Origin of the sequence: Mumia zhuanghuii (assembly GCF_042681565.1) — a bacterium.
Taxonomy (GTDB): domain Bacteria; phylum Actinomycetota; class Actinomycetes; order Propionibacteriales; family Nocardioidaceae; genus Mumia.
The window spans coordinates 1-221,440 of record NZ_JBHUFT010000003.1 but is presented as its reverse complement, the minus strand read 5'-3'; the positions used below and the strand labels follow the sequence as shown (position 1 = coordinate 221,440).

Here is a 221,440-nt window from a genome sequence, read left to right as displayed (position 1 = left end):
CCGGCGGTGGGGGTCTCGACAGGCTCGACCGGCGGAGGTCCGGCGGTCGAGCCTGTCGAGACCCCACGTACGCTGGAGGACGTGCCGCTCGACCAGATCTACGCCGCCGTGAACATCCCGCAACCCGTCGTCGGGGCCGTCGCGGTGGGCATCCCCATCCTGATCATTGCGATCTTCTTCATCTTCTGGGACCGCCCGAGCCGGTGACCCGCCCCGCGAGGCGAGCGAGCGAGCGCGTCATCTGACGCTGTGTCTTCGCCCCGACGCCGCCCCGCAGCAGCAGCCAACGCTGCTTGTCCTCCGACACGTCCCACGTGGCGGTGACGATCGTCCCCGCCGGTACGACCTCGAGGTCGTACCGCCACACGCGCCCTCCGACCAGCCCGCCGAGCATCGTGGTCTGCCAGGCGATCGTCTGGTTCTGGACGTAGGCCACGACCACGTTGCGCGTCTCGTACGGCAGTCCGCGCCGCATCCTCATCCGGAACTCCGAGCCCAGTCGCAGCGGGACCTCCGCCGCCACGACCGCGACCACGTCGCCCGCGCCCGACAGCGCCGGATGCTCGTACGGATCGGTCAGTACGGCGAAGATCTTGGCGGCCGAGGCGTCGATCGTGCGGACGGCTCGTAGTCGGTCTGCATCCATGGGTCCAGGGTGAAGGGGTCGCCGATGCGGCGCATTCGGGTTCGACACCTACACTTGAGGCGTGCCTCGCGGAGACGGTCGTCTGACCCACGACCTGGACCCCCACGACGTCGGCCCCCAGGATGCCTGCGGTGTCTTCGGAGTCTGGGCTCCAGGCGAAGAAGTAGCCAAACTTTCGTACTTCGGGCTCTACGCCCTCCAGCACCGCGGCCAGGAGTCGGCGGGCATCGCGGTGAGCAACGGCTCGCAGATCCTCGTCTACAAGGACATGGGCCTGGTCTCGCAGGTGTTCGACGAGGCGACGCTGGAGTCGCTGCAGGGCAGCCTCGCGATCGGCCACAACCGCTACTCGACCACCGGCGCGAGCGTCTGGCAGAACGCGCAGCCGACGTTCCGGCCCACCGTCCACGGCTCGGTCGCCGTCGCTCACAACGGCAACCTCACTAACACCGCTGAGCTCGCCGACCTCCTCGAGAAGCGCACGGCCGAGTCCGGCTCCGAGCTCGTCGGACGTGTCCGGGAGTTCGCGACGAGCGACACCGCCGTCATGGCGTCGCTGCTGGCCTCGTACGAGGGCCTCTCGCTGGAGGATGCGGCGCTCGAGGTGCTCCCGCAGCTGCGCGGCGCCTTCTCGCTGGTCTTCATGGACAACGACACCCTGTACGCCGCGCGTGACCCGCAGGGCATCCGCCCGCTGGTCCTCGGCCGCCTCGAGCGCGGCTGGGTCGTCGCCTCGGAGACGGCGGCCCTCGACATCGTCGGCGCCTCGTTCATCCGCGAGATCGAGCCCGGCGAGTTCGTCGCGATCGACGCCGACGGGCTGCGTCTGCACCGCTTCGCCGAGCCCGCTCCGAAGGGCTGCGTGTTCGAGTTCGTCTATCTCGCGCGCCCCGACACCCAGATCTCCGAGCAGCGGGTCTTCTCGGTCCGCGCCGAGATCGGGCGCCGGCTCGCCGCCGAGGCGCCCGTCGAGGCCGACCTGGTGATCCCGGTCCCGGAGTCCGGCACGCCGGCCGCGATCGGCTACGCGGAGGCCTCGGGCATCCCGTTCGGCCACGGGCTCGTCAAGAACTCCTACGTCGGCCGTACGTTCATCCAGCCGAGCCAGACGCTGCGCCAGCTCGGCATCCGGCTCAAGCTCAACCCGCTGCGCGACGTGATCGCCGGCAAGCGCCTCGTGGTCGTCGACGACTCGATCGTCCGCGGCAACACCCAGCGCCAGCTCGTACGGATGCTTCGCGAGGCCGGTGCGGCGGAGGTCCACGTCCGCATCTCCAGCCCGCCGGTGAAGTGGCCGTGCTTCTACGGCATCGACTTCGCGACGCGTGCCGAGCTGATCGCCAACGGCATCTCCGTCGAGGAGATCTGCCGCTCGATCGACGCCGACTCGCTGTCGTACATCTCGCTCGAGGCCATGGTCGACGCCACCAACGTCCCCAAGGCCAACCTGTGCCGCGCGTGCTTCGATGGGGAGTACCCCGTCCCGCTGCCCGAGGGCAGCCTCGTCGGCAAGAACCTGCTCGAGCCCGAGGAGCACGCGGACGACCGCGTCTCCGTGACCATGGTCAACCCCTGAGCGGCGGAGGGTCGCACGTGACGTCGTACGCAAGCGCCGGAGTCTCTATCGAGGCTGGAGATCGGGCCGTCGAGCTGATGAAGGAGTGGGTCGAGAAGGCTCGCCGCCCCGAGGTCCTCGGCGGCATCGGCGGGTTCGCCGGACTGTTCGACGCCTCGCAGCTCAAGCGGTTCGAGCGCCCGCTCCTGGCGACCTCTGCCGACGGTGTCGGCACCAAGGTCGTGATCGCCCAGCGCATGGACGTGCACGACACGATCGGGTACGACCTCGTCGGCATGCTCGTGGACGACCTCGTCGTCTGCGGGGCGGAGCCTTTGTTCCTCACCGACTACATCGCGACCGGCAAGGTCGTGCCGGAGCGGGTCGCCGCGATCGTCAAGGGCATCGCCCAGGCGTGCGAGGAGGCCGGCTGCGCGCTGCTCGGCGGCGAGACGGCTGAGCACCCTGGCCTGCTCGGGCCTGACGAGTACGACATCGCAGGATCCACGACCGGTGTGGTCGAGGCCGAGTCGCTGCTCGGCGCCCACAAGGTCGAGGCGGGTGACGTCGTGATCGCGATGGCGTCGTCCGGGCTGCACTCCAACGGCTACTCGCTGGTGCGCAAGGTGTTCTTCGACGTCGCCGGCTGGGATCTCGAGCGCGAGGTGCCCGAGCTCGGCTCCACGCTGGGCGAGGCTCTGCTGACGCCCACGCGGCTCTACGCCAAGCCGTGCCTCGAGCTGGCAGCCCGTACGGATGTCCACGCGATGTCGCACATCACGGGCGGCGGGTTTGCTGCCAACCTCGCGAGGGTCCTCCCGGAGCACCTGTCGGTCCGGGTGGAGCGTTCGACGTGGGCGCCGGGTCCTGTGTTCGGTCTTGTGGGCGAGCTCGGGCCGGTCAGTCGTGCGGATCTGGAGCAGACGCTCAACATGGGAGTCGGCATGGTCGCCCTCGTCGGTGCCGCCGATGCTGAGCGTGCCGTCGAGGTCCTGAGCGCCCAGGGAGTGGACGCGTGGCCGTGCGGCGAGGTGCTTGATAGTGCAGGCGGAGAGGTCGAGCTGGTCGGTGACTACCGCGTAGTGTGATCTATGTCACACACCTGACGGCGCCCCGGAGTCCCCGGAGGCAAGCCGCCGGGTCGGTTCGCGCATCCTTGGGGCGAACAGGTAGCCTTACCCCTACGAGAAACCACATTCCGAGACTTCGCGAGGGGGTCGGACCCTATGGGGCGCGGCCGTGCAAAAGCCAAGCAGACGAAGGTTGCACGCAACCTGAAGTATCAGACGCTCGACACCGACTTCGACCAGTTGCAGCGCGAGCTCCATGGTGAGCCCGACGGCCAGGTCGAAGAGCCGGACCCCGAGCTTCTCGAGAAGTACGCCGACTTCGCCGAAAGCGAAACAGGCCCCCCGAACTGACATTCGTTGACGCAGCCCGCCGGGAATCCCCGCGGGCTGCGTCACGTGTGGGGCCGGGCGATCTCCCCGGAGATCAGGCGCGCGACCAGGACGACCACAGCGTGGCGTACTGGCCGCCGAAGGCGAGCAGTTCCTGATGCGTGCCCTCCTCGGCGACCTTGCCGTGGTCGAGGACGACGATCCGGTCGGCGGTGACGGCCTGGCTCAGGCGATGGGCGACGACGAGCGACGTACGCCCGCGCAGGACCTCCGCTGCTGCGTCGTCGAGCTGACGCGCGCCGGATGATCCGGCTTCGGCGGTGGCCTCGTCGAGCACGACCACGGGGCGGTCGGCGAGGAGGACGCGGGCCAGAGCGATCTGCTGCGCCTGGGCGGGCGTGAGGGCGTGCCCGTGCGCCCCGACAACCGTGTCGAGGCCGTCCGGAAGCGCCGCGACCCACCCGTTCGCGCGCGTACGTTCCAGCACGTCCTGGACTGCGTCGGCGGTGGCCTCCGGGGCCGCGAGCGTGAGGTTGTCACGCACCGTGCCGGCAAAGACGTGGACCTGCTGCGTGACGAGTGCGACGCGGGCTCGGACGTCCTGCGCGCCCATGTCGTCGTACGAGGTCCCGTCGAGCGTGCGGCTGCCGCGGGAGGGGACGAGGTGCCCTGCTGCGATCAGCGCGAGCGTGCTCTTGCCCGCACCGGTCGCGCCCACGAGAGCGACCTTCTCGCCGGGTGCGACGTGCAGGGAGACGTCGTGGAGGATCTCGTCGCCCTCGCCGTACTGGTGGTGGATCGCCGCCAGGTCGAGGGCGGGACGCGTGGCTGTCACCGGCGGGCTCGCGGCGGCGCTCGCGGGGAGCAGCGCCAGCCCGGCCAGTCGCGCCAACGAGGCGCCTGCCGCCTGCACCTGGTCGAACGTCGCGAGCAGCCCGCCGATCGGGTTGAACAGCCGGTGGAAGAAGAGCGCGGCCGTGGTCGCCGCGCCGACCGTCGCGAGGTCGCCTCGTACGAGGAAGAAGCCCGTTCCGAGCACCATGAGCAGGCCGATGAGCTCAGCCCTGTTGCTCCGCGCGAAGAACCGGGTGAGCAGGTGGAAGACGTCGATCGCCACCGTTGCCGCCTGCCACGACCGGGTCTCGATCTGTCCTCGCCAGGCATCCTCGTACCGCAGGGCGCGGAGGGTCGAGGCGCTCTGCAGGCCTGTCAGCAGCGCCTCTGCCCGCTCGCCCTCGGCGACCCGCTCTGCGCGGTAACGGGGCCCGGAGTGGGGGAGGTACCAGCGAAGCCCCAGCGCATAGACCGGGATCGCGCACAGGCCGGCAAGCCCGAGCCGCCAGTCGAGGGCGGACAGGCCGACGGCGGTGAACCCGATGGCGACGAGTGCATCGATCGTCATCGGGACGCCCTCGTCGAGCGAGGTGCTGACCGTACGGACGTCGTCGCCGACGCGTGCGAGCACGTCACCGCGCCCGGCCTCTTCCAGACGGTCGGGCTCGAGGTCGAGGGCGCGCGCGACGACCTCTTCGCGCAGCCGAGCGAGCGCGGGGATGACGGCATGGCCGAGCGCCGCGATGGCGACCCCGGCGGACAGGCCTGCGCCGAGCCCGGCGGCGGCGATCACGGCGGCACCGCGCAGGACGGTCGTACGGTCGCCGTCGCCGTCGCTGATCACGTCGACGAGGTCGCCGAGCACCCACGGGGCGACCAGGCCTAGTGCGCCTGCGAGCGCGAACGCGGCCGCGGAGGTGATCAGCGGTCCGCGCCGCTGGCGCAGCAGCGCCCAGGCAAGACGCGTCGTGTCGCGGCGGGAGGCGATGGGGAGGATGCGGCGGGTCATCGCAGCACCAGCTCTCGGTAGTCGGGCCGGTCGAGCAGGTCGGCGTGCCGCCCGGAGGCGACCGTACGACCGTCGATCACGACCACCACCCGGTCTGCGCCGGCGAGCAGCGCGGGGCTGCTGGTGAAGACCACCGTCGCGCGCGGGGACCCGTCGTGGTGCCGGCGCGCAAACAGCCGCGCGGCGATCTCCTGCTCGGTGACGGCGTCGACCGCGGACGTCGGGTCCTGGAGCACGAGGATCGGTGCGTCAGCCGCGAGCGCCCGCGCGAGGGCGAGGCGCTGGCGCTGGCCGCCCGAGAGCGCGCCGTCGACGCGGACCGGCCGCGCGAGGCCTGCCGGATGGGTGGCGACGAGGTCGTCGGCGGCGACCGTCTCGAGGAGCGAGCGGACGGCGGCGTCGTCGAGCGCTTCGTGCGGGTCGACGTTGGAGGCGACCGTGCCGTCGAACAGGTCGACCTGGTGCCGGGCCGTCAGCAGCACCTCGCGGCGCGCGTCGACGTCGAGCGCGGTCAGCGGCGTACCGCCGAGAAGGACGGCTCCCGACTCAGGCTCGGCCTCGGCGGCGAGCAGGTCGACGAGCGCGTCGGAGGCCGCCGGGTCGTCGACCACGACGCCGACGAGCTCGCCGGGCTCCGCGCGCAGGTCCACGTGGCGCAGCCTGCCTCCGCCCACCTCGGTGAGCTCGAGGACGTACGGCATCTCGGCAGAGGGTGACCCGGTGCCCGGCGGGACGAGGCGGGGGGTCGCGAGGAAGGCGGCGACGCGCTTCGCCGAGGCGTACGAGGTCGCGAACTGCGCGCCGATGTGCGCGACGAGCTCGACGGGCTCGGCGAGGAACTGCGTGAGACCGACGATCGCGATGAACTGCCCCAGCGTCAGCTCGCCGTCGAGCGCGCGCAGCCCGGCGACGAGCGCGACGGCTGCCAGCAGCACGCCGCTGAGGGCCTTGGTGATGGCGCCCATCGCGCCCCAGCCTCGTACCGTCCCCACGGCCGCACGCTCGGCGCCACGGCTCGACCGGCGGTAGCGCTCGCTCGCCGCGCGCTCCGCACCGATGCCCTTCAGCGGGCGGATGCCCTGGACGAGGTCGGTCGCCATGCCGGAGGCCTCGGCGACGGCCTGCTGCTCGGTGCTGAAGCGGCGGGCGAGGAACGGGCTGATCAGCTGCGAGAGCCCGACGGCGGTCGGCACCCCCACGAGGACGACGACGCCGAGGACGACGTCGATCGAGAGCAGGTACGCCGCGGCCGCGATGAGGACGACCGTCGAGCTCACCGTGAAGCCGATCCAGCGGACGACCAGCGTGGCCGCCTGAGCGTCGCCGGTCGCGATCGACAGCGTCTCGCCCGGCAGCATCCCCGTACGGGCTCCGCGCGGGTGCAAGACGTGCGCGGCGACCTCCATGCGCAGGGCGTGCTCCTCGCGCTGGACGACGTTGAAGGCGATCCGGGCGCCAAAGCGGTAGGAGTAGCTGAGCGTGCCCATCAGCAGGCACAGGCCGGCTGCGCCGACGACGAAGGCGGTGGTGTCGCTGGGCGCGATCGCGCGGTCGATGATGACACCGATCAGGATCGGCACGAGCGCCTCGCTGAGCTGCCACACGCACAGCAGGGCGAACGAGGCGCTGAGGCGACCGGTGTTGCGGCGCACCATGCGCCGTACGATCCCGCCGCCGGTCAGCGGCCTGCCCTCAGCCATGGAGTGTGGGGATGACCGTCGGGAGGCGGTCGACCGGGTCGGGGAAGACGTGGGCCGAGAGCCCGAACGCCTTCGCGAGGAGGCCTGGCTCGATGACCTCGGCGGGAGTGCCCTGCGTGACCACGTGCCCGTTGTCGATGACGACGAGGTGGTCGCTGTAGCGGGCGGCGAGGTTGAGGTCGTGGAGCACGACGACGATCGTGCGGCCGGTATCGCGGCGCAGCCGGACGACGAGGTCCATCACCTCGACCGCGTGCGCGAGGTCGAGGTGGGTGGTCGGCTCGTCGAGGAGGAGCAGGTCGGTGTCCTGGGCGAGTGCCATGGCGATCCACGCGCGCTGGCGCTGGCCGCCCGACAGCTCGTCGAGGGCGGAGTCGGCAAGCTCCTCCACGCCGGTCGCCGCCATGGCGTCGGCGACGATCCGCTCGTCCTCGGCCGACCACTGGCGATACCAGGGCTGGTACGGCTGCCGCCCGCGCGCGACCAGGTCGCCGACGCTCATGCCCTCGGGCGCGACCGGGCTCTGGGGGAGGACAGCCATCGTCCGGGCGACCTCGCGCGGCTTGATCGAGGACAGCGGCTCCCCGTCGAGGAGCACCTGGCCCTTGTGCGGACGCAGCAGGCCCGCGAGCGTGCGCAGGAGCGTGGATTTGCCACAGCCGTTGGGCCCGATCACGGTCGTGACCTGACCTGCCGGGATGTCGAGCGTGATCCCGTGCAAGATGTCGCGACCGCCGTAGCCGGCGACCACGCCCTCGGCGCGGAGCGGACTAGACACTGGTTCTCCGTACGTAGCGGATGAGCAGGAACATCAGAGCAGGCGCGCCGATCACCGCGGTGACGACCCCCACCGGGAGCTCGACGGGGAGCCGCTGCGCTGCCTGGTCGGACACCAGCACCACCGCGGCACCGACCAGGCCGGCGGCCAGCGGCGTCGGACCCGCCGTGCCGAACAGGCGCAGAGCAGCCTGCGGCGCGACGAACGCCACGAACCCGATAGGACCGGCGACCGCGGTCGCTGCCGAGACCGCCACGACGGCGAGCGCGACCGCGTATGCCTCCGCGCGTGCCGGTCGGGTCCCCAACGACGCGGCCACGTCGCGGCCCAGGCGAAGGGCGCCGAGGTCGCGCGACAGGACCACGCTGCACGCGGCGGCCAGCACGACGACGGGCAGCAGCAGCCACAGGTCCGCCGTGCGCACCCCCGACAGCGACCCGGTCAGCCATCGCGTCGCGACCGCCGCGCTCTCCAGGTCGGCACGCATGAGGCCCCACGAGACCAGCGCCAGGGCGATCGCGTTCACGCCCAGTCCCACCAGAACCAGGCGCATCCCGTCGAAGCCGCCCCGCCAAGCCAGGCCCACGATCGCTGCCGTCGTCAGCAGGCCGCCCGCGATCGCGGCCGGAGCGACGAGCGAGACCGTGGCGGTGCCCGTGATCGTCTCGACGAGCCACGGTTGCGTGATGACGAGGACGGCCGCGGCGCTCGCGCCCGCCGTCACGCCGAGCAGGTCGGGCGTCGCGATCGGGTTGCGTGTCACGGTCTGGGTGAGCGCGCCGCTCAGGCCGAGGACGAACCCGACGAGCACGGCCACCACCGCCCGTACGAGACGGCGGTCGATCACGACCAGCTCGTCCACCCGCGACCCCTCGCCGAGCAGCGTCGCCCACACTCGCGAGGCGGGTAGGTCGAGCGTGCCGGTGAACACCGCGAACAAGGTCGTCCCCACCAGCACGGCGACGACGCCCACGCCCCACAGCGCGGCCCGGCGGCGTACGAGCATGCCGAACGGGCCGAACCGGACGCCCGCCCGCGCGCTCACAACGCGGTCCTGACGCGCGCTCACAGCGCGACCAGCCTTCGGCGCCGTGTGATCGCGATCAACAACGGAGCCCCGACCACCACGACCACCACACCTGCCTGGAGCTCGCCGGGCGGCGCGGCGACGCGCCCGAACGTGTCGGCCGCCGTGAGGACGACGGCGCCGATCAGCGCCGCGTACGGCACGAGCCAGCGGTAGTCGTGCCCGCTCAGCACCCGCGCGACGTGCGGCGCGACGAGGCCCACGAACGCGATCGGACCACACACCGCGGTCGCCGCGCCCGCCAGCATCGTCACGCCGGCGATCCCGACCACGCGCGCCCGGCGTACCCGCGTCCCCAGCGCCTGGGCGACGTCCTCACCCAGCGCGAGGGCGTTGAGCGAGAACGCGTTCGCGGCGGCCAGCACGAACCCGACGCACGCGATCGCGAGCAGCGGCACCGCGAGGTCGAGGTCACGGTTCGAGACCGCGCCGACCTCCCAGAACCGCAGGACGTCCAGCGTCTGACGGTCGAGCAGGATCAGCGCCGAGGTGAGGGCGGACAGCAGCGCCGCCATCGTCGTACCAAGGACGGCGAGCATCACCATCGCGCCTCGGCGCAGGCTGCCCAGGCCGAGAAGGAAGACCACCGCCGACACCGTCCCCGCGCCGACCAGCGCAGCGACGACCGTCGCTCCCCTCGCCTCGACGCCGAAGACGAAGACCAGCACCGCGACGCCGAACGTGGCCCCGGCGTTGACTCCGAACAGCCCCGGCTCGGCGAGCGGGTTGCGGGTGTGGCCCTGCATGAGCGCTCCGGCGACACCCAGCGCCGCCCCCGCGACGAGCGCGAGCACCGTACGGGGAAGCCGCTGGGAGGTGATCACCGTCGCATTGTCGGAGTCGACGTCGCTGAACAGTGCGCCCAGCACCTCGCCGAAGCCGATGGTCCTGCTCCCGACCGCGAGGCTGACGACGGCGGCCACGACCGTCGCGGCTAGCAGGGCGACGGCCAGTGCCGTGTGGCGTCCGGCTGGCGACCCGGGAGATGGCGTCCTCACTAGCTTAGGTTAGCCTCACCAATCATCGAATGATGCGACCGGGTGCGAAGCCGGTCGAGGACGAGGAGTGACATGCGACCCAGAAGCTCTCTCAAGACGGTGGCCGCGCTGCTGGCCGCCTCGGCGCTGGCCGTCTCCGGCTGTGGCGGGGGCGACGACGAGGCTGCCGCCGGCGAGGGCGAGACCCGGACGGTCGAGTCGTCCTTCACGGGCGAGAAGATCGAGATCCCGACCGAGCCGAAGCGCGTCGTCGCGCTCTGGCGGACCGGCGCGATGCTCACCGAGCTCGGTGTGAAGCCCGTCGGTCAGCTCGAGGCCGAGCTGATGGCCGAGGAGATCCCGGCCGAGCAGTTCGCGGAGGTGAAGGACACCCCGGTCATCGGCAGCTGGGAGGGCATCGACGTCGAGAAGGTCATCGAGGCCGACCCCGACCTCATCATCGGGATGGACAACGGCGGCCTCGGGATCGACTACGAGGCGATCTCGGAGGTCGCGCCGACCGTGATCCTCAAGATCGCCGAGCCGACCGACGTGTGGGACAACTACCCGGTTGTCGCCGACCTGGTCGGCAAGACGACGGACTTCGAGGAGCGGGACAAGGCGCTGAACGAGAGGCTCGCCGCGATCAAGGACCAGTACGGTGACGCGCTGGCCGATGCGAGCGCCACGTCGCTCGGCTACTCCGAGTCCGTCCTCTACGTCGACACGAGCAAGTCGCTCACGTACCGCCGCCTCGAAGCGGCCGGCTTCGGCTACAACCCGACCTACACCGACAACCCCGAGCGCTACTCGGCCGAGCTCGCGACGGAGAACCTGCCGAGCCTGAACACGAGCAACGTGCTGCTCTACGACACGGGGCTCGGGGGTGAGGTCTCTGCGGAGAACGAGAAGCTCCTCGCGATGCCGTCCTGGAAGCGTCTCCCCGCCGCTGCGGCCGGGCACGCGTACCCGCTGACCTCCGGCACGATCTACACGTTCGAGGCGGCCGACCGGCAGGCAGCCGACATCGCGAAGGTGGCTGAGGCGTATGCCGCGGCGCAGTGACGCGGTGGCACTCGAGGGGCCGGTGCTCGAGGACGTCGAGCACCCCATCGGGGCGCGCGAGCTCGAGGTGCTGCGGCGCGAGCAGCTCACGCCCCGCATGGTGCGGCTGGTGCTCGGGGGCGACTTCGCCGGCACGAGCTGGGAGGCGAGGACGCCCGACGAGCACGTGAAGCTCGTCTTCCCCGACCCCGACACCGGCGTGACGCGCCACCCGGTCCCCGACGGCGACCATCTCGACTGGCCCCGGCCCTTCCCGCCCACGCGGGAGTACACGGTGCGCCGGTACGACGCGGAGGCTGGCGAGGTCTGGATGGACTTCGTCGTCCACCCTGGCGGACTCGCGTCGGACTGGGCGCAGTCGGTCGAGCCGGGGGACCGGCTGTGGGTCGCCGGGCCGCGCTGCGGCCACGCGACGCCCGACGCGTTCACGTACCGCGTGATCCTCGCCGACCACACCGCCCTGCCCGCGGTCGCACGGATGCTCGAGGAGCTGCCCGGGGGCGTCCGTGCGCGGGTCGCGGTGCTCGTCCCGGATGCCGCTGAGCAGCAGGAGCTTGCCGTACGCGACGGGGTCGAGGTCACCTGGCTCCACGAGGACGACGGCACGGGCGCGGACGGCTTCGGTCCGTTCCTCGCTGCGCTCGACCTGCCCGCGGACGAGCCGTGGACGCTGTGGGCCGGCGGTGAGGCCGGGCTGCTCAAGCCCGTACGCCGGTGGGCCAAGGGGCACGGCCTCGTCAACGGCGCGACGGCCGACATCTCCGGCTACTGGAAGCAGGGTCGGAGCAACGCGGTCACGACGCGCCGGATGATCACGCACCGCCTGAAGCACGCGCTGCACCTCGACGACGACTGAGCGCCCGGCCCTCTGGCCTCCGGTTTGCGGGGTCGTCGGGGTCAGGGCAGCAGGATGCCGCGCAGCCGGGAGACCTCACGCATGCGCTGCTCGGCGATGCGGTCGGCCGCCGTCGAGGGCGCGATGCCCTCGTCCTTGGCGCGGTGCAGCACGTCGAGCGTGGTCGCGTGGATCCGGGTCGCACGCGCCTTCGCCCGCTCGAACGAGAATCCCTCGAGCTCGTCGGCGACCTGGATCAGCCCGCCTGCGTTGACGCAGTAGTCGGGCGCGTACACGACCCCCCGGTCGGCCAGCAGGTCCTCGGTGCCGGCGTGCGCCAGCTGGTTGTTGGCGCCGCCGCACACGATGCGCGCAGTCAGCACGGACACCGTCTCGTCGTCGAGCGCACCGCCGAGCGCGCACGGCGCGTACACGTCGAGCGGCTCGCGGACCAGCGCGGCCGTGTCGGCGACGGCGCGCACGCTCGGGTGAGCGGTGCGCACGCTCTCGATGGCCGCAGACTTGACGTCGGTCACCACGACGTCGGCGCCGTCGGCCACCAGGTGCTCCACGAGGTGTCGCCCGACCTTGCCGATACCGGCGACACCGACCGTACGGCCCGCAAGCGAGGGGCTGTCCCAGACGAACTCGGCGCAGGCCCGCATGCCCTGGAACACGCCGTACGCGGTGAGCACCGACGAGTCGCCGGCACCGCCGTGCGCGGTCGTCCGCCCCGTCACGTACGACGTCTCGCGCGCGATCACGTCCATGTCCTCGGGGAACGTCCCGACGTCGCACGCCGTGTAGTAGCGACCGTGCAGCGACTCCACGAACCGCCCGTACGCCCGCAGCCTCGCCTCGGACTTGTCGCGCTGCGGGTCACCGATGATGACGGCCTTGCCGCCGCCGAGATCGAGCCCCGCCAGCGACGCCTTGTAGGCCATGGCGCGAGAGAGGGCGAGCACGTCGGCGAGGGCGGCGCTCTCGCTCGCGTAGGGATAGAAGCGGGTCCCGCCGAGCCCCGGGCCGAGCGCCGTGGACCACACGGCGACGATCGCCTTCAACCCGCTCTGCTCGTCCTGGCAGAACACCACCTGCTCATGGCCGCTGCCGAACGGAGACACCTGCAGACCGCTCACGCCCCACCTCCACATTCCTCGTCGATCACACCGCGTCGTGTGTCCACTCTAGGAGTGCCCGTCCGGATGCGGTGGCGTGACAGGGGTGGTACGAATTCTGCGACGTTCGGTTACATCTCGGTACGTATTCGCCGTGCCCTCTCGGTTCCAAAGGGCGGGTTTGGCATCATTCAAACCATGGATTCGCACTCCCCCGATGCGGAACGCCTTCTTACGCCGTCCGAGGTCGCCAAGATGTTCCGAGTTGTGCCCAAAACCGTCACGCGGTGGGCCCAAGCAGGCAAGATCAGCTCGATCCGGACTCTCGGCGGCCACCGTCGATTCCGCGAGGCGGAGGTCCGTCGCCTCCTTGAGGAGGGATTCGGCCCAGAGGACGAGAGCCGCGCGAGCTGAGCAAGCACCTTCTAGGCTGAGCGAGCCGGGCGAGGGGTCGGGGGACCTCGAGGCCAGGCAGAGTCAGAGGAGATGCGTGATGGCTGACGACAGACTTACGCGACGGATCGTGATCGCGTGCGTCGTACTCGGTGCTGCGACCGGCGGGCGCTCGACGCTCGGGCCGGTGGTCGCGCGCATGTCGACCGGCAATCGGTCGACATGGTCGCGTGCTGCTGCCCTCAGCGGCGTCGCGGCGGAGCTGGTCGGCGACAAGCTGCCGCGCACGCCGAGCCGCCTGAAGGCCGCCCCGTTGGCGGGTCGCGTCGCGTCGGGCGCCTTGACGGGCTCGCTGCTTGCTGGGAGCGGAGGCGTGAGTCGTCTCGTGCCCGCTGCAGTCGGTGCGGGTGCTGCGCTGGCCGGCTCGTACGCGGGCGCGGCGTGGCGAGGTGCCTGGGCACGCACGGGCCGTCCCGACCTTCCTGCAGCGCTCGCCGAGGATGCCGTCGCGGTGGGGCTGGCCTACGCCGGCTACCGCGCGCTGCGTCGTTGAGGCCTGCGGGCACGGGCCCTGGGTAGTCGCCGTACGTACGGCGGGCCGGCGACTGTGTGCCGAAACGACGATTCCCCGGCCGTGGGCCGGGGAATCGTGGTGGTGGCCAGGGCCGGGGTCGAACCGGCGACCTTCCGCTTTTCAGGCGGACGCTCGTACCAACTGAGCTACCTGGCCGTCTGCCTCGTCAAGACTCTCGCCTCAAGAAGCAGCCCGGGAGCACCCGGGCGAGCCTTACTATACAAGGCGCGCCCGGGGCGGGAGAAACCGGTTCGGGTCAGGCGACGGTGATGACCCGCGACTCGTCGAGGCGGGGGAGTCGATCCATGTACGCGTCCTCGGCGGGGTGGCCGATGTTGACCACGACGAGGGTCTTCTGGGCGGTTCCGCCGAAGAACTCCGCGTCGATGCCGGCGGCGTCGAAGCCGGTCATCGGTCCCGCGTACAGGCCGGCGGCGCGCAGACCCACGATGAAGTAGCCGATCTGGAGGCCTGCGTTGAGCGTGGCCATCGAGGCGCGGCCGTCGACGTTGCCGTGGAGCATGTCGCGGATGCCCGGCGCGTGAGGGAACACCTCGGGGAGGTTCTCGTGGAAGTCGACGTCGCTGGAGAGGATCGCGACGAGCGGTGCGGCGCCGGTCTTGGCGCGGTTGCCGTCGTTCATGTGCGGCAGGAGGCGCTGGCGCGCCTCGTCACTGGCCACGAGGGTGATGCGCAGCGGCTGGCTGTTCATCGCGGTCGGGCCGTACTTCACGAGGTCGTAGACGGCGCGGATCTCGTCAGCGGTCACGGGCTCGTCGGTGAAGGCGTTCGCGGTCCTGGCCTCACGGAACAGGAGGTCCTGTGCGGCGGCGGGCAGCGTCAACTCGGGGAGTGTTGCGGTCATGGTTGTTGAAACGGCAATCATTAAAGGTGTGTTCCGCAACGACCTGTGGGAAGGGTCACCGTGGAACGACGAAGGTCCGAGCCGCCGGATGGCTCGGACCTTCGTGGATGGCGACCCTGACGAGACTCGAACTCGCGACCTCCGCCGTGACAGGGCGGCGCGCTAACCAACTGCGCTACAGGGCCAGATCTTCAGTTGTCACCGCTCAGCGGTGCGAGCACCACTTTAGCGGACGCCCCAAGCGGCTCCAAAACGGGGGGTCCCCTTTGAGTGGTGGTACCCCCTACGGGATTCGAACCCGCGCTACCGCCTTGAAAGGGCGGCGTCCTAGGCCGCTAGACGAAGGGGGCGCCCCGCCCCGTTCGCCACGGTGCGGACGGTTCATCGTACGGGCAGCATCGTCCGGGTGCCAAAGCCGGGGACGGGGTGTGGGGGCACTCCGGCACACTGGGGCTCGTGATCGACATGTCGCCGGACCGCTTCGCCGAGCTCGTCGAGCAGGCCTTCGACGCGCTGCCTGAGGACCTGACCGGGCTGCTCGAGAACGTCGTGCTCCTCATCGAGGACGACGCCCCCGACGACGACCCGACGCTGCTCGGCCTCTACGACGGCATCCCTGTCACCGAGCGGACCTCCGCGTACGGAGGGGTGCTGCCGGACCGGATCACGATCTACCGCAACCCGACGCTCGCGATCTGCGACGTCGAAGAGGACGTGATCGAGGAGGTCGGGATCACCGTCGCCCACGAGATCGCGCACTACTTCGGCATCGACGACGACCGGCTGCACGAGCTGGGGTACGCATGAGGGGTTTCGACAGGCTCAACCAGCGGCTGGGTTTCGACAGGCTCAACCAGCGGCTGGGTTTCGACAGGCTCAACCAGCGGCTGGGTTTCGACAGGCTCAACCAGCGGCCCGCTCGTGTGATCCGTGCCGACGAGCGGAACGAGACACGGCGCGACGGCATCACGACGCGGCACTCGTTCTCGTACGGGGACCACTACGACCCCGACAACGTCGCGTTCGGTCCGCTCCGCGCGGTGAACGAGGAGCGCCTCGACCCGGGTGCCGGGTATGCCAGCCACCAGCACAGCGACGTCGAGATCGTCACCTGGGTGCTCGACGGGGCGCTCGCGCACGAGGACTCAACGGGCACACGTGGCGTGATCCGGCCCGGTGAGGTGCAGCACGTCAGCGCCCGCACCGGTGTCGAGCACACGGAACGCAACGCGTCGGAGACCGAGCCGCTGCGCTTCCTGCAGATGATGGTCGCGCCCTCCGCCGACGAGCTCGCGGATCCCGACCCCGGCGCGCCCACGTACCGGCAGTGGGACCTCCAGGGTGCGCGCGGCTACCTTCTCGACGTACTGCGGCTGCGCGACGGCGTCACGCTCCACGCCGCGTTGCTCGACGTGGGCGACGTGGTCGCGCTCCCCGAGGACGGCCTGGTCTACCTGCAGGTCACGCGGGGTTCTGTCGACGTGGCCGGGACCGTGCTCGACGCGGGTGACGCAGTCCGCGCGTCCAGCGCGGGGCCGTTGGGGGTGAAGGCGCTCGCGTCGTCCGAGATACTGGCGTGGCACTTCGCTGAGCCCGCACCGGCACCGAACCAGGAGCACCCCTGATGGCCACCGTCCTCGTCCTCAACGGCCCCAACCTCAACCGCCTCGGCCTGCGCGAGCCGACGATCTACGGCGACCGGACGTACGACGACCTGGTCGCGCTGTGCCACGCGGCGGGCGCCGAGCTTGACCTCACGGTCGAGGTGCGGCAGACCAACAGCGAAGCCGAGATGATCGGCTGGCTCCACGACGCCGCCGACGCCGGTCACCCCGTCGTCATCAACGCCGGCGCGTGGACCCACACGTCGGTCGCCATCCGCGATGCCGCGGCGATGCTCACCGCGCCGATGATCGAGGTGCACATCTCCAACGTGCACACGCGCGAGGAGTTCCGGCACCACTCCTACCTGTCGGGCGTCGCGACCGGCGTGATCGTCGGGCTGGGGTTCGAGGGCTACGTCGCGGCGCTGCGCTACGTGGCGTGATCTTGACAATCGGGACACCCGTATAGCGGGTGTCAGGGGTCGTGCATACCCTGAGGTGCGTGAGCGACCTCGTGGGACACGCGACACACGAAGACGCCGTGCGCAGGCTCAAGGCCTCGTACGACGCCATCCCTGGCGGTGCACCGGTGCGGCTGGCCAAACGCACCACCAACCTCTTTCGCCCTCGGGACGCGACCGACGCCCCCGGCCTGGACGTCTCGGGCCTGACGGGCGTGGTGAGCGTCGACATCGACCCCGCCACCGGCGAGGCCACCGCCGACGTCCAGGGCATGTGCACCTACGAAGACCTCGTGGCGGTCACGCTGGCCCGCGGCTACATCCCGTACGTCGTGCCGCAGCTGCGCACGATCACGCTCGGCGGTGCGGTCACCGGTCTCGGCATCGAGGCCACGTCTTTCCGCAGCGGGCTGCCGCACGAGTCTGTCGTCGAGATGGACGTCTTCACCGGCGCCGGCGAGGTGGTCACGTGCAGCCGTGAGGAGCACAGCGACCTGTTCCTCGCCTTCCCCAACTCGTACGGGACGCTCGGCTACACGACGCGCATCCGCATCCTCCTCGAGAAGGCGCCGCCGTTCGTGCGCCTGCGTCACCTGCGCTTCGACGACCCGGACTCGGCGGCCGACGCGATCGCACGGATCGTCGACGCGCGAAGCCACGACGGCGTACGGGTCGACGCGATCGACGGGACGGCGTTCTCGCCCGGCGAGGTGTTCCTGACGCTGGCGGAGTTCACGGACGAGCCACAGCAGGTCAGCGACTACACCGGACAGCAGATCTACTACCGCTCGATCGCCGAGCGGACCACCGATGCGCTGACCATGGCGGACTACCTCTGGCGCTGGGACACCGACTGGTTCTGGTGCAGCGGCGCGTTCGGTGCACAAAATCCGTTGATCCGGCGGGTGTGGCCACGGAAGCATCGGCGCAGTGACGTGTTCCAGCGGATCGTCGGCCTCGACACCAAGTACGCGATCGCCCACAAGCTCGACGTGCTCAAGCGCAACGGCATCGAGAAGCGTGAGCGGGTCATCCAGGACATCGAGGTCTCCGTCGACCGGCTCGCGGAGTTCCTCACCTGGTTCGACGAGGCGGTCGGCATGCGTCCCGTCTGGCTGTGCCCGCTGCGGCTGCGCGAGCCAGGTGGCCCTGGCAGCGCGACCCGTTGGCCGCTCTACCCGCTCGAGCCGGGCACGACGTACGTCAATGTCGGGTTCTGGGGCACCGTCGCGGTCCCTGGCGACGCACCGGCGGGCCTGGTCAACCGCCGTGTCGAGCACAAGGTCCACGAGCTGGGCGGCCACAAGTCGCTCTACTCGGAGGCGTTCTATGACGCGGAGACGTTCGCCGACCTCTACAACACCCCGCACCTCACCGAGGTGAAGACCACCTACGACCCCAAGGACCGGCTGACCGGACTGTACGAGAAAGCGGTGAAGCGTCGATGACTGTGACGACCAGACCCACCATGACGATCGGCGAAGCGCTTGAGGTCCTCTTCCAAGGCGATGACCTCGCCTTCCACTTCGAGGCGTACGACGGCAGCTCCCTCGGCCCGCCCGACGCGACCATCCGGGTGCGTCTGGAGAACGAGCGCGGACTTTCGTACATCATGAGCGCACCCGGCGACCTCGGGTTCGCCCGCGCCTACGTCACCGGCGACCTCGTCATCGAAGGCGCCCATCCCGGCGACCCGTACGACGCGCTGGTGCTGCTCATGGAGAAGACCCGGCTGCGCGCGCCGAGCGTGGCCGACACGCTGAAGGTGGTCCGGGCGCTGGGCGTCTCCCACCTGCTCCCGCCGCCGGCCCCACCGCAGGAGTCGCTGCCTCGTTGGCGTCGAGCGCTCGAGCACCTCCGCCACTCCAAGGCACGCGACGCCGAGGTGATCCACCACCACTACGACGTCTCCAACCGCTTCTACGAGCTGGTCCTCGGACCGTCGATGACATACACGTGTGCCGTCTTCCCCAAGGCCGATGCGAGCCTCGAGGAGGCGCAGTTCGAGAAGTACGACTTGGTCTGCCGCAAGCTCGATCTCCAGCCCGGGCAGCGCCTGCTCGACATCGGGTGCGGGTGGGGCGGCATGGTGCGCCACGCGGCCAAGCACTACGGCGTGACGGTCATCGGTGCGACCCTGTCCGAGCAGCAGGCGCTCTGGGCCCAGGAGGCGATCGCGCGCGAGGGGCTGTCCGACGTCGCCGAGGTGCGGTTCTCCGACTACCGCGACATCACCGAGACCGGATTCGACGCGATCAGCTCGATCGGCCTCACCGAGCACATCGGTGTCCACAACTACGCGTCCTACTTCGGGTTCATCCGCGACCACCTCAAGGTCGGCGGCCGGCTGCTCAACCACTGCATCACGCGGCCGGACAACCGGGCGCGGGCGACAGCGGGACAGTTCATCGACCGGTACGTCTTCCCCGACGGCGAGCTGACCGGCTCCGGGCGCATCATCACGTCGGTGCAGGACGCGGGGCTCGAGGTGCAGCACGAGGAGAACCTGCGGCTCCACTACGCGATGACGCTGCGCGACTGGAACCGCAACCTCAAGGACAACTGGGACGAGGCCGTCGCCGAGGTGGGGGTCGGCACCGCCCGGGTGTGGGGGCTCTACATGGCCGGCTCGCGGATCGGCTTCGAGCGCAACAACATCCAGCTCCACCACGTGCTGGCGACCAAGACCGCGCCTGACGGTTCGAGCGACTTCCCGCTGAGGCCGACCTGGGGGAGCTGATCCGGCGGTACGCTCACGGGCGTGACGGACTCCTCGGACCTGCCAGGCAACGCGACAGCGCACGACGTCATCGGCGTCGTGCGCTTTCGTCTCGAGCGGCTTCCTTCGTACGAGCAGCGCTTCGCCCGAGCGATCCGGGCGTACATGTTCTCTCTCGCTGCCGTCCTCTTGGTGGCGCTCGGCATGCTTGCCCTGGTCCCGGTGCTCGGACTCGTGGCGCTGTGGCTTTCGGTGCTGCTCCTGATGGTCGGCGTCGTGCCCGCCTACGCGCTCGTCTCTTCCCGTCGCTTCCGTGCGGGCCTGCCACGCGTTGGCGGTCCGGACGTGGCGTTGGCCGTACGACGCTCCGGCATCGACGTCTCGTGGCCCGACCTGGGCCCCGCACGGCTCGCGTCCTTGACGTGGGGCGACCTCACGAACCTCGGTCAGCGTGGTCCCCTGCGCGGCACGTCGGTGCTGCGGATCCGGACGCACCGCAGGCCTGCCGGGTCGTGGACGCGCGTCGCCTACCTGCCGCAGGACCTTCTCGACACCCCGATCGACCTGATCGTGCGGGACGTGCAGGCCCTCGTCGGTGGCGCGGTGCGCACCTGACGCACGCCCGTACGAACGGATCTTGAGGGATTGTGCCCAGTCCGTGGGCGCAATCCCTCAAGACCTGTCAGGCGGTCGGGACCAGCTCGCGCTCGCCCGTCCGCTCCGGGCGACGCAGGGCGCCGAGGCGCTTGTCGAGCAGCACCAGCGCCGCCGGCAGCAGGACCAGCCGGACGATCGTGGCATCGACCAGGATCGCGACCGAGAGCCCGACGCCCATCTGCTTCATCTCGAGCATCGACAGCGTGGCGAAGACGGCGAACACCGACACCATCACCGCAGCCGCGCTCGTGACTACGCTCGCCGTCTCCCGGACTCCGTACTCGACCGCGAGCCGCGTCGACAGTCCGCGGCGCATCCCCTCACGCACGCGGCTCATCACGAAGACGTGGTAGTCCATCGAGAGCCCAACCAGGATCACGAAGCAGAACAACGGCACCCAGTCCACGAGGAAGCCCGGCGACGTGAAGTTGAGCATCCCTTCGGCCCAGGTGTTCTGGAAGACCAGCGTCATCACGCCGAACGCGGCGCCGACGGAGAGCAGGTTGAGGCCCGTCGTGAGCAGCGCGACCGTCCCGCTGCGGAACACTGTCCACATCATCAGCATCGTCAGGAGCAGCACGAACCCGACGACGAGCGGGAGCGCGTCGCGCTGGGCGTCCTGCGAGTCCATCGTCTCGGCGACGTCGCCGCCGACGACCCACTTGACCCCGTCGAGATCGTCGAGTGCGGCCGGGATCGCGGTCTCGCGGAGCGCGGTGACCGCGTCCTCGTTGCCCTCGTCGCCCTCGTGACCGACGGCGGTCAGCCGCAGGACGGAGGTGCGCCCGTCGTCCGAGACCACGACCGGGTTCGCGTTGGCGGCGAGCCCGTCTGACTGCGCCTGGGCTCCCAGCGACTCGAGCGCGGTGCTCACCGCAGCCGTGTCGGCGGAGTCACCCCGCGCGACGACCTCGAGCGTCGGACGCTCGGCCGGGAAGTGCTCCTGCACCTTCTGGAACGTCGCGACGGCCGGCAGGCCCTGCGGGAGGGTGTCGATCGTGCCCTGGTGCAAGGTCATGCCGAGCGCGGGAGCCGAGAGCGCGACGAGTGCGCCGAGGGACACGGCGAGCGATGTCTTCGGGTGCGCCAGGACCGGGTTGATGAGGCGCTTGCTGATGCCGCCCGTCCCGATGCGGCGGTTGAGGCGCCACAGGCCGGGGACACGCGGACGGTCGACCCAGCGGCCGAGCTTCGCGAGCAGCGCCGGCAGCACGGTCACGGACCCGACCATCGCCACGGCGACGACGAGCATCGCGCCGATGGCAAGACCGGCGAAGACGGTGTCGCGGGTCAGGAGCAGACCGGACATCGCGACGATCACGGCGAAGCCGGCGACGATGATGGCGCGCCCGGACGTCGCCGCGGCGATCTCGATCGCGTCGATCGTGGTGGCACCCTTGAGCCGCTCCTCGCGCTCGCGCTTGAGGTAGAACAGCGAGTAGTCGACGCCGACCGCCATGCCGATCATGAGGATCACGCTCGCGACCGTCCCCGAGTCGGGCACGAGCACGGACACCACCGCGTACAGGCCCATCGCGGTCAGCACGCACGAGAACGCGAGCGCGACCGGGATCGCGGCGGCGATCAGGGCGCCGAACGCGACGATCATGATGAGGAACGTGATCGGCAGGCTGCGCATCTCACCGGAGGAGAGGTCCTCACCAACACGCTCGTCAACCTGCGTCCCGATGGACTCGCCGCCGGTCTGCGCGATGTCGAGGGCGGGGTTCGCCGCGGCGACCTCGGCCGTCGAGTCCTGCAGCGCCTCGACCGTGGAGTCGAGGTCGTCGACACCCTTCTCGAGCGTCAGGGGTACGAGCATCGCGGAGCCGTCCTCGGCCCACACGGGCGGCCCGACTGCCTCGACGTGTGCGACGCCCTCAGCGCCGACACGCAGCGACTCGTACGCCTGCTCGGCGGCCGTACGATCGAGCGTTCCGCTGTCGGCGGTGATCAGGACGACCTCGCTCGGCGCCTGCTCGAGCCCGGCGTCGCGGATCATCTCCGCCGCGCGGCCGGACTCGCCGATGCCGTAGTCGTCGTCGGACATGCTCTGCATCGGCACCACGGCCATGAGCGCGATCGCGCCGACGACCAGGGTCAGCCACAGCCCGAGCGCGCGCCACGGATGGGTCGCGCTCCAGCGAGCGACACGCACGACCGGCGAGCGGCGCGTGGGACGAATGCCCTGCCTGTGCGGAGGTGGTGCGGTGGTAGTCATAATGACCTCTCGGTTCGTCTGGATCCGTCGCTCATGACGATTCCGTCTCGCGCGCTCCGGATCAGGGGGGCGAGGTCCCGGACCGAGGTGGTGCTAGGTCCACTGTCCGCAGCGCGACGTCGACGCACAGTGGGAGCATGACGACGACAGCGGACCCAGGAGTGACGATGAGCTTGTCCACGGCGATACCCGAGACGTACGCCCCGTCCGGGCGAACGTCACGGTTCGCGCTGACCGGGCTCGCGCTGGTCTATCTCGTGCTGGGGATCCCGACGCTGGTCACCTTGATCGTGATCACCGTGGCGATCCCTCTCGGCGTCCTCGGCGTGGGGCTGGCGGTGCTCGCGGCATTCGTCCCGTTCCTGCGCCAGCTGGCCAACGTGCACCGCTACTTCGCGTCGCAGGTGCTGCGGACGACGGTCGTGAGCCCGTACCACGAGCGTGAGTCGAGCGGCGTCAAGATCCTCGTGAAGGACTGGGCGCGTGACCCCGCGCGATGGCGCGATCTCGGCTGGGCCTACGCGTCGTCGACGATCGGCTGGATCCTCTCGCTGATCCCGGTTGTGCTCCTGCTCGGTGTCATCTGGTACTTGATCTTCCCGTTCATCTACTGGGTCACGCCCAAGGGCGTCTTCGACATGGAGCTGGGTCTCGTGCAGATCGACGACCAGGCCTCGTCGTTCTCGATGTGGATCCTGGCGGGGATCGTGGCCCTCATGTGGTGGTTCCTGACGCCGCCGGTGAGCCGGTTGCGCGCTCGGATGGACCTGGCTCTGCTGTCCCCGACGCGCGCCGAGCTGGAGAAGCGTCTCGCCGAGGTGTCGGCGTCCCGTACGGAGACGATCGACCACTCCGCTGCCGAGCTGCGGCGCATCGAGCGCGACCTGCACGACGGAGCACAGGCGCGGCTCGTATCTCTCGGGATGAGCCTCGGGCTCGCCGGGCAGCTCATGAGTACGGATCCAGACGCGGCCGCACGCCTGATCGAGGAGGCGCGGGCGACCACGACCTCCGCTCTCGGTGACCTGCGGTCGGTCGTGCGGGGGATCCATCCGCCGGTGCTTGCCGACCGAGGGCTCGTCGGGGCCGCACAGGCGCTCGCGCTCGATATCGCGGTGCCGACGTCGTTCGCGGCGGTGGTGCCGGGACGGGCGCCGGAGCCGGTGGAGACCGCGATGTACTTCGCGGTCGCCGAGGCGCTCGCGAACGTGGTCAAGCACGCGCACGCGAGTGCCGCCTCGGTCGACCTCTCGTACGACGGTGAGCGGCTGCGCGCGGTCGTCGCGGACAACGGCAGCGGTGGTGCGGACCCTGCTGACGGGACGGGTCTTGCGGGGGTGGCTCGCCGATTGACAGCGTTCGACGGCACGATGGTGGTCGAGAGTCCCCGCGGGGGACCGACCGTCGTCACCATGGAGCTGCCGTGCGCGTTGTCATCGCCGAAGACCTCGCCCTCCTCCGGGACGGCCTGACGCGCCTGCTCGAGGCGAACGACTTCACGGTGGTGGCGGCGGTCGACAACGCGCCGTCGCTCGCCAAGGTGCTGCGAGAGGTCGACGTGGACGTTGCGGTCGTGGACGTGCGGATGCCCCCGACGTTCACCGACGAAGGGTTGCGGACGGCGATCGAGGCGCGTGCCCTGCGGCCGGGGCTGCCCGTGCTCGTGCTGTCGCAGTACGTCGAGCAGCTGTACGCTCGCGAGCTGCTGTCGTCGGGCGAAGGGGCGGTCGGCTACCTGCTGAAGGATCGTGTGGCTGACGTCGAGCGGTTCGTCGACGGCGTACGGCAGGTGGCCGCCGGCGGCACGGTGCTCGATCCGGAGGTGGTGTCGGTGCTGCTGTCGAAGGCAGCCGCGAACCGTCCGGTCGACAGGCTCACCGACCGCGAGCGCGAGGTGCTCGGCCTGATGGCTGAGGGACGCTCCAACGCGGCGATCGCGGCGCGGCTGTTCGTGACGGAGAAGGCGATCTCGAAGCACACCAACTCGATCTTTGCCAAGCTCGACCTCCCGGTCTCGGAGGACGACAACCGTCGCGTACTCGCCGTCCTGGCATATCTCCAAGGCTGACCCCCTCCCGGGTCACTCTCTGCGCGCCGCGGGTCACTGTCTTGCGCTCGCGGGTCACTATGCGCGCGACGACGATGGGGCCATGAGTGGCGAGACCCGTACGTACTGGTTCGTGCCGTTTCGTGTTCGGGGCACGGAGAACCTCGAGGCGTGGTTCGAGGAGATGGCGCGTCAAGGGTGGGTCGCTGACCGCTTGGGCTTCCTCAGCGCCGTCCGGATGGAGCTGAGGTGGCGCAAGGGCGGGCGGAACTACCGCTATGTGATCGACCCGCGGCGCTTCCCTGACGCGCCCGAGGACTCGCTGATCGCCTCGGCAGGATGGGAGGACGTCGGCACGCTGAACGGCAAGGACGTCTGGCGCGCCCCGTACGAGGGTGCGCGGCCCGACCTGTTCGTCGACGAGTGACCCGGGGCGGCCAGAGAGTGACCCGGGGCGGCCAGAGAGTGACCCGGGGCGGGCGGAGAGTGACCCCGGGGCGCTAGGAGAGGTCGACGATGACGGGGGCGTGGTCGGACGCGCCCTTGCCCTTGCGCTCCTCGCGGTCGATCGACGCACCGGTCACCCGGCCGGCGAGCGCGGGCGAGCACAGCGCGAAGTCGATCCGCATGCCCTCGCGGCGCGGGAAGCGCAGCTGTGTGTAGTCCCAGTAGGTGTACGTCCCGGGGCCGGGCGTGTGCGGCCGGGCCACGTCGGCGTAACCGGTGTCCTCGAACGCGGCGAACGCCTCGCGCTCGAGCTTGGAGACGTGGGTCTTGCCCTCGAACTTCGCCATGTCCCAGACGTCCTCGTCGTGGGGCGCGATGTTCCAGTCGCCCATCAGTGCGATCTGCGCCTGCGGGTCGTTCGCCAGCCAGCCGGCGGCGTCCTCGCGCAGCTGGCGCAGCCACTGGAGCTTGTAGACGTAGTGCGGGTCCTCGAGCGTGCGCCCGTTGGGCACGTAGAGCGACCAGATGCGTACGCCTCCGCACACCGCGGAGATCGCGCGCGCCTCGGCGGCTGCTGGGTCGCCCCAGGTCGGCATGTCGGCGAACCCGACCTGGACGTCCTCGAGGCCGACGCGCGAGATGATCGCGACGCCGTTCCACTGTGAGAGGCCGTGGTGCGCGACCTCGTAGCCCGTACCGATCAGCGGCAGCTCGGGGAACTGGTCGTCACGGCACTTCGTCTCCTGGATCGCGAGCACGTCGACGTCACTGCGCTCGAGCCACGCGGCGACGCGGTCGATGCGCGAACGGATGGAGTTGACGTTCCAGGTGGCGATCCGCATGAGTACGACCGTACCGGGAGGGTCGGACGGCTCCTCAGGTCGGCCGATCAGCCACCGGCCGATGCGTATGATCTGCCGTAAAGCCACTAAGGGACGGGAGGATCTGCGGCATATGCCCGAGCAGAGCGAAGGATCAATGACCTCGCGAGCGATCAAGGTCCTCATCGTCGATGAGCGACCGCAGACCTCGACCGCGCACGAGGAGATGCTGCGCCGCGTCGTCCAGGAGCTCGAGCGCATCGACGTACGGACGGAGTTCGCGCCGAGCCCCGATGACGCCGTGCTGCGGGTCGCGTCGGACGCGTCGCTGTGCGCCGTCATCGCCGACGCGGGCGGCGACTCCGACCAGCACGAGGCGCACGTCGACCCGAACCGCCTCGCCACCTTCCTCGCCGGAGTCCGGGCGCGCAACGCCGACCTCCCCGTGTTCGTGATGACGGGCACGCGTGGCGCCGACTCGCTCGACACGGCCGTGCTGCGCGAGGTGGACCAGCTGATCTACCTCCTCGACGACACCCCGTCGTGGATCGCCGGCCGCATCCGCAACGCGGCCGAGCGCTATCGCGAGGACGTGCTCCCGCCGATGTTCGGGGCGCTCGTCCGCTTCGCGCGCAAGCACGAGTACTCCTGGCACACCCCGGGCCACGAGGGCGGCGCCGCGTTCCTGCGCTCGCCCGCGGGCAGGGCGTTCTGGGAGTTCTTCGGCGAGCAGACGTTCCGCTCCGACCTCTCGGTGTCGGTCCGCGAGCTCGGCTCGCTGCTCGACCACTCCGGCCCGATCGGTGAGGCGGAGCGCCGCGCAGCCTCGATCTTCGGCGCCGACATGACTTACTTCGTCACGAACGGCACCTCCACCTCCAACCGGGTGCTGCACCAGGCGTCCGTCGTCGCGGGCGACGTGATGGTCCTCGACCGCAACGCGCACAAGTCGATCGAGCAGGCGGCGACGCTCACCCACGGCGTCCCGGTCTATCTCACGACGACCCGCAACCACCTCGGCATCATCGGCCCGGTGCCGCCGACCGAGCTCACGCGCGAGGCCGTCGCCGCGAAGCTCGCCGCGTCCCCGCTGGTCGAGGACGCCACCGCCGCCCCGGTGATCGCGATGATCACCAACTCCACGTACGACGGGCTGCTCTATCACGTGCCGACCGTCGAGCGGACGCTCGGCGAGCACATCGACAGGCTGCACTTCGACGAGGCCTGGTACGGGTACGCAGCGTTCCACCCGATCTATGCCGAGCGCTTCGCGATGCACACCGGCGAGCGCCCTGCGGACGGTCCGACGACCTTCGCCACGCAGTCGACGCACAAGCTCCTCGCGGCGCTGTCGCAGGCCTCGTACCTGCACGTCCGCAACGGGCGCAACCCGGTCGAGCACGACCTCTTCAACGAGGCGTACATGATGCACGCGTCGACGTCCCCGCTCTACTCGATCATCGCCTCCAACGACGTGTCGGCGGCGATGATGGCCGGACGTGGCGGGCCGTTGCTGACCGGCATCTCGATCCAGGAGGCGGTCGCGTTCCGCCGTACGCTCGCGCGGGTGGCCGCCGAGACGCCGGACGACGACTGGGCACTGGTCCCGTGGCAGCCGGAGACGGTCACGCAGCCCGACGGCGCGAAGGTGCGCTTCGAGGATGCCGACGAGGAGTGGCTCCGCTCGTCGCCGGAGCCGTGGCTGCTGCGCGAGGACGAGAAGTGGCACGGCTTCGACCTGCCCGACTCGTACGCGATGCTCGACCCGATCAAGGTCTCCGTCGTGACGCCGGGGGTGAACGAGGACGGGACCCTCGCGGAGTTTGGCGTGCCGGCGCCGATCCTGTCGGAGTACCTCGAGCAGCAGGCGTCGATCGTGGTCGAGAAGACGCAGTCGTACTCGATCCTGCTGCTGTTCTCGATCGGCGTGACACGCGGCAAGTGGGGATCGCTGGTCACGACGCTGATGTCGTTCAAGCGCGACCTCGACGTGAACCGCTCGCTGGAGCAGGTGCTGCCTGCGACGTTCGCGCGCGACCCGCGCCGCTATGCGGGTATGGGGCTGCGCGACCTCGCCGAGGAGCAGCACGCGACTATCGGCCGTACGAGGCTGCTGGCCCTGCAGCGCGAGGCCTTCGGCGCGCACCCCGTCCCGGTGACGACGCCGGCGCGAGCGTACGCGCACGTGGTCCGCGGGACCGTCGACGCGGTGCCGCTCGATGCGCTCGCCGACCGTACGCTCGCGATCGGCCTCGTCCCGTACCCGCCGGGGATCCCGCTCGTCATGCCGGGCGAGTCGGCGGGGCCGGACGACGGGCCGTTCCTCGCCTACCTGCGGGCGCTGGAGGAGTTCGACCAGCGGTTCCCGGGGTTCGAGCACGAGACGCACGGCGTGGAGGTCGTGGACGGACGGTACGTGGCGCGCTGCGTGCGGGACTGACGTCGCCGAGCGGGTGGCGCCGTCACCGGCACGAGCGCAGCGAGGCGTCGAGCGCCGACATGAGCTGCGCGGTGCGGCTCTTGCCGACCGGTGGGGCGGGATAGCGGCTCAGGACCTCGATGAGCACCGGCGTCGCCCGCTCCCGGGCCTGCACGAGCACCGCCTCCGCCGCATCGGGATCGCCGCCCGCGCCGATCTCGGCGATGCGTGCGGCGTTCGCGGCGGCACGGAGGAGGTGGCCGACCTGGTGCGCCTTGGCAATCGGGTGCAGATACGCGGCCGAGGCCGCGTCGCCGGCGGCCTGGGCGGCGAGCCGGGCGGACTCGGTGGACGCCACCTTCGCCGCACGGTGAGCGTCCATCGACGTGACGCGCTGGAGCCTGGACCGGCGGGCGCCGTTCACGAACTCCCGCGCGGCATCGAGCGCAGTGCGAGGTCGGGGATCGTGGGGGTGAGCCTCCTCGAAAACGGGAAGGACCGCTTCGGCGGTCTCGGCCACGAAGCGCGCGACGACGCGCAGCTCGTCGATGGTCAGGTCGAAGTCGCCAGTCGCCGTCGTCACGCGGTCGATCCTCTCCGAGGACGTGCGCGTACGCCAACACCCGGAGAATGAGAGCGCGAAGTGTCCGGGTGGCCCGCTAGCGTGCTGAGCATGACTCTCTCCGTGGGCATGGTCACCGTCGACAGTCTTGATGCGCTTGCGCTGGGGAGGTGGTGGGCCGAGCAGGTGGGCGGCGAGGTCGTCCAGGAGAACGAGGGCTGGTTCGTCGTCGTGGCCGTCCCCGGTGCGCCGGTCCAGCTCGCCTTTCAGAAGGTCGAGCGTCCGACGCCCGGCAAGAACAAGATGCACCTCGACCTGGTCGCGACCGACCTCGACGCCGAGGTCTCGCGGCTCGAGGCGGCCGGCGCGGACAAGGTGTCCGACCAGACTATGGAGACCGGCTTCCGTTGGGTGACCTTGGCCGATCCAGAGGGCAACTACTTCGACGTGGCACAGGCTGAGAGCTGAGCGGTTGTGTGGGGTGACCTCTGACCTAAAGTAGGTACGTACCTACGTCGGAGGTGAGTCGATGACCACGATGACCGCGCGCGATTTCAATCGCGACGTCAGTGCGGCCAAACGCGCCGCTGAGGAAGAGCCCGTCATCATCACCGACCGCGGGCGACCGTCGCACGTGTTGATGACCATCGAGGAGTACGAGCGCATCGTGGCGCCGACGCGCTCCGCCCTCGACTGGCTGGCCATGGAAGAACCGGTCGTCGACTTCGACCCCCAGCCCATGCACTTCGGGGCAAAGATCCCCGAGCTATGACCTTCATCCTCGACACAAACGTCGTCAGCGAGGTGCGATTCGGCGATCGCATGGATGCCCGGGTTCGCGCGTGGCTCGAGAACGTCCCCGATCATGAGTGCCACCTGAGTGCCATCACCGTCTTCGAACTTGCCCACGGCGTGGCAAGGATCGAGCGACTAGATAGTGCGCAGGGGCGGCGGCTTCGCGAGTGGTTCGAACGCCAGATCGTTGCGTACGAGGCGCGGATCCTCCCGATCGACCTTCCTGTCGCGCGCGAGACCGCGCGATTGCACGTGCCCGATCCTCGGCCGGAGCGCGACGCCTTCATCGCCGCCACCGCGATAGTCCACGGCATGACCGTCGTCACCCGCAGCGTCGCGGACTTTTCTCCGCTGGGCGTGCCCGTGGTCAATCCGTGGGAGTGACCACGGGCACGCTCCTCAGTCCGGCGGGGGAGCGGAGTCGACGACGTCGGTCTGGACGGAGGTGACAAAGCTCGGCTCGCCGGGCGCCAGGCCCTCGAGGTCGCCCTCGCGTGCCCACTCGCCGATATAGCGACCGGTCTGCTTGTCGAACACCATCCGCCACGACCCGGCGCCATCCCCATAGCCGATCCCGACGCCCATCCGCCCGTCGAGCGTGCGCACGTCCTCGCTCACGCGAACCCCAGGCTCCTCGGCGAGGGCCTCGAACAGCCGGGCTCGGAACGCGGCGGGGGCCAGCCCGCTTCGCAGCGCCTCGCTGTAGATCTCGCGGAAGTCGTACGCGAGCCCGGCGCCGTCGCCGCCGAACTCCTTGCGGAGTCGCGCGAGCAGAGCATCCGGGTCGCGCGGGAGCGTGGCGTACCAGTCGGGGTCGTACGTCTCGAGGTACTTCCCCTGCCCGCTCGCCTTGTTGCTCCAGCTCGGTCGCCGCCACGTCCCGTCCACCTGCCGGTAGATCGCCTGGAGCTCCTCCGAGGCGCCCGGGGTGTCCGTCCGCTCGCGGAACGTCCAGTCGGCATCGCGGTCGTATGGCACCCAGATCGTGCGGGTCCACCGCTGCTGCCATCGTCCGTGGACCCCGTCCGTCCACGACTGCTGGACGAGCCTGATCCGCAGGTACTGGCCGGGCTTCACGACCGGGTCGGACTCCGCGAGGGTCACGCGCGCTGCCCGCTCGAGCACTGCCGCTGCAGCAGGTGAGACCCCGATCCGCTCGCCGCCGACGTCGATCGTGGTCGCGCCGAGCGTCAACGCCGTCGCGACCGTGGCCGCGACGAGCCCGATCCGCCTGCGGCGACGCCGTCGTACGCGGGCGACGTCCGCACGCAGGGTCTCCGTCGTGGCGGCCCGTCGTACGGTGGCCCGTGCGGCGGCGAGCACATCGTCGCTCGCCGGTGCGACGTGGCCGGCGCGCTCGAGCTCGGTCCAAGGGTCGGCCTGGTCGGTGATCGTCATAACGGTGCTCCTTCGTCGGTCATCGGCTCTGTGCGCGACGGCACAGCGGCCGGCCCTCGTGAGGACGACGCGGTCCGGAGGCGTGTGCGCGCACGGTGCAATCTCGATCGGGCAGTGCCTGGAGCGATCGCGAGCGTCTGCGCTGCCTCGGACGGCGTCAGCTGATCCCACACGACGAGCAGCAGGACGTCGCGCTCCTCCGCTGGCAGTTGCCCCAGGGCATCGCGGAGGTCCGCAGCCGTTCGTGACGCGTCGAGCCGGGCATCGACGGCATGCCAGTCGTCGACTGCGCCCTCGACCAGCCGGCCCGCCAGGTCGTGACCGCGCCGTTCGCGTCGCAGGTGCGCGAACATGACGTGCCTCGCGATCCCGAAGAGCCACCCGATCACGCCACCCTGCGCGGGGTCGTACCGGTGGCGACCTTCGAACGCCGCGAGCCACACCTCGCTGAGCAGATCGTCGGCAGCCGCGGGCACGCGACGCGCGAGGTACGCATGGATCCGTGCACCGTGGCGACCGACGAGATCCTCGAAGCATCGCGCGTGGGAGAGCGAGCGTACGACCAGGTCCGCGTCAGAGATGTCCACGTCTCCACCGATCCGGCCCCACCGTGGGTCCTCAGACACTCCTTGCGCGAAAGACGCCGAGCGTTCGCGACTCTAGAGCCGAAGTCAGTCCGCCGGCATCTGCTCGTCGACGAGCCTCTCGTCGTGGTCCGCGCCGCCGGTGCGATAGACCGCGCGTCCGAGCATGTGCGCCGCGACGGGAGCGGTGAGCAGCTGGAAGACGGCGACGAGCACGAGGAGGCCGAGGTCGCTCCACGCCTCCATCCGGAGCCCGATCCCGAGCAGGATGAGCAGCAGCCCGAGCACCTGAGGCTTTGTGGCAGCGTGCATCCGGCTGAACAGGTTGTTGAATCGCGCGATGCCGATGGCGGCGATCAGCGCGAGGAAAGCGCCGGACAGCAGGCAGAACGCCGAAGCGATGTCGAGGGCGAGTCTCATCGGGATCCCTCCGTACCGTCGATGCGCTCGGGATCGGACTCGTCAGGCTCGTCGCTCGTGGCGAAGCGCGCGATGCTCACCGAGCCGACCATCCCGACCAGAGAGAGGACGACCAGGATCGGGAGCGTGTCGGTGTGGCGGTTGTACGCCGCCTCGACACCGAGTCCGCCCACGAGCACGGCGACGAGCACGTCGATCGCGACTGCACGGTTGGGCATCGACGGTCCGAGGGCGGCACGGACCACCGCGAGGACGGCAGCGATCCCGAGCATGCCTCCGGCCACCCACGCGACCACGGTCATCCAGGTCATCGGAACCCACCTTCCGGGCGCGGCTGCTCGATCCGGGCGATGTCCTCGGCGTTGCCGAGTGCGCGAACGACCCGCTCCTCCTCGTCCCAGACGCGTTGTCGTGCAGCCTCGACGTCGGCCTGGCTGCGGGTCTCGAGCACGTGGATCTGCAGGGTCCAGGTGCTCCTCGACGCCTCGATCAGGAGGCTGCCGGGGACCAGCGACACGATCTCGGAGGTGAGCATGAGGGCGAGCTCGCTGCGGGTCCGCATCGGGACGACGAGCACCGCGTTGACCGGCTGGTAGCCGAAGCGCATCACGATGGTCGCGACCTGAACGCTCGACGCGACCAGATCACGGAAGAACGCGTACACCAGGATGAGGAGCCGCCACGGGTGCACCCGGCCGTGGAACTCGATCGGCGGCAGCGGAAAGACCCGGATGATCGCGACCGCGATGACGGCCCCGGCGAGGATGTTGCCGACGGTGAACTCACCCCAGAGCAGCACCCAAACGAGCGTGAGCCACAGCACGACGGGCCACTGAAGGGCGCGGCGCGCCTGGGTGCGACGAGAGGCGTCGTTCGCGTCGTTCGCGTCGCTCACTCGGCACCTCCTGACCCGCGCGGGACGATGGATCCTGCCACGCTGCCGTCGTTGAGGACGGTCTCGATGTACGGGTCGCGATCGCGCAGCTCCTCGGCCGCGCGCTCGGTGATCCCGAACAACGGCCCGGCAAGCAGGGTGAGCGCCGTGCCGAGCGCGACCAGCGTCAGCGTCGGGGTGACCATCGCGCGAGGGAGCGAGCGTACGGACGTCGCGACCGTGTCACCCCACGGCTCGCCCGACTTCGTGCCGGAGCTGGGGACGGACTCGGTGAGCTCGTCGGGTTCCTCCGTACGGGGCCGCCAGAACGCGCGGTTCCATGTCTTCGCCACCGCGTACAGGGTGAGGAGGCTGGTGAGGATCGAGGCCGCCACGACCAGGTACGAGAGCCAGCCTGCCCGGTCGACCCCGGCCTGGACGAGGGCGACCTTGCCGAGGAAGCCGGAGAACGGAGGGATGCCGGAGAGGTTCATCGCCGGCAGGAAGAACATCAGCGCAAGCACCGGGGCGGCCTTCGCGAGACCGCCGAGGTGCTCCAACGACGTCGAGCCGCCACGGATCTCTATCAGGCCCGTGACCAGGAAGAGCGTGGTCTGGATCGTGATGTGGTGGACGATGTAGAAGATCGCGCCCGCGAGCCCCAGGTCGGAGGCGACCGCGACCCCGAACATCATGTAGCCGATATGGCTGACGAGGGTGAACGAGAGCATACGTTTGATGTCGGACTGCGCGATGGCGCCGAGGATGCCCACGAACATCGTCAGCAGCGCGGCCCACAGCAGCAGGTCCGACAGCGGGCTGTCCGGGAAGAGCAGCGTCTGCACGCGCATGATCGCGTACACGCCGACCTTGGTCAGCAGGCCCGCGAACACCGCCGTCACGGGTGCGGGTGCGGTCGGGTAGGAGTCGGGGAGCCACGCCGACAGCGGGAAGACGGCGGCCTTGATCGAGAACGCGGTGAGCAGCATGAGCTGCAGGACGATGCGGACCCCCTCGGGGACCTCCTGCAGCTTGACCGCGAGATCGGCCATGTTGACCGTGCCGGTCGCCGCGTAGACGCCCGCGATCGCGATGAGGAACACCATCGATGACAGCACCGACACGACGACGTACGTCGTCCCGGCGCGCACCCGTGGCCCGGTGCCGCCAAGGGTGATGAGCACGTAGCTCGCCGCCAGCAGGATCTCGAACCCGACGTACAGGTTGAAGAGGTCGCCCGACAGGAAGGCGTTGGAGACTCCCGCCGACAGGACGAGGAACGTCGGGTAGAACACCGACAACGGCGTGTCGCGGCCGAACTCGATGATGCCCTGGCCCACGGAGTACGCGAGGACGCACAGCGTCACGATCGCCGACACGAGCAGCAGCAAGGCGGACAACCGGTCGGCGACCAGCACGATGCCCATGCGGGCGGGCCAGCCCCCGACGTACACGACCTGCGGGCCGTCCCGGTCGGCTGCCCACAGCAGGACGCCCGCGACGGCGACGATGATCGAGAGGGTCGTGAAGCTGATGACGCGCTGGGCGCGGGCGTTCTGGCCGAGCGCGAGGCACACCCCGGCGCCGAGCAGCGCCAGCACGACCGGCAGCGGGATCAGGAAGGACATCGCGGAGTCGGCGGTCATCGCTCGACCTCCTCGGTGTCGGCGCCTTCCTCGTCCGGAGCTCCGCCACCTTCCTCGTACGATTGTGACGCCTCGTCGAGCTCGGCCAGCCGCATGATGAGGCGGTCCTCCATGTCGTCCTGGACTTCGTCGTGCCCCTGCAGCTGCCACGACCTGTACGCCATGGCGAGCAGGAACGACGCGACGCCGAGGGTGATGACGATCGCGGTGAGCACCATCGCCTGCGGGAGCGGGTCGCTCATCGGGGACGGGTCGGACTCGTCGACGATCGGGGCACGGCCGGGTGCGCCGGAGGCCACGATGAAGATGAGGTTGACGGCGTTGCCGATCAACAGGGTGCCGACGACGATGCGGGTCAGGCTTCGCTCGAGCAGCAGTGTCACGCCGCAGGCGAAGGTCACACCGATGACGATGACGAGAACCAGGTTGACGGTCATCGGACGCCTCCCGTCAGCGGCTCGATCTCAGGGTCGGTGTAGGAGCCCGGTAGCTCGGGATCGGCGTCCCCGGTCTCGATGTCGGCGTCGATCCCGCCGCCGAGGCTGCGCAGGACGTCGAGCATGAGACCCACGACCACGAGATAGACGCCGAGGTCGAAGAAGAGCGACGTGACCAGCTTGATGTCGCCGATCGCGAACAGGTGGAACTTGACGATCGCGCTCTGGAAGACCTGGCCGCCGAACGCCAGCGGCGCGAGCGCGGACACGGTCGCGACCGAGAGGCCGAGTCCGAGGACCCGTCCGGCGTCGACCGGCGCCGCTTCGTCGAGCTCGTACCGTCCGCCGGCGAGGTAGCGGACCATCAGTGCGAGGCCGGCCATCAGACCGCCGGCGAAGCCGCCGCCCGGACCGTTGTGGCCGGAGAAGATCAGCCACACGGAGAACAGGATGACCGTGTGGAAGATCAGCCGCGTGACGATCTCGAAGACGATCGAACGTCGCTCCGGGGCGAGCGTACGGCCCGCGCGCAGCCAGCGACCGGTCGAGTGCCCCTCGGGCAGCGGGGCGGCAGGGCTCTGCGCCCCACCGCGACCGGTGATGAGGAAGATCAGCGAGGCGACACCGGTGGCGGCCACCACGAGGACCGACAGCTCGCCCATCGTGTCCCAGGCGCGGATGTCCACGAGGGTCACGTTCACGATGTTGTGGCCTCCGCCGTACTCGACGGCGCTCTCGGCGAACGCGACCGAGATCGGGTCACCGATCCGGACGCCGGCGGTGGCGAGTGCGATCGCGGAGGCGAAGGTCCCGGAGAGGGCGCCGATGCCCACCCGGATCCAGCGGGCGCGGGTGAGTGGACGGTCGGAGAAGTACGGGGCCATGCGGCGCAGCACCAGCACGAACACGACCAGCGTCACCGTCTCCACGAGCACCTGGGTCAGCGCGAGATCGGGTGCGCCGTGAAGGAGGAAAAGCATCGCCGTGCAGTAGCCGGCCACCCCCGCGAGCAGGACGGCCTTGAGCCGGCGACGCGACCGGACGGTGAGCACGGCCGCGACACCCAGCAGGATCGCGACGACCGCCTGCGCCGCGGAGTCGAACCACACGACGTCCTCGGTCCACGTGCGGTTGAGTACGAGCGCAGTGCCGGGGATCAGCAGGACGACCACGAGGATCGAGCCGAGGTAGAAGGGCAGCGAGCCGCGCTGCGTACGACCGGTGACCTCGACGGCGAGCCGGTCGGTGTTGCGCATGATGCCCTCGTACGCCCGCTCGGCCGACGGCATCCAGGGCGCGGCGGGGACGAGCGCACGGCGCTGCTGCCATGTGAAGAGCGCGATGCCGCCGAGGACCGCGACCACGGACAGGCCGAGGGCAGGGGAGAACCCGTGCCAGAGGGCGAGCTCCGCGTGGTGGTCGCCCTCGGGGAACTGGTGGTCGTACCCCGCCCACAGCTTGGTCAGACCGCTGCCGAAGAACGCGAGCACGAGCGAAGCCGAGGCGAGGAGGGCGGTCGGCGTCGCGAACCCGGCAGGCACAGGGACCAGGTTGGCGGGCTGGTCGACGCCCGGCTTGTCGCCGAAGACACCCCACACGAAGCGCAACGTGTACGCCATGGTGAGCAGCGAGCCGAAGACCAGCCCCGCGAGCACGAGAGAGCCGGCGACCGGTCCGATCCCGGTGCCGTCGCCGGTCGAGACCACGTCGACGAACGCGCCGTACACCGACTCCTTGGCGACGAACCCGAGCATCGGCGGGATGCCGGCCATCGAGGCCGCCGCGAGCACGGTGAAGCCGAAGAGCCAGGGCATCGCGGGGCGCAGCCGCGACAGCTTGCGCAGGTCGCGGGTGTGAGCCGAGTGGTCGACGATGCCAACGACCATGAAGAGCGCCGCTTTGAACAGGGCGTGGGCGACGACCATCGCGACGCCGGCGAGCGCGGCTGCACGGGTGCCGAGCCCGACCACGGCGACGAGGAAGCCGAGCTGGCTCACCGTCCCGTACGCGAGGAGCAGCTTGACGTCGTGCTGCCCGAGCGCGCGCAGGCCACCGACGATCATCGTCAGCACGCCGAGCACGAGCAGCGTCGGCCGCCACAGGGCGGCGTCGGCGAACGCGGGGGCCATCACGGCGACGAGGAAGACGCCGGCCTTCACCATCGCGGCCGCGTGCAGGTAGGCGCTCACCGGCGTCGGAGCGGCCATCGCGCCGGGGAGCCAGAAGTGGAACGGCACCAGCGCCGACTTGCTGAGCGCGCCGATCAGCACGAGGGCGATCGCGGTGGCGGTCGCGGCGCCGGTCGGGGAGAGCGCCATGATCGCGTCGATGCGGTATGACCCTGCGTCTTGCCCGAGCATGATGAGGCCGACCAGCATCGCGAGGCCGCCGAAGGTCGTCACGATCAGCGCCGTCATCGCCGCGCGACGGTTGGCGACACGCTCGGGGTTGTGGCCGACGAGGATGTAGGAGAAGACGGTAGTGAGCTCCCAGAACACGTACAGGAGCAGCGCGTCCCGAGACAGCACGAGGCCGAGCATGGAGCCGGCGAACGCCGTGAATGCGCCGGAGAAGCGCCAGAGCGCGGGATCGTACGAGCGGAAGTACCAGGTGCAGTAGAAGAGGACCAGCGCGCCGACGCCCGTGACGAGCAGGGCCAGGGTCCAGCTCAGCGTGTCGAGCCGAAGCCCGATCTCGAGGCCGATCGTGGGCACCCACTCGTACGTCTCGGTGAGCGTGCGCGCGTCGGGGCCGGTGACCTCAGGCCCCTGCAGAAGGAGCCAGACGAAACTTGCGCCGGGGACCAGAGCGAGGAGGAGGAAGGCGTGCCGGTCGAACGTACGGACGAGCGCAGGAGCGGCTGCTGCGGCGACCAGGTGGGCGAGCAGGAGGAAGAGCATCAGGTCGAGATCAGCTCGCCGAGCTCTTCTTCACGACACGGTTGTAGATCATCAGGGTGAGGACGGCGCCGATGATCGAGCCGATCCACCCCGCCGGGCCGAAGCCCTTGTCACGATCCCAGAAGGGGAGGAGGCCGAGGATCACGCCGAAGACCACCGAGCCGACGACGCCGAGAACGAGTGTCTGCACGAGGGACATCGCGTCTTTGCCGGGGACGATCGCGCGGGCGATGAACCCCGCGACCAGGCCGATCACCAGGAACCCGATGATGCTGAGGATGAATCCCATCCGACCCGCCTCCTTCGCCTCAGGGGCATTCTAAAGGTTGGGGGTGGGTGTCGGCCCGCCCGCCTCCGAGCGGCACCGCCTGTCGTGACACTTTTCACCCGGTCCGGTCCCAGGCTCACAGGCCGGTCACAGGATCTCCTCAGGCGGGTTCAAGCAGGATCGGCGATGGTTGAACCTGATGACCTCACCGCGTACTTCCGACCGGCTGCTCGTCGTCGACGACGACGCGAGCATCCTCGACCTGCTTGCCTCCAGCCTGCGCTTCGCCGGGTTCGAGGTGGTGACGGCCACCGACGGGCGTACGGCCCTCGAGATGGCGACCACGGACCCGACCCTCGACCTGATCGTGCTGGACGTGATGATGCCCGGGCTCGACGGCTTCGAGGTGGTGACGCGGCTGCGCCGCGAGCACCGCGACATCCCCGTCATCTTCCTCACCGCCCGGGATGCCCCGGCGGACCGCGTCAACGGGCTCACCGCCGGCGGCGACGACTACCTGGTGAAGCCGTTCAGCCTCGACGAGCTCGTCGCACGCGTCCACGCCGTGCTGCGGCGAACACGCCGCACCCGCGAGGAGACCGTGCTGCGGTTCGCCGACCTGGAGATGGACACCGACAGCCACGAGGTCCGCAAGGACGGCGAGGTCGTCGACCTCTCGCCGACGGAGTTCAAGCTGCTGCGCTACTTCCTGCTCAACAGCGGCCGCGTCCTGAGCAAGCAGCAGATCCTCGACCACGTCTGGAACTACGACTTCGGCGGGGACGGCAACGTCGTCGAGACCTACGTCTCGTACCTGCGCCGCAAGATCGACACCACCGAGCCGCGGCTGCTGCACACCGTGCGCGGCGTCGGGTACGTGCTGCGTCGGCCCCGATGAAGCGTCGCTCCGCCCTGGTCACAAGGTGGCGCGCCGTCCCGCTGCGCGTCCAGCTGGCTGCGCTCGCCGTCGCGATGGTGACGCTCGCGCTGGTGTTGAGCGCCGTCGCCACCCATGTCGTCCTGGAGCGTTCGCTCGTCGACCGCGCGGACACCGAGCTCGTGACGCAAGGGCGCGGCTTCGCCGATCGTCCGCCGCCGCGGCGGATCATCGAGGACGGTGCGGCGCTGCCGTCGCGCTTCTTCGTCCAGCGCTTCGCGTCCGACGGGACCTCGTTCGACCCCCAGGTGGACCCGCGCCTCGAGAGGGATGACTACCCCGACCTTCCGGACCCGGCGACCGACGACATCACGTACAACGAGCCCTTCACGATCTCCGCAGCGGACGGCAGCCCGCCGTGGCGCGTGGTCTTCTTCGAGGGCTCGGACGGGGGTACGGTCGCCGTCGCGGTCGACCTCACGGACGTGACCGAGACACTCGAGCGGCTGCGCTGGATCGAGCTGGCGATCGCCGTCACCGTCCTCGTCGCGGTGGCCGCGATCAGCTCGTGGCTCGTCGCGCGCAGCCTGCGCCCCCTCATACGGGTGGAGCGGACCGCGGAGGCGATCGCCGGGGGCGACCTCGGCGCGCGGGTTCCGATGGATGCCGACCCGAGGACCGAGGTGGGTGCGCTCGCGTCGTCGCTCAACACGATGCTCGGCCACATCGAGAAGGCGGTCGACGACCGCGAGCGCGAGGCCGTACGGGCAGGTGAGGAGGCGCGCAGGGCGGAGGAGTCCGAGCGCCGGATGCGTCGCTTCGTCGCCGATGCGAGCCACGAGCTGCGGACGCCGCTGACGTCGATCCGGGGGTTCGCCGAGCTGTACGCCCAGGGGGCGGCGACCGACGAGGCGACCACGGACCGGTTCATGGCGCGCATCCGTCAGGAGGCCGATCGCATGGGCATCCTCGTAGAGGACCTGCTGCTGCTCGCCCGCCTCGACCAGGAGCGCCCGCTCCGCCGTGACCCTGTCGACCTGCGGACCCTGGTGCGTGACGCGGTCGTCGATGCGCGCGCCACGCAGCCGGATCGGCCTGTCGCCGAGCCCGCCGCCGGCCCGCCGGTCATCGTCGAGGGCGACGAGGCGCGCCTGCGGCAGGTGATCGCGAACCTCGTCGGCAACGCGCTGGTGCACACGCCGCCCGAGGCGGAGCTGCGCGTCGATGTTCGTGCGGAAGGAGACGAGGGCGTCCTGATCGTCTCCGATGACGGGCCCGGGCTCGACGAGGAGTCGGCCGCGCACGCGTTCGAGCGCTTCTACCGCGCGGACGAGGCCCGTAGTCGGCAGGACGGAGGCTCGGGGCTGGGCCTCGCGATCGTCTCGGCCCTGGTGGCGGGCCACGGCGGTCGGGTCTCTCTCGACACCGCCCCTGGGGAGGGCGCGACGTTCACCGTACGGATCCCGCTGGCACGGTGAGCGCTGGCTTCCCCTCAGTCGATGAGCGCCGTGGCCTCGACCTCCACGAGCACGTCCGGCTCGAACAGGGACTCGACGCCGATCAGCGAAGCAGGCGGCATCGGCAGCCGGAGGCCTGTCTTGGCGGCGGCGGCTTCGAGGCCGGCCATGAGGTCGTTGATCTTCTCGGGGGCCCACTGGGCCACGTAGAAGGTCAACCGCAGCACATCGTTTGGTGGTACGGGGTGGGTTGCATCACGCCAAGCGCAACGGCGTCATCGAACGCAGGATCGTCAGCACGCGGCAGGTAGCCGTCGAGTACGCGATCACCGCTCGGCACGACGCTGCGCCCCCTGTCGACGTGCTGCTCGCCTGGGCCGCCGAGCACATGCCCGCCATCGAACGTGCGCGCGACGCCCTCGACGGCGCGGGGCAGGGTCTCGATACGCCCCTCGCCTAGCGGGGGTCTCGACAGGCTCGACCGGCGGGTGGGTCTCGACAGGCTCGACCGGCGGGTGGCTCACAGGGATCTCCCAGGCTCGACCAAGGGGATCGTGAACTTTCGACGGCAACGTCGAAGACATGAACGAGACATCTCCCGTGATCGACGTGGTCGTCCCGGTGCTGAACGAGGCGCACATCCTTGAACGCAGCGTCCAGCGACTGCGCACGTACCTCGACCTCGAGGTCCCGTTCGCGTGCCGCGTCGTGATCGCCGACAACGGCAGCACTGATGGTACGGCGGAGGTCGCGGAGCGGCTCGCGGCGACGCTGAGCGACGTGAGGCTGGTCCGCGTCCCCGAACGGGGTCGCGGACGGGCGCTCTCGACCGTCTGGTCGCGCAGCGACGCCACCGTCGTCGCCTACATGGACGTCGACCTCTCGACCGACCTCGGCGCCCTCATGCCCCTGGTCGCCCCGCTGCTGTCCGGTCACTCGGACGTGGCGATCGGCACGCGGCTGCGGCGTGACTCCCGGGTCGTACGAGGCGTCAAGCGCGAGATCCTCTCCCGGGGCTACAACGCCCTCCTCCGTGTCGTCCTCGGCGCGCGGTTCAGCGACGCGCAGTGCGGCTTCAAGGCGGTGCGCACCGACGTGGCGAAGGCCCTGCTGCCGTACGTCGAGGACACCGGCTGGTTCTTCGACACCGAGCTGCTGGTCCTCGCCGAGCGCGCGGGCCTGCGGATCGCCGAGGTTCCTGTCGACTGGGTCGACGATCCGGACAGCCGGGTCGCGATCGCGTCGACCGTCCGCGACGACCTGTGGGGGATCGCGCACATGGCCCGCGGTCTGACGACGGGTCGCCTCGATCTCGAGCCCGTACGGCACCGCTTCGGGCGGCCTCCTGTCCGCACACCGGTCGGCATCCGGATGATCCGCTTCGGCATGGTCGGCGTCGTCAGCACGATCGCGTACGCCCTGCTGTTCCTCCTCGCGCGTCAGATCGCCCCCGCCCAGGTCGCGAACCTCTTCGCGCTGGTGACGACGGCGATCGGCAACACCGCCATGAACCGGCGCTTCACCTACCAGGTGACCGGGACGAAGCGGCTTGCTCGCCATCACGTCCAGGGCCTGGTCGCGTTCGCCTGCGGATGGGCGCTGACGGCGTCGGCGCTCGCGCTGACCGCGGGCCTCGGCCACACCCCACTGATGGAGGTCGGCGTCCTCACGGTGGCCAACGTGCTCGCGACGATCGTGCGGTTCGTGCTGCTCGATCGCTGGGTGTTTCGCACCGCGACCGAGGTGCCCCGTACCCGCGACCTCGACGTGCGGCTGTCCGCCCGCGAGGTCGCCCCGAACCCTTCCGCCACGGCGGACGAGAGGAGTGCCGCATGAGCACCGCCGTACAGGAACGTGCTGTTCACGAGCGTGACGCCGTAGAGGTCCGGCGAGGCTGGTGGACGCGGGAGCACGCCCTGCTGATCGCCCTGCTGGCTGCGACCGCGGTCGCGTACTGCTGGAACCTGACCGTCAACGGCTACGCCAACGAGTACTACTCGATGGCCGTGCAGGCCGGGGCGCAGGACTGGAAGGCCTGGTTCTTCGGCGCGCTGGACGCCGCGAACGGCATCACCGTCGACAAGACCCCGGCGTCGCTGTGGCTGATGGGCCTGTCGGCGCGGGTGTTCGGGTTCAGCTCGTTCAGCATGCTGCTCCCGCAGGCGCTGCTTGGGGTCGCGAGCGTCGGCGTCCTGTACGCAGCGGTGCGCCGCTGGTTCGGGTCGTCGGCGGCGTTGATCGCCGGCGCCGTGCTGGCGACGACGCCGGTGGCCGCGCTGATGTTCCGGTTCAACAACCCCGATGCGCTGCTGGTCTTCCTGATGGTGGCGGCCGCGTGGGCCGTGACCCGGGCGATCGACGCCAAGAAGGCGCTGCGATGGCTGGTGCTCGCGGGTCTGCTCATCGGGTTCGCATTCCTCGCCAAGATGCTGCAGGCGTTCCTCGTCCTGCCGGCGCTCGCGCTGGCGTACGGGGTCGCCGGGTCGGCACGCCTGCGGACGCGCCTGCTACACCTCCTCGCCGCAGCCGGCGCGGTCGTCGTCGGCGCGGGATGGTGGGTGCTCATCGCCGAGCTGTGGCCGGCGTCCGCGCGCCCGTACATCGGTGGCTCGACGAGCAACAGCATCCTCGAGCTCGCGCTCGGCTACAACGGCCTCGGTCGCCTCAACGGCGAGGAGGTCGGGTCCGTCGGTGGCGGCGGGCAGGGCGGCGGCATGTGGGGGACGCCCGGCCTCGGACGGCTCTTCAGCTCCGAGATGCAGACGCAGGCGAGCTGGCTCCTGCCGGCCGCCCTGGTCGCACTTGTCGCGCTCGCCGCATTGTCCTGGCGGCTTGCCCGTACGGATCGGATGCGTGCGTTCGCGATCATCTGGGGTGGCTGGCTGCTGGTCACCGGCCTGACGTTCAGCCTGATGCAGGGCATCATCCACAGCTACTACACGGTGGCGCTCGCGCCCGCGATCGCCGCGCTGGTCGGCGTCGGTGTGGTGGTCCTGTGGCGACGCCGTACGGAGCTGGTGCCGCGGGCCGTGCTCGCGGGGACGGTCGTCCTCACCGGCCTCTGGAATTGGCGGCTGCTCGCCGAGACCCCGACGTTCGTGCCCTGGTTGCGCTGGGTGGTCGTGTTCGCGGCCGTCGCGGCTGGTGTGCTCCTGCTCGTCGGGCCGGAGCTTCCGAACCTGGGCGACGGGGCTCGCTACCTCGCCGTGATCGCTGCGACCCTCATCGGCGTCGCCTCGCTCGCGGCGCCCGCCGCCTCGGCCGCGGCGACCATCGGCTCGGCGCACACCGGGTCGATCGTGTCCGCCGGACCTGCGACGGGCGGTGGCCCCGGCGGGGGCGCGGGGACCAGCTTCCTCGGCGGCGGCGGGACCGCAGGCGTCAGCGAGGAGCTGGTGAGCCTGCTCCAGAACAGCGACTCCCGCTGGGCCGCGGCCACGCAGACCGCCAACGGTGCCGCACCCTTGCAGCTCGCCTCGGGCGAACCCGTCCTTGCGATCGGCGGTTTCAACGGCACGGACGCGTTCCCGTCGCTCGAGCAGTTCCAGGAGTGGGTCGCCGACGGCGAGATCGGCTTCTACATCCCCGCGACCGGGCACGGCGGTGGCCGCAACTCCAAGATCGAGACCTGGGTGACAGAGAACTTCACCCCTCAGACCGTGGGCGGGACGACCGTCTACGACCTCGCCGGTCACAGCTGACCGACGCGGACCAACGATGAAAGAAGGAGAACAGATGAACGAGCAGAACCCTCGTACGCCTCAGGGCCCGGAGCCGACGGAGACCCCGCCGGTGCAGGACCCGACGACGCAGATGCCGACAACGGAGGCGCCGACGGCGGCGTCGGCCGCTCCGCAGGCCCCGACGACTGCCGGCGCGACGCCGTCGCGCGGGTGGAAGTCGCTCGACAACCGCACGCGGTTCGGTGCGATCGCCGCCGGCGTCGCCCTGTGCGGGTTCGGGTTCCTGGGTGGCATCGCGATCGGCACCGCCTCGGCCGACGACGGCGGTGCGGACGGCGGCCCCGGCAACGCGCCGGGCATGGGCCAGTTCCCCGGAGGCCAGGACGGTCAGGACGGTCAGGGCGGTCAGGGCGGACCTGGTGGCCAGCAGGGCCAGGGTGACGGGCAGTTCCCGGGCGGTCCGGGTGGTCACGGCGGCCAGGGCGGCATGCCCGACGGCCAGGGCGGCAGGTCGCTCCCGGACGCGCCGTACGGGGACGGCTCGGGCGGACCGTCAGCGGACGGAACCGACAGCGCGTCGTCTGCGGGCGACGCGGCGTCGACCGTCTGACGTCGTGCGGCGGACGAACCGCCCTACCTCGCGCGTCGCCTCGCGCGCCTCGGGCACGAGGTCGACTGCGACCTGGAAGACGTGAACCTGCTTCTCCCAGATCTGCAGCTCGACCTCGACGTCCGAGCGTGCGAGGCGGATCGCCATCAGCTCGGCGTCGGGGAGGACGAGCTCGTCCGACCCCACCTGGATGAGGGTGGGCGGCAGTCCGTGCAGGTCGGCGTCGACGAGCGACGACGCTGGCTGCAAGAGGTCGGACAGCAGCTCGTTCTCGACGAGGTCGACGAGCCGGAGGAACCCGCGCCACGCCGACCTCGGGAACAACGCGCACGACGGGCGGCCAGGCTGGTCGAGCTTGCGATCGGGATCGAAGTCGGTCAGCGGGGACATGGCGACCAGGCCCGCGGGAGCCTCCAGGTCGGCGTCGAGGATCGCGAGCGTGACGGCGAACGCGAGGTAGCCGCCGGCCGAGTCGCCGGCGACGACGATGTGCTCGGGCGGATAGCCCTGGTCGAGCAGCCACCGGTAGCCCGAGAGCCCGTCTTCGACGGCCCGGCTCACCGGGTGCTTCGGCATCATGCGATAGCCGACGTTGAGGACCGTGCAGCCGCTGGTCGCCGACAGTCGTGCGGCGAGACCGCGGTGCGTGTTGAGCCCGCCGACGAGGAAGGCGCCGCCGTGCAGATAGAGCACTGCGTGGGTGTCGGCGTGCTCGGGAGATGCGGCGCGGATCACCTCGGCATCGCACTGCGGGAGCCGGATGTCCTCCACCGTCGCGTTGCGCGGCGCCGGCAGCAGTCCCGCCACGCTCTCGAGGAGCCCGGTCGGCCACGGGGCGCCGGGTGCGTACGACCAGACGGAGAGCGCCGGCTTCACGGTCACCCGCAGCGCGGTGGACAGCAGTGCCGCGCGCTTGCTGTGGCGAGGCTTGTCCACCACCCGCAGGTTGTCGCCGGCGAGCGAGACGACCTCCGGACCACGGGGGTCCATCGTGCGACTCATCATGTGTCCTTCCCGGGCGACGCGGAGCACGACCCGAGCGCGTGTGGTCCGCGTCACATCATTGTGAACGGATGTTACCTGCCCGTTCGCGCGCAAACCGGTCGAAGACCGTGATCGGTGCCATCCTGAGGCCATGGTGACCTCCGAGAGTGGTGGCACGGGACTCCCGCAGAGCGGCCCAGGGCACCGGGGAAACGCGGCGGACAAGTGGAAGTCGTACGGCAAGCGCATGCTGCACAACGTCCTCGTGCTGCTGGCCGTCGCGGTGGTCGTGGTGATCGTCGGATACGCGCTGGCGGCGTTCGTGCCCCGCTGGTGGGCGCAGTGGATCGGGCGCCGTGTCGACGGCAGCCTGACGGCCGGGACGGTGTGGGGGCTGTTCCTCGGCGTGGTGTTCACCTTCGTCCCCCTTCTCCTTGCCTGGCAGGCGATCGCGCGGCACTGGGTGAAGGGTTTCTGGAAGGTCGTCGTCGTCGCGGTCGCCGTGATTCTCGCGCTGCCCAACCTGATGACGCTGTCGATCGTCGTGGGGACGAGCAACGGAGCACACGCCGGCGAGCGCATCCTCGACGTCGACGGCCCGGGCTTCCGCGCGGCTTCGCTCTGGGGCGCGATCATCGGCGCACTGCTCGTCGTGGGCCTGGTCTGGCTGAGCGGGGCCAACCGTGCACGCGGTCGACGGGCCCGCGATCTCAAGACCGAGATCGACAATCGCGACCAGGCCGAGCGCGACCGCGCGGACGGCACCTGACAGTCGGTCAGCCGCGCACCCTCGCGACGATCTCCTGAGCGACCAGGTCGGGGCACTCCTCGGGAAGCCAGTGGGACGCCTCCTGGACCGGGACGAAGCGGTACTCTGCCTGGACGTGCTCACCGCACCGCCGGGCGCCGGCCGCGCCGAGCGCCCAGTCGGCGCCGCCCCAGATGTAGGTCGTCGGCACCGTCACCGAGGGTGTCGCGTCGAGGTCGCGGCCCATCGCCCTATACCACGACAGTGCCGCCGTCAGCGCGCCCGGCTCCTGCATCGCGGCGACGTACGAGGCTGCCCTGTCGTCGGGCACCATCCCGCCGTACATTGCGGTGATCCGCCGCGCGTCGTCTGCCAGCAGCACTTCCTCGGCTTTGCCGGGCGTGCGCATGAGGCCGATGTACGCGGCGCGCTGCTGCTGGTCCTCGTCGTGCACCAGGGCCCACCCGTACGCGGCGAGGTGCGGGACGGACAAGGCGACCAGGCTGCGCACGCGCTCCGGATGGTGCGCCGTCAGCGCCCACGCCACTGCGGCACCCCAGTCGTGACCGACCACGTGAGCGGAGTCGTACCCGAGGGCGTCCATCAGCCCGAGCACGTCTCCGACGAGGCGCGGCACCGCGTACGAATCCACGCCGTCAGGGCGGGCGCCGGGCGAGTAACCGCGCTGGTCGGGGGCGATCACCCGCAACCCGGCGTTCGCAAGGACAGGCGCGACGTCCAGCCACGACTCCGACGTCTGCGGGAAGCCGTGCAGCAGCAGCACGGGCTCGCCGTCGGCGGGCCCGTCGAAGCCGACGTCGAAGACCAGACTGCCCGCCTCGACCGCGCGCCGCTCCGGCCAGCCCGCGCTCATCGGTCGAGGACGACCGACGCCTCGTCGGTCAGGGGGAGGAAGGCGAAGGACTCCTGCAGATAGAGCGTGACCGTCTCGTCGTCGTGGTGGAGGTAGCCGATCGACGTGTCCTGCCCGAGATGGAGGTCGTAGTCGCCTCCGCGCGTCGACAGCAGCACGGCGCCCGAGATCGCGGGTGCCCACACGATGTTGTCGTGGAGCAGCCGTGAAAGCTGCTCGTGGATGGGGTAGCCGTGGTCGGTGGTCTCATTGACCTGCGTGTAGGCGTCGGCGCTGAGCAGGAGCGCGTACGGACCCTCTACGCCGGCGAGCCGCAGCTGGCTCAGCGCCCGGGCGACGACATCGGGGTAGTCGACGGCGTCGGCCGGGAGCGCGAGACGGGGGTTGCTCGACGACTCCGTGATCCCGCGGATTCCGACTGCGCTGAGCCCGTGGAACACCGCGCCGTCCTCGGCGAAGGCGAGAGCGCGGGCCGCGTCCTTGACCGGTTGCCAGTCGGAGTCGTTGGAGCCGCGTTCGACGTCGTCGACGTCCTCACGGCTCAGGTCGAACGTGACCCGCAGCTCGGCGACCGGCGCCACCTCGCGGCGGCGCACCTCCACGCCGTTCGGGTCGGTGCCGGGGGCGCTGCGGTGGCCGGTGGAGAGACCGGCGAGCTGGACGCCCTCGGGGTCGTGGACGTCGATGACCCGGCGCCCGGCGAGGTTGCGCCGGAAGGTGCGGCTCGCCTCCTCCTCGATCTGCGCCCAGGCGGCAGCAGAGATCGGTGCGAGCGAGCGGTGCAGGTTGTTCATCGGTCGTACTCTCCTCTGAGGCTGCCGACGCTCAGCGAGCCGTCGGTGGTGGGGTGGGTGGTCTCGACAGGCTCGACCGACGGCTGGGGCTCGACCGGCGGGCGTGTGGTCTCGACAGGCTCGACCGACGGAAGGTCGCCGAGCATCTCCAGCGTGGCCGACGACGGGACAAAGAAGAGGCACCCGCTCGTCGCGGTCGAGAAGTCGAGGATCCGGTCGTAGTTGCCGGGCGGGTCGCCGACAAACATGTTCTGGAGCATCAGCTCGGTGGTCTCGGGACTCTTGGCGTAGCCGATGAAGTACGTACCGACCTCGCCCGCGGTATAGCTCCCGAACGCCATGTTGAACCGAACGATGTCGAGCTCGCTGCCGTCGTCGTCGGTGACCGTGTTGAGCGTGACGTGCGAGTTGGACGGCATCACGGCGTCGTCGAGCTCTACGTCGTCGGCCTTCGTACGACCGATGATCCGCTCCTGCTCCTCTGTCGACAGCCGTTCCCATGCGGAGAGGTCGTGGGAGTAGCGCTGCGTGATCACGTAGCTGCCGCCGAGGAAGTCGGGCTCGTCGTCGATGTACGCGGCCTCGCCGAGCTCGTCGCCGACGGGGTTCTCCGTACCGTCGACGAACCCGAGCAGGTCGCGGGCGTCGAAGTAGCGGAAGCCCGGGGTGTCGTCGACGACCCGTACGGAGTCGCCGAGGCGCGCGAGGATCAGACGCTCCAGCTCGAAGCACATGTCGTGGCGGGACGCGCGGATGTGGAACAGCAGGTCGCCCGCGGTGCTCGGGGCATCGTGGCGGTAGCCGTCGATCGGCACGAACGGATGGAGATGGGCCGGCCGGTCAGGTGCGCCGAAGCGGTCCCATGCGTCGGAGCCGATGCCGATGACACAGGTCAGGCCGGCATGGAGGCTGCGGAATCCGACCGAGCGCACGAGCGCGTCGACGTCGGCGATCGTCGTCCGTGCTGCGTCGGCGGCGGTCGGCCCGTCCTCGATGGTGACCACGAGGAAGACGGCGTGCTCGGTCAGCGGTGAGGTGACGGCCTGCGGCTCGGGAAATCGGGAGACGCTGGTCACGGAACCCCCTCTCGATCGGTGGTGAGCCCACACTACGACCTGCGATGGGCATGCACTGGCGACGTAGACTTGGGGTACTCCTAGGAGGTGGCGGATGAGCAGCAGAGCGCTCGTGACCCTCGATGCCGTCGAAACCAAGGCGCTGCTCGGCACGGCGCGCGTCGGCCACCTCGCCTACCAGTCCCACCGAGGGCTCGACGTCACGCCGGTCAATTATCGGCTCTGCGGAGACACCATCTACATCCGGACGGTGGCAGACGGCACGCTTGCCGCGCTTGCCCCCGGGCCGGCGGCAGTCGCGTTCCTGGTGACCTACCTCGACCGCCTGTCGCAGACCGGTTGGAGCGTGAAGGTCCGCGGCAAGATCAGTGCCGTCGACGAGACGGTCGAGATCCCGGACGTCGACCCTGAGCCGTGGACCGGTCTGCCGGGCACGATGCTGCTCGCCCTGACGATCGACGAGATGACCGGCCGCCGCGTCGGCTGACGCCCCATCTCGCGGGGCCCGCTCACCGTACGAGGGTGATCGACAGCGTCCCGGCGCCGACGGCGAGCGGGGCGAGCACGAGTCCCTGCCCGACGACCTGCCGCCACCCGGGCTGGTCGGTCGGGTCGCCGTGCCGGCGGACCTGGCGCCACCACAGCAGCGTCGCGAGCGAGCCCCACGGCGTGATCAGCGGGCCCGCGTTCACCGCGACGAGCAGCACGGCGGTGCGTACGGCGTTGCCGAGCACGACAGGGCTGAGGGCGAGGAAAGCGGGCAGGTTGTTGATGCCGTTGGCCGACACCGCTCCCGCCACGGCGAGCTGCGCGAGGTCGACAGGGCCGGAGCCCGTCCCGGCGATGCGGCTCGCGAGGTCGGCGAGGCCGTGCTCATGGGCACCGGCGACCACGACGAAGAGACCAGCGACCGTGATCAGCATCGGCCACGGCACGAGGTCGGCGACCGGGACCACCAGGCTGCGTCGTCGGACGAGGACGGCAGCACCCAGGGCGAGCGTCCCTGCGGTCGCGACGAGCGCGTAGTCCTGGCCCGCGACGAACCCGGCGACCATGACCGTCGTGACGGCGGCGGCGATCCGGACGAGCACCGGGTCGTCCGGCCGCGGGCCCGGCGCCGAGACAAAGCGGCCGCTGATGCCCCGGCGGTGGAGGAGGGACAGGACGAGGAGCGTGGTCGCGAGGACGACGACGGCGGGCAGCGCCATCACGGCGACATAGCGTGTGCCGTGCCGTGCGAGGTCCGGGGCCGCGAGCAGGTTGGTGAGGTTCGAGACGGGCAGCAGGAGTGATGCCGTGTTGGACAATGCCAGCACGGTCATGGCGAGGGGGAGCGCTGTCGAGCCCGTACGCCGGGCCATCGCCAGCACGACCGGGGTCAGCAGCACGGCGGTGGTGTCGAGCGACAGCGCCACCGTGCACAGCGTCGCGAGGGTGGCGACGGCCAACCAGAGCAGGAAGCGGCGTCCGGTGGCAGCCCGGACCGCAACCCCGGCGGCGGCGTCGAAGAGTCCGCAGACGGCGCAGAGCTCGGAGTACGCGGTGATCGCGACGACGAAAACGAGTATGGGGCCGGTGCGCCGGGCGAGCTCCAGGGCGTCCCCGAGAGGCAGCCACCCGGTCGCGAGGACAAGCGTCGCCGCCGCGATCACGAGGAGGTGCCGGGCCTTCACCGGGAAAGGATAGTGACGCCGATCGAACGTGAGGGCCGCCTCATGTCTCATACGGGGCGGTGTGACAATCTTGTCGGGTGCCTGCTCCGAGCGTCTCGTACTCCATCACCATCCGGCTCGAGGTCCCCGCGGGGGGCTCGGCCGTCAGCGATCTGACCACTGTGGTGGAGAAGGCCGGGGGAGTCGTCACGGCCCTCGATGTGACGGGATCGCACACCGAGCTGCTCGGCATCGACCTCACCGTGGCGACGTCGGACACCGACCACGCGGACCGGATCGTCGTCGCCCTCAAGGCCATCGGCGACGCGGACGTCAAGAAGGTCTCGGACCGGACGTTCCTCATGCATCTCGGCGGTGTCATCGAGGTCGCCACGAAGCACCCGCTGCGTACGCGTGACGACCTGTCCATGATCTACACACCCGGCGTGGCCCGAATCAGCGAGGCGATCGCTCGTGACAAGGAGGACGCGCGCCGTCTGACGGTCAAGCGCAACGCCGTCGCGGTCGTCACCGACGGGTCTGCCGTCCTGGGCCTCGGCGACATCGGCCCGCACGCGGCGCTGCCCGTCATGGAGGGCAAGGCGGCGCTGTTCAAAACGTTCGCCGACATCGACGCATGGCCGCTATGCCTGGACACCCACGACGTGGACTCGATCGTCGAGACCGTCGCTGCGATCTCGCCCGGCTTCGCGGGCATCAACCTCGAGGACATCGCGGCGCCGAAGTGCTTCGAGATCGAGGACCGCCTTCGAGCCCGCCTCGACATCCCGGTCTTCCACGACGACCAGCACGGCACCGCAATTGTCGCCCTCGCCGCCCTGCGCAACGCGCTGCGCGTCGTCGACAAGGACCTCGCGCAGGTCCGCATCGTCATGTCCGGCGCGGGCGCCGCGGGCACTGCGATCCTCAAGCTCATCCTCGAGGCGGGTGCCACCGACGTCGTCGTGTGCGACATCGACGGCGTCGTGCACACCGGCCGGCCGGGGCTCGGCGGGCAGCTGAGCTGGATCGGCGAGCACACCAACCCGCGCAGCGTCACGGGCGCCCTGTGCGACGTGATCGGGGGTGCCGACGTGTTCATCGGCGTCTCGGCGCCCAACGTCCTGTCCGTCCACGACGTCGAGTCGATGGCCGACGGTTCCATCGTCTTCGCGCTGGCCAACCCGACGCCGGAGATCGACCCTGCCCTGGCGCGAGCGCACGCCGCCGTCGTGGCGACGGGGCGGTCGGACTACCCGAACCAGATCAACAACGTTCTCGCGTTCCCGGGGGTGTTCCGCGGGCTGCTCGATGCGCAAAGCCACGGCATCGGGACGGACGTGCTGCTCGCGGCGTCGCGCGCGATCTCGGAGACGGTCTCGGACGACGAGCTGAACGCCAACTACATCATCCCGAGCGTGTTCCACCCCGAGGTCCACGTCCGGGTCGCCGAGGCCGTCCGCGCGGCGGCGTCGGCCGCTGAGCACTGACGGCCGTTCATTCGTGCTGCGAGACGCCCCGGCAGAGCAAGCCCGACCATCAGCCTCCCGCCGACCACGCCGGTGTCTGCGGGAGATCGTTGAAACGTCGGTGTCGTGCGCTCGCGGTGTGAGAGCCGCGTCGTTCTCGGCCAGTGGTTCCGATGCTGCTCCAGCCAGGTTGGGTCTGCGACGAGGGCCTGTCGTTCGTTGACGAGCCGTGCCGAAATGGCTAGCGGCTTTCCCTGGGAAAAACCCGTGGCGTGATCGTGCTCGGCGAGCAGGGTTCGGGGACGTCGTGGAAAGAACCGAAGCCGGGATCGTTGGTGCCCCGACGCAAACGTCTCGCGCTCGGGCACCGTCATCGAGTCGGTGCACGGAACGAGCCGACGGTAGTGCTCGACGTGCTGTCGCCGCGGCCAAGCGTCCACGTCGTCCCAACCCTGCAGACCTGGCCGGGAACTGGTCGTCGAGGCCACGGGATTCGCCACCAGTGGTCTCGCCGCGGTTGCCTATGAGCGGGTATGGCCGCCTCTCCAACCAACTTCCCGGGACTTCAAGAGCGATCGTTGCGGGAGGCAGGCAGTGCACGGCACGGTAGACCGATGACGAGTTTCAACGGCAACCCGGCCGGACGAGACACCACGACGCGCGGACTGATTTCCGTGCGGGTATCCCGCTGGCTGATGGCCGCAGGGCCGCTCCTGACCGCCCTCGCTTTTCTGCTCCTGTCGCGGCTCCCTAGCGTGCCTTCCGAGGCGGCCGCGATGACTGCGTGGGTCGAGCGCGGGAACTCGCTGCTGTCGTGGAGCGGCGAGCTGCTGTTCTTCGCGGTCATCTGCTGGGGAGCCGGTGCGCGCGGCCTCTTCGCCGCACTCAACGCCGGACCGTCGGTGCGGACCAACGTCGGAGTGACCGCTCTCGCGACCGCCTTCGTCGCTCTCGTCGTCCTCCTGCTCACGGTCGGGCGGCTGGTCTATCCGGTGTTTGAGATTCAGCTGTCGGTCGAGGTCTTAGCCCTGGTCGTCAGCTCGATGTACGGCGCCCTGCACCTCGCGTTCCTCGGTTTCGCCGTTGCTGCGGTCGCGCTCGGCTGGTCAACACGCGCGGGACTCGTCGGGCGAGCGGTCGGCATCGTCGCTGCGGTCGCGTTCGTCGTCGGTTCCTTCCCCTGGCTGACACCGAGCTGGTGGAGCTCTTTGGTCGCAGTACTGATCGCCGCGTGGGGCGTGTTCCTTGCCCTTGCGACTGAAACCCGCACCGAGAATCCCAACAGCGCAAGGGAGGGGATGAGTGCCCCCGTCTAGCCGATCAGCGCCGGACGGCCTCCGGGGACGAGCGCCGAGCACCGATCGTCAGCGCTCGGCGGCGACGTCAGCGCAGGGCCAGTCCGGGCTCGTGCGGAAGCGCAGGCCACGCCGAGCCGTCGACGATCGCCTCGTCGATCCGCGCCGCCACGTCGTCGGGCCACGGGACCGTACGGCGCTCCGCGAGGCTGACGTGACCCTCGACGAACTCGAACGTGTTCGCGAGCGCCCCCGTCGTGGCGTTGAAGAGCATCTGCATCCCGTGGACGATCTTGGCCGAGCGCGTCAGGAACCGGACGTACACGGCGACGTCCTGACCCACGAGCACCTCGTCGAGGTAGCGGATCCGGTGCTCCATGCTGAAGACGCTCAGCTCGTGCGCCTGGCGATAGGGCTCGTGGATGCCGATCCTCTCGAAGGCCCGGTCCGATGCCCGCGCGTGCAGGTCGAAGTAGTGGCGGATGTTGACGTGTCCGTTGCCGTCCTCGTACTCCGGAGGGACGGTGAGGACGAGGTCCGGCTCGGCGCCGGAGAGGTCCTCGAGCCGCAGCGCGCCGCTCACGGGCGCCGAGGGAACCGGGAGAAGTCGGGCGTGCGCTTCTCCTTGTAGGCCTCGCGGCCCTCCTTGGCCTCGTCGTTGCCGTAGAAGAGCAGGTTGGTGTCGTGCGCAAGCTGCTGGAGTCCGGCGTAACCGTCCTCGGAGGCGTGGAAGCTCGCCTTCATGAGGCGCAGCGCGTACGGGGAGAGTGCAAGCATCTCGCGGCACCACTTGACGGTCTCGGTCTCGAGGTCGGCGAGCGGGACGACGGTGTTGACCATGCCCATCTCGAGCGCCTGCTGCGCGTCGTACTGGCGGCAGAGGAACCAGATCTCCTTGGCCTTCTTCATGCCGACGAGCTGCGAGAGCGAGCTCGCGCCGAAGCCGCCGTCGAACGAGCCGACCTTGGGCCCGACCTGGCCGAACCGCGCGTTGTCGGCGGCGATCGTGAGGTCGGCGACCACGTGGAGGACGTGTCCGCCGCCGATGGCCCACCCGGCGACCATTGCGACGATCGGCTTGGGGCAGCGCCGCATCTGCACGTGCAGGTCCGTGACGTGGAAGCGCCCGGTGGCCGTGGCGTCGGTCTTGTAGCCGGAGTCGCCGCGGACGCGCTGGTCGCCGCCGGAGCAGAACGCCTTGTCGCCGGCACCGGTGAGGATGATGACGCCGACCGTCTCGTCCTCGCGAGCCACGTCGAGGGCGTCGGAGATCTCGATGATCGTCTGCGGCCGGAAGGCGTTGTGCACCTCGGGCCGGTTGATCGTGATCTTCGCGATGCCGTCGTCGGTGGTCTCATACCGGATGTCGGTGTAGTCGCCGGACGAGTTCCAGACAGTGGGGGTCGAGTCAGTCATGGGGACATTCTCCACGCCTGCTCGCACGGCCCTGCGTCGTGCCGGGTGAGGAGACGGCATGCATGCCGCTTGACATTAATTCAAGACTCGTACTAAATAAGTGACGTGGCTCACACGACGGTTCTCGGCATCGACTCCTCGACGCAGTCCACCAAGGCCGTGCTCGTCGACGCGGACGACGGCACGGTCCTCGCACAACGCAGTGAGCCGCACCCGGAGGGGACCGCCGTCGACCCGCGTCACTGGCTGAAGGCGTGCGACGACGTGGTCGGAGACTGGCTCGGCAAGGCCGACGCGGTCGCGGTCGCCGGGCAGCAGCACGGCATGGTCGCGCTCGACTCCGAGGCAGAGCCCGTCCACGACGCGCTGCTCTGGAACGACACCCGTTCCGCCGACGCGGCGACGCAGCTCATCGCGGAGATGGGCGGGCCGCAGGCGTGCGCCGATGCCGTGGGCAGCGTGCTCGTCGCGTCGTTCACCGCGACCAAGCTGCGGTGGCTGCGCGACCACCAGCCCGAGGCGGCGGCTCGTACGGCGCGGGTGCTGCTCCCGCACGACTACCTCTCATGGCACCTCGCCGAGCGGCGTACCGAGCCGTTCACCGACCGTGGCGACGCTTCGGGCACCGGGTACTTCGACGCCCGGACGCGCTCGTGGCGCCACGACCTCGCGGCGGCGGCACTCGGCCACGACGTCACCCTGCCCCGCGTCGTCGCCGACGGGGCGGCCGCGTACGAGGACAGGTTCGTGCTCGCCGGGGGCACGGGCGACAACATGGGAGCCGCGCTCGGCCTCCGCCTCGGACCCGGCGACGTCGCGGTATCGATCGGCACCTCTGGTGTGGCCAGCGCCGTGTCAGAGGCGCCGGTCGCCGACGGTAGCGGAGCGGTCACGGGATTCGCCGATGCGACCGGCCGCTACCTCCCGATGGTGACGACGATGAACGCCGCCGGGATCCTCGATCTCCAGGCGCGGCTGCTCGGCGTCGACCACGACGGACTCGCTCGCCTCGCGCTCGCCGCGCTGCCGGGCGCGGGTGGCGTGACGCTCTCTCCGTACTACGGCGGGGAGCGCACGCCTGACCGTCCCCACGCCACCGGCGTGTGGTCGGGGCTGCGTCCGGGCACCACGCGCGAGGACCTCGCCCGTGCCGCGTACGAGGCGCTGCTGTGCTCCCTCGCCGACACGGTCGATCTGCTTCGGAGTCGCGTCGGTGGCGATGGCGGGCGGCTGCTGCTCATCGGAGGCGCCGCCCGCAACCCCGCGGTCCGCGCCCTCGCGCCCGCGATCCTCGGCCGCCCGGTGCACGTGCCGGCCCCGGGCGAGTACGTCGCGCTGGGCGCGGCACGGCAAGCGGCCTGGGTGCTCGGCGGAGGCGCCGCCCCTCCCACCTGGAAGGCCGCGGGCACCGAGGTGCTCGAGGCCGACCCGACGCCGCGCGTGCGCGAGGCGTACGCCGACCTGCGTGACCGAACCGGCGCGTGGAACTGACACGAGAGGCCATCATGACCATTCCCAAGCCCATCCCAGCAGACAGGTTCTCCTTCGGCCTATGGACCGTCGCGTACCCCGGACGCGACCCCTTCGGCGACCCGACGCGCGCGGAGATGGACCCGGTCCACGCGCTCGAGCGGCTCGCCGACCTCGGGGCGTACGGCGTGAACTTCCACGACGACGACCTGATCCCCTTCGGGTCGGACGACGGCACGCGGGCACGCATCGTCGAGCGCTGGAAGAAGGGCCTGGCGGACACCGGTCTCGTCGTCACGACCGCCACGACGAACCTCTTCACCCACCCGGTCTTCAAGGACGGTGGCTTCACCTCCAACGACCGCGACGTCCGCCGGTTCGCCATCCGCAAGGTCATGCGCAACATCGACCTCGCGGCCGAGCTGGGCGCGAAGGTGTACGTGTGCTGGGGCGGCCGTGAGGGGGCGGAGTCGGGGGCGGCCAAGGACGTCGCGGCCGCGCTCGACCGATATCGCGAAGCGTTCAACGTGCTGGGCGAGTTCGTCCACGACCGCGGGTACGACCTGCGGTTCGCGATCGAGCCGAAGCCCAACGAGCCGCGCGGCGACATCCTCCTGCCGACGATCGGCCACGCCCTCGCGTTCATCGAGACCCTCGACCGCTCCGAGAACGTCGGCGTCAACCCGGAGGTCGGGCACGAGGAGATGGCGGGGATGAACGCGGCGCACGGCTACGCCCAGGCGCTGTGGCACGGCAAGCTCTTCCACATCGACCTCAACGGACAGCACGGACCGCGCTACGACCAGGACCTGCGCTTCGGCGCCGGCAATGCCCGCGGAGCGTTCTGGGTCGTCGACGCGCTGGAGGCCGGCGGGTACGACGGGCCGGTGCACTTCGACTTCAAGACCCCTCGTACCGAGGACGAAGACGGTGTGTGGATCGCGGCGGCGGCGTGCATGACCAACTACCTCGTGCTGCGCGACAAGGTCCGGGCGTTCCGCGCCGACCCCGAGGTGCAGGAGGCGCTCGTCGCCGCGCGGCTCCCGGAGCTCGCCGTCCCGACGCTCGACGAGGGCGAGGGCTGGCGCGAGCTGGAGCAGGCCGAGCTCGCCGACCCCGAGGGGCTCGCGGCGCGCGGTGCCGCGTTCGAGCACCTCGACCAGCTCGCGCTCGAGCACCTGTACGGGGTGCGCGGGTGACGCTCGTCGCGATCGAGGACCTCCGCCGCCAGAACACCGCGGCGGTGGTGCGCAGCCTGCGACACGACGGTCCGGCGACGCGGACCGAGCTGGCGCGGCGGACCGGTCTCGCGAAGGCGACCGTCGGCACGATCGTCGGGAGCCTCTCGGACCGTGGCCACGTGCACGAGGCCGACGCGACGCCCGGGGTCCGTGGACGGCCCGGCCGGCCGGTCGTGCTCACGGGCGCGACGGTCGTCGGCCTCGGACTGGAGGTCAACGTCGACTACGTCGCCGCGGTCGCGGTCGATCTCGGCGGTGCGGTCCGGCTCGAGACGACGGTGCCGGTCGAGGGGCGCGACCCGTACGAGGTGCTCGTCGACCTCGCCCGTACGGCCGAGGCGACGCTCGACGCGGGTGGCGGGCGCGTCGTCGGTGCCACGGTCGCCGTCCCGGGACTCGTCGACCAGCGTCGCGGCGTCGTGGCGATGGCGCCGAACCTCCGATGGGAGGAGCGTCCGGTCGCGCGGGAGGTTGGCGAGGCCACCGGGCTCGAGGTCACGGTCGAGAACGACGCGAACTGCGCGGCGCTCGCCGAGGCCCGCCGCGGCGCCACGGTCGGTCTCGGGCAATCGGTCTACATCACCGGCACCGTCGGCATCGGCGCCGGCGTCATCACCGACGGTGCGATCGTCCGCGGCACGTCCGGGTTCGCGGGCGAGGTCGGGCACATCCCGCTGGGCGACCCCTCGGCGCTGTGCGGCTGCGGCAGGCGCGGGTGCTGGGAGGCGTCGGTCGGACTTCGCGCCGTGCTCGCGGCATCCGGTGTCGAGGAGTGCGGTACGCCGCTGGAGTCCGCTCGTGCCGTCGCCGCCCGGGCTTCCGAGGACGTACGCGTGGCCGACGCGCTGGCACGGGTCGGCAAGGTGCTCGGGCAGGGGGTGGCGACCGTCGCCAACATCCTCAACCCCGACGCGGTCGTCCTCGGAGGCTGCTTCGTCCCGCTGGCCGCGTACCTCCTGCCGTCGGCCACGCGTGCGGCGCAGGTCCACGTCACCTCAGCCCCGTACGCGCCGCTCGACCTGCGGCTGAGCACGCTCGGGCTCGGCGCGGCCGCCGCGGGAGCTGCGGAGGAGGCGCTGACCGGCGTCTTCAGCGGCGCGACCGCCCTCTGAACCCCACCCTCCCCGCCCTCGGACCCCGCACGGTGCGGGGCGCGCGGTGGGCTGACGACTGGCGGTCTCAGGCGGTGGCGCGGGTACGGCGCTCGATGAGGGCGTCGACCGAGCGCGGTGACAGCACGTCCTCGAGCACCATCGCGGCAGCGCCGACGAGCGCCTCGCGCCCGTGCAGCGGCGAGCTCACGATGCGCAGCTGGTGCGTCGCGAGGGGGAGCGAGCGCTGATAGACGACCTCGCGGATGCCGGCGAGGAGGTATTCCCCCGTCGCTGACATCGAGCCGCCGACCACGACGACCGAGGGGTTGAGCAGGCTCACGCAGGTGGCGAGGACGCTCCCGATCGCGCGTCCGGCCTCGCGTACGGCACGGACCGCCTCCACCTCGCCGCGCTCGACGGCGACCACGACGTCCTGAGGGGTCTCGACCGGGAGTCCGCTCGCGCCGAGCTGCGTGGCGATCGCCGGGCCGGCCGCGACCGCCTCGAGGCAGCCGAGGTTGCCGCAGCGGCATGCGACGGCCTCGCCGCGCCCTGACACCTGGACGTGCCCGAGGTCACCGGCGGTCCCGAGTGCACCGCGGACGAGACGGCGGTTGGAGATGATCCCCGAGCCGATGCCGGTTGCGACCTTCACATAGAGGAGGTCGTCGGTCTCGGGCCAGCGCGTCGTGTGCTCGCCGAGGGCCATCACGTTGACGTCGTTGTCGACGAGGACAGGCACCGAGAACGTCTCGCCGAGGTAGGCGGGGATGTCGAAGTCGTGCCAGCCCGGCATGATCGGCGGGTTCGCCGGGCGGCCGGTGGAGTGCTCGACCGGCCCGGGCACGCCGACCCCGATCCCTGCGATCGCCTCCGCTGTGAGGCCCTGATCGGCCAGCAGCTGCCGGGCGAGCCCGGTCACGCGGTCGAGGACGGCCTTCGGGCCTTCGGTGATGTCGCTGGGGACGCTGACCTCGCCCAACACCTCGCCGGCCAGGTCGACGATCGCCACCGCCGCGTGGCTCGCCCCCAGGTCCACGGCGAGGACCGCGTACGAGGCGGCGTTGAGCGCAAAGCGGACCGGGGGTCGCCCACCCGTCGAGGCGGCCTCGCCGACGGGGACCAGCAGGCCCGCGGACAGCAGCAGGTCGAGGCGGGCGGAGACGGTCGAGCGTGCCGACGACGTCAGCTCCGCGATCTCCGCCTTCGTCCGCGCCTGCCCGTCCCGCATCAGCTGGAACACCTCGCTGGCTGCAGTCGCCGGGCTCGACTGCGGCACGAACGAATCCATGAAAAGTAGTCTCCCATGCCTACTTCTGTCGTCAAGTCCTTCAGAAGCATGTCGACGATGAACGTACTTTTGCTTGACGCTCGACATTGACTGTGACTAGCATCACGCGCATGTCAGAGCCCCTCCTCCAGCTCACCGGGATCGTCAAGGAGTTCCCTGGGGTGCGCGCGCTCGACGGCGTCGACCTCACCGTGCGCGCCGGAGAGGTGCACTGCCTCCTCGGCCAGAACGGTGCGGGCAAGTCGACGCTGATCAAGGTGCTCTCCGGAGCCCATGCCGTGGACGAGGGCGAGATCCGCATGGACGGCGCGCCGGTGTCCTTCAGCGATCCGCAGGCCGCGCTCGACGCCGGGATCGCGACGATCTACCAGGAGCTCGATCTCGTCGACGGGCTGAGCGTGGCCGACAACATCTTCCTGGGCCACGAGAAGACGCGCCTCGGGTTCGCCCGCGTCGCCGACACGCGCCGGGCGGCGCGCGAGCTGCTGACCTCGCTGGGCCACCCGGAGATCCGCCCCGCGCGCGAGATCGGCAGCCTCTCTGCGGCTGGCAAGCAGATCGTCTCGGTGGCACGGGCCCTGTCGCGCCGCGCACGCGTGATCGTGATGGACGAGCCGTCCGCCGTCCTCGACCCCGACGAGGTCGACGGCCTGTTCCGCGTGATCGAGGGCCTCCGGTCGTCCGGCCAGGCGATCGTCTACATCTCCCACCGCCTCGAGGAGATCCGACGCATCGGCGACCGGCTGACGGTCCTCAAGGACGGCCGTACGGTCGCCGCCGACCTGTCTGCCCGTGACACCCCCACCGCGGAGCTCGTCACGCTCATGACCGGCCGCGAGGTGTCAGCGGAGTTCCCCCGGCGCGCCCAGCCGATCCCCGACGCGCCGCCGATCCTGGTCGTCGACGGCCTCGGTCGCGACGGGGAGTTCGACGACGTCTCGTTCTCCGTACGGCCCGGCGAGATTGTCGGACTCGCCGGACTGGTGGGCGCGGGACGCAGCGAGATCGTCGAGACCGTGTACGGAGCCAGGCGGGCGCAGCGCGGTTCCGTCACCGTCGACGGCCGTGTGCTGCGGCGGAGGTCGGTCGACGGGGCCGTGGCCGCCGGACTCGGCCTGTGCCCCGAGGAGCGCAAGTCGCAAGGCCTGGTCCTCGACGAGGCCGTCTCTCGAAACATCTCGCTCGCGAGCCTGCCGCGCTTCTCCCGGTTCGGCGCGACGCGTGATGCGGCCGAGCGGGCCGCCGCGCACGAGGCCGCCCGCTCCGTCGACCTGCGCCCCGACGATCCCGACCGGATCACACGCACGCTGTCGGGCGGCAACCAGCAGAAGGTCGTCCTCGCCCGCTGGCTGCTGCGGTCGTGCCGCGTGCTCCTGCTCGACGAGCCGACCCGGGGTGTCGACGTCGGTGCCCGCAGCGAGATCTACGCCCTCGTCCGCACACTCGCCGACGAAGGCCTGGCGGTCGTGGTCGTCTCCAGCGACATCGACGAGGTGCTCGGCCTCTCCGACCGCGTCCTCGTGGTGGTTGACGGTCGGGTCGTTCACTCCGGGACGTCCGACTCGCTCGACGCCCACGCCGTCCTCGACCGGATCCTCGCCACCCACGAGTTGGCCACCCACGGAACAGCCACCCACGGATCGAAAGGTGACGCCGCGTGAGTACCTCATCGGTGACAGGGAGCGCGCAGCCGACCACGGCCGGCCCGGAGAAGCGAGCTCGGTCGCTCGGGGTCGCCCGCAACCTCGGCCTGGTGGTTGCCCTCGTGCTGCTGTGCGTCGTCGGGCTGGTCACCGCGGGTGATCGGTTCGCCAGCACCGACAACGTCATCACCGTCCTCAGCCTCGCCTCGGCGATCGGCGTGGTGGCGATCGGCATGACGTTCGTGATCACTGGCGGTGGCATCGACCTGTCCGTCGGTGCGATCGTCGCGCTCGCGTCGGTGTGGGCGTCGACCACGGGCACCCAGGCGATGGCCGAGGACGTCGGCTGGATCGTGATCGTGACGACCGCGATCGGCGTCGGCATCGCCTGCGGAGTGATCAACGGAGTCCTCATCGCGTACGGCAAGATCGTCCCGTTCATCGCGACGCTGGCGATGCTCGCCAGTGCCCGGGGGCTCGCCGAGATCATCGCCGACCGCAAGACGCAGATCATCCGGGACCAAGGGTTCCGCGACGCTCTCGGCGCCCGGCCGTTCGGCATCCCGGTGATCGTCTTCCTCTTCGCGATCGTCGTCGTCGCCGGATGGTTCCTGCTCAACCGCACGACGTTCGGCCGGCGGACGTTTGCCGTCGGCGGCAACACCGAGGCGGCGCGCCTCGCGGGCATCAAGGTCCAGCGCCACACCGTCTACCTGTACGCGCTGCTGGGCGCCACCTGCGGCCTGGCCGCCGTGATGCTCATGTCGCGCACGCAGACGGGGTCGTCCACCCACGGACTGATGTGGGAGCTCGACGCCATCGCCGCGGTCGTCATCGGCGGCACGCTGCTCAGCGGCGGTCGCGGCACCGTGGTCGGGACGCTCCTGGGCGTCCTGATCTTCACCACCCTCACCAATGTCTTCACGCTCAACAACCTGTCGACGTCCGTCCAGGCCGTCGCCAAGGGCGTGATCATCGTCGTCGCTGTGCTCCTCCAACAGCGCCTGGCGAACCGCAGCACCTAGACCCCACCGAGGAGACGGCAATGTCCACCACCACCCCGCGCCGACGCCTGTTGGCGATCGGCGGCGCCCTCGCGGCCGCCGCACTGACCCTGACCGCGTGCACCAACAGCTCCGACGACGGCGACAACGACAACGCCGCCAACGCTGGCGCCGGCGACAACGCCGAGACTGGCGAGACCGTACGGATCGGCTTCTCGGCCCCTGCCGCCGACCACGGATGGATGGGGGCGATCACCGATGCGGCTGTCGATCAGGCTGGCGCGTTCGACGACGTCGAGCTGGTCCACGCCGAAGGCACCAACGACGTCAACCTGCAGATCTCGCAGGTCGAGACCTTCATCAACGACAAGGTCGACGCCATCGTCCTGCTGCCGTTCGACGGTGCGGCGATGACCGACGTGGCGACCCGCGCGATGGAGGCCGGCATCCCGGTGATCAACGTCGACCGCGAGTTCGACTCGCCGTTCGCGGCACGGACGACCGTGCTCGGCGACAACTACGGCATGGGCGTCTCTGCGGGGAGCTACGTCTGCGAGCAGGCCGACGGCAACACCGATGCCATCGTCGCCGAGATCGCGGGCATCGACTCGCTGCCGTTGACCCAAGACCGCTCGCGCGGGTTCAAGGACGCGCTGGCCGACTGCGGGCTGAAGGTCTCGAACCGTGTCGCAGCGGAGTTCACCGTCGAGACCGGCGAACGTGCCGCGGCCAACCTCCTGCAGGCCGCCCCGAAGATCGATTTCCTGTGGAACCACGACGACGACCAGGGCGTCGGTGTGCTGGCCGCGATCGAGAACGCCGGACGAGACGAGTTCGTCATGATCGGCGGTGCCGGCTCGGCCAACGTGATGCGGTCCATCGAGGCTGACGACACCGTCCTCAAGGCCACCGTCATCTATCCGTCGACGCAGGGTGCGGACGGCATCAAGCTCGCCCGGCTGATCGCGCAGGGCCGCTCGATGTCCGACCTCGCGGAGGTCGAGGTCCCGCGGGTCGTGCAGCTCGCGGCGCCGACCGTGACCAAGGAGAACGTCGACCAGTACATGGACTCGGCCTTCGAGTCCTGACGACGGCCGCACACCCCGCCGGCCCGCTCGGCGGGGTGTGCGCCGCCTCCTCACGCCCCTCCGCCCGAAGGAACCCCATGACAGACACCTCACGTGAGCTCGGCGTCGGGCAGGTCGGCTACGCCTTCATGGGCGCGGCGCACTCCCAGGCGTGGCGCACCGCGCCCTCCTTCTTCGACCTCCCCCTCGCTCCTCGGCTGCGCGCCCTGTGCGGACGAGACGTCGCCGCCGCGCAGGCGGTCGCCGACCGCTTCGGCTGGGAGTCCGTCGAGTCTGACTGGCACGCGCTGATCGCCCGTGACGACATCGACCTGATCGACATCTGCACCCCCGGCAGCACCCACGTGGAGATCGCCGTCGCCGCTCTGCGCGCCGGCAAGCACGTCCTGTGCGAGAAGCCGCTCGCCAACACGGTCGAAGAGGCCGAGCTGATGGCCGAGGCGGCGGCCGAGGCCGCCACGCGCGGCGTGTACGCGATGGTGGGCTTCACCTACCGCCGTACCCCCGCGCTGACGTTCGCCCGGCAGCTGGTCGCCGTCGGGCGGCTTGGGACGATCCGGCACGTCCGGGCGCAATACCTCCAGGACTGGCTCACCGACGCCGACGCCCCTCTCAGCTGGCGCCTCGACAAGACGCTCGCCGGGTCCGGCGCACTGGGCGACATCGGTGCGCACCTCGTCGACGCGGCCCAGTTCCTCACCGGGTCCGCGATCAGCTCGGTGAGCGGCGTGCTCCAGACCTTCGTCGACAGCCGACCCGTCGCCGGCGACCACGGCACGCTCGGGGGGAGCGGCAGTGCCGACGCCGAGCGCGGCCCGGTGACGGTCGACGACGCCGCGGCGTTCACGGCACGCTTCGACAACGGTGCCCTCGGCGTCTTCGAGGCGACCCGGTTCGCGACCGGCCGCAAGAACGCGATGCGCCTGGAGATCAGCGGGTCGGACGGCGCCCTCGCGTTCGACTTCGAGGAGATGAACCTTCTCCACTTCTACGACGCGACCGAGCCGGCCGAGACCGCGGGCTTCCGCCGCATCGTCGTCACCGAGCCGACCCACCCGTACGCGGGTGCGTGGTGGCCTGCGGGTCACGGTCTCGGCTACGAGCACGGCTTCACCCACCAGGTCGTCGACCTCGTCAACGCCATCGCCGCGGGCGAGCAGCCGACCCCGTCATTCGCCGACGGGCTCTCGGTCCAGCGTGTGCTCGCCGCTGTGGAGGCCAGTGCAATGGACGAGTCCCGTCACCAGAAGGTGCCGCACGACGCGGGCACCGCCGAGGGCCCGCACGCCGGGCGACAAGGAGGCGCGTCATGACGCGACCGATCACCCTCTTCACCGGACAGTGGGCCGACCTGCCGTTCGAGGAGGTGGCGCGGCTGGCGTCGGGCTGGGGCTACGACGGGCTCGAGATCGCCTGCTGGGGCGACCACTTCGACCCGTGGGCCGCGGTCGAGGACGACGGCTATGTCCAGGCGAAGCGGGAGGTGCTCGACAAGTACGGCCTCGAGGTGCACGCGATCTCCAACCACCTCAAGGGCCAGGCCGTGTGCGACGACCCGATCGATCTGCGCCACCGCGACATCCTGCCCGACCGGATCTGGGGCGACGGTGATCCCGAAGGCGTCCGTCAGCGCGCGGCCGAGGAGATGAAGAACACCGCCCGTGCCGCACGGCTGCTCGGCGTCGACACGGTCGTCGGATTCACCGGATCGTCCATCTGGAAGTACGTCGCGATGTTCCCTCCGGCCTCGCAGGCCCTCATCGACGCCGGGTACGAGGACTTCGCGAACCGCTGGAACCCGATCCTCGACGTCTTCGACGCCGAAGGGGTGCGGTTCGCACACGAGGTCCACCCGAGCGAGATCGCGTACGACTACTGGACGACCGTCCGCACGCTCGAGGCGATCGGTCACAGGGAGGCGTTCGGCCTCAACTGGGACCCGTCGCACTTCGTCTGGCAGGACCTTGACCCGCTCGGGTTCCTGTGGGACTTCCAGGACCGGATCTACCACGTCGACTGCAAGGACGCGAAGAAGCAGGTCGGCAACGGACGCAACGGACGGCTCGGCTCGCACCTGCCGTGGGCCGACCCTCGGCGCGGCTGGGACTTCGTGTCGACGGGGCGCGGTGACGTCCCGTGGGAAGCATGCTTCCGGATGCTCAACACGATCGGCTACGACGGGCCCGTCTCGATCGAGTGGGAGGACGCGGGCATGGACCGTCTCGTCGGGGCTCCCGAGGCGCTGGCGTTCGTGAAGCAGAACCTCTTCGACGCCCCGGCTGCCGCCTTCGACGCCGCCTTCAGCACAAAGGAGTAGGCGCCGGCGCGTGTGTGCGGTCGATCGGTGCTCGTACGGAGCGCCGATCGACCGCACAGTCGGCTTCAGGGTCAGCGGCGCTTGACGACCGTGATCCGGATCGGCTTCGACCGGCTCGACTTCGTGGTCTTGGACCCGCCGTACGTCACCGTGATGCGGTGCTTGCCCTTCTTGAGGCGGGGCAGCGTGATCCGCTTGATGCCGCTCGCGCCGACGCGCACCCTCTTGAGCGTGCGCTTGCCGTCCTTGACGACGAGCATGCCGCCGGGCTTGACGCCCCGTGCGGCACGGACGCGGACGCGTACGGCGGCGCGCTTCTTGGTCGTGATGCGGTGCTTGCCGACGAGTTTCGCACTCGTCGTCGTCGCGACCTTCACGACCGGCGCCGGCGCCGGCTTCGGCGGGGTCGGCTTGGGCAGCTGGGGTTTCGGAGCGAGAGCCGTCACGAACGCGTCGGCGATCTTCTGGTGGCCTGTGTCGTTGGCGTGGATGTCGCCGTTGCTGCACATCCACGTCCATCCGCAGACGCGGGCGACGTTGAGCGGGACCTGCTCGGGGTAGCCGGGGAGGTCGACCAGCGTCTTGTCGTTCGACGAGAACGTGCCGGCGACGTCCGCGGTCACGAAGCCGTTCTTGGTGTTCGCCGCCGTGATGGTGTCGTTGAGCGACTGCGCGACACCGACCGAGAGCTCGGCGAGCGCCCTGTTGCCTCCGACCCAACCGGCGAGGAACGGGTTGTAGTACGTCATGCCGAGGTAGCGAGGCTTGGCGCCGCCGGCCTCGCGCAGCGCGGCGTCGATCGCGGACACGTCCGCACCGACCGACTGGATGCGCTTGGTGAGGCAGGTCAGCATGTCGTCGCCGTCGGCTCCTGCGGGCACGCACGGGTGCACGTCGTTGGCGCCGATGCCGACCGAGACGTAGGCGACCTGGCCGGGGTGCTCCTTCAGGAACGTCACCGCGGCTGCCAGCTGCGTGCCTTCGTCGTACGCGCACGCGCCCGGGTTGCCGTTGGCGTGCTTGCCGGTGAGCACCGAGCGTGCGGTGGCGCCGGCGCACCCGAACGCCTCGTGCTCGAGGTAGGGGTCGGACTCCTTGAGCTTCTCGTACAGGCGGCCCGTGTACGCGGTCTCCGGCTCGTCCGCCCGCGAGTCCGGCTGCCAGCCGGTCGCCAGCGAGTCGCCCAGTGAGACGTAGTAGCGGGGGCCGGGGTCTGCGGCGAGCGCAGGCGAGGCGGCTGCCAGTCCGCTGAGGGTCAGGCCGCACGCCGCGAGGACGGCGGCGGCCTTGTGTGCGATGGACACGTGGGTTCTCCCTCCGATAGGTGAGAGCACCTTAGGCGTGTTCGTGGCGTGGGTCACACTCGCCCTCACCCTTCGGCGCTGCTGACCACGTACGCCGCGCTTGTGCCGTTCGCGCGGTACTGTCCTTGAGGCAACCTGTGCGACAAAGGAGCCGGCTTGTCCAGACTCTCGCGTACCGCTGCCCCTGTCACCGCCGTGCTCTGCGGCCTCGTCCTGCTCACCGCTGAGCGTCCGCTCGTGCAGAGCCACGAGGTGCGGTTGGTGTCCACCAGCGTCCCCACCGCCGCCGCGGTGCCCGACGCCACCCCCCTTGCCGCGCCTCGATCGACGAAGATCCAGCGGGAGGTCGGCCGGCGGATCACCGCACTGCTGACGCCTCCGGGGGAGAAGCCTGCCGACGGACTCCCGGTCGGTCTCGACTCGGGCGTGATCGGCGTCATCGGCAGCACGGTGGACGGATACACGCTGGTCGTCACGAGAGGGACGGACGGTGCCGCCCTCGTCTCGAGGCTCACCGCAGATCTTCCGGACAAGGCCAGGCAAGGACTTGAGATCCGCGTCTCCGGACGCACCGCCGACGAGCTCCGCGCAGCGTGGGCTGCCGTGTTCGCGCAACAGTGGCGCACCCTCGCACCCGCGCCCCAGCACGCCGTCGCGGTCGAGCTCGATCCCGAGCGCGAGGCCGTCGTCGTGGTCATCGGCTCTGAGCCGCCAGACGTCGGTCGACTCGACACGCTCCAGCGGCCGTTGCGGGGCGTCGAGCCCGGAGCCGTCGTCATCCAGTACGGGGGAGCAGCCGGCCGCGCGGTCGGCGACGAATAGATGTCAGTCTTCACGACCTTCCGGGCTCGCTCTCTCAAGGCAGCCACGGTGATCCTCATCGCGCTAGGCCTGCTGCTCTCCCTCGTCGTGGCTCCTGTGCAGGCCGCGCCGGAGCCGAAGCCTCTCCCGACCGGCGTGCACGTCGACTACCAGCTCGGCGGGATCCGCAGCGTTCCCTCCAGCGTCGGCATCGTCGTACGCGACCGGAAGGCGAAGCCTCTCGCCGGCCGCTACAACATCTGCTATGTCAACGCCTTCCAGACCCAGAGAAGCGAGCGCAAGTCCTGGCGCCACAAGCGCTGGCACCTCGTGCTGAAGAGGAACGGCAAGGCCGTCAAGGACACCGAGTGGAACGAGTGGCTGCTCGACATCCGGACGGGCGCCAAGCGTGCGAAGCTCGCGAAGGTCATGCGCACCTGGATGAAGGGCTGCGCCCGTGCCGGCTACGACGCCGTCGAGCTCGACAACCTCGACTCCTTCCTTCGAAGCCGCGGCCTCATCAGTCGCAAGCAGGCCGTCGCGTACGCGAAACGCCTCGTGAAGTCCGCACACGCCGTCGGGCTCGCCGTGGGGCAGAAGAACTTCGCCGAGCTCAACGGCAAGAAGATCGGCTTCGACTTCGCCATCGCGGAACAGTGCGGCCAGTGGCGCGAGTGCGCGGCCGACGTGCGCTCGTACGGTCGCCGGGTCATCGCCGTCGAGTATCGGCGCAAGGACTTCCGGTGGACCTGCACGCGCTACGGAGCCATGCTCCCGGTCGTCTACCGCGACCACGCGCTCAAGCCCAAGGGCGTACGCACGTTCTGCTGACACCGCCGTCCTGTGCGGGTCCTCGGCCGTCACTCCCCGACGTCCTGCATACTGACCGCCAGGGGACGGGTGTCCCGATCCCCTGGGCCTCTAGCTCAATTGGCAGAGCAACGGACTTTTAATCCGTGGGTTGTGGGTTCGAGTCCCACGGGGCCTACCGAAGACCCGCGCATGGGCGCAACCTCGCGGATTCGGCCACGCGCGAGAGTTTTGCGGCTTATCTTCTTGGCGACATCCCTCCGCTTGCCAGGAGCCGCACGATGCTGCCCACCTCTCCCTCGCGCCCCCTGCGGCGCCTCGCTCTCGCGGCGACCGCAGTGGCGCTGATCGCTGCCGCCGCGCCTGCGGCGACCGCCGCAGACGATCCGCCGACCACCGGGTCCGGACCGGACGCAGCCGCGAAGACCCGCGCCGCTGCCCAGGTCCACGAAGTGCGCTCCGTCCCGAGCCGCGCCGCGGGCCTCCTCGTCACGTACGACAAGGTGGCGACGACGCGGTCCTCCACCGTCACGGCCGCGGCCCGGAAGGTCGCCAAGGCCGAGGTGGGCGCGCTCGCCCCGGCGACCGTGCCGGTGAGCGCCGACACGAGCGCGATCCGCTTCGCCGAGCCCGCCTCGCTCGCGGACGCGCAGAAGGCGGCCGCAGAGGTTGCTGAGCTGCCTGGCATCGCCTCCGTCGTGCCCGACCGCTACCGGACCATCCGCACCGCCTCTCCGGTGACGCCCAACGACACGTTCTTCGCCGACCAGTGGGCCTTGTGGGACACACGCGACGTCGCCGACGGGGCGGCACTGCCGTCGGGTGGCTACGGAACCCACAACCCGGCGCTCTGGCGTGCGACCCGCGGCTCGTCCTCGGTCGTCGTCGCGGTGCTCGACACCGGACGCACCACGCACCCTGATCTCGACGCCAACACGGTCGCGGGCTTCGACATGATGAGCGAGGGCACCGCTGAGTGGGCGCGTGACGGCGACGGTCGCGACGCGGACCCCGCCGACGAGGGCGACTGGGTGGAGCTCGGGCAATGTGACCTGGACGACGAGTACGACAGCAGCTGGCACGGGACCCACGTCGCGGGCATCGTGGCCGCGGCCTCGGGCAACGCGCGGGGCATCGCCGGCAACGCGCCGGGCGTCAAGGTTCAGCACGTCCGCGTCCTCGGCACGTGTGGCGGGATCGACTCCGACATCCTCGCGGCGATCACCTGGGCATCGGGCGGTGTCGTTCCGGGACTTCCGGTCAACACCACTCCTGCCAAGGTGATCAACATGTCGTTCGGCGGGGCCGGCGGGGCTTGCCCGGCCGTGTGGAACTCGACGATCGCCGCAGCGCGGGCCCGTGGCAGCGTGCTGGTCGCCGCGGCAGGAAACGAGGACCTCGATGCCGCGGAGGTGACACCTGCGAACTGTGCGGGCGTCGTCACGGTCGGCGCGACAGAGGAGTACGGCCAGCGGGCCTCCTACTCCAACTCGGGGCCCACGGTCGACCTGTCGGCGCCGGGCGGGGAGAGCATCCCCGAGATCGGGATGCGCGGCGTGCTCTCGACGCTCAACGACGGCACCACCACCCCCGACAACCCGGCATACGCCGAGTACGACGGCACGAGCATGGCCGCACCGGCGGTCTCCGGCGCCGCCGCGCTGATCGCGTCCCTGGGCACGACCTCTCCGGCGCAGATCGAGAGCGCGTTGCGCGCGGCTGTCCAGCCGTTCCCCCGCTACGGCGGTGACCTCGCGCCCTGGGACTGCACGACCGCGACCTGCGGCACCGGCATCCTCGACCTGGCACGAGTCCCCGTCCGGCGCTCGGCCCCGGCCGTCAGCGGCGCAGTCCGTCCGGGAGCGGTCGTCCGCGCCTCCGCCGGCACCTGGATCGGTGGACCGAGCGGTTTCCGCTACCAGTGGCTGCGCAACGGCGCTCCGATCGCCGGAGCCACGGGCGCCTCGTACCGGGTGCAGGTCGCCGACGTCGGTCGGCGTCTCGCCGTCCGTGTGACCGGCGTCAAGGCGGGCTTCAGCATCCCGACGGCGACCTCCGGGCAGTCCGCGGTCGTGCCCAAGGTCGCCTCGAGCGCGACGCTGGTCGTGAAGCCGAAGAGCACCAGGTACGGCCGGACGCGGGCAACCCTGAAGGCCACCGTCCGGGTCGGCGCAGGCTCCCCGACGGGCACCGTCGTGTTCCGTGACGGTACGAAGGTGCTCAAGAAGGCCAAGGTCCGCGCCGGAAGGGCCTCGTACACGCTCGGCAAGCGCACCCTCAAGAGGGGCAAGCACAAGATCACGGTGACGTTCGTCCCCTCCAGCGGCAGCTACGCCAGCGCGAGATCGAAGGTCGTGTCGCTGCGGGTGCGGTGACGTGAGGGCGGGCGAGGGACCCTCTCGCCCGCCTTCCGAGGGCGGATGTCACGCGAAACTACCTGAGCGGACGACGGATGCAGTTGCCAAACGCCCTCTCAAGAGTCGATCCGCACCGCTCTACCAGGGGGTCAGATGCGAGGTCGGTCGATTTTCCACCGATTCTCGGATCCGTGGCACCTGCCCGCCGAACACCACGTAGCCTGAAGCGGTACAGCCGTCGACCTGGAGCGGAGGAGGTCGTCGTGGCGACACCGGAGCCCTTGGACGTGCGTCTCCGCGATCAGGACGCACTTGACGAGATCGAGATGACGAGCAACCTGATGATCGCCGCGTCGGAGACGCCCGGTCCATTGAGCCAGCAGATCGTCGATGAGATCCTAGGCGTACGCCCTCACCAGGGCTGCGCCTGACGCACTCGCGCGGCCTACACCCAGGGCGTCCTGCGCGCTCTCTAGGGGCAGGACCTACCATTAATGCGGCCTTACCCCACCCTGACGGGAGCTTGTCGTGCGGTTGCGTATCCGACCGACTGAAACATCCTTCTATGACCTCTTCACGGAGCTCGCGAACCACCTCGTGGACGGCGCGAACCTCCTGGCGAAGATGCTGGACGCGTCCTCCGATCGTGATGCTGTCGCCAAGCAACTGAGCGAGGTCGAGCACGCGGCCGACGACACGACACACGCGATCATCAACCGCGTCAACCAGACGTTCGTGACGCCGTTCGACCGTGAGGACATCTACAAGCTCGCCAGCAGCCTCGATGACGTCATGGACTTCATTGAAGAGGCGGGCGACCTGGTCGTCCTCTACGAGCTGGAGTCGATGCCGTCCCGGATGGCCACGATGGTGGAAGTGATCCAGCGAGGCTGCGAGCTCACCGCCGAGGCCATGCCGCGTCTGCGGACGATGACCGACCTGTCCGAGTACTGGATCGAGATCAACCGTCTCGAGAACCAGGCCGACCGTGACTACCGCCGGATCCTCGCCAAACTCTTCTCCGGCGAGTACAAGGCGCTCGAGGTCCTCAAGCTCAAGGACGTCGTCGAGTCCCTCGAGGACGCGGTCGACGCGCTCGAGTCCGTGGCCAACACGGTCGAACAGATCGCAGTCAAGGAGTCCTGAGGGTGGACCTCACCCTGGTCATGGTCGTCCTCGTCATCAGCGTTGCGCTGATCTTCGACTACACCAACGGCTTCCACGATGCGGCCAACGCGATCGCGACGTCAGTGTCCACCCGGGCACTGACACCGCGAATCGCTCTTGTGATGGCCGCGATCATGAACTTCATCGGAGCGTTCCTCGGCACCGAGGTCGCAGACACGGTTGGCAGCATCATCGCCGAAGGCGTCGAGGGCGACGGCAATCACGGCCTCACCGTCGTGCTCTCGGCGCTGGTCGGTGCGATCGTCTGGAACCTCATCACCTGGTACTTCGGGCTTCCGTCGTCCTCGTCCCACGCGCTGATCGGCGGCCTGGTCGGCGCCGGTGTCGCGTCGGCGAGCACCGTCGAGTGGAACACGGTGGTGGACAAGGTCGCCATCCCGATGGTGATCTCGCCGGTGGTCGGCTTCAGCGGCGCGTTCTTGCTCATGCTGGCGATCATGTGGATCTTCCGGCATCGCAACCCGCACCGGACGATGCGCGGGTTCCGGCTCGCGCAGACCGTCTCGGCCGCCGCGATGGCGCTCGGTCACGGTCTCCAGGACGCGCAGAAGACGATGGGCGTCATGTTCCTCGCGCTGCTCGCCGGTGGATACGTGGCAGCCGACGACGGCATCCCACTGTGGGTCAAGGTCGGCGCGGCCACAGCGATCTCGCTCGGGACGTACTCGGGCGGCTGGCGCATCATGCGTACCCTCGGGCGCCGCATCATCCACCTCGACCCGGCTCGCGGCTTCGCAGCCGAGGCGACGGCGGCAGCGGTGCTGTACGTGATGGCGATCGGTCTGCACGCTCCGGTCTCGACGACCCACACGATCACCTCGTCGATCATGGGCGCTGGCGCCACCAAGCGGTTCAGCGCCGTTCGTTGGGGCGTCGCGCGGGGCATCGTGATGGCGTGGATCGTGACGATCCCCGCCGCGGCGCTCGTGGCGGCGGTCACCTACTGGATCTGCGCACTGTTCCTGCCGTAGGGGCCTGTCGACACCCCCGCTGGTCGAGCCTGTCGAGACCACGCACAAAGGCGCCCTCCGACCCACTGGGTCGGAGGACGCCTTTTCGTACGGGGCCAGCGCCGTACGGCCTACCCGAAGCGGCCGGTGATGTAGGCCTCGGTCGAGGGGTTGTCGGGGTTCGAGAAGATCTTGGTCGTCGACCCGGACTCGATGAGCTGCCCGGGCTCGCCGATACCGGCGAGGTTGAAGAACGCCGTCTCGTCGGACACCCGGGCCGCCTGCTGCATGTTGTGGGTGACGATGACGATCGTGTACGTCTCCTTGAGCTGGCCGATCAGGTCCTCGATCGCGCTGGTCGAGATCGGGTCGAGTGCCGAGCACGGCTCATCCATCAGCAGCACCTGCGGCTCCACGGCGATCGCGCGGGCGATGCAGAGCCGCTGCTGCTGGCCGCCCGAGAGCCCGGCACCGGGACGGTTCAGACGGTCCTTGACCTCGTCCCAGAGGTTCGCCCCACGCAGCGAGCGCTCGGTCAGCGCCTCGGCCTCGTCCTTCTTGAGTCGGCCGCCGTTGAGGCGTACGCCGGCGAGGACGTTGTCGCGGATCGACATCGTCGGAAACGGGTTCGGGCGCTGGAAGACCATGCCGATCTCGCGGCGTACGAGCACGGGGTCGACTCCCGGCGCGTACAGGTCGCGTCCGTCGACGCGGACCGTCCCCTCGACGCGGGCGCCGGGGGCGACCTCGTGCATGCGGTTGAGCGAGCGCAGGAACGTCGACTTGCCACATCCCGACGGGCCGATCACGGCCGTCACCGACTGGGCCGGGATCGCGAGCGTCACGCCACGGACGGCGTGGACGTCCCCGTAGTAGATGTCGAGGTCCTCCACGTCGATGCCGATCGCGGCGGGACGGGGGGCGGTGCCGGCGGCCGACGCGCCGGTTGCCGGCGTCGTGGCGGAGTCGCGGAGTACGGATCGCATGCTCATCGCTTGTCCTTGGGAGAGAAGAAGTAGGTCACGAGTCGGGCCACGAGGTTGAGCACCATCACGATCAGCATCAGCACGAGTGCGGCACCCCAGGCCCGTGCGATGGACGGCTCGGGCGGGACTCCCGGGCTCATGATGGAGCTGTAGGTGAACACCGGCAGGGTTGCCATGCGCCCGTCGAACAGGTTGACGTTGGTCGAGTCGGTGATCCCCACCGTGATGAGGAGCGGCGCGGTCTCGCCGATCACGCGCGCGACGGCGAGCGTGATCCCGGTGACCAGACCCGCGAGCGCGGTCGGAAGGACGACCTTCACGATCGCCCGCCAGCGGGGCACACCGAGCGCGTACGCCGCCTCGCGCAGCTCGTTCGGGACGAGCTGGAGCATCTCCTCGCAGGAGCGGACGACGACCGGCGTCATCAGCACGGTCAGCGCGACCGCGCCGGCGAGCCCCATCCGGACCCCCGGTCCGAAGAACACCACGAACAGGGCATACGCGAACAGGCCCGCGACGATCGACGGGATGCCGGTCATGACGTCGACGAGGAAGCGGATCGCCTTGGCGAGACGCCCGTCGCCGCCGTACTCGACGAGGTAGACCGCCGTGAGCAGACCCAGCGGCACCGACATCACCGCGGCGGCTGCGGTGATGAGGACCGTGCCCCAGATCGCGTGGTAGATGCCGCCGCCCTCGCCGACGACGTTGCGCATCGAGTAGCCGAAGAACTCCGCCGAGAGGACCGGCAGCCCGTTCTTGAGCACGGTCCACAGGATCGAGACCAGCGGCACCATCGCCAGCGCGAAGGCGCTCGAGACCCCGATGGTGACCAGCCGGTCGATGGCCTTGCGCCGGCCCTCGATCGCGTACGAGAGGATCGGGAAGCCGATCCCGACCACGGCCCAGCCCGCCAGCAGGGACGGGACGAGGGGGAGGTCGAGACCGGCGTGTAGCGCCGACGCGACGACGACGGCGAGCGCCAGGGCGTACCAGCCGGATCCGCGCGGGAGCTGCGGCTGGTGCCAGCTGCGCAGCCTCGTGGGTGCGGCGTCGCGCTCGGGAGCAGGAGGTGCGGTCGTGGTCATGCGTTGGCTCCCGAGAACTCCTTGCGCCGGTTCACGACGGCGCGCGCGCCGACGTTGACGGCGAAGGTGATGAGGAAGAGCACCAGCCCGGACGCGATCAGCGCGTTCACCGTCAGCCCCGAGGCCTCGTTGAACTGCAGCGCGATGTTGGCCGGGATCGTGCTCGGGTTCGTCGAGCTGATGAGGTTGAAGGTGATGACGCCGGAGGCCGAGAGGACCATCGCGACGGCCATCGTCTCGCCGAGCGCACGCCCGAGGCCGAGCATCGCGCCGCCGATCATCCCGGAGCGGCCGTGCGGCAGGACGACCGTGCGGATCATCTCCCAGCGGGTCGCTCCGAGGGCGAGCGCCGCCTCCTCGAGGAGCACCGGCGTCTGGCGGAAGACCTCGCGCGCGATGGCCGTCATGATCGGCAGGATCATCACGGCGAGCACGATCGCGGCGGTGAGGATGGTGCGACCGGTCGCGGAGGCGGGGCCGCCGAAGAACGGGAGGAACCCGAGGTGCGCCTCGAGCCATTCGTACGGCCCGACGAGCTTGCCGGCGAGGACCCGCATGCCCCAGAGACCGAAGACGACCGACGGGACAGCGGCGAGCAGGTCGATGACGTAGCCGAGGGTCTGACCGAACCTGCGGGGGACGTAGTAGGTGAGGAACAACGCCACAGCGACCGCGAGCGGCACCGCGATCACGAGCGCCAGCGTCGCGCTCCAGAGCGTGCCGAAGACGAGCGGGAGCACGAACGCCAGGAACGTCTTGCCGCTCTTGACCTCGTCGGGTGAGGCGGTGATCCCCGGCAGGCCTTCTGCGGTCAGGAAGATCGCGACGCCCGCGAGGATCGCAAGGATCGCCAGCGCGGCGCCCTTGGACAGGCCCAGGAACATGCGGTCGCCGAACCTGCCCTTGGCGGCGGCGGGTTCGGCGGTGTCCCGCGGCGGGGACGGGGTGGAGGTGTCGGTCACGAAGCGGTCCTCTGGTGGAGACGGTGGGGAGTGACCTGCGGGCGGCCGTCCGATCCCCCGGTACGGACGGCCGCCCGCAGGAGCATCACTTCGCCGAGATCCCTTCGACGATGTCGGCGATGCGCTCCTCGAGCGCGCTCGTCAACGGGGCGGAGCCGGCGCCCTCGGCGGCAGCCTGCTGGCCGTCGGAGCTGGCGACGTACGAGAGCCAGCCCTTGACGAGGTCGGCCTTGGCCTCGTCGTCGTACTGCAGGCACGCGATCTGGTACGACAGCAGGACCGCGGGGTAGACGCCCGACTCGGTCGTGGTGTGGTCGATGTCCATCACGAGGTGCGTGTCGCCGCGGCCTTCCTTCTGCTTCGACGCCTCGAGGATCTTGGCGGCGGCCTCGGGGCTCGGCCCGACGTACTCCTCGCCGACCTTGAGCGACGCGACACCGAGGTCGCCGGCCTGGCTGGCGTCGGCGTACCCGATCGTCCCCTCGCCGCCCTGGACGGTCGCGACGACACCGGACGTGCCCTGCGCGCCCTCGCCGCCCTTGATCGGCCAGGTCTCGACCTCGCCCTCGGTCCAGCTCTGCGGCGCCGCTGCGGCCATGTAGGCGGTGAAGTTCTCGGTCGTGCCCGAGTCGTCTGAGCGGTGGACCGGCGTGATCTTCGACGACGGGAGGGTGGCGTCGGGGTTGTCGGCCTTGATGGCCGCATCGTCCCAGGTGGTGATCGCGCCGGCGAAGATCTTGCCGAGGGTGTCGGCCGACAGCTGCAGGCCGTCGACCCCCGGGAGGTTGTAGATGACGGCGATCGGGCTGACGTACGTCGGGACCTCGATCACGTCGGACCCGCAGCGCTCCTCGGCGGCCGTCAGCTCCTCGTCGTCGAGGTAGGCGTCGGAGCCGGCGAAGTCGGTGCCGCCCGCGATGAACTGCTCGCGTCCGGCGCCTGAACCTGCCGGGTCGTAGTTGACAGTCACGTCGGGGTTCGCGGTCTGGAAGCCCTGCTTCCACGAGGCGACCGCCGCCTCCTGCGAGCTTGCGCCGGCGCCGTTGAGCGTGCCGCTGAGCGTGCTCTCGGTCGCGTCGTCGGTCGCGTCGGCCTCGTTGCCCGCGCCGCAGGCGGACAGGGTCAGTGCCGCGACAGCGGCCAGTGCCAACGGTGTGGCGACGCGGAGCTTGGTGCGGTTCACGTGCTTTCCCTCTCTGGGAAGTCATGTCGATCTCTGTTGTCGACGCTGACGTTAGGGAGCGCAGGTGAAGCAGCAGCCGGACGAAGGTGAACCGAAGGTGAACGGTGGCCGACGAGTCGGCGCGCGGATGTGACGTACGCCGTGGTCAGGCGGGGTGTGCGGCGCCGACGAGGTCGCCGTGCTCGGTGCGCTCGAGGTAGCGGGTGACGGTGTCGCGGCTCTTGGTCAGGCACGCGATCTTGTCCTCGAGCGCGGTGAGCTCGGCAGACATCATCTCGGCGAACTCGCGGCTGCACGAGGGTGGCAGCTCGGCGTTGGCCAGCGCCTCGACGTCGAGCACGATCCGGACGAGGCGGGTCGGCAGCCCGGAGGCGATGAGGCTCCTGACCGTACGGACCCGCTCCACGGAGGCATCGTCGTACGACCGGTAGCCGTTGGGCTCGCGGTGGGACGTGAGCAGGCCCTGCTCCTCGTAGTAGCGAAGCATGCGGGGCGCGACCCCGGTGGCCTCGGCGAGCTCTCCGACACGCACGGCACGTCCTCTCGGATCGGGCTTGACCTTGACACAGATGTCAAGGTCTACGGTCCGAGCATGACACAGACGATGACAACTCTCCCGGGCATGACCCGCCGTACGTGGGCCGCGCTGCTGACCCTCGCCGGCGCGGCCTTCGCGACCGTGACCGTCGAGCTGCTCCCCGCCGGGCTCTTGCCCTCGATGGCCGACGATCTCGGGGTCTCGCGGGGCAGCATCGGGCTGTTGGTGACGGCGTGGGCGCTGACGGTCGCCGCCCTGAGCCTCCCACTGGAGCGGGCCACCCGCCGCCTGCCTCGTCGTGCGGTGATGCTCGGTGCGGTGGTGGTGAGCGCGGGGGCCGCGGTGCTCGCCGCGCTCGCCCCGGCGTACGGGCTGCTGGTCGTCGCACGGATCGTCGCGGCTGCCGCCCACGGGCTCCTGTGGGCGCTGCTCGTCCCGTACGCGGCCTCGATCGTCGACGAACGGCACCTCGGCAAGGCGGTGTCGGTGGTCCTCGTCGGGCCGACCGCGGCGGGCATCGTGGGTGTACCGCTCGGCACGGCGGCAGCCGAGCTCGTCGGGTGGCGTGTGGTGCTCGTCGGCGCGGGCGTCCTCCTGGCCGTCGCCGCCGTCGCACTCGCGAAGGTGCTTCCTCGTGACACCGCCCCCGGCGCGAGTCCCGAGCCCACGGGCACCGCCTCGGCGGGCCGCGACCGCTCTCTCGTCCGCGTGGCCGTCACCGCGACCTTGAGTGCACTGCTGCTCGTCGGCCACTTCCAGGTGTTCACCTACGTCGGTCCGCTCGTGACGCGGGTGGCCGGCATGGAGCCCTCGGCGCTCGGCGGCGTCCTCGCGCTCTTCGGGGCCACCGGAGCGCTTGGGCTCGCCATCGCCGGACCGCTGTCGGACCGCTACCCGAGGGCCGCCCTCCCGGGGACCGCGATCGCCTTCGCGCTCACCGTGCTCGCCCTCACGGCGCTCGACACGAGCACCGCGGCCGCCCTGGTGGTCATCGCGGTCTGGGGAACGATGATCGGGCTGCTCCCGCCGATCTTCCAGGCGACGGTCATGCGGATCGCCTCGCCGGCGGCTCGCGGCGCCGCCGGGGCGGTCGTCGTCACCGCGCTCAACCTTGGGATCGCTGCGGGTGCCGCCTCCGGGGCCTGGCTGCTGGAGAACCGTGGCGCCGACGCCCTCGCCCCGGTCGCGGCAGTGATGATGACGGTGGCGGCGCTCGGTCTGACGATCAGTGCGGGTCGTGGCGCTCGATCGCGCGGACCTCGCCCCGACGGTGGTGCACCACGACCAGACCTGCAGCCGGCAAGGGATCGGCGTCGACCGCGCTAGCGTCCACGCCGACCACCTCGAGCATCCGCGGAAGCACGGGGCGGTGGCCGCAGACGACGACCGGTCGCTTGTGGTCGACGGCTTCGGCCATCGCCTCGGCGACCGGTCGCTTCTTTTCGGGACCACCCTCGCGGGGCTCGTCGAGGCGGTGGTCGAGCACGATCGGCCGGTGCAGGGTATCGGCGTACGGACTGAGCGTGGCGGCGCACCGCAGGGCGGCGCTCGAGCGCAGGTGGTGCACCCCGTACGCCGCGAGCAGGGGGCGGAGCCCACGCGCCTCGTTCTTGCCCTCCGCGCTGAGCGGGCGGGCGAGCGGGTCCTTGCGCCATCGCTGGCGTGGCCGGGCGGTCGCGTGCCGGACGACGAGCAGCGTGCGCGCATCGAGAGCCCCGGACGAGAGACGTTCGGCGAAGGCGTCGAGCACGCTGCGGTCGGAGTCGTACGAGAGTCGCTTGGCCGCCTTCGTGAGCGGGACCCACGCGACGCCGTCGATCTCCTTGTTGGGCTCGTACGCGTCGGCGTCGCCGCGCACCGCGGTGGCGGCCCAGTAGGCGACGTTCTTCATCCGGCCCGGCGCATACTCGTACTCGAGCTCGAGGAGCGGCACGCCGAGCCGCGCGGTCACGCCGGTCTCCTCCTCGACCTCGCGCACCGCGGTGACAGGCCGCACCTCGCCCCGCTCGACAGTCCCCTTGGGCACCGTCCAGTCGTCGTGGCGCGGGCGGTGCACCAGCAGGACCTGCAGGTCCGTCGGCGAGCCTCCCGGCGCGGGGCGCCACACCAGGGCGCCGGCCGACCATCGGATCGGCCGGTTCACACGAATCCGCCGACCGCGGGGTGGTCCTTCGCCTCGGCGCGTGCGCGGGCGCGCCGTGCGCGGGTGCGGTCGATCGTCTCCTGCTGGAGGTCGAGGAGAGGCCCCTCGGAGCTCGAGCGCCGGGTCCAGGTGCCGTCGGGCCCGAGGTCCCACGCGTCCGTGGCGGGGTCCATCGCAAGGTCGAGCATCGCCCCGACCTCGGCGATGTGCTCCGGACGCCCGAGCTGCACGAGCACCTCCACGCGCCGGTCGAGGTTGCGGTGCATGAGGTCGGCGGACCCGATCCAGACCTGCGGGTCACCGCCGCCGGCGAACCAGAAGACGCGGCTGTGCTCGAGAAATCTCCCGAGCACGCTGCGGACGACGATGTTCTCGCTCATCCCCGGGACGCCGGGCCGCAGGGCGCAGATGCCGCGGACGAGCATCTGCACCGGCACCCCCGCCTGCGACGCGCGATAAAGGGCGTCGATGACCTCCTCGTCGACGATCGAGTTGACCTTGATCCGGATGTCGGCAGGTCGGCCCGCGCCGTGGTGGTCGATCTCCTGCTCGATGCGTTCGACGATCCCGGGGCGCAGGCGGGCGGGCGCGACGAGGAGCTGGCGGTACGACTCGCGCCGGGAGTAGCCGGACAGGTTGTTGAAGAGGTCCGTCAGGTCGTCGGCGATCTTCGTGTCGGTGGTGAGCAAGCCGTAGTCCTCGTACAGGCGTGCCGTCTTGGGGTTGTAGTTGCCGGTGCCGATGTGGGCGTAGCGGCGCAGCCCGTCGGGCTCGTCCCGTACGACCAGGCACAGCTTGCAGTGGGTCTTGAGCCCGAGCAGCCCGTAGACGACGTGGCAGCCCGCCCGCTCGAGCTTGCGGGCCCACCGGATGTTGGCCTGCTCGTCGAAGCGCGCCTTGATCTCGACCAGCACGAGCACCTGCTTGCCGGCACGGGCGGCGTCGACGAGCGAGTCGATGATCGGCGAGTCACCGGAGGTGCGATAGAGCGTCTGCTTGATCGCGAGCACCTGCGGGTCGGCGGCCGCCTGCTCGACGAAGCGCTGAACGCTCGTGGCGAAGGAGTCGTAGGGGTGGTGGACCAGGACGTCGCGCTCGCGCAGCGCGGCGAACATGTCGACCGGGCTCGCCGACTCCACCTCGGCGAGATCGGGGTGGGTCGTCGGCACGAACGGCTCGTACTGCAGCTCGGGCCGATCGAGGTCGGCGATCTGGTGCAGGCTCGCGAGGTCGAGCGGCGCCGGCAGCGCGAACACCTCGTCGGGGCTGATGTCGAGCTCGGTGACCAGCAGCTCGCGCACGTGCTCATCCATCGTGTCCTCGACCTCGAGACGCACCGGCGGCCCGAACTTGCGGCGCAACAGCTCCTGCTCGAGGGCCTTGAGGAGGTTCTCGGCGTCGTCCTCCTCGACCTCGAGGTCCTCGTTGCGGGTCACGCGGAACGAGTGGTGGGCGAGGATCTCCATCCCGGGGAAGAGCGCGTCGAGGTGCGCCGCGATGACCTCCTCGAGCGGGACGAAGCGCTGCGGGCCGACCTCGAGCCAGCGGTCGAAGATCGGCGGGACCTTCACGCGCGCGAAGTGGGACTTGCCGGTGACCGGGTTGCGCATCATGACCGCGAGGTTGAGCGAGAGCCCGGAGATGTACGGGAACGGGTGCGCGGGGTCGACGGCCAGCGGGGTCAGGACGGGGAACACGCGCTCGCGGAAGACCTGCCCCACGCCCTTGCGCTCGTCGGCGTCGAGGTCGTCCCAGTGCAGGAGTGCGATCCCGTGCCCATCGAGCTCGCGCCGCAGGGTATCGGTGAGCAGCGCGCCCTGGCGCAGCATGAGGTCACGGCTCGTCTCGAGGCTGGCCGACCACACCTCGCGCGGTTGGATGCCGCTGGCGCGACGGGAGGCCAGCCCTGTGGCGATGCGTCGCTTGAGGCCTGCGATGCGGACCATGAAGAACTCGTCGAGGTTGCCGGAGAAGATCGCCGTGAAGCGGATGCGCTCGAGCAGCGGCACCGTCTGGTCCTCGGCGAGCTCGAGCACGCGCTCGTTGAAGGCCAGCCAGGAGAGCTCGCGGTCACTGAACCGGTCGTCGGGCAGGTCTCCCGTGACGGCCTCGTACGGCGGGTCCACATCGAAGGAGTCCGGTGAGCGTGGGTGCTCCTCGGTGGCGGTCGCGACGCTGGTGGTGGCGAGATCTTCGGCCATGACGGCATCGTGCCACGGCAAAGTGACCTACGGGTGACCTACGAACGACCGGCCGCCGAGGGGTGCGATCGGCTACCGTACCGCCGTGACCTCCACCACATCCGTCAAGGGAGCCGCGCTGCGCGCCGCCTTCCGTCTGCCTGCGCCGGTGATCGCCAGGCTCGCCGGTGCGCCGGTCACCCGCCGTCACCGCACCCTCGACCCGCAGATGCGGCTGCTGCTGACCCTGCAGGCGCTCGAGGGGCCGGCCGCGGAGTCCGTGCCGATCCCGCACGGGCGCCGCATCATCCGCGCAAGTGCAGCCATGGCCGGTGGGGCGCTCCCGATCGGCTCGGTGCACGACCGGACGATCGACGGACCCGGCGGGCCGCTCCCGCTGCGTCTCTACGCGCCGCGTGGGGTCACCGGGACGGCGCCGGCGCTCGTGTTCTTCCACGGTGGCGGCTGGATCTACGGCGACCTCGAGAGCCACGACGCGATGTGCCGGTTCCTCGCCGAGCAGGCGGGGGTCCGGGTCGTCGCGGTCGACTACCGCCTCGCGCCCGAGCACCCGTTTCCCGCTGCGCCCGACGACTGCCTCGCGGCGTACGACTGGGTGCTCGCGCACGCCGACGCGCTGGGGATCGACCGGCACCGCGTCGCGGTCGGCGGTGACTCCGCGGGCGGCAACCTCGCGACCGTCGTCGCCCAGCAGGTCGTCGGTCGTACGGAGCAGCCGGCGGGCGTCGTCCCTCCGGCGTACCAGCTGCTGATCTATCCCGCCGTCGACTTCGTCGAGAAGCGTCCGAGTCGTACGGAGATGGAGACCGGGTTCTTCCTCACCGGCGGCTTCATCGACCTCTCGTCCGACAGCTACACCGCGTCCGCGCCGGATCCGGCCGACCCGCGGCTCTCTCCGCTGTACGGCAAGCTCGAGGGTCTGCCGCCGGCCTACGTCGTCACCGCCGGGTTCGACCCGCTGCTCGACGAGGGCGAGGCGTACGCCGAGGCGATGCGCGCCGCCGGTGTCGAGGTGACGTACCTCTGCGAGGACGGGCTGATCCACTCCTTCGCCAACATGGTCGCCCTCGGCACGGCTGCCCCTGCGGCGATGCGCCGCGCGGCTCGCGCACTGCGCCGCGGACTCCACCGGAGCTGAGCATGTTTGGCTCGCGCTGACACGCTGGAGGCATGACCGCCACCACGACCGCACCGTTGACCGTCCGCCCCGCGGGCATCGTCGACGTCACGAGCGCAGCCCGTCTGCTCGAGTCGTCAGCACCTGAGATCGACGTCGACGGCGACGGGTTTCCGGACGGTCCTGCCGACCCTGAGGTCGCCGCGTCGGTGGCCCGGATGGCGCTGAGCCACGTCGTCCTGCAGCACGGTCAGCTCTGGGTCGCCGAGCGCAACGGGGTCCTGGAGGCCGCGTCGGTGTGGATGCCGGCGGTCGAGACCGGTGCGGGGGACGGGCTGCGCGACGTCCTGCTCCGCGAGCTGCACGGTCCCTCGCTCGCCGCGGCGCTCGACCCCGGCGCCGAGGTCCGCGCTGCGCTGGCAGGGGCGTCGCTCGAGGTGGCGGCCCTCCTCGAGCGGATCGATCCCGAGCAGATCCTCAGCGGTCTGGGGGTGGCGCAGCACGTCTCGCGTCTTGCGGCGCCTGCCGTCATGCGGGCGACCATCATGCCCGCGCTGGAAGCACTCGATGGCGGTGTCGCCGCCGCGGCCTCGCTCGAGCCGGAGCGCGTCGCTGTGCTCGAGTCCGCAGGCTTCGTCGGCGTCGGGACGGTCGACGTCGGTGCCGGGCACCAGCTCTGGGTCGGGCGCGCGGCCTGACCGGTCGTCAGGCGCGTTCGTAGAGGACGTCGCGCGCGCTCTCGGTGAACCCGAGCCCTTCGTACGTGGCGAGGGCGGGCACGTTGTCACCCTCCACATAGAGGTCGACGCGTTCCACGCCCAGGCTCACGAGGTGGTGCAGCCCGCGCAGCGTCAGCGCCTTGCCGAGGCCGAGCCCCTGCGCGGACGGGTCCACGCCGACGACGTAGACCTCGCCGACTCCGTCCTCGACCTTCGTCCAGTGGAATCCGACGACCGCGCCGTCGCGCTCGGCCACGAAGAGCCCGGCCGGGTCGAACCACGGCTGCGCCATGCGCGCCCGCAGGTCGGCGAGGTCCATCGCCCCTTGCTCGGGGTGGCCAGCGAACGCGCGGGCGTTCACCGCGACGAGCGGCTCGGCGTCGTCGTCGCGCCACGTGCGGAGCGTGACCGCGTCGAGCGTGCGCTCGTCCGGCAGCGGCAGCGCAGCGTCCCGCGACAGGACGAGGAGAGTGCGGACGGCCTCGAGGCCCGTCGTAAGGGCGAGGTGCTGAGCCCCGGGAAGGTCGCCGTGGGCCCAGAAGCGTAACTCGCCCGCGTCGAGGACGGTGTCGAGGAGCCCGCGTCCGAGTCCGTGACGGCGGTGGCCGGGGGCGACGAAGAGCTCGACCGGCGCGTCACCCGCGGCGTACGCGGCCGCGACGAGCGCGCCGTCCTGCTCGACCGTACGGTCGACGCGCGGCGGCTCACCGGCGGCGATCGCGATCCGGCTCGCCTCGTTGAGCGGGGAGACGCCGTCGACGTCCGCGACTCGTTCGGCGAGGGCGATCCGTGGGTCGGGGATGCTCATCGCCCACCTCCCGGGACGTCATCCGAACGGTGGGCGGTAGGCCTCGCTACGTATGACGTCCCGGAGGAGGACTCCGTACGGAGCCGTCTGATCTGGGTCGCAGCCTCGGCGGCGACGGCACGCGCGAGTCCGGCCGGGTCGTCGTCGTCGTCTGCCTCCTCCGGGACGAGGACGTGCACGGTGCCGGCGACGAACAGGTCTGCCGCCGACACTCGCTGCGCCGCCGCCATCTCAGCGGCGTGGTCGGCGTCGCCGTGGACGATCGCCGAGGCGCCTTCGGGAGGCAGCGGCGAGAGCCACGCGTTCTGGGTGGCCACGACGACGTCGGCGGGGAAGAGCGCGAGCGCGCCGCCGCCGCACCCTTCGCCGAGCAGCACCGCGACCGTCGGGACGGTCATCGTGGACATGGAGGCGATGCAGCGCGCGATCTCCCCGGCGAGGGCGCCCTCCTCGGCCGCCTTGGACAGCTCGGCGCCGGGGGTGTCGATCACCGAGACGAGGGGGAGGCCGAGCTCGTTGGCCAGCCGCATGCCGCGGCGCGCCTCACGCAGCGCCGCGGGTCCCATGGGAGAGCGGGACTGCGCCTTGCGGTCTTGGCCGACCACGACGCACGGCTCGCCGTCGAGCCGGGTGAGGGCGACGATCATGGCGCTGTCGCGCTCACCCTCGTCCGTCCCCTGGAGCCGGATCGTGTCCTCGCCGCCGACCCGCAGCACGTCGCGTACGCCGGCGCGGTCGGTCCCGCGGGTGCGCTCGATCGCCTCCCAGGTCGACAGGCTCGGCCCGTCTGCGGGTTTCCTGCGCGCCAGTGTCGGCGGCTTCGGGGGATCGATGAGGATGCCGAGCGTCCTGTCGACGAGCGCAGGGAGGTCCTCCGCGGAGACGACGGCGTCGATGATGCCGTGCGCGACGAGGTTCTCGGCAGTCTGCACGCCTTCGGGGAACGGGTGGTGATGGAGCACTTCGTAGACCTTCGGGCCGAGGAACCCCACCAGCGCGCCGGGCTCGGCGACGGTGACGTGGCCGAGAGAGCCCCACGAGGCGAACACGCCGCCGGTGGTCGGGTGCCCGAGGTGTACGAGGTACGGCAGGCCGGCGGCCTTGTGCGACATGATCGCCCGCGAGATGTCGACCATGCGGACGAAGGCGGGCGTGCCCTCCTGCATGCGGGTGCCACCGGACGCCGTCGTTGCGAGGACGGGGATGCGCTCCGTGGTCGCGCGTCGTACGGCCGAGACGATCCGCCGCGCGGCGTCCTCGCCGATGGAGCCCGCGAGGAAGCGGAACTCGCTCGCGACCACCGCGACCGGCCGCCCCCGCACGGTGGCGCGACCGGTGATCACGGACTCGTCGCGGCCCGAGCGCTCAGCGGCTCGGGCGAGCTCGCGCTGATAGCTCTGCGGCCAGCGCGACACGTCGATCGGTGTGTCCCAGGAGACGAACGAGTCGGCGTCGAGGACGTGCTCGATCAGGTCGGACGCCGTACGGCGGGCGCTCATGGACGGTCCTCTCGGGCGCGATGGATCGGTTGGTTCGATCCAAGCACAGCCCTCAGCGGCGCGAGAAGGCGTTCGGCGCCGGCGCCCGGTCGGCGTCGTCTGTCTCCTCCGAGGCGCCGGCCTCACGCCGGTCACGCGCCTGCGCGACGAACCGGTAGCCGACGTTGCGGACGGTGCCGATGAGCGTCTCGTTGTCCGGGCCGAGCTTGGCCCGCAGTCGCCGTACGTGGACGTCGACCGTACGGGTGCCGCCGAAGTAGTCGTAGCCCCAGACCTCCTGCAGTAGCTGCTGGCGCGTGAACACGCGGCCGGGGTGCTGCGCGAGGAACTTGAGGAGCTCGAACTCTTTGAACGTCAGGTCGAGGGAGCGGCCATCGAGGCGTGCGGTGTAGGTGACGTCGTCGACGGTGAGGCCGCCGGACTTGATGACGTGGGCGTCGGGGTCGGTCCCGGCCTCGGCGGAGACGCGGCCGATGGCGAGACGCAGACGGGCCTCGACCTCTGCGGGGCCTGCGGTGGTGAGCAGGACGTCGTCCATGCCCCAGTCGGCGGCCACGACCGCAAGGCCACCCTCGGTGACGATCAGGACGAGCGGCGCGTCGACGCCGGTGGTGCGGAGGAGCCGGGTGAGTCCGCGCGCCTGAGCGAGGTCGGCACGCCCGTCGATGAGGACGGCGTCGCACGAGGGTGCGTCGAGGAGGGCGCTGGCGTCAGGAGGAAGGATCTTGACGTGATGGGGAAGGAGCGCGAGGGCAGGAAGTACTTCGATGGACGACTGCGTACTCGGCGTCAGCAGGAGCAAGGTGGACATCGCGGGACCCTTCTGCGGATACAAAGAAAGCCCAGGGCTGTGCCCAGGGCTTCATTGCTTGCTCCACAATAGGCTACGTGACCGATGCATCAACAACCGGTAACCGTGACGTCGAGCGCAGTGCGGGCGTCACGGTGCGCTATTGGGCGGCGGCCCGAGCGGCCGCAGGTCGTGAGGTCGATCACGTCGATCCAGGCACCGTCGCCGACGTCCTCGACGCCGTGCGCGCGTTGCACGACGGCAACGAGCGCTTCATGCGAGTGCTCGAGATCTGCTCGGTGCTGGTGGGTGAGGAGCCGCTCGGAGGCACCGACCCGGCGACCGTCATGGTGCCCGCCGGCGGCCAGCTGGAGCTGCTGCCGCCCTTCGCCGGAGGCGATAGTCGGCACAGCGCCGGAGGCGATAGTCGGCACAGCGCCGGAGGCTCCGGTGGCACCGCGCACACGAATCTGTCGGTCGGGGGACGCAGGCGACGAGCCCAGACGTGAGTCGCGTCCGCGAGGAGGCACGATCGCCCCTCGGGCTTACCGCGATCGCGCCCGGTCTCGTGACCACGGCGTTCGTCGGCCTCCTTGCGCTCGCGGCGCAGGCCGGTGCCGTGGTGATGGCAGCGGCCGTTCTGCTCATCCAGCTCCTCCTCGCGTCGGCGCCGTCGGCACCCGGTGTCTCCCGTACGCCGGTCCGCGCGCCGAAGGTCGTCCCCATCGCCGTCGCCGGTCTCGTCGCTGCGGTGGTGACCATGTGGCCGTCGACCGCCGCCGGTGCCCGCGGGACGACGGTGATGGCGGGCGCGATGGTCGAGAGCGGCACGCTCGCAGGCATCGGGCTGGCGCTCCCGGTCCTGATCCTGCTGGCGCTGATCGCGCAGGTGCGGCGCCCGGCGCCTCGTACGGACGTCGTGACGGCCCTCGGTGACGTGGTCACCACGGGCTTCGTCGCTCTGCTGGTGACGGGGTGGCTCGCCGCGGCGGAGTCCCCGGTCGGTCGCGCGGCCGTCGTGGTCGCCGCAGTCGTCACGGTCGTTGCGCTCGTCGCCGACCGGGCTCGCCGCGCACGGGCGGTGGTCCAGGTGTGGGCGCTGGCGGTGTGCGCGCTGGTCGGGATCGTGATGGCGTCCTGGGAGGGCGTCAACGCCGTGGCGGGCGGTGTCGCTGCCGTCGCCATCGCCGGATCGGTGATGGCCGGGCGCAAGCTCGGTCAGTGGTGGCGTCCGCTCCCGCCTGCGCGGTGGCCGATGGAGGTCGTGGCGCCGATCGCGCTCGCCGGCCCCGTGGTCTTCGTCGCCGCCCTCCTCTGGGCAGGCATCTGACGGGTCGGGCAGGGCACTCAGCGCGCGCGGTAGGCCTGCGCGACGAGGGGTCCGGCGACGTCGGGCGATCCACTCGGCGACGAGCTCGGGGCGACGTCGCGCGGTGTCGCGCAGGACCCACCCGATCGCCTTGCGAACGAAGAACTCCCGCTCGTCGAGCATCGAGTCGGCGTACCGGCTGAAGCGCTCCCAGTCGCCTCCGCCCGCCCGCAGCGCCGGTAGCAGCGCGAGCAGCGCCGCCCGGCGTACCCAGAAGTCGGCGTCCCGCGCCCAGCGGTCAAGGACGTCGCCGCAGGCGACCGTGCTGCCCGGTCGCGCGGTCACGGCGCTCACCACCTCGGTCGCGAGCGGGTCGACGATCGCCCAGGTCTCCGCCTCGCGCAGCATGTGCTCGACAATCGCCAGGTCCTCGCAGGTGAGCGCGCCCGCACGCTGGGCGAGGACGAACACAGCCGCGAGCCGGTGCTCGTGAACCTCGGACGCCCACAGCCGGGTGGCGAGGTGGAGGACGTCCTCGGGGTCGGCCACCCCGCTGGTACGGAGGGTGGCGCGGACCGTGCCCCGGACGTCCGGCACCCGGACGCCGAGGTGAGGGCGCATGCTCTTCAGGTAGCGCGCGGCGCCCTCGGCGCGTTCGGCATCACCGTGCCCTGCGAGCGCGACGGTGAGGCGGTCGGCGACGGACGCGACGTCGTCCTTCATGAGGGGAACGTACTCTTGACGCGTGCCTCTCGGTGTCTCCGTCCTCCTCGTCGTGCTCGTGGCGACCGGTGCGTTCGCGCTGGTCCGCAAGCGCGTCGACGGTCGCGTGCGCACGACGTCGCCCACGTCGGTGAGCGCTGCTGCCCCGGTCGCCCCGGCCCGTGAGGTGCTGACTGCGGCCGAGATCGGCGCCGAGCTGGGGAGTGGGGCGACGCTCGTCCAGGTCGCGAGCGCCTTCTGCGCGCCGTGCCGCGCAGCGCGGGTGCTGCTGACGAAGGTGGCCGACGCGCGCGACGACGTGGCGTACGCCGACGTCGACGCCGAGTCGCACCTCGATCTCGTCCGTCGGCTCGACATCCGGCGCACCCCGACCGTGCTGGTGCTCGACAGCGCGGGCGCTGTCGTCGCCCGTGCGAGCGGCGTGCCCAAGATGCCCGAGATCGAGGCAGTGCTGACCTCGGTCACCCGATCTCGCATCTCAGATGTCGGATAGCCGTCTCGCTATTCGAGACCCGAACGTGACCAGGCCCGGGTTGCCGCCTACTCTTGCCGACATGCCTCGTACGACACTTCTGACCAAGCGACGCGCAGTGGACCACTGCCGCGTGCGCTCGGCGCTGTGTCGAATGCGCTGAACGAACCCGCCCACGTCGCCTCACGGCGACAAAGCCCGCCGCCTCGATGCGGCACACGTTCTGCGCCTGGAGTCCCTGATGTCTGCAACCTCCCAGCCTGTCGTGCGTCCCAACGATGACCGTCCCGTCGGTCGCGTCGATCCGCGTGGCCAGCGCTTCGCCGCCACGATCACGGCGGTCGTCCTCGGTGTCGCGCTCGTCGCGATCGGTTCGCCGTTCGCGACGGTCCTGATCGGTCTGCAGTTCGCGGTCTTCGCCGTCGGTGTCCTCGGCGGCCCGGCACGCACCCCGTACGCGCAGCTGTTCGCTCGTGTCGTCCGCCCCCGGATCGGGGCGCCGGCCGAGACCGAGGATGCACGTCCGCCGCGGTTCGCCCAGGCGGTCGGCGGGGTCTTCGCGCTCGTCGGCCTCGTGGCGTCGCTCGCCGGCCTGACCGCGGTCGCTGCGGTCGCCGTCGGCTTTGCGCTCGCGGCGGCCCTGCTCAACGCCGTCACTGGCTTCTGCCTCGGCTGCGAGATGTACCTGCTGGTCCGTCGCGTCGCACCGCAGCGGGCCTGACTCACCGACTCACACCACAAACCCATCACCGTCACATCTCAGCCTGACAACAACCGTGGAGGTAACACCATGAGCCGCGAATCTGCGCTCGTCACCGCCGACTGGGTCGAGGAGCACCTCGCCGACGACGGCATCGTGCTCATCGAGGTCGACGAGGACACCACCGCTTACGACAAGGGCCACATCGCCGGTGCGATCAAGCTCGACTGGAAGAACGACCTGCAGGATCCGGTCCGCCGCGACTTCGTCAACAAGGCGCAGTTCGAGGCGCTCCTGTCCGAGCGTGGCGTGAGCAACGACGACACCGTCGTGCTCTACGGCGGCAACAACAACTGGTTCGCCGCCTACGCCTACTGGTACTTCAAGCTGTACGGCCACCAGGACGTCAAGCTGCTCGACGGCGGCCGCAAGAAGTGGGAGCTCGACAGCCGTGAGCTCGTCGAGGAGATCCCGACCCGCGCGACGACGTCCTACACCGCGCAGGAGCAGGACACGTCGATCCGCGCGTTCCGCGACGAGGTCGTGGCCGCCATCGGCGTCCAGAACCTCATCGACGTCCGCAGCCCCGACGAGTTCGCCGGGCGCCTGCTGGCGCCGGCGCACCTCCCGCAGGAGCAGGCGCAGCGCGGCGGCCACATCCCCACGGCCGGCAACGTCCCGTGGAGCAAGGCGGCCAACGACGACGGCACCTTCAGGAGCAACGAAGAGCTCGAGGCGCTGTACGCCGAGGCCGGCCTCGACCGCAGCAAGGACACCATCGCGTACTGCCGCATCGGTGAGCGCTCCTCGCACACGTGGTTCGTGCTGCAGGAGCTCCTCGAGATCCCGAACGTCAAGAACTACGACGGCTCCTGGACTGAGTACGGTTCGCTCATCGGCGTGCCGGTCGCGCTCGGCGACGAGCCCGGCGAGGCCTGAGCATGTGCGGCGCGACGCGTGGCGGCCCGAGCCTGGACGGGGTCGACCTCGACAAGGAGTCCGTCATCCAGGGCATCGTGACGAAGGCGGGCGAGCCCGTGGGCAACGCCTACGTACGCCTCCTCGACGCGACCGGTGAGTTCACCGCCGAGGTGCCGACGTCGGCGACCGGACAGTTCCGGTTCTTCGCGGCTCCCGGGCAGTGGACGCTGCGCACGCTCGCGCCGCGGGTCCAGCCGGTCGACCGGCTGGTCCAGGCCCAGCGGGGAAGCGCGGTCGACGTCGAGGTGACGCTCGAGACCGTCTGACCTGCCGCTGGTCGAGCCGACCTGCCGCTGGTCGAGCCTGTCGAGACCACGAAGCCCCCGCCCCGGATCTCCGGGGCGGGGGCTTCGTCGTACGGTCAGTTGATTTCGGTCTCGGAGCCGAGCTTGGAGGCGTCGTCGGGATAGAGGCGGAGGTATCTCTTGACCCGGTCGTTGCGGACCATCCGCCAGAGCTGCTCGCCCTTTTCGAGGTCGAGGTTGACGATGCTCTGACCATTGGCATCCTCGCCGAACCGCTGGGCAGCGAGTGGCACCGTCATGAAGTCCACCTCGTCGACGTTGATGCTCTTCATGTTCCAGGCGAGGTCGGTGATGGTCGAGACGCTGAAGTTCTCATCGATGGTGAGGTGCTTCGCGACGGAGCCGACCGTCTTCTGGAGCTTGATGGGGTTGCTGATGTTCTCGGTGCTCATCATCTTCTTGAGGAGCAGCCGGATGAAGTTCTGCTGACGCTTGATCCGATCGAAGTCACCGTCGCCGAGCCCGTAGCGGGTGCGGACGTACTGGAGGGCCTTCTTGCCCTTGAGCTTGTGCCAGCCCTTCTCCCAGCTGACCTTCTGGGAGGTGTCGTAGAACGTCTCGGGGATGTAGACCCGGACCCCGCCGACCGCCTCCGTCATGTCGCGGAAGCCGTCCCAGTCCATGATCACCATGTGGTCGAGGCGGAGGTTGGTGAGGTGCTCGACCGTCGAGATCGCGCCGTTCGGGCCGTAGTTGGCGAAGGCGGCGTTGATCTTGTCCTCGCCCCGCGCCTCGCCCTCCTCGTCGTAGATCGTCACATGGGAGTCGCGCGGGATGGAGATGACGGAGACACGGCTACGGTCGGCCGAGACGTGCGCAACCATGATGGTGTCGCTGCGATGGATCCGTCCCTCCTTCCAAAGGCCATCGTCGTTGAGGTCGGCTTTGATCGAGGAGGAGTTGTTGTTGCCGTCGGCCTCGGCGTCGGCGCCGAGCACGAGGATGTTGAGCGCCTCGCCGGGAGCGGGATCAGGGCGGTTCTCTTCTTTAATGGCCGCGATGGGGACCTTGTCGATGCCGGTGAAGCTCTTGATCATGCCGAGGGCGTATGCGCCGGAAGCGACGAGGAAGACGGAGAGCAGAGTCGCGATCGTGGCCGCCACCCAGTGGCGGCGCACCCAGCCGCGCGGCTTCTCAGCGCGTCGTTTGCCGGCGCCGTCGTAGTCGCTCATCCAACTCCCTGTTCAGTACATGCCACCCGGCATGACGGCAGCCCAGGACGTCTGGCCGGGGCTGCAATCCCCTTATTCTGCCTCAAGACCGGCGATCATCCCAGGCGAACAGTGTCTCTCCTTGTCAGTTCACCGCTGTCGAGGACCAACGTCACCGGTCCGTCGTTGACGAGGTCGACCGCCATGTCGGCCCCGAACCTTCCACGTTCGACAGTCGCTCCGAGTTCCCGAAGGACCCTGCAGAACTCCTCGTACAGGGGTTCGGAGACCGGCCCGGGAGCCGCGTCACCCCACGACGGGCGCCGTCCCTTGCGGACGTCGGCGTACAAGGTGAACTGGCTGATGACGAGCAGCGGTGCATCGACATCTGCGGCGGAGCGTTCGTCGCGGAGGATCCGCAGGTTCCAGATCTTGGTGGCCAGAGCAGCGGCGTCGTCGGCGCTGTCGGTGTGCGTGATGCCGACCAGGACCACCAGTCCCGGGCCGTCGAAGGCGCCGACGACCTCGCCGTCGACACGTACCGAGGCGGAGCTGACTCGTTGGACGACGGCACGCACCGCAACATTCTGGCGCGTACGGCACGGGCGTCAACCCTCGGACCCGCCCGTAGACTGAGCGCATGCCCTTCGAGATCCCCGAGGACCTTCACCCCGACATCCTCGGACTCGCGTGGTTGCTGGGCCAGTGGCACGGCAACGGACGCGGCGACTACCCGACGATCGAGCCGTTCTCCTTCGAGCAGGACATCGCCTTCGCGCACGACGGGCGTCCGTTCCTCCACTACTTCAGCCAGACATGGCTCACCGACGAGTCCGGTGAGCGTATTCGCCCTGGCGCCCTCGAGACGGGCTTCCTGCGCCCCGGCGGACCGATCGACAAGGCCAAGGGGCCGGTCGAGCTCCTGCTGACGCACCCGACCGGGTTCGTGGAGATCTACTTCGGCGAGCTCGACGGCCCGCGCCTCACGTTGCAGACCGACGCGGTCGTACGGACGCCGACCGCCAAGGAGTACACGGCCGGCCAGCGCATGTACGGGCTGGTGGACGGCGACCTCATGTACGCCTACGACATGGCTGCACAGGGGCAACCCATGCAGTCGCACCTTTGGGGGCAGCTCAAGCGTGTCTGATCTCGATGCACCGACCTACCGCAGCCCGCTCCTCGACCTACCCGGCGCCGTCGAGGGGGAGGGCATCGACCGTGGTGTGGCCGCGCACTACGGCGCGATCAGCACCGAGCAGCGTGCGCTCGAGGCAGACAAGGCCTTCGTCGACCTCTCCCACCGCGACGTCGTGACCATCACCGGACCCGACCGGTTGGGCTGGCTGCACTCGCTGACCACTCAGGCGTTCGAGGGGTTGGCCCCGGGGACGCCGACGCAGGCCCTGGTGCTGTCGCCGCAGGGTCGGGTCGAGCACGCGTTCCACGGCGTCGACGACGGTGAGACGTTCGTGGCGCACACCGAGCCCGGCCAGGGCGCCACGCTCGCCTCGTACCTCGACTCGATGCGCTTCATGATGCGCGTCGAGGTGACGCTCGCGACCGACGCGTACGCGGTGCTCGGGCTGTCCGGGCTCGGCTTTGCCGTGGTGCCTCGTACGGAGCTCGCGGCCGCCCCAGACACCTACGGCGCGGCCGTCGGCACCTGGGCCTGGGAGGCGCTGCGGATCGCCGCCGGCGTGCCGAGGCTCGGGCTCGACACCGACGACAAGTCGATCCCCAACGAGTACGGCTGGCAGTACGACGCCTCGACCGGGACCCCGGAGCTCATGCAGGCCGTCCACCTCGCGAAGGGCTGCTACCGCGGCCAGGAGACGGTCGCGCGCATCCACAACCTCGGACGCCCGCCGCGCCGCGCCGTGCTGCTGCACCTCGACGGTTCGGCCGAGCACCTGCCGCTCCACGGGTCCGACGTCGTGCTCGACGGGCGCCGTGTCGGGTTCGTCGGCTCGACCGCCCGCCACCACGAGCTCGGTCCGATCGCCCTCGCCGTCGTCAAGCGCAACGTGCCCGTCGAGGCGACCGTGGTCGCTGACGGCGTCGCCGCCACGCAGGAGGCGTTGGTCGATCCTGAGGTCGGCCTGCACGTGCGTCCGGCGCTCTGAGCCTGGTTGCTATCGTCGCCCGCATGCGTATCTCGGTCATCGGCTGCTCATACCTGGGTGCCGTCACCTCGTCGTGCCTCTCCCGCATGGGACACGACGTCACGGGAGTCGACATCGACACCCGCATTGTCGACGAGCTCTCGGCCGGGCGCGCACCGTTCTTCGAGCCTGGCCTCCAGGAGCTGTTGAGCGAGCAGGGTGACACCGGGCGGCTGCGCTACACCACGGACGCGGCAGCGGTCGCCGGCAGCGCCGTCCACTTCGTCTGCGTCGGGACGCCGCAGCGCGCCGGTGAGAACGCCGCCGATCTCAGCCAGGTCGAGAGCGCCATCGAGGCCCTGCTCCCGCACCTCGCCCCGGGTGATGTGGTGGTCGGCAAGTCGACGGTGCCGGTCGGTACGGCGGCGCGGCTGGCAGCACGGATCGCCGAGGTCCAGCCGGAGGCGACGCTGGTGTGGAACCCCGAGTTCCTGCGTGAGGGCTACGCGGTCCAGGACACGCTGCACCCCGACCGGATCGTGTACGGCGTGCCCGAGGGCCCGGCCGGCGAGCGCGCCAGGGCGATCCTCGACGAGGTGTACGCTGCACCGCTGGCCGAGGACGTGCCGCTGGTCGTCACCGACTACCCGACCGCCGAGCTGGTCAAGGTCGCCGCCAACTCCTTCCTCGCCACCAAGATCTCGTTCATCAACGCCATGGCCGAGCTGTGCGAGGTCGCCGGCGCCGACGTCACTGCGCTGGCCGACGCGATCGGTCACGACGACCGCATCGGACGCAAGTTCCTCAACGCCGGGATCGGCTTCGGCGGCGGTTGCCTGCCCAAGGACATCCGCGCCTTCATGGCACGCGCCGGCGAGCTGGGTGCCGACCAGGCGCTGACGTTCCTGCGCGAGGTCGACACCATCAACCTGCGACGCCGTGACCGCGTGGTCGAGATCGCGCGCCAGGTCCTCGACGGCACCGTCACCGGCCGCCGGATCGCGGTGCTGGGTGCGGCGTTCAAACCGAACAGCGACGACGTGCGCGACTCGCCCGCCTTGGACGTGGCCGAACGGCTGCACGTCCACGGTGCGGAGGTGCGCGTCACCGACCCGCATGCGGTCGAGAACGCCCGCCGGCTGCACCCCGACCTCACCTACGTCGCCACCGTCGACGAGGCCGTCGAGGGTGCCGACCTCGTGCTGCTGCTCACCGAGTGGCGCGAGTACGTCACACTCGATCCGGCGGACCTTGCGAAGCAGGTCCGCAACCCGGTCGTCGTCGACGGACGAAACGTGCTTGACCCTGAGACGTGGCGCGACGCCGGCTGGACCTACCGCGGACTCGGTCGCCCCTAACCTCAGGCGCGATGCCGCACGGCCTCGTCGTCGTGGGGGTGCGCCTCGGTCGGCGGGTCGGTGTGGCCGTAGCCGTAGCCGTAGCCGGACCAGCTTCCCTCCTGGGACCGCACCGGCGTCATGGTGAGCACCGTCCCGAGCAACCGCGCACCCACGCCCTGCAACCGGTCGACCGCGCGTCGCACCTGGTCCCGGGTCGTCTTCTTCGACCGCACCACGAGGATGGCGCCGTCGGCCTGCGAGGCCAGCAGAGCGGCGTCGGTGATCGGCAGCAGCGGAGGGGCGTCGATCAGGACCACGTCGTACGACTCCCGCAGCGTGCGCAAGGTCTCCGCCATCGCCTGACTCTGGAGAAGCTCGGCAGGGTTGGGCGGGATCGGCCCGCTCGTGAGGACATCGAGGAACTTGTTGCTCGTCGGCTGGAGCGCGTCGCCGAGGCTGCTCCGACCGATCATCACCGACGTGAGGCCGATGCTCGAGCGGAGCCCGAGGTAGTCGGTGAGCCGCGGTCGCCGGAGGTCACCCTCGACGAGGACGACGCGGTGCTGGGCGATCGCGAGGGTCAGCGCGAGGTTCGTCGCCGTCGTCGACTTGCCCTCGTCGGGGATCGAGCTCGTCACCACGATGACCTTGTTGGACGCGTCGACGTCGACGAACTGGAGGTTGGTCCGCAGGACGCGGAAGGCCTCCGTCCGCGGAGCGAGCAGACCGATCTGGGTGACGAGCGGGCTCTTCGACGCTGCGGAGTCGTACGGGATGGAGCCGAGGACGGGAGCGTCGGTCACCTCCCCGAGGTCGTCGCTCGTGCGCACCGACGTGTCGAGGTTCTCGCGGAGCAGCGCTGCCCCGACCCCGACGAGCAGGCCGAGGAGGAGCGCGAGCCCCACGGTCCGCTCGATGTTCGGCGTGCTGGGGGTCTCGGGAAGCGTGGCCTCGTCCACGACCGTCGCGGTGATCGGCGCGCGTCCGTTGCGTCCCGCACGCTCCAGCTCTCGTACATAGGTGCTGAATTCTGCCGCGGTCGCCTCTGCGATCCGCTGCGCCTGCTCAGGTTCCGGGTCAGTAGCGCTCACCTCGAGGATCACCGTCTCGGGGACTACCGAGGCGCTGATCTGCTCTGCGAGCTCGCTCGGCGTGGCGTCGAGGTCGAGGCGGTCGGCCACCCGCTCGGCGACAGCCTGCCCGGTGATCAACGTCGCGTACGAGGCAACGCGTTGCTGGGAGAACAGTCCACCTTGATAGGCGTCGGTGCTGTCGGCCTGCGGAGTCGAGACGAACAGTCTCGTCGTTGAGGTGTACTCCGGCGTCGCCCTGACTAGGAACACCCCGGCGATCGCGAGCGCGACGACGACGCACGCCGTGATGACCCGCCATCGCCTGCGCAGCACCTGCAGTAGCTCGTGGACCCCCAACATGCCCCCCTTGGCTCGTCAGTGCCTCCTCACACTAGGACAGGTCGCCAATGACGGCGAGCGATGCGTGCGACCTGCCGAGGTGGGCGGTGACGACTAGTCTCCCGTCACGTCGGCCGCACCGGGGTTGCCGAACGGATGAGGGGTGGGTCGAGATGTCGCAGGGCAGCACAGCCGTCCGAGGACGAGTCCTTCACGTCGCCCCCGGTGATGCGATCGCCCGGCTGCAGCCCCAGTTCGGGTTCCAGCAGGAACACGGGTACGACGTGCGTGTGGCTTGCGGGCGGTCATCCGACGTCAACTGGGCACGGCTCGCACCCTTCGAACCGATCGATATTCCGTTCCCTCGCCGGCCCTTGCCGCACCGCGTGGCCGCCACGCTCGTAGAGCTCGTACGCGCCGCGCGCGAGTGGAGGCCGACCTACCTCCACCTCCACTCGCCCGCTGTCGCGCTGACCGTACGGTGGGTGCCCCGTTCGTGCTGGCCGGTCGGGATGCAGATGGTCTATACCGTTCACGGGTACGGCCATGTCTGGCCGCCACGGGGCCGCGCCCGCGCCATCCAACAGGCAGAGCGGGTGCTGGCACGGCGCACGGACCTCATGCTCTTCCAGAGCACCGAGGACCTCGACGAGTCGCGTGGGCGCCGCTACAACAGCCGGCTGCGCTACCTCGGCAACGGCGTCGAGGACGCATGGTTCGACATGGTGCCCGCCCCCCGATCGACAGGGCCGCTCGAAATCGTCTACGTCGGCCGGATGGTTGAGGAGAAGGGCGTGCTCGACCTGGTGGAAGCGGTCCGAGGACTGGAGGGGGTTCGGCTGCACCTTGTCGGTGCTGCCGAACCTACTGACCCGCGCCCTGTCGACCCCGCGGCCATCGCCGCGACGGCCGCGCCGGGTACGGTCGTCGTCCATGGTCGTGTGGATCAGCCCACGCTGCGCCAGGTGGTCGCCGACGCCGACGTGCTGTGTCTCCCGAGCTACCGCGAAGGGGTTCCGCAGAGTGTCATCGAGGCCCTCGCGGCCGGGCGGCCGACTGTCGTCACGGACGTGCGGGGATGCCGTGAGCTGGTCGACGACGGCGTCAACGGCTACGTGGTGCGAGCGCGCGACCCGGCAGGCCTACGGGTTGCCCTGCAGCGGATGCGTGACCTGCCTGCTGCCGAGTACGCGCGGATGTCGACGGCAGCCCGAAGCTCCGTCGCACAAGGACGACGTCTCGAGAACGTCCACGCACGCCTGCTCGAGGCGTACCGCGAGCTCGAGCCATGAGCCGGGGGCCCGGCGTCATCCGAGCACGAGCTTGCGCCAGGTCGGCTCCCAGCTGGCGAAGCTGTAGTTCTCCTGGACGTGTGCGAGTGCGGCACGTCCCGCAGAAGCGCGGAGGTACTCCGGCGCCGTGAGGACCTCGGTGAGCGCGTCGTCCCACTCCGTGTCGGTTGCTGGAGCCCAGCCTCCGCAGCCTGTGACGACGTCCCGGTTGACACCCACCGGGCTCGCGACGACCGGGAGCGCGGTCGCGCCGTACTGCAACAGCTTGTAGGCGCACTTTCCGCGGGTGAAAGGGGTGTCGGGCAGCGGCATGATGCCGACGTCCGCGTCGGCGAGCAGCGAGAGCGCATCAGCGCTCCACGTGACCCTGTCGGCGACGGGAGCGAGGGCACCGAGCGGGCCCTCTCCCGCACTGATCACGGTGATTCTTCCGCCGACACGGTCGAGACACGCGCGGAGGGAGCGGGCGACTGCGACGAGGAAGGCTTCTGTCGCAGGAGAGCCGAGCCACACCACACGAGGCGTCTCGCGTCCCTCGTACGAGGACTTCGGCCGGTAGGAGCTCGGCTCGATACAGCTCGGGACGACCGTCACCGGCGTGCCAGCCGGGGCGGCGGCTCGCGCCTCTTCCGCGAGCGTCGCGTTCCCCGCGATGACCTGGTCGGCGCTCGCGAGACTGCGCTGCCAGACGCGACGGCGCGACCATGCCCTCCTGAGGGCAGAGTCGGGATAGTGGGCGAGCGAGTCGTCGAAGTCGTACACGCCCCGGCGTGCCGTGCTCAGCAGCCGCGACTCCAGCCCTCCGTTGCTGAACGGGGAGGCCGCCCTGCTCAGGAGGACGGTGGAGTCGTCGACCCGGCAGGCGTCGCGCCGCAAGCGGACCTCCGCGCGCACCGCTGCGGGGAGCCGGCGACCCAGCGTGCGCGGTGCCGCGTCCCTGGTGCCGGCGTACTCCCACGAGACCGCCGGGATCTGCAGGTGATCGACCCAGTCGTGGAGTCGGACTCGGGCGCTCGCGGCGCCCCGGCCGTACGCTGCCACGGTGATCAACCCTGGCGACTCGATGCTCACGGGAACCATGGTGGGGGAGTTCAGCGCATCTGCCACCCGGAGGCGAGACCGGCGACGAGCAGGCAATGATCGATGAGCCGTCCCGGCAGCGAGCTCCTGAGGGCGTCTGCCCGACTGACCCTTCCCACCGTGCTTGCGGTGGGCCTGGGGGCGGTGACGGCGATCGTCACAGCACGGTCACTCGGCCCGACCGGGCGCGGGCAGCTCGTCCTCGCGCTGACCGTCGTGACGATCAGCTCGGTCGTCCTGACCCTCGGGCTGGACACGGCGGCACGATTCGCGCTGGTACGTGCTGAGACCGGCGTGACCGCAGGGGCGTACCTGGGTGCCTCGCTCATCCTCGTGGTGGTCGAGACCGTCGTGGTGGCCGCCGTCCTGGTCGCCACAGGGAAGTGGGGTGACGTCCAGTTCTCGCGCGACCTCGTCTTGCTCTCCTCGGCGTTCGCCGCGGTGTTCCACAGCGCGGCGATGCTCCGAGGACTTCTGAGTGCGTACGGTCACCTTCTCGTGACAGCGTGCGCATCTGCCGGCGGCGTGGTGCTGACGTTTGTGCTCGTGTGCGGTTTCGCCCTCCGTGACAGCGGAGCGGTGGATGTCTATCTGATCGCGTTCGGACTGGGTGCGTTGCTCGAGCTCGTGGTCCTCGGCGCGTACGGTGCGGCGCGCGGGCTCCTGCGGGCACCCGCCTTCGCGCTGTCCTCGTGGCGGACTCTCGTGTGCCTCGGGATTCCTGCCCTCGGCATCGTGGGTGCCCGGACGGTGGTGTTCCGTCTGGACAGGTACGTGGTCGGGGTCGTGATGGGTGCCGGAGCAGCAGGTGTCTACTCCATCGCTTCGACCGTGAGCGAGGCGCTCCGTTTCGCGCCCCGGATCTTGAGCGAGGTCGTCCTGCACCGGGTCGCGACGCGCCGAGGATCGACGGTGGCCGTCGAGCACGCGCGCTTGGTGCTCCTGGTCGTCACCGCCCCCATCCTGATCGTGATCGCCGTGTTCGCGCCGCAGATCATCACGCTCCTGGTCGGGCCGGAGTTCCTCGACGCGGTGCTGCCTTTGCGGATCCTTCTGATCGGGGAGCTGGCGGTCGTCTCCTTCTGGGTCGACCTCAACCACCTGGCAGGGATGGGGCGCTTCGGTCGCGCGAGCGTGATGTGCCTCGCGGTGGCGGCAGCAGTCGTCGCCCTCGACCTCTGGCTCATTCCCACCCTCGGGTTGGCAGGGGCAGCGATCGCGAGCGTGGCTGGCTACCTCGGGTTTGCCGTGGCCGCCCGCGCGGGCAAACGCTCAGCATCTCGCGAGGATGAGCCAGACGATCGGCGCGTCAGCGGGGGACCCGCCTGACCGTGTAGGCGATCTCGTAGCAGGGGAGGATCCAGCAGACGTGCTCCTCGTACAGCTCCTGGGTCCACGTCGACAGGTTGACCCATGCGGAGAGCACCTTCTTCACGGCATGGCGTGCGTAGAACGGCGGCGATGACTTGAAGACGTACCGGGTGGAGGTCAGCACCAGCGGGAGCGGAGCCTCGTAGTGGGGGACCCCGCGGCGCAGCGCGGTGCGCTCGACCCAGTATCCGAACGTGTAGAGGCCGAAGAATTGCCGGTGCGTCGGGTCTGAGTAGAACGCAGGGTTGGAGAAGTGAGGCACTACCGTCACGCACGTGCCGCCGTCGACGAGCACGCGCGAGATCTCGCTGAGGACCTCGCGCGCATCGTCGACATGCTCCAGAAAATGCTCGCTGTAGACCGACTCGACGCTCGCGTCCGGGATCGTGCGGAGCACCTCCAGCGCGTCCCCGACGACATCGACTGCCGGGAGCGGTCGCGTGTCGATCCCCACCGCGCGGGGGTCACGCTTGGCTGCGCCGCAACCGAGCTCGAGACGGAGGGGACGGGTGGCGAGACTCGGCATGCGCAGCACTGTATGAGGGCCCTCGCCCTGCTGCACGGTGACGAACCTGACCGCTGATGCACCTGGGCACTCCGCGAGAAGCGCTCGTGCGGCAGAGGCCACCCGGATTTAGCATGCGACGGTGACCATCGCGGGCAGGGCAGCGGCGGCGGCCCCTGACATGGAGGTGCGCGAGCTCGGGGACGGCGCTTCGCGCCGCCCACTCCGCGCAAACGTGCTGCCGGTGGCAGGCGCCCTCGCTTTCGCCTACGTGCTGGCGCGACCGGTGACGGCGGGCAACGTCCTCTATCCGTTGCTGGCGGTGGGGGCGATCGCTTGTGGTGTGACGATCGTCGCGAAGCGGCGCCCGATGTCGCGTCGCCTGCTCGGCGCTCTCCTCATCGTCCTCGTCCTCGGCGCGATCGGCTCGCTGATAGGGGTCGCGAACCCAGGCTTCATCAGCGGTTTCAGTGTCTGGGTGATCGCCCCCGTGCTCTTCGCCAGCTACACGTTCGTGGTGACCGAGCGAGGACTGAAGATGCTCCTCGTGACAGCCGCCGTTGCCACGTCCGTCACGTCTGCCCTGCTCATCCTGTACGTGCAGGGTGAGCGGGGCACGCTTCCGGACCTCATCCCCGATGCCCTCGTGACCGAGGGCGGGCTGATCTACGATCCGTACGCCAACGCACTCCGCTATCACGGTCTCTCGACCCTCGTGGGCGCGCTGCCGATGTGGATGGCGAGCCTCCTCGTCCCTCGACACGCGCTCCTGCCGCCTGTGTGGCTTCGTCTCGTCGCGACGCTCTTGTGCACGCTCGCCGCACTGCACAGTGGGCGGCGTGGCATCGTCGTGGCAGCCGCAGCTGCGGTCGTCATGGCCGGCGCAGCGGTGATGGTGTGGCGGCGACGTGAGGGGCGTGAGACGACCGGTGGGCGCGGCTCGTCAGTGCTGATCGCCGGCTCGGCGGTCCTCGCGGTGGTGGCTGTGGTGGGCAGTCGGTCGGCGCTCACGCAGAGCTCTTGGGATGCCGTCGTCGACTTTCTGTTTGGGGACGGCGCGGTCAGCGGCAACGGCGTGCGACGCGAGCAGGCCGCTCGGCTCCTGCAAGCCTGGGGGGAGAGCCCGTGGTGGGGCCAGGGCTTCGGAGCCCGGCTTCCGGACTACCTGCGTAGCGTGGAGAGGCCCTGGAACTTCGAGCTCCAGTACCACATGCTCATCTTCCAGGTGGGCCTGCTCGGTCTCGTGCTGCTGTTGGCGGCGGCCGGCCTCGTGGTCGGGGCGGTCGTCCAAGGCCTGCGGCGGCGCCCCGATCTCTTCCCGGTCGTCGTCGTGACGGGGAGTGCGATGGTGGGATTCCTGGTCGCCAATGCCACGAACCCCTACCTCCAGGCTCCAGGGCATTTGTGGGCGATTGCGCTCTTCCTTGCGTGTGTCAACGTCGCGTCAACGGCGCCCACGCGCCACGAACCGTGAGCCGACGAGGTGCCGGAGGGCGATTTGCCCGTTATCGTCCCTGGTGCAAGCCCTCGGGGGGAAGGATTTCGGTGGGTGCCACACGCCAGTGGCTGCGCCAGCACCGTTCGTCAGTGCTCGTCGGCTACGACAGTCTCGCCTGGTTCGCCGCAACCTTGGGTGCGGCTGTTGCCAGGTTCGACGGTGACCTCTCGAAGGTGAACCTGCCGGGCGTCATCGGCCTTTCTGCTCTGCTCTGCGCCGCCTATCTTGCTTTCGGGAGCGTGTTCCGTCTCCACAGCGGCCGTGCGGTGACCGGCAGTCTTGAGGAGGTCGTCCTCGTCACAGGAGTGGGTGTGAGCGCCGGTCTCGTCGGCTTCTCGCTCAACGTCGTCATCGACCCGCAGTGGGTGCCCCGCGCAGTGCCGATCGGGGCAACCGTCCTTGCCGTCGCTCTTATCGCCTGGGGCCGGGTCGTATGGCGGCGCTGGAAGGAAAGGGATCTGCGGTTCGTGGGTCCGGAAGCGACGCACGTCCTCGTCGTGGGCGCGGGGGAGGGTGCCCGTCAGCTCGTCCGCGCGATCCACCGCGATCCCCATGCGCGATGGCGCCCTGTGGGACTCATCGATGACGACCCGCTCAATCGACACCTGAGAATCGAAGGCGTGCCCGTCGTCGGCGGGAGGAGCATGATCGCCGAGGCGGTTCAGGAACACGGGGTCGAGACGATCATCGTCGCCATCCCCTCGGCGAGGCGAGAGCTGGTCCGTGCGGTCGCCGACACGGCAGAGTCCCTCAATGTCGACGTCAAGGTGCTGCCGCAGGTGTCGGAGATCCTGGAGGCCAATGTCGGGATCGAGGACGTGCGCGACCTCGACATCTCAGATCTGCTCGGCAGAGCGCAGGTGCAGACGGACCTGAAGAGCATCTCCGACTGCCTGACGGGCCGCCGAGTCCTCGTTACCGGGGCGGGCGGATCGATCGGGAGCGAGCTTTGTCGCCAGCTCCGTCGGCTTGGGCCTCAGACCCTGGTGATGCTCGACCATGACGAGTCCGCACTCCATACGACGCAGATGGATGTCTACGGCCGCGCCACCATGGCGACCGACGACGTGGTGCTGGCCGACATCCGCGACGCTGAAGCGCTCCGCTCGGTCTTCGAGACGCACCGACCGGAGGTGGTCTTCCATGCTGCGGCGCTCAAACACCTCCCTGTCCTCGAGCGGTTCCCTGGCGAGGCGGTGAAGACCAATGTTTGGGGGACGCAGAATGTGCTGGAGGCGGCGCGGGCGGCGCACGTCGACCGGTTCATCAACATCTCGACGGACAAGGCGGCCAACCCGATCAGCGTCCTGGGCTACTCCAAACGGGTCGCCGAGGGACTCACAGCCGCGTGCGACCACAACTCCGCGGGCACCTACGTCAGCGTGCGTTTCGGCAACGTGCTCGGTAGCCGCGGATCAGTCGCCACGGCCTTCATGCGCCAAATCGCCGAAGGCCGGCCGTTGACGGTCACCCACCCGGATGCGACGCGCTACTTCATGACGATCGCGGAGGCGGTCGGCCTCGTGATCCAGGCGGCGGCGATCGGACGCGGAGCTGAGGTTCTCGTTCTCGATATGGGGGAGCCGGTGAACATCCACTCGTTTGCGCGCAGGCTCATCGCGCTGTCGCACGCGACGGTCGGTGTCGAGTTCATCGGCCTGAGACCTGGCGAGAAGGTGCACGAGGAGCTGCTCGGCGACGGAGAGGTCGATGTGCGGCCGGAGCACCCAGCCGTTTCGCACGTTCCCGTCCCGCCGTTGCCCTTCACGGCCGTGGCCGGACTCGATCCCGGTGCATCGCCGCCGGCGGTGATCCGCGGCATGCAGCGCCTCACGCAGCGTCTCCCGGTCGAGCTCGCCGAGGAGGCGGGGTGACACGCCGTGCCATGACGACACCAGCCGTCGTCCCCTTCACACGTCCCGACATCACCGACGCGGAGATCGACGCCGTGGTCCGTGCGCTGCGCGGAGGGTGGGTGACGACCGGGCCTGCCGCCGCCGAGCTCGAGGACACCTTCGCGGGCTTCGTCGGCGGCGGGGTCGAAGCCGTGGCCGTGAGCTCAGCGACGGCGGGGCTGCACCTGGCGTTGGAGGCGTGTGGCATCGGTGTCGGCGACGAGGTTCTCGTGCCGACCTGGACGTTCACGGCGACTGCGGAGGTGGTGCGTTATCTCGGGGCGACTCCCGTCCTCGTCGATGTCGACCCCGTGACTCTCAACATCGCGCCGTCTGCCGTCGCCGCTGCGCTGGGTCCGAGGACACGCGCTGTCATTGTCGTCCACTTCGGGGGCCTTGCGGCTGACACCGCGGGTATCGCAGCCGTCACGCGGCCACGGGGAGTTCGCATCGTCGAGGACGCCGCTCACGCGCTGCCGAGCACTCGTGCCGGCGAGATCGTCGGCGCGGCGGCGCACTCCGACGCAGCGATCTTCAGCTTCTATGCCACGAAGACCGTGACGACGGGCGAGGGCGGAATGCTCACCACACGCGATCCCACCATCGCTGCACGCGCTCGGGTGATGCGCCTCCACGGGATCGACCGGGACGCGTTCGACCGCTATCGCCGGGCGTCCGCCTGGGAGTACGACGTCGTCGCGCCGGGCTTCAAGAACAACCTCCCGGACCCTGCGGCGGCGATGGGATGCGTCCAGCTCGCCCGTGCGCACGCGATGAGGGATCGCCGGGAGGAGATCGCAGCGACGTACCTCGAGGCATGGCGCGACCTGCCGATCGAGCTGCCGGCTCGACCAGCGGGGGCCGACCTCCATGCCTGGCACCTCTTCACTCTTCGGCTGCGCCCCGATTCGGAGACTGACCGTGACGCTCTCATCCAAGCCCTCGCGCAACGCGGGATCGGGTCCAGCGTCCATTTCATCCCCCTGCACCAGCTCACGTACTGGCGCACCTCGCTGAGGCCTGAGCCGGATGCCTTTCCCGTCGCCGACACGGTCTTCCCGCGGATCGTCAGCGTCCCGATCTTCAGCGCCATGACGTACGACGAGGTCGACCGAGTCGCGGACGCCGTACGCGAGGTCGTCAGGTGAGGCGCCTCGCTGAAGCCTTCGTGGCTTTGATCGCGCTGGTTCTCCTGGCGCCGGTGCTCGTCGCGATAGGGATCGTGGTCCGGCTCGACACGCCCGGCCCGGCCCTCTTCCGCCAGCTGAGGGTCGGTCACGGGGGACGCGAGTTCGAGATCTGGAAGTTCCGCACGATGACGCAGCCTGAGTCTTCCGACGAAGACCACGGGCAAGAGGTCACCGTTGCCGGAGACGTCAGGGTCACACGCGTGGGGCGCTTGCTGCGAAGAAGGAAGCTCGACGAACTTCCTCAGCTGGTGAACGTGGTCCGGGGTGAGATGGCGCTCGTGGGGCCTCGGCCCGAAGTCCCGCGATATGTCGCGCTGTGGCCGGCCCGCTTGCGCGAGGTGATCTTGTCGATCCCGCCCGGCCTCACCGACCCCACGTCGATCGCGCTTCGGGACGAGGAGGGGCTGCTCGGACGCCAGCCCGAGCCGGAGCGGTACTACCGCGAGGTGCTCCTGCCGAGGAAGGCCGCGATGTACGCCGCGTACGTGAGGACGCGATGCCTGCGAGGTGACGCCAAGATCCTCGCCCGTACCGTCAAGGCGGCGCTGTGGGTTTGAGGGTGGCCGCGCGATGAGTGTGCCGTGTGCCGTGCGCCACGCCCGATCCTCCGACATCGAACGGGTGGTCGCCCTCCACGAAGCGTCCTTCCCTGGGTTCTTCCTCAGCCTGCTCGGGCCGACGTTCCTGCGCGAGCTCTATCGCGGGCTGTTGGCGCTCGACGAGGGAATCCTCCTGGTCGCCGAGATGCCGGATGGCCGGGTCATCGGATTCTTGGGCGGCACCGACGACCGGCCGGCCTTCTACCGCCGCCTGCTCCGCCGGCGCGGGTGGCGCTTCGCGCTCGCCGCGGTCCCCGCGGTGGTCCGGCACCCGTCGATGGCGAGGCGGGTCGTGCGTGGCCGCGAACGCGCCGAGCGCGGCAACGACCCCGGCGACGCGGGCGTGAACCAGGCTCCCGGATCCCTCATGTCCCTGGGCGTCGCGCCACAGGCGCAGGGAACAGGAGCGGGGCGTGAGCTGGTGCGGGCGTTCGACCGGGTGGTGCAGAGTCGAGGGTCCGCGGGATACACCCTGACGACCGACGCCGAGGACAACGATCGCGTGAACGCGTTCTATGTCGGGCTGGGTCTCGTCCCCGCCTCGGAGCACGTCACTCCCGAAGGTCGCAGACTCATCGAGTACGTCAGGGTCTGGGCAAGCGCAGATCCGCGAGCGTGAGGTCAGAGCGCCGTTCCCGGGTGGTTCAGCCGGTTACGGGTGTCGAGCACGTACGCATCTGCGCGGGCGATCGCGTCGTAGTCGACACCGTCGTGGTCCGTCAGGATGACGATCGCGTGTGCCGCCTCGACCTCCGCCAGGGATGCGGTGACCACTGAGACTCCAGCCGGCGCCTTCGACTCGTCGACGTAAGGGTCGACGACGCGGACGTCGGCGCCCGACGCGACGAGCAGCTCGCAGACTCGCACGGCCGGTGATCCCCGCGTGTCGCTCGAGCGGGGCTTGTAGGCGAGTCCGACGGCGAGGACCCGACTCCCTCGCAACGACCGGCTGCGCTCGTTGAGCCCCGCCGAGAGCCTTCGTACGACGTACTCCGGCATGTGGTCGTTGACGTCGTTCGCCAGCTCGACGAAGCGGAAGCTCTGTCCGAGCGTGCGGCGGACCTGCCAGGAGAGGTAGGACGGGTCGACCGGCAGGCAGTGCCCACCGACCCCCGGTCCAGGGGTGAACGGCATGAAGCCGAAGGGCTTGGTCGATGCTGCCGAGATCGCCTCCCAGACGTCGATGTCCAGATCGTGAGCGAACATCGCGAGCTCGTTCACCAAGGCGACGTTGACGTGGCGGAACGTGTTCTCCAGCAGCTTGGTGAGCTCGGCGACCGCAGTGGAGCTCACAGGGACGGTCCGGTCGACCAGCCGTGCATAGATCCCCTCGACTGCAGCGGCGGACTTCGCCGTGACCCCTGAGACCACCTTCGGGGTCGTGGTGAAGGCGAAGCGGGTGTTGCCCGGATCGATCCGCTCGGGCGAGTAGCCGAGATTGAAGTCGACCCCGGGTTCCATGCCGCTGAGGTCACCGAGGAGCGGGGCCAAGAGCTGCTCGGTCGTGCCGGGGTAGGTCGTCGACTCGAGCACCACGGTGTTGCCGGGCCGGAGCCGCGGGCCGAGCAGGCGTGCGGCGTCCTCCACGAACGTGAGATCGGGGACGGCCTCGCGCAAGGGGGTCGGCACCGTGACCAGCGCACAGTCGAAGCCATCGACATGAGCGACGTCGGTGGTCGGGAGATATCGGCCGGTCGCCAGCGTCGTGCGCAGGACCGAGTCCGTGACGTCCTCCACGAACGAGATGCCCGACCTCAGTGAGGCGACGCGGGCTTCATCGGTGTCGAATCCGACCACGTCGAATTCTGCCTCGACGGCTCGCACGGCGACCGGAAGGCCGACGTAGCCTTGTCCGACAACGACCATGCGCTCACCCTTGCGGTGCTCGACCCCCGAGGTCGGCATGACGGGCCCCCCACCTTGTCGTCCTGCAGTCGCGACCACGCTAACTGCCAGCGGACGTGCCCGCACGAGTCGCGGTTCGGACATTTGGTGCATAGGCTCGACCGGCCAACGACGTGAGTGTCATAGGGGGAACATGCGGCTTCTGGTGACTGGTGGCGGAGGATTTATCGGCTCCAACCTGGTGCGCACAGCGCTGCGTCACCCCGGTTTGACACAGGTCCGTGTCCTCGACGACTTCTCGACCGGCTACGAGGAGAACCTCCACGGCGTGCCGGTCGAACTCCACCGCGGGTCTGTGTGCGACCCCGATGCGCTGGCGAGGTCGCTGAAGGGCATCGACGGTGTCGTCCACCTTGCCGCCATCCCGAGCGTGCCGCGGTCGCTGGTCGACCCCCGCCGGTCGTACGAGGTGAACGTGTCTGGGACGGTCGAGGTGCTGGAGGCGTGCCGCACAGCCGACGTGGGCCATGTGGTCGTGGCGTCATCGAGCTCGGTGTACGGCGCGAACCCTGCGGAGTACAAGAACGAACGTGGATGGGTCCGGCCGCTCAGCCCGTACGCTGCCGGCAAGCTGGCCGCCGAGCAGATGGCGCTCGCCTATCAGGAGTCGTTCGGGCTGGGGGTGTCGGCGTTCCGCTTCTTCAACGTGTACGGGCCGCGGCAACCTGCGGGGCACACGTACTCCGCAGTCGTCCCCGTGTTCGTGGACGCGCTTCTGCGGGGGACTCCGGTGCCCGTGCACGGCGACGGTGCGCAGACGCGCGACTTCACCTTCGTGGACTCGGTGTGTCGAGTCCTGGTGGAGTCGGCGGTGACTGCGAAGGCGTGCGCGGAGCCGGTCAACCTGGCCTTCGGGACGCGGACCAGCATCGCGGAGCTCGTGAGCCTTCTCGAGGAGGTCACAGGCCGCTCGGCACGAATCGACTGGCAGCCACCGCGGTCTGCCGATGTGCGCGCCTCGCGTGCCGACAGCGGCCTGCTGCATGAGCTGTACCCCGCTGCGGAGCCCGTCGCGCTGCGTGACGGACTCCGGAGCACGGCCGAATGGTTCGCCACGCGCCCGTCAACATCACACTCGCTCGATTCGTGGTCCGGCGTGTCCGGCCCCTAGACTTGACCGGTTATGACTGATTCCGCGCCGACTGAAGCGCACCCTTCTTTTGCTGATCTTCTCGCCGACGAGCGACTGGTCCGCGCCCTTGCCGACGTCGGCTACGAGTCGCCGTCCCCCATCCAGGCCGAGGCGATCCCGCCACTGCTCGCAGGCCACGACATCATCGGAATGGCACAGACGGGCACGGGCAAGACCGCTGCGTTCGCGCTGCCGATCCTCTCGGGCATCGACGTGACGAACCCCACGACCCAGGCGCTCGTGCTGGCACCGACCCGTGAGCTCGCGCTCCAGGTCGCCGAGGCCTTCGCCTCGTACGCCAAGCACCTCCCCGGGCTCAATGTGGTCCCCGTCTACGGCGGTGCGGGCTACTCCGAGCAGCTCGCCGCGCTCCGCAAGGGCGCCCACGTCGTCGTGGGCACGCCGGGTCGCGTGATCGACCACCTCGAGCGCGGACGGCTCGACCTGACGACGATCTCGAACCTCGTCCTCGACGAGGCCGACGAGATGCTCAAGATGGGCTTCGCCGACGACGTCGAGCGGATCCTCCGCGACACGCCGACCACCAAGCAGGTGGCGCTGTTCTCGGCCACCATGCCGTCGACGATCCGCCGTCTCGCCAACCAGTACCTCACCGATCCGGTCGAGGTGAAGGTCCAGGCCAAGACGGTCACGGCCAAGAACGTGCGTCAGCGCTGGCTGCTGGTCCCGCACTTCCGCAAGCTCGACGCGCTCGCCCGCTTCCTCGAGGTCGAGCCGCACGAGGGCGTCATCGTCTTCGTCCGGACCAAGCAGGTCACCGAGGAGCTCGCCGAGCAGCTGCGAGCGTACGGTCACAGCGCGCAGGCGATCAACGGCGACCTGGTCCAGGCGCAGCGCGAGCGGGCCGTCAACGCCCTCAAGAGCGGCTCTCTCGACATCCTCGTGGCCACCGACGTCGCCGCGCGCGGCCTCGATGTGGACCGCGTGAGCCACGTCGTCAACTACGACATCCCGCACGACCCGGAGGCGTACGTCCACCGGATCGGCCGTACGGGACGCGCCGGGCGCAGCGGCGACGCCATCCTCTTCGTCACGCCCCGTGAGCGCCGTCTCCTCGGCGTCATCGAGCGCACCACCGGCCAGCCGGTGACCCCGATGGACATCCCGACCGCCGAGCAGGTCAACGCCCGCCGGGTCGAGCAGTTCGAGGAGGCGATCACCGACGCGCTCGCGACCAAGGACGTGCACATGTTCCGCGGGCTCGTGAGCAAGTACGCCGAGGCCACGGGGGTCGATCCGATCGACGTCGCCGCAGCGCTCGCCGTCCGCGCTCACGAGGGCCGGTCCTTCCTCCTCGACGCCAAGGACGACATCGTCCTCAGCGAGCGTGACCGAGCTCGCGACCACGGTGATCGTGGAGACCGTCCCGAGCGCCCGCAGCGGCCGACGCCGGACGGCATGGCCGTCTACAGGCTCGCGGTCGGCAAGCGCCAGCGCGTCACCCCGAAGTCGATCATGGGTGCGCTCGCGAACGAGGGCGGCCTCGGCCGGTCCGACTTCGGCAACATCTCGATCCGCTTCGACCACTCGCTCGTCGAACTCCCCGACCCGCTGCCCAGCGGTACGGAGAGCGCGCTGAGCCGCACCCGCATCGGGGGCGACCTCATCAACCTCGAGCGCGACCGCGGCGCGCGCCGCAGCGGCAGCTCCTCCGCGCCTCGCCGTTCGGGTGGCGGCCGTAGCTGGGACAATGCGGGCAAGGGCCCCGTACGCTCTGCGAGGACGCCGCGTCGACGAAAGGGATAGTGCGTGCACGAGCTTCGTTCGGTCGTCAAGCACTACGACTGGGGTTCTGTCGACGTCCTCCCCGACATGCTGGGGGTCGAGCGCGACGGGACCCCGTGGGCGGAGCTGTGGATGGGCACGCACCCTCTTGGCGGCTCGGCCGTCGCGATGCAGGACGGCACGACCGTGCCGTTGAGCGAGATCGCGGGTGAGCTCCTCCCGTATCTGCTCAAGATCCTCGCTATCGCCAAGCCGTTGTCGCTCCAGGTGCATCCCGACGCCACGATGGCGGCGCGCGGGTTCCTCCGCGAGACCGAGCGCGAGGTTCCGCTCGGCTCCCCGGTGCGGGTCTTCAAGGACCCGCACCACAAACCTGAGATGGTCTACGCGCTCACGCCGTTCGAAGGCCTCATCGCTTTCCGGCCGACCGCGGAGGTCTGGCACGTCCTCGACGGCCTCGACTCGCCGCTCGCTCTCAGGCTGAACGACGAGCTGCGCGCCGACCCCGGCTTCCCGGGTCTGGTCCGGATGGTTGGCCGGCTGCTGTCACCGTGGATGGGGCCGACCCGCGAGGAGGTGGGCGCGTTCGTCGTCGACTGCCAGACGAAGCACGCCGCGGGTCTCGACCGGCGGCGCGCGTACGAGACGGTCGCCGAGCTGGCCGAGCACCACCGTGACGATCCCGGCCTGGTCGTCGCCGCACTCCTCAACCGGATCCGGCTCGAGCCCGGCCAGGCGGCGTTCGTCGAGGTCGGCGTGATCCACGCCTACCTGAGCGGGTGCTGCGTCGAGGTCATGGCCGGGTCGGACAACGTCCTGCGTGCCGGGCTGACCGGCAAGCACGTCGAGCCCCAGGCGCTGGTCGACTGCGTCCATCTCGGGATGGCCGAGGCGCACGTCGTGACCCCCAAGGAGGAGGCGGGGGTGCGCATCTTCGCCCCGGAGGTCGACGAGTTCGCCCTCGCTGTGGCGACGGTCGACGGGGTCGACGGAACGCAGCTGCCGGGCACCGGGCCGCGGATCGTGCTCTGCGTCGACGGTGAGGTCTCGGTCCAGGCCGATGCCGGTCCCGTGGCCCTCACCGCGGGGCGCTCGGCGTTCACCGGCCGCGGGACCGGACCGGTCTGCGTCCGCGGGGCAGGCACTGTCGTGCAGGCCTTCACGCCCAGCAGCTGAGCCGGCAGTGACCGGATGCGGTCATCTGCGTTGACAGCGATGGGCGTCACTCCTAGCGTCGGCTCGGACTCTGACTCGTTTCAATAGGCAAGTCACCCCGATCACCGACTACGAGCGCCACAACGGGACCGTCACGGTCGACGTCGACCTCGCCGCCCACGACGCGAGCGCGATCGTGCTCAGGACGGACCACGTGGCGTACGGTCGCCACCGTCGTCGACGCGGACAAGGAAGGCGCGAGGACCTCCGTCGGCACGGTGGAGGCGCGCTATGTCCGGACCCGCATCGCGAAGGCGTGGGACAACGGGACGCCGTCGCACGTGCAGATGAGCGAGCTGGAGGTGCACGCGCCCTGACCGGCAGACACGACGATGCCCGGCCAGGAGATCCTGGCCGGGCATCGTCGTTGCGCGGTGTGACGGCGGCGGGCGTCAGCCGTTGATCATGCCCGCGCCGACGGTGATGCCGGTGGCCTCGTCGATGAGGATGAACGAGCCCGTCGTGCGGTTCTTCTCGTACGGGTCGATGAAGATCGGCGCCGTCGTCCGCAGCTTGACGCGACCGATCTCGTTGAGGCCGAGCTCGCCGGTCTCCTGGTCGCGGTGCAGCGTGTTGATGTCGAGGCGGTACTGGATGTCCTTGACCAGGGCACGGGCACTGCGGGTGGTGTGCTTGATCGCGAGCTTCTGGCGCGGACGCAGCGGCGCGTTGGTCATCCAGCAGATCATCGCGTCGATGTCCTGCGTCGGTGTCGGCGCGTTCTGCGGACGGCAGATCATGTCTCCACGCGAGACGTCGAGGTCGTCAGCGAGCCGGACCGTCACCGACATCGGGGGGAACGCCTCGGCGACCGACTGGTCGAAGAGGTCGATCGCCTCGATCGTCGTCGTGAACCCGCTGGGGAGGACCTGGACCTGGTCGCCGGGCTTGAGGACACCACCGGCGACCTGGCCCGCATAGCCGCGGTAGTCGTGGAACTCCTCGGACTTGGGGCGCACCACGTACTGGACGGGGAAGCGCGTGTCGACGAGGTCGCGGTCGGACGACACGTGGACGTTCTCGAGGTGGTGCAGCAGCGACGTGCCCTGATACCACGGCATGTTGGTGCTGCGCTCGACGACGTTGTCGCCCTGGAGCGCCGAGATCGGGATGATCGTCAGGTCCGGGATCGAGAGCTTCGCGGCGAACGTGTCGAACTCGTCGCGGATCTTCTCGTAGACGGACTGGTCGAAGTCGACCAGGTCCATCTTGTTGACCGCGAGGACCAGATGCGGGACCCGCAGCAGCGACAGGATCACCGCGTGGCGGCGGCTCTGCTCGGTCAGCCCCGTACGGGCGTCGACGAGGACGAGCCCGAGGTCGGCCGTGGAGGCGCCGGTGACCATGTTGCGCGTGTACTGCACGTGGCCCGGGGTGTCCGCGATGATGAACTTGCGCCGAGGCGTCGCGAAGTAGCGGTAGGCGACGTCGATCGTGATGCCCTGCTCGCGCTCCGAGCGCAGGCCGTCGGTGAGGAGGGCGAGGTCGGTGTAGTCGTACCCCTTGTCGGCGGAGGTCCGCTCGACGGCCTCGAGCTGGTCCTCGAAGATCGCCTTCGAGTCGAGCAGCAGGCGCCCGATGAGGGTGGACTTGCCGTCATCCACGGATCCGGCGGTCGCGAAGCGCAGGAGGTCCATGCGCGGGGCGGACGCCGTCGTGTCGGTGGTCTCGGTCGCGGGGGCGGCCATCAGAAGTAGCCCTCCTTCTTGCGGTCTTCCATGGCTGCCTCGCTGAACCTGTCGTCGCCGCGGGTCGCGCCGCGCTCGGTGACACGCGCGATCGCGATCTCGTCGATGATCTCGCCGGTGGTGGCGGCCGGGGAGTCGACGCAGCCCGTGAGCGTCATGTCGCCGACCGTACGGAAGCGTACGAGGCGCTCCTCGACCGTCTCGCCCGGCTTGAGCGTCAGGTGGTCGCCGGCCGACAGGAGCATGCCGTCGCGTGCGACGACCTCACGCTTGTGCGCGAAGTAGATCGACGGGATCTCGATCTTCTCGCGGTGGATGTAGTGCCAGACGTCGAGCTCGGTCCAGTTGGACAGCGGGAAGATCCGCATGTGCTCGCCCTCGGAGATGCGCCCGTTGTAGAGGCTCCAGAGCTCGGGGCGCTGGTTCTTCGGGTCCCACTGCCCGAACTCGTCGCGGTGGGAGTAGACGCGCTCCTTGGCGCGGGCCTTCTCCTCGTCGCGGCGTCCGCCACCGAAGGCGGCGGTGAAGCCGTTCTCCTCGATCGCGTGGAGGAGCGTGCCGATCTGGAGGCGGTTGCGGCTGGTCTTGCCGTCGTCCACGACGATGCCGTCGGCGATGGCCTGGTCGACCGACGCGACGATCATCCGCAGGCTCAGGCGCTCGACCCAGTTGTCGCGGGTGGCAAGCACCTCGGGGAAGTCGAAGCCGGTGTCGATCTGCATCACCGGGAACGGGATCCGTGCGGGATAGAAGGCCTTCTCGGCCAGCCGGAGCATGACGATGGAGTCTTTGCCGCCGGAGAACAGCAGGACAGGCTTCTCGAACTCCGCCGCCACTTCACGGAAGATGTGGATGGACTCGGCCTCCAGCTGATCCAGCTGGCTGAGCCGATAGTCGTGCATGGGCGTCACCAGGGGTTCTCCCGTCGTTCCTGGGTTTCGTGCGACAGCGAGCGAAAGGTCATGGTATCGAGCCCCCGGTGCGGGCGGGTTCGGCCATCGCATCGTGGATGCTGCTGCCTATCCGCTCCGTATGGACCATACCCACGGCGAGCAAGAGCTGGGCCGCGAGGTAGGTCACCATCACCCAGACGCCGCCGGGCTCCGGACGCGACATCCCGGCGATGTCGAGGGCGATCAGTGTGTCCGAGACGAGGAACAGCGCGCCCCCCACCCCGGCGACGACGTTGACGCCGAAGGCTGTCACGGCGGTCGCGGTGAGCAGCAGCGAGTAGACCAAGATGGGCAGCTGCAACCCGGCGTCCTCGTCGCCGAGCGGACCCCACAGCGTCGTGATCGTCGCCCCCCAGGCCGCCAGCCCGATCACGACGATCCACCAGCGCTTCTTCAGGCCGGCGAGCGCTCCGTGTCTGACGAACCACGTCACGAAGCAGACGTGCGCCAGCGCGAAGCCGGCCATGCCGACCAGGAACAGCCCGTCGATCTCGAGGGCGACGTCGCCGATCCACGAGAAGAACAGCGCGGCGACGAGGAGCCTCGGCCCGCCCACCGCGACGACCCACACCGCGAGAGCAGGGACAAGCAGCGCCTTCGTCAACGACGCCGAGAGGCCCGTGTCGGCGGCGACGAGGACGACGTGCACGACGGCCAGGGCCGCGAACACCACGATCGCGGGGTGGCGGGCGACGGTCCTGGGGGAGAGAGGGTGCATCGGTGCACTCACGAGGGGCCTTCCTGACGTAGGCGTTCGAGATCGCGCTTCTCGGCGAACAGGTCGACACCGTCGGGGACTCCGATCCGGTCACGGAGCAGCGCCCACGCGATCGGGCCGAGGATGACGAGCCCGGCGGCGATGATCCCGACAGCCACGGGCGGCACCCCGAGCAGGGTGAGGCCCGTGATGCTCAGGACGACCACGATGCCGCGGCGGACGATCCCTTGGGGCACGCGGTTCGCGATGCGGGCGCCGAGGTAGGTCCCCGGCATCCCGCCGACGACGAGCGGGATGAGGACCCCGAAGTCGACGCCGGTGACGATCACGTGGGTGATCGCGGCGGACAGGACCAGCGGCACCGCTTGCACGAGGTCGGTGCCGACGAGCCGCACGGCGGTGAGCGTCGGATAGAGGAGGAGCAGCGAGACCATGATCAGCGAGCCGGAGCCGACGGAGGTCACGCCGACGAGGAGCCCACCGACCGCGCCGACCGCGAACGTCGCCAGCGGCTTGATCGTCGGGTTGTCGTTCGAGACGGCCTTGCCCTGGCGGGCGGCACGGACGTTGAGGTACGAGCGGAGCGTGTAGGTCGCCGCGGTGAGCAGCAGCGCCACGCCGATCGCGGTCTTGACGAACGCGGTCTGGTCGTCGTGGGCGCCGATCGCGTCGATGATGAATGCGCCGGCCGCTGCGGTCGGGATCGAGCCGAGCATCAGCCAGCCGGCGAGCCGCCAGTTGGGGGAGCCTTCGCGGGCATGGACCGCGGCGCCGACCGACTTGTTGACCGAGGCGGCGACGAGGTCGTTGGCGACGGCGGCGGTCGGGTTGACCCCCAGGAAGATCAGCGCGGGTGTCATCAGCGCGCCGCCGCCCATGCCCGTCAGGCCGACGACGATCCCGACGCCGAAGCTGACCGCGAGGATCGACAGCGCGGAGAAGGTGAGGATCTCCGTCACACGCGCTCCCAGAGCCCCGCCGCGACGAGGGCGGCGACGATCTCGTCGAGCACGTCGGGGACCGTACGGCCGGTGGTGTCGACCGCGATCAGCGCGTCTTCGGGTGCCTCGTACGGGGACGAGATGCCGGTGAACTCGGGGATCTGTCCTGCACGCGCCTTGGCGTACAGGCCCTTGCGGTCGCGCCGCTCGCACTCCTCCAGCGGGGTCGCGACGTGGACCAGTGCGAACGAGCCGCCCGCCTCCTCGACCATCGCACGCACCAGTTTGCGGGTGCTGTCGAACGGCGCGATCGGCGAGCAGATCGCGAGACCGCGATGGCGGGCGATCTCGGCGGCGACCCATCCGATGCGGGCGATGTTGGTCTCGCGGTCCTCCTTGGAGAAGCCGAGACCCTTGCTCAGGTGGTGGCGGACGACGTCGCCGTCAAGGCTGGTGACGGTACGGCGGCCTTCCTCGAGCACCCGGTCGTACAGCGCCCGGGCGATCGTCGACTTGCCGGAGCCGGACAGGCCGGTGAAGAAGACGACGAGGCCACGCTGGTCGAGCGGGGGCTGGTCCGCCGCGACGAGGGCGGCGACGGCGTCGGACGGGACGCCCGTACGAGGCAGGTCGACGCGCTCGTCGGCGTACGCGGCGACGACGGCGTCGCTCAGGCTCCGGTCGTCCTCGGCGTCGTCACGCCGGGCGAGAGCGACGGCCACGACCGGGTGGTCGGGCAGTGCCGCCTTGGTGGCGCGGATCAGTGCGGGCACCGTGACCGTACGGCGGGGGTCCGGGCCGGAGCGGACCAGGAGGACGGCCCGCCGTCCCGTACGGTCCTCGGCGTCGACGATCGCGGCGACGTCGTCGGTGGTGAGGGGCTGGTCGACCATGACCGCGAGGGCGTGGGAGTGGGCTGCGCGAACCTCGGCGGGCGACAGGTGCAGGCGCCGGAACGCCCCGTACGTGGGGGTGTCGAGCGGGCGGACCGCACCGGACGCCGGGTCGTACTCAGCCAGCGGCAGGCCCTCGGGGTCGAGCAGCTCGACGGGATCGGTGACGTCGCCGGGCACGACGACGTCGAGCCGGCGGTCCTGCGGCCACGCGCCGAGCAGGACGAGCTCGAGGTCGGCGAGCTCCCGTGCGTCCGGGGTCCACTGGGCATCGCTCACGAAGGGGATTGTTCCACGCGAGATTGAGAACGATGTTCGTGAGCCGGATGCTGGCGGGGCGGATGCTCCCAGCTTGCGTTTGCTTGCTCTTGCAAGCACAATGGAGGCGTGGCCAGGATCAGCGTCGGAAAGACCGTGGGTGACCTCGGGGGATACCTCCGAGACCAGCGCAAGCATGCGCAGCTTTCGTTGCGGCAGCTCGCCGACCTCACGGGCGTCTCCAACCCTTACCTGAGCCAGATCGAACGTGGCCTGCGCAAGCCCTCGGCCGAGGTGCTCCAGCAGATCGCGCAGGCGCTACGGATCTCCGCCGAGTCCGTCTACGTCCAGGCCGGCCTGCTCGATCCTGACGACTCCCTCGGCGGGGGCGGGGTCGAGGCGGCCATTGCGGCCGACCCCCGGCTCGACGAGGCCCAGCGCCGCGCCCTGCTCGAGATCTACCGCTCGTTCGTCGGTGTGGTGGACTCCGTCCCCGACACTGCCGACGCCACCGACAACCCAGAACAGGACACCCGCTCATGAGCATCCAGGACAGCATCACCAAGACCGTCAAGGGCCTTCCCGCGCAGGCGACCGCGTTCGCCGGACAGGCGCAGGCAACCGCCACCGCACTCGTCTCGCAGCTCGCCGAGCTCGATCTCGACGAGCTCCAGAAGAAGGTCGAGTCCGACGCCAAGGCCCTCCCGGGGCAGGCCGGCGCGCTGTACGGCGACGTCGTCAAGCGCCTCAAGGACGTCGACGTCGAGGAGCTCTTCGACGGGCTCGAGGACAAGATCGAGGACAAGCTCGAGGACATCGCCGAGGACGTCAAGGAGCTCGTCGTCATGCTGGCTGCGGTCGCGCGCAAGGCTGCCGCAGACGTCGCCGCCGGATCGCCGCTGGCGAAGAAGCCCGCCCCGAAGGCGACGAAGAAGACCGCCACGACGTCGGCCGCCAAGGCCCAGTCCGCTCCGGCCGGCGACACGCCTGTCGCGAAGAAGGCTGCCGCCAAGAAGGCGCCGGTCAAGAAGACCGCGGCCAAGAAGGCTGCCCCCGCCAAGAAGGCGCCAGCGGTCAAGAAGGCTGCCCCCGCCAAGAAGACCGCCCCGGCAAAGAAGACCGCGCCCGCTGCCAAGAAGGCTCCCGCCAAGAAGGCGACGCCCTCCTCTGACGCGAGCTGACCCTCCGGCCGCCTTCGACGCGCTCTGGCGGGTCGAAGGCTGCCGTACGGCGCTGTGCTCAAGATAGGCTCGTAAGGTGTTCGATCTCTTCGCTGTCCAGAACCTCGTCGAGCTGCTCATCACCATCGCGATGATCGCCGTGAAGGCGTTCGCCGCCATCGACGCGGTCTCGCGCACCCCGCAGGCGTTCGTGGCGGCCGACAAGCAGACGAAGCCGTTCTGGCTGATTGTCCTCGGACTCTCGCTGGTCGCCAACCTGCTGATCTGGCAGCCGATCAGCCTGCTCAACCTCGCAGGCATCGTCGCCGCGCTGGTCTATCTCGCTGACGCACGTCCCGCTCTGCAGCAAGTCAGCGGACGGTGAGCGGAGCGCAGCCCGAGGCGCAACGCGTCGGACCCCTCGACCTTCTCGCCTTCACGTGCGAGCTGGCCGCGCTCGTCCTCCTCGCGCTCGCGGGCTGGGTGCTGGGTGACGGCTGGTGGCGCGGGCTCGTCCTGGCGGCCGCGCTGGTTGCCGTCGCGGTCTGGTTCTGGGGGCGCTGGCTCGCTCCGACCTCGCCGCGTCGCGTCGCGATGCCGCAACGACTGTGGGTCAAGGCCGCCTTCTACATCGCGGTCGGGACGCTCGGTGCGCTCGCCGGCTTCTCGCTGTGGGCGCTGGTCCTCGTCGCGGTGGCGGTGACGACTGCCGCGCTGCGCCGGGACTGAGCCGCCAGCGACCCGCCGTGGCGAAAGATCGAACACATGTTCGATCGAGGGCGTACGCTGAGGTCATGTCCGTCCAGTTCCAGGGGTCGCTCTTCGACACCGCCGACGAGCCCACCCTCGGCCCCCTCGCTGACGGCCTCGTGCGCCACGACCTCGCGTACGGGGCATGGATCGACCTGCGGCCCCGCTGGGTGGACGGTGCCGACGACCTGTTCGCCCACCTGCACGACCGGGTGGAGTGGCGTGCCGACGAGCGCGAGATGTACGAGCGTGTGGTCGCCGTTCCTCGGCTGCTCGCCTGGTTCGGCGAGCGCGCGACGTGGCCGCACCCGCTGCTCGACCGTGCGCGCGACGAGCTCGGTGACCACTACGAGGCCGAGCTGGGCGAGCGTTTCGCGACGGCCGGGCTGTGCCTCTACCGAGACGGGCGCGACTCCGTCGCGTGGCACGGAGACCGGATCGGGCGCAGCCGCTCGCAGGACACGATGGTCGCGATCCTGTCGCTGGGCTCGCCGCGGCGTCTCGCGCTGCGCCCTCGCGGTGGGGGCGCCTCGATGTCGTTCACGCTCGGCTCGGGCGACCTGCTCGTGATGGGCGGCACGTGCCAGCGCACCTGGGAGCACGCGATCCCCAAGACCGCGAAGCCTGTGGGGCCGCGCATCAGCGTCCAGCTCCGCCCCCGCGGCGTCCTCTAGCCTCGCGCCCCCGGCCCCGCGCGTCGGTGCCTGAGGAGCACGCGGACCTGGTCCGGCTCGGCTACGACGGGCCCTCGCCGGTGTTCGGACGCGACTCCCGCGCCCTGTTCCGGAAGATCCGCTCCCGCCGTACGTAGCGTCGGTTCGTGAGTGACGTGCAGGGGTTCTCGCCGCGGCGGCACGCCGCGTACCCTCGCGAGCATGAGCCGTATCTTCACCGTCAGCTTCGCCTCGGTTTATCCGCTCCTTGTGGAGAAGGTCGAGAAGAAGGGGCGTACGAAGGCCGAGGTGGATCGGGTGATCGAGTGGCTGACCGGCTTCGACGACGCGGAGCTCAAGGGTCACCTCGACGCGGAGACGACCTTCGAGGACTTCTTTGCCGAGGCGCGGCTGAACCCGAACGCGCCCTTGATCACCGGAGTGGTCTGCGGGGTGCGGGTCGAGGACATCGAGGACCCGCTGATGCAGAAGATCCGCTACCTCGACAAGCTCGTCGACGAGCTGGCCAAGGGCAAGGCGATGGAGAAGATTCTCCGGGCCTAGGAATCAGCGTCCCTCGCACACGTCGGTGCCTGAGTGGTCACCCGGGATCGGCGGGTGACCACTCAGCGACCAACGCGGAGGGTGGAGGGTCAGCCCTTGGGGCCGCGGCGCTTCGAACGCGCGCGCTCGCCGGCGTCCAGGATCACCTTGCGGATCCGGACGTTGCTCGGCGTGACCTCGACGCACTCGTCCTCGCGGCAGAACTCCAGGCTCTGCTCGAGCGACAGCTTCTTCGGCGGGATCAGCTTCTCGAAGTTGTCGGAGGTTGCGGAGCGCACGTTGGTCTGCTTCTTCTCCTTGGTGATGTTGACGTCCATGTCGTCTTCGCGGCTGTTCTCGCCGACGATCATGCCCTCGTACACCTCGGTCGTCGGGTCGACGAACATGACGCCGCGCTCCTGCAGGCTCGTCATCGCGTACGCCGATGCGGCGCCCGCACGGTCGGCCACCAGCGAGCCGCTCGGACGCGTCGAGATGTCGCCCAGCCACGGCTCGTACCCCTCGAACACGTGGTGCGCGATGCCGGTGCCTCGGGTGTCGGTGAGGAACTCCGTGCGAAAACCGATCAGGCCGCGCGCCGGGACGAGGAACTCCATCCGGACCCAGCCGGTGCCGTGGTTCGTCATCTGCTCCATGCGGCCCTTACGGACGGCGAGGAGCTGGGTGACGGTGCCGAGGTACTCCTCGGGGCAGTCGATCGTCAGGCGCTCGACGGGCTCCTGCACCTTGCCGTCGACGATGCGCGTCACGACCTCGGGCTTGCCCACGGTCAGCTCGAAGCCTTCGCGGCGCATCTGCTCCACCAGGATCGCCAGGGCGAGCTCACCACGCCCCTGCACCTCCCACGCATCCGGACGCTCGGTCGGCAGGACCTTGATCGAGACGTTGCCGACCAGCTCGCGCTCGAGGCGGTCCTTGACCAGGCGGGCGGTGACCTTCGTGCCCTTCTCGCGCCCCGCCATCGGCGAGGTGTTGGTGCCGATGGTCATCGAGATCGCCGGCTCGTCGACCTGGATGAGCGGCAGGGGCTGCGGGTTGTCGGCGTCGGCGAGCGTCTCGCCGATCATGATCTCGGGGATCCCGGCGACTGCGACGATGTCGCCGGGGCCGGCCTCCTCGGCGGGGACCCGCTCGAGCGCCTCGGTCTTGAGCAGCTCGGTGATCTTGACCCGGTCGACCGAGCCGTCGCGCTTGCACCACGCGACCTGGGCGCCCTTGCGCAGCGTGCCCTCGTGGACGCGGATCAGCGCGAGACGACCGAGGAACGGCGAGGCGTCGAGGTTGGTGACGTGCGCCTGGAGCGGCGCGTCCTCGGTGTAGGTCGGTGCGGGGACGGTGTCGAGGATCGTCTGGAACAGCGGCATGAGGTCCTCGCTGTCGGGCAGACCCCCGTCCGCGGGCTGCGTGAGCGACGCGCGGCCGGCCTTCGCCGAGGCATAGACCACGGGGAAGTTGAGCGCGTCGGCGTCGGTGGAGTCGTCGAGCAGGTCCATGAACAGCTCGTACGCCTCCTCGACGACCTCGCTGATGCGGGCGTCCGGACGGTCGACCTTGTTGACGACGAGGACGACCGGCATCTTGGCGTGGAGCGCCTTGCGGAGCACGAACCGCGTCTGCGGAAGCGGGCCCTCAGACGCGTCGACCAGCAGGACCACGCCGTCGACCATCGAGAGTCCACGCTCGACCTCGCCGCCGAAGTCGGCGTGGCCCGGGGTGTCGATGATGTTGATCGTGACGCCGCCGTCGGGGGCGCCGGGGCCGGAGTACGAGACGGCGGTGTTCTTCGCGAGGATCGTGATGCCCTTCTCGCGCTCGAGGTCACCGGAGTCCATCGCGCGCTCGGCGAGCTGGTGGTGCTCGTCGTACGTGCCCTGCTGCTGAAGCATGGCGTCGACGAGGGTGGTCTTGCCGTGGTCGACGTGCGCGACGATCGCGACGTTGCGGAGATCGGAGCGTGTGGGCATGCGGTGGCGTTCGGTCCTTGCGTGGGAGAAGGCGCCGGACGGTACGCACGGCGCAGAGCATCGTCCATCCTACCGACCGTGGACGAATCGGTGGCCATGAGCCGTGTGTGACTGCCGTCTCTCGTTCGCTCTGGGCAAATTCCGATGACATCTGTCGGTGGCGGGGGTCACTGTGGAAGGACGACACCACGGGGTGCCGGTTCCGTCATGGAAGGCGACGTTGCACATGGCTGACACGCAGAGCTCGACCCAGCAGCCGGAGTACCCAGAGAACATCGACGCCGCGGTCCTCAAGATCGCGGGGGTGGTCATCCTCGGGGTGATCATGTCGATCCTCGACATCACGGTGGTCAACGTCGCGCTGCCGACGTTCCAGGAGGAGTTCGGTTCCGCCGAGGATCCGCTGGCGTACTCCCATGTCGCCTGGACGGTCACCGCGTACACGCTCGCGCTGGCCACGGTCATCCCCGTGACAGGCTGGGCGGCCGACAGGTTCGGCACCAAACGCCTCTTCATCGTCGCGATCGGCCTGTTCACCGCTGGCTCGGTGCTGTGCGCCGCGGCACAGGACATCAACCAGCTCATCGCCTACCGCGTCCTGCAGGGACTCGGTGGCGGCATGATCATGCCGCTGGGCATGACGATCATGACCCGTGCCGCCGGCCCCAACCGGATGGGCCGCCTGATGGCGATCCTCGGCATCCCGATGCTGCTCGGCCCGATCCTGGGCCCGATCATCGGCGGCTGGCTGATCGAGAACGCGAGCTGGCACTGGATCTTCCTGATCAACCTGCCGATCGGGATCGTGACGGTCATCTACGCGTGGAGGGCGCTTCCCGGTGATCGGCCGGAGCCGTCGGAGTCGTTCGACGTCGTGGGGATGCTGCTCCTGTCGCCAGGCCTCGCGCTGTTCCTGTTCGGCGTCTCGTCGATCCCTGAGAAGGGCACGTTCGCCGACCCGCGCGTCTGGGTCTCGATGCTCGTCGGTGCGCTCTTGATGCTCGCGTTCGTGTGGCACTCGTTCCGCCCGGAGCACCCGCTGCTGGACCTGCGGCTCTTCCGCAACCGCGAACTCACGATCTCGGTGATCGTGATGTTCCTGTTCGTCGCCGCGTTCTTCGGCAGCCTGCTGCTGGTCCCGACGTACTTCCAGCAGGTGCGTGGCGAGTCGACGCTCAATGCCGGCCTGCTCGTGGCGTCGCAGGGCATCGGGGCGATGGTGACGATGCCGATCGCGGGTCGCCTCACCGACAGGATCCCGATCGGCCGCATCGTGCCGTTCGGGATCCTCGGGATCCTCGTGGGGATGTTCCCGCTGACCCAGATCACGTCGGAGACCGACTACTGGAAGATCGTGCTCGCGCTGTTCGTGATGGGCCTGGGCATGGGCGGCACGATGATGCCGATGTTCACCGCGGCCCTCAAGACGCTGAGGCACCACGAGGTGGCGCGCGGCACGACGCTCATCAACATCAACCAGCAGATCGGGAGCTCGGTGGGCGTCGCGGTGATGTCGGTGCTGCTCACGAACTGGCTGCCGCCACAGCGGATCTGGTACGCCGTCGTCGGGTCGTGGGACAACCCCGAGCTCGTGCCGCAGCTCGGTGGCCAACGGGTGATCGACGCGTTCCTCGCCGATGCCGGGGAGGCCTTCGCCAGCACGTTCTGGGTGGCCTGGGTGCTGATGCTGCTCACGTTGATCCCCGTGGCCTTCCTGCCTCGCCGCAGAGAGAAGGTGCTGGTGCTCGACACCGAGGACGCGACCGTGCCGCCCGCGCACTGACCGTACGGGGCGGCAGCCGGCGTCAGCGAGGTGCCATGCGCAGCGCGCCGTCCATCCGGATGACCTCGCCGTTGAGGTAGTCGTGATCGACGATCATCGTGACGAGGTCGGCGAACTCCGACGGCTTCGCGAGGCGCTGCGGGAACGGGATGCCGGCGGCGAGCCCGGCGCGGAACTCCTCCGACACCGTCGCGAGCATCGGGGTGTCGACGATGCCGGGAGCGATGGTGCAGACTCGGATCCCGTACTGCGCGAGGTCGCGCGCTGCCGGCAGGGTGAGGCCGACGATGCCGCCCTTGGAGGCTGCGTACGCCGCCTGGCCGACCTGTCCGTCGTACGCGGCGATCGAGGCGGTATTGACGATGACGCCGCGCTGCCCGTCCGCGTCGGACTCGGTCTGCGCGATCGCCTCGGCGGCGACGGTCATGACGTTGAACGAGCCGACGAGGTTGACCTGGACGACCTTCGCGAACAGGTCGAGGTCGTGCGGGCCGCGCTTGGACAAGATGCGGGCCGACGGGCCGATGCCGGCGCAGCTGACCACCGTACGGAGCGGCAGACCGCTCGACACCGCCGCCGCGACCGCGTTGCGTACGGAGGCGCCGTCGGTGACGTCGGTCTCGACGTACGTGACTCCGGCGACGGCTTCCTCGCCGGCGACGGCTCCCTCGCCGGTCGAGCCTGTCGAGACCTTCTCGATCGCCGGCGCGAGGTCGAGCGCGTACACGTTCGCACCGCGTGCGGCCAGCGCGGCGGCGGTGGCCGCACCGAGGCCGGAGGCCCCTCCGGTGACGATCGCGGCGGTGTTGGCGAGGTCCATGGTGCTCCTATCGGGCGAGGTCGCGGCTGATGACGAGCCGCTGGATCTGGTTGGTCCCCTCGAAGATCTGCATGACCTTCACCTCGCGCATGTAGCGCTCGACGGGGAAGTCTTTGGTGTAGCCGGCGCCGCCGAGCACCTGGACGGCGTCGGTGGTCACCTTCATGGCGTTGTCGGTCGCGACGAGCTTCGCGATCGACGCCTGGCGGCCGAACGGTCGCCCGGCGTCCTTGAGCCTCGCGGCGGCGAGGTAGGTCGCCCGCGCCGACTCGACCGCGGCCGCCATGTCGGCGAGCACGAACCCGAGGCCCTGGTGGTCGATGATCGCCTTGCCGAAGGTCTCGCGCTCCTTGGCGTACTGCACGGCCACGTCGAGCGCGCCCTGCGCGACGCCGGTGGCGACCGCGGCGATGCCGAGGCGGCCGGAGTCGAGGCCGGCGAGCGCGATCGACAGCCCCTGCCCCTCGGCGCCGAGGCGGCGCTCGACCGGCACACGGACGCCGTCGAACAGCATCGTCGCCGTGGTCGAGCCCATCAGGCCCATCTTGTCCTCGGGGTTGTCGGCGACCAGTCCAGGCGTGTCGGCGGGGACGAGGAAGCACGAGATCCCGCGGCCGGCTGCTTGTCCTGAGCTTGTCGAAGGGTCCGCGGTCCGCGCCATCACCTTGTAGAAGTCGGCCTGACCGCCGTGGGTGGTCCACGCCTTCGCGCCGTCGATGACGTACTCGTCGCCCTGCCGGACCGCGCGCGTGCGCATCGCCGCCGGGTCAGAGCCGGCGTGGGCCTCGGAGAGGCAGTAGGCGCCGAGCTGCTCGCCGCCGAGCATGTCGGGCAACCACTCGTGCTTCTGCTCCGCGGTGCCCGCGGTGAACAGGCCGAAGCACGAGAGCGCGTGCACGCTGGTGCCGACGCCGACCGACGCCCATGCGGACGCGATCTCCTCGACGACCTGGAGATAGACCTCGTACGGCTGCCCGCCCCCGCCGTACGACTCGGGGTAGGGGAGCCCGAGCAGACCGGCGCGCCCGAGCGTGCGGAAGACCTCGCGGGGGAAGGTGGCAGTCCGCTCCGCCTCGTCGACGCGGGGCCGCAGCTCGCCCTCGACGAGGTCGCGGGTCAGGGCGATGAGATCGGCCGACTCCTCGGTCGGCATCAGGCGCTCGACGGGCATGGCACCCCTCTCGTAGTCGTGTATCGAGCAGAGTACTGCAGAAGCGATCCTGGTACTGTCGCCGCATGCCAGCCCGCCGCGACGCGCTCATGGACGAGCTGATCTCGCTCTTCCTCGCCGAGGGCTTCTTGTCGTTCGGCATCGGCGACCTCGCCGCGCGGCTGCGCTGCTCCCGTACGACCTTGTACGCGATCGCGCCGAGCAAGGAGCAGATCATCGCGGCCGCGGTCCGCGCCTTCTTCCGCGGTGCGACCGAGCACGTCGAGGCGAGCCTCGCCGAGGAGTCCGACCCCGTCGCACGGCTCCGGACGTACCTGGAGGCGATCTCCTGCGAGCTGGCCCCGGCGTCGCCGGCCTTCTTCGCCGACGTCGACGCCTTCGCGCCGGCGCGCGACGTCTATCGGCGCAACACCGAGTGGGCGGCGCGACGGGTCCGCCAGCTCGTCGCGGACCTCGGGCCGCAGGGCAGCGGAGTGGACCCGGCGTTCGCCGGCGTCGTCGCGGCCCAGGTGATGCTGTCCATCCAGAGCGGCGAGCTCGAGGCGCAGCTCGGCGTGGACGACGCCACGGCCTACCACCAGCTCGCCAGCCTCCTCGTCGCCGGCGTCAGCCCCGCGCGACCTTCCACGGCGCGGCCTGGGCGATCGGCTTGATGACCATGAGGTCGATGTTCACGTGCTGCGGGCGCGTGACCATCCAGCCGATCGCATCGGCGACGTCGTCGGCGGTCAACGGCTCCTCGACGCCTGCATAGACGGCGTCCGCCTTCGCCTGGTCGCCGCCGAAACGCACCAGCGCGAACTCCTCGGTCTGCACCATGCCCGGTGCGATCTCGGTGACGCGGACCGGCTCTCCGTTGAGCTCGAGGCGAAGCGTCTCGGTGATCATCGCGACGCCGTGCTTCGCCGCCGTGTAGCCCCCGCCACCCTCGTACGCGAGGTGGCCGGCGATGGAGCCGACGTTGAGGACGGTGCCTGCCCCGCTGGCGCGCAGCGCGGGGAGCAGTGCCTTGGTGACCCGCAGCGTCCCGAGGACGTTCGAGTCGTACATCTGCCGCCACGCCTCGGGGTCGGTCTGCTCGATCGGCTCCTGGCCGACGGCGCCACCGGCGTTGTTGACCAGGACGGCGAGGTCCGGCCCGACGGCGGCGGCGAGCGCGTCGACCGACGCCTGGTCGGTCACGTCGCACACGACCGCGATCCCGCCGATCTCGTCGGCCAGCGCCTCGATGCGATCGGCGCGCCTGGCCGCGCACACGACGCGGAACCCGTCGGCAGCCAGGCGGCGTGCGGTGGCGGCTCCGATCCCGCTGCTGGCACCGGTGACGACGGCGGTACGGCGGGAAGTGTCAGTGGCGTCCGGCATGCTGCAGATGCTGCCACGACCGACGGTCCATGGCGCACCTGGTCCTGCCCGAGTCCCCTGGCGTGCCTGCCTAGGATGGAATCGTGAGGATGTCCCCCGAGGTGCGCCGCGTCGCGATGCTCTCGGCACACACGTCGCCCCTCGCGCAGCCGGGCAACGGTGATGCCGGGGGCATGAACGTGTACGTCCTCGAGCTCGCCCGCCGCCTCGCCGCGCGCTCGGTCGAGGTCGAGATCTTCACCCGAGCCACGTCCTCCGATCAGCCGCCGGTCGTCGAGGCGCTGCCGGGCGTGCGCGTCCGCCACGTCCCGGCCGGTCCCTTCGAAGGCCTGGGCAAGGAGGACCTCCCGGCCCAGATGTGCACGTTCGTCCGCGACGTGCTGCGGGCGGAGGCCACGCATCCCGTTGGCTGGTTCGACGCGATCCACAGCCACTACTGGCTGTCCGGGCAGGTCGGCCTGGTCGCCCGTGACCGGTGGGGCGTGCCGCTGATCCACTCCATGCACACGATGGCGAAGGTCAAGAACGCCAGCCTCGCCGCGGGCGACCACGCGGAGCCTGCTGGTCGGGTCGCGGGGGAGCAGCAGCTCGTCGACGTGGCCGACCGGCTGATCGCCAACACCGCCGACGAGGCGTCCCAGATGGTCGACCTGTACGGAGCCGTCGCGTCGCGCGTCGAGGTCGTCCATCCCGGAGTCGACCTTGAACGCTTCAAGCCCTGCGGCCGTGCCGCCGCCAGGGCCGCGCTCGGGCTGCCGCAGGACGGCGACGTGATCCTCTTCGCCGGACGCATCCAGCCGCTCAAGGCGCCCGACGTGGTGCTCGAGGCGGCGGCGCGTCTGATGTCGTCCGGGCGCCGCGACCGGACGACCGTGGTGGTCGTCGGCGGTCCGTCCGGCAGCGGGCTCGAGCGCCCGACTGCCCTGCTCGACCTCGCCCACGGCCTCGGCATCTCCGATCGGGCCCGGTTCGTCCCGCCGGTCGCGCAGGACGAGCTCGCGCTCTGGTACGCCGCTGCCTCGATCGTCTGCGTGCCCTCCTACAACGAGTCCTTCGGGCTCGTGGCGGTCGAGGCGCAGGCCTGCGGCTCGCCGGTCGTCGCGGCGAAGGTCGGCGGCCTCGCGACGGCCGTCCACGACGGTGTCACCGGGATGCTCGTCGACGGGCACGACCCGGCCGACTATGCGGCGGCGTTCGCGCAGATCCTCGACCAGCCTGGCCTGCACGCGTCGATGTCGGGCGCCGCGGTTCGCCACGCGTCGCGGTTCGGTTGGGACGCGACGGCCGAGCGTACGCTCGCCGTGTACGCCGACGCGGTCGCCGAGATGCAGGCGCTGCCGACGGCCGTCGGACAGTAGAGCGCCGCGCGCCGGCGCCCACGGAGGGGATGCAGTGGACGACACGAAGGACGCGCCCTGGGCGGCTGCGGCGACGATCCGGAGCGCGCTGGCCACAGCCGAGCTCGAGCACACCGAGTTCCGACCGGGCGTCTTCGAGATCACGCTTCCAGGGGTGCGCAAGCTCCAGACGACCTGCCGGCTTGAGGTCGGTGACCACGCCCTCGGCGTACACGCCTTCGTGGCACGTCGGCCCGACGAGAACCACGAAGCCGTCTATCGCTGGCTGCTCGAGCGCAACCTGCGGATGTACGGGGTGGCCTTCGCGGTCGACAGTGCGGGGGACATCTACCTCGACGGCCGCCTGCCGCTGCACGCGATCACCGAGGACGAGGTCGACCGCATCCTCGGGTCGGTGCTCACGTATGCCGACGAGTCGTTCAACACGATCCTCGAGCTCGGTTTCGCGACGTCGATCCGCAAGGAGTGGGAGTGGCGGGTCTCGCGAGGCGAGTCGACCCGCAACCTCGAGGCGTTCCGGCACCTGCTCGAAAATGAGTCAACTCAGGGTTGACGCCCAGGCATTCGTCAACCTAAGGTTGACGAATGCCTGAAGAATCCCGCACGCAGCTCCCTGTCCGCCTCGACGACCTCATCGACGCCGTCAAACGCGGCTACGACAACCCGCTCGACCAGCTCTCCAGCGCAGTGGTCGCCGCCGAGAGCCTCGGAGATATCTCCGACCACCTCATCGGTCACTTCGTCGATCAGGCCCGTCGCACCGGAGCATCGTGGTCCCAGATCGGTCAAAGCATGGGGGTCAGCAAGCAGGCCGCGCAGAAGCGGTTCGTCGCGCGACCGGCCACCGACGCAGCACCTACGCTCAACCCGGCCGCCGGCTTCAGCCAGTACTCCGCGCACGCGCGGCAGGTGGTCGTGGGTGCGCAGGAGCTGGCTCGTACGGCGGGCCACGACCAGATCCGCCCCGCGCATCTCGTGATCGGGCTCCTCGATCGATCCGACGCGACGGCGTCGCAGGCGCTCGCGGCGCAGGTCGATCTCGAGGCGCTCCGGAGCGCCCTCGTCGTGACCCTGCCTGATCCGGTCGCCGTCGTTCCCGCGCTGATCCCGTTCGACGACGACGCGCGCCGGGCTCTCGAGGCAACCTTCGCGCATGCCCAGGGGCTCGGCGCCACCCAGATCGGGACCGAGCATGTGCTCCTGGCACTCCTCGACAACGCCGCCGTCGCGGACGCCCTCGCGGCTGCCGGGGCTGATCCGGCCGCGGTCGACGAGCAGCTCCGCGCGAGCGCGGCCGGCTGAGCTCAGCCGACTGATCCTCGCACGCGTGCGAGGATCAGTCGCTCGGTCTCGGCGTCGATCCCGGACGGCTGGCGCTCGGGGTGCGCCGACGTCGGCCGACCCTCGGCCTGCAGCCAGGCCCAGGTGTCCGCGACCGTCTCCTCGATCGGCCGACAGCGCAGACCTGCCTCGTACGCGGCGCGGGTGTCGCTCTCGTGCAGGCCGGCCAGGTCTCCGGTCGGCGGCACCCAGATCGGGAGGTCACTCCAGCCGGTGATCCCTTCGGCGGCGAGCACCTCGGGCGGCGCCCACACCAGCGATGCGTCCGCTCTGGTCGCCGCGACGCATGCGTGGAGCAGGGCCTGCGTCGTCGTGTGTCCGGGCGGGCTGACTGCGTCGACGACACCGCCCGTCTTTGCCTCGGCGCAGTCGAGCATCCACGCGGCGAGGTCGCGACCGTCGACGTACTGCAGCGGCCGGTCGGCCGGCCCGGGCGCGAGCACCTCTCCGCCGCGTGCGACCCGCTCGAGCCACCACGGCAGCCGTCCGACCTGCTCGTACGGGCCGATCACGAGCCCGGCGCGAGCGACGAGCGCCCGCTCGCCGAAGGCGTCGAGCACCGCCAGCTCGGCGCCACGCTTGGCGGCGCCGTAGTCGCTCGCGTCGTCGATGTCCGGATCACCGTCGACGACCGGCGCGGACTCGTCGGCCCCCGGGGCCGGTGGCCAGGCGTACACCGACCGGCTCGACACGTAGCCGTAGTGCGCGACGCGGTCGGCGAGCAGACGCGCTCCCGTCCGTACGGTGCTCGGCTCCTGCGACCACGTGTCGAATACCGCGTCCCAAGAGTCGTCGCCCAGTGCAGCCGCGACGGCCGCCGGGTCGCGCCGGTCGGCGTACCGGGCGTCGACACCGTCGGCAGGCGGGCCGCTGGTCCCGCGGGTCAGCGTGGTGACCTCGTGCCCACGGGCGAGCGCCTCCTCCACCGCGGCCCGTCCGACGTGGTGGGTTCCTCCGAGCACGAGCAGTCTCATCCGCCCACCCTCGTCGGCCGCCTTCTCGCGGGCAAGGTGTTCTGCCGTGGGCAGACGAGCCGTCGCTAGGCTGAGACGCATGAGCCCGTACACCTTGATCCTGCTGCGCCACGGCGAGAGCGAGTGGAACCAGAAGAACCTCTTCACCGGCTGGGTCGACGTTGACCTCACTGAGAAGGGCGAGGCCGAGGCGCGGGCCGCCGCGCCCCTGCTCGCCGAAGCAGGGCTCTTCCCCGACGTCGTGCACACGTCGCTGCTGCGCCGCGCGATCCGCACCGCGCAGATCACGCTCGACGGCATCGACCGCCATTGGATCCCTGTGCGCCGCTCGTGGCGACTCAACGAGCGCCACTACGGAGCGCTCCAGGGCAAGGACAAGAAGGCCACCCTTGAGGAGTACGGCGAGGAGCAGTTCATGCAGTGGCGTCGCTCGTACGACGTCCCGCCGCCGCCACTGCCCGAGGACGCCGAGTACAGCCAGTTCCACGACATCCGGTACGCCGACCTGCCGCCGGAGGTGCGTCCTCGTACGGAGGCGCTCGCGAACGTGCTCCACCGGGCCCTGCCGTACTGGTACGACGCGATCGTCCCCGACCTGCGTGTCGGCCGTACGGTGCTGGTGGCCGCGCACGGCAACTCCCTCCGCGCGCTCGTCAAGCACCTCGACGGGCTGTCAGAGGAGGCCGTCGTCGGTCTCAACATCCCCACCGGAATGCCGCTGCTGTACGAGCTCGACGAGGACATGCGTCCGCTCACGTCCGGCGGCCGCTACCTCGATCCCGAGGCTGCTCGGGCCGCTGCGGAGGCCGTCGCCAACCAGGGGCGCTGACCTCTGTCCGTCCTCGAGATGGCGCTGGTCCTCCTCGCGGGGGTCGGTGCCGGAGTCATCAACACCGTCGTCGGGTCCGGCACGCTCATCACGTTCCCGACGCTGGTCGCGTTCGGCGTGCCGCCGGTGACGGCGACGATGAGCAACGCCGTCGGGCTCGTGCCTGGCAACGTGACGGGCTCGTTCGGCTACCGCCGGGAGCTGGCCGGCCAGGCGTTCCTGGTCAAGCGCCTGCTCCCGGCGTCGCTGCTCGGTTCGGTCGTCGGCGCCTACCTGCTCCTGCACCTGCCGGAAGACGCGTTCATCGCCGTCGTGCCGGTGCTGCTCGTGCTCGCGCTGGTGCTCGTCGTCGTGCAACCACCGCTGCAGCGCTGGTTGAAGGCGAGGCGTGAAGCCTCCGGGGCCGCTGCCGTCACGCTCGACACGATGAGCGTGCCGCGGAAGGCCGCCGTGGCCGTGACGGTGTTCCTGTCCGGCATCTACGGCGGCTACTTCGCGGCGGCGCAGGGGATCCTCCTCATGGGCGCCCTCGGCCTGCTGGTACCCCTGGCGCTGCAGCGGATGAACGCCCTCAAGAACGTGCTCGTGCTCGGGGTCAACGTCGTGTCAGCGACCACGTACATCGTCGTCGCGACCTGGGGAGGTGGCACGCACGAGCTCGACTGGACGGCGGTCGGCCTCGTCGCCGCCGGCTCGCTGGTCGGCGGTGTGATCGGGGCAGGGGTCGGGCGCCGCCTTCCACCTGCGCTGCTGCGGGCCTGCATCATCGTGCTCGGCCTCGTCGCGCTGTACAACATCCTCGGCATGCGCTGACCGCCCCGCCGCCTCCTCCACGATTTGACGCCCTTCCCACGTAGTGCGGGCGCGACTCGGTGGGAAAGGCGTCAAATCGCGGGGGCGGGCAGGGTTAGGCCTGCGGGACCTCGCCCGTGACCTGGTAGACGACGCGACGCGCGATCGACACCGCGTGGTCGCCGGTGCGCTCGTAGTAGCGCGAGAGCAGTGCGACGTCGACCGCCGCCTCCACGCCGCCGTCCCACTCGGCGTCGAGCAGGTTGCGGAACATCCGGCGATAGAGCCCGTCCATCTCGTCGTCGGCGGCCAGCAGCGCCGCGGCCGCATCGAGGTCGTGGGTCCCGAGCACGATCGCGACCGACTCCAGCATGCCTTCGGCGACACGTGCCATCTTCGCGATGATGGGCCGGGCCGACGGCGGGACGGCGGCCTCGGGCATCCGCATCCGGGCGAGCTTGGCGACGTGCACGGCGAGGTCGCCGATGCGCTCGAGGTCCCCGGCGATGCGTAGCCCGGCGACGACGCGGCGCAGGTCGGTCGCGACCGGCTGCTGCGTCGCGAGCAGCGAGATCGCGTCGCTCTCGCACGACTCCCGGGCGGCATCGATCACCGCATCGCCGCTGATCACGGTCTCGGCGGCACCGAGGTCACCGTCGAGGAGTGCCGTCGAGGCCCGGGTGAGCGAGAAGCGCACCGCGGTCGTCATCGCCACCAGGTCAGCGTCCAGGGCATCGAGCTGGTCGTCGTAGAAGTCACGCATGCTCCGCAACCTAGGACCGCCCGGTGAACCCCTCCCGACCTGCGGTGAACGGCGGGTGAACTCTCGCGGAACCGCGGTCGCCCCGGAGCGCGAGAGGCCGGGTGCGTCGCAGGCGAGTGCGTACGATCGAGATGTGGATCCGAACATCGCGTTCGCGTTCGGCACCACGGTGGGCCTGCTGCTCGGGGCCGGCGTGGTGTGGGCGTGGCGCTACAGCGAGCGCCAGCAGGAGGACGTACCCGACCGTCCCGACCCCGAGGTGCCGGCCGGCGCCGACGACGTCCTCGCCGTCCTGCGCTCCTCGGTCGTCATCGTCGACGCTGCCGACCGGGTCGTGAAGGCCTCCGCCCCGGCCCACGCGATGGGACTCCTCCAGGACACCCGCCTCGAGAACGCGATGCTGCGCGACCTCGTCCGGCTGGTCCGGCGCGACGGGCAGGTGCGCGAGGAGGAGCTCGCCCTCGGCATCGGGCGCGGTGGCCAGCGGCACGTGCTCGTCCGGGTCGCGCCGCTGACCTCACGTCTGGTGCTCGTGCTGGTCGAGGACCGGACCACCGAGCGCCGCGTCGAGATGATCAGGCGTGACTTCGTCGCCAACGTCAGCCATGAGCTCAAGACCCCGGTCGGCGCGCTCAACCTGCTCGCCGAAGCCGTCGCGGAGGCGCGTGACGACCCGGAGGCGGTCGTCCGATTCAGCGGCCGCATGAAGCGTGAAGGGGCCCGCCTGACGCGCCTCGTCCAGCAGATCATCGAGCTCTCGCGGCTGCAGGGCGACGCGCTGGTCGACGACCCGTACGAGGTCGACGTCGCCGCGATGATCGCGACCGCCGCGGAGCGCAACGCCGTCGATGCCGAGGCCCGCGGCATCGAGCTCACGACTCGCTGCGACGACGAGCTCTTCGTCCATGGCGACGGGGAGCAGCTGCTCCAGGCCGTCAACAACCTCGTCGAGAACGCCGTCGCGTACTCCGAGGGTGACACCCACGTTGCGGTCGACGCCGCCGCTGCCGGTGACGAGGTCAGGATCACCGTGCGCGACCAGGGTGTTGGTATCCCCGAGCCCGAGCTGGAGCGGATCTTCGAGCGCTTCTACCGGGTCGACCCGGCGCGTGCCCGCAGCACGGGCGGCACCGGTCTCGGCCTGTCGATCGTCAAGCACGTCGCCGCCAGCCACGCGGGCTATGTCGAGGTCTGGAGCGAACCCGGAGAGGGTTCCTCGTTCACGCTCGTCCTGCCCGCCTCCGCCCGTACCCGCGAGCACGACGAGACCCGCTCGCGTCCTGAGCCCGAACCGATCCAGGAGGTCCGACCGTGACCCGTGTGCTCGTCGTCGAGGACGAGGAGAGCTACATCGACGCGCTCTCGTACGTCCTGCGCAAAGAGGGGTTCGAGGTCGCGGTGGCGACCGACGGGCACGCCGCCCTCGAGGAGTTCGACCGCAGCGGCGCCGACATCGTGCTGCTCGACCTGATGCTGCCGGGGATCAGCGGCACGGAGGTGTGCCGCAAGCTGCGCGCCTCGTCCTCGGTGCCGGTCATCATGGTGAGCGCGAAGGACTCCGAGGTCGACAAGGTCGTGGGGCTCGAGCTCGGGGCCGACGACTACGTCACCAAGCCGTACAGCCCGCGCGAGCTCGTCGCCCGCATCCGTGCCGTCCTGCGCCGCGGCGGTGAGCAGGACGCTGGTGGCGACGCGGCGCTCGAGGTCGGGCGGGTCCGCATGGACGTCGACCGGCACGTGGTGACCGTCGACGGCCAGGAGGTACGCCTGCCGCTCAAGGAGTTCGAGCTGCTCGAGCTGTTCTTGCGCAACGTCGGCCGGGTGCTGACGCGCGGGCAGCTGATCGACCGGGTGTGGGGCTCGGACTACGTCGGCGACACCAAGACGTTGGACGTCCACGTCAAGCGCCTGCGGGCCAAGATCGAGCCTGATCCGTCGCGTCCTTCGACGTTGGTGACCGTACGAGGGCTCGGCTACAAGTACGAGGCGTAGGTCTCGACAGGCTCGACCGTCGGGAGGGGGTCTCGACAGGCTCGAGCGGCTTGTCCGCGGGGGGTTCTAGGCTGGGCGCATGAAGACCCGCATCGGGACCCACGTCGACCAGGAGCACCCGTTCGACGACGCCGCGCGTGTCGGGGCGGACGTCGTCCAGCTGTTCCTCGGCAACCCGCAGAGCTGGAAGTGGCCGCAGTACGAGTACGCGGGCGGGGCCGACGCCCTGCGTGACGACGCGGCGGCCAAGGACATCCCGCTGTACGTCCACGCCCCCTATCTGCTCAACGTCGCGAGCCTCAACAACCGCGTCCGCATCCCCAGCCGCAAGCTCGTCCAGAACGCCGTGGACGGTGCCGCCGCGATCGGCGCAAAGGGGGTGATCCTGCACGGCGGCTACGTCGACTCCGAGGCCGATCTCGACAAGGGCTTCGACAACTGGCGCAAAGCCGTGGAGGCGATCGACGCGAAGGTCCCGATCCTCCTCGAGAACACCGCCGGCGGCGACTACTCGATGGCGCGGCGCTTCGACCGCATCGCGCGGACGTGGGAGGCGATCCAGGCCGGCGGTGCGGGAGATGCGTGGGGGTTCTGCCTCGACACCTGCCACGCCTGGGCGGGCGGCATCGACCTCGACGGCATCGTCGACCGGATCAAGGGCGTCACCGGACGGATCGACCTCGTCCACTGCAACAACAGCCGCGACGCGTTCGACTCAGGCGCCGATCGTCATGCCCACCTCACCGAGGGCACGATCCCGCCGGAGCAGCTCGTGGAGGTCGTCCGTCAGGCGCAGGCGCCCGTGATCATCGAGACGCACGCCGACGACATGACCGGCGACGACATCAGCTGGCTGCGCGAACAGCTCGGCTGAGCTGGGGTCAGTTGCCCTCGGCCTCGTCGGTGGCAGCGGACTGGTCGGGCGCGATGCCCTCCTCTTCCTGCTGCTCGGCATCGGCCTGCTGCTCGGCGCCCTCGGCCTCGGCCGGGGCCGGGGTGGCCACCGAGTCGTACATTGCCGTGCGGGTCACGATCGGGACCTGCATCTCGACGTCACCCGCGTTGGCGAAGGTCAGCGAGATGTTGAGGAACTGCCCGGCGAAGAGCTCGTCTCCGGCGATCACGGCCTGCGGCTTCGTGCCGAGGTGGGCCAGGCGGCGGACGGGAACGGCGAAGGGACCCTCGAAGGTCACCTCGACCGGCGTGCCCGCGAGCGTCGCTGCGTTGATGGTGGTGAGGCTGTCGCTCTGAAGCGCCTGGTTGACGAGGCCTGCGGACAGGGTCGCCGTGCCGTCCTCGTTCTTCACGAACAGCGCGTTGAGCACCTCGACGTCGGTCGAGCGGTTGTTGGTGCCGATCGCTGCTTGGTAGACCGCGCTGGTCTGTGCGTTGAACCCGGTGCCACATCCGGCGAGGGTCAGGGCGAGGCCTGCGACGACGGCGGTGACGAGAGCGCGGCGGGAGCGAGTGAGCACAGCCCGACCCTTTCGTGAAGGAGAACAGCGTAGGTGAGTGCCGCGTTGAGCAGCGCGGACGCACGGCACGACGCGGACCTGGACAGCGTATCTTCGGGCGCTCCGTGACGTGCGGTGAGGTCGGTCGAGAGCACGTTCACGCGCGTGCGCCTGCCACCGAGATGTCGCTTTGTCAAGTCACGATTCGGCCTCTGACCTGCATAAACGAACCGGCTGGCGTTGGGGGCCCGTGTTATCCTAGTCACCTAAGAAAGGGCTATGGACATATGACTTTCACTGTTGGCGAAACGGTTGTCTACCCCAATCACGGTGCGGCGGTCATCGAGGACATCGAAGTCCGGACGATCAAGGGCGAGGAGCGTCAGTACCTCGTACTCCGCATCGTCGCCCAGAACGATCTCGTCGTACGGGTGCCGGCGTGCAACCTCGACCTGGTCGGTGTGCGCGACGTGGTTGACAAGGACGGACTGGACCGGGTCTTCGGTGTGCTTCGGGCAGAGCATGCTGAGGAGCCCACCAACTGGTCGCGTCGCTACAAGGCAAACCTCGAGAAGCTCCACTCCGGCGACGTCATGAAGGTCGCCGAGGTCGTCCGCGACCTGTGGCGCCGTGAGCGTGACCGCGGACTCTCCGCCGGTGAGAAGCGGATGCTGGCCAAGGCGCGCCAGATCCTCGTCTCCGAGCTGGCGCTCGCCGAGAACACCAACGAGGACAAGGCCGAGACCCTCCTCGACGAGGTGCTCGCGTCCTGAGCCCGGGGTGTGGCCTCGCGCCACACCAGGTACGCCGAAGCCGCCCCCGTCCGAGGGGGCGGCTTCGGCGTGCGAGGGGTTTGTTTTCCGTGGCGTATCTTGACGTAATCCCCTCGAAATGCGCAGTGCCTAGCGTCACGTCATGGCGACGTCGAGCGGGGTGGCGACCTGGGTCAAGGTGTGTGACGCGGGGGAGCTCGTCGTCGGCATCGGCGTCTCCGCGCTGATCCGCGGCAAGCAGGTCGCGCTCTTCAAGACCGACGAGCGTTCCCTGCGGGCCGTCGGCAACCGCGACCCCTACGCGGGCACCCAGACGATGGCCCGCGGCCTGGTCGTCCAGCGCGACGGGCACACGCTGCTGGCCGCACCGGCCGGGCGCGAGCTGTTCGACCTGGAGACCGGCCAGTGCGTCGACGACCCGATGACCCGGGTCCCGACCTATCCGGTGCGCGTCGTCAATGGGTTCGTCGAGGTCTGCATCACGACGAGGGGATGACCAAGGCGGTCGCGATCGCGGCAGCGCCCTCGCCCCGGCCGGTCAGGCCGAGCCCGTCCGTCGTGGTGCCTGCGAGCGTGACCGGTGCTCCGACCGCCTCGGACAGGACACGCTGCGCCTCGTCGCGCCGCGAGCCGACCTTCGGTCGGTTGCCGATCAGCTGCACGGCGACGTTGCCGACGGTGAACCCCGCTTCTCGGACGCGGCGCGCGGTCTCGGTAAGGAAGGCGACGCCCGAGGCGCCGGACCAGTCGGGGTCGGCGGTGCCGTAGTTGCTCCCGAGGTCGCCGAGCCCGCTCGCCGACAGGAGCGCGTCGCAGATCGCGTGCGCGACCACGTCAGCGTCAGAGTGCCCGGCAAGACCCGCAGGCTCGTCGGGCCAGTGCAGCGCCGCGCACCACATCGGGCGCCCGACCTCGTACGCGTGGACGTCGGTGCCGATACCGGTACGAGGGATGCTCACCGGTCCATCATGCCGTGGGGCGTCACCAGGTGTGGCCGGGGAGCGACGGGAGGGGCTTGCTCGTACGGATGACGTACGCGACACCGCCGCTGCCGCGCAGCCACGCGCGCTCGAGCTGGTCGCGCCGGTACACCCGCCGCACCGTCGACGCCTTCGACGCGGCGGGATCGTTGACGATCACGGCGCCGCTCGCGGTGAAGCCCCGGATCACGACCAGGTGCCCCGCCGTCGAGCGGATCGGAGCTCCGGACAGCGCGTCGCGGCCGAAGCGGATCGAGACGACGAGCGGGATCCCGGCTTTCACGAACGCCTCGGCGTCGCGCAGCGAAGTGAGCCGGGTGACGAAGGCGTCGGTGCCCCGCGTCCCCGCGTACGCGGTGTTGAACGACCAGTTGCCGGCGCCACGGTAGCGGTGGTCGTACGTGCTGCGGGCGCCGTGCACGACGAAGCGCTGCTTGACGCCCTTGCGGACCCACGCGTACTGGGCCTTCGTCGGGCCCTTGCCGAGGCTGCGCAGGACCATCGTCGTCGCGGTCGGGGAGCACCAGGCCGCGCCTCCGCCGCCGTACTGGCGGTACTGGCCGCGGTGCAGCATCTGCGAGTAGCGGCGCACCGGCAGCTCCACCGTGCGTGTCATCGTGGTCGCAGAGGTGGGACGGCTCGCCTTCGCCGAGGCCGACGCGACGGCGCCGACAGATGTCACCCGGGGCTTGGTGGCTGTGCCCCGAGGGCGCAGCAGCGTCACCCGTACCTGCCACGAGGCGATGCGGTGCCCGCTGTTCGCACGCACGGCGTCGGTCACGACCCGCGCCACGTCGTCGCTCTGCGCGGGGCCCGACCGGCGCTTGTGCGTCGTGTCGCGCTCGGCCCAGCGGGCGACGGTGTCCCAGCTGCCCGTACGGCCGGCGGTTGTCCGGACGCGGACGGAGACCGTGACCGCCGAGCGCGCGGGTGTACGGGCGTTCCACGACGGGATCAGCTCGTCGGCCGCGAAGCCGGTCGAGGCCCACGGCGACGTCCAGCGCGCCGTCTCGTACGTCCGGCCGCCGAGACGCTTGGTGCCGGTGGCGCGGCCGAAGCGGATCGTGCCGCCGCTCACCGTCGTCCCCGCCTCCGCACCCCTCTGGAGCTGTGCGGTCGACGACCAGCGGACCGACGACGCCTGCGCGGTGGCTGCGTGCGCAGGGGCGGTCAGCGACGCTCCCACGACCGCACCGCATCCGCACAGCAGAACCAGGCTCTTTCGGACGATTCCCCCCATTGGCTCCAGCATCCGTCGATGCTAAGGCGGATCAGGCGCAGCCACTACTCTGGTCATCGTGACCGTGCGCCTCTACGACTCTGTGACGATGCAGACTCAGCCCTTCGTGCCCCTCGTCGACGGACGGGTGGGCATCTATCACTGTGGGCTCACCGTCCAGGGCCCGCCCCACCTCGGCCACATCCGCAAGGAGGTGGTCTTCGACGTGCTGCGGCGATGGCTGACGCACGAGGGCTACGAGGTGACGCTGGTCGCCAACGTCACCGACATCGAGGACAAGATCCTCGCGAAGGGCGTCGAGCAGGACCGCCCGTGGTGGGCCGTGGCGTACGAGAACGAACGCGCGCTGCACCAGGCGTACGACGTGCTCGGCTGCCTGCCGCCGACGTACGAGCCGCGGGCCACCGGCCACGTCCCCGAGATCCTCGAGCTCGTCGAGACGCTGATCGACCGCGGGCACGCCTACGTTGCCCCCGACGGCTCCGGCGACGTCTACTTCGACGTGCGGGCGTGGCCCGACTATGGCGAGCTGTCGCACCAGAAGATCGACGACATGCGCGACGCCGAGGACGCCGACCCGCGCGGCAAGCGCGACCCGCGCGACTTCGCCCTCTGGAAGGGGCACAAGGAGGGCGAGCCCGAGACGGCGTCGTGGCCCTCCCCGTGGGGTCGCGGCCGCCCCGGCTGGCACATCGAGTGCTCGGCGATGGCCACGAAGTACCTCGGCTCCGAGTTCGACATCCACGGCGGCGGCATCGACCTGCGCTTCCCGCACCACGAGAACGAGCTCGCGCAGGCGCGTGCGGCGGGCATGCCGTTCGCCCGGTCGTGGATGCACAACCAGCTCGTCCGCATCGGCGGAGAGAAGATGAGCAAGTCCGTCGGCAACTCGCTTCTGGTGAGCGAGGTCGTCAAGCGGTTCCGTCCCGTCGACGTGCGCTACTACCTGGTCGCGGCGCACTATCGCTCGGTCATCGACTACTCCGAGGAGGCGATGACCGACGCCGCGACGACGTACCAGCGGATCGAGGGCTTCGTCCGCCGCGCGACCGAGGTGACCGGTGCCACCACCGACCTCGCCGCGCTCGGTGGGGCGGTGACGCCGGGCTTCGCGGCGGCGATGGACGACGACCTCTCGATCCCGACGGCGCTCGCGCAGGTGCAGGAGCTCGTGCGCGACGGCAACAAGCAGCTTGCGGCCGGCGAGGAGCAGAAGTACGCCCTGGTGAGTACGCTCTCGGCCGTACGGCGCATGCTTGACGTGCTGGGGCTCGATCCGTACGCGCCCCAGTGGGCGAGTGCCGGTGAGGGCAGATCGGCCGAGCGGACCGCGCTCGGCACGCTCGTCGATGCGCTGCTGGAGCAGCGCACCCAGGCACGAGCAGACAAGGACTTCGCGACCGCGGACCGGGTGCGTGACCAGCTCAAGGCAGCCGGCGTCGAGGTCGAAGACACACCCGCAGGACCACGCTGGTCCGTCGGGGCAGAGAGGCAGGAGAGCTGATGGCCGGCAACAGCCAGCGCCGCGGCGCGATCAACAAGAGCAGGAAGGGTCCCGCCGTCGGTACGGGGGGCCACCGCAAGCGCGGGCTCGAGGGCAAGGGACCGACGCCCAAGGCGGCGGAGCGCCCGAACCACAAGAAGTACAAGATGGCGAAGGCGGCCGAGAAGCGCCGTCCGCAGGCGCCGCGCAAGCGCGGCGACGAGGCGGAGTGGGCGGCAGGACGCAACTCGGTCCTCGAGCTGCTGCGCGCCGACGTCCCGGTGGCGACGCTCTACATCGCCGAAGGCATCGACCGCGACGACCGGGTCAGCGAGATCCTGTCGATCGCCGTCGACCGCAGGCTGTCGATCCTCGAGGCGACGAAGGCCGAGCTCGACCGGTTCACCGACCGTGCGGTCCACCAGGGCGTCGCGGCCAAGCTGCCGCCGTACGAGTACGCCGATCCTGACGACCTGCTCACGGCGGCCCGTGAGGCCGACGAGATCCCGCTGATCGTCGTCGTCGACAGCATCACCGACCCACGCAACCTCGGTGCGATCATCCGCAGCGCGTCCGGCTTCGGTGCGCACGGCGTCGTGATCCCCGAGCGGCGCGCGGCGGGCATGACGGCGTCGGCGTGGAAGACCTCGGCAGGCGCCGCAGCGCGAGTCCCGGTCGCGCGGGTGACGAACCTGACCCGCCAGCTCAAGGCGTACGCAGAAGAGGGCCTGATGATCGCGGGCCTGGCCGCTGACGGCGAGATCTCGCTGCCTGACCTCGACCTCGCGGACGGGCCACTGGTCCTGGTCGTCGGGAGCGAGGGCAAGGGTCTGTCGCGGCTGGTCGCCGAGACGTGCGACGTGCTCGTGTCGATCCCGATGGCCTCGTCGCTCGAGTCGCTCAACGCGGGCGTCGCGACCGGCATCGCCCTCTACGCGATCGATCAGCGGCGCGCTCAGGTCTAAAAGGCGGTGGACAGAGGTTTAAAACCCGGACAGCGGTCGTGAGCTGGGCGACTCGGCGGACCCGTACGGTGGCGGGATGACTGCTGAGCTGACCCTGGGTGCAGAAGAAGAGCTGCATCTCATCGACCGCGAGAGGCGCACGCTTTCGGCGTCGGCGCCACAGCTGCTGTCCCGGCTTCCAAGTGAGAGCTTCTCGGCCGAGCTGCAACGGACGACGATCGAGACCAACACCCCCGTCGTCACCGGTCTCGGCGCGCTCCGCGAGGAGCTCGTCAGTCTGCGTAAGCAGCTGATCGCGGTCGCTGATCCTGAAGGCATCGGGATCGCTGCCGTCGGCACGGCGCCGTCGTCGTACGACGAGGACTTCGAGCTCACCGCCAGCGGCCGGTTCGGTCGGATGCAGCAGCAGTACCGGCTCCTCGTCGACGAGCAGCTCATCTGCGGGACGCAGATCCACGTCGGCGTCTCCGACCGCGACCTGGCCGTCGACATCGCGCAGCGGATCGGCCGCGACCTCCCGATCCTGCTCGCGCTCTCGGCGAGCTCGCCGTACTGGAACGGTCAGGACACCGGCTATGCGAGCATCCGGACGATCCTCTGGCAGCGCTGGCCGACCACCGGAGTGCTCCCACCGCTCGGATCGGCGAAGGAGTACGACGCGCTCATCGAGAGTCTCGTCCAGAGCGGCGTGATCGCCGACGCGAAGATGGCGTACTTCGACGTGCGTCCGTCCTCCCACGTGCCGACGCTCGAGCTGCGCGTGAGCGACGCGTGCCCCGTCGTGGACGACGCGATCCTCGTCGCGGGGCTCTTCCGGGCGATGGTGCGGTCCGCCGAGCTCGACATCGAGCGTGGTGTGCCGTACGTCCCGGTCGCCGCGCCTCTCCAGCGCGCCGCCACCTGGCAGGCCGCGCGGGCGGGCCTCTCCGGGACCCTTCTCGACCCGACCACGCATGCCGAGCGAGTCCCCGCCCCCGGCGTGGTGCGATCGCTGATCGAACGCCTGCGACCGGCACTCGAGGAGCTCGGCGACTACGAGGAGGTGGCCGAGCTCGCCGCCAGGACGCTCGTGCAGGGGACCTCTGCGGACCGGCAGCGTGCCGCGTACGCCGAGAGCGGCTCGCTCGACGACGTGATGGACCAGGTCGTCGCCGAGACACAGGGTCCGCCGTCCGGTCTGCCGGCGGACGTTCCTGCGCTGGGGGCGTATCCCGCACGGGCCGGTGACGAGGCGATCGGACTCGGGTCGCGACCCCGCCCCGTCTACAGCGACGTCATCTCCTACGTCCGCGAGCGGAGCCGCGACGATCTCGAGAAGCTCCAGGACCAGCGCGACGCGTGGTCCGACGACGAGGGTCTCACGGTCGTCCTGAACGGTGAGACCAATCGGTTCGACGTCGACCTCGTCCCGCGCATCGTCATCGCGCACGAGTGGGCGATGCTGCGCGACGGGCTCGAGCAGCGCGCCCGGGCGCTGGAGATGTTCCTCCAGGACATCTACGGCGCAGGTCGCGTGATCGCTGACGGCGTCGTCTCGGAGTCGGACCTCGTCGCCTGCCCGGGGTGGCGTGACGACGCCCGGCGGCTGCCGAAGTCGGTGGTGCGGGCGCCGATCATGGGCTTCGACCTCGTACGTGACGAGCGAGGCGAGTGGCGGGTCCTCGAGGACAACCTTCGCAACCCGAGCGGCCTGGCGTACGCCGCGGCTGCACGCGAGATGCTCGACGCGGTGGTCCCGGACATGCCACGACCGGCCGGGCTCGTCGACCCGCACGCGTCCCTGCCGGTGGTCGGCCAGACGCTGCGGGCCTGCGTCGAGCGCGCGGGCGTTGGTGTGGGCGACGAAGGAGCGCTCGTGCTGCTCGCGACCGGACCGTCGAGCGTCGCCTGGTATGAGCACCAGCGGCTCGCCAAGGAGAGCGGCCTCGAGCTGGCGACGAGCGAGGACCTGGTCGTACGCGACGGCCGGGTGCGGCTCGTCGACGGTGACCGGGCGGTGGACGGGATCTACGTCCGTCTGGACGACGAGATCGGCGCGCTGCAGACCGAGGACGGACGTGCGCTGGGCGAGGAGATCGTCGACGTGGCGGCGGCCGGGGCCGTCGTGCTCGCCAACGCCCCGGGCAACGGCGTGGCCGACGACAAGGCGACGTACCGCCTGGTTCCCGAGCTCATCGGCTACTACCTCGGCGAGCGGCCGCTGATCGAGTCGGTGCCGACCTACCGCACCGACGACGAGGACGAGCGGCGCATCGTGCTGGAGCGGGTCGGAGAGCTGGTCACCAAGCCGGTCGACGGCTACGGCGGCAACGGCGTGCTCGTCGGTCCGCTCGCGTCCGAGGGCGAGATCGCGCGGCGACGGATGGAGATCGCCGGGAGCCAGGAGGGCTGGGTCGCCCAGGAGACGGTCTCGCTGAGCTCTCACCCGACCCTCGACCACGGGCGGCTCGAGCCGCGTCACGTCGACCTCCGCGTGTTCGTGCACGTGACCGGCACGGAGCCGGGTCAGGTCCAGGCGATCCCGGTCGGGCTGACCCGAGTCGCCGGCCCGCGGAGCCTCATCGTCAACAGCTCGCAGGGTGGCGGCGCGAAGGACACCTGGATCCTTCAGGACTGACGGCGCCCTCCGCTGCGCGACGTGCAGCGGCCGAGCCCTCCGTACGAACCCCGTCAGACCTGACGGGGTTCGTACGGGAACGTGCGGAGCGTGATCAGGAAGGCCGTACGGACGAGCCATCCCGCATCGCCCGAGGGTCGCGACAGGACCAGAGTCGGCACGGCTGCGTCAGGTGCGACGGCGGCGAGCGGAGGCGATCGCGGTGCCGAGCAGCAGTGCGGCGATCGTCGGGTAGAGCAGGAAGCCGTAGAACGGGGCGTTGATGACGGCCTGGGCGTACAGGCTGTCGCGGAGCTCGCTGCCGATCCGCAGGACCTCGTCGCGGGCGAGGACGATCGCGAGCGTCGGCGCGACCCCGTACAGCAGACCGGCGAGGGCGGGGCCGATCCACGACAGGCGTCCAGCGGCCGCGACGACGAGAAGCAGAGCGGCCCCGGCGGCGACAACGGCGAACGGCCAGAGCGCGCTGTCGGCGCCACTGAAGCGCAGGACGTCGTACCAGTAGCGGGCCAACCCCCAGTCGAACAGGACCAGCGCGACCGGCGGCAGCAGCAGGCCGATCAGCAGGCTGCCGAAGTGGCGGCCGATCGACGAGCCGCCAGAGCTCGGGGAGGGGGTGTAGGGCGAATAGGTGGGCTCGTACGGCTTCGCGATGTCGGTCGTCGGAGACGAGTCATGGCGGGTCGGTGCGGGGGGATCGACCTGTTGAGTCATGCGCGAAAGGCTAGTGGCCGGCAGGTGCAGCCCGTTCGATAGCGTGGGCCGGGATGATCTCCGTTGAAAGCCTCACCAAGACCTTCGGCACCGTGCAGGCCGTCGACGACCTCAGCTTCGAGGTACGTCCCGGCGTCGTCACCGGATTCCTCGGCCCCAACGGGGCAGGGAAGACGACGACCCTGCGGATGCTCCTCGGACTCGTCTCGCCGACTTCGGGGCGGGCCACGATCGGCGGGAAGGAGTACGGGGAGATCCCGCAGCCGGGGCGGGTCGTCGGTGCCGCGCTCGAAGCCGCGAGCTTCCACCCCGGCCGCACCGCGTTCGACCACCTGCGCGTGTTCGCTCCGCAGGTCGGTGTCTCCGACCAGCGGTGCCGTGAGCTCCTCGACATGGTCGGGCTCTCCGACTCGGCCAAGCGGCGCGTCGGCGGGTTCTCGCTCGGCATGCGCCAGCGCCTCGCCCTCGCGACGACGCTGCTCGGTGACCCGTCGGTGCTCATCCTCGACGAGCCCGCTAACGGCCTCGATCCAGGCGGGATCCGCTGGCTGCGCGAGCTGCTGCGCTTCTTCGCCGGCCAGGGCCGTACCGTCCTCGTCTCGAGCCACGTGCTCTCCGAGGTCCAGCAGACCGTCGACGACGTGGTGATCATCGCGCGCGGCCAGCTCGTGCACGCCTCGCCTCTCGCCGACCTCGCCGCGCGCGCCGAGCGCCACGTGGAGGTCGTCTCGCCGACCGCCGACGCGTTGAAGGCGGTGCTGGACGCCCAGGGCTGGACGTACGCCCCGGCCTCGGAGAACGGCGTACGAGGGTTCAAGGTGTCCGACGTCGCCGCAGCCCACGTGGGGGCGGCGGCGTTCGCGGCGGGCGTCGAGCTGCACGCGCTGACGCAGCAGGAGGTCGAGCTCGAGGACGTCTTCCTGCAACTGACCGGCCAGACCGACGACGCCCCTGCGGCGCAGGGGGTGGCGGCATGAAGGCGGCACTGACCTCGGAGTACCGCAAGTGGGTCTCGACCCGCATGTGGTGGATCCTGCTGCTCGTCATGGCGGTCTATATGGCGTTCCTCGCCGTCGTCATGGCGTTCTCGGTCACGCTCGAGCCGGTCGACGGCTCCGGCGCGACGGCGATCGGTGGCGTCGATGCAGCGCTGACCGTCTACACGCTCGGCAACGGCCTCGGCTACGTCTTCCCACTGCTGGCCGGCGCGATGTCGATGACGGCGGAGTTCCGCTACCAGACGATCACCCCGTCGCTGCTCGCCGATCCGCGCCGCAGCGTGTTCCTCAGCGCCAAGCTCGTCTCAGCCGCGCTGATCGGCCTGGCGTTCGGCCTCGTCGGGACGCTCTCGAGTGTCGTGGCGGGAGCACCGATCCTCGCCTGGCGCGGTGAGGGCGCGTTCCTCGACACCGGCGATGTGCTCGTGCCGGTGGTCCTGTCAGTCGTGGCGCTCGCGATCTGGGCGTTCGTCGGCGTCGGCGTCGGCACGCTCATCACGAACCAGGTGGCGGCGATCGTCGTCGTGCTGGCGTTCACGCAGTTCGTCGAACCGATCGTCCGGCTCGGCATGAGCAGCGTCGACATGCTGGAGGGCGCCGCGAAGTTCCTCCCTGGCGCCGCGTCGGAGGCGCTCGTGGGGGCGAGCACGTACGCGTCGCTCGGGATGACCGACCTTCTCGGTCGCCCGGCGGGTGCGCTCGTGTTCCTCGGGTACGGCCTGCTGCTCGCCGTGATCGGGCGATTCACGACGCTGCGCCGCGACATCACCTGATCGCTCCCCGGGTCTGGGGACGGGAGGTCGTACCGTCGGGAATGAGCGCTGGTCCACCGTCGTTGTGGGCGGTGTATCCAGCCACCGAGGAGGTGCGCCCGCATGACCGAGGACTTCCGTCCCCTGATCCTCAAGCCGATCTTCAATGCCGCGATGATCTCCGAGATGTCGCTGTACGACCGTTTCCGGCGCGCAGAGGAGATGGTGGCGAACCGGCACCCCCGCGACGCCATCCAGATGCTCGTCGGTGTCGTCGAGGAGGAGCCGAACCACGCCGCTGCCTGGGAGCTCCTGGGCCGCGCCTACTTCGCGGCTGCCCTGCTGGAGCCGGCGGAGAACGCCTTCCGGCGACTGATTGAGCTCGAGCCGACGAGCGGCTGGGCTCACGTGGCGCTCGGGCTGACGCTGGACCGCCAGTCGCGGCACCGCGAGGGCGCGGTCTTCCACCGGATGGCAGCGGTCCTCGACCCTGACCAGGACCGGCGACCGCGGCTCGTCCCGGCGCAGGAGCCGCAGGGCTGAGCTGGCGCTCTCGTCCCCGATTTGGGCACTAGGCCACCGAATCCGATCCGCGATTCGGTGGCCTAGTGCCCGAATCGGGGACGAGGCCTGGGGTGGTGCGCGCCATGTCGAGGACGAGCCGGTCCCACGGGTCGTCGAGGTCGCGTCCGGTCAGCTCGCGCAACCGCCTCAGCCGGTGCCGTACGGTCTGCGGGTGCAGGCCCAGCGCGTCCGCGGCGGCGGTCGCGCTGCCGTGATCGAGGTAGCCGACGAGTCCGGCGAGGACGTGCGCGTGGGCCGGGTCGAGCAGTGGGCCGAGCACCGCGGGCGCCAGCTCGTCGGCTGCGCCGACGTCCGAGCCGCACAGCACCGCGAGGGCTAGGACGTCGCCCCAGTCGAGCACCGGCGACGAGCGGTACGCCCTGGCGGGCGCGTGGTCGAGCGCGCTCGCGACGAGCCGGTAGGTACGGGGGAGCCGGGGCACGGGCACCTCGGCGACGACGCACGCGCGCACTCCTGGAGGTGGTGCGACGGCTTCGGCGGCGAGGACGACGGTGTGGGCGCCGCGGTGGGTGGTGAGGGTCTCGACAGGCTCGACCGGCGAGGGTGCGGCGGGGGTCTCGACAGGCTCGACCGGCGGTGTTGCGGCGAACACGGTGATCGCCAGCCGTGACGGCACGGTGATGCCGAGCTGTGCGGAGCGGTCGGCGAGCGCGGCCCGCGACGTCTGGCGCCCGGCGAGAAGGTCGTCGGCGAGCCCGGACAGCGCCCGTTCGCGGTCCTCGTCGAGCGCGGACGCCGCGTGCGCATAACCCGCGAACAGCGCCTCGGACAGCGAGTCGACGCCGATGAGCATGGTGCGGTTGAGCGCGGCGAGGTCGTCCACGCCGAGCGTGCCGGCACCGAGTTCGACCACGAGGTCGCTGGCCTCGACGGCGGCGATCCGGTAGGCCCGCAGGATGGCCTGCAACGGCCGGCCGTCGGCTGCCCGGGCGGCGCCGATCCCGCGGAACCGGCGCAGGTCGGCCTCGGTCATCACGGACTCGTCGACCCACAGCTCCACCGTGCGCCGAAGGGCCCAGCCGGTGATCGCGGCGATCTCCTCGCGCTGTGCCGCACTCACTCCTCCGTACGCGGGGATCTCGCGCAGGACCAGCGCGACGACCCGCGCGGTGATCGCCTCGGCGTCGCGTGTCATCGCACGCTGGACGGCGACCCGCTCCTTCGTACCCACCTCGCCATTATCACTGGTTGACAATCGTGATGCGCACTCCGTACGGAACGCATTGCCTGCACGGGCGCCGTACCGCGAGCATGTCGGGCATGGATGCTGATGTGATCGTCGTCGGAGCCGGGCTCGCCGGGCTGGCCGCCACCGCAGAGCTCGTGGACGCCGGCAAGAAGGTCGTGCTCGTCGACCAGGAGTCCGAGGCCAACCTCGGCGGCCAGGCGTTCTGGTCGTTCGGCGGGCTGTTCTTCGTCGATAGCCCCGAGCAGCGGCGCATGGGCATCAAGGACTCGTACGACCTCGCGCTGCAGGACTGGATGGGCAACGCCGGGTTCGACCGTCCCGAGGACGCCTGGCCTCGCAAGTGGGCCGAGGCGTACGTCGACTTCGCCGCCGGCGAGAAGCGCGCGTGGCTGCGCGCGCAGGGCCTCAAGATCTTCCCGATCGTGGGGTGGGCCGAGCGAGGCGGGTACGGCGCGGTCGGTCCGGGCAACTCCGTGCCGCGCTTCCATATCACGTGGGGGACCGGTCCAGGCATCGTCGAGCCGTTCGAGCGTCGCGTGCGCGAAGGCGTCGCGAAGGGGCTCGTCACGTTCCGCTTCCGCCACCGCGTCGACGGCCTGACGGTGACCGACGGGGTGGTGACCGGCGTGACCGGTGCCGTGCTCGCGCCCGACGCCTCCCCGCGCGGCGTCGCGAGCAACCGCGACGTCGACGGCGACTTCGCCCTGTCCGCGCAGGCCGTGATCGTGACGTCCGGCGGCATCGGCGGCAACCACGACCTCGTCCGCAAGACCTGGCCCGAGGACCGTCTCGGCAGCCCGCCGGAGGACATGCTGACCGGCGTCCCCGCGTACGTGGACGGCCGCATGCAGCAGATCGCGATCGACTCGGGCGCGCACATGATCAACCCCGATCGCGGCTGGCACTACGTCGAGGGCATCAAGAACTGGGACCCGATCTGGCCCGGGCACGGCATCCGGATCCTGCCGGGTCCGTCGTCGCTGTGGTTCGACGCGCGCGGCAACCGGCTGCCCGGGCCACTGTGGCCGGGGTTCGACACCCTCGGCACGCTCGAGCACCTGCGGACGACCGGTCACGACCACAGCTGGTTCGTGCTCACGCAGAAGATCATCGAGAAGGAGTTCGCGCTGTCGGGGTCGGAGCAGAACCCCGACCTCACCGGACGCGACTGGAAGCAGGTGCTGTCGCGGGTGCGGCCGGGCGCGCCGGGGCCGGTGGAGGCGTTCAAGCAGCACGGCGAGGACTTCGTCGTCGCGGACACGCTCGACGAGCTCGTGGCGGGGATGAACGTACTCACCCCGGAGACACCGCTCGACGTCGACGCCCTGCGGACGCAGATCGAGGCGCGCGATCGCGAGATCGACAACCCGTTCTCCAAGGACATGCAGGTCGTCGCGCTGCGCGGCGCACGCTCGTACCGGGGCGACAAGCTCATCCGTACGGCGTCGCCGCACCGCATCCTCGATCCTAAGGCCGGGCCGCTCATCGCGGTGCGGCTGCGGGTCATCACGCGCAAGACGCTCGGCGGGCTCGCAACCGACCTCGACGCGGCGGTGCTGCGCGAGGACGGCTCGCGGTTCGAGGGCCTGTACGCCGCGGGCGAGGTCGCCGGGTTCGGTGGCGGCGGCGTGCATGGCTACCGCGCGCTCGAGGGGACGTTCCTCGGAGGCTGCCTCTTCTCCGGTCGTACGGCCGGCCGGGCGGTCGCCCGCGCCCTCGGCTGAGCCGTCTGCCGATGGTTGAACCTGTCGAAACCCAGGTTTCGACAGGCTCAACCGTCGGGGGTTTCGACGGGCTCAACCGTCGGGGGTTTCGACGGGCTCAACCGGCGGGGGTTTCGGCGGGCTCAACCGGCGGGGCGGCCTCAGCCGCCGTTCGCGGCGCGCAGCGTCGTGACCTGCTGCGGGAGCTGGGTGCGGACGTAGTCGTCCGCGGACGCGAAGATGTCGACCTCGTGCCCGGCCGCCTGCGACAGGTTCCACCGGTGCATCAGCACGTCGTGGAAGAACTCCGCCGGCTCGACGACGTCGCGATACTTCGGCGGGATCATGCGCGTCAACGGCTCCCAAACCTCCTGGAGCCAGCGGTGCGCCACGACCATCGCGTCCTCGTTCTGGAGCTGGTGCGCCCCGGCGAAGGCATCGAGGTCGTTGAGGAGCCGCCGAGCCTGCGCCTCCTCGAGGTCGAGGCCGGTGAGTCCCTGCAAGCGCCGCGCGTGGTGGTCCGGCTCGACGACCTTGGGCTGGATCCGGACCCCGTCGCCGTCGAGGTCGGTGACGATGTCGAGCTCGCCGACGTCGAAGCCGAGGTCGTTGAGATGCTCGATCCGCTGCTCGATCCGCCACATCTCGTCGGTGCTGAACTCCTCCACACCGGTGAGTGCGCCCCAGAGCTCGTCGTACCTCTCGACGATCCGGTCGACGAACGGGATCGGCTCGATCCCGGGATCGAGCAGCCCGCCGGCCTGGAGGTCCAGCAGCTCGCCGAAGACGTTCGTACGGACGAGGTCGAGGTCTTCGCCGCGTTGGCCGTCGGACAGCGCGTCGTGCAGGGCGCCGGTCTCGGCATCGACGAGGTACGCCGCGAACTCGCCCGCGCTGCGGCGAAAGAGGGTGTTCGAGAGCGAGCAGTCGCCCCAGAAGAACCCGTCCACGTGCAACCGGACGAGCAGCACGACCATCGCGTCGATCACGCCCTCGAGCGTGTTGTCGGACAGCGGGTGCTCGAACAGCGACCGGTACGGCAGCGAGCGCGGCAGGTGGGCGGTGACGAGGGCGGAAGGCAGCTCCGTACCGTCACGTCGGCGGCGCCCGGTGACGACGGCGACCGGTTCGACGACGGGGAGCTCGAGCCGCCGCAGCTGCCGCAGGAGGACGTACTCGCGCCGCGCGTAGCGCTCGTTCGTCTCCTTCACGACGAGCACCGCGCCGTCGACCCGGATGAACCGCACGACGTGACGGTGGATGCCGCGCGGCAGCGACACGTCGAGCTCGTGCGGCCACTCCTCCAACGCCAGGTACCAGGGGAGCGTGACGAGTCCGCTGCGTGGCCGGGCCGACAGGATCTGGACGGGCATGCGCCCAGCGTCGCACCGATGGCGGGGAGTTACCCGAGGACGCGGTCGAGGTAGGCGTTGGCGAACGTACGGTGCGGGTCGAGGCGATCGCGTACGGAGGCGAAGTCGTCGAACCTCGGATAGCGCGTGCGCAGGACGTCGGCGTCGAGCGTGTGCAGCTTGCCCCAGTGCGGGCGGCCCTCGTGCTCCTGGAAGATCGCCTCGACGCCCTCGAAGTAGCGGCGGTAGTCGATCTGGTGGTACTGGTGCACCGCGACGTACGCGTTGGCGCGGTCGTACCCGGTCGACATCCAGATGTCGTCCGGCGCCGCGAAGCGCACCTCGACCGGGAACGACACCGTCTCGTCCGACGCGTCGACCCACGCGTCGACCGCGCGCAGCACCTCCGGCAGTGCGGCGCGCGGGATCGCGTACTCCATCTCGCGAAAGCGCACCCGGCGCGGCGAGATGAACACCTCGTACGACCAGTCGGTGTACTCGCGCGCCGACAGCGCACGCCCGGAGATGCCATTGAGCCGGGGCACCCAGCTGCGCTGGCGGGTCGCGACGCGGTTCACCATCTCGAACACGCCGTTGGACATGATCTCGTCGTCAAGGAGGAAGCGTGCCCTGGACAGCGGCTTGCGCTCCGTGGCCTCGGGGACGCGGTTGTTGCGCTTGACCAGGGCGCGGTCGGTGTGGGGGAACCAGTAGAACTCGAAGTGGTCGTTGTCCTCGACCATCGCGTCGAGCCCGCCGAGCACGTCACCGAGCAGCATCGGCTCCTCGCGGGCGTGCAGCAGGAACGACGGCACGCACGCGAAGGTGAGCGCGGTGACGACGCCCAGGGCGCCGAGGCCGACCCGCGCCGCGCCGAACAGCTCCGGGTCGTCCGGGGTCACGGTCACGACCGAGCCCTCGCCGGTGACGAGCTGGAGGCCGACGATCGCGCCGGCGATGCCCTGGAGCTGTGCCCCGGTGCCGTGGGTGCCGGTCGATGTCGCGCCCGACATCGTCTGCGGGTCGACGTCGCCCATGTTGGGGAGGGCCAGCCCGAGCGCGTGCAGGGCCGGGTTGAGATCACGCAGACGCGTGCCCGCGCCGACCGTGACGTGGCCGGTCTCGCGGTCGACGTGCTGGATGCCGGAGAGCGCGTCCATCCGCAGCTGGACGCCGTCGGTGACCGCGATCGAGGTGAACGAGTGCCCTGCACCGACGGGCTTGACCCGCTGTCCGGACGCGGCGGCGGTCCGGACGACATCCGTGACCTCGTCGACCGTACGGGGGTGCGCGACGCGTGCCGGGGTCGCGGAGGCGCAGCGGCCCCAGTTGGTCCATCGCGCGGTGGTCGTGGTGCTCATCCGAAGTTCTTCCCTTCGCCACGGTAGGTCGGCAGCGTCTCGGTGGACGCGGTGGCGCCGTCATCACCCTCGGTGGTGACGACGTGGACAGCGTCGAACCGCTCGCACATCTCCCCGGCCTTGGCGTGGCGCATGAACACGCGGTCACCGACACGCAGGCTCCGCGCGACGCCGCCCCGTACAGGTGTCTGCACCTCGCCCGCGCCTTCGGTCCCGATCAGCGACAGGCCCGGCGGCCACACCGGCGTCGGCCGGCGGCTCTTGCCCGCGGCGCCCGACGCGGAGTAACCACCGGAGAACAGCGTGGCGATGTCCGGGGCCGGCTTGCGCACGACAGACAGCGCGTAGAACGCCGCCGGGTGCGACTCGAACGCGTCGTAGGTGTCGAAGAGCGTCGGCATGAACAGCCCGGAGCCCGCCGTGAGCTCGGTGACGTACGGGTCGTCCCGCATGACCTCGAGGCTGCCGGTGCCGCCGGCGTTGACAAGCTCGAGGGCGGTCACGTCACGGACGGCCTCGACGATGCGTGCGCGACGCGCGACGATGTCGGCGACGGAGCGGGACTTCACGAAGCGGACCGCGGGGGAGCTGTCGGGCATCCCGGCGACCTGCGCGTCGTAGAACATCAGGCCCACGAGCGTGAACCCCGGACGGGCCGCGATCGCGCGGGCGAGGGTGATCGCGTCCTTCGGCGAGTGCACCGGGGAGCGGCGCGCGCCGAGGTGCAGGCCGCGGAACGGCTCGAGAGAGGAGTCGACGTCGATGCAGACCCGGATGGGCGGGTGGTCGGTGCCGACGACCGAGTCGATGAGGTCGAGCTGGGCGAGCGAGTCGACCATGACCGTGATCGCGGCGAGGCGGTGCTCTTTGGCGATGAGGTCGTGGAGCGCGGCGCGCGACGCGGTCGGGTAGGCCAGCAGCAGGTCGGTGTGCCCCTCGTCGGCAAGCCAGACGGACTCGGCGAGGCTGTACGACATCACCCCGCGGAAGCCGGGACGGGCCAGCGTCCGGTCGACGAGGGTGCGCACGCGGACCGACTTCGACGCGATGCGGACGGGCACGCCGCCAGCGCGTCGTACCAGCTCGTCGGCGTTGCGGGTGAACGTGTCACCGTCGATCACGGCGTACGGCGTCTCGAGGTCACGCGTCACGCGTGCGAGTCGCTCCATGTTGGGCAGGCGTCCAATAGCCACGGCATCAGTATGCGTCAGGAATGTGAGTTTGGACACCTGACCAGGAAAAAAATTCTAGTGCCGCTTCTTTCGCCACAGCGCGAGCACGATGAGAGCGATCACCCCGACCGCGACGATCGCCGGCAGCTGGGGGTTGTCGCGGGCGTTCTGCTTCACGTACTCCATCCGCTGCTGCGCCTCGTGCTTGGCCTCGTCCATCCGTTGCTGGGCCTGCTTCTTCACGTCGAGACGGTCGGTCAGCTCCTCGACGGTGTGGCCGAGCTTGTCCCGGGTCTCCTCGATGTCGCGCTGGATCTCGCTAGGGTCAGTCGGATCAGTGCTCACGGTGGCGTGCCTCCTTCACCTCGGCGATATCCGCCTTGACGTTCTCCACAGTGTGCTCAGGAACGGGCGGCGTCGCCTTCTGGAGCTGCTTCTTGCCGACGACGGCGAGGATGGCGGCAATCACGAACAGGACGACGGCGACGATGAGCGCCGCCAACCAGACGTCCATGACGAGCGCGAGCGCTGCGATGATCGCGGCGAACAACGCGGCGAGCCCGTACAACGCGAGAAGACCCGCTGCGCCGAATCCGCCGAGCCCCGCACCTGCGCGAGCGCCCTTCTGCTTGAGCTCGGCCTGGGCGAGACGCATCTCATCGCGGACCAGCCGGGAGGTCTGTTCGGAGAGGTCGCGGACGAGGTCGGCGATCGACTCGTCCGAGCGAGCCTGAGGTTCTGCCATGGGTAGCTCCTCGATCGGGTACGTCGATCCGGTGCCCTCAGGCCGCGCGACCATGCATGACCGTACGAGTCGCTACTGACCATCGGCAGTAGTGACGGTTGCTTTTCGGGCACTGTGCCTGCGTTCCCGAATTCCTACGGTCGACTCATGATCACGTTGAGCCATCTGACCAAGAGATATCGGTCGACCACCGCGGTCGACGATCTCACCCTCCAGATCGAGCCGGGCCGCGTCACCGGCTTCCTGGGCCCCAACGGCGCCGGCAAGTCGACGACGATGCGGATGATCCTCGGCCTCGACACCCCCAGCGCCGGCTTCGCGACGGTCAACGGCCGTACGTACGCGACGCTGCGCCGGCCGCTCCGTGAGGTTGGCGCGCTGCTCGATGCCAAGGCGGTGCATCCCGGCCGTCGGGTGCGGACGCACCTCGTGTCGATGGCACGCAGCAACGCGATCCCGGTGAGCCGCGTCGACGAGGTGCTCGACCAGGTCGGGCTCACCTCCGTGGCCCGGCGCCGGGCCGGCTCCCTCTCGCTCGGCATGTCTCAGCGGCTCGGGATCGCCGGTGTCCTCCTGGGCGACCCGCAGGTGATGCTCTTCGACGAACCCGTCAACGGGCTCGACCCCGACGGCGTGCTGTGGATCCGCCGACTGCTGAGGTCCCTCGCGGGCGAGGGGCGCACGGTGTTCGTCTCCAGCCACCTGATGAGCGAGATGGAGCGCACTGCCGACCACCTCGTCGTCCTGGGCCGGGGGCGCCTGCTCGCCGACACCTCCCTCGACGACCTGGTCGGCGACCACGAGTCGCTGGAGGACGCGTACTTCGCGCTGACCGCCAGCAGTGTCGAGTACGCAGGGAAGGAGGCCACATGAGCGACATGACTTCTTCGATCGCGTCGGAGTGGACCAAGCTCTGGTCGGTTCGCTCGACCTGGTGGTGCTTGGTCGGTGCCGTGTTCCTGGTCGCGTTCTACGCGGTCCCGGCAGGCTTCGACGCCGCCCAGCCGAACCCTGACCTCTCGTACGCGCAACAGCTGCTGCACGTCGAGGACGTCGTCTTCACGGCGCTGCAGTTCTCGCAGTTCGCGCTGGTGGCGCTGGCGCTCCTGACCGTCACCTCGGAGTATGCCTCCGGCAGCATCCGGACGACGTTGCAGTGCGATCCGCGACGTGGGCGGGTGCTCGTGGCGAAGCTGGTCGTCGTCGAGGTGGTCGCGCTGGTCGGTGGGGCGCTCCTCGCGGTGCTGGGTGCCGTCCTCGCCGACCTGACCGCAGGTGAGTACGGAGTCTTCGACGCGGGTGAGGTCGCGGCCGCGGCAGGCAGGGTCAGCGTCTACCTAGCGGTCGTCGTGGCCTTCTCCATCGGTCTCGCCGTCGCGCTGCGCAGCACCGCGGGCGCACTCGTCGGAGCGTTCATGGTGCTCTTCCTGGTGCCGCTGGTGTTCATGATGAGCGGGGTGGACCTGATGGTCGACATGTCCTTCTGGCTTCCGGGCACCGCCGGCACCGAATATCTCGGCATCGGGATCGCGACCCTCTTCGGCCTCGACGACCAGTTGCCGTACGGCGAGGGCGGCGCGCTCGTGCTGTTCGCCGCGTGGGCGGGCGTCGTCCTGGCCGCGGGGTACGCCGCGTTCCGCAGCCGCGACGCCTGACGGCCCAGCAGGGGAGGCCCTAAACGTCCTCGCCGACGAGCCCTGCCTCGTAGGCGAGGACGGCTGCCTGCACGCGGTTGCGCACACCGAGGCGCCCGAAGGCACTGCTCAGGTAGGCCTTCACGGTGCCTTCGACGAGGTGGAGCCGGCGGCCGATCTCGGCGTTGGAGAGCCCGGCGCCGACCAGCGCCATCACGTCCCGCTCGCGGTTCGTCAGCATCGCGACCTTGGCACGCGCCTCGGCCGCTCGCGCCATGCGGTCACCGGCACCGGCGCCGATCTCGGCGATCACCCGCTGCGCCACGGTCGGGGACAGGTATGCCGCGCCGTCGGCGACCGCGTGGACGCCGGCGAGGAGCTCGCGCGGATCGCCGGACTTCAGCAAGAACCCGCTCGCTCCGTCGCCGAGAGCGCGGGCGATGAAGGCGTCGTCCGAAAAGGTCGTCAGCATCACGACACCCGCCTCGGGCACCGTGCGCCGGATCTCCGCAGCGGCGGCGAGGCCGTCCATGCGCGGCATCCGGATGTCGAGCAGCGCGACGTCCGGCCGGTGCCGCTGCACGGCGTCGACCGCGCTTCTGCCGTCCGCTGCCTCGGCGACCACCTCGATCGCGGGATCCGTCTCCAGGATCGCGCGCACCCCGGCCCGTACCATCGCCTCGTCGTCGGCGAGGACCACGCGGATCACGAGGTCGCCTCGGCGGCGCTGCGACGTGCCCGGTCTGTCACCGGGAGCTCTGCGACCAGGGCGAACCCGCCGTTTCCCGTCGGTCCGTGGCGCAGCGAGCCGCCGGCGGCGCGTGCCGCCTCGTCGAGTCCGGCCAGCCCGAGTCGGCTCGTGATGCCATCGCGCGGTCGTTCGCGCGCGGCGCCATTGAGGACGAAGACGTGGACGGCCTGACGGCCACGCTCCAGACGCACGGTCACGGGTGCGCCCGGTGCATGCCGGGCGGCGTTGGTGAGCCCTTCCTGGACCACGCGGCGGGCGGCGACCTGCTGCAACGGCGCGAGCGCGTCGGCAGCACCCTCGAGGCGGACGTCGAGACCGGAGTCCCTGGCGCGCTCCACCAGCTCGGCGATGCTCGCTGCGGCAGGCTCGAGCGGGACCTCCTCCTCGCCCGGCCGAAGGACACCGACGATCTGGCCGAGCCGGTCCGTCGCGTCGGCTGCAGCCGACCGGAGTGCTGCGGCCGCTTGCCGGGCCTCGTCCGGGATCCCTGACCTGATCTCGAGGGCCCCTGCGCGGAGGGCGATCAGGCTGAGCTCGTGGCCGAGCGAGTCGTGCATCTCCTGTGCGATCCGGGCCCGTTCTCGCAGCTGGGCGTGCTCGACGGCCGCGGCGTGGTGGGACGCGACCTGGCGCAGGTAGCGCCCACACAGCCAGGGGAGCCCCATGAAGAGGATCGTGTTGCCGGTCAGCGCGGCGCCACGGCCGAGCCAGCCGGACCACGAGGGGTCGTTGACCAGGGCGTCGAGCAGCAGCAGCGCCGCGAGCGAGGCGACCACGACGGCCGCCGTCGAACGCACCCCGTCGGCCCACCGTCCGATGAGGAAGCTGAGGACGGCGCCGAAGGAAACGTACGTGGTCAGGTTCCAGCCGTCGTTGAGCACGCTGGTGCCGCCGACGAGCGCGAAGGCGAGTGCCAGCGCGGCCTCCGGCAGTCGCGCCCGGATCAGCAGCGCAACAGCGACCACGATGACCCCGACCGCAGCCCACCAGCCCTGGGACGCCGGAAGGGCGGTGCCGCTCATCACGGCGTGCTCGACCGCGACGCAGAGGACGAGTCCGCATCCGAGCACCGCTCGCCGGACCCCGGGACGTCGCAGCAGACTCACCCGTCGGACGATAGTTGTTCGCGGACACGTTCCCGTACCGTCGAACGACAGTACGGGAGGTGTCGCGTGCGGACAGGCCGTCCGCCGCCCCACCTTCTTCTCGGATCCCCTCGAACGGAGCATCGTCGTGAGCTCACCCCTGCCCTCGACCGACTCGCACGCCGACCACAGCGTCGTGCACGCGCTGCGGTCGCCCAAGATCCTCCGTACGGAGGTCCTGGCCGGGCTCGTCGTCGCGCTCGCGCTCATCCCCGAGGCGATCTCGTTCTCGATCATCGCGGGCGTGGACCCGCGGGTCGGCCTGTTCGCGTCGTTCACGATGGCCGTGGCGATCGCATTCCTCGGCGGCCGTCCGGCGATGATCTCCGCAGCCACCGGTGCGGTCGCGCTGGTGATCGCCCCGGTGATGCGCGACCACGGGTACGACTACCTCATCGCAACCGTGCTGCTCGGCGGCGTGATCCAGATCCTCCTCGCCCTGGCGGGGGTCGCGAAGCTGATGCGCTTCATCCCGCGGTCGGTGATGGTCGGGTTCGTCAACGCCCTCGCGATTCTCATCTTCTTGGCGCAGCTCCCGCACCTCGTGGACGTCCCGTGGCTCGTCTATCCGATGGTCGCGGTCGGCATCGCGATGATCGTCGGCTTCCCGCGGATCAACAAGATCATCCCGGCACCGCTGGTGGCGATCGTCGCGCTGACCGCCTTCACCGTCGTCGGCGCGCTCGACGTCCCGAACGTCGGCGACGAGGGGACGCTCCCGGACAGCCTCCCGGCGTGGTTCGTCCCCGACGTGCCGTTCACCCTCGACACCCTGCAGATCATCGCGCCGTACGCGCTGGCGATGGCGCTCGTCGGCATCCTCGAGTCGCTGCTGACCGCCAAGCTCGTCGACGACATCACCGACACGCACTCGGACAAGACCCGCGAGACGTGGGGCCAGGGCGCCGCGAACGTCATCACCGGCTTCTTCGGCGGGATGGGCGGCTGCGCCATGATCGGCCAGACGATGATCAACGTGAAGGTCTCCGGTGCGCGCACCCGGATCTCCACCTTCCTGGCCGGAGTGTTCCTCCTGATCCTCGTCGTCGGGTTCGGTGACGTCGTCGCACTGATCCCGATGGCCGCACTCGTCGCGGTGATGATCATGGTGTGCGTCGGCACGTTCGACTGGCACTCCGTCCGGCCGTCGACGCTGCGCCGGATGCCTCGGTCGGAGACCGCCGTCATGGTCGCGACGGTCCTCGTCACCGTCGCCACGCACAACCTCGCGATCGGTGTCGCCGTCGGCGTTCTGGTGGCGACGACGCTGTTCGCCCGCCGCGTCGCGCACGTCGCCGCCACCGAGCGCACGCTCGTCGACGAGGAGGACGGGGCTGTCGCCGTCTACCGCGTCACCGGCGAGCTCTTTTTCGCCTCGAGCAACGACCTGTACACGCAGTTCTCGTACGCCGACGACCCTGAGCGCGTACGGATCGACCTCTCGGCCGCACACGTGTGGGACGCCTCGACCGTCGCCGCGCTCGACGCCATCGCGGCCAAGTACGCGCGCAAGGGCAAGCGTGTCGAGATCACCGGGCTCCGTGGGGCGAGCGCGGAGCGACACGGTCGCTTGACAGGTCGGCTGTCCGCACACTGAAGGTCGCATAGGCTCGGCCCATGAATGACGCTGGCACCAACGATGTGGTTCTCGCGCTGATCCTGCTCGGGCTCGGTGTCGTCCTCGTCTTCTGGGGCGGCGCCGCGCTTCGCGCGCTGATCGCGTTGGCAGGCGCGGTCGTCGGCTTCTTCCTGGGCGCAGAGCTCGTGCAGGGCCAGGCCGGTGGTGAGCTGCTCGGCACCACCTGGGGCTGGGTAGCCGCCATCGTCGGTGCGCTCGTGCTCGGTGTGCTGGCCTACGCCTGGTACTGGCTCGGCGTCGTGATCTGGGTCGGCGCCATGGGCTACGTGCTCGGCGTCTTCCTCGCGAACGCCTTCGGCGCGGACAAGGACTGGGTGTTCACGACGGTCGGGATCATCGTCGCCGCGGTGCTCGTCATCATCGCCGTGGTCGCCTCGCTCCCGGCGCTGCTGCTCGTCATCGTGAGCGCCTGGTCGGGTGCGACGCTGGCGCTCACCGGCGTCATGCTGCTGGTCGGCGAGATCAACGACCAGCAGATCGACCACGCCTTCAGCCTCGCCGACCCGTCGTGGCTCTGGTACGGGGCGCTGGTCGTCCTCTTCGTCGTCGGCCTCGTCGTCCAGCTCGGAGCGACCTCGCGGCGTTCCGCACAGAGCGTCGGCGGCTAAGATGGGCGCGGCCTCGGCTCGTACGAGGCTTTGCCGGTGTAGCTCAGTTGGTAGAGCGCCTCACTTGTAATGAGGATGTCGCGGGTTCGACTCCTGTCACCGGCTCCAGGTGTTTGTGCAGGTAAGCGGCGCAGGTTGCCTGCGGGGCGGTCCCGGCGAGGGCCGAAATCTCGGCCGTGGCAGCCAAACTGGCAGCCAACGGCATCTCACTCGCCTCCGATCAGGCGCTCGATGAGCGCGGAAGCGTCGGCCAGCAGGCGCTTGTCGACGTGGGTATAGGTGTCCAGGGTCAGGCTGATCTGAGAGTGACCGAGCAGCTCCATCACGACCCGGGCGGGCACGCCCTGCTCGAGCATGAGGCTGGCGGTCGTGTGGCGCAGGTCGTGCAGGCGAATCTTGCGAAGACCGGCGCGCCGCAGGAGCGCTTGGAAGGCGCGGTAGTCGTTGCTGCGCTCAATCGGTGAGCCGACGTGGGTGGTGAAGACGAGACCGCGCTCGTTGCCTTTCCAGAGCTGGGCCGCGCGCTCTGCTTCCGCCTGCTGCTCCGTCCGCCGCTTCTCCAGAGCAGTGGCTACGACGACAGGCAGCGGGAGCACTCGGACTGACCGTTTGGTCTTAGGCGCCACCAGCTGGAAGTTGTTGTCGGTCCGCTGGAGGGCGTGGCTCACCGTGAGTGTCCGTGAGTCAATGTCGATGTTGTCCCAGGTGATTCCGAGGGCCTCTCCCTGACGGAGTCCAAGGAGAAGCCCGATGAGCCACCGTGCCGCGAGGCGGTCGTCAGCAGCCGCGGTGCTGAATCGCTCGGCTTCCTCGCGGGTGAAGGGATGAATGGTGGTGCGGGTCATCGGCGGCGGATCCACCATTTGGGCAGGGTTGGTGGGGATCAGACCCCAGCGCATGGCGATCGTCAGGCTGCGTCAGATCATCGCGTGCAGCCGGCGGATGCTGCTGGGGAGAGTTCCGAGCGCTTGTCCTGGTAGAGGCCGGCGATGTGATGCGGCCTGAGTGCATCGAGCTTCATGCGACCGAGGGCCGGAACCACGTGGAGTCGGATCTCCTGCTCGTACCGGGCGAGCGTCGTCGGTCGAACCGTCGCCGACGCGACATCGTGGAGCCAGCGTTGCATCCATTGCTCCAGGGTTGGGATTCGCTCGGTGCTCAACCGGCCTTCCTCAGCCTGTTGCACGAGCTTGCGCATCTCTTTGAGAACCTCGGCCTTGGTCACGCCACGCACGTACCTGCGTCGCCGGCTGCCGTTGACCCATCCGAGGTCTACTGCGCCACGCCACCGCCCGTTCTCAAGCTGATAAACGGCGCCTTCTCCACGACTGCGGCGCTTGCTGCTAGGCACTCTCGCTCACCCAGCTCGCGTCGTCCCACCGAGTCAGGACGATGGGCAGCGTTACAGTGGCATCGGGGTCACCCAAGCGTCCCAGGCTCGGGAGCGTCGGCGCCGAGAACACGGTGGCCTCAAGGACGTCACGGCAGTGCCGACGACAGAGCCTTTGCGATACGCCAGCGAGGTCGACGATCTGGACGAGCGGCGCGCGGAAGCACCCCGCCCGGTCACAGATCGGCGGTGGCGTGCGGGGCATCGCTCGAATCCTGGTGCACGGAAGCGAAATTGTCTGCGATGAACTTCTCGAGCGCCGCGAGTGGGACGCGGCGCAGTGCTCCAATCTGGACGTAGCCGAGCTTGCCGGCGCTCATCAGCTCGTAGAGCTTCGTGCGGCCGATGCCGAGCTGTTCGGCCGCTTCGATCGGCCGTAGCAGGAGTGAAGTCATGACGTCCTCCGTCCGTCGACGTTCACCCCAGGATTGACTGCCCTCGCCCTCCTCGGAAGACGACTCTTGATGACGGGGGTGGACGCAACCCCCTGAACTCAGGTACACCTCGGAGCTCCTGTCCGGAGCGGATTGTCGAAGCCGTAGTGATGGAGGCCGCAATCGACTATTGCCCGGGTTGGGATGGCAGTGCCGTCAGCGGCCGACACGGTCGGATGGACATCACCTTCCGACACCAAGCACTGCTGACGTCATTGACCCTCATCGACCGACCGGAGCCTATGAGCGTCTCGGAGACAAGCGCTTCCAGCAATTGTGCGCCGCGCTGGTGCTCGACCGTTTCGCGGACGTGTCCGTCTTTCCGGTGGGCGAGAAAGATGGCGGCCGCGACATGGTCTCCGGCACCGGTGAGAACCGGACGATCCTTCAGGTGAAGTTCTCCGGTGATCGCCGCAAGAAGAGGGCCACGTGGATAAAGCAACAGATCAATGGGGAGGCGGCGAATATCGAACGCCTCGTCCGAGAGGGGTGCACCCGGTACATCCTGATGACCAACGTTGAAGGCGGAGCCGCGCCTGGCTCGGGTTCGCGCGACGAAGTCGAGAAGGAACTCACCGCGCTGTCGAAGAAGTACAGGGTCCAGATGTCCTGCGTCTGGTCATCGGACCTCGACGCCTGGGTCGACAATGCGCCCTGGGAGATCAAACTCGCCTACGTCGACATGCTCGCGGGCACCGACGCGCTCTTCGCCCTTCTGACCTCGATGAATCTGGAGGATGGGGAGCGGCGTGAGAAGGACATCCTCGTCACCTACGTGGCCACGCACTGGTCGCGAGACAAACGCCTGAAGTTCCGCCAGATCGATCTCGTCAGCGACCTGCTAAGCGATCTGTTCGTCGACGTGACCGCACATAGGACGAGCGCTCCCCGCGGCACAACGATGTCGCTTCGCGACGTAGAACACGTCGCCGATCATCTTCTCGACAAGGCGACCCCGCCGTTGACCCTCGTAGAAGGCGTTCCCGGTCAGGGCAAGTCGACACTTGCCCAGTACGTCTGCCAGGTGTACCGCGCGGCGTTCATTGGCCGAGAGGAGTTGGAGGCGAATAATGAGGTCCTGCCGGGGAGTTCGACTGAAGAACTTCGCGTCCCGTTCCGGATCGACCTTGCCGACTACGCCGAGGCTGCCCGCTCAAACAACACCTCCACCGCGACCACCCCCACCGGTCACGCTCGGCCGCGACCCTCACGACCAAGACGTCGCCCGGAAGGGCTCGATGTCGGCAAGGACTCGGGTCCGGACACACACCGTCACCGAAGCGGCGTGGGAGCCGGCATGGTGAGACGCGGACGTTCAAGACGACGACGGGGTCGTTGGCGGTGATGCGTGACTGGCTGACTCCCACTGAGCGCATGCCTGCGGCAGCGTCATCGATCCTCGGCGAGCCCCACTGGACCACGCTCAATCCATTTGTCCAATTTGGGAAGCTTGAGTTTGTCATGCGGATGACAAGTTTTGATTGGTTCTTGATCATCGGCTGATTTCGGGGTGACAACGACGGTCGCAGTGTGGCTAGTTTTCACCACCTGGGTCACCGCTGGGGTGACTACTGCAAGACAGGTCGGGTTGGAAATGGTCACTCGTGGTATAGCGTCGCGGATGGTCGCATCGATTGTCATCACGGTCTCCACCGCGCTGGTCGCGGGAACCCTGGGCCCGGCATCCTCGGCGGCCGCACTCACCGAACCGGAGGAGCCATCGCCCTCCGTGGTGGTGACGGACTCGGATCGTGACGGAGTCCAGGATCGTCCGGACGCGGTGTCGGCGGCCCTGGCGGCGCGTTTGGCTGACGAGAAGGTCGAGGATCTGTCGGCGCGCACCGAGTCAACGCAGTTGTTCGCGAACCCTGACGGGACGTGGACGCAGGAGGCCGCATCGGGTCCGGTGCGTGTCGTCGACGAAGCGGGAGCCTGGCACGACATCGACACCACCATTGTGCCCATCGCAGGAGCTACGGGACTAACTGCGAGGTACGCGTCGGCGGATGTGGTGTTCTCGCCTGGCGGCGACAAGACGTTTGCGACGGTGACTGACGAGAAGGGCAACAGGTCGAGCTTCGGTTGGCCGACGGCGCTCCCGAAGCCGGTTGTCGATGGTGACACGGTTACCTATCCGCGAGCCTTGGAGAACGGCGACCTGGTGGTGCAGGCGCTGCCGACGGGGTTCTCACACTCGGTGGTGCTGCAGGCGGCACCGACGGAGCCATTAGAGATTCCGATCCCGCTGCAGATCCCGGATGGAGAGCTGACTGTCAACGACAGCGGCTCGCTGGTGGTAAAGGCCGACGGCAAGAAGGTCGTCACCGCTCCGCAACCGCTCATGTGGGACGCCGCCGTGGGCAATGATGATCTGCCGAACAACGTCGAGCCGGTTGAGGCGGCGGTCGAGGCCTCGGGCAGCGGTGCGAGTGAGAAGCAGACGTTGGTGCTGTCGCCGGATGCACACTGGTTGTCGGATCCTGCGACGGTGTACCCGGTGACGGTCGATCCGTCGTACACGATGTACGCCAACGGCGACTCGTGGGTTCAGAACGCCGGCTACACGACGAGCCAGGGTGGCTCTACCGAATTGCGGGCGGGTACCTATGACGCCGGCGGGCACAAGGCGCGGTCGTTCGTGAAGTTCATCGGAATGCTCAATGACAATGGTGGATCGGGTCAGGACATCGTGTCGGCGACGTTCAAGATGCGGAACTGGTACTCCGGCTCGTGCACGTCCTCGGCGATCCGGATCGCCCGCATCACCGAGACCTGGGCGGTCGGGGACCTGACCTGGGACAACCAGCCGACGGTCACGTCGACCGGCTCGAGCACATTCGCTCCCGCCTACGGCTACTCGGCCTCGTGCGACGCCGATGGGAACCAGGCTTCATGGGACGCTACGGCCATTGTCCAGGCGTGGGCAGATGGCGCCGCAAACAATGGCATTCGGGTGGCTGCCGACAATGAGGCAAGTAACGCGACGTGGCGCAAGTACCGCTCCAGTGAGCACACGAACACTGACACCCGCCCGCGGATGAGCGTCACCTACAACTCCTACCCGAACAAGGCGGCGGCGCCGGTGGTGGTGGGTGCGACCACCTACGGCGGTGTCACGTACGTGAACAAGAAGACATTCAACGTGTCCTCTAAGGTGACTGACCCCGATGGTGGCACGCTGACCGGTCTGTTCGACGTGTCGGGACCGGCGGGCTCATGGTCCGGCCTGGCGGGGTCGGCGGTGTCGTCGAACGGAAGCTCGGTTCGTTCCTACACCCTCAACACCGACGGGGTGTACACCACGAAGGCGCGGGCTCGGGACTCAGCAGGTCTGATCTCGAAGAACTACTCCGCGTCAACCACCTTCACAGTCGACACGGCCGTGCCTACGGCGACGATCTCGTGCCCGGGCTACTCCAACGGAGTGTGGTACGACACGCGGCCGGCCGCGAGCACGACCTGTACGTTCGGGGGTTCGGCGGATGTGGTCTCGTGGTCGTGGCGCCTGAACGACGGTGCGTGGAAGACAAGCACGGGAAGCACAGGCGCGATCGCGATCCCCGAGTCGGGTGCGACGCAGATTGAGTATTACTCCGCGGACCGCGCCGGCAACAAGTCCCAGACGATCACCTTCGGTTTCGGTGTCGGTGCGGCCAGCCTGGTGGCGCCGGTCGGTGGTGAACGGTCCACATCTACCTTCGCGATTGAGGCGCACGGTCCGGGGTTCGTGGACGAGCTGACTCTCGAGTGGCGTGCCAGTGGAAGCTCGGCGGCGTGGGCGCCCGTCGATGCGCTGACCGAGCGTGATGGTGGTGACTGGGACGGCACGTTGCAGCTGGCTGGGGCCATGAAGACGACGGGACAGTTGATCTGGGACGCTAGGCAGGACGCGGTGCCGTCACCGGCTCTGATTGACGTGCGGGTGTGCTTCGACTCCACAACGAGCGGGATGAAATGCGGTCCCGCACGCACCGTCTCGCTGATTCCCGGGGCGTTTGGGGACTCCTTTCCTGTCGCGGAGGTGGGCCCAGGCACAGTATCGCTGTACTCGGGCGAGGTGATGGTCGAGGATTCCGACGCAGCCGGAATCGGGCGCACTTACCGCTCGATGAGCGGCCCGGCAACCAATGCCGCGAGTGTGCTCGGCCCGGGCTGGGCGGCCGACCTGTCTGGGAGTGGAGGCGCCACGTCGGGACTCGAGGTTCGCGACGACCTGACCGGTCTCGGCCTGCTCGTCCTCGAGCCCGCCGACGGGGCGATGACGTTGTGGGGAACCGGAGCCGGGCCGATCGCGGCCGGGTCGACCGGGACGTTCACGTTCGTCAAGGGATTCGGCGACATCACTGGCGCCCTCACGTTGGAGGCCAGCATGTCGGAGTGGCGCTTGCGGCTACGTGAGGACGACGGCACGATCACCGTTTGGACCGCCACACCTGGCGGCGGCGCGTGGCAGTTGACCTCGGTGACCGGCCCTGCCGAGGTGGGTGCCACCACCTTCGGACACGACCCACAGGGCAGGGTCAGCGACATCTTTACACCCGTCTCGGCGACCTTGGCGTGCAGCGAGACCAGCCAGGACGTCGGATGTCGCCACACGCATCTGACCTACTCCGACATCTCCGGCGGTCTCGGGTCACGGCTGACGAGCGTGGCAGAGATCGTCCACGCAACCACCGGTCCGCAATCGACCGTTGTCGCCGAGTACAGCTACGACGACGAAGGCAGGCTCACGGGAGTAGCCGATCCCCGCGTTACCAACGCCGACGGGGAGGGTGCGGCCACGACCTATGCCTACAGCGGCTCGGGAGATCAGAGCAGGCTCTCTAGCGTCACGCCCGCCGGAGAGGAAACGTGGGAACTCGGCTACGACGACGACAATGACCGACTCGACCAGGTCCAACGCACACTGCCAGGGTCCAACGACAAAGCACGCTGGGAGATCGTCTACCAAGTACCGACCTCCGGCGAGGACCTGCCCGACCTGACACCGCAGGCGATCACAGCCTGGGACCAAGGCGGGACAGACGCACCTATCGCTGGCGCCGCAGTCTTCGGCCCGAACGCTCCCGCGGAGCGGGACTGGAAGTATGCGTCACTGACCTACTACGACGTCGAGGGACACACGACCAACACCGCCGTCTACGGTGCTGGCGACTGGCTCGTCGACTCTTACGGATACGACAAGCACGGAAACGTCACCTGGGCAATCGACGCCGCGGCACGCGCCCGGATCCTCGCCATCGATCCCGCGCAACGCACGACCGAGGCGATCGATCTCAGCACCATCACGGGGTACAACGCCGACGGCACCCGCGTCGAGTCGATCTTGGGCCCGCAGCGCGCGGTCGTGACTGAGTCGGGAGAGGTTGTCCAGGGACGTCCTGTCACCTCCTACACCTACGACGATGAGACAACGCAGACACAACTGATCGTTGGCCGGCCAGCCGATGAACCAGAGACCCCACGCAATCTGGTCGTCGAGGAGACATCAAGCGTGCTCGACCTCTGGGGCGGCGCGTACTACGACGAAAAGGTCACGCGCTACCGCTATGACCCCGTCCAGAACGGCGACGGCAATGGCTGGGAACTCGGAGTCGCTACACGCACCAGCGTGTGGCTCGGTGGTGACAAGGCGCAGCCAAGCAACTGGTCGACCACGCTCACTCGGCACGACACCGAGGGCAAGGAAATTGAGACTCGCACGCCGCAGGGGGTCGCAAGCCACGACGGAGCCGGAACTGATCCCCGCTCCACGATCACGGTCTACTACACCGCCGACGACAGCGCTCGTGACTCCAGATGCCGCAACAAGCCCCAGTGGGCCGGACAGGAGTGCCTCACGGGACCCGCGGGACAGCCCGCGAGCGGAGCGAGCGTGCCTACGACGCTCTACGCCGCCTACGACCCCCAGCTCAATCCGACGTTGATCAAAGAATCGCGCGACCCCAGTCCGACGACTCCGTCCAACGAGATCGAGCGGGTTACGACCAATACGTTTGACGACGCTGGGCACATCACGTCCGAGCACACCATTGTCAACAACGCGCCGGCGGGAGACCGCGCCGTAGCTAGGACGAACTACACCTATGACACGGTGACAGGTGCGCTCACGGCGATCTCCAACGACGAGTCGACGATCTCGATCACCTATGACTCGTGGGGACGCGAGAAGAGCCGTACAGACAGCAGCGGAAACACAAGCACGAAGACGTACGACAGGGCCGGTCGTCTGTCGACGCATAACGACGGCAAGGGCGGATACACATATTCGTACGAAGGCAGCGGAGAGCATCGCGGCCTCGTTACCGGGCTCGACGTCGACCTGCCAAACGGTCAGGCCGACGAGTTTACCGTCGAGTACACGCCCAGGGGCGCGCCAGCGACGATGACCTACCCGAACGGGATTACCGCCCGGTGGACCTACGATGCCGCCGACAACCCGACAAACCTCGCCTACACCGTCGGCGAAGAAGTCGTTTCCTTCAGCCAGACCTACGACATCTCCGACCGTGTGCGGACGTCGGTGACCCCCGGGTCAGACCGGTCGTTCCGGTACGACCGGCGGGACCGCTTGGTGCGCGTCGATGACACGTCCGGAGTCGGACCGGTTGAGCAGAGCATGTGTGAGCGACGTGAGTACAGCCTGAGCCTCGACTCCAACCGCGACGCACTCACAAAGAGCGGAGCCGATTCCAGCGGACGCTGTGATGGAAGCGCTCCGACAACCATCGCGTCCGCGTTCGATGCAGCAGATCGGATCACGGGCGGGTACTCGTACGACGCGCTCGGCCGCACGCGGACGATTCCAGGCGAAGCGTCGAACATGCCTGCCGGAGGCGAGGTCGACGTTCGGTACTTCGCCAATGACATGGTCGCCTCCCTAGCCCAAGGTGAAGCGTCAACTGATCCGCTAGCGGAGAATGGCGTCGCGTACGAACTTGACCCGGCGGACCGCATAGCCGTAATCGAGCAACACGTCGGCGCCACCCCGGTCCGAACGCTCAACCACTTCTCGGATGAGAGCGATTCGCCAGCGTGGTCCACGACCATCGCTGGAGATTCAACGGGCGAGGAAGGCTCTGTCACGTGGAGCCGCAACCTGACCGGGCCGTTTGGGACATTGGTTGGCCAGCAGCTCGACGAAGGGCCAGCAATATTCGATCTCGCGGATCTTCAGGGCCATTTGGTTCTCAGAGCCGGCACGGATATGGAGGGCAATGTTGCCATCGGCCCGTTCAGCGAGTTCGATGAGTTCGGAGGGCTGCAGGCGGGTGCTGTGCAGACCTATGGGTGGCACGGCGGCGCGGCCCGACCCGCCAACCTTGTTGGTGGATTAATGCTGATGGGAGCGCGGCTCTATAATCCGACGACCGGCCGTTTTCTGTCGCGCGACGCAATTTCGGGAGGCAACGACAATAGCTACATTTACCCCGCGGATCCGATCAACCTTGCCGACCTGCCCGGCCTGGCGACAAAGTGGCTGTTTAACAAGAAGATTAAGCCAGAGAATGCCGCAAAATGGGCGAAACGTATTAGGAACGCTAAGCGCTTCACCGATTTGATCTCGGAGGGTCTTAAGTATGTGAGCAAGGTCCCGAATTGGGGGACCGTGGTCAAGATCGTGGTCGACATCCTCATGTCCATCGCGGCCGACATTGCAACTGATATCATGAGGGCGCACGGCGCGACCCCGCCGCGGGGCCACTACTTGCATCGCATCAGGATCAGAATCGGTATCGGAAACTGGGGTTGGAAGTTCTGGAAGTTCCGTCCCAAGTTCAACATTATTCCTCTGTACCAGCGTCGTCATGGGAGGCAGTGACGTGAGTGGCGAAGCTCGGAATAGCGAGCACATAATCGACGCCTACAGACGGGCTTGGAGTCGGCGTGTGGAGGGTGACGACAACTCCTTGGAGGTCTTTCGGTCTGAAGTCGGTAGCGCCAGGGGCGGTGCCGATGAGGAGGAATGGAAGCTCTATTCCGAACTTTGGGAGAAAGGAGTTCCTCCTTCGAGGCTCGCGAAAGAACTACGCCGAGCGGGTCTTCGGTCGCTGCGCGAGGTGGTTGGGCACACGTTCCGGCTTTGGCGCTCGAGCGCGCGAGAGCCGCGCTGGATGAAGGAGCCGTCCGATGTCGAGTTGCTCGGTCAAGACTCGCAATACTGGAGCCTTCCAGTTACAGAACTGCCGCTTTCCTTTGGGGACGAGGAGTACCCCTGGCTCGAACGGGCCTGTGCTGAATCTCAACTCGAGAAGGGCGAAGAGTGTCATGTTTTCGCGATCTGGCTCGACCCGCTAGAGAGTCAAGCAGATGAATGTGCGGTCGTTCTCGGGCGTCAAAGAGTCGGTTCGACGCGAGTTTCAACCGATGTATGGCATGAGTTGCGAAGTCTCCAATCGCGACGGATCTTCGCGAATGGCGCACTGGAGATTAACCCGAATGAGACTCCGCTGTCGCCCTACCTAGGCGTTCAGCTGCCGCCCCCTCACGCGTCGTCCTGAGGTCAGCGTTACAGTCTGATCCTGCTCTGACAAACCTTTACCCCTTAGAAACCAAAACAGGGATGTCACCAAGATCGGGCGATACCCGCTCGCCCCGGCCCGAGGTTCCCGTTGTCGTCACGCCGGTGCTGAGGGAGTTGCAGGTTCGATGTTCGCGCGCGGCGCCGTGCCGACCGGCGCGTTTGTGTCGCGGATCTGTGCGGGCCTGAGCGTGAGAGCGCTTCGCGCAGCATTTCGAACGGATTGCTTTCGGGAGTTGGTGGTCGATCGGTGTCGAGTCTGAGCAGTTGCTGGTCTGCGACGTACAGGTAGGTGCAGGTCCTAGCTCTGGTGGCACCGACATAGAGAGCTTCCCGGGTCGTGGTTTCGTCGACGATGACGTGCGCGGTGTCGGCCGTGGCACCTTGCGCGCGGTGGGTCGTGACGGCGTACCCGAGCTGGACGTGGTCGGCAACGTAGCCGGACGGCAGTTCGACACAGGCGCCGCCGCGTTCGACGTGCAGTCGCCCGTCCCCGCTGACCTCAGTGACAGTCCATCGGTCGCCGTTCTTCACGTACGTGCCGTGGATCGTGGTGAGGGCACGGTTGTTGCGACGGGTGGTGATGATGTCGCCGACGCCGGCGGTGGTGCCATCGCGCAGTCGTACGCCGCCGGCTCGGCCGATCTCCCCGGCTCGGATTCTCGCCGCGCGGGCGGTCGTGTTGAGGGCGCGCGCGTCCCGTTCGGTGCTGGCGATGATGATGCTGCTGAGTCCGCGTCGGGTGTCGCGCTCCCAGGCGTTGTAAGCGTACTCGAGAAGATGCGGCCCGCTGCCGGTCACGACGCGGTGGTTGTCCTCGTAGAAGCGCAGACCGGCCGGGTCTCCTCCGCGGATCTGGAGGGTCGCCGCCGCCTCGTCGGGGTTGTGGAAGCGGTGGAGCGTGTCGAGTTCGGGTCCGCCGATGTCGCCGACCAGGAGTCGGAAGGCGCCGCCGGCTTCGACCGCCGAGAGCTGGTACGGGTCGCCGAGTAAGCGGACGACGGCACCGGCCATATGGGCGTGCTGGGTGAGCCAGTCGAGACGTGTGGTGCCGGCGAGACTGGCTTCGTCGACGAGCACCAGGTCGCCTGGTCGCAGGTGAGCCCAGTCGTCGCCACTTACTGGCTCGGCGGTGAGGTGCTGGAACTTGTGGAGGTTCTCGGCCCTGGTGCCGAGCTCGTCTGCAAGGACCTGCGCAGCGGTCGCCGACGGAGCGAGCGGAATAACGCGGCGTCCCGCTTCGCGCCAGATGGTGGCGAGGGCGCGCATAGCGGTGGTCTTCCCTGACCCCGCTGGTCCGACTCCGATCGACAGTGCGTGGGGATTGGTGAGGAAGTCGAGGACGAGCCGGCGCTGGCCAGGGTCGAGCCGGTGGCCTTGCGCCTCTTCGTAGGCCCAGATTCGGGCAACGGCATCGGGCTCGGCCATGACCGGGTGGTCTGTGTGGGCGCGTGCGGTGTCGAGGAGTCGCTGCTCGGCGTCGAGGATGTGCTGGGTCGTGTACCGGGGTGAACCGTAGGTGGTCGCGTCGTTGGAGAGTGGGACCGCGACGTCGGGGGAGAGTGCGCGCTCGAGAGCGCGCACGGTGACGCGTTCGCGGTGAGGAGCGGTCGCGAAGCGAAGGTGGCGGATCTGGCGTTCGATCTCGGCGAGGACGTTCCAGCGGGTCCAGGTCGCCTTGTGCTCAGCGACCACGGAGGTGGCGACCTCGGCGATCAGGTCGACCGGCACCTCGTCCGGATCCCACGCGCGCGCCGGCGCCTTCGGGTTCATCAACTCGGCCAATCGCCGGTCGGGGTCCTTGCCGAGGAACGGTCGAGCTTCGGTGCGCCAGCGGGTGATCTTGTCGGCCAGGGTTTCGCCGAGGATCTTGTCGCCGCGGGTGTCGAGGGTGGCCTGCTGGGCGAGTCGGAGCTGGGCGGCGGTGTCGGGGTCGTGCCTGTGGGTATTGCGGTAGTCGGCGGCGAGCTCACGGTAGCGGTCCTCGATCGCGGCACGGCGTTGGGAGAACGACCGGATCAGATCGAACGGCACGCCGGCGATCTCGCGTACCGGTCGCTTGTCGGCGCGGACCGTGTCGGGACGTTCGGTGAACGCGACGCCAAGCCGTCGGCTGAGCTCGTCCTCGAAGCGGGTGTTGTACCGCTCAGATGCCGCGACTCCTGCCGCGTGCAGGACGCGAGCGTCGAGCGACAGCCAGTGTGCTCGACCGTCGGAGAGGTCGTGAAGGGCGCGGACCTTATTCGAGATCGCTACGTGTGTGTGCAGGTCGGGGTCGCCGGAGCGGGAGTCGAAGTGGTCGAACGCGGCTGCGATGAATCCGCGGGCCTTGGTCTGGACGCCGGCCTTGCCGGTGCGGGCGAAGCAGGTCTCCGTCTCCAACCAGGCGAGGACGTTCTCGACTGCGGCGTGGTGGGCGTCGGAGGCCGCTTGGCGGGTGGCGGCGTCGCCGAGTCCCCACAGGATCGAGGCGCTCTTGACCGGGGTGAATACGAGGTCGTACCCGGCGACGGCGCGACGTTCCTTCGCGGCCTCGGATGTCTCGATCCGAGCCCGTGTCGTCGCGTCTGGGGCGTGGCCGTCCTTGGCCTCGTATCGGGCGATCCGCTCCGCGATCCGATCGTCCCGTGACTCGCGCGTGTGGAAGGCGGGAAAGGCCTGTCCCAGCCGGGCGGCGGTCCTCGCGGCCTCCGGACTCGCGCCGTTGGCTTCCTCGAGCGCGATGATCTGTTCGGCATCGGGGTGCATTCCGGCGCCGAACAGGGACCGCATCTGGTCCTCGCGCACCGTCCCGCTGACGGCCAGCTCGCGCGCCCCGACTCCCATCCACCGACCGGTCGGGTTCCCGGACGCGAGGTAGTAGTCCGCCAGCGACTGGCTGGCAGTCCGCGTGACATCTCCAGACGCGACCTGTCGGGTCAGGTAGGTGTAGCCGTCACCGGCGTGCAGCTTGTGCAGCGTCATCACTGGACGCGACCCCCACGAGTAGCCGAACGAGTAGCCAAACGCCCGAGAAGCAGCGGCCGTCGAGGAACCGCGGCGGAATCCAGATCCCTGCTGACCTGCGCAAACGCATCTCAGCGGCCATCGCCGGACACGCCGCGTGCAACTTGTAATGAGGATGTCGCGGGTTCGACTCCTGTCACCGGCCCCGAATTGGCGGTCGGCCCTCGGCGCCACCACCCGCATGGTGGTGCTGCTCCTCGCGATGGTGTCGATCGAGGTAGCCCGTGACGCATTGCCTCCACATCGCCGGGTACCTGGACACAGCAGTCCGCACCTATCTTCTGGAGGCCTGGTGTCGAGAGGTTCGCGTGCAAGCAGCACCGAGGTCTCCGGCCCAGGAGTGCCTTGCCTCGAATGGCATCCAGGGGGCGAGTTCACCGTCGGGGGCGAGGACGAGCTGCTCCTCGTCGACCAGCGAGGGCAGATGCTCGGACCGGCAGCGGCACCGCTGACGGCCACCCTTAGTAACCGCGGAACACACGGCACCCTCAAGGGCGAGATCTTCGTCGACGAGCTCGAGCTCGAGACGCCCGTGTGCTCGGACGCCGAGGAAGTGCGCCAGTCGCTGAAACACCTACGGAGATCACTGATCACCGAAGGCGTCCGACCGATGGCAGTCGGTCTCCACCCAAGCTCCGGCTTCGGCTCCGTGGACATCTCGACGTCGCGACGATACGACCGGATCGGCGACGAGTTCGCCGGCCTGCTGCGTACGCCGACCGCGGCCTTCCAGGTGCACGTCGGCGTGCCGGACCCGCCCACCGCCCTGAAGGTCTACCGCGGACTGCGCAACCGGCTGTCCGCCTTCCGTGCGCTCGCCGCAGGATCGCCGTACTGGCACGCCCGCGACTCCGGACTCGCCTGCGCCCGTCCAGCCATCCTCAGGTCGTATCCGCGGACGACCATGCCGCCCGTGCTCCGAAGCTGGGATGAGTACGTCGCAGCGATCGGGCTCGCCATGTGGGCGCACGAGGTGCCCGACTACAGCTACGTGTGCTGGGAGCTCCGTCCGCACCCGAGACTGGGGACGGTGGAGGTACGAGTCATGGACGCGCAGTCGTCGCTCGCACGCGCCGCCGGCCTGACTGCCCTGGTGCAGGGCCTTGCCCGACATGCCGTCGAGTTTCCTGACCCTGATGACCTCCCGGACGAGGTCGTCCTCGCGAACGACCTTCGAGCGTGCCGCTTCGGCCTCGAAGCGACGGTCGTCGATGCGGGCCGGTCACGACGACCCATGCGTGAGGTCGCGGCACGCGCGCTCGACGACGCACGTAAGCAGCTGGCGCCTGACGGTGTGGACGGACCCCTCGACGCCGTGCAGGCGATCCTCGTCGAGCCTCCTGAGTACGTCCGCCAACGAGCCGTGTGCGAGCGAGAAGGGATGCCGGCTCTGCTGGCGGACCTCGTGGCGCGCACGGCGGACGTCGACGGCTGAAAGGTGTGGGGACGACAGAGGCCGTCCCCCACGAGCTGGGGGGACGGCCTCTCTGTCACGGGTTCAGCACAGCTCAGTGGCGGTGCGTCCCACCCAACGGGTCGACCTCGCCGGTCGGCTTCACCTCTCCTCGCCACGCGCCGGTCTCGACGCCACGGGACTCGATGAACTCCTTGAAGCGCTTGAGGTCTCCCGCGACGCGACGCTCGACGACGTTCAGCACGTCGCCGGCCTTCTCGACGATGCCCTCCATGAACCGGGGGAAAGACTCGAACTGCCTCCACTGGTCGTACGTCCTCCCCGATCGCCCGCAGGTCCCGGCCGCTGCGTGGGGCTTGGCCCCCAGGTAGCGTTCCGGTCGTGACTCGTCGTGGCAGCGTCCCGGTCGTCGACCGGTGGGTCGCACTGGTGACGGGGACCCTCGCGCTCGTCGCTCTCGCCGCGTTCTGCGTCGTGACCGCCGTGGCCCCGGAGGCCGGGGTGGTGGAGCCGATCCCGTCCGCCCTCGGTTGGGGCCTCGGTGCGGTCACGATCGTGCTCCAGGCGGTGGCGCTGCTGTGGCGTCGTACCGCGCCGCGTGCCGTCCTGCTCCTGGTCTCCCTCGGGATGCTGCTGTGCGCCGTGTGGGGCCTGGGGGACGGGATCGGCCTGGCCCAGCTGGCCGTCTTCGTCGCCTCCTACACCCTGGGGTTGGCGCAGCCGCTCTCCCGCTCCTGGCCGACCTTCGCCGCCGCCGGGGTGCTTGCGGCTGCCGGCTCGATGATCAGCGCGACGTTCAGTGATGAGCCGGTGGCACTCGCGCTCGGCCTCGGTGCGCTCCAGGGTGTCGGCACGGTGGGGCTCCCGCTGGCGGTCGCGATCGCGGTGGCCACCCGGCGAGAGATCCGGCAGGCGCGGCAGAGCCGGGTGGACGCGCTGGAACGTGAGCGTGGCGCGCTCGTCCAGGCCGCCGTCGCCCGCGAACGGACTGCCATGGCGCGCGAGCTGCACGACATCGCCGCCCACCACCTGTCCGGGATCGCGGTGATGACCGCGGCCATCGGCACGCAGATCGACTCCGACCCCGAGGCCGCCAAGGCCGCCGTCGCGCAGGTACGCACCCAGAGCACCGCGGTGCTGCGTGACCTGCGCAGCCTGGTCGGCCTGCTGCGCGAGGACGACGGTCGTACGGACACGCCCGAGCGGGTACGGCCGGAGTCCCTGGCCGGCATTCCCGCGCTCGTCGACGACGTCAGCGGCACCGTCCGCGACGTCCGGCTGACGGTGCTGGCCGGAGACCACCAGCAGGTCGGTCACGGAGTCGGTCCGCTGGGCCAGCTCGCGGCGTACCGGATGGCGCAGGAGGCCCTCGCCAACGCTGCCCGGCACGCGCCTGGCGCACCCACCGAGGTGACCGTCGACGACCGGGACCCCGAGGCCGTGCTGCTCACCGTCCGCAACGACCGGCCTGGCGGTCCTGCGGCGCAGCCGGGGAGGTCAGGGTTCGGCCTGGTCGGGATGCGTGAGCGCGCCGAGCTCACCGGCGCCAGCCTCGACATCGGTCCCACCCAGGACGGCGGCTGGCTGGTCCGGCTGCGGATCCCGCGGGACCAGGACACCCAGCACATCGACCGCACGACAGCCACCACGGAGGACGCATGACCCGGGTCCTGATCGCCGACGACCAGGCGCTGGTGCGCGCCGGATTGCGGACGCTCATCGACGCCGAGCCGGACCTCGAGGTGGTCGCTGTCGCCTCCGACGGCCGCGAAGCGGTCGAGGCCGCGCGCGCCCTGCGACCGGACGTGGTCTGCATGGACATCCGGATGCCCGGGCAGGACGGCATCAGCGCCACGCGGGAGCTGTGCGGGCCTGGCGTGACCGATCCGATTCCCGTCCTGGTGCTCACCACCTTCGACATCGACGACTACCTCTTTGGGGCGCTGGAGGCCGGGGCCTCGGGGTTCCTGCTCAAGGACGCCGAGCCCGAGGTGCTGGTCGCAGCGGTGCGCTCGGTCGCTCGGGGCAATGGCACCCTCGACGACGCACTGACCAAGCGGGTGCTGCGCGAGGTGGTGACGCGCCGAGAGATCGTCCCTGTCACCGCCGGTCGGGCCACCGAGCTGCTCACCGCCCGTGAGCTCGACATCCTGCTCTTGCTCGCGCAAGGTCTGTCCAACGACGAGATCGCCGCGCAGCTGGTCCTGGAGACCTCGACGGTGAAGTCGCACCTGGCCCGGATGATGCCGAAGCTCGGCGTCCGCTCCCGACTCCAGGCTGCGGTCTGGGCGTACCAGAACAAGGTCGTCGCCGTCCCCGACTGAGCGGACCCCGGCCCGCGCGGCGGCCGCGCTTGCATCGAAGGATGCAAGCCGGAGATCTCCTTCCTGCGCGGCTCGTGGCACACCCCCGCGGATTCGTACCGTCATCGTGTGTTCTCTTCCGATGACCGAGGAGCGGCGATGACCGCCCCCACCACCCACCGCACCGCTCACCCGCACGCGAACGGCGCCACCCGTCCGGCGCTGAGCCTCGTCGACGTGCACAAGCAGTACGCAGGAAGCTCGGGACCAGTCCACGCGCTGCGCGGCGTCTCGCTGGCCCTGGAGCCTGGCTCCTTCACCGCGGTGATGGGCCCCTCAGGCTCGGGCAAGTCGACGCTGCTCAACTGCGCCGCCGGACTCGACGCGCCGACCAGCGGCAGGATCACTGTCGGTGAGCACGACATCAGCACGCTCTCGCCCGATGCACTGACCCGGTTCCGCCGCGACCACATCGGCTTCATCTTCCAGTCGTACAACCTCGTCCCGCACCTCAGCGTGGCCGACAACGTCACGCTGCCCGCGATGCTGGCCGGGAAGGCCGACGAGCCACGCTGGCTGGCCGAGCTGCTCGACGCCGTCGGGCTGGCCGAGATGACGCAGCGCCGCCCCGGCGAGCTCTCCGGCGGGCAGGCCCAGCGCGTCGCGATCGCGCGCGCGCTCTTCTCCCGGCCCACCGTCGTCTTCGCCGACGAGCCGACCGGCGCACTCGACCGCCGTACCGGCACGGCCGTCCTGGCCCTGCTGCGCGAGACCGCGTCCCGGCTCGGGCAGACCGTGGTCATGGTGACCCACGACCCGCTGGTGGCTGCGACCGCCGAGCAGGTGCTCTTCCTCTCCGACGGACGTCTGGTCGACCGGCTCACGAACCCGACGGCGGCTTCGGTCGCCGAGCGTATGCTCGGGCTGGAGCGATGAGCACGATGTGGCGTCTCGCCCGCTCTGGTGCCACCGCCCACCTGCCGGGCCTGGTCGGCCCGTTCTTGGTGGTCGCCCTTGCCGCCGTGCTGGTCTCCGGGACCGGAGTCCTCATCGAGTCCGGCCTCCGCTCACCGGGCGGCGCCGGGTTCCTGATCCTCCTGGCCCTCTCCTTCACCGGCACCGCGACCATGCTGATCGTCTTCGTGGTCTCGGCGACCGTCTCGCTCGCCCTGCGCCGACGGCAACGGGACTTTGCGCTGCTGCGCGCGGTCGGCGCGACCCGCGGCCAGGTCCGTGGGCTGGTCGCCCGCGAGATCAGCCTGGTCGTGCTGGTGGCGGCGCCGCTGGGTGCACTCGTCGGCCTCGTCGCCGTCCGGCTGCTGACGCCCGTCCTGGTCGAGGCAGACATGGTGGGGCCGGACTTCCAGATGGCGCTCTCACCCCTGCCTGTGCTGGCGGCCGCGCTCGTCCTGCTGCCGGTGGCGTGGCTGGCCGCTCGGTTGGCGACGCGGTCGACGCTGCGTGCCGCGCCGACCGCAGCAGTCACGCAGAGCGTCGTCGAGCCGGTCGGCATCGGGCGCGTCCGCCGGATCAGCGCCCTCGCCCTCGCCGGAGCCGGCCTCATCATGGCGCTGAGCCCGCTGTTCATGCCCGGCACCCTCGGAAGCGCGATGGCCGCGACCTCGGCGTTCCTGCTCGTCGGTGCGGCGGCTGCCGCCGGCCCCGTGCTCGTCGCGTGGCTGCTGGACCATGCCAGCCTGCGAGGCGGACCGGCCACCCGCCTGGCGCTCGCCAACACCCGCGGCTTCTCGCGACGGCTGACCACCGTGGTGGTGCCGCTCGCCCTCGCCTTGGGGGTCGGCACCGTCCAGGCCACGACCGACGACACCTTGGCGGTGGCCGGCGAGCGCCAGCTGGCGGCCGGCCTGGACGCCGACCTGATCGTCACCGGCAGCGACCTCGACGAGTCCCGGCTCGCCGCACTCGCCACCCTGCCCGGCGTCGACGCGGCGGCCCCGCTCGCCACGGTGCCTGCGAGTGTGCGTACCGATGACGAGGCCGGGTGGCTCGGGCCGCTGGGATGGGAGCCGACGCAGGTACGCGGCCTCCCGGCCGGCGAGCTCGACGGCATGCTCGATCCTGGCGTTCGCGACGGCGACCTGGCCGCGCTGGACGCCCCGGACACCGTCGCGATCAGTCGAGACGCGCGCCTCGACACCGGCAAGGGCATCGGCGAGAAGATCGCGATCCGCTGGGCCGGCGACGACTTCGCGTGGGCGGAGGTCGTCGCGATCTATGACCGCGGCCTGGGTTTCGGGGACTATCTCGTCGGCCAGGGCACTCCCGCGGTGCACGGTGTCGACGTCCGTGCCGACACGGTGCTGCTTCGCGCCGACGAGCCGGGTGTGGGGGCCGCGGTCGCCGGCCTCGGGCTCACGGCGACCGACGAGGCGGCGTACGTCGCGTCGACGACCGAGTCGGGGGCCGCAGCGCGGGACCTCTCTGCCCTGCTGCTGCTCCTGCTGCTGGTCTTCGTCGTGGTGGCCGCCGCCAACGCGCTGGTCCTCAGCACCGCCGGACGACGCGACGAGCTGGTGCTGCTGTGGCGCACCGGCGCAACCCGACGCCAGCTGATCGCGATGGCGAGCGTCGAGGCCCTGGTCATCGGAGGCCTGGCCTGGCTGATCGGGACTGCCACGGTGATCCCGGCGGTCCTAGGCGTCAGCGGCGGCCTCCTCGGTGTGGCGGTGCCGCCGTTCGACCTGGTCGGCTACGGCGTCCTGAGCGCTGCTGTGCTGCTCGTACCGCTTGTAACCGTCGTCCCGGTGGTCGCCCGAGCAGCGCTGGGCAAGCGTTCGGCGCGGACGTAGGGTCGAGATCGTGGGCGGCGACGGGGGGCCGAAGTGATTCTTCGGCGGGTGGCTGTCGGCTCGTGCGTCGGGCTGACCGTTGTCGGCCTGCTTGCCGCCCCCGCGACAGCGGCCAGCGACTCCGCGGACGATCCCGTCAACCGCGTCGTCGCGATCTCGGTGGACGGCCTCAACCCCAAGGCGATCCACATGCTCGGCCGGTCCCGTACGCCGAACTTCCACCGGCTGATGCGGCAGGGCGCCGTCACACTGAACGCCCGCACGGCACGCGAGCAGACCCGTACCCTGCCGAACCACACCGGCATGCTGACCGGCAGGCGGATCGATCCTCGTCGCGGCGGACACGGCGTCACGTTCAACGACGACACGGGCACGACCGTGCACCGGGCGGCGGGCCGCCACATCTCCAGCGTGTTCGACGTCGTGCACAACAGTGGCGGTTCGACGGCGCTCTTCGCCGCGAAGACGAAGTTCGCCCTCTATCAGCGCACCTGGAACGCCACGATCGACCGGTTCACCGTCGACACCGACAACTCGCGACTCGTGACCAGGGTGACTGCCGAGCTGCGGCGGGCACCCCGTACGTTCACCTTCGTCCACCTGTCGCGGCCGGACCAGGCCGGTCACACCCGCGGGTTCATGAGTCGCGCATACCTGCGTGCGGTCCGCAGGACCGACCGGCTGCTCGGACGGATCCTGTCGACGATCCGCGCCCGGCCGGCGCTGCGCAAGCACACCCTGGTCGTGCTCACGGCCGACCACGGTGGCTCTGGCGCCTCGCACGGCGACGCTCGCAGGCTGGCCAACTACCGGGTGCCGTTCATGGTGTGGGGCCCTGGAGTCGCCGCGGGCCGGAACCTCTATCGCCTCAGCCCGCGCTACCGCAGCCCAGGCTCGGCCCGTACGAGATACACGGGCAGGCAGCCGATCCGCAACGGCGACCTCGCCAACCTGGTCACCGACGCCCTCGACCTGCCTCGCGTCCCTGGTGCGCGGTTCAACGTCCGACGACGCCTCAACGCCTTCCGCTGACGTCGGTGCCGATCTGCGGCGCATTCGATGATCACTCTCTGAGAGGGGTTCACACGATGCAGACGGTCACACTCAACAACGGGGCTGAGATGCCGATCCTCGGCTTCGGCGTCTACCAGATTCCCGCGGAGGAACTCAGAAGGCCGTCGAATCTGCGCTCGAAGTCGGCTACGGGCACCTCGACACCGCGGCGTCGTACGGAAACGAGGAGGCTGTCGGCGCAGCGATCAGGCCCACGGGGTCGCACGTGGCGACCTGTCGAGGACGACACCAAGCGCGCCTTCGAGAGCTCGTTGCGCCGTCTCGGACTGGACTACGTCGACCTCTACGTGATCCACCAGCCGCTCGGTGACTACTACAGCGAGTGGCGGGCCATGCAGCGGCTCTACGGAGAGGGGAGTATTCGTGCGATCGGTGTCTCGAACTTCTATCCTTCCCACGCGCTTCCTACCAGGACCTGATGCGCGAACGCGATGTGCAGATCGAGGCACTGGGGCCCGTTCGGTGAAGGCAAGAACAATCTGTTCTCCAACCCCGTCCTCTCCGCGATCGCCGGGGCGCACAGCAAGTCCGTCGCCCAGGTCGTGCTCCGGTGGCTCGTTCAGCGTGGGGTCGTCGCCGTCTCCAAGTCCGTACGTGCGGAGCGGATTGCAGAGAACCTCGAGGTCTTCGACTTCGTCTTGACCGACGCAGAGATGGGCCAGATCGCGTCACTCGACACCGGTGAGCGACCCCTCCACCATCCGACGGCGCCGGCTACGCGTCGCTTGGCGCGTCTCGGATCCAGCCGCGGCGCAGGCCCTCGTCGACGAGCATGCCCGTTGCGTCACCGAGCGTGGTCGACGCCGCGACGACACCGGACTCGCGAGCGCGGATGGTGGCGAGGTTCGCGCCGGGCATCCGCCACGTCCCGCCTTCGTTGAACCAGTTGAGCAGCATCGGCTCCAGCCGGTCGATGCCCTTGCAGAACCTCGCCTCCGGCGTCTTCCCCGCCTCGAACTCGTCCCAGAGCGCACGGATCTCCTGCGCCTGATCCTCGGGCAGCTGGGTGAACAGCCGGTCGGCTGCAGCCTCCTCCCGCTCGCGCTGATCGACTCGAGAGGCGGCGTCGAACACCGGGCTGTCGCCGGCATAGATCTCGACGAGGTCGTGGATGACGACCAGCTTCACCGCGTGGCCGACGTCGATCGGCTCCTCCGCGTACTCCGCGAGCAGCACCACCATCAGCGCGAGGTGCCAGGAGTGCTCGGCGTCGTTCTCGCGGCGATCGGCCGCAGCGAGCGGCGACGCACGCAGGATCGTCTTGAGCTTGTCGGCCTCGGCGATGAAGGACAGCTGCGCCGCGAGTCGCGCGTCGATGCCGTCAGGGAGCGGGTTGCGGGTGATGATCAGGGCGTCGTCTTCCACGACTCCGACACTCTCACGCGATGAGTTGCGCCGTCGCCGCCGGTCAGCCCTCCCAGATGCCGACGAGTGCGAGGAGCAAGGCGATGGTCAGCACAGGACGAGAGGCGACCGCGATCTCTGAGACCGGGATCCTGCGCCCGGGCGACGACGGGTACGACGCCGCCCGTCAGGTGTGGAACGCGATGGTCGACCACCGGCCCGCGATGATCGTGCGCTGCCGTGAGACCGCCGACGTGGTGGCGGCCGTGCTGCTGGCCCGTCGCGAGGGACTCGAGATCGGCGTGCGGTGCGGCGGGCACAGCGTCGTCGGGCACGGGGTCCCCGACGGCGGGCTGATGATCGACCTGACCCCGATGCGCGCCGTACGGGTCGCGCCGACCCGCCGCAGGGCGTGGGTCCAGGGTGGCGCTCTGCTCGGAGCCCTCGACGCCGCCACCCAGCCGTACGGACTGGCTACGACGGCGGGCAACGTCTCGCACACCGGCGTCGGTGGTCTCACGCTTGGCGGCGGGATGGGATGGCTCGCCCGCCAGCACGGGCTGACGTGCGACAACGTCGAGTCGTTCGAGATGGTGACCGCCACCGGAGACGTCGTACGGGCGTCGGCCGACGAGAACCCGGAGCTCTACTGGGGCCTGCGCGGGGGTGGGGGCAACTTCGGCATCGTCACGGAGTTCGAGCTCCGTCTGCACGAGACGGGGACGCAGACGCTCAGCGTCGAGCTCGACTTCGCCGTCGGCGATGCCGCGTCCGCCGTCGCCCGTTGGCGTGACCTCAACGCGACCGCACCACGGCGAGCGACGTACGCCGCCTCAGTCGCCGGCGGCGTGGTGACGCTCGGCTTCGTGTGGATCGGCGACCCGGGCGAAGGCCGCGAGCACGCACGACTGCTCGAGGCGCTCGGCCGACCGGTGGCGCGGCGCGTGGACGCGATGCCGTACGTCGACCTCCAGCGCCGCGATGACACCCTCGAGGGCCACGCGCTGCGTCGCTACTGGAAGGGCCACTACCTCCGCGACCTGCCCGACGCCGCGATCGAGGTCCTGCTGACCCAGGACCCGACGGTGGCCGCGAGCCTCCAGGCGTACGGCGGTGCGATCGACGAGGTGGACGACGACGCGACGGCGTACAGCCAGCGAGGCACGGTCTTCGAGTACGTCGCGGCGGCGCGCTGGACGGATGCCGAGGCCGATGAGGAGCAGATGGCGGCCGCGCGCGCGGCCGCCGCACGGCTGGAGCCGTACGCCAGCGGCGTCTACGTCAACGTGCTCGGCGACGAGGGCGCGACCGGCGTACGACGGGCGTACCTGCCGGCGACGCTTGCGCGGCTCACGGCGCTCAAGGACACGTACGACCCCGACAACGTCTTCCACCTGAACGCGAACATCCCGCCGAGCGCGCCGTCCTAGACTCCGCCTCGTCCATCCACTCTGCGGTGGGGCCAACGGAAAGTGCGTCCCCCACCGCGCAGTTCCGGTGGGGTAGCGATTCTCCGGTGGGGCTTGGACGTCGGCGGCTGGCCCGTTAGCGCGGCTGATCCCGGCGCGGTCGTCACCGTGCTTCCGCTCTGCATTGTCCAAAGGTTTGTGTTAGGACCGAGAGAAGGACCGCTTCAACCGAACGCCTCCCCGGGGTCCCCGCTTCACCGGTCGTCGCTCGGCGCCCGGAGTCTGGAGGAACGATGGCGCACTCGGAGTTCGGGGGCGGCGGGTTGGACCCACTCTTCGCCCGCCATGCCGAAGAGACCGGCCAGACCCGCAACGTCCTGCACGAGGAGCCAATGCTCCCGGAGACGGCCTACCAGATCGTGCATGACGAGGTAATGCTCGACGGCAACGCGCGTCTCAACCTCGCGACGTTCGTCGGCACGTGGATGGGGCCATACGCGGACCGTCTCTACTCCGAGACGTACGACAAGAACATGATCGACAAGGACGAGTACCCCGCGACGGCGGCGGTCGAGGAGCGGTGCTGGCGGATCCTCGCGGACCTCTGGAACGCTCCCGACCCCGACCAGGCGCTGGGCACGTCGGCGATCGGTTCGTCCGAGGCGTGCATGCTCGCCGGTCTCGCGTTCAAGCGACGTTGGCAGCACGCACGCAGGGCCGAGGGGAAGTCGACCGAGACCCCCAACCTGGTGATGAGTTCGGCCGTTCAAGTGGTGTGGGAGAAGTTCTGCAACTACTGGGACGTCGAGGCCCGCTACGTGCCGATCACTGAGGAGCACAAGACGCTCGACGGGCACGACCTCGCGTCGTACGTGGACGAGAACACGATCGGCGTCGTCGTCATCATGGGCGTCACGTACACGGGCATGTACGAGCCGGTCACCGCCGTGGCGGCGGCTCTGGACCAGATCGAGAAGGACACCGGCCTCGACATCCCGATCCACGTCGACGGTGCCTCCGGCGCGATGATCGCACCGTTCCTGCAGAAGGACATCGAGTGGGACTTCAGGGTCGAGCGGGTGCACTCGATCAACACCTCGGGGCACAAGTACGGGCTCGTGTACCCGGGTCTCGGCTGGGTCGTCTGGAAGTCTCGCGACTTCTTGCCTGAGGACCTGATCTTCTCGGTCAGCTACCTGGGCGGTGACATGCCGACGCTCGCGCTGAACTTCTCGCGGCCGGGTGCGCAGGTCCTCCTCCAGTACTTCAACTTCCTGCGGCTCGGTTACAACGGCTACCGCGCTGTGCAGCAGGCCGCTCAGGACACCGCGAAGCACCTCGCCGACGGCATCCAGAAGCACGGGGCGTTCACGCTGTGGAACGACGGCAGTGACATCCCGGTCTTCGCCTGGCGCCTTGCGGAGGGCCACACGGACAACTGGAACCTGTACGACCTCTCCGACCGGCTGCGCACGTACGGCTGGCAGGTGCCGGCGTACCCGATGCCGGACAACCTTTCCGACCTCGTCGTCCAGCGCATCGTCGTCCGCAACGGGATGAGCTACGACCTCGCCGACAAGCTGCTGCGCGACATCGCTGCGGCCACGAGCGATCTCGACAGCCTTCCTGCGGCGATCCCGCGGTCCGTGGCGAAGCGCACCTTCCACCACTGAGGGGTGCGGCTCGGCGCGGAGCTCATCCTCACCGTTCTCGGGGCGGTGTGGCTGACGGCGATCGCCGCCCCTCGAGCACACCGGCGAACGCGAGCATCGTGATGCCGGCGAGGGGGACGACGAGGAGGCCGACCCGCAGGCTCGTCGCGTCCGCGACGAGGCCGACGATCGGGGGCGAGACGAGGAATCCGACCCGCATGAGCCAGGTCAGCAGCGTGAGTCCCGTGCCGGGCTTGAAACCGGGGAGCTCGTCGGCGCCGTGCATCGCCGCGGGGATCACGGTCGCGACGCCGAACCCGGCGGCCGCGAACCCGGCGATGGTCCCCGGCACCGTCGGGAAGGCCAGTGCGGCGCCCATGCCCGACGCGGTGATCAGGCCCCCGACGCGGACCACGGCGCGCTGCCCGAACCGGTCGACCAGCCGGTCGCCGATGATCCGCCCGACGAACTGCGCGCCGACCAGCGCGACGTAACCGAACGCGGCGATCGACCCTGCCGCGCCGAGCGACTCGTTCAGGTAGACCGCCGCCCACGTGCTGCCCGCGTCCTCCACGAGTGCGTCCGCGATGCCGAGGAGGACGAGCGCGCCGAGGACCAGGACCGTACGAGGGGTGGGGCCGGTCGGTCGGGCGCGAGGCGTCGGTGGGGTGCCGTCGGGCTCGCTGGTCTCGATGGGCTCCACGGGCTCGGCATCGCGGCCGCGCAGCAGGAACGGGAACGCCGCGACCGCGATCGCGGCGAACAGCGCCGACGAGAGGCCGAGATGGACCGCCGGTGACAGACCCAGCGCGACCGCCCCCGCGCCCATGAGGCCACCGAGCACCGCGCCTGCGGACCAGATCGCGTGGAACGCGTTGAGGATCGACCGCCCGTAGCGTCGCTGGACCCGCAGCCCGTGCGCGTTCTGCGCCACGTCGGTGATCGCGTCCATCGCGCCGAGCAGGAACAGCGCCGCGGCGAACGTCGCGAGGTTGGGCGCGAGACCGATGGCGAAGGCGCCGACCCCGGTGAGGATCGTGCCGACGACCGTGACCCGCGACGACCGGAAGCGCCTGATGAGCACGCCGGCCGCGAGCCCCGCGACCAGTGCTCCGACGGGCAGCGCGGCGATCGCGAGTCCGTACGAGGCGTTGGTCAGGTCGAGGTCGTCCTTGATCCCGGGATAGCGGGGGAGGACGTTCGCGAAGATCGCGCCGTTCGTCAGGAACAGCACGGCCACGGCGATCCGCGCGCGGCGCAGCGTCTGGTCGGGGGAGGTCACCGCACGACGCTAGTCGATGACTGGGCGCACGACATCATCGTCAGCAGCGGTACGACGTCGCGCGCGCGACCGGTACGCGGACGGCGTCGTGCCGTACTGGCGCACGAACGCCTGGCGCATCGCCTCGGCCGACCTGAACCCGCACTGGCGTGCGATGGTCGCGAGCGGTTCGGGGGTTCCCTCAAGCAGATGGGCGGCCGCTTCGAGACGCACGGTCCGGACGTACTGCGCTGGCGTGGCTCCGACCTCGGCGGCGAAGACTCGGCCGAGGTGACGCACGCTCACACCGGCGACGTCCGCGAGGGCGGCGGTGTCTGCCGGAGCGGCGAGATCGGCGGTCACGTGGTCGGTCACGCTGCGGACGATGGTGTTCTCCGTCGTGGGTGCTGCGGTGTGGATGCTCATCTGCGACTGGCTCCCCGGCCGCTGGAGGTAGGTGACGAGGTAGCGCGACGTCGCACGCGCGAGCTCCGGCCCGTGGTCCTCCTCGATGAACGCCAGCGTCAGGTCGAGCGCGCTCGTGACGCCGGCGGCGGTCGAGATCGCGCCGTCGCGGATGAAGATCGGATCAGGATCGACGGTGACATTCGGGTGATGGCGAGCCAGCCGCGCCGCGTACTGCCAGTGTGTGGTCGCGCGCCGCCCGTCGAGGAGGTCGGCCGCGGCCAGGATCGTGGCCCCTGTGCAGACCGAGGCCGTACGGCGGGCCGCGCCGGCGAGACGGCGTACGTGGTCGCGGACCAGCATGCTCTCCGCGGCGCGCTCGTGACCGGTGCCGCCGGAGACGATGACCGTGTCGATCGGCGTCGCAACGTGCTCGAGCGCGCCGTCGGCGGCGAGGGTGAGGCCCGACCCGCACACGACGGGGAGCCCGCCGGGCGAGACGACGCGCGTGCTGTACGGGACCTCGAGCGCTCCGATCATGTTCGCCATCATCAGCGGGGTGGTGATGCAGGCGATGTCGAGCAGCTCGGCGTTCTCGTACGCGACGACGACGACGGTCCGTTCCGGCATGCTTCAGTGTAGGCCGAGAGACACGGATCCCAGGATCTCGGACACGATCGGCCGCAGAGGTCTCACGCGTCGGGCAAACCTCCTTAGCGTCGACGTCATGATCAGCGACACCGAGGGACGCGGACCTCGCACCGAGCGGCAGCACCGCCTGCCGTGGCTGTTGCGGCGGTGGCCGACTGCGCTCGGCATCGGGTCAGGCGCGTTCATCGTGTCCGACATGACGGACGGGTCGGAGGCGGCGCTCGTCCTCGTCGTCGCGGCCTTGGGCTACATCGCGACTGCGGTGCTGGACCGGCAAGGTCTGATCTGGGCGGTCGTCGCGGCCGAGATGGTCGTGGTCGTGGTCCTGCGGATCGTCGACGTCGATCCCATCCCGGTGCTGGCCGTCGCTGCGGTCGCACTGGCGCTGGTCGGCGCCGTGCGGCGGAGGTGGGGGCCGTCTCGCTTCGAGACGCTCTACCCCTGGCTCACCGCGCTCTTCCTCGTCGCTGGCCTCGTCGGTGCTTACGCGAGCCCGGTGCTCGCCGGGGTGATCGTCGGCCTCGCGCTCATCGCTCACGCTGCGTGGGACGCGATCCACTGGCACGAGGACGCCGTGGTCAGCCGCCCGTTCGCCGAGTGGTGCGGCACGCTCGACTTCGTTCTGGGGATCGGGGTGCTCGTGCTGGTGCTCGCGTGAGCGCCCCTCACCCGCGCTCGGTGCGGACGAGCATGCCGATCTTGTCGATGCGGTGCTCGGGGTTGTCGAACTCGTCGACCCAGAAGTTGCCCTGCGCGTGGTCCTCCGGCGTCGCGCAGGTCGAGAGCGTGACGTGGGCGCGTTCGGGCTGACGACCGGGGTGGCCGGGGACGGCAGCACGCTGCTCCGCGAGCGAACGCGCCGAGCGGAACGACGTCGAGCGCGTGCCGACGATCTCGTACGTCCAGCGCGTGCCGCCGGCGGTCACATGCACCCGGTCGCCGCGCTCGAGGTCCGGCAGGTCCAGGAACGCCCGCGTGGACGAGAGGCGGTGCGCGGTCACCTGGTAGTTGCCGATCCCGCCGGGCCCCGCACCGCCGTCGCGCCCGTACGGGCTGGCGGCGTGGCCACGGTTCTGGATCCGGGTGCCGGCGTCGTCGTCGGTTTTGCCCCGGTAGGCGATCACGCGCAGGTCGCGGATGCCGAGAGTCGGGATGGACAGGAGGGCGTCGCGAGGCGGGGTGGGAGGTGCGGGAGCAGCGGTGGGGCTCGGCGTCGGGGTTGGTGAGGGCGCCCGCGTCGCGGAGGGCGTGCGCGTCGGAGTGGTCGACGCAGATCGCTCGGCCTGCGGCGTGGGGGCGCGCTCGACGACCGGGGCACCGCCACATCCCACGATTAGGAGTGTGGCCGCGCCCAGGAGGCCAGTGCGTGCCTTCATCTCACGACGGTAGGACGTGATCCGTCAGTCCGTCGAGGGTGCCGAAGCGGTGCGCGGTCATGCTCACCGCCTGCTCGTGCACGAACGGCAGCATCTCGACCCGCCCCGCCTCCGTGACCGGGTGCCCGTACACCGCGAGGTCAGGACGCCCACCGGTCGCCCGCATCAGCGCAGCCGCGTCGCCGCCAACGAGGCGTACGCGCCCGGCCGGAAGGTCCGTGGCCCGTGCAAGCCACGCGGCGTCCCGCTCCACGACGATCGACGTCCGGGCGCCGCCGAAGGCGACCCGTACCGGGGCAGGCAGCGCGACGGCCGAGCTCACCGAGACGATCGCCCCCGCACGCGCTCCTGCCGCGACGACGCGGACGAGCTCGGCCAGCGGCCGCTCGCCGTCGTACCGCACGGTGACGGGCACGGGCAGGTGCCTCAGGACGTTGCGCTCGTACGGGATGCCCGTGACGTCGGCGCCGACGCCGAACAGCGTCCGCCAGGCCTGCGCGTCGCTGCGCAGCGCCCGCTCGAGCATGGCGAGGCCGTCGCCGGGCACGCCTGCGGCGACGGCGGCGTCGACGAACACCCGCTGCTCGAGCGCGATCGGGTCGCCCGACGTCGCCCGCGCCGGCTCCCAGTCGACCAGCCCGTGGAGATAGCTCGGGCCACCCGCCTTCGTACCGGCGCCGACCGCCGAACGTTTCCACCCGCCGAACGGCTGCCGTCGTACGATCGCGCCGGTGATGCCGCGGTTCACGTACAGGTTGCCCGCGTCGACGCCGTCCACCCACCGCGCGATGTCGTCCGGGTCGAGCGAGTGGAGCCCGGCGGTGAGCCCGTACGGCGTCGCGTTCTGCAGCGCGATCGCCTCGTCCAGCGTCCCGGCGGTCATGATCCCGAGCACCGGCCCGAAGAACTCCACAAGGTGCGTCGCCGATCCGGGTGCCACGCCGACCTTCACCCCGGGCGACCACAGGCGGCCGGTCTCGTCGAGCCGCCGCGGCGCGACGAGCCACGACTCGCCGGTCTCGAGCGAGGTGAGCGCGTCGAGCAGCTTGCCGTGCGCGGGTTCGATGACGGGCCCGACCTGGCTTGTCGGGTCGGTCGGATAGCCGACCTTGAGCGACCGTACGGCATCGGCGAGCTGGTCGCGGAAGCGTCGCGACCGCGTCACGGGGCCGACGAGGATCGCCAGCGAGGCCGCCGAGCACTTTTGCCCGGCGTGCCCGAACGCCGACGCGACGAGGTCCTTCACGGCGAGGTCGAGGTCCGCGCTCGGCGCGACGACGATCGCGTTCTTGCCGCTGGTCTCGGCTAGCAGCGGCAGGTCCGGCCGGAAGGTGCGGAACAGCGCCGCTGTCTCGTACGCGCCGGTGAGGATCAGCCGGTCGACGCGGCGGTCGGAGACGAGCTGCTGCCCGAGGTCGGACTCGGCGACGTGGACGAGCTGCAGCACGTTGCGGGGCACGCCCGCCTCCCACAGCGCCGCGACGACGAGCGACCCGCACCGCCGGGCCTGGTGGGCGGGTTTGACGACGACCGACGCGCCGGACGCGAGCGCGGCGAGCATCGAGCCCGAGGGGATCGCGACCGGGAAGTTCCACGGCGGCGTGACGACGGTGAGGCGTACGGGGACGGGCGTCGCGCCGTCGGTACGGTCGAGCAGCCTGGCGGACTCGGCGTAGTAGCGGGCGAAGTCGACCGCCTCGGAGACCTCCGGATCGGCCTGGTCGACGGTCTTGCCGCACTCGGCCGCCATCACCTCGACGAGGTCGGCGCGATGCCGTTCGAGCGCGGCCGCGGCACGGCGCAGCACCTCGGCCCGCCCGTCTCCGCCGAGCGCGGCCCACGCCGGCTGCGCGTCGACCGCCGAGGCGAGCACGCCCTCGATCGCGTCGGCTGAGGTCACGGTGTGCTCCCGCACCAGCTCCTCGCCGAGCTCCGACGACGCGGCGCGCGCGAGGATGTCCCGCGCCCAGGCGCGGTTGCACTCCAGGGCCGGGTCGGTGTCCGAGGTGTTGGCGAAGCCCGGCGGCGGCACGTCGACCGGATCCGTACGGCGGTCCTGTCGCCGACGCGGCTCCGGCACGGTCGCGTCCACCGCCCGCAGCGACGCGAGGAACCGGTCCCGCTCCCGTGCGAACAGCCGCTCGTCGCTCCCGAGGTCGAAGACCGCCGACATGAAGTTCTCCGGGCTCGCGCCCTCCTCGAGTCGCCGCACGAGATAGGCGATCGCGGTGTCGAACTCCGCCGCCCGCACCACCGGGGTGTAGAGGAGCAGCCCGCCGACGGTCCTGCGTACGGCCTCGGCCTGTCCCTGCGCCATCCCGAGGAGCATCTCGACGTCGACACCGTCGCGGACCCCGCGCCGCCCGGCGAGCAGCCACGCGTGCGCGACGTCGAAGAGGTTGTGACCGGCGACCCCGATCCGGACGTTCGCGATGCGGTCGGGGTCGAGGGCGTAGTCGAGGATCCGCTTGTAGTGCGTGTCGGTCTCCTGCTTGGAGCCCCAGGTCGCGAGCGGCCAGTCGCGCAGCGCCGACTCGACGTGCTCCATCGGAAGGTTCGCGCCCTTGACCAGCCGCACCTTGATCACCGCACCGCCGGCGGCGCGGCGACGCGCGGCCCACTCCTGGAGGTGCTGCATCGTCGCGAGGGTGTCGGGCAGGTAGGCCTGCAGCACGATGCCGGCCTCGAGGTCGCGCAGCGCGGGCTCGTCCAGGAGACGCGTGAAGACCGCGACGGTGAGGTCGAGGTCGCGGTACTCCTCCATGTCGAGGTTGATGAACGTGCGCGGCGACGCCTGCACCGCCTGCCGATAGAGCGGACGCAGCTGCGCGACGACGTGGTCGACCGTCTCGTCGAACGCCCACGGCGAGTGGGGTGCGACGGTCGCGGAGACCTTGATCGACACGTAGTCGACGTCGGGTCGCGAGAGGAGTCGCTCGGTCCCGTCGAGCCGCCGCGACGCCTCGCGCTCGCCCAGCACGGCCTCGCCGAGGAGGTTGAGGTTGAGCCGGACGCCGCGCGAGCGGATGCGCGCGATCGCTTGGCCGAGCCGGCGGTCGGAGGCGTCGACGACGAGGTGCCCGACCATGCCGCGCAGGACCCTGCGGACCATCGGGATCACGAGGCCCGGCGCGACCCGCGCGGCGACGGCTCCCACGCGGATCGCCGCGCGCAGGTGCCACGGCAGGAACGACGGCACGTCGTGTGCGTGCTCGGCGAAGGCCCGTGCGGCGACCCGAGCGTCCTCCGGCCGGATGACGCCGTCGACGAACCCGACGGCGAACGGCAGGCCCGCCGGATCCTTCAGGACGTCCGCGAGCTGCTGGGCCGAACGGTCGGTCGGCACCTGCGCCGCGACCGCGAGCCACTGCCGTACGAGAGCCTCGACCTCGTCCTCGAGACCGGGATCGTGCGCCAGGGCTGCGGTCGCGTCGGGCACCGTCAGTGCGCCACCAGGGCCGGCGTGGGTGCCGGCGTCACCATCGCGAACAGGTCCTTCGGGTCAGCGGGCTCGGCGACCAGGTCGAGCATGGCCTCGTACGAGGTGCCGCGCACGGCGTCGCGGACGAAGCGGAGCGCGACGAAGTCCTCGATCGCGAAGCCGACCGAGTCGAACACCGTGACCTCCTCGCGCGACGTACGGCCCGCGGCCTCGCCCGCGATCACCGCCCACAGCTCGGTCACCGCAAACTCTGGTCCGAACGCCTGGATCTCGCCCTCGACGCGGGTCTGCTCGGGGTACTCGACGAAGACCGACGCCCGCCCCAGGATCGCCTGGTCGAGCTCGGTCTTGCCGGGGCAGTCGCCGCCGATCGCGTTGACGTGCACGCCGGGAGCGACGTCGACGTCGCGTAGGACGGTCGCGTTGGTCTTGTCGGCGGTGCAGGTCGTGATCACGTCGGCACCGCGTACGGCGTCGGCGGCGCTGGTGGCGACGGTGATCTCGAAGCCGAGCGGCTCGAGGTTGCGGACGAGCTTGTACATCGCCTCGGGGTCGGTGTCGAAGACCCGCAGCCGGTCGATGCCGAGGACGGCGCGGAAGCCGAGCGCCTGGAACTCCGCCTGCGACCCGGTCCCGATCATCGCCATCGTCGAGGAGTCGGGGCGGGCCAGCCACTTCGCGGCCATCGCCGACGTCGCCGCCGTACGGAGGGCGGTGAGCAGCGTCATCTCCGCCATGAAGGTCGGGTAGCCGTTGTGCACCTGGGCGAGGACGCCGAACGCGGTGACGGTCTGGAAGCCACGCAGCGGGTTGGACGGATGGCCGTTGACGTACTTGAACCCGTACTCGTCGCCGTCGCTGGTCGGCATCAGCTCCATCACGCCGTCGCGCGTGTGCACGGCGTGACGCGGCGACTTGTCGAACTGCGGCCACCGGCGGAAGTCGCCCTCGAGCGCCGTCACCATCTCACCGATGATGCGCTCGGCTCCCTTTTCGCCGATCCAGCGGCTCATGCTTCCCACGTCCACGAAGGAGACTGTCGTCATGCCCGGACCTCCAGTGTGCAGCACTTCACGCTTCCGCCGCCCTTGAGCAGCTCGCTCAGGTCGACGCCGATCGGGTGGAAACCGCGCTCCCGCAGACACTCGTGCAGGTGCACGGCCTTGTCGGTGAGGACGACATGGTGGCCGTCCGAGACCGCGTTGAGCCCGAGGACGCTCGCGTCCGCGTCGTTCGCGAGGATCGCGTCGGGGAACAGCTGGCGCAGGACGGCGTTGCTCGCCGCGCTGAACGCGCCCGGGTAGTAGGCGATCGTCCGCTCGTCGAGCACGGCCAGCGCCGTGTCGAGGTGGTAGTAGCGCGGGTCGATCAGGTCCAGCGAGATCACCGGGGCGCCGAAGAACTCGCGCACCTCGTGGTGCGCGGCGACCGAGGTACGGAAGCCGGTGCCGGCGAGGATCAGGCGTCCGACGACGAGGAAGTCGCCCTCACCCTCGTTGGTGGACCCGGCCTGGATCGTCGGCCGGAACCCGGCCTCGTCGAACCACGCGTGGTACGCCGCCCCCTCGGGCTGGCGCTCGGCGAAGGTGAAGCTCGCCGCGACCGCCTTGCCGTCGTACACGACGCCGCCGTTCGCGGCGTACACCATGTCGGGCAGGCCCTCGACCGGGCGGATCAGGTCGACCTTATGACCGAGACTCTCGTACGTGGCGCGCAGCGTCTCCCACTGCGCGACCGCGAGCGCGGTGTCGACCGGCTTGCTCGGGTCCATCCACGGGTTGATCGCGTAGGTCACGTCGAAGTGCTCCGGTCGGCACATCAAGAAGCGGCGTGGTGTCGCTTCGCGGGGCATCGGATGTGCCGTCTGCTGCCTCGTCGTCGGCAGCGCAGCCCCGGTCATGATCGTCATCTACCACCTCCGTGTCGTCAGGTGTCCCGAACGTACGTCGGTACCCGTTGCGCGGCCGATGGCAATCCGTTGCGCAGATCGGTCAGCGACGGGCGGTCTGTTGCGGGATCTGCGCGATGACGAGCGTCGTCAGCGCATCCCATAGTGGTACCGTGTTGGTATGAGCACCCAGATCGCGGTACGCCTGGACGAGGAGCTTGTCGAGTTCGTCGATGCCCTCGTACGCCGCGGCGAGGCGTCTAGTCGTGCAGCGGTGGTCGCTCGGGCACTCGAACGGGAGCGGCGTCGCAAGACCGCAGAGCGCGATGCGGCAATCCTCGCTGCGGCCCGAACGGACGCGGACATGGACGATCTCGCCGAGTTCGCCTCCCGCCTTCCGATGGACGACATCGACTGATGCGTCCGATCCACATGGCGCGTCTCGACAAGGCGCGGCCGGTGTTGATCCTCACCCGCGAGGCCGTGCGGCCCTACCTCACCCGTGTGACCGTCGCTCCGATCACCAGCACCATCCGCGGCTTGTCGACCGAGGTGGAGGTAGGCCCCGTAAACGGACTGGACCACGTCAGCGTCGTGAGCTGCGACAACATCGTGACCGTCCCGGTGGCCTCGGTGGGCCGACAGCTTGGCTTCCTGCTCGACTCCCAGGAGGCCGAGCTGGCGGACGCGGTCCGCGCCGCCTTCGACCTGGACTGGTAGCCAGAAGACTCGATTCCTTGATGACGGGCTGGTTCTCGAGAATGGTGAAAGGTGGGACCCTGTGCGTCCCCCTGGCAGCTACTTCAGTACTGCGCGGGAGGTTAGCAAACTCTCTCCCATCAGAGTCGTCGGATAATCGGGCGCTCTTCGCCAGTGGATCTGAGTCGCGAGGAGTACGCGGAGTACGTCGCCCGGGGTTGGCTGAAGAATTGGCCTCAGGCGAGTCTCACGTTGGATTCATCGTGTACTCGCGTGGTGGGCACGATGTCATCGTCGGCGTCGTCCCCGAGCAGGACTGGTTCTAAGCCCACGGGGCCTGCGCGTCAGCGGGCGATGTCGATGATGGCATGACCTAGTCCGCGCGAACCGTCTCACACGAGGGCGGCTGCCGCCTCGATCTCGTCACCGCCGAAGTACGCCTTGCGCACGGCGTCGCGGTCGGCACGTAGCTCGGCGGCGCTGCCGGAGAGCGCCACCCGGCCGTGGTGGAGGACGACGGCACGGTCGGCTACCGACAGTGCGAGGTCGACGTGCTGCTCCACGAGCAGGACCGCGACCCACGACTCGTCGGCGAGCGCGCGGACGATCGGGAGCAGCTCTTGGACCGCGAGCGGCGCCAGCCCCAGGCTCAGCTCGTCGACGAGCAGCACGCGCGGGCGCGCGAGGAGGGCCTTCGCCAGCGCGAGCATCTGCTGCTCACCGCCCGAGAGCAGCCCGACGCGGCGATTGACCAGAGGCGCCAGCCGCGGAAGCCGGTCCAGCACGGTGTCGAGGTCACGGGCGCGGTGCCGCCGCGCCAGCGAGAGGTTCTCGCGGACGGTGAGGTCGTGAAAGATCGCACGGCTGTCGGGGACGAGAACGACGCCTTCGCGCGCGCTCTTCTCGACCTTCCGGGAGAGGGGACGCCCGAACGCCCGCACCTCGCCGGCAGTCGGGGTCAGCAGACCGACCGCCGTCAGCAGGACCGTGGTCTTGCCCGCGCCGTTCGGCCCGAGCAGCGCGACGACCTCTCCCGCCTTGACCGACAGGTCGAGGTCACGCACGGCAGCCGCGTGCCCGTACCCCGCGGTCACGCCCTTCAGCTCCAACGCGCTCATGCCGCCGGCTCCTCTCCCAGGTAGGCCGCCACGACGGCGGCGTCGCTGCGGATCTCGTCAGGGGGTCCGCACGCGATGACGCGTCCGAAGTCGAGCACGTACACGCGGTCGCAGACGTTGAGCACGAGGTTCATGTCGTGGTCGATGAGGAGCACCGCGCGTCCGGTCGCGGCCATCGTGCGCACGACCTCGCCGAACGCCTCGCTCTCGTCGGTGTCGAGACCGGCCGCGGGCTCGTCGAGGAGGACGACGCTGCTGTCGCCGGCCAGCGCACGCGCGACACCGACGAGTCGTTGACGGCCCAGGCTGAGCTGGTCGGGGAGGCGGCCCGTGTCGTCTGCGAGTCCGAGCATCTCGAGCGTCGGGTCGGTGCCGCCCCGGGCCGACCTGCCGAGGACGTCGGCGAGCAGCCCGCGCCACCCCCGGCGCTGCGTGGCGACGGCGATGTTGTCCGCGACGGTGAGGTCGGCGAACAGCTCACCGGCCTGCCACGTACGGGCGAGCCCGGCGCGGCGCCGTCGGTGCGGAGGGAGGGAGTCGAGCCGGCGGCCGTCGAGGAGCACCTCGCCCACCGACGGGGTGAAACCGGTGACGGCGTCGACCAGCGAGGTCTTGCCGGCGCCGTTCGGACCGATCAGGCCGACGACCTCGCCGCGGGAGATCGTGAGGTCGACGCTGTCGTTCGCCACGACGCCGCCGTAACGGACGGTCAGGTCGCGGACCTCGAACAGCGGGTCCGGGCGGGCCGGTACGGCGTCAGCGGTGGGCACGAGAGCTCCTCAGGTGGATGAGGTGGGCAGATGCCTGGCGGACGCTGCCGGTGATGCCGACGGGGTTCAGCACCGCCGTGACGACCAGGGCGATCGCCGCGATGAGGCTGTAGAGGTGGCCGACGCCGAGCGTGTCGTCGAGGAATGTCGCGACCACCCCGAGCGGGGCGAGCAGCCCGGCGACGACCGCTCCGGCGAGGCTGGTGATGCCCGAGACATAGACGATGCACAGCAGGGTGAGCCCGACGAACACGGTGAAGGACTCCACCGACAGTTGCGAGCGGCTGTAGCCGATGAGGCAGCCGCCGATCCCGGCGAGGAACGCGGAGATCGCGAACCCGAGCAGCTTCGTGCCGGCCACGTCGATGCCGACGGAGGCGGCGGCGCGCTCGTTGGAGCGGATCGCGAGGAACGCGCGGCCCGTGCGACCCCGCATGAGGCGCGCGGTCGCCCAGGTGAGCAGCCCGACGACGACGAGGACCATGAGGGCGAACGACACCGTCGTGAGGTCGGTGCCGCGTCGTACGGAGAGGTCGATGCCGAACACCTTCGGGTCCGAGATGAGGTTGCCCTCGAACGGCGTGAACGCAGGATTGCCGAAGATGAAGGTCTGGATGGCGAGCGCACCCGCCAGCGTCACGACCGCGAGGTGGGCGCCGCGGATGCGCAGCGCGGGGATGCCGACGATGACGCCGAGCAGGGTGGCCGCGAGGGCGGGGACGACGAGCGAGAGGGGGAACGGGACGCCGTACTCTGTCGTCACCCGCGAGAGGACGAACCCGCCCGCACCGGCGAAGGCCATCGCCGCCAGCGAGATCTGGCCGAGGTAGCCGGTCAGCACCACCAGCGACAGCGCGATCAGCATCATGATGATCGACGTCACGACGCCGAACCGCCAGCTGCCCTCGGTGAGCAGGATCGCGGCAACTGCGGCGGCGACCGCGCCGAGCGCAAGCACCGGCCGTGTCCGCGGCGGGCGCACCGCGGGCATCCGCATGGTCTGCATGCGGCCGCGCACCGGGATCTTGCGGCCGAAGACGAACAGGGCGACCATCACGATGAGGAAGGGGACGGTGTCGCCGAACCCCGCTTGCGCCCAAGTGGGCCAGAAGTCGTACGTGCTCATCATCATCAGCAGCGACTGGAAGACGCCGATCCCGAGCCCGGCGGCCGCGGCGACCAGCACCGACCGGAGCCGTGCCAGCAGGGCGGCTGCCAGGCCGGGGAGGACGTAGAACGTGTAGCTGATGGGGTCCAGGCCGATCGTGGGTGAGCCGACGACGGCGACGAGTCCTGTCGCAGCGCCGGTGGCGAACCAGACCAGGGCCGCGAGGCGGTCTGGCGACCAGCCGGTCAGGCGCAGCGCCGTCTCGTCCTCGGCGCTCGCCCGCGTCGCCGTCCCCCAGCGGGTGAACCGGAAGTACGCGGCCAGCGCGAGCGCGACAACGACCGCGAGCGCGAGGACGATCAGGTTCGCGACGGCGACTTGCGCGCCGAGCAGCTCCACCGTGCTGCTCGGAAGGATCGGTGCAGCGACGGCGCCGGTGATGTCGAAGCGCAGCGGCACCAGGCTCACCACCAGCAGCATCACGCCGACCGACGCGACGACCTGGGAGAGGACCGGCGCCGCCCGCAGCGGCCGCATGACCAGCAGGTGCGTGAGCAGGGCGACGATCGCCGAGCTCACGACACCTGCCGTCACCGCGAGCGGCACCGGTGCGGGCCCGTCGGTGAGGGAGACGGACCCGATGGGCAGCACCAGCGTGCCGGTGGTCCCGAGCTCCGCCGCGACCCAGACGCCCCACAGTGCGATCGATCCCTGCGCGAAGTTCAGCACTCCGGTCGCGGCGTGCACGGCGACGAGCGACGACGCGATCACCGCGTACACCGCACCGACGCCGAAGCCGAGCGTCACGAACAGGACGAGCTGGTCCACAGGGGTCTCCTCGCAGGACAGGACGGACGGGTCGCGGCGGTCACGGGATCAGGTCGCGCCGGGGATCTGCGACAGGATCTCCAGCGGCGGCTGGCGGAAGCCCTCGCCGACCGGCGCGATCGTGCCGTCCTTCTCGACGTCGAAGAGGAGCATCTCCGTCGTGCAGTTGGGCGACGTCGCGCTGCCGCAGGTGATGTTCGGGCCAAGGAAGCTCGGGAAGTCCTTCAGCCCCTTGAGCGTCGTCAGCACCGCCTCGCCGGTGATCTCGCCCTCGACGCCGTCGAGCGCCTTCGCGAACGTGACGAACTGCGCGAACTCGCCGTAGGCGTAGTAGCCGCCGCTGCCGTCCTCGACGCCGGTGATCGCGTTCTCCGCGGCCTCGAGGTCAGACTTCACGTCCTCGGGGGCGTGGTCGAGCGAGGCGGGCAGCCACGTCGAGGAGTAGAGCGCGCCACCGGCGGCCTCGGCTGGCGCTGCCTCGATGTAGTCGGTGCACGCGGCGGTGAAGATCGTGCCGTCGTACTGCTGCTGGCGCAGCGCCTGCACGAGCGCGGTGCACGCACCCTCGTTCGGCGAGGCGACGAGTCCGCCGACGGCGGGATCGTCCTTGGCGATCGTCGCGGCGAGCGCGGTGAAGTTGGGGTTGGTCGGGGAGAAGTACACGCCCTTGGCGTCCATCTGCAACGCCCCGGCCAGCGCCGGGAGGAGGGTGTCGATGGTCTGGTGCGACGAAGGCGTGTCCACCAGCGCGAGGGTCACGCTGTCCTTGCCCTGCTCCTTGAACGCCTGCATCGCGCCCACCAGGAACGACGCCTGCGGCGCCGCGAAGAACACGCGGTTCTCGGCCTTCGAGCCGGCCACCGAGTCGAACGGGATCATGCCCACCAGGGGGATCTTGGCGGCGGTCAGCGTCGGGAGCGTCGCGCTCGAGGAGAGGTTGAAGCCGTCCATCACGGCGACGACACCCTCCTCGACGAAGGTGTTGGCGCAGGACTGCGCCTTCTCGGGGGTGGTGTCGGTGTCGCAGGAGATCACCTCCAGCGGACCGCCGTTGATGCCGCCGAGCTCACCGTTGATGTAGTCGACGGCTGCCTCCGCGCCCGTGTCGGCGCCGGGCTGGGGGACTGGTCCGCCAGACGGGTTCAAGAAGCCGACCTTGATCGGCGTGCCGTCAAGGTCCGCCGCGGGGTCCGCGTCGGCTTCGGAGCCGCCGTCGGAGCCGCAGGCGCCGAGGGCGAGGACGGCCGCCGACAGCACGGCCGTGATTCTCAGGGATGCCGCGGTCTTCCGCATGGCGTCCTCCTTAAGGTGTGCGCAAGTGCGCGGTGACAGGGCGGGAAGGTGGAGCCCTCCCGATCGGGGCCCCACGGGTCGGTCGCACAGCAGCAGGGCAGGTCAGAGCCGAGCCGCCAATCGGGTGGCGTTCATGTGGGCGATGGCCTCGATCGAGATCATCGGGTTGACTCCCGACGCGGTGGGGAAGCAGGACGCGTCGGCCACGACGAGGTTGGGGATCTCCCAGCTCGCTCCGTCGGGGTCCAGTGGGCTGGTGTCGGCCGATCCGCCCATGCGGACCGAGCCCATGAGGTGCAGGGCGGCCATCGCGCAGCGGCCGGGGCCGTACCCCGCCGCGTCGCACCGGGCGACGAAGTCCTCGACCGACTCGGAGCCGCGCTGCCAGGTGAAGCCGGCCTGGTGACCGGAGAACATGGTGAGCGCTCCCGCGGACTCGACGATGCGCGCCGCACCGGCCACGCCCTCGCGCAGTCGCTGCTCGTCGCGCCCTGACAGGCGGTAGTGCACGACGGGTTCGCCGTCCTTGCCGACCTTGACCTCGCCGGAGTCCTGGTCGCGGGTGATGACGCCGACTCCGCTGAGGTGGGCGAGGTTCAGCATGCGCTCGCGGTGGGTGTCCGCACCGCGCCAGGACATGAAGGCGACCCCGAGGGCCGGGTTGGTGGCCGCGGTCTCGTAGATGACCCCGTAGCCGGAGCCGTCGAGGTCGGCGTGCTCGTTGGAGTAGCGGGTCTGGATGCCGCCCTCCCACGGACGGACCTCGTCCTCGAACGAGCCCCAGATCGCGGTCGCCGGGTGGAGCCGCAGGTGGCGCCCGATGTTGGGGTTGGTCAGGCCCGAACGGCGCAGCAGCGCCGGAGTCTGGAGGCTGCCGCCCGCGACGACCACGGCGCGGGCCCGGACGACGACCGGGTGGCCGTCGGCGGTGGCGCCCTCGACGCCCGTCGCGAGGTCGCCCGCGCGCGTCACCGTACGGACGTCGACACCGGTGAACAGCCGCGCTCCGGCCTGCTCGGCGTCGACGAGCCACGTCTTGGCCGTCGACTGCTTGGCGCCGAGCCGGCAGCCCATCCCGCAGCGGCCGCACTCGACCCCGTTGTCGCAGCCCTTGACGTTGCGTGGCATCTCGTCGACGTGCCAGCCCAGCCGGGTCAGTCCGCGCTCGAGGATGACGTCCCGCGAGGAGATGGCGTTGTGGTTCTGGTTGACGCCGAGACGGTCCCAGACCGCGTCGAGCGAGCGTGCGTACTCGTCGGTCGCGAACTGGGGCACGCCGAGGCCGGCCCACTCCTCGCGCACGTGGTCGGGCGTACGGAACGACGTCGTGTAGTTGACGACCGTGCCGCCACCGAGGCACTGCGCCGACAGGATGCTGAGCTGGCCCTCGGCGGTGCCGACCGGTCCGGGGGCGTAGAGCGTGGTGAGCCCGTTGAGCTCGCCGCCGTCGAAGTCGCCGTCGTCGTAGTAGGCGCCCTTCTCGATCACCACCACGTCGTGGCCGGCGGCTGCCAGGACCGCGGCCGCGACGCCGCCCCCCGCGCCGGACCCGACGACGACCACGTCGCACTCGAGCGTGACGGCGCGGTCAGGGGTGGTCGGCGAGAGCGGCGGAGGGGCGGCGTCGGTCCGGTGACCGAGAGGGCCGGGATAGCCCATCGCGTCCCACAACGGCGAGCGGCCGGTCGGTCCTGGAGCGAGGTAGTAGCCGAGTGTCGCGGCGCCCTTGAGCGCCTGGAACAGCGCGCGCTTCTGCGGCAGTCGCGAGTCGGACATCGCGATCAGCGCGCGCTCACGCTTGTCCTGGCTCGCTCGCGAGAAGCGTCGCGGGCCGATGCCGAGCGCGAGCCCGAACGCGGGGGAGTCCCACAGCCCGAGGAGGCGGGCGAGCTGCTCCGACTCCGCCTTGCGCGGGTTGTGCATCGCCATGCCCTCGACGATCGCGACGGCGCCGAGCGCACTCGCGGACGGGATCTCGCCTCCGTCACCGGGTGCGAAGGTGTCGCAGATCGCGGTCAGGGCTGCGCGCTGCTTGGCGGTGAGCTCCATCAGTCGACCTCGCTCCGCAGCGCGGTCTTGAGGACCTTGCCGCCGGCGTTGCGCGGCAGCTCGTCGACGAGGACGAGGCGCTTGGGGAGCTTGAAGCGGGCGAGGCGGTCCTCGAGGAACGCGCTCAGCGCGTCCAGCTCGAGGGCGGCACCCTCGCGCTGCACGACGACCGCGACCGGGATCTCGCCCCAGGTGTCGTCGGGACGACCGATCACAGCCGCCTCGACGACGTCGGGGTGCGAGTAGAGCGCGTTCTCGACCTCGGCGCAGTAGACGTTCTCGCCGCCGGTGATGATCATGTCCTTCTTGCGGTCCACCACCCAGACGAACCCCTCCTCGTCCTGGCGCACGAGGTCGCCGGAGTGGAACCAGCCGCCGTGGAAGGCCGCCTCGGTGGCCTCGGGCTTGTTCCAGTAGCCGCGGCTGACCGTGGGCCCGCGGTAGACGATCTCGCCGACGTCGCCGCGGGGGACGTCGTTCATCTCGTCGTCGACGACGCGGTACTGGATGGTCGGGATCGGCTTGCCGACCGACCCGAGCTTGCGGATCGAGTCGTCGCCGCTGAGGACGCACGTGATCGGTGAGGTCTCGGTCTGGCCGAACACGGCGACGTTGACCGCGTCGGGGAAGGTCTCCGCCATGGTCCGCAGGAGCGTCTCCGAGGCCGGGGCGGCCCCCCAGCTGATGATGCGCAGCGCGAGCTTGCGGTCCTTGATGTCCGGCAGCGCACAGATCGCCTGCCACTGCTGCGGGACGTTGAACACCAGCGTCGCGCCCTCGCGCTCCCACGCGTCGACGACCTCGGCGGGGTTGAACGCCCCGAGCGGGTGGATCACGGTCGGGATGCCGAGGAGCAGGTTCGCGACCATCGACCCCAGACCCGCGATGTGGAAGAACGGGGCGGTGAGGAACGCGACGTCGGACTCGTCACCCATCAGGTTCGCGCGGATGCAGGTGAGCGCCTGGAGCTGCATGTTGCGGTGCGACAGCATCGCGCCCTTGGGGTGCCCGGTGGTCCCCGACGTGTAGATGATGAGCGCCGTCGCATCCTCGGGAACGTCGCCGAGCTCGGCCGTATCGCCCTCGGCCACCAGGGACTCGTACGAGGTGAAGCCGTCGGCGTCACCGAAGCAGATCCGCGTCTGGAGCCGGTCGGTGAGCTGGGCGACCGCGCCGACGAGGGGTGCGAGGAGCTGGTCGACGAGGATCACGGTCGCTCCCGAGTCCTCGACGATGTAGCGCACCTCGTCGGGGGCGAGCCGGAAGTTCACCGGCACCGCGATCGCGCCGAGGCTGTTGATCGCGAGGACGGCCTCGACGAACTCGCTGTGGTTGAGGGTCAGCAGCAGCACGCGGTCGCCGGGCTCGACACCGCGGCGGGCCAGTGCGCCGGCCGTGGCCAGAGAACCCTCGTGGAGCTGGCGCCAGGTCGTGTCGACGCCGCGGTGCCGCAGAGCGGTCGCCTCGGGACGGGTCTCGGCGTGGCCGGCGACCTGCGCCATCCAGTGGTTGCGGAACGTCCACGCGGGGGCGGTGGTCGGCGGGTGGGTCATGGCGCTGGCCTTCCGTGCGGCGATGCTGCGGATGACCCGGAAGCATGCCCCAGATAGCAGGCGTTGGCAAGGCCTCTTGTTAACGGGGACTCACATTTTTGTTAGCGGCGACCCACCCGCCGCGGGACGTGGTTAACTTGCTGCCACCCGAGGGGCAGGAGGAGACGATGGCCGCACCGGTCGTGCCGCCGGCACGGCGTCCGCGCAACCGCAAGGCGCTCATCCTCGCCGCCGCCTCGCGCGAGTTCGCCGATCGCGGCTACCACGCCGTCGGCATGGAGGACATCGCGCTCGCCGTGGGCATCTCCGGCCCGGCGCTCTACCGCCACTTCCCCAGCAAGTACGCGCTGTTCGCCCAGTGCGCGAGCTCGCTCGCGGCCGAGCTCCTCGACGCCTGGGCCCCGGCTCCGGTCGGCGTCGACCTCGCTGACGCCGACGCCGCTCGCCGGCACCTGGACGACGTCCTCGCCACCCTCGTACGGACGACGTTGCGCAACCGGAGGACCGGGCGGATCTATCAGTGGGAGGGTCGCTACCTCGAGCCCGAGGACCGGGCCGAGGTCCGGGCGCTGTACGACGAGATGGTCGGCCGCGTCGCCGGGCTCGTGCGCGCGATGCGCCCCGAGGCGGGCGAGAGCGACATCGACCTCGCGGCCACCGGCGCGTTGGCCGTGGTCGCCAGCCTCACGGCCCACCACACGTCGGCGCCCGTACGCCGGACCACGGCAGTGATCTCGGATGCCGCCGTGCGGGTCGCTCTTCGGCCACCCCCGGGCGACACGCGAGCTGACGAGCCGGCAGCGCAGGGCGTGAGCGAGCCGATCGTGAGCCCGCCGCGAGAGCCCGAGACCCGGCGCGACCAGGTGCTCGACGCGGCGGTGCGGCTGTTCCACTCCGAAGGGTTCGCCGAGACGACCGTGGAGGCGATCGCGGTCGAGGCGGGGCTCACGCCGTCCGGCTTCTACCGGCACTTCACCAGCAAGGCCGACGTCCTGCTCGCCGCGTGCCTGCTCGCCTCGGACCACCTCGATGCGACCGTGGCCGCAGCGGGCGTACGGGGCTCGCCGCCCTCGCTCGCGCTCTGGCGCCTGACCCGCGCGTACGTCTCCCACTCGTTCGCGCACAAGGAGCAGATGTCGGTCTACTCCTCCGACGTCGCGAGCCTCCCTGCTGCGGGGCAGGCGCGACTCCGGGCGCTTCAGCGCGAGCACGTGGTGCTCTGGTCGGACCTCCTGGTCGCTGCCCGGCCGGGGGTCGAGGCCGTCGAGGCCCGGTTCCTGGTGCACGCCGCGATCGGGACCGTGACCGACCTCGGTCGACGGGTGCGCTGGAAGAACGACGACGCGACCCAGGAGCGGGTGCACGACCTCGTCCTCGGCGTCCTCGGTGTTGAAGGAGAGCCGCCTCGCCAAAATTGAATCTGTGTTAGATTCTTGCCCGTGACGGAGCAGACGGGCGCGCGGGGTCGGTCGGGTACGACCCGTCCTCTCCCGAAGTCCCATCGGACCAGGGAGCGGATCCTCGATGCCGCCGCGCGGGTGCTCAGCCGCAAAGGTTACGCCGGCACGCGACTGCAGGACGTCGCCGCCGAAGCAGGTCTCCAGGCGCCGGCGATCTACTACTACTTCGGCTCTCGCGACGCGTTGATCGCCGAGGTGATGTACGTGGGTGCCCACCGCGTCCGCGGGCACGTCTCCGACGTGCTGGCCGCGCTCCCCGAGGGCACCGGCGCGATGGACAAGATCCTCGCCGCGATCGAGGCGCATCTACGCTACGAGCTCTTGATCAGCGACTACACGACGGCCTCCGTCCGCAACGCTGGGCAGGTGCCGGTGGAGGTCCGAGAGCGCTCCGCCGCCGAGGAGGCCGCGTACAGCCACATGTGGCGCGACCTCTTCGAGGCCGCCATCGCCGCCGACGCTCTGCGTCCGGACCTCGATCCGAACCTCGCCCGCTTCCTCATCCTCGGTGCGATGAACTGGGCGGCAGAGTGGTGGGACCCCGGGCATCGCACGCTCGACGACCTCGTGAAGGCCACCCAGGAGCTCGTGCTCGGAGGGATCGGCCGGCACTGACCGCGTGCCGGCCGACCCCTCGCCGTGAGCCACGTCAGACCAGGACGGTGCCAGCCTCGGCCGCCGCGACCAGCGACGCCGGTGGCTCGAACCGCGGGCCGTACGCCGCGGCGAGCGCGCGCGCACGAGCGACGAACCCGGCAGTCCCTCCCTCGTACTGCGCGATGTAGTGGAGCACCCCGCCCGTCCACGGCGGGAACCCGATGCCGAGCAGCGAGCCCACGTCGGCGTCCTCGACCGAGGTGAGCACTCCGTCGCCGAGGCAGCGCACCGCGTCGATCGCCTCGGCGAACAGCATCCGCTCCTGCAGGTCGATGAGCGGCACCTCGACGGAGCCGGACGCGAACGCCTCGCGCAGCCCGGGCCAGATGCTGGTCCGGCGTCCGTCCTCGTCGTACGCGTAGAACCCGCCCCCGGTCGACCGGCCGCGCCGGTCGAGCTCGCCGATCATGCGATCGAGGACGGCGTCGGCACCGTGCGGCTGCCACGTGCCGCCCTCGGCCTCGACCGCGGCCCGCGTCTCCTGGCGGATCTTGTGGGTCAGCGTCAGCGTGAGCTCATCGAGGAGCTGGAGCGGCCCTGCCGGATAGCCCGCCTGCAGCGCAGCCTGCTCGATCGTCGACGGTTCGACGCCCTCTCCGACCGCGGCGACCGCCTCGTTGATGAAGGTGCCGATCACGCGCGAGGTGAAGAACCCTCGCTGGTCGTTGACGACGATCGGGGTCTTGCGGATCTGGCGGACGAAGTCGAACGTCCTGGCGAGCGTCGCGTCCGAGGTCTTGGCGCCGCGCACGATCTCGACCAGCGGCATCTTGTCCACCGGGGAGAAGAAGTGGATGCCGATGAAGTCCTCCGGCCTCGTGACGCCCTCGGCGAGCGTCGAGATCGGGAGCGTCGAGGTGTTGGAGCCGAGCACCGCGTCGGGAAGGACGACAGGCTCGACCCGGGAGAAGACCTCCTGCTTCACCGGGACCGACTCGAACACGGCCTCGACGACGAGATCGGCGCCGGCCAGGTCCGCGACGTCGCCGGTCGGCGTGATCCGCGCGAGCAAGGCGCCCGACTTCGCGATCTCGGTGCGCCCGCGTGCGAGCGCCTTCGCCTCCAGCTTCTCGGCGTACCCCTTGCCGCGGGTCGCCGCGTCGAGGCTGACGTCGGCGAGGACGACGTCGATGCCCGCCTTCGCGGCCACGTACGCGATCCCCGCGCCCATCATCCCGGCCCCGATCACGCCGAGCCGGCGGACCTCGGACGGGGGATGGCCCTCGGGCCGGCTGGCCCCGGCGTCGACGCGCTGCTTGGCGAAGAACGTGTGGATCATGTTCTTGCTGACCTGGCCGCTGGTGAGGCTGACGAGATAGCGCGTCTCGATCAACGTCGCGGTGTCCACGTCGACGTACGCGCCCTCGACCGCGGCGGCGAGCGCAGCACGCGGGGCGGGCATCGGGGCGCCCTTGAGCTGGCGGCGAAGCAGAGCAGCCATCGCGGGCAGCGTCGCGGCGATCGACGGACTCGTCGGACCGCCGCCGGGGATCGTGAAGCCCTTGCGGTCCCAGGGCTGCGTGGCGTCGGGGTTGGCCGCGATCCAGGCGCGAGCGCGGGGGAGGAGCTCCGACGGACTGCTCACGAGCTCGTCGACCAGTCCGAGCTCGTGCGCCTTGGCCGCGGAGAGCCGCGCACCGCTGAGGATGACCTCCGTCAGTGCCGTCTGCAGACCGAGCATGCGGACCGTGCGCGTGATGCCCCCGCCCGCGGGGATGAGCCCGAAGGTCACCTCGGGCGTGCCGAGGCGCAGGTCGGGGGCGTCGACGGCGATGCGGTGGTGCGTCGCGAGGGCGACCTCGAGCCCACCGCCGAGGGCGGTGCCGTTGATCGCGGCGACCACGGGACGACCGAGCGTCTCGAGACGGCGCATCAGCGCCTTGATGGCGTCGACGTGAGCGGTCCGTACGGGGGCGTCTTCGGGCGAGCCCTGCTGGAGCAGTCGCAGATCGCCTCCGGCGAAGAACGTGAGCTTGGCACTGGTCAGGACGACGCCCGTGATCGTGTCCCGCTCCTGCTCGAGGCGTTCGACCGCGCGGGCGTACGAGGAGACCCAGACGTCGTTCATCGTGTTCACGCGCTGCGTGGGGTCGTCCATCGTGAGGACGACGACGCCGTCGGCGCCCTTGTCCCAGCGGATGCCTTCGATGGTGGTCATGGTCAGAGCCTTTCGATGATGGTGGCGACGCCCATCCCGGCGCCGACGCACAAGGTGACGAGGCCGTACCGGGCGTCGCGCCGCTCGAGCTCGTCCAGGACGGTGCCGAGGATCATCGCGCCGGTCGCCCCGAGCGGGTGGCCCATCGCGATCGCGCCACCGTTGACGTTCACCTTCTCCGGGGGGAGCTGGAGGTCGTCGATCCACTTGAGGACGACCGAGGCGAACGCCTCGTTGAGCTCGAAGAGGTCGATGTCGTCGACGGTGAGCCCGGCGCGGTCGAGCACCTTGCGGGTCGCCGGGGTCGGGCCGGTGAGCATGATCGTCGGCTCGCTGCCGACGGCCGCCGACGCCACGACGCGACCGCGCGGCGTGAGCCCCATCGCCGCGCCCGCGGCCTGACTGCCGAGGAGGACGAGCGCCGCTCCGTCGACGATCCCGGAGGAGTTGCCGGCGGTGTGGACGTGCTCGATCCGCTCGACCGCGTGGTACTTCTGAAGCGCCACGGCGTCGAAGCCCGCCTGGGCCCCGAGGCCGGCGAACGCTGGCCGCAGCCGTGCCAGCGACTCCGCCGTCGCGTCGGGGCGCCGGTGCTCGTCCTGGTCGAGCACGAGGACACCGTTCATGTCGCGGACCGGGACGATCGACCGCTTGAAGTAGCCGTTGGTCCAAGCGTGCTCGGCACGCCGCTGCGACTCCAGCGCGAAGGCGTCGACGTCCTCGCGCGAGTAGCCGTGGATCGTCGCGATCAGGTCGGCGCCGATGCCCTGGGGGACGAAGTAGGCGTCGTAGGAGGTCGACGGGTCCTGGGCGTACGCGCCGCCGTCGCTGCCCATCGGGACGCGCGACATCGACTCGACGCCGCCGGCGATCACCATCGCGTCGCCGGAGGCGATCTTGGCCGCCGCGGTGTTCACGGCCTCGAGCCCGGAGGCGCAGAAGCGGTTGAGCTGGACGCCGGGCACGCTCTCGGGGAGACCGGAGACGAGCACGGCGGTGCGGGAGATCACGCCGCCCTGCTCGCCGACGGGCGAGACCACGCCGAGGACCACGTCGTCGATGCGCTCGAGGTCGAGGCCTGGGTTGCGCTCAGGCAGCTCGTCGAGCAGCCCGACGACGAGGTCGACGGGCTTGGTCGCGTGCAGGGCGCCGCCGCGGTTCTTGCCGCGCGGGGTACGGAGGGTGTCGTAGATGTAGGCGGTCTCGGTCATGGCGAGGTCCTTCGGCTGTGGGTCAGGTGGGTCTCGATGAGGAGGAGGTCACAGGCCCAGGCCGCGGCCGACGATCTCCTTCATGATCTCGGTCGTGCCGCCGTAGATCGTCGTGATCCGGGCGTCCTCGTAGTCGCGGGCGATCCGGTACTCGCGCATGTAGCCGTAGCCGCCGTGCAGCTGCAGGCAGCGGTTGACGATGCGGACGTGCTGCTCGGTGCACCACCACTTCGCGGCGGCGGCGTCCTCGGCCGTCAGGTCCCCGGTGACGTGACGGCGCACCATCTCGTCGAGGTATGCGCGGCTCACCTGGAGCTCGGTCGCGATCTCGGCGAGCACGAAGCGGGTGTTCTGGAAGCTGCCGATCGGCTTCCCGAACGCCTGGCGCTCCTTCACGTAGGCGAGGGTCCGTTCGAACGACCCCTCGGCAGCGGCGACCGAGCCAGCGGCGATCGAGATGCGCTCCTGCGGGAGGTTGCGGACCAGTCCGAGGAAGCCTGCACCCTCCGCCCCAAGCAAGTTGGCGGCCGGCACGCGGACGTCCTCGAACGACAGCTCGCTCGTGTCCTGCGCGTGCAGACCGATCTTCTCGAGGTTGCGACCGCGCGTGAAGCCGGGCGTGCCGTCCTCGATCACGAGCAGGCTCAGCCCGCCGTGCCGATCGTCGGAGGTGCGGACCGCCGTGGCGACGAGATCGGCGTTCTGGCCGTTCGAGATGAACGTCTTCGCCCCGTTGACGACGTACTCGTCGCCGTCGCGCACCGCGCGGGTACGGATGCCGGCGAGATCGCTGCCGGTGCCCGGCTCGGTCATCGCGATCGCCGTCACGAGCTCGCCGCGGGCGATGCCGGGCAGCCAGCGGGCCTTCTGCTCGTCGTTGGTCAGGTCGGTGAAGTAGGGGAAGACGATGTCGTTCTGGAGGGCGACGCACCCCATGCCGCTGCTCACCGGGTTGCGGGCGATCTCCTCGCCCATGATGGCGTTGAAGCGGAAGTCGTCGACTCCGCCTCCGCCGTACTCCTCAGGGATCGCGAACCCGAGGATGCCGTCGGCCGCGGCGGCGGTGAAGAGCTCGCGGTCGACCTTGCCCTCGGCCTCCCACCGCTCGGCGTGGGGGACGACGTGCTTCTCGATGAAGGCCGCAACGGTCTCCCGGAAGGCTTCGTGGTCCGCGTCGTACAGCGTGCGGCGGGTCATCGGCGCGCCTCTCTTTCCGTGATGGACACAGCCTCGTGGCCCGCCTCGGCGGACCTGTCACAAGGACGGTAGCGGCGGCGCAATGGTTTTTACAAGAGATTAGAAAAACCAGATTGAGATGAGGGCAGCACAAGGTTCCCGCCGTGACGGGGATCGGCCGTGATTCGTACGGAGGGAAGAAAACGCGGTCAGGCGTCCGAGGTGGGAGCGGCGGGCAGGCGGTCTCGGATCGAGACCCAGCCGTGCCGGATGTGCGCGCGCATCGCCGACTCCGCCCAGTCGGGGTCGCCGGCACGCAGGGCGGCGACGACCTCGCAGTGCTGGTCGAGGCTGCGCTGCAATGACTCCGCCGTGTAGTGCGCGAAGGTGTTGTGGACGAGGGGGACGTGGACGAGCGATGCGAGCAGCGGACCGAGGCGAGCCCGCCCCGCCGCGTCGACGATCGCCGCGTGGAAGCGGTTGTTGAGCGCGGTGACGGCGTCGAGGTCGTGCTCCTCGGCGGCACGCTGCATCGCTTCGGCGAGCGCGGACAGTTCGGCGATGTCGAGCGAGTCCGAGGTGGCCGCTCGCCGGGCGCCGTACGCCTCGAGCATGCCGCGGATCTCGAAGATCTCCTCGACGTCGTCGACGCTCCAGCTCTGCACCTGGACGCCGCGGTGACGCTCGTGTCGCACCAGCCCGTCGGCGGCGAGGCGTCGCAGGGCCTCGCGTACGGGGGTGCGGCTGACCCCCAGCTCCTTGGCGAGGTCTTCCTCGCGCAGCCACTCACCGCCCAGGCGGCGTCCGGACAGGATCTGCGTGCGGATGGCCTCGTACGTCCGGTCGGCGTTGGCACCGGAGTCTGTTCTCCTCGTCATGACTCGCGGAGCATAGCAGCGAGGTTTCGCAGATTGCATACAACTCTGTTGGCCTGACGAGATCCTTGACCGGAGTCGCGCTGCAACCCTAGTGTCGCTGGCATTCAGTGCCTCGCGCACTCGCTCGATTTTCTACGAGTTGTATACGAACCTTGGGAGGTTCTTCGCGTGACGGATCTTGCCGCGCCGCTGTCCGACGTCCGTGTGATCGAGATGGGTCAGCTCCTCGCAGGCCCCTTCTGCGGACAGCTCCTCGGAGACTTCGGTGCAGACGTCATCAAGGTCGAGGACCCCGGCAAGGGCGACCCGATGAGGCAGTGGGGTCGGGAGAAGCCGCACGGGCTCTCGCTGTGGTGGCCCGTCGTCGCGCGCAACAAGCGCTCCGTCACCGCCAACCTCCGTGACGCTCGCGGCCAGGAGATCGTCCGCGAGCTGGTCGCCCGGGCGGACGTCCTCGTCGAGAACTTCAGGCCGGGCACGCTCGAGCGCTGGGGGCTCTCTCCTGAGGCCCTGTGGGAGATCAACCCGAGGCTCGTCGTGACCCGGGTGACCGGCTTCGGTCAGACGGGCCCGTACGCCGAGCGTGCGGGGTACGGGTCGATCGGCGAGGCCATGGGCGGCATCCGCTACGTGACCGGCGATCCCGACAAGCCCCCAGCCCGTACCGGCGTCTCGCTCGGCGACTCCCTTGCCGCGACGTTCGCCTGCGTCGGCACGCTCGTCGCGCTGCACGCCCGCGAGCGGACGGGGCGTGGTCAGGTCGTGGACGCCGCGATCTACGAGTCGGTTCTCGCGCTGATGGAGTCGATGGTCCCCGAGTGGCAGATCGCCGGCTACCAGCGCGAGCGCACCGGCACCGTGCTCCCCAACGTCTCGCCCAGCAACGTCTATCCGACGCGCGACGGCGACGCCGTGCTCATCGCCGCCAACCAGGACACGGTCTTCCGTCGGCTCGCCACGGTGATGGAGCGCCCCGAGCTCGCCGACGACGCGCGCTACGCGACCCACGGCTCTCGTGGCGCGTCGATGGACGAGCTCGACGACATCATCGCGACGTGGACAGCCGGGATCGATGCCGACGACCTCCTCGAGCGCCTCAACCAGGGCGGCGTTCCTGCGGGCCGGATCTATCGGGCGCGCGACATGCTCGACGATCCCCACTTCGCCGCACGAGAGGCGATCGTGCGGCTCAAGCACGACACGCTCGGCGAGTTCGCCGTCCAGAACGTCGCGCCGAAGCTCTCGGGCACGCCAGGCTCCGTACGCCATCTCGGTCCAGAGCTCGGCGAGCACAACGACGACGTCTACCGAGGCCTGCTCGGCATGGACGAAGACCGGCTGACCACGCTGCGCGACGCCGGCGTGGTCTGACGACCGACTGATCCCAAGGAGGGCACATGACATACCGGCTCGGTGTGGACGTCGGGGGCACGTTCACCGACATCCTGCTCGTCGACGAACGCTCGGGGGAGACCTATCGCGCGAAGACACCGTCGACCCCGCACGACCAGTCCATCGGCGTCCTCAAGGGCATCGGCCAGGTCTGTGAGACCGCCGGCATCGGTCTCGACCAGGTCGGCGACGTCATGCACGGCACGACGGTGGCCACCAACGCGATCCTCGAGGGCAAGGGTGCGCGGGTCGGGCTCGTGACCACCCGCGGCTTCCGGCAGGTGCTCCAGATCGCGCGGTCGTTCGTCCCCGGGGGGCTGGCCGGCTGGATCATCTGGCCGAAGCCCGAGCCGCTCGCCGCGCTGGAGGACACCGTCGAGGTCGTGGGGAGGATCGCCAGCGACGGCTCCGTCGTCGAGGATCTCGACGAGGCCGACGTACGCCGAGCCCTGAAGTCGCTCGCGGCCCAGGGAGTCGAGGCGCTGAGCATCAGCCTCATCAACTCCTACGCCAACCCCGACCACGAGCGGCGCGTCGCGAAGATCGCCGCCGAGGTTCTCGGCGACCTCACCATCTCGGTGTCGTCGTCGGTCCTCCCCGAGCTGCGCGAGTACGAGCGCACGCTGACCACGGTCGCCAACGCCTACGTCCAGCCGAGCGTCGCCCGCTACACCGCCAACCTCGGCGACCAGCTGTCGGCCGCCGGGGTCGACGGCAACCTCTACATCCTGCGCAGCGACGGTGGTCTCACCTCGGCCGCAGCCGCCGCCGACAACCCCGTCTCGCTGCTCCTCTCGGGTCCGGCCGGCGGCGTCACCGGCGCAGCCTGGGTCGCCGAGCAGGCCGGGTTCACCGACTTCATGACCTTCGACATGGGCGGCACCTCGACCGATGTCGCGCTCGTCCAGGACCGCACGCCCCGGATCGGTCGCGAGACCAAGGTCGGTGACCTCACCGTCCGTGCCACGTCGGTCGACGTCCGTACGGTCGGTGCCGGCGGCGGCTCCATCGCCCACGTGCCCGCCCTCACCCAGGCGCTGCGGGTCGGGCCGCAGTCCGCGGGCGCCGTACCCGGCCCGGCCGCGTACGGACAGGGCGGCGCCGACCCGACCGTCACCGATGCCAACGTCGTCCTCGGCTATCTCCCGACGTCGCTCGCCGGCGGCGAGGTGACCCTCGACCGCGACGCCGCCACGACGGCCGTGCAGACGATCGTCGACGCGACCGACCTCGCCAGCGTCGAGGAGGCCGCCGAGGGGATCGTCGACATCGTCAACGAGAACATGCTCGGCGCCCTGCGGCTCGTGTCGGTCCAGCAAGGCTTCGACCCGCGCGACTTCGCGCTCGTCGCATTCGGCGGTGCCGGCCCGCTGCACGCCAACGCCCTCGGCCGCCTCACCGGAGCGTGGCCGGTCATCATCCCGCCGTCGCCGGGGGTTCTGTGCGCGTACGGGGACGCGACGACGAGCATGCGCGACGAGGCCGTCCGGACCCTCATGCGCCCGTTCTCGGCGCTCGACGACGACAGCCTGCGCGACGTGCTCTCTGAGCTCGCCGAGGACGCGCGCGCCTCCCTGCTGCGCGACGGTCTCGACGAGGACGCCCTCACGCTCACGTACGCGGCCGACCTCCGCTACCACGGGCAGGGCTTCGAGATCCCGGTCGAGATCGACCTGCACGCCTTCGACAGGAGCGGCGGCGGCCTCGACGCGCTGCGTGCCGCCTTCGATGCCGAGCACGAACGGCTGTTCTCGTTCCTGCTCGGCAACGAGCACGAGATCGTCACGGTCCGTGCGACCGCGACAGGCCCCCGGCCGGCGGTGAGCGCCCCCACGCTCACCGCCGGTGACGGCGACCCGTCGGCGGCACGCACGGCGACGCAACGCATCTGGGTGGACGGAGGCCCGGCCGACGCCGGCCTCTTCCAGCGCGACCTGCTCCGCGCAGGCGACGTCGTCGTAGGACCTGCGGTCGTCGTCGAGATGGACTCGACGACGCTCGTCCTCCCCGGCCACGCCGCGACGGTCCACCCCAGCGGCAGCCTCCTCATCCGACCCATCGACGACAGCGCCGGCGCCGGCGTGGAGGGCTGAGACATGGCACAGATCATCCAGACCGCGACCGAGCCGCTGCCTGCGGTGGACGTTGACGTCATCACGCTCGACCTCGTCGAGAACGCGCTGCGCAATGCGCGGTACGAGATGGACGAGGTGCTGTTCCGTACGGCGCTGTCTCCGGGCATCCGCGAGCAGCACGACGAGTTCCCGCTGATCGGTGACCCCGACGGCAAGATGGTCGTCGGCCAGTTCGGGCTGTCGATCCCCGACTTCCTCGAGAACTTCGACGGCACCATCGAGGAGGGCGACGTCCTCCTGACCTCCGACCCATACTCGTGCGGAGCCGCGATCAGCCACGCCAACGACTGGCTGATCGTGATGCCCATCTACTTCGAGGGACGCATCGTCGGGTGGTCGTCGATGTTCGGGCACATGTCCGACGTCGGGGGCAAGACTCCCGCGTCGATGCCGACCGATGCGCGCACGATCTATGAGGAGGGTGTGGTCATCCCGCCCTTCAAGCTCTACAAGAAGGGTGTGCTCGACGAAGACGCGCTGCGGATCATCCTCAACCAGGTCCGCAAGCCCGACTGGAACCGCGCGGACCTCAACGGGCTCGTCGCCGCATGCCGGACCGCCGGCCGTCGGGTCCAGGAGCTGTGCGCGCGCTTCGGCGCCGACACCTACACCTCCGCACTCGACGCGCTGCTCGACCGCAACTACCGCGCGATGAAGGCGCTGCTGCAGATGGTGTTCAAGGACGGCGAGACGCTGTCGTTCACCGACTACATCTGCGACGACGGCGTCGGCTACGGCCCGTACGAGCTCAAGCTCAGTCTCACCCGCAACGGCGACAAGGTTCTTCTCGACTTCACCGGGAGCAGTCCGCAGGCGCAGGGCCCGATCAACTACTTCATCAACGAGAACCTCGTCCGGATGTTCTTCGGGATCTACATGATCACGGTCGCGGACCCCCAGATCCTCTGGAACGACGGCTTCTATCCGCTGGTCGACGTCGAGATCCCCGAGGACTCGTTCTGGAAGCCGAAGTTCCCCGCGGCGCTCAACGCCCGCAACCACGGCATCGGGCGCGTCTTCGACCTGTTCGGCGGCCTGCTCGGCCAGACCAACCCCGACCTGCTCAATGCCGCAGGCTTCTCGTCGTCCCCGCACTTCATGTACTCGGGGAACTACAGCGAGGGCGAGCGCAAGGGCGAGTGGTTCCAGCTGTACTCGATCGGCTTCGGCGGCATCCCCGGCCGCCCGATCGGCGACGGTCCGGACGGACACTCGCTCTGGCCGTCGTTCGTCAACATCCCCTGCGAGTACCTCGAGTCGTACTACCCGCTGAGGGTCGAGGCGTGGGAGACCGTCGCCGACACCGGAGGTGCGGGCCTGCACCGTGGCGGCAACGGGGTCGACGTCGCGTACCGATTCCTCGAGCCCGGGACGATCGCGATTCACGACGACCGCTGGCTGACATACCCGTGGGGCGTCAACGGCGGTGCTCCCGGCGCGCGTGGCCGCAAGTGGCTCGAGCGCGCGGACGGCACCCGCGAGGTCCTGCCGAGCAAGGTCCACGACGTGCCGGTCGCGCGTGGCGACCTCTTGCACTTCGTCACATGGGGTGGCGGTGGGTGGGGCGACCCGCTCGCCCGTGATCCCGAGCTGGTCGGTCTCGAGGTGCGCCGCGGCCTCGTGAGCGCCGAGGGCGCCCGCCGCTTCGGGGTGGTGTGCGACGACTCGGGCGCTCTTGACGCCAACGCGACCGACGCGCTGCGCGCGGAGCTGATCGCGGATCGTCCGGACGTGCTCCCGACCTTCGACGCCGGTCCACCGCTGGAGGAGATTCTCGCCCGCTGCGAGGAGGAGACCGGCCTCCCCGCCCCCAAGCCGCCGGTGGCCCTGTGAGTCCGCTCCCCGCGGACGCGTTCCCGCCGGCGCTGGGCGTCGACCTTCCCCCGGGTCGACGCCCGGCGCTGGTGATGGTCGACCTCGTACGGGCGTACTTCGACCCGGACTCGGCGCTGTGCCTGCCCTCCGACACCGTGCTCGGACCGGCGAGCCGCGTGCTGGGCGCAGCGCGTGCGGCCCGCGTCCCGGTGCTGCACACCCGCGTCGCGTACGACACGAGCGGTGCCGACGGGGGCGTCTTCGTCCGCAAGCTGCCCGTGCTGCAAGGCTTCGCCGGTGGCGGGCCGGGTGCCGAGATCGTCGATGCCGTCGCCCCGGCGCCCGGCGAGCCGGTGATCGTCAAGCAGTACGCGAGCGCGTTCTTCGGGACGTCGCTGTCGTCCACGCTCGCCTCGCTCGGCGTCGACACGCTGCTTGTCGCGGGTGTCTCGACGAGCGGATGCGTCCGTGCGACGGCCGTCGACGCGCTGCAGCACGGTCTGATCCCGATAGTGGTCCGCGACGCGGTCGCCGATCGTGCCAGCGGCCCGCACGAGGCCAACCTGTACGACCTGCAGGCGAAGTATGCCCAGGTGGTCTCGGTGGACCGGGCCATCGCCTATCTGGAGGACCTGTGACGAGCGTCGAGATCTGCGAGGTCTCTCCGCGGGACGGGCTGCAGAACGAGTCGGTCGTGCTCGCAACCGACGTCAAGGTTGCGCTGATCGAGCGGGCGATCGCGGCCGGAGCACGGCGCATCGAGGCGGTGAGCTTCGTCCACCCCGGGCGCGTGCCGCAGATGGCCGACGCGGAGGCGGTGATGGCCTCCGTCCCTCGTACGGACGATGTCGCGTACCTCGGGCTGGTGATGAACCGGCGCGGGCTGGAGCGCGCGCTCGCCGCTGCAGTCGACGAGGTCAATGTCGTCGTGGTCGCCTCGGACACGTTCTGCCAGCGCAACCAGGGCACGACCACGGCCCAGGCGTGCGAGGCCGCGGCCGAGATCGTGGCCGACGCGCGCGCCGCCGGGCTCGCGACCAGCATCACGATCGGCGCGTCCTTCGGATGCCCGTTCGAGGGCGAGGTCCCCGCTGAGCGCCTCGACGACGTGATCGCCCGTGTCGTCGACGCCGGACCCGACGAGATCGCGCTCGCCGACACGATCGGAGTCGCCGTCCCCGCGGCGGTGTCCGATCGCCTCGCGCTCCTCGGACGCCGGGCACCGGCGAGCACGAGGCGTCGGCTCCACCTTCACGACACCCGCAACACCGGCGTCGCCAACGCGGTCGCGGGCGTCGCTGCGGGAGTCCACGTGCTCGACGCCAGCATCGGCGGCGTCGGAGGCTGCCCGTTCGCGCCGAACGCGACCGGCAACGTCGCGACCGAGGACCTCGTCTACACGTTCGCACGCTCGGGCGTCTCGACCGGCCTCAACCTCGAGACGCTCATCGACGCGGCCGGCTGGCTGCAGGACGAGATCGGACGGCGCCTGCCGAGTGCGCTCCTGCACGCGGGGCCTTTCCCCGCGTAGCCGCGCGCGCCGTCGAAGACAGGGGCTCGTCCGAAAGTGGCGTACGCCGTACTAGTACGGCGTACGCCAC

The 221,440-nt window shown here is 70.0% G+C and carries 208 protein-coding genes, 5 tRNA genes and 3 pseudogenes; 120 read left to right on the top strand and 96 right to left on the bottom strand.

Annotation, left to right across the window (positions count from 1 at the left end; genetic code table 11):
• Positions 1-207 (top strand): hypothetical protein (locus tag ACFSDF_RS06880; protein ID WP_377156828.1); only part of this gene is annotated, 207 nt, incomplete at its 5' end.
• Here ACFSDF_RS06880 and ACFSDF_RS06875 read toward each other — a convergent pair.
• Positions 179-646, bottom strand: a complete 468-nt coding sequence (locus ACFSDF_RS06875) for an SRPBCC family protein (protein ID WP_377156826.1) — start codon at positions 644-646, stop codon at positions 179-181. The genes ACFSDF_RS06880 and ACFSDF_RS06875 overlap by 29 nt on opposite strands.
• A 61-nt stretch (positions 647-707) precedes the next feature.
• On the opposite strand from ACFSDF_RS06875, the gene purF reads away from it, so the two are divergent.
• The 3 genes from purF to ACFSDF_RS06860 all read left to right on the top strand — a co-directional run bounded on the left by purF (position 708) and on the right by ACFSDF_RS06860 (position 3,622).
• Positions 708-2,222, top strand: coding sequence for an amidophosphoribosyltransferase (gene purF, locus ACFSDF_RS06870; RefSeq protein ID WP_377156823.1), 1,515 nt, complete (start codon positions 708-710; stop codon positions 2,220-2,222).
• A gap of 17 nt (positions 2,223-2,239) precedes the next feature.
• Complete coding sequence (gene purM, locus ACFSDF_RS06865; RefSeq protein WP_377156821.1) at positions 2,240-3,289, top strand: phosphoribosylformylglycinamidine cyclo-ligase; 1,050 nt, start codon at positions 2,240-2,242, stop codon at positions 3,287-3,289.
• Between the two features lie 138 nt (positions 3,290-3,427).
• Positions 3,428-3,622 (top strand): DUF3073 domain-containing protein, encoded by a 195-nt coding sequence (locus ACFSDF_RS06860; protein WP_167001340.1) that lies wholly within the window; start codon positions 3,428-3,430, stop codon positions 3,620-3,622.
• A gap of 73 nt (positions 3,623-3,695) precedes the next feature.
• Here the strand turns inward: ACFSDF_RS06860 and ACFSDF_RS06855 are convergent, their stop codons facing one another.
• The 6 genes and pseudogenes from ACFSDF_RS06855 to ACFSDF_RS06830 form a co-directional block, all read right to left on the bottom strand.
• Positions 3,696-5,444: an ABC transporter ATP-binding protein gene (locus tag ACFSDF_RS06855; protein ID WP_377156819.1), complete on the bottom strand. Its 1,749-nt coding sequence runs from the start codon at positions 5,442-5,444 to the stop codon at positions 3,696-3,698.
• A complete protein-coding gene (locus ACFSDF_RS06850; RefSeq protein WP_377156832.1) occupies positions 5,441-6,145 on the bottom strand; it encodes an ATP-binding cassette domain-containing protein in 705 nt (234 codons plus the stop codon). Before ACFSDF_RS06850 ends, ACFSDF_RS06855 begins: the two co-directional genes overlap by 4 nt.
• Before the next feature lie 141 nt (positions 6,146-6,286).
• Positions 6,287-7,099 (bottom strand): annotated as a pseudogene (locus tag ACFSDF_RS06845) (ABC transporter transmembrane domain-containing protein); the annotation flags it as partial.
• A 37-nt stretch (positions 7,100-7,136) separates the two neighbouring features.
• Entirely contained in the window at positions 7,137-7,922 is a 786-nt protein-coding gene (locus ACFSDF_RS06840; RefSeq protein ID WP_377156817.1) for an ABC transporter ATP-binding protein, read from the bottom strand.
• Positions 7,915-8,991, bottom strand: a complete 1,077-nt coding sequence (locus ACFSDF_RS06835; RefSeq protein WP_377156815.1) for a FecCD family ABC transporter permease — start codon at positions 8,989-8,991, stop codon at positions 7,915-7,917. The genes ACFSDF_RS06840 and ACFSDF_RS06835 overlap by 8 nt, the downstream gene beginning before the upstream one ends.
• Complete coding sequence (locus tag ACFSDF_RS06830) at positions 8,988-10,007, bottom strand: FecCD family ABC transporter permease (RefSeq protein WP_377156812.1); 1,020 nt, start codon at positions 10,005-10,007, stop codon at positions 8,988-8,990. Before ACFSDF_RS06830 ends, ACFSDF_RS06835 begins: the two co-directional genes overlap by 4 nt.
• A 72-nt stretch (positions 10,008-10,079) precedes the next feature.
• On the opposite strand from ACFSDF_RS06830, the gene ACFSDF_RS06825 reads away from it, so the two are divergent.
• Together ACFSDF_RS06825 and ACFSDF_RS06820 are read left to right on the top strand one after the other, a co-directional pair.
• Positions 10,080-11,051 carry an ABC transporter substrate-binding protein gene (locus ACFSDF_RS06825; protein WP_377156810.1) on the top strand — a complete coding sequence of 324 codons (972 nt, stop codon included), beginning with the start codon at positions 10,080-10,082 and terminating at the stop codon, positions 11,049-11,051.
• Positions 11,035-11,907: a siderophore-interacting protein gene (locus ACFSDF_RS06820; RefSeq protein WP_377156808.1), complete on the top strand. Its 873-nt coding sequence runs from the start codon at positions 11,035-11,037 to the stop codon at positions 11,905-11,907. The genes ACFSDF_RS06825 and ACFSDF_RS06820 overlap by 17 nt, the downstream gene beginning before the upstream one ends.
• 41 nt (positions 11,908-11,948) lie before the next feature.
• On the opposite strand, the gene ACFSDF_RS06815 is transcribed toward ACFSDF_RS06820, so the two are convergent.
• Positions 11,949-13,025, bottom strand: a complete 1,077-nt coding sequence (locus ACFSDF_RS06815; protein WP_377156806.1) for a Glu/Leu/Phe/Val family dehydrogenase — start codon at positions 13,023-13,025, stop codon at positions 11,949-11,951.
• Positions 13,026-13,202: 177 nt separating this feature from the next.
• On the opposite strand from ACFSDF_RS06815, the gene ACFSDF_RS06810 reads away from it, so the two are divergent.
• Together ACFSDF_RS06810 and ACFSDF_RS06805 are read left to right on the top strand one after the other, a co-directional pair.
• Entirely contained in the window at positions 13,203-13,418 is a 216-nt protein-coding gene (locus tag ACFSDF_RS06810; protein WP_167001347.1) for a BldC family transcriptional regulator, read from the top strand.
• Between the two features lie 79 nt (positions 13,419-13,497).
• Positions 13,498-13,950, top strand: a complete 453-nt coding sequence (locus ACFSDF_RS06805) for a hypothetical protein (RefSeq protein WP_167001348.1) — start codon at positions 13,498-13,500, stop codon at positions 13,948-13,950.
• 100 nt (positions 13,951-14,050) lie between these two features.
• On the opposite strand, the gene ACFSDF_RS06800 is transcribed toward ACFSDF_RS06805, so the two are convergent.
• The 4 genes from ACFSDF_RS06800 to ACFSDF_RS06785 form a co-directional block, all read right to left on the bottom strand.
• Positions 14,051-14,127 (bottom strand) — tRNA-Phe (locus ACFSDF_RS06800).
• 100 nt (positions 14,128-14,227) lie between these two features.
• Positions 14,228-14,836, bottom strand: a complete 609-nt coding sequence (locus ACFSDF_RS06795) for a malonic semialdehyde reductase (RefSeq protein ID WP_167249200.1) — start codon at positions 14,834-14,836, stop codon at positions 14,228-14,230.
• 108 nt (positions 14,837-14,944) lie between these two features.
• A tRNA-Asp gene (locus ACFSDF_RS06790) sits at positions 14,945-15,021 on the bottom strand.
• Between the two features lie 89 nt (positions 15,022-15,110).
• Positions 15,111-15,186, bottom strand: a tRNA-Glu gene (locus ACFSDF_RS06785).
• A 115-nt stretch (positions 15,187-15,301) separates the two neighbouring features.
• Here ACFSDF_RS06785 and ACFSDF_RS06780 point away from each other — a divergent pair.
• Genes ACFSDF_RS06780 through ACFSDF_RS06755 form a run of 6 tightly spaced genes read left to right on the top strand, consistent with a single transcriptional unit; the run spans position 15,302 to position 20,235 of the window.
• Complete coding sequence (locus ACFSDF_RS06780; protein WP_167002283.1) at positions 15,302-15,643, top strand: metallopeptidase family protein; 342 nt, start codon at positions 15,302-15,304, stop codon at positions 15,641-15,643.
• Entirely contained in the window at positions 15,640-16,461 is an 822-nt protein-coding gene (locus tag ACFSDF_RS06775) for a pirin family protein (RefSeq protein ID WP_377156803.1), read from the top strand. Before ACFSDF_RS06780 ends, ACFSDF_RS06775 begins: the two co-directional genes overlap by 4 nt.
• On the top strand, positions 16,461-16,883 hold the full coding sequence (gene aroQ, locus ACFSDF_RS06770) for a type II 3-dehydroquinate dehydratase (protein ID WP_167001350.1): 423 nt from the start codon (positions 16,461-16,463) through the stop codon (positions 16,881-16,883). Before ACFSDF_RS06775 ends, aroQ begins: the two co-directional genes overlap by 1 nt.
• Before the next feature lie 59 nt (positions 16,884-16,942).
• Entirely contained in the window at positions 16,943-18,349 is a 1,407-nt protein-coding gene (locus ACFSDF_RS06765; protein WP_243842863.1) for an FAD-binding oxidoreductase, read from the top strand.
• A 20-nt stretch (positions 18,350-18,369) separates the two neighbouring features.
• A complete protein-coding gene (locus ACFSDF_RS06760) occupies positions 18,370-19,641 on the top strand; it encodes a class I SAM-dependent methyltransferase (protein WP_377156800.1) in 1,272 nt (423 codons plus the stop codon).
• A 21-nt stretch (positions 19,642-19,662) separates the two neighbouring features.
• The gene (locus ACFSDF_RS06755; protein WP_167001352.1) at positions 19,663-20,235 is read left to right on the top strand and encodes a hypothetical protein; all 573 of its coding nucleotides are present in this window, start codon (positions 19,663-19,665) and stop codon (positions 20,233-20,235) included.
• Positions 20,236-20,302: 67 nt separating this feature from the next.
• Here the strand turns inward: ACFSDF_RS06755 and ACFSDF_RS06750 are convergent, their stop codons facing one another.
• Positions 20,303-22,498 (bottom strand): MMPL family transporter, encoded by a 2,196-nt coding sequence (locus tag ACFSDF_RS06750; protein ID WP_377156798.1) that lies wholly within the window; start codon positions 22,496-22,498, stop codon positions 20,303-20,305.
• A gap of 137 nt (positions 22,499-22,635) precedes the next feature.
• On the opposite strand from ACFSDF_RS06750, the gene ACFSDF_RS06745 reads away from it, so the two are divergent.
• The 3 genes from ACFSDF_RS06745 (at position 22,636) to ACFSDF_RS06735 (ending at position 24,972) form a co-directional block, all read left to right on the top strand.
• On the top strand, positions 22,636-23,970 hold the full coding sequence (locus ACFSDF_RS06745; RefSeq protein ID WP_167001354.1) for a sensor histidine kinase: 1,335 nt from the start codon (positions 22,636-22,638) through the stop codon (positions 23,968-23,970).
• Positions 23,922-24,566 (top strand): response regulator transcription factor, encoded by a 645-nt coding sequence (locus ACFSDF_RS06740; protein ID WP_167001355.1) that lies wholly within the window; start codon positions 23,922-23,924, stop codon positions 24,564-24,566. Before ACFSDF_RS06745 ends, ACFSDF_RS06740 begins: the two co-directional genes overlap by 49 nt.
• An 82-nt stretch (positions 24,567-24,648) precedes the next feature.
• Entirely contained in the window at positions 24,649-24,972 is a 324-nt protein-coding gene (locus ACFSDF_RS06735) for a DUF2812 domain-containing protein (protein ID WP_377156796.1), read from the top strand.
• A 73-nt stretch (positions 24,973-25,045) separates the two neighbouring features.
• Here ACFSDF_RS06735 and ACFSDF_RS06730 read toward each other — a convergent pair whose 3' ends face one another.
• Positions 25,046-25,834, bottom strand: coding sequence for an exodeoxyribonuclease III (locus ACFSDF_RS06730; RefSeq protein WP_167001357.1), 789 nt, complete (start codon positions 25,832-25,834; stop codon positions 25,046-25,048).
• Between the two features lie 136 nt (positions 25,835-25,970).
• Between ACFSDF_RS06730 and ACFSDF_RS06725 the strand changes: the two genes are divergently transcribed.
• Positions 25,971-28,253: an Orn/Lys/Arg family decarboxylase gene (locus ACFSDF_RS06725; protein ID WP_167249192.1), complete on the top strand. Its 2,283-nt coding sequence runs from the start codon at positions 25,971-25,973 to the stop codon at positions 28,251-28,253.
• Between the two features lie 22 nt (positions 28,254-28,275).
• Here the strand turns inward: ACFSDF_RS06725 and ACFSDF_RS06720 are convergent, their stop codons facing one another.
• The gene (locus ACFSDF_RS06720) at positions 28,276-28,815 is read right to left on the bottom strand and encodes a putative immunity protein (RefSeq protein WP_167001359.1); all 540 of its coding nucleotides are present in this window, start codon (positions 28,813-28,815) and stop codon (positions 28,276-28,278) included.
• 90 nt (positions 28,816-28,905) lie between these two features.
• Here ACFSDF_RS06720 and ACFSDF_RS06715 point away from each other — a divergent pair, with 90 nt between their 5' ends.
• From ACFSDF_RS06715 to ACFSDF_RS06705, 3 genes are all read left to right on the top strand, one after another.
• Positions 28,906-29,262, top strand: coding sequence for a VOC family protein (locus tag ACFSDF_RS06715; protein ID WP_167001360.1), 357 nt, complete (start codon positions 28,906-28,908; stop codon positions 29,260-29,262).
• Between the two features lie 61 nt (positions 29,263-29,323).
• The gene (locus tag ACFSDF_RS06710; RefSeq protein ID WP_167001361.1) at positions 29,324-29,566 is read left to right on the top strand and encodes a type II toxin-antitoxin system Phd/YefM family antitoxin; all 243 of its coding nucleotides are present in this window, start codon (positions 29,324-29,326) and stop codon (positions 29,564-29,566) included.
• Complete coding sequence (locus ACFSDF_RS06705; protein ID WP_167249189.1) at positions 29,563-29,973, top strand: type II toxin-antitoxin system VapC family toxin; 411 nt, start codon at positions 29,563-29,565, stop codon at positions 29,971-29,973. Before ACFSDF_RS06710 ends, ACFSDF_RS06705 begins: the two co-directional genes overlap by 4 nt.
• Positions 29,974-29,988: 15 nt before the next feature.
• Here ACFSDF_RS06705 and ACFSDF_RS06700 read toward each other — a convergent pair whose 3' ends face one another.
• The 9 genes from ACFSDF_RS06700 to ACFSDF_RS06660 form a co-directional block, all read right to left on the bottom strand.
• Positions 29,989-30,987, bottom strand: a complete 999-nt coding sequence (locus ACFSDF_RS06700) for a CU044_5270 family protein (protein WP_377156792.1) — start codon at positions 30,985-30,987, stop codon at positions 29,989-29,991.
• Complete coding sequence (locus ACFSDF_RS06695; protein WP_377156790.1) at positions 30,984-31,574, bottom strand: RNA polymerase sigma factor; 591 nt, start codon at positions 31,572-31,574, stop codon at positions 30,984-30,986. Before ACFSDF_RS06695 ends, ACFSDF_RS06700 begins: the two co-directional genes overlap by 4 nt.
• Positions 31,575-31,658: 84 nt before the next feature.
• The gene (mnhG, locus tag ACFSDF_RS06690) at positions 31,659-31,991 is read right to left on the bottom strand and encodes a monovalent cation/H(+) antiporter subunit G (protein WP_167001363.1); all 333 of its coding nucleotides are present in this window, start codon (positions 31,989-31,991) and stop codon (positions 31,659-31,661) included.
• Complete coding sequence (locus ACFSDF_RS06685; RefSeq protein ID WP_208322245.1) at positions 31,988-32,302, bottom strand: monovalent cation/H+ antiporter complex subunit F; 315 nt, start codon at positions 32,300-32,302, stop codon at positions 31,988-31,990. Before ACFSDF_RS06685 ends, mnhG begins: the two co-directional genes overlap by 4 nt.
• The gene (locus tag ACFSDF_RS06680) at positions 32,299-32,886 is read right to left on the bottom strand and encodes a Na+/H+ antiporter subunit E (protein ID WP_377156787.1); all 588 of its coding nucleotides are present in this window, start codon (positions 32,884-32,886) and stop codon (positions 32,299-32,301) included. Before ACFSDF_RS06680 ends, ACFSDF_RS06685 begins: the two co-directional genes overlap by 4 nt.
• A complete protein-coding gene (locus ACFSDF_RS06675; protein WP_377156785.1) occupies positions 32,883-34,511 on the bottom strand; it encodes a Na+/H+ antiporter subunit D in 1,629 nt (542 codons plus the stop codon). Before ACFSDF_RS06675 ends, ACFSDF_RS06680 begins: the two co-directional genes overlap by 4 nt.
• Complete coding sequence (locus tag ACFSDF_RS06670; protein WP_167001365.1) at positions 34,508-34,948, bottom strand: Na(+)/H(+) antiporter subunit C; 441 nt, start codon at positions 34,946-34,948, stop codon at positions 34,508-34,510. The genes ACFSDF_RS06675 and ACFSDF_RS06670 overlap by 4 nt, the downstream gene beginning before the upstream one ends.
• Complete coding sequence (locus ACFSDF_RS06665; protein ID WP_377156783.1) at positions 34,945-37,848, bottom strand: Na+/H+ antiporter subunit A; 2,904 nt, start codon at positions 37,846-37,848, stop codon at positions 34,945-34,947. The genes ACFSDF_RS06670 and ACFSDF_RS06665 overlap by 4 nt, the downstream gene beginning before the upstream one ends.
• 10 nt (positions 37,849-37,858) lie before the next feature.
• On the bottom strand, positions 37,859-38,137 hold the full coding sequence (locus ACFSDF_RS06660) for a GlsB/YeaQ/YmgE family stress response membrane protein (RefSeq protein WP_377156781.1): 279 nt from the start codon (positions 38,135-38,137) through the stop codon (positions 37,859-37,861).
• Between the two features lie 178 nt (positions 38,138-38,315).
• On the opposite strand from ACFSDF_RS06660, the gene ACFSDF_RS06655 reads away from it, so the two are divergent.
• A complete protein-coding gene (locus ACFSDF_RS06655; protein ID WP_167001368.1) occupies positions 38,316-39,014 on the top strand; it encodes a response regulator transcription factor in 699 nt (232 codons plus the stop codon).
• The gene (locus ACFSDF_RS06650; protein ID WP_167001369.1) at positions 39,011-40,471 is read left to right on the top strand and encodes a sensor histidine kinase; all 1,461 of its coding nucleotides are present in this window, start codon (positions 39,011-39,013) and stop codon (positions 40,469-40,471) included. Before ACFSDF_RS06655 ends, ACFSDF_RS06650 begins: the two co-directional genes overlap by 4 nt.
• A 14-nt stretch (positions 40,472-40,485) precedes the next feature.
• On the opposite strand, the gene ACFSDF_RS06645 is transcribed toward ACFSDF_RS06650, so the two are convergent.
• Positions 40,486-40,668 (bottom strand): RidA family protein, encoded by a 183-nt coding sequence (locus ACFSDF_RS06645; protein WP_377156778.1) that lies wholly within the window; start codon positions 40,666-40,668, stop codon positions 40,486-40,488.
• A 32-nt stretch (positions 40,669-40,700) separates the two neighbouring features.
• On the opposite strand from ACFSDF_RS06645, the gene ACFSDF_RS06640 reads away from it, so the two are divergent.
• The 4 genes from ACFSDF_RS06640 to ACFSDF_RS06625 all read left to right on the top strand — a co-directional run bounded on the left by ACFSDF_RS06640 (position 40,701) and on the right by ACFSDF_RS06625 (position 44,743).
• Positions 40,701-40,910, top strand: a complete 210-nt coding sequence (locus ACFSDF_RS06640; protein WP_208322247.1) for a winged helix-turn-helix transcriptional regulator — start codon at positions 40,701-40,703, stop codon at positions 40,908-40,910.
• 122 nt (positions 40,911-41,032) lie between these two features.
• Complete coding sequence (locus ACFSDF_RS06635; protein WP_377156775.1) at positions 41,033-42,286, top strand: bifunctional glycosyltransferase family 2/GtrA family protein; 1,254 nt, start codon at positions 41,033-41,035, stop codon at positions 42,284-42,286.
• Entirely contained in the window at positions 42,283-44,151 is a 1,869-nt protein-coding gene (locus tag ACFSDF_RS06630) for a glycosyltransferase family 39 protein (protein WP_377156773.1), read from the top strand. The genes ACFSDF_RS06635 and ACFSDF_RS06630 overlap by 4 nt, the downstream gene beginning before the upstream one ends.
• Before the next feature lie 34 nt (positions 44,152-44,185).
• On the top strand, positions 44,186-44,743 hold the full coding sequence (locus ACFSDF_RS06625) for a hypothetical protein (RefSeq protein WP_377156771.1): 558 nt from the start codon (positions 44,186-44,188) through the stop codon (positions 44,741-44,743).
• Here the strand turns inward: ACFSDF_RS06625 and ACFSDF_RS06620 are convergent.
• Positions 44,687-45,745, bottom strand: coding sequence for an alpha/beta hydrolase (locus tag ACFSDF_RS06620; protein WP_377156769.1), 1,059 nt, complete (start codon positions 45,743-45,745; stop codon positions 44,687-44,689). The two genes, ACFSDF_RS06625 and ACFSDF_RS06620, sit on opposite strands and share 57 nt — an antisense overlap.
• Before the next feature lie 133 nt (positions 45,746-45,878).
• Between ACFSDF_RS06620 and ACFSDF_RS06615 the strand changes: the two genes are divergently transcribed.
• Positions 45,879-46,496, top strand: a complete 618-nt coding sequence (locus ACFSDF_RS06615; protein WP_167001372.1) for a hypothetical protein — start codon at positions 45,879-45,881, stop codon at positions 46,494-46,496.
• 7 nt (positions 46,497-46,503) lie between these two features.
• Here the strand turns inward: ACFSDF_RS06615 and ACFSDF_RS06610 are convergent, their stop codons facing one another.
• From ACFSDF_RS06610 to ACFSDF_RS06600, 3 genes are read right to left on the bottom strand one after another with little or no spacing between them, the layout of a single operon-like run.
• On the bottom strand, positions 46,504-47,349 hold the full coding sequence (locus ACFSDF_RS06610) for an alpha/beta fold hydrolase (RefSeq protein ID WP_167001373.1): 846 nt from the start codon (positions 47,347-47,349) through the stop codon (positions 46,504-46,506).
• A complete protein-coding gene (locus tag ACFSDF_RS06605) occupies positions 47,346-48,143 on the bottom strand; it encodes a family 1 encapsulin nanocompartment shell protein (RefSeq protein WP_167001374.1) in 798 nt (265 codons plus the stop codon). The genes ACFSDF_RS06610 and ACFSDF_RS06605 overlap by 4 nt, the downstream gene beginning before the upstream one ends.
• Complete coding sequence (locus tag ACFSDF_RS06600) at positions 48,140-49,219, bottom strand: Dyp-type peroxidase (protein WP_377156766.1); 1,080 nt, start codon at positions 49,217-49,219, stop codon at positions 48,140-48,142. Before ACFSDF_RS06600 ends, ACFSDF_RS06605 begins: the two co-directional genes overlap by 4 nt.
• A 94-nt stretch (positions 49,220-49,313) precedes the next feature.
• On the opposite strand from ACFSDF_RS06600, the gene ACFSDF_RS06595 reads away from it, so the two are divergent.
• A complete protein-coding gene (locus ACFSDF_RS06595) occupies positions 49,314-49,706 on the top strand; it encodes a pyridoxamine 5'-phosphate oxidase family protein (protein WP_377156764.1) in 393 nt (130 codons plus the stop codon).
• A gap of 22 nt (positions 49,707-49,728) precedes the next feature.
• Here the strand turns inward: ACFSDF_RS06595 and ACFSDF_RS06590 are convergent, their stop codons facing one another.
• The gene (locus tag ACFSDF_RS06590) at positions 49,729-50,892 is read right to left on the bottom strand and encodes an SLC13 family permease (protein WP_377156762.1); all 1,164 of its coding nucleotides are present in this window, start codon (positions 50,890-50,892) and stop codon (positions 49,729-49,731) included.
• A 77-nt stretch (positions 50,893-50,969) separates the two neighbouring features.
• Between ACFSDF_RS06590 and ACFSDF_RS06585 the strand changes: the two genes are divergently transcribed.
• Positions 50,970-52,361 (top strand): NAD-dependent malic enzyme, encoded by a 1,392-nt coding sequence (locus ACFSDF_RS06585; protein WP_377156760.1) that lies wholly within the window; start codon positions 50,970-50,972, stop codon positions 52,359-52,361.
• A 755-nt stretch (positions 52,362-53,116) separates the two neighbouring features.
• A complete protein-coding gene (locus ACFSDF_RS06580) occupies positions 53,117-53,656 on the top strand; it encodes a hypothetical protein (RefSeq protein WP_377156758.1) in 540 nt (179 codons plus the stop codon).
• Positions 53,657-53,723: 67 nt separating this feature from the next.
• On the opposite strand, the gene ACFSDF_RS06575 is transcribed toward ACFSDF_RS06580, so the two are convergent.
• A complete protein-coding gene (locus tag ACFSDF_RS06575; protein WP_377156756.1) occupies positions 53,724-54,218 on the bottom strand; it encodes a thioesterase family protein in 495 nt (164 codons plus the stop codon).
• Positions 54,215-55,051, bottom strand: coding sequence for a 1,4-dihydroxy-2-naphthoyl-CoA synthase (gene menB / locus ACFSDF_RS06570; protein WP_377156754.1), 837 nt, complete (start codon positions 55,049-55,051; stop codon positions 54,215-54,217). Before menB ends, ACFSDF_RS06575 begins: the two co-directional genes overlap by 4 nt.
• Positions 55,052-55,156: 105 nt before the next feature.
• On the opposite strand from menB, the gene xylB reads away from it, so the two are divergent.
• The 3 genes from xylB to ACFSDF_RS06555 are packed head-to-tail and all read left to right on the top strand — an operon-like array spanning position 55,157 to position 58,874.
• Positions 55,157-56,542: a xylulokinase gene (gene xylB / locus ACFSDF_RS06565; RefSeq protein ID WP_377156752.1), complete on the top strand. Its 1,386-nt coding sequence runs from the start codon at positions 55,157-55,159 to the stop codon at positions 56,540-56,542.
• Between the two features lie 14 nt (positions 56,543-56,556).
• Positions 56,557-57,720 carry a xylose isomerase gene (gene xylA, locus ACFSDF_RS06560; protein WP_377156750.1) on the top strand — a complete coding sequence of 388 codons (1,164 nt, stop codon included), beginning with the start codon at positions 56,557-56,559 and terminating at the stop codon, positions 57,718-57,720.
• On the top strand, positions 57,717-58,874 hold the full coding sequence (locus ACFSDF_RS06555; RefSeq protein WP_377156748.1) for an ROK family transcriptional regulator: 1,158 nt from the start codon (positions 57,717-57,719) through the stop codon (positions 58,872-58,874). The genes xylA and ACFSDF_RS06555 overlap by 4 nt, the downstream gene beginning before the upstream one ends.
• A 67-nt stretch (positions 58,875-58,941) precedes the next feature.
• Here ACFSDF_RS06555 and ACFSDF_RS06550 read toward each other — a convergent pair whose 3' ends face one another.
• Complete coding sequence (locus tag ACFSDF_RS06550; protein ID WP_377156745.1) at positions 58,942-60,147, bottom strand: ROK family protein; 1,206 nt, start codon at positions 60,145-60,147, stop codon at positions 58,942-58,944.
• A 110-nt stretch (positions 60,148-60,257) separates the two neighbouring features.
• Between ACFSDF_RS06550 and ACFSDF_RS06545 the strand changes: the two genes are divergently transcribed.
• The 5 genes from ACFSDF_RS06545 to ACFSDF_RS06525 all read left to right on the top strand — a co-directional run bounded on the left by ACFSDF_RS06545 (position 60,258) and on the right by ACFSDF_RS06525 (position 66,199).
• Complete coding sequence (locus ACFSDF_RS06545; RefSeq protein ID WP_377156743.1) at positions 60,258-61,808, top strand: sugar ABC transporter ATP-binding protein; 1,551 nt, start codon at positions 60,258-60,260, stop codon at positions 61,806-61,808.
• Complete coding sequence (locus tag ACFSDF_RS06540; RefSeq protein ID WP_167001387.1) at positions 61,805-62,815, top strand: ABC transporter permease; 1,011 nt, start codon at positions 61,805-61,807, stop codon at positions 62,813-62,815. Before ACFSDF_RS06545 ends, ACFSDF_RS06540 begins: the two co-directional genes overlap by 4 nt.
• 20 nt (positions 62,816-62,835) lie before the next feature.
• Entirely contained in the window at positions 62,836-63,882 is a 1,047-nt protein-coding gene (locus ACFSDF_RS06535) for a substrate-binding domain-containing protein (protein ID WP_377156741.1), read from the top strand.
• Positions 63,883-63,959: 77 nt separating this feature from the next.
• The gene (locus ACFSDF_RS06530) at positions 63,960-65,195 is read left to right on the top strand and encodes a Gfo/Idh/MocA family protein (protein ID WP_377156739.1); all 1,236 of its coding nucleotides are present in this window, start codon (positions 63,960-63,962) and stop codon (positions 65,193-65,195) included.
• Entirely contained in the window at positions 65,192-66,199 is a 1,008-nt protein-coding gene (locus ACFSDF_RS06525; RefSeq protein ID WP_167001390.1) for a sugar phosphate isomerase/epimerase family protein, read from the top strand. Before ACFSDF_RS06530 ends, ACFSDF_RS06525 begins: the two co-directional genes overlap by 4 nt.
• Positions 66,200-66,270: 71 nt before the next feature.
• Here ACFSDF_RS06525 and ACFSDF_RS06520 read toward each other — a convergent pair whose 3' ends face one another.
• Positions 66,271-67,503: an SGNH/GDSL hydrolase family protein gene (locus ACFSDF_RS06520; protein ID WP_377156736.1), complete on the bottom strand. Its 1,233-nt coding sequence runs from the start codon at positions 67,501-67,503 to the stop codon at positions 66,271-66,273.
• Between the two features lie 156 nt (positions 67,504-67,659).
• Between ACFSDF_RS06520 and ACFSDF_RS06515 the strand changes: the two genes are divergently transcribed.
• The 7 genes from ACFSDF_RS06515 to ACFSDF_RS06485 all read left to right on the top strand — a co-directional run bounded on the left by ACFSDF_RS06515 (position 67,660) and on the right by ACFSDF_RS06485 (position 73,630).
• Positions 67,660-68,325: a hypothetical protein gene (locus ACFSDF_RS06515; protein WP_167001392.1), complete on the top strand. Its 666-nt coding sequence runs from the start codon at positions 67,660-67,662 to the stop codon at positions 68,323-68,325.
• A complete protein-coding gene (locus tag ACFSDF_RS06510) occupies positions 68,326-69,135 on the top strand; it encodes an endo alpha-1,4 polygalactosaminidase (protein WP_167001393.1) in 810 nt (269 codons plus the stop codon). It abuts the gene before it with no gap.
• An 84-nt stretch (positions 69,136-69,219) separates the two neighbouring features.
• Positions 69,220-69,292: transfer RNA gene (locus ACFSDF_RS06505), tRNA-Lys, on the top strand.
• A 103-nt stretch (positions 69,293-69,395) separates the two neighbouring features.
• Positions 69,396-71,489: a S8 family serine peptidase gene (locus ACFSDF_RS06500; protein ID WP_377156734.1), complete on the top strand. Its 2,094-nt coding sequence runs from the start codon at positions 69,396-69,398 to the stop codon at positions 71,487-71,489.
• Positions 71,490-71,734: 245 nt separating this feature from the next.
• Positions 71,735-71,902 (top strand): hypothetical protein, encoded by a 168-nt coding sequence (locus ACFSDF_RS06495; RefSeq protein WP_167001395.1) that lies wholly within the window; start codon positions 71,735-71,737, stop codon positions 71,900-71,902.
• A gap of 97 nt (positions 71,903-71,999) precedes the next feature.
• Positions 72,000-72,617 carry a DUF47 domain-containing protein gene (locus ACFSDF_RS06490; protein WP_167001396.1) on the top strand — a complete coding sequence of 206 codons (618 nt, stop codon included), beginning with the start codon at positions 72,000-72,002 and terminating at the stop codon, positions 72,615-72,617.
• 20 nt (positions 72,618-72,637) lie between these two features.
• Positions 72,638-73,630 (top strand): inorganic phosphate transporter, encoded by a 993-nt coding sequence (locus ACFSDF_RS06485; protein WP_167002295.1) that lies wholly within the window; start codon positions 72,638-72,640, stop codon positions 73,628-73,630.
• 110 nt (positions 73,631-73,740) lie between these two features.
• Here ACFSDF_RS06485 and pstB read toward each other — a convergent pair whose 3' ends face one another.
• The 5 genes from pstB to ACFSDF_RS06460 all read right to left on the bottom strand — a co-directional run bounded on the left by pstB (position 73,741) and on the right by ACFSDF_RS06460 (position 78,360).
• A complete protein-coding gene (gene pstB / locus ACFSDF_RS06480) occupies positions 73,741-74,595 on the bottom strand; it encodes a phosphate ABC transporter ATP-binding protein PstB (protein ID WP_167002297.1) in 855 nt (284 codons plus the stop codon).
• Between the two features lie 2 nt (positions 74,596-74,597).
• A complete protein-coding gene (gene pstA, locus ACFSDF_RS06475; protein ID WP_167249149.1) occupies positions 74,598-75,683 on the bottom strand; it encodes a phosphate ABC transporter permease PstA in 1,086 nt (361 codons plus the stop codon).
• Positions 75,680-76,645 carry a phosphate ABC transporter permease subunit PstC gene (gene pstC, locus ACFSDF_RS06470; protein ID WP_243845031.1) on the bottom strand — a complete coding sequence of 322 codons (966 nt, stop codon included), beginning with the start codon at positions 76,643-76,645 and terminating at the stop codon, positions 75,680-75,682. The genes pstA and pstC overlap by 4 nt, the downstream gene beginning before the upstream one ends.
• An 85-nt stretch (positions 76,646-76,730) precedes the next feature.
• Positions 76,731-77,828, bottom strand: coding sequence for a phosphate ABC transporter substrate-binding protein PstS (pstS, locus tag ACFSDF_RS06465; RefSeq protein ID WP_208322250.1), 1,098 nt, complete (start codon positions 77,826-77,828; stop codon positions 76,731-76,733).
• Between the two features lie 145 nt (positions 77,829-77,973).
• Complete coding sequence (locus ACFSDF_RS06460; RefSeq protein ID WP_377156730.1) at positions 77,974-78,360, bottom strand: MerR family transcriptional regulator; 387 nt, start codon at positions 78,358-78,360, stop codon at positions 77,974-77,976.
• Positions 78,361-78,420: 60 nt separating this feature from the next.
• On the opposite strand from ACFSDF_RS06460, the gene ACFSDF_RS06455 reads away from it, so the two are divergent.
• A complete protein-coding gene (locus tag ACFSDF_RS06455; RefSeq protein ID WP_167249144.1) occupies positions 78,421-79,692 on the top strand; it encodes an MFS transporter in 1,272 nt (423 codons plus the stop codon).
• Here the strand turns inward: ACFSDF_RS06455 and ACFSDF_RS06450 are convergent.
• Together ACFSDF_RS06450 and ACFSDF_RS06445 are read right to left on the bottom strand one after the other, a co-directional pair.
• On the bottom strand, positions 79,592-80,509 hold the full coding sequence (locus tag ACFSDF_RS06450) for an NUDIX hydrolase (protein ID WP_377156727.1): 918 nt from the start codon (positions 80,507-80,509) through the stop codon (positions 79,592-79,594). The two genes, ACFSDF_RS06455 and ACFSDF_RS06450, sit on opposite strands and share 101 nt — an antisense overlap.
• Positions 80,506-82,710: an RNA degradosome polyphosphate kinase gene (locus ACFSDF_RS06445; RefSeq protein ID WP_377156724.1), complete on the bottom strand. Its 2,205-nt coding sequence runs from the start codon at positions 82,708-82,710 to the stop codon at positions 80,506-80,508. The genes ACFSDF_RS06450 and ACFSDF_RS06445 overlap by 4 nt, the downstream gene beginning before the upstream one ends.
• A gap of 85 nt (positions 82,711-82,795) precedes the next feature.
• Between ACFSDF_RS06445 and ACFSDF_RS06440 the strand changes: the two genes are divergently transcribed.
• Both ACFSDF_RS06440 and ACFSDF_RS06435 read left to right on the top strand, forming a co-directional pair.
• Positions 82,796-83,848 (top strand): alpha/beta hydrolase, encoded by a 1,053-nt coding sequence (locus ACFSDF_RS06440; protein WP_377156722.1) that lies wholly within the window; start codon positions 82,796-82,798, stop codon positions 83,846-83,848.
• Between the two features lie 32 nt (positions 83,849-83,880).
• Positions 83,881-84,525, top strand: a complete 645-nt coding sequence (locus ACFSDF_RS06435) for a hypothetical protein (protein WP_167249140.1) — start codon at positions 83,881-83,883, stop codon at positions 84,523-84,525.
• Positions 84,526-84,532: 7 nt separating this feature from the next.
• On the opposite strand, the gene mshD is transcribed toward ACFSDF_RS06435, so the two are convergent.
• Genes mshD through ACFSDF_RS06420 form a run of 3 tightly spaced genes read right to left on the bottom strand, consistent with a single transcriptional unit; the run spans position 84,533 to position 87,664 of the window.
• Positions 84,533-85,354 (bottom strand): mycothiol synthase, encoded by an 822-nt coding sequence (gene mshD / locus ACFSDF_RS06430; protein WP_377156720.1) that lies wholly within the window; start codon positions 85,352-85,354, stop codon positions 84,533-84,535.
• Positions 85,351-86,853, bottom strand: coding sequence for a carboxyl transferase domain-containing protein (locus tag ACFSDF_RS06425; RefSeq protein WP_377156718.1), 1,503 nt, complete (start codon positions 86,851-86,853; stop codon positions 85,351-85,353). Before ACFSDF_RS06425 ends, mshD begins: the two co-directional genes overlap by 4 nt.
• Positions 86,854-86,905: 52 nt before the next feature.
• Positions 86,906-87,664 carry a winged helix-turn-helix transcriptional regulator gene (locus ACFSDF_RS06420; RefSeq protein WP_167001405.1) on the bottom strand — a complete coding sequence of 253 codons (759 nt, stop codon included), beginning with the start codon at positions 87,662-87,664 and terminating at the stop codon, positions 86,906-86,908.
• 77 nt (positions 87,665-87,741) lie between these two features.
• Between ACFSDF_RS06420 and ACFSDF_RS06415 the strand changes: the two genes are divergently transcribed.
• Positions 87,742-88,152 (top strand): MoaD/ThiS family protein, encoded by a 411-nt coding sequence (locus tag ACFSDF_RS06415; protein ID WP_182397134.1) that lies wholly within the window; start codon positions 87,742-87,744, stop codon positions 88,150-88,152.
• Positions 88,149-88,973 (top strand): hypothetical protein, encoded by an 825-nt coding sequence (locus tag ACFSDF_RS06410; RefSeq protein WP_167001406.1) that lies wholly within the window; start codon positions 88,149-88,151, stop codon positions 88,971-88,973. Before ACFSDF_RS06415 ends, ACFSDF_RS06410 begins: the two co-directional genes overlap by 4 nt.
• A gap of 27 nt (positions 88,974-89,000) precedes the next feature.
• On the opposite strand, the pseudogene ACFSDF_RS06405 reads toward ACFSDF_RS06410, so the two are convergent.
• Positions 89,001-89,675 (bottom strand): annotated as a pseudogene (locus ACFSDF_RS06405) (DNA alkylation repair protein); the annotation flags it as partial.
• Positions 89,676-89,697: 22 nt separating this feature from the next.
• Here ACFSDF_RS06405 and ACFSDF_RS06400 point away from each other — a divergent pair.
• The 4 genes from ACFSDF_RS06400 (at position 89,698) to ACFSDF_RS06385 (ending at position 92,094) form a co-directional block, all read left to right on the top strand.
• Complete coding sequence (locus tag ACFSDF_RS06400) at positions 89,698-90,168, top strand: thioredoxin family protein (protein ID WP_377156716.1); 471 nt, start codon at positions 89,698-89,700, stop codon at positions 90,166-90,168.
• A gap of 220 nt (positions 90,169-90,388) precedes the next feature.
• Positions 90,389-90,868, top strand: coding sequence for a DUF4395 domain-containing protein (locus tag ACFSDF_RS06395; protein WP_377156714.1), 480 nt, complete (start codon positions 90,389-90,391; stop codon positions 90,866-90,868).
• 69 nt (positions 90,869-90,937) lie between these two features.
• Complete coding sequence (locus tag ACFSDF_RS06390; RefSeq protein ID WP_167001410.1) at positions 90,938-91,786, top strand: sulfurtransferase; 849 nt, start codon at positions 90,938-90,940, stop codon at positions 91,784-91,786.
• Between the two features lie 2 nt (positions 91,787-91,788).
• Positions 91,789-92,094, top strand: a complete 306-nt coding sequence (locus tag ACFSDF_RS06385; RefSeq protein ID WP_167001411.1) for a DUF1416 domain-containing protein — start codon at positions 91,789-91,791, stop codon at positions 92,092-92,094.
• A 95-nt stretch (positions 92,095-92,189) separates the two neighbouring features.
• Here the strand turns inward: ACFSDF_RS06385 and ACFSDF_RS06380 are convergent, their stop codons facing one another.
• Both ACFSDF_RS06380 and dtd read right to left on the bottom strand, forming a co-directional pair.
• On the bottom strand, positions 92,190-93,305 hold the full coding sequence (locus tag ACFSDF_RS06380; RefSeq protein WP_377156712.1) for an LCP family protein: 1,116 nt from the start codon (positions 93,303-93,305) through the stop codon (positions 92,190-92,192).
• 95 nt (positions 93,306-93,400) lie between these two features.
• Complete coding sequence (gene dtd / locus ACFSDF_RS06375) at positions 93,401-93,862, bottom strand: D-aminoacyl-tRNA deacylase (protein ID WP_167249124.1); 462 nt, start codon at positions 93,860-93,862, stop codon at positions 93,401-93,403.
• Between the two features lie 62 nt (positions 93,863-93,924).
• Here dtd and ACFSDF_RS06370 point away from each other — a divergent pair, with 62 nt between their 5' ends.
• Genes ACFSDF_RS06370 through ACFSDF_RS06360 form a run of 3 tightly spaced genes read left to right on the top strand, consistent with a single transcriptional unit; the run spans position 93,925 to position 96,747 of the window.
• On the top strand, positions 93,925-94,434 hold the full coding sequence (locus ACFSDF_RS06370) for a heme-binding beta-barrel domain-containing protein (protein WP_167001414.1): 510 nt from the start codon (positions 93,925-93,927) through the stop codon (positions 94,432-94,434).
• Positions 94,427-95,410 (top strand): CAF17-like 4Fe-4S cluster assembly/insertion protein YgfZ, encoded by a 984-nt coding sequence (gene ygfZ, locus ACFSDF_RS06365; protein WP_377156709.1) that lies wholly within the window; start codon positions 94,427-94,429, stop codon positions 95,408-95,410. Before ACFSDF_RS06370 ends, ygfZ begins: the two co-directional genes overlap by 8 nt.
• A 23-nt stretch (positions 95,411-95,433) precedes the next feature.
• Positions 95,434-96,747: a UDP-glucose dehydrogenase family protein gene (locus ACFSDF_RS06360; RefSeq protein WP_167001416.1), complete on the top strand. Its 1,314-nt coding sequence runs from the start codon at positions 95,434-95,436 to the stop codon at positions 96,745-96,747.
• A gap of 2 nt (positions 96,748-96,749) precedes the next feature.
• Here the strand turns inward: ACFSDF_RS06360 and ACFSDF_RS06355 are convergent, their stop codons facing one another.
• The gene (locus ACFSDF_RS06355; RefSeq protein WP_243842867.1) at positions 96,750-98,162 is read right to left on the bottom strand and encodes a tyrosine-protein kinase domain-containing protein; all 1,413 of its coding nucleotides are present in this window, start codon (positions 98,160-98,162) and stop codon (positions 96,750-96,752) included.
• 47 nt (positions 98,163-98,209) lie between these two features.
• On the opposite strand from ACFSDF_RS06355, the gene ACFSDF_RS06350 reads away from it, so the two are divergent.
• Positions 98,210-99,433 carry a glycosyltransferase gene (locus ACFSDF_RS06350; RefSeq protein WP_377156707.1) on the top strand — a complete coding sequence of 408 codons (1,224 nt, stop codon included), beginning with the start codon at positions 98,210-98,212 and terminating at the stop codon, positions 99,431-99,433.
• 15 nt (positions 99,434-99,448) lie between these two features.
• Here the strand turns inward: ACFSDF_RS06350 and ACFSDF_RS06345 are convergent, their stop codons facing one another.
• The gene (locus tag ACFSDF_RS06345; protein WP_377156704.1) at positions 99,449-100,504 is read right to left on the bottom strand and encodes a glycosyltransferase family protein; all 1,056 of its coding nucleotides are present in this window, start codon (positions 100,502-100,504) and stop codon (positions 99,449-99,451) included.
• Positions 100,505-100,576: 72 nt separating this feature from the next.
• On the opposite strand from ACFSDF_RS06345, the gene ACFSDF_RS06340 reads away from it, so the two are divergent.
• Complete coding sequence (locus ACFSDF_RS06340) at positions 100,577-101,842, top strand: oligosaccharide flippase family protein (protein ID WP_377156702.1); 1,266 nt, start codon at positions 100,577-100,579, stop codon at positions 101,840-101,842.
• Here ACFSDF_RS06340 and ACFSDF_RS06335 read toward each other — a convergent pair.
• Positions 101,823-102,410 carry a class I SAM-dependent methyltransferase gene (locus tag ACFSDF_RS06335; RefSeq protein ID WP_167001420.1) on the bottom strand — a complete coding sequence of 196 codons (588 nt, stop codon included), beginning with the start codon at positions 102,408-102,410 and terminating at the stop codon, positions 101,823-101,825. The genes ACFSDF_RS06340 and ACFSDF_RS06335 overlap by 20 nt on opposite strands.
• Before the next feature lie 121 nt (positions 102,411-102,531).
• On the opposite strand from ACFSDF_RS06335, the gene ACFSDF_RS06330 reads away from it, so the two are divergent.
• The 5 genes from ACFSDF_RS06330 (at position 102,532) to ACFSDF_RS06310 (ending at position 108,190) form a co-directional block, all read left to right on the top strand.
• A complete protein-coding gene (locus tag ACFSDF_RS06330; protein WP_377156700.1) occupies positions 102,532-103,863 on the top strand; it encodes a hypothetical protein in 1,332 nt (443 codons plus the stop codon).
• A 71-nt stretch (positions 103,864-103,934) separates the two neighbouring features.
• A complete protein-coding gene (locus tag ACFSDF_RS06325; protein ID WP_167249112.1) occupies positions 103,935-105,761 on the top strand; it encodes a nucleoside-diphosphate sugar epimerase/dehydratase in 1,827 nt (608 codons plus the stop codon).
• A gap of 11 nt (positions 105,762-105,772) precedes the next feature.
• Complete coding sequence (locus tag ACFSDF_RS06320) at positions 105,773-106,930, top strand: DegT/DnrJ/EryC1/StrS family aminotransferase (protein WP_167002307.1); 1,158 nt, start codon at positions 105,773-105,775, stop codon at positions 106,928-106,930.
• The gene (locus tag ACFSDF_RS06315) at positions 106,927-107,529 is read left to right on the top strand and encodes a sugar transferase (RefSeq protein ID WP_167001422.1); all 603 of its coding nucleotides are present in this window, start codon (positions 106,927-106,929) and stop codon (positions 107,527-107,529) included. Before ACFSDF_RS06320 ends, ACFSDF_RS06315 begins: the two co-directional genes overlap by 4 nt.
• A 13-nt stretch (positions 107,530-107,542) precedes the next feature.
• A complete protein-coding gene (locus ACFSDF_RS06310; protein WP_167001423.1) occupies positions 107,543-108,190 on the top strand; it encodes a GNAT family N-acetyltransferase in 648 nt (215 codons plus the stop codon).
• A 2-nt stretch (positions 108,191-108,192) separates the two neighbouring features.
• Here the strand turns inward: ACFSDF_RS06310 and ACFSDF_RS06305 are convergent, their stop codons facing one another.
• Entirely contained in the window at positions 108,193-109,476 is a 1,284-nt protein-coding gene (locus ACFSDF_RS06305; protein ID WP_167001424.1) for a nucleotide sugar dehydrogenase, read from the bottom strand.
• A gap of 133 nt (positions 109,477-109,609) precedes the next feature.
• On the opposite strand from ACFSDF_RS06305, the gene ACFSDF_RS06300 reads away from it, so the two are divergent.
• The 3 genes from ACFSDF_RS06300 to manA are packed head-to-tail and all read left to right on the top strand — an operon-like array spanning position 109,610 to position 113,530.
• Positions 109,610-110,587: an NAD-dependent epimerase/dehydratase family protein gene (locus tag ACFSDF_RS06300; protein ID WP_167001425.1), complete on the top strand. Its 978-nt coding sequence runs from the start codon at positions 109,610-109,612 to the stop codon at positions 110,585-110,587.
• A 12-nt stretch (positions 110,588-110,599) separates the two neighbouring features.
• Positions 110,600-112,375: a DEAD/DEAH box helicase gene (locus ACFSDF_RS06295; protein WP_167001426.1), complete on the top strand. Its 1,776-nt coding sequence runs from the start codon at positions 110,600-110,602 to the stop codon at positions 112,373-112,375.
• A 3-nt stretch (positions 112,376-112,378) separates the two neighbouring features.
• On the top strand, positions 112,379-113,530 hold the full coding sequence (gene manA / locus ACFSDF_RS06290; RefSeq protein WP_167001427.1) for a mannose-6-phosphate isomerase, class I: 1,152 nt from the start codon (positions 112,379-112,381) through the stop codon (positions 113,528-113,530).
• Positions 113,531-113,961: 431 nt separating this feature from the next.
• Here the strand turns inward: manA and ACFSDF_RS06285 are convergent, their stop codons facing one another.
• Genes ACFSDF_RS06285 through cysC form a run of 5 tightly spaced genes read right to left on the bottom strand, consistent with a single transcriptional unit; the run spans position 113,962 to position 119,041 of the window.
• On the bottom strand, positions 113,962-115,257 hold the full coding sequence (locus tag ACFSDF_RS06285; RefSeq protein WP_243842869.1) for a sulfate adenylyltransferase subunit 1: 1,296 nt from the start codon (positions 115,255-115,257) through the stop codon (positions 113,962-113,964).
• A complete protein-coding gene (gene cysD, locus ACFSDF_RS06280; RefSeq protein ID WP_220471286.1) occupies positions 115,257-116,168 on the bottom strand; it encodes a sulfate adenylyltransferase subunit CysD in 912 nt (303 codons plus the stop codon). The genes ACFSDF_RS06285 and cysD overlap by 1 nt, the downstream gene beginning before the upstream one ends.
• A gap of 49 nt (positions 116,169-116,217) precedes the next feature.
• The gene (locus ACFSDF_RS06275; protein ID WP_167249104.1) at positions 116,218-116,940 is read right to left on the bottom strand and encodes a lysoplasmalogenase; all 723 of its coding nucleotides are present in this window, start codon (positions 116,938-116,940) and stop codon (positions 116,218-116,220) included.
• Positions 116,937-117,887: a sulfite exporter TauE/SafE family protein gene (locus tag ACFSDF_RS06270; protein ID WP_167001429.1), complete on the bottom strand. Its 951-nt coding sequence runs from the start codon at positions 117,885-117,887 to the stop codon at positions 116,937-116,939. The genes ACFSDF_RS06275 and ACFSDF_RS06270 overlap by 4 nt, the downstream gene beginning before the upstream one ends.
• The gene (gene cysC, locus ACFSDF_RS06265) at positions 117,884-119,041 is read right to left on the bottom strand and encodes an adenylyl-sulfate kinase (protein ID WP_208322832.1); all 1,158 of its coding nucleotides are present in this window, start codon (positions 119,039-119,041) and stop codon (positions 117,884-117,886) included. The genes ACFSDF_RS06270 and cysC overlap by 4 nt, the downstream gene beginning before the upstream one ends.
• Positions 119,042-119,149: 108 nt before the next feature.
• Between cysC and ACFSDF_RS06260 the strand changes: the two genes are divergently transcribed.
• The 6 genes from ACFSDF_RS06260 to ACFSDF_RS06235 all read left to right on the top strand — a co-directional run bounded on the left by ACFSDF_RS06260 (position 119,150) and on the right by ACFSDF_RS06235 (position 122,147).
• Positions 119,150-119,563, top strand: a complete 414-nt coding sequence (locus ACFSDF_RS06260) for a helix-turn-helix domain-containing protein (protein ID WP_167001431.1) — start codon at positions 119,150-119,152, stop codon at positions 119,561-119,563.
• Complete coding sequence (locus ACFSDF_RS06255; RefSeq protein ID WP_208322831.1) at positions 119,560-120,201, top strand: hypothetical protein; 642 nt, start codon at positions 119,560-119,562, stop codon at positions 120,199-120,201. The genes ACFSDF_RS06260 and ACFSDF_RS06255 overlap by 4 nt, the downstream gene beginning before the upstream one ends.
• A gap of 76 nt (positions 120,202-120,277) precedes the next feature.
• Positions 120,278-120,565, top strand: coding sequence for a DUF2516 family protein (locus ACFSDF_RS06250; protein ID WP_208322254.1), 288 nt, complete (start codon positions 120,278-120,280; stop codon positions 120,563-120,565).
• Positions 120,562-120,909: a YrdB family protein gene (locus ACFSDF_RS06245; RefSeq protein ID WP_167001432.1), complete on the top strand. Its 348-nt coding sequence runs from the start codon at positions 120,562-120,564 to the stop codon at positions 120,907-120,909. Before ACFSDF_RS06250 ends, ACFSDF_RS06245 begins: the two co-directional genes overlap by 4 nt.
• Positions 120,910-120,974: 65 nt before the next feature.
• On the top strand, positions 120,975-121,604 hold the full coding sequence (locus ACFSDF_RS06240) for an alpha-ketoglutarate-dependent dioxygenase AlkB (protein ID WP_167001433.1): 630 nt from the start codon (positions 120,975-120,977) through the stop codon (positions 121,602-121,604).
• Between the two features lie 201 nt (positions 121,605-121,805).
• On the top strand, positions 121,806-122,147 hold the full coding sequence (locus tag ACFSDF_RS06235) for a DUF2200 domain-containing protein (protein WP_377156692.1): 342 nt from the start codon (positions 121,806-121,808) through the stop codon (positions 122,145-122,147).
• Between the two features lie 89 nt (positions 122,148-122,236).
• Here the strand turns inward: ACFSDF_RS06235 and typA are convergent, their stop codons facing one another.
• Complete coding sequence (gene typA / locus ACFSDF_RS06230; protein ID WP_167001435.1) at positions 122,237-124,111, bottom strand: translational GTPase TypA; 1,875 nt, start codon at positions 124,109-124,111, stop codon at positions 122,237-122,239.
• A gap of 226 nt (positions 124,112-124,337) precedes the next feature.
• Between typA and ACFSDF_RS06225 the strand changes: the two genes are divergently transcribed.
• On the top strand, positions 124,338-125,894 hold the full coding sequence (locus ACFSDF_RS06225; RefSeq protein ID WP_377156690.1) for a DHA2 family efflux MFS transporter permease subunit: 1,557 nt from the start codon (positions 124,338-124,340) through the stop codon (positions 125,892-125,894).
• Between the two features lie 22 nt (positions 125,895-125,916).
• Here the strand turns inward: ACFSDF_RS06225 and ACFSDF_RS06220 are convergent, their stop codons facing one another.
• Together ACFSDF_RS06220 and ACFSDF_RS06215 are read right to left on the bottom strand one after the other, a co-directional pair.
• Positions 125,917-126,714: an SDR family NAD(P)-dependent oxidoreductase gene (locus ACFSDF_RS06220; protein ID WP_377156688.1), complete on the bottom strand. Its 798-nt coding sequence runs from the start codon at positions 126,712-126,714 to the stop codon at positions 125,917-125,919.
• A gap of 7 nt (positions 126,715-126,721) precedes the next feature.
• Positions 126,722-127,885: an acyl-CoA dehydrogenase family protein gene (locus ACFSDF_RS06215; protein ID WP_167001438.1), complete on the bottom strand. Its 1,164-nt coding sequence runs from the start codon at positions 127,883-127,885 to the stop codon at positions 126,722-126,724.
• A 65-nt stretch (positions 127,886-127,950) separates the two neighbouring features.
• On the opposite strand from ACFSDF_RS06215, the gene ACFSDF_RS06210 reads away from it, so the two are divergent.
• Positions 127,951-128,538, top strand: coding sequence for a TetR/AcrR family transcriptional regulator (locus ACFSDF_RS06210; RefSeq protein WP_377156686.1), 588 nt, complete (start codon positions 127,951-127,953; stop codon positions 128,536-128,538).
• On the opposite strand, the gene ACFSDF_RS06205 is transcribed toward ACFSDF_RS06210, so the two are convergent.
• Positions 128,492-129,250: an SDR family oxidoreductase gene (locus ACFSDF_RS06205; protein WP_377156684.1), complete on the bottom strand. Its 759-nt coding sequence runs from the start codon at positions 129,248-129,250 to the stop codon at positions 128,492-128,494. The genes ACFSDF_RS06210 and ACFSDF_RS06205 overlap by 47 nt on opposite strands.
• A gap of 89 nt (positions 129,251-129,339) precedes the next feature.
• On the opposite strand from ACFSDF_RS06205, the gene mshA reads away from it, so the two are divergent.
• From mshA to ACFSDF_RS06190, 3 genes are read left to right on the top strand one after another with little or no spacing between them, the layout of a single operon-like run.
• The gene (gene mshA / locus ACFSDF_RS06200; protein ID WP_167002315.1) at positions 129,340-130,608 is read left to right on the top strand and encodes a D-inositol-3-phosphate glycosyltransferase; all 1,269 of its coding nucleotides are present in this window, start codon (positions 129,340-129,342) and stop codon (positions 130,606-130,608) included.
• A gap of 34 nt (positions 130,609-130,642) precedes the next feature.
• The gene (locus ACFSDF_RS06195) at positions 130,643-131,161 is read left to right on the top strand and encodes a type III secretion system chaperone family protein (protein WP_370465456.1); all 519 of its coding nucleotides are present in this window, start codon (positions 130,643-130,645) and stop codon (positions 131,159-131,161) included.
• 32 nt (positions 131,162-131,193) lie between these two features.
• A complete protein-coding gene (locus ACFSDF_RS06190) occupies positions 131,194-131,910 on the top strand; it encodes a Clp protease N-terminal domain-containing protein (protein ID WP_167001441.1) in 717 nt (238 codons plus the stop codon).
• Between the two features lie 2 nt (positions 131,911-131,912).
• Here the strand turns inward: ACFSDF_RS06190 and ACFSDF_RS06185 are convergent, their stop codons facing one another.
• Positions 131,913-132,923 carry an NAD-dependent epimerase/dehydratase family protein gene (locus tag ACFSDF_RS06185; protein ID WP_167001442.1) on the bottom strand — a complete coding sequence of 337 codons (1,011 nt, stop codon included), beginning with the start codon at positions 132,921-132,923 and terminating at the stop codon, positions 131,913-131,915.
• Positions 132,924-133,002: 79 nt separating this feature from the next.
• Between ACFSDF_RS06185 and ACFSDF_RS06180 the strand changes: the two genes are divergently transcribed.
• Together ACFSDF_RS06180 and ACFSDF_RS06175 are read left to right on the top strand one after the other, a co-directional pair.
• A complete protein-coding gene (locus ACFSDF_RS06180) occupies positions 133,003-133,752 on the top strand; it encodes a phosphoglyceromutase (protein WP_167001443.1) in 750 nt (249 codons plus the stop codon).
• Positions 133,753-133,770: 18 nt separating this feature from the next.
• Positions 133,771-134,565, top strand: a complete 795-nt coding sequence (locus tag ACFSDF_RS06175) for a sulfite exporter TauE/SafE family protein (protein WP_208322830.1) — start codon at positions 133,771-133,773, stop codon at positions 134,563-134,565.
• A gap of 94 nt (positions 134,566-134,659) precedes the next feature.
• Here ACFSDF_RS06175 and phoU read toward each other — a convergent pair whose 3' ends face one another.
• Positions 134,660-135,307, bottom strand: a complete 648-nt coding sequence (gene phoU / locus ACFSDF_RS06170; protein WP_167001444.1) for a phosphate signaling complex protein PhoU — start codon at positions 135,305-135,307, stop codon at positions 134,660-134,662.
• Positions 135,308-135,440: 133 nt separating this feature from the next.
• Between phoU and ACFSDF_RS06165 the strand changes: the two genes are divergently transcribed.
• From ACFSDF_RS06165 to ACFSDF_RS06155, 3 genes are all read left to right on the top strand, one after another.
• Positions 135,441-136,622, top strand: a complete 1,182-nt coding sequence (locus tag ACFSDF_RS06165) for a sensor histidine kinase (protein WP_243842870.1) — start codon at positions 135,441-135,443, stop codon at positions 136,620-136,622.
• Positions 136,619-137,299: a response regulator transcription factor gene (locus tag ACFSDF_RS06160; protein WP_167001446.1), complete on the top strand. Its 681-nt coding sequence runs from the start codon at positions 136,619-136,621 to the stop codon at positions 137,297-137,299. The genes ACFSDF_RS06165 and ACFSDF_RS06160 overlap by 4 nt, the downstream gene beginning before the upstream one ends.
• Before the next feature lie 79 nt (positions 137,300-137,378).
• Positions 137,379-138,173, top strand: a complete 795-nt coding sequence (locus tag ACFSDF_RS06155) for a deoxyribonuclease IV (protein ID WP_377156680.1) — start codon at positions 137,379-137,381, stop codon at positions 138,171-138,173.
• A gap of 7 nt (positions 138,174-138,180) precedes the next feature.
• Here the strand turns inward: ACFSDF_RS06155 and ACFSDF_RS06150 are convergent, their stop codons facing one another.
• Positions 138,181-138,774 carry a hypothetical protein gene (locus ACFSDF_RS06150; RefSeq protein ID WP_167001448.1) on the bottom strand — a complete coding sequence of 198 codons (594 nt, stop codon included), beginning with the start codon at positions 138,772-138,774 and terminating at the stop codon, positions 138,181-138,183.
• A 266-nt stretch (positions 138,775-139,040) separates the two neighbouring features.
• Here ACFSDF_RS06150 and ACFSDF_RS06145 point away from each other — a divergent pair, with 266 nt between their 5' ends.
• Together ACFSDF_RS06145 and nirD are read left to right on the top strand one after the other, a co-directional pair.
• The gene (locus ACFSDF_RS06145; RefSeq protein WP_139086947.1) at positions 139,041-139,526 is read left to right on the top strand and encodes a CarD family transcriptional regulator; all 486 of its coding nucleotides are present in this window, start codon (positions 139,041-139,043) and stop codon (positions 139,524-139,526) included.
• Positions 139,527-139,668: 142 nt separating this feature from the next.
• Positions 139,669-140,022, top strand: a complete 354-nt coding sequence (gene nirD / locus ACFSDF_RS06140) for a nitrite reductase small subunit NirD (RefSeq protein ID WP_167001449.1) — start codon at positions 139,669-139,671, stop codon at positions 140,020-140,022.
• Here nirD and ispF read toward each other — a convergent pair.
• Together ispF and ACFSDF_RS06130 are read right to left on the bottom strand one after the other, a co-directional pair.
• On the bottom strand, positions 140,006-140,485 hold the full coding sequence (ispF, locus tag ACFSDF_RS06135; protein WP_167001450.1) for a 2-C-methyl-D-erythritol 2,4-cyclodiphosphate synthase: 480 nt from the start codon (positions 140,483-140,485) through the stop codon (positions 140,006-140,008). The genes nirD and ispF overlap by 17 nt on opposite strands.
• A gap of 22 nt (positions 140,486-140,507) precedes the next feature.
• Positions 140,508-141,692, bottom strand: coding sequence for a peptidase C39 family protein (locus ACFSDF_RS06130; protein ID WP_377156676.1), 1,185 nt, complete (start codon positions 141,690-141,692; stop codon positions 140,508-140,510).
• A 112-nt stretch (positions 141,693-141,804) separates the two neighbouring features.
• Here ACFSDF_RS06130 and cysS point away from each other — a divergent pair, with 112 nt between their 5' ends.
• From cysS to ACFSDF_RS06115, 3 genes are all read left to right on the top strand, one after another.
• Positions 141,805-143,250, top strand: coding sequence for a cysteine--tRNA ligase (cysS, locus tag ACFSDF_RS06125; RefSeq protein ID WP_167249092.1), 1,446 nt, complete (start codon positions 141,805-141,807; stop codon positions 143,248-143,250).
• Entirely contained in the window at positions 143,250-144,194 is a 945-nt protein-coding gene (gene rlmB, locus ACFSDF_RS06120; protein ID WP_167001453.1) for a 23S rRNA (guanosine(2251)-2'-O)-methyltransferase RlmB, read from the top strand. The genes cysS and rlmB overlap by 1 nt, the downstream gene beginning before the upstream one ends.
• A gap of 76 nt (positions 144,195-144,270) precedes the next feature.
• Complete coding sequence (locus tag ACFSDF_RS06115; protein ID WP_167249090.1) at positions 144,271-146,811, top strand: carboxylate--amine ligase/circularly permuted type 2 ATP-grasp protein; 2,541 nt, start codon at positions 144,271-144,273, stop codon at positions 146,809-146,811.
• Positions 146,812-146,979: 168 nt separating this feature from the next.
• On the opposite strand, the gene ACFSDF_RS06110 is transcribed toward ACFSDF_RS06115, so the two are convergent.
• Positions 146,980-147,525, bottom strand: a complete 546-nt coding sequence (locus ACFSDF_RS06110) for a hypothetical protein (protein WP_167001455.1) — start codon at positions 147,523-147,525, stop codon at positions 146,980-146,982.
• A gap of 53 nt (positions 147,526-147,578) precedes the next feature.
• Between ACFSDF_RS06110 and ACFSDF_RS06105 the strand changes: the two genes are divergently transcribed.
• The 3 genes from ACFSDF_RS06105 (at position 147,579) to ACFSDF_RS06095 (ending at position 149,818) form a co-directional block, all read left to right on the top strand.
• Positions 147,579-148,502 carry an ABC transporter ATP-binding protein gene (locus ACFSDF_RS06105; protein WP_167249088.1) on the top strand — a complete coding sequence of 308 codons (924 nt, stop codon included), beginning with the start codon at positions 147,579-147,581 and terminating at the stop codon, positions 148,500-148,502.
• Positions 148,499-149,296 (top strand): ABC transporter permease, encoded by a 798-nt coding sequence (locus ACFSDF_RS06100; protein ID WP_167001457.1) that lies wholly within the window; start codon positions 148,499-148,501, stop codon positions 149,294-149,296. The genes ACFSDF_RS06105 and ACFSDF_RS06100 overlap by 4 nt, the downstream gene beginning before the upstream one ends.
• 102 nt (positions 149,297-149,398) lie before the next feature.
• Positions 149,399-149,818, top strand: a complete 420-nt coding sequence (locus ACFSDF_RS06095) for a tetratricopeptide repeat protein (protein ID WP_208322829.1) — start codon at positions 149,399-149,401, stop codon at positions 149,816-149,818.
• 28 nt (positions 149,819-149,846) lie between these two features.
• Here ACFSDF_RS06095 and ACFSDF_RS06090 read toward each other — a convergent pair whose 3' ends face one another.
• Positions 149,847-151,031, bottom strand: coding sequence for an RsbRD N-terminal domain-containing protein (locus ACFSDF_RS06090; RefSeq protein WP_377156672.1), 1,185 nt, complete (start codon positions 151,029-151,031; stop codon positions 149,847-149,849).
• A gap of 89 nt (positions 151,032-151,120) precedes the next feature.
• On the opposite strand from ACFSDF_RS06090, the gene ACFSDF_RS06085 reads away from it, so the two are divergent.
• Positions 151,121-152,773, top strand: coding sequence for an FAD-binding dehydrogenase (locus ACFSDF_RS06085; protein WP_377156670.1), 1,653 nt, complete (start codon positions 151,121-151,123; stop codon positions 152,771-152,773).
• A 140-nt stretch (positions 152,774-152,913) separates the two neighbouring features.
• Here ACFSDF_RS06085 and ACFSDF_RS06080 read toward each other — a convergent pair whose 3' ends face one another.
• The 5 genes from ACFSDF_RS06080 to ACFSDF_RS06060 are packed head-to-tail and all read right to left on the bottom strand — an operon-like array spanning position 152,914 to position 157,382.
• A complete protein-coding gene (locus ACFSDF_RS06080) occupies positions 152,914-154,125 on the bottom strand; it encodes a DUF4032 domain-containing protein (RefSeq protein WP_377156668.1) in 1,212 nt (403 codons plus the stop codon).
• Positions 154,126-154,154: 29 nt separating this feature from the next.
• Positions 154,155-155,465 (bottom strand): D-arabinono-1,4-lactone oxidase, encoded by a 1,311-nt coding sequence (locus ACFSDF_RS06075; RefSeq protein WP_377156666.1) that lies wholly within the window; start codon positions 155,463-155,465, stop codon positions 154,155-154,157.
• Positions 155,462-156,658, bottom strand: coding sequence for an amino acid deaminase/aldolase (locus ACFSDF_RS06070; protein WP_243842871.1), 1,197 nt, complete (start codon positions 156,656-156,658; stop codon positions 155,462-155,464). The genes ACFSDF_RS06075 and ACFSDF_RS06070 overlap by 4 nt, the downstream gene beginning before the upstream one ends.
• Positions 156,659-156,712: 54 nt before the next feature.
• On the bottom strand, positions 156,713-156,982 hold the full coding sequence (locus ACFSDF_RS06065; protein ID WP_167001462.1) for a DUF3618 domain-containing protein: 270 nt from the start codon (positions 156,980-156,982) through the stop codon (positions 156,713-156,715).
• The gene (locus ACFSDF_RS06060) at positions 156,972-157,382 is read right to left on the bottom strand and encodes a phage holin family protein (RefSeq protein ID WP_208322257.1); all 411 of its coding nucleotides are present in this window, start codon (positions 157,380-157,382) and stop codon (positions 156,972-156,974) included. The genes ACFSDF_RS06065 and ACFSDF_RS06060 overlap by 11 nt, the downstream gene beginning before the upstream one ends.
• 147 nt (positions 157,383-157,529) lie before the next feature.
• Between ACFSDF_RS06060 and ACFSDF_RS06055 the strand changes: the two genes are divergently transcribed.
• Positions 157,530-158,255: an ABC transporter ATP-binding protein gene (locus ACFSDF_RS06055; protein WP_167001464.1), complete on the top strand. Its 726-nt coding sequence runs from the start codon at positions 157,530-157,532 to the stop codon at positions 158,253-158,255.
• The gene (locus tag ACFSDF_RS06050; protein ID WP_167001465.1) at positions 158,252-159,037 is read left to right on the top strand and encodes an ABC transporter permease subunit; all 786 of its coding nucleotides are present in this window, start codon (positions 158,252-158,254) and stop codon (positions 159,035-159,037) included. Before ACFSDF_RS06055 ends, ACFSDF_RS06050 begins: the two co-directional genes overlap by 4 nt.
• A gap of 19 nt (positions 159,038-159,056) precedes the next feature.
• Here ACFSDF_RS06050 and ACFSDF_RS06045 read toward each other — a convergent pair whose 3' ends face one another.
• The gene (locus ACFSDF_RS06045) at positions 159,057-159,725 is read right to left on the bottom strand and encodes a response regulator transcription factor (protein WP_167001466.1); all 669 of its coding nucleotides are present in this window, start codon (positions 159,723-159,725) and stop codon (positions 159,057-159,059) included.
• Complete coding sequence (locus ACFSDF_RS06040) at positions 159,722-160,873, bottom strand: sensor histidine kinase (protein ID WP_377156662.1); 1,152 nt, start codon at positions 160,871-160,873, stop codon at positions 159,722-159,724. The genes ACFSDF_RS06045 and ACFSDF_RS06040 overlap by 4 nt, the downstream gene beginning before the upstream one ends.
• A gap of 127 nt (positions 160,874-161,000) precedes the next feature.
• Here ACFSDF_RS06040 and ACFSDF_RS06035 point away from each other — a divergent pair, with 127 nt between their 5' ends.
• The 3 genes from ACFSDF_RS06035 (at position 161,001) to ACFSDF_RS06025 (ending at position 163,267) form a co-directional block, all read left to right on the top strand.
• Positions 161,001-162,509, top strand: coding sequence for a SulP family inorganic anion transporter (locus ACFSDF_RS06035; RefSeq protein WP_243842872.1), 1,509 nt, complete (start codon positions 161,001-161,003; stop codon positions 162,507-162,509).
• A gap of 20 nt (positions 162,510-162,529) precedes the next feature.
• Positions 162,530-163,159: a TM7S3/TM198-like domain-containing protein gene (locus ACFSDF_RS06030; RefSeq protein WP_167001468.1), complete on the top strand. Its 630-nt coding sequence runs from the start codon at positions 162,530-162,532 to the stop codon at positions 163,157-163,159.
• 32 nt (positions 163,160-163,191) lie between these two features.
• Positions 163,192-163,267: transfer RNA gene (locus ACFSDF_RS06025), tRNA-Thr, on the top strand.
• A gap of 98 nt (positions 163,268-163,365) precedes the next feature.
• On the opposite strand, the gene ACFSDF_RS06020 is transcribed toward ACFSDF_RS06025, so the two are convergent.
• The 3 genes from ACFSDF_RS06020 to ACFSDF_RS06010 all read right to left on the bottom strand — a co-directional run bounded on the left by ACFSDF_RS06020 (position 163,366) and on the right by ACFSDF_RS06010 (position 164,944).
• Entirely contained in the window at positions 163,366-164,058 is a 693-nt protein-coding gene (locus ACFSDF_RS06020) for a site-specific integrase (protein WP_167001469.1), read from the bottom strand.
• A gap of 23 nt (positions 164,059-164,081) precedes the next feature.
• Positions 164,082-164,384: an N-terminal phage integrase SAM-like domain-containing protein gene (locus ACFSDF_RS06015; protein ID WP_167001470.1), complete on the bottom strand. Its 303-nt coding sequence runs from the start codon at positions 164,382-164,384 to the stop codon at positions 164,082-164,084.
• A 341-nt stretch (positions 164,385-164,725) separates the two neighbouring features.
• Positions 164,726-164,944, bottom strand: coding sequence for a helix-turn-helix domain-containing protein (locus ACFSDF_RS06010; RefSeq protein WP_167001471.1), 219 nt, complete (start codon positions 164,942-164,944; stop codon positions 164,726-164,728).
• A 328-nt stretch (positions 164,945-165,272) separates the two neighbouring features.
• Between ACFSDF_RS06010 and ACFSDF_RS06005 the strand changes: the two genes are divergently transcribed.
• Together ACFSDF_RS06005 and ACFSDF_RS06000 are read left to right on the top strand one after the other, a co-directional pair.
• The gene (locus ACFSDF_RS06005; RefSeq protein ID WP_182397135.1) at positions 165,273-166,328 is read left to right on the top strand and encodes a hypothetical protein; all 1,056 of its coding nucleotides are present in this window, start codon (positions 165,273-165,275) and stop codon (positions 166,326-166,328) included.
• Positions 166,329-166,604: 276 nt separating this feature from the next.
• Positions 166,605-172,805, top strand: a complete 6,201-nt coding sequence (locus tag ACFSDF_RS06000) for a DNRLRE domain-containing protein (RefSeq protein WP_167001472.1) — start codon at positions 166,605-166,607, stop codon at positions 172,803-172,805.
• A 744-nt stretch (positions 172,806-173,549) separates the two neighbouring features.
• Here the strand turns inward: ACFSDF_RS06000 and mobF are convergent.
• Complete coding sequence (gene mobF, locus ACFSDF_RS05995; RefSeq protein ID WP_167001473.1) at positions 173,550-176,468, bottom strand: MobF family relaxase; 2,919 nt, start codon at positions 176,466-176,468, stop codon at positions 173,550-173,552.
• Between the two features lie 382 nt (positions 176,469-176,850).
• Between mobF and ACFSDF_RS05990 the strand changes: the two genes are divergently transcribed.
• On the top strand, positions 176,851-177,945 hold the full coding sequence (locus tag ACFSDF_RS05990) for a carboxylate-amine ligase (protein ID WP_167001474.1): 1,095 nt from the start codon (positions 176,851-176,853) through the stop codon (positions 177,943-177,945).
• A gap of 73 nt (positions 177,946-178,018) precedes the next feature.
• Here ACFSDF_RS05990 and ACFSDF_RS05985 read toward each other — a convergent pair whose 3' ends face one another.
• Positions 178,019-178,198: an SRPBCC family protein gene (locus ACFSDF_RS05985; protein ID WP_208322312.1), complete on the bottom strand. Its 180-nt coding sequence runs from the start codon at positions 178,196-178,198 to the stop codon at positions 178,019-178,021.
• Between the two features lie 107 nt (positions 178,199-178,305).
• Between ACFSDF_RS05985 and ACFSDF_RS05980 the strand changes: the two genes are divergently transcribed.
• The 7 genes and pseudogenes from ACFSDF_RS05980 to ACFSDF_RS05950 all read left to right on the top strand — a co-directional run.
• Complete coding sequence (locus ACFSDF_RS05980) at positions 178,306-179,586, top strand: sensor histidine kinase (protein ID WP_243845025.1); 1,281 nt, start codon at positions 178,306-178,308, stop codon at positions 179,584-179,586.
• Positions 179,583-180,248 (top strand): response regulator, encoded by a 666-nt coding sequence (locus ACFSDF_RS05975; protein WP_167001476.1) that lies wholly within the window; start codon positions 179,583-179,585, stop codon positions 180,246-180,248. The genes ACFSDF_RS05980 and ACFSDF_RS05975 overlap by 4 nt, the downstream gene beginning before the upstream one ends.
• Before the next feature lie 138 nt (positions 180,249-180,386).
• Positions 180,387-181,163, top strand: coding sequence for an ABC transporter ATP-binding protein (locus ACFSDF_RS05970; RefSeq protein WP_167001477.1), 777 nt, complete (start codon positions 180,387-180,389; stop codon positions 181,161-181,163).
• Entirely contained in the window at positions 181,160-183,037 is a 1,878-nt protein-coding gene (locus ACFSDF_RS05965) for an ABC transporter permease (RefSeq protein ID WP_167001478.1), read from the top strand. Before ACFSDF_RS05970 ends, ACFSDF_RS05965 begins: the two co-directional genes overlap by 4 nt.
• A 48-nt stretch (positions 183,038-183,085) precedes the next feature.
• Positions 183,086-184,069, top strand: coding sequence for an alkaline phosphatase family protein (locus ACFSDF_RS05960; protein ID WP_167001479.1), 984 nt, complete (start codon positions 183,086-183,088; stop codon positions 184,067-184,069).
• 5 nt (positions 184,070-184,074) lie between these two features.
• Positions 184,075-184,530 carry an aldo/keto reductase gene (locus ACFSDF_RS05955; RefSeq protein ID WP_377156654.1) on the top strand — a complete coding sequence of 152 codons (456 nt, stop codon included), beginning with the start codon at positions 184,075-184,077 and terminating at the stop codon, positions 184,528-184,530.
• A 12-nt stretch (positions 184,531-184,542) separates the two neighbouring features.
• Positions 184,543-184,776 (top strand): annotated as a pseudogene (locus ACFSDF_RS05950) (aldo/keto reductase); the annotation flags it as partial.
• A 49-nt stretch (positions 184,777-184,825) separates the two neighbouring features.
• Here ACFSDF_RS05950 and ACFSDF_RS05945 read toward each other — a convergent pair.
• Positions 184,826-185,476, bottom strand: a complete 651-nt coding sequence (locus ACFSDF_RS05945) for an HD domain-containing protein (protein ID WP_167001480.1) — start codon at positions 185,474-185,476, stop codon at positions 184,826-184,828.
• Between the two features lie 83 nt (positions 185,477-185,559).
• Here ACFSDF_RS05945 and ACFSDF_RS05940 point away from each other — a divergent pair, with 83 nt between their 5' ends.
• Complete coding sequence (locus tag ACFSDF_RS05940) at positions 185,560-186,885, top strand: FAD-binding oxidoreductase (RefSeq protein WP_167001481.1); 1,326 nt, start codon at positions 185,560-185,562, stop codon at positions 186,883-186,885.
• Between the two features lie 272 nt (positions 186,886-187,157).
• On the top strand, positions 187,158-188,537 hold the full coding sequence (locus ACFSDF_RS05935; RefSeq protein WP_167001482.1) for a glutamate decarboxylase: 1,380 nt from the start codon (positions 187,158-187,160) through the stop codon (positions 188,535-188,537).
• 28 nt (positions 188,538-188,565) lie between these two features.
• Here ACFSDF_RS05935 and ACFSDF_RS05930 read toward each other — a convergent pair whose 3' ends face one another.
• A complete protein-coding gene (locus tag ACFSDF_RS05930; RefSeq protein ID WP_208322260.1) occupies positions 188,566-189,798 on the bottom strand; it encodes an MFS transporter in 1,233 nt (410 codons plus the stop codon).
• A 9-nt stretch (positions 189,799-189,807) separates the two neighbouring features.
• Complete coding sequence (locus tag ACFSDF_RS05925; RefSeq protein WP_167001483.1) at positions 189,808-190,812, bottom strand: GlxA family transcriptional regulator; 1,005 nt, start codon at positions 190,810-190,812, stop codon at positions 189,808-189,810.
• Between the two features lie 97 nt (positions 190,813-190,909).
• Between ACFSDF_RS05925 and ACFSDF_RS05920 the strand changes: the two genes are divergently transcribed.
• Positions 190,910-191,491: a hypothetical protein gene (locus tag ACFSDF_RS05920; RefSeq protein WP_167001484.1), complete on the top strand. Its 582-nt coding sequence runs from the start codon at positions 190,910-190,912 to the stop codon at positions 191,489-191,491.
• 7 nt (positions 191,492-191,498) lie between these two features.
• Here the strand turns inward: ACFSDF_RS05920 and ACFSDF_RS05915 are convergent, their stop codons facing one another.
• The 4 genes from ACFSDF_RS05915 to ddaH are packed head-to-tail and all read right to left on the bottom strand — an operon-like array spanning position 191,499 to position 197,560.
• Positions 191,499-192,209, bottom strand: coding sequence for a sortase domain-containing protein (locus tag ACFSDF_RS05915; RefSeq protein WP_167249068.1), 711 nt, complete (start codon positions 192,207-192,209; stop codon positions 191,499-191,501).
• Between the two features lies 1 nt (position 192,210).
• Entirely contained in the window at positions 192,211-195,648 is a 3,438-nt protein-coding gene (locus ACFSDF_RS05910) for a bifunctional proline dehydrogenase/L-glutamate gamma-semialdehyde dehydrogenase (protein ID WP_377156649.1), read from the bottom strand.
• Between the two features lie 2 nt (positions 195,649-195,650).
• Positions 195,651-196,697 carry an ornithine cyclodeaminase gene (locus ACFSDF_RS05905; RefSeq protein ID WP_167001486.1) on the bottom strand — a complete coding sequence of 349 codons (1,047 nt, stop codon included), beginning with the start codon at positions 196,695-196,697 and terminating at the stop codon, positions 195,651-195,653.
• On the bottom strand, positions 196,694-197,560 hold the full coding sequence (ddaH, locus tag ACFSDF_RS05900) for a dimethylargininase (protein WP_243842874.1): 867 nt from the start codon (positions 197,558-197,560) through the stop codon (positions 196,694-196,696). Before ddaH ends, ACFSDF_RS05905 begins: the two co-directional genes overlap by 4 nt.
• 160 nt (positions 197,561-197,720) lie before the next feature.
• Between ddaH and ACFSDF_RS05895 the strand changes: the two genes are divergently transcribed.
• Entirely contained in the window at positions 197,721-197,957 is a 237-nt protein-coding gene (locus ACFSDF_RS05895) for a YlcI/YnfO family protein (protein WP_167001487.1), read from the top strand.
• Positions 197,957-198,259 carry a type II toxin-antitoxin system PemK/MazF family toxin gene (locus tag ACFSDF_RS05890; protein WP_167001488.1) on the top strand — a complete coding sequence of 101 codons (303 nt, stop codon included), beginning with the start codon at positions 197,957-197,959 and terminating at the stop codon, positions 198,257-198,259. The genes ACFSDF_RS05895 and ACFSDF_RS05890 overlap by 1 nt, the downstream gene beginning before the upstream one ends.
• Positions 198,260-198,630: 371 nt before the next feature.
• Here the strand turns inward: ACFSDF_RS05890 and ACFSDF_RS05885 are convergent, their stop codons facing one another.
• The 6 genes from ACFSDF_RS05885 to ACFSDF_RS05860 form a co-directional block, all read right to left on the bottom strand.
• Positions 198,631-199,356, bottom strand: a complete 726-nt coding sequence (locus tag ACFSDF_RS05885; RefSeq protein ID WP_167001489.1) for an ABC transporter ATP-binding protein — start codon at positions 199,354-199,356, stop codon at positions 198,631-198,633.
• Positions 199,353-200,126, bottom strand: coding sequence for an ABC transporter ATP-binding protein (locus tag ACFSDF_RS05880; RefSeq protein ID WP_167001490.1), 774 nt, complete (start codon positions 200,124-200,126; stop codon positions 199,353-199,355). Before ACFSDF_RS05880 ends, ACFSDF_RS05885 begins: the two co-directional genes overlap by 4 nt.
• Positions 200,113-202,062, bottom strand: coding sequence for an ABC transporter permease (locus ACFSDF_RS05875; protein WP_167001491.1), 1,950 nt, complete (start codon positions 202,060-202,062; stop codon positions 200,113-200,115). Before ACFSDF_RS05875 ends, ACFSDF_RS05880 begins: the two co-directional genes overlap by 14 nt.
• Before the next feature lie 48 nt (positions 202,063-202,110).
• Positions 202,111-203,355, bottom strand: coding sequence for an ABC transporter substrate-binding protein (locus ACFSDF_RS05870; RefSeq protein WP_167001492.1), 1,245 nt, complete (start codon positions 203,353-203,355; stop codon positions 202,111-202,113).
• Between the two features lie 102 nt (positions 203,356-203,457).
• The gene (locus ACFSDF_RS05865; protein WP_167249062.1) at positions 203,458-205,404 is read right to left on the bottom strand and encodes a GMC family oxidoreductase; all 1,947 of its coding nucleotides are present in this window, start codon (positions 205,402-205,404) and stop codon (positions 203,458-203,460) included.
• Positions 205,404-206,957, bottom strand: a complete 1,554-nt coding sequence (locus tag ACFSDF_RS05860; protein WP_377156644.1) for a long-chain-fatty-acid--CoA ligase — start codon at positions 206,955-206,957, stop codon at positions 205,404-205,406. The genes ACFSDF_RS05865 and ACFSDF_RS05860 overlap by 1 nt, the downstream gene beginning before the upstream one ends.
• Before the next feature lie 167 nt (positions 206,958-207,124).
• Here ACFSDF_RS05860 and ACFSDF_RS05855 point away from each other — a divergent pair, with 167 nt between their 5' ends.
• Positions 207,125-208,375, top strand: coding sequence for a TetR/AcrR family transcriptional regulator (locus ACFSDF_RS05855; RefSeq protein ID WP_377156642.1), 1,251 nt, complete (start codon positions 207,125-207,127; stop codon positions 208,373-208,375).
• Between the two features lie 21 nt (positions 208,376-208,396).
• Positions 208,397-209,032, top strand: coding sequence for a TetR/AcrR family transcriptional regulator (locus ACFSDF_RS05850; RefSeq protein WP_167001496.1), 636 nt, complete (start codon positions 208,397-208,399; stop codon positions 209,030-209,032).
• A gap of 34 nt (positions 209,033-209,066) precedes the next feature.
• Here the strand turns inward: ACFSDF_RS05850 and ACFSDF_RS05845 are convergent, their stop codons facing one another.
• The 4 genes from ACFSDF_RS05845 to ACFSDF_RS05830 all read right to left on the bottom strand — a co-directional run bounded on the left by ACFSDF_RS05845 (position 209,067) and on the right by ACFSDF_RS05830 (position 214,497).
• On the bottom strand, positions 209,067-211,232 hold the full coding sequence (locus ACFSDF_RS05845; protein ID WP_377156640.1) for a 3-hydroxyacyl-CoA dehydrogenase NAD-binding domain-containing protein: 2,166 nt from the start codon (positions 211,230-211,232) through the stop codon (positions 209,067-209,069).
• Positions 211,233-211,234: 2 nt separating this feature from the next.
• The gene (locus tag ACFSDF_RS05840) at positions 211,235-212,443 is read right to left on the bottom strand and encodes an acetyl-CoA C-acetyltransferase (RefSeq protein WP_167001498.1); all 1,209 of its coding nucleotides are present in this window, start codon (positions 212,441-212,443) and stop codon (positions 211,235-211,237) included.
• A 48-nt stretch (positions 212,444-212,491) separates the two neighbouring features.
• Positions 212,492-213,640, bottom strand: a complete 1,149-nt coding sequence (locus tag ACFSDF_RS05835; RefSeq protein WP_167001499.1) for an acyl-CoA dehydrogenase family protein — start codon at positions 213,638-213,640, stop codon at positions 212,492-212,494.
• Between the two features lie 188 nt (positions 213,641-213,828).
• Positions 213,829-214,497 (bottom strand): GntR family transcriptional regulator, encoded by a 669-nt coding sequence (locus ACFSDF_RS05830; protein ID WP_167001500.1) that lies wholly within the window; start codon positions 214,495-214,497, stop codon positions 213,829-213,831.
• A gap of 168 nt (positions 214,498-214,665) precedes the next feature.
• Between ACFSDF_RS05830 and ACFSDF_RS05825 the strand changes: the two genes are divergently transcribed.
• Genes ACFSDF_RS05825 through ACFSDF_RS05805 form a run of 5 tightly spaced genes read left to right on the top strand, consistent with a single transcriptional unit; the run spans position 214,666 to position 221,370 of the window.
• The gene (locus ACFSDF_RS05825; RefSeq protein WP_208322826.1) at positions 214,666-215,868 is read left to right on the top strand and encodes a CaiB/BaiF CoA transferase family protein; all 1,203 of its coding nucleotides are present in this window, start codon (positions 214,666-214,668) and stop codon (positions 215,866-215,868) included.
• A 26-nt stretch (positions 215,869-215,894) separates the two neighbouring features.
• Positions 215,895-217,982 (top strand): hydantoinase/oxoprolinase family protein, encoded by a 2,088-nt coding sequence (locus tag ACFSDF_RS05820; RefSeq protein ID WP_377156637.1) that lies wholly within the window; start codon positions 215,895-215,897, stop codon positions 217,980-217,982.
• Positions 217,983-217,985: 3 nt separating this feature from the next.
• Complete coding sequence (locus ACFSDF_RS05815; RefSeq protein WP_167001502.1) at positions 217,986-219,857, top strand: hydantoinase B/oxoprolinase family protein; 1,872 nt, start codon at positions 217,986-217,988, stop codon at positions 219,855-219,857.
• A complete protein-coding gene (locus tag ACFSDF_RS05810; protein ID WP_279587723.1) occupies positions 219,854-220,477 on the top strand; it encodes an isochorismatase family protein in 624 nt (207 codons plus the stop codon). Before ACFSDF_RS05815 ends, ACFSDF_RS05810 begins: the two co-directional genes overlap by 4 nt.
• Positions 220,474-221,370 (top strand): hydroxymethylglutaryl-CoA lyase, encoded by an 897-nt coding sequence (locus ACFSDF_RS05805; protein WP_377156634.1) that lies wholly within the window; start codon positions 220,474-220,476, stop codon positions 221,368-221,370. The genes ACFSDF_RS05810 and ACFSDF_RS05805 overlap by 4 nt, the downstream gene beginning before the upstream one ends.
• Positions 221,371-221,440 lie beyond the last annotated feature (70 nt).

Coding starts and splice junctions, on each gene's coding strand:
- ACFSDF_RS06875 (WP_377156826.1), bottom strand. CDS start 646: ATGGATGCAGACCGACTACGAGCCGTCCGCACGATCGACGCCTCGGCC.
- ACFSDF_RS06860 (WP_167001340.1), top strand. CDS start 3,428: ATGGGGCGCGGCCGTGCAAAAGCCAAGCAGACGAAGGTTGCACGCAAC.
- ACFSDF_RS06855 (WP_377156819.1), bottom strand. CDS start 5,444: ATGACCCGCCGCATCCTCCCCATCGCCTCCCGCCGCGACACGACGCGT.
- ACFSDF_RS06850 (WP_377156832.1), bottom strand. CDS start 6,145: ATGCCGTACGTCCTCGAGCTCACCGAGGTGGGCGGAGGCAGGCTGCGC.
- ACFSDF_RS06825 (WP_377156810.1), top strand. CDS start 10,080: ATGCGACCCAGAAGCTCTCTCAAGACGGTGGCCGCGCTGCTGGCCGCC.
- ACFSDF_RS06820 (WP_377156808.1), top strand. CDS start 11,035: ATGCCGCGGCGCAGTGACGCGGTGGCACTCGAGGGGCCGGTGCTCGAG.
- ACFSDF_RS06810 (WP_167001347.1), top strand. CDS start 13,203: ATGGATTCGCACTCCCCCGATGCGGAACGCCTTCTTACGCCGTCCGAG.
- ACFSDF_RS06805 (WP_167001348.1), top strand. CDS start 13,498: ATGGCTGACGACAGACTTACGCGACGGATCGTGATCGCGTGCGTCGTA.
- ACFSDF_RS06795 (WP_167249200.1), bottom strand. CDS start 14,836: ATGACCGCAACACTCCCCGAGTTGACGCTGCCCGCCGCCGCACAGGAC.
- ACFSDF_RS06780 (WP_167002283.1), top strand. CDS start 15,302: ATGTCGCCGGACCGCTTCGCCGAGCTCGTCGAGCAGGCCTTCGACGCG.
- ACFSDF_RS06775 (WP_377156803.1), top strand. CDS start 15,640: ATGAGGGGTTTCGACAGGCTCAACCAGCGGCTGGGTTTCGACAGGCTC.
- aroQ (WP_167001350.1), top strand. CDS start 16,461: ATGGCCACCGTCCTCGTCCTCAACGGCCCCAACCTCAACCGCCTCGGC.
- ACFSDF_RS06760 (WP_377156800.1), top strand. CDS start 18,370: ATGACGATCGGCGAAGCGCTTGAGGTCCTCTTCCAAGGCGATGACCTC.
- ACFSDF_RS06750 (WP_377156798.1), bottom strand. CDS start 22,498: ATGACTACCACCGCACCACCTCCGCACAGGCAGGGCATTCGTCCCACG.
- ACFSDF_RS06745 (WP_167001354.1), top strand. CDS start 22,636: ATGACGACGACAGCGGACCCAGGAGTGACGATGAGCTTGTCCACGGCG.
- ACFSDF_RS06735 (WP_377156796.1), top strand. CDS start 24,649: ATGAGTGGCGAGACCCGTACGTACTGGTTCGTGCCGTTTCGTGTTCGG.
- ACFSDF_RS06730 (WP_167001357.1), bottom strand. CDS start 25,834: ATGCGGATCGCCACCTGGAACGTCAACTCCATCCGTTCGCGCATCGAC.
- ACFSDF_RS06725 (WP_167249192.1), top strand. CDS start 25,971: ATGACCTCGCGAGCGATCAAGGTCCTCATCGTCGATGAGCGACCGCAG.
- ACFSDF_RS06715 (WP_167001360.1), top strand. CDS start 28,906: ATGACTCTCTCCGTGGGCATGGTCACCGTCGACAGTCTTGATGCGCTT.
- ACFSDF_RS06710 (WP_167001361.1), top strand. CDS start 29,324: ATGACCACGATGACCGCGCGCGATTTCAATCGCGACGTCAGTGCGGCC.
- ACFSDF_RS06705 (WP_167249189.1), top strand. CDS start 29,563: ATGACCTTCATCCTCGACACAAACGTCGTCAGCGAGGTGCGATTCGGC.
- ACFSDF_RS06700 (WP_377156792.1), bottom strand. CDS start 30,987: ATGACGATCACCGACCAGGCCGACCCTTGGACCGAGCTCGAGCGCGCC.
- mnhG (WP_167001363.1), bottom strand. CDS start 31,991: ATGAGACTCGCCCTCGACATCGCTTCGGCGTTCTGCCTGCTGTCCGGC.
- ACFSDF_RS06685 (WP_208322245.1), bottom strand. CDS start 32,302: ATGACCTGGATGACCGTGGTCGCGTGGGTGGCCGGAGGCATGCTCGGG.
- ACFSDF_RS06675 (WP_377156785.1), bottom strand. CDS start 34,511: ATGACCGCCGACTCCGCGATGTCCTTCCTGATCCCGCTGCCGGTCGTG.
- ACFSDF_RS06670 (WP_167001365.1), bottom strand. CDS start 34,948: ATGACCGTCAACCTGGTTCTCGTCATCGTCATCGGTGTGACCTTCGCC.
- ACFSDF_RS06665 (WP_377156783.1), bottom strand. CDS start 37,848: ATGCTCTTCCTCCTGCTCGCCCACCTGGTCGCCGCAGCAGCCGCTCCT.
- ACFSDF_RS06660 (WP_377156781.1), bottom strand. CDS start 38,137: ATGGGATTCATCCTCAGCATCATCGGGTTCCTGGTGATCGGCCTGGTC.
- ACFSDF_RS06655 (WP_167001368.1), top strand. CDS start 38,316: ATGACCTCACCGCGTACTTCCGACCGGCTGCTCGTCGTCGACGACGAC.
- ACFSDF_RS06650 (WP_167001369.1), top strand. CDS start 39,011: ATGAAGCGTCGCTCCGCCCTGGTCACAAGGTGGCGCGCCGTCCCGCTG.
- ACFSDF_RS06635 (WP_377156775.1), top strand. CDS start 41,033: ATGAACGAGACATCTCCCGTGATCGACGTGGTCGTCCCGGTGCTGAAC.
- ACFSDF_RS06630 (WP_377156773.1), top strand. CDS start 42,283: ATGAGCACCGCCGTACAGGAACGTGCTGTTCACGAGCGTGACGCCGTA.
- ACFSDF_RS06625 (WP_377156771.1), top strand. CDS start 44,186: ATGAACGAGCAGAACCCTCGTACGCCTCAGGGCCCGGAGCCGACGGAG.
- ACFSDF_RS06620 (WP_377156769.1), bottom strand. CDS start 45,745: ATGAGTCGCACGATGGACCCCCGTGGTCCGGAGGTCGTCTCGCTCGCC.
- ACFSDF_RS06615 (WP_167001372.1), top strand. CDS start 45,879: ATGGTGACCTCCGAGAGTGGTGGCACGGGACTCCCGCAGAGCGGCCCA.
- ACFSDF_RS06610 (WP_167001373.1), bottom strand. CDS start 47,349: ATGAGCGCGGGCTGGCCGGAGCGGCGCGCGGTCGAGGCGGGCAGTCTG.
- ACFSDF_RS06605 (WP_167001374.1), bottom strand. CDS start 48,143: ATGAACAACCTGCACCGCTCGCTCGCACCGATCTCTGCTGCCGCCTGG.
- ACFSDF_RS06595 (WP_377156764.1), top strand. CDS start 49,314: ATGAGCAGCAGAGCGCTCGTGACCCTCGATGCCGTCGAAACCAAGGCG.
- ACFSDF_RS06580 (WP_377156758.1), top strand. CDS start 53,117: ATGACTGCGTGGGTCGAGCGCGGGAACTCGCTGCTGTCGTGGAGCGGC.
- menB (WP_377156754.1), bottom strand. CDS start 55,051: ATGACTGACTCGACCCCCACTGTCTGGAACTCGTCCGGCGACTACACC.
- xylA (WP_377156750.1), top strand. CDS start 56,557: ATGACCATTCCCAAGCCCATCCCAGCAGACAGGTTCTCCTTCGGCCTA.
- ACFSDF_RS06550 (WP_377156745.1), bottom strand. CDS start 60,147: ATGGATTCGTTCGTGCCGCAGTCGAGCCCGGCGACTGCAGCCAGCGAG.
- ACFSDF_RS06545 (WP_377156743.1), top strand. CDS start 60,258: ATGTCAGAGCCCCTCCTCCAGCTCACCGGGATCGTCAAGGAGTTCCCT.
- ACFSDF_RS06535 (WP_377156741.1), top strand. CDS start 62,836: ATGTCCACCACCACCCCGCGCCGACGCCTGTTGGCGATCGGCGGCGCC.
- ACFSDF_RS06530 (WP_377156739.1), top strand. CDS start 63,960: ATGACAGACACCTCACGTGAGCTCGGCGTCGGGCAGGTCGGCTACGCC.
- ACFSDF_RS06525 (WP_167001390.1), top strand. CDS start 65,192: ATGACGCGACCGATCACCCTCTTCACCGGACAGTGGGCCGACCTGCCG.
- ACFSDF_RS06510 (WP_167001393.1), top strand. CDS start 68,326: ATGTCAGTCTTCACGACCTTCCGGGCTCGCTCTCTCAAGGCAGCCACG.
- ACFSDF_RS06500 (WP_377156734.1), top strand. CDS start 69,396: ATGCTGCCCACCTCTCCCTCGCGCCCCCTGCGGCGCCTCGCTCTCGCG.
- ACFSDF_RS06485 (WP_167002295.1), top strand. CDS start 72,638: ATGGTCGTCCTCGTCATCAGCGTTGCGCTGATCTTCGACTACACCAAC.
- pstB (WP_167002297.1), bottom strand. CDS start 74,595: ATGCGATCCGTACTCCGCGACTCCGCCACGACGCCGGCAACCGGCGCG.
- pstA (WP_167249149.1), bottom strand. CDS start 75,683: ATGACCACGACCGCACCTCCTGCTCCCGAGCGCGACGCCGCACCCACG.
- ACFSDF_RS06455 (WP_167249144.1), top strand. CDS start 78,421: ATGACACAGACGATGACAACTCTCCCGGGCATGACCCGCCGTACGTGG.
- ACFSDF_RS06445 (WP_377156724.1), bottom strand. CDS start 82,710: ATGGCCGAAGATCTCGCCACCACCAGCGTCGCGACCGCCACCGAGGAG.
- ACFSDF_RS06435 (WP_167249140.1), top strand. CDS start 83,881: ATGACCGCCACCACGACCGCACCGTTGACCGTCCGCCCCGCGGGCATC.
- mshD (WP_377156720.1), bottom strand. CDS start 85,354: ATGAGCATCCCCGACCCACGGATCGCCCTCGCCGAACGAGTCGCGGAC.
- ACFSDF_RS06425 (WP_377156718.1), bottom strand. CDS start 86,853: ATGAGCGCCCGCCGTACGGCGTCCGACCTGATCGAGCACGTCCTCGAC.
- ACFSDF_RS06420 (WP_167001405.1), bottom strand. CDS start 87,664: ATGTCCACCTTGCTCCTGCTGACGCCGAGTACGCAGTCGTCCATCGAA.
- ACFSDF_RS06395 (WP_377156714.1), top strand. CDS start 90,389: ATGTCTGCAACCTCCCAGCCTGTCGTGCGTCCCAACGATGACCGTCCC.
- ACFSDF_RS06390 (WP_167001410.1), top strand. CDS start 90,938: ATGAGCCGCGAATCTGCGCTCGTCACCGCCGACTGGGTCGAGGAGCAC.
- ACFSDF_RS06385 (WP_167001411.1), top strand. CDS start 91,789: ATGTGCGGCGCGACGCGTGGCGGCCCGAGCCTGGACGGGGTCGACCTC.
- ACFSDF_RS06380 (WP_377156712.1), bottom strand. CDS start 93,305: ATGAGCGACTACGACGGCGCCGGCAAACGACGCGCTGAGAAGCCGCGC.
- ACFSDF_RS06370 (WP_167001414.1), top strand. CDS start 93,925: ATGCCCTTCGAGATCCCCGAGGACCTTCACCCCGACATCCTCGGACTC.
- ACFSDF_RS06360 (WP_167001416.1), top strand. CDS start 95,434: ATGCGTATCTCGGTCATCGGCTGCTCATACCTGGGTGCCGTCACCTCG.
- ACFSDF_RS06355 (WP_243842867.1), bottom strand. CDS start 98,162: ATGTTGGGGGTCCACGAGCTACTGCAGGTGCTGCGCAGGCGATGGCGG.
- ACFSDF_RS06350 (WP_377156707.1), top strand. CDS start 98,210: ATGACGGCGAGCGATGCGTGCGACCTGCCGAGGTGGGCGGTGACGACT.
- ACFSDF_RS06340 (WP_377156702.1), top strand. CDS start 100,577: ATGAGCCGTCCCGGCAGCGAGCTCCTGAGGGCGTCTGCCCGACTGACC.
- ACFSDF_RS06335 (WP_167001420.1), bottom strand. CDS start 102,410: ATGCCGAGTCTCGCCACCCGTCCCCTCCGTCTCGAGCTCGGTTGCGGC.
- ACFSDF_RS06320 (WP_167002307.1), top strand. CDS start 105,773: ATGACGACACCAGCCGTCGTCCCCTTCACACGTCCCGACATCACCGAC.
- ACFSDF_RS06310 (WP_167001423.1), top strand. CDS start 107,543: ATGAGTGTGCCGTGTGCCGTGCGCCACGCCCGATCCTCCGACATCGAA.
- ACFSDF_RS06305 (WP_167001424.1), bottom strand. CDS start 109,476: ATGCCGACCTCGGGGGTCGAGCACCGCAAGGGTGAGCGCATGGTCGTT.
- ACFSDF_RS06300 (WP_167001425.1), top strand. CDS start 109,610: ATGCGGCTTCTGGTGACTGGTGGCGGAGGATTTATCGGCTCCAACCTG.
- ACFSDF_RS06295 (WP_167001426.1), top strand. CDS start 110,600: ATGACTGATTCCGCGCCGACTGAAGCGCACCCTTCTTTTGCTGATCTT.
- ACFSDF_RS06285 (WP_243842869.1), bottom strand. CDS start 115,257: ATGGCCGCCCCCGCGACCGAGACCACCGACACGACGGCGTCCGCCCCG.
- ACFSDF_RS06255 (WP_208322831.1), top strand. CDS start 119,560: ATGAGCATCCAGGACAGCATCACCAAGACCGTCAAGGGCCTTCCCGCG.
- ACFSDF_RS06240 (WP_167001433.1), top strand. CDS start 120,975: ATGTCCGTCCAGTTCCAGGGGTCGCTCTTCGACACCGCCGACGAGCCC.
- ACFSDF_RS06235 (WP_377156692.1), top strand. CDS start 121,806: ATGAGCCGTATCTTCACCGTCAGCTTCGCCTCGGTTTATCCGCTCCTT.
- typA (WP_167001435.1), bottom strand. CDS start 124,111: ATGCCCACACGCTCCGATCTCCGCAACGTCGCGATCGTCGCGCACGTC.
- ACFSDF_RS06225 (WP_377156690.1), top strand. CDS start 124,338: ATGGCTGACACGCAGAGCTCGACCCAGCAGCCGGAGTACCCAGAGAAC.
- ACFSDF_RS06220 (WP_377156688.1), bottom strand. CDS start 126,714: ATGGACCTCGCCAACACCGCCGCGATCGTCACCGGAGGGGCCTCCGGC.
- ACFSDF_RS06215 (WP_167001438.1), bottom strand. CDS start 127,885: ATGCCCGTCGAGCGCCTGATGCCGACCGAGGAGTCGGCCGATCTCATC.
- ACFSDF_RS06210 (WP_377156686.1), top strand. CDS start 127,951: ATGCCAGCCCGCCGCGACGCGCTCATGGACGAGCTGATCTCGCTCTTC.
- ACFSDF_RS06205 (WP_377156684.1), bottom strand. CDS start 129,250: ATGCCGGACGCCACTGACACTTCCCGCCGTACCGCCGTCGTCACCGGT.
- mshA (WP_167002315.1), top strand. CDS start 129,340: ATGTCCCCCGAGGTGCGCCGCGTCGCGATGCTCTCGGCACACACGTCG.
- ACFSDF_RS06190 (WP_167001441.1), top strand. CDS start 131,194: ATGCCTGAAGAATCCCGCACGCAGCTCCCTGTCCGCCTCGACGACCTC.
- ACFSDF_RS06185 (WP_167001442.1), bottom strand. CDS start 132,923: ATGAGACTGCTCGTGCTCGGAGGAACCCACCACGTCGGACGGGCCGCG.
- ACFSDF_RS06180 (WP_167001443.1), top strand. CDS start 133,003: ATGAGCCCGTACACCTTGATCCTGCTGCGCCACGGCGAGAGCGAGTGG.
- ACFSDF_RS06175 (WP_208322830.1), top strand. CDS start 133,771: ATGGCGCTGGTCCTCCTCGCGGGGGTCGGTGCCGGAGTCATCAACACC.
- phoU (WP_167001444.1), bottom strand. CDS start 135,307: ATGCGTGACTTCTACGACGACCAGCTCGATGCCCTGGACGCTGACCTG.
- ACFSDF_RS06155 (WP_377156680.1), top strand. CDS start 137,379: ATGAAGACCCGCATCGGGACCCACGTCGACCAGGAGCACCCGTTCGAC.
- ACFSDF_RS06145 (WP_139086947.1), top strand. CDS start 139,041: ATGACTTTCACTGTTGGCGAAACGGTTGTCTACCCCAATCACGGTGCG.
- nirD (WP_167001449.1), top strand. CDS start 139,669: ATGGCGACGTCGAGCGGGGTGGCGACCTGGGTCAAGGTGTGTGACGCG.
- rlmB (WP_167001453.1), top strand. CDS start 143,250: ATGGCCGGCAACAGCCAGCGCCGCGGCGCGATCAACAAGAGCAGGAAG.
- ACFSDF_RS06115 (WP_167249090.1), top strand. CDS start 144,271: ATGACTGCTGAGCTGACCCTGGGTGCAGAAGAAGAGCTGCATCTCATC.
- ACFSDF_RS06110 (WP_167001455.1), bottom strand. CDS start 147,525: ATGACTCAACAGGTCGATCCCCCCGCACCGACCCGCCATGACTCGTCT.
- ACFSDF_RS06105 (WP_167249088.1), top strand. CDS start 147,579: ATGATCTCCGTTGAAAGCCTCACCAAGACCTTCGGCACCGTGCAGGCC.
- ACFSDF_RS06100 (WP_167001457.1), top strand. CDS start 148,499: ATGAAGGCGGCACTGACCTCGGAGTACCGCAAGTGGGTCTCGACCCGC.
- ACFSDF_RS06095 (WP_208322829.1), top strand. CDS start 149,399: ATGACCGAGGACTTCCGTCCCCTGATCCTCAAGCCGATCTTCAATGCC.
- ACFSDF_RS06085 (WP_377156670.1), top strand. CDS start 151,121: ATGGATGCTGATGTGATCGTCGTCGGAGCCGGGCTCGCCGGGCTGGCC.
- ACFSDF_RS06080 (WP_377156668.1), bottom strand. CDS start 154,125: ATGCCCGTCCAGATCCTGTCGGCCCGGCCACGCAGCGGACTCGTCACG.
- ACFSDF_RS06075 (WP_377156666.1), bottom strand. CDS start 155,465: ATGAGCACCACGACCACCGCGCGATGGACCAACTGGGGCCGCTGCGCC.
- ACFSDF_RS06060 (WP_208322257.1), bottom strand. CDS start 157,382: ATGGCAGAACCTCAGGCTCGCTCGGACGAGTCGATCGCCGACCTCGTC.
- ACFSDF_RS06055 (WP_167001464.1), top strand. CDS start 157,530: ATGATCACGTTGAGCCATCTGACCAAGAGATATCGGTCGACCACCGCG.
- ACFSDF_RS06050 (WP_167001465.1), top strand. CDS start 158,252: ATGAGCGACATGACTTCTTCGATCGCGTCGGAGTGGACCAAGCTCTGG.
- ACFSDF_RS06030 (WP_167001468.1), top strand. CDS start 162,530: ATGAATGACGCTGGCACCAACGATGTGGTTCTCGCGCTGATCCTGCTC.
- ACFSDF_RS06020 (WP_167001469.1), bottom strand. CDS start 164,058: ATGCGCTGGGGTCTGATCCCCACCAACCCTGCCCAAATGGTGGATCCG.
- ACFSDF_RS06010 (WP_167001471.1), bottom strand. CDS start 164,944: ATGACTTCACTCCTGCTACGGCCGATCGAAGCGGCCGAACAGCTCGGC.
- ACFSDF_RS06000 (WP_167001472.1), top strand. CDS start 166,605: ATGGTCGCATCGATTGTCATCACGGTCTCCACCGCGCTGGTCGCGGGA.
- mobF (WP_167001473.1), bottom strand. CDS start 176,468: ATGACGCTGCACAAGCTGCACGCCGGTGACGGCTACACCTACCTGACC.
- ACFSDF_RS05985 (WP_208322312.1), bottom strand. CDS start 178,198: ATGGAGGGCATCGTCGAGAAGGCCGGCGACGTGCTGAACGTCGTCGAG.
- ACFSDF_RS05975 (WP_167001476.1), top strand. CDS start 179,583: ATGACCCGGGTCCTGATCGCCGACGACCAGGCGCTGGTGCGCGCCGGA.
- ACFSDF_RS05970 (WP_167001477.1), top strand. CDS start 180,387: ATGACCGCCCCCACCACCCACCGCACCGCTCACCCGCACGCGAACGGC.
- ACFSDF_RS05965 (WP_167001478.1), top strand. CDS start 181,160: ATGAGCACGATGTGGCGTCTCGCCCGCTCTGGTGCCACCGCCCACCTG.
- ACFSDF_RS05940 (WP_167001481.1), top strand. CDS start 185,560: ATGGTCAGCACAGGACGAGAGGCGACCGCGATCTCTGAGACCGGGATC.
- ACFSDF_RS05935 (WP_167001482.1), top strand. CDS start 187,158: ATGGCGCACTCGGAGTTCGGGGGCGGCGGGTTGGACCCACTCTTCGCC.
- ACFSDF_RS05925 (WP_167001483.1), bottom strand. CDS start 190,812: ATGCCGGAACGGACCGTCGTCGTCGTCGCGTACGAGAACGCCGAGCTG.
- ACFSDF_RS05920 (WP_167001484.1), top strand. CDS start 190,910: ATGATCAGCGACACCGAGGGACGCGGACCTCGCACCGAGCGGCAGCAC.
- ACFSDF_RS05915 (WP_167249068.1), bottom strand. CDS start 192,209: ATGAAGGCACGCACTGGCCTCCTGGGCGCGGCCACACTCCTAATCGTG.
- ACFSDF_RS05905 (WP_167001486.1), bottom strand. CDS start 196,697: ATGACGACAGTCTCCTTCGTGGACGTGGGAAGCATGAGCCGCTGGATC.
- ddaH (WP_243842874.1), bottom strand. CDS start 197,560: ATGACGATCATGACCGGGGCTGCGCTGCCGACGACGAGGCAGCAGACG.
- ACFSDF_RS05895 (WP_167001487.1), top strand. CDS start 197,721: ATGAGCACCCAGATCGCGGTACGCCTGGACGAGGAGCTTGTCGAGTTC.
- ACFSDF_RS05890 (WP_167001488.1), top strand. CDS start 197,957: ATGCGTCCGATCCACATGGCGCGTCTCGACAAGGCGCGGCCGGTGTTG.
- ACFSDF_RS05885 (WP_167001489.1), bottom strand. CDS start 199,356: ATGAGCGCGTTGGAGCTGAAGGGCGTGACCGCGGGGTACGGGCACGCG.
- ACFSDF_RS05870 (WP_167001492.1), bottom strand. CDS start 203,355: ATGCGGAAGACCGCGGCATCCCTGAGAATCACGGCCGTGCTGTCGGCG.
- ACFSDF_RS05865 (WP_167249062.1), bottom strand. CDS start 205,404: ATGGAGCTCACCGCCAAGCAGCGCGCAGCCCTGACCGCGATCTGCGAC.
- ACFSDF_RS05860 (WP_377156644.1), bottom strand. CDS start 206,957: ATGACCCACCCGCCGACCACCGCCCCCGCGTGGACGTTCCGCAACCAC.
- ACFSDF_RS05855 (WP_377156642.1), top strand. CDS start 207,125: ATGGCCGCACCGGTCGTGCCGCCGGCACGGCGTCCGCGCAACCGCAAG.
- ACFSDF_RS05845 (WP_377156640.1), bottom strand. CDS start 211,232: ATGACCACCATCGAAGGCATCCGCTGGGACAAGGGCGCCGACGGCGTC.
- ACFSDF_RS05840 (WP_167001498.1), bottom strand. CDS start 212,443: ATGACCGAGACCGCCTACATCTACGACACCCTCCGTACCCCGCGCGGC.
- ACFSDF_RS05835 (WP_167001499.1), bottom strand. CDS start 213,640: ATGACCCGCCGCACGCTGTACGACGCGGACCACGAAGCCTTCCGGGAG.
- ACFSDF_RS05830 (WP_167001500.1), bottom strand. CDS start 214,497: ATGACGAGGAGAACAGACTCCGGTGCCAACGCCGACCGGACGTACGAG.
- ACFSDF_RS05820 (WP_377156637.1), top strand. CDS start 215,895: ATGACATACCGGCTCGGTGTGGACGTCGGGGGCACGTTCACCGACATC.
- ACFSDF_RS05815 (WP_167001502.1), top strand. CDS start 217,986: ATGGCACAGATCATCCAGACCGCGACCGAGCCGCTGCCTGCGGTGGAC.